The sequence below is a fragment of the Pseudomonas sp. 8_5_2 genome, assembly GCF_059295255.1.
Map to the genome: position 1 here is coordinate 3,192,466 of NZ_CM181238.1, position 230,686 is coordinate 3,423,151.

The 230,686-nt window shown below is 60.9% G+C and carries 201 protein-coding genes and 9 pseudogenes (2 of these 210 running past the window's edge); 104 read left to right on the forward strand and 106 right to left on the reverse strand.

Annotated features, from left to right (window positions below):
* The 5 genes from AC5O5R_RS14635 to AC5O5R_RS14655 all read right to left on the reverse strand — a co-directional run.
* Positions 1-828, reverse strand: the 5' end (the start) of a protein-coding gene (locus tag AC5O5R_RS14635; RefSeq protein WP_494514472.1) for an efflux RND transporter permease subunit. 1,668 nt of this gene lie to the left of the window's left edge; only the first 828 of its 2,496 coding nucleotides appear in the window; it begins with the start codon at positions 826-828; its stop codon lies beyond the left edge, outside the window.
* Positions 829-843: 15 nt separating this feature from the next.
* The gene (locus tag AC5O5R_RS14640; RefSeq protein ID WP_172228082.1) at positions 844-1,839 is read right to left on the reverse strand and encodes a WD40/YVTN/BNR-like repeat-containing protein; all 996 of its coding nucleotides are present in this window, start codon (positions 1,837-1,839) and stop codon (positions 844-846) included.
* 21 nt (positions 1,840-1,860) lie between these two features.
* Positions 1,861-3,219, reverse strand: coding sequence for a DUF1329 domain-containing protein (locus AC5O5R_RS14645; RefSeq protein WP_172228084.1), 1,359 nt, complete (start codon positions 3,217-3,219; stop codon positions 1,861-1,863).
* Between the two features lie 38 nt (positions 3,220-3,257).
* Complete coding sequence (locus AC5O5R_RS14650; protein WP_172228086.1) at positions 3,258-5,213, reverse strand: DUF1302 domain-containing protein; 1,956 nt, start codon at positions 5,211-5,213, stop codon at positions 3,258-3,260.
* A gap of 77 nt (positions 5,214-5,290) precedes the next feature.
* The gene (locus AC5O5R_RS14655) at positions 5,291-5,866 is read right to left on the reverse strand and encodes an RBBP9/YdeN family alpha/beta hydrolase (RefSeq protein WP_172228088.1); all 576 of its coding nucleotides are present in this window, start codon (positions 5,864-5,866) and stop codon (positions 5,291-5,293) included.
* Positions 5,867-6,074: 208 nt separating this feature from the next.
* On the opposite strand from AC5O5R_RS14655, the gene AC5O5R_RS14660 reads away from it, so the two are divergent.
* Positions 6,075-7,103, forward strand: a complete 1,029-nt coding sequence (locus AC5O5R_RS14660; RefSeq protein ID WP_172228090.1) for an AraC family transcriptional regulator — start codon at positions 6,075-6,077, stop codon at positions 7,101-7,103.
* A gap of 48 nt (positions 7,104-7,151) precedes the next feature.
* Here the strand turns inward: AC5O5R_RS14660 and AC5O5R_RS14665 are convergent, their stop codons facing one another.
* The 6 genes from AC5O5R_RS14665 to AC5O5R_RS14690 all read right to left on the reverse strand — a co-directional run bounded on the left by AC5O5R_RS14665 (position 7,152) and on the right by AC5O5R_RS14690 (position 12,471).
* Positions 7,152-7,466: a Rieske (2Fe-2S) protein gene (locus AC5O5R_RS14665; RefSeq protein WP_172228092.1), complete on the reverse strand. Its 315-nt coding sequence runs from the start codon at positions 7,464-7,466 to the stop codon at positions 7,152-7,154.
* Complete coding sequence (locus AC5O5R_RS14670; protein ID WP_494514473.1) at positions 7,463-8,116, reverse strand: DsbA family oxidoreductase; 654 nt, start codon at positions 8,114-8,116, stop codon at positions 7,463-7,465. Before AC5O5R_RS14670 ends, AC5O5R_RS14665 begins: the two co-directional genes overlap by 4 nt.
* A gap of 4 nt (positions 8,117-8,120) precedes the next feature.
* Entirely contained in the window at positions 8,121-9,401 is a 1,281-nt protein-coding gene (locus AC5O5R_RS14675; RefSeq protein WP_172228096.1) for an MFS transporter, read from the reverse strand.
* A gap of 120 nt (positions 9,402-9,521) precedes the next feature.
* Positions 9,522-10,574: a beta-keto acid cleavage family enzyme gene (locus AC5O5R_RS14680; protein ID WP_172228098.1), complete on the reverse strand. Its 1,053-nt coding sequence runs from the start codon at positions 10,572-10,574 to the stop codon at positions 9,522-9,524.
* A 54-nt stretch (positions 10,575-10,628) separates the two neighbouring features.
* Positions 10,629-11,477, reverse strand: coding sequence for a TauD/TfdA dioxygenase family protein (locus AC5O5R_RS14685; RefSeq protein ID WP_494514474.1), 849 nt, complete (start codon positions 11,475-11,477; stop codon positions 10,629-10,631).
* Positions 11,478-11,490: 13 nt separating this feature from the next.
* Entirely contained in the window at positions 11,491-12,471 is a 981-nt protein-coding gene (locus AC5O5R_RS14690; protein ID WP_172220373.1) for a quinone oxidoreductase family protein, read from the reverse strand.
* Between the two features lie 453 nt (positions 12,472-12,924).
* Here AC5O5R_RS14690 and AC5O5R_RS14695 point away from each other — a divergent pair, with 453 nt between their 5' ends.
* Complete coding sequence (locus AC5O5R_RS14695; RefSeq protein ID WP_172220370.1) at positions 12,925-13,131, forward strand: hypothetical protein; 207 nt, start codon at positions 12,925-12,927, stop codon at positions 13,129-13,131.
* Positions 13,132-13,265: 134 nt separating this feature from the next.
* On the opposite strand, the gene AC5O5R_RS14700 is transcribed toward AC5O5R_RS14695, so the two are convergent.
* The gene (locus AC5O5R_RS14700; protein WP_172220367.1) at positions 13,266-13,625 is read right to left on the reverse strand and encodes a hypothetical protein; all 360 of its coding nucleotides are present in this window, start codon (positions 13,623-13,625) and stop codon (positions 13,266-13,268) included.
* Positions 13,626-13,879: 254 nt separating this feature from the next.
* Here AC5O5R_RS14700 and AC5O5R_RS14705 point away from each other — a divergent pair, with 254 nt between their 5' ends.
* The 3 genes from AC5O5R_RS14705 (at position 13,880) to AC5O5R_RS14715 (ending at position 14,896) form a co-directional block, all read left to right on the forward strand.
* The gene (locus tag AC5O5R_RS14705) at positions 13,880-14,188 is read left to right on the forward strand and encodes a hypothetical protein (protein ID WP_172220388.1); all 309 of its coding nucleotides are present in this window, start codon (positions 13,880-13,882) and stop codon (positions 14,186-14,188) included.
* A 105-nt stretch (positions 14,189-14,293) separates the two neighbouring features.
* A complete protein-coding gene (locus AC5O5R_RS14710; RefSeq protein WP_494514475.1) occupies positions 14,294-14,494 on the forward strand; it encodes a hypothetical protein in 201 nt (66 codons plus the stop codon).
* 168 nt (positions 14,495-14,662) lie between these two features.
* Positions 14,663-14,896, forward strand: coding sequence for a hypothetical protein (locus AC5O5R_RS14715; protein WP_172220361.1), 234 nt, complete (start codon positions 14,663-14,665; stop codon positions 14,894-14,896).
* 48 nt (positions 14,897-14,944) lie between these two features.
* Here the strand turns inward: AC5O5R_RS14715 and AC5O5R_RS14720 are convergent, their stop codons facing one another.
* Complete coding sequence (locus AC5O5R_RS14720; protein WP_172220385.1) at positions 14,945-15,253, reverse strand: hypothetical protein; 309 nt, start codon at positions 15,251-15,253, stop codon at positions 14,945-14,947.
* A 184-nt stretch (positions 15,254-15,437) separates the two neighbouring features.
* Positions 15,438-15,806 (reverse strand): hypothetical protein, encoded by a 369-nt coding sequence (locus AC5O5R_RS14725; RefSeq protein ID WP_494511058.1) that lies wholly within the window; start codon positions 15,804-15,806, stop codon positions 15,438-15,440.
* Between the two features lie 497 nt (positions 15,807-16,303).
* On the opposite strand from AC5O5R_RS14725, the gene AC5O5R_RS14730 reads away from it, so the two are divergent.
* Complete coding sequence (locus tag AC5O5R_RS14730; protein ID WP_494515468.1) at positions 16,304-16,540, forward strand: hypothetical protein; 237 nt, start codon at positions 16,304-16,306, stop codon at positions 16,538-16,540.
* 39 nt (positions 16,541-16,579) lie between these two features.
* Here AC5O5R_RS14730 and AC5O5R_RS14735 read toward each other — a convergent pair whose 3' ends face one another.
* On the reverse strand, positions 16,580-16,744 hold the full coding sequence (locus AC5O5R_RS14735) for a hypothetical protein (RefSeq protein ID WP_172220358.1): 165 nt from the start codon (positions 16,742-16,744) through the stop codon (positions 16,580-16,582).
* A gap of 502 nt (positions 16,745-17,246) precedes the next feature.
* On the opposite strand from AC5O5R_RS14735, the pseudogene AC5O5R_RS14740 reads away from it, so the two are divergent.
* The 3 genes and pseudogenes from AC5O5R_RS14740 to AC5O5R_RS14750 form a co-directional block, all read left to right on the forward strand.
* A pseudogene (locus AC5O5R_RS14740) lies at positions 17,247-17,510 on the forward strand (site-specific integrase); the annotation flags it as partial.
* A 20-nt stretch (positions 17,511-17,530) separates the two neighbouring features.
* Positions 17,531-19,117, forward strand: coding sequence for an ABC-F family ATPase (locus tag AC5O5R_RS14745; protein WP_172225912.1), 1,587 nt, complete (start codon positions 17,531-17,533; stop codon positions 19,115-19,117).
* Between the two features lie 191 nt (positions 19,118-19,308).
* On the forward strand, positions 19,309-20,607 hold the full coding sequence (locus AC5O5R_RS14750) for an MFS transporter (protein WP_372242432.1): 1,299 nt from the start codon (positions 19,309-19,311) through the stop codon (positions 20,605-20,607).
* On the opposite strand, the gene AC5O5R_RS14755 is transcribed toward AC5O5R_RS14750, so the two are convergent.
* Complete coding sequence (locus tag AC5O5R_RS14755; protein WP_172287045.1) at positions 20,578-21,615, reverse strand: alpha/beta hydrolase family protein; 1,038 nt, start codon at positions 21,613-21,615, stop codon at positions 20,578-20,580. The two genes, AC5O5R_RS14750 and AC5O5R_RS14755, sit on opposite strands and share 30 nt — an antisense overlap.
* Positions 21,616-21,815: 200 nt before the next feature.
* Between AC5O5R_RS14755 and yghU the strand changes: the two genes are divergently transcribed.
* From yghU to AC5O5R_RS14785, 6 genes are all read left to right on the forward strand, one after another.
* On the forward strand, positions 21,816-22,658 hold the full coding sequence (gene yghU / locus AC5O5R_RS14760; RefSeq protein WP_172233130.1) for a glutathione-dependent disulfide-bond oxidoreductase: 843 nt from the start codon (positions 21,816-21,818) through the stop codon (positions 22,656-22,658).
* Between the two features lie 173 nt (positions 22,659-22,831).
* Positions 22,832-24,535 carry an amidase gene (locus tag AC5O5R_RS14765; protein WP_494514476.1) on the forward strand — a complete coding sequence of 568 codons (1,704 nt, stop codon included), beginning with the start codon at positions 22,832-22,834 and terminating at the stop codon, positions 24,533-24,535.
* A 183-nt stretch (positions 24,536-24,718) separates the two neighbouring features.
* Positions 24,719-25,390 (forward strand): helix-turn-helix transcriptional regulator, encoded by a 672-nt coding sequence (locus tag AC5O5R_RS14770; RefSeq protein WP_172229891.1) that lies wholly within the window; start codon positions 24,719-24,721, stop codon positions 25,388-25,390.
* The gene (locus AC5O5R_RS14775; protein WP_494514477.1) at positions 25,387-26,304 is read left to right on the forward strand and encodes a pyridoxal-phosphate dependent enzyme; all 918 of its coding nucleotides are present in this window, start codon (positions 25,387-25,389) and stop codon (positions 26,302-26,304) included. Before AC5O5R_RS14770 ends, AC5O5R_RS14775 begins: the two co-directional genes overlap by 4 nt.
* Positions 26,305-26,519: 215 nt before the next feature.
* Entirely contained in the window at positions 26,520-27,617 is a 1,098-nt protein-coding gene (locus tag AC5O5R_RS14780) for a carboxynorspermidine decarboxylase (RefSeq protein WP_494514478.1), read from the forward strand.
* A gap of 31 nt (positions 27,618-27,648) precedes the next feature.
* Positions 27,649-28,893, forward strand: coding sequence for a saccharopine dehydrogenase family protein (locus tag AC5O5R_RS14785; RefSeq protein ID WP_494514479.1), 1,245 nt, complete (start codon positions 27,649-27,651; stop codon positions 28,891-28,893).
* Positions 28,894-28,951: 58 nt separating this feature from the next.
* Here the strand turns inward: AC5O5R_RS14785 and AC5O5R_RS14790 are convergent, their stop codons facing one another.
* Positions 28,952-29,998, reverse strand: coding sequence for a class I SAM-dependent methyltransferase (locus tag AC5O5R_RS14790; RefSeq protein ID WP_172229879.1), 1,047 nt, complete (start codon positions 29,996-29,998; stop codon positions 28,952-28,954).
* Between the two features lie 281 nt (positions 29,999-30,279).
* Here AC5O5R_RS14790 and AC5O5R_RS14795 point away from each other — a divergent pair, with 281 nt between their 5' ends.
* From AC5O5R_RS14795 to AC5O5R_RS14815, 5 genes are read left to right on the forward strand one after another with little or no spacing between them, the layout of a single operon-like run.
* On the forward strand, positions 30,280-31,617 hold the full coding sequence (locus AC5O5R_RS14795; RefSeq protein WP_172287041.1) for a UDP-glucose dehydrogenase family protein: 1,338 nt from the start codon (positions 30,280-30,282) through the stop codon (positions 31,615-31,617).
* Positions 31,605-32,579, forward strand: a complete 975-nt coding sequence (locus tag AC5O5R_RS14800) for an NAD-dependent epimerase/dehydratase family protein (protein WP_494514480.1) — start codon at positions 31,605-31,607, stop codon at positions 32,577-32,579. Before AC5O5R_RS14795 ends, AC5O5R_RS14800 begins: the two co-directional genes overlap by 13 nt.
* A 34-nt stretch (positions 32,580-32,613) precedes the next feature.
* The gene (locus AC5O5R_RS14805) at positions 32,614-33,357 is read left to right on the forward strand and encodes a glycosyltransferase family 2 protein (protein ID WP_494514481.1); all 744 of its coding nucleotides are present in this window, start codon (positions 32,614-32,616) and stop codon (positions 33,355-33,357) included.
* Positions 33,354-33,626, forward strand: coding sequence for a lipid-A-disaccharide synthase N-terminal domain-containing protein (locus tag AC5O5R_RS14810; protein WP_172230592.1), 273 nt, complete (start codon positions 33,354-33,356; stop codon positions 33,624-33,626). The genes AC5O5R_RS14805 and AC5O5R_RS14810 overlap by 4 nt, the downstream gene beginning before the upstream one ends.
* A gap of 3 nt (positions 33,627-33,629) precedes the next feature.
* A complete protein-coding gene (locus AC5O5R_RS14815; protein WP_494514482.1) occupies positions 33,630-35,186 on the forward strand; it encodes an ArnT family glycosyltransferase in 1,557 nt (518 codons plus the stop codon).
* A 7-nt stretch (positions 35,187-35,193) separates the two neighbouring features.
* Here AC5O5R_RS14815 and mqo read toward each other — a convergent pair whose 3' ends face one another.
* Positions 35,194-36,771, reverse strand: coding sequence for a malate dehydrogenase (quinone) (gene mqo, locus AC5O5R_RS14820; RefSeq protein ID WP_172230586.1), 1,578 nt, complete (start codon positions 36,769-36,771; stop codon positions 35,194-35,196).
* Positions 36,772-36,938: 167 nt separating this feature from the next.
* Here mqo and AC5O5R_RS14825 point away from each other — a divergent pair, with 167 nt between their 5' ends.
* Together AC5O5R_RS14825 and AC5O5R_RS14830 are read left to right on the forward strand one after the other, a co-directional pair.
* Positions 36,939-38,159 (forward strand): putative DNA modification/repair radical SAM protein, encoded by a 1,221-nt coding sequence (locus AC5O5R_RS14825; RefSeq protein WP_172288022.1) that lies wholly within the window; start codon positions 36,939-36,941, stop codon positions 38,157-38,159.
* Positions 38,150-38,995: a TIGR03915 family putative DNA repair protein gene (locus AC5O5R_RS14830; RefSeq protein WP_494514483.1), complete on the forward strand. Its 846-nt coding sequence runs from the start codon at positions 38,150-38,152 to the stop codon at positions 38,993-38,995. Before AC5O5R_RS14825 ends, AC5O5R_RS14830 begins: the two co-directional genes overlap by 10 nt.
* Positions 38,996-39,122: 127 nt before the next feature.
* Here the strand turns inward: AC5O5R_RS14830 and AC5O5R_RS14835 are convergent, their stop codons facing one another.
* The 5 genes and pseudogenes from AC5O5R_RS14835 to vasI all read right to left on the reverse strand — a co-directional run bounded on the left by AC5O5R_RS14835 (position 39,123) and on the right by vasI (position 47,063).
* Positions 39,123-40,208, reverse strand: a complete 1,086-nt coding sequence (locus AC5O5R_RS14835; RefSeq protein WP_172228514.1) for a type VI immunity family protein — start codon at positions 40,206-40,208, stop codon at positions 39,123-39,125.
* 14 nt (positions 40,209-40,222) lie between these two features.
* Positions 40,223-40,951, reverse strand: a complete 729-nt coding sequence (locus AC5O5R_RS14840) for a VRR-NUC domain-containing protein (RefSeq protein WP_494514484.1) — start codon at positions 40,949-40,951, stop codon at positions 40,223-40,225.
* Positions 40,952-41,347: 396 nt separating this feature from the next.
* Positions 41,348-44,962 (reverse strand): annotated as a pseudogene (gene tssM / locus AC5O5R_RS14845) (type VI secretion system membrane subunit TssM).
* Positions 44,959-46,425 (reverse strand): type VI secretion system protein TssA, encoded by a 1,467-nt coding sequence (gene tssA, locus AC5O5R_RS14850; protein ID WP_494514485.1) that lies wholly within the window; start codon positions 46,423-46,425, stop codon positions 44,959-44,961. The pseudogene tssM and the gene tssA overlap by 4 nt, the downstream one beginning before the upstream one ends.
* Positions 46,413-47,063: a type VI secretion system-associated protein VasI gene (gene vasI / locus AC5O5R_RS14855; protein WP_494514486.1), complete on the reverse strand. Its 651-nt coding sequence runs from the start codon at positions 47,061-47,063 to the stop codon at positions 46,413-46,415. The genes tssA and vasI overlap by 13 nt, the downstream gene beginning before the upstream one ends.
* 335 nt (positions 47,064-47,398) lie before the next feature.
* On the opposite strand from vasI, the gene tssB reads away from it, so the two are divergent.
* The 19 genes from tssB (at position 47,399) to AC5O5R_RS14950 (ending at position 73,266) form a co-directional block, all read left to right on the forward strand.
* Positions 47,399-47,902 carry a type VI secretion system contractile sheath small subunit gene (gene tssB, locus AC5O5R_RS14860; RefSeq protein WP_494514487.1) on the forward strand — a complete coding sequence of 168 codons (504 nt, stop codon included), beginning with the start codon at positions 47,399-47,401 and terminating at the stop codon, positions 47,900-47,902.
* Between the two features lie 16 nt (positions 47,903-47,918).
* Entirely contained in the window at positions 47,919-49,409 is a 1,491-nt protein-coding gene (gene tssC / locus AC5O5R_RS14865; protein WP_494514488.1) for a type VI secretion system contractile sheath large subunit, read from the forward strand.
* On the forward strand, positions 49,406-49,816 hold the full coding sequence (gene tssE / locus AC5O5R_RS14870) for a type VI secretion system baseplate subunit TssE (protein WP_494511071.1): 411 nt from the start codon (positions 49,406-49,408) through the stop codon (positions 49,814-49,816). The genes tssC and tssE overlap by 4 nt, the downstream gene beginning before the upstream one ends.
* Before the next feature lie 3 nt (positions 49,817-49,819).
* On the forward strand, positions 49,820-51,586 hold the full coding sequence (gene tssF, locus AC5O5R_RS14875) for a type VI secretion system baseplate subunit TssF (RefSeq protein WP_494514489.1): 1,767 nt from the start codon (positions 49,820-49,822) through the stop codon (positions 51,584-51,586).
* Complete coding sequence (gene tssG / locus AC5O5R_RS14880; protein WP_172219601.1) at positions 51,550-52,566, forward strand: type VI secretion system baseplate subunit TssG; 1,017 nt, start codon at positions 51,550-51,552, stop codon at positions 52,564-52,566. The genes tssF and tssG overlap by 37 nt, the downstream gene beginning before the upstream one ends.
* The gene (locus tag AC5O5R_RS14885) at positions 52,563-53,120 is read left to right on the forward strand and encodes an FHA domain-containing protein (RefSeq protein ID WP_494514490.1); all 558 of its coding nucleotides are present in this window, start codon (positions 52,563-52,565) and stop codon (positions 53,118-53,120) included. The genes tssG and AC5O5R_RS14885 overlap by 4 nt, the downstream gene beginning before the upstream one ends.
* Positions 53,117-53,911, forward strand: a complete 795-nt coding sequence (gene tssJ / locus AC5O5R_RS14890; protein ID WP_494514491.1) for a type VI secretion system lipoprotein TssJ — start codon at positions 53,117-53,119, stop codon at positions 53,909-53,911. The genes AC5O5R_RS14885 and tssJ overlap by 4 nt, the downstream gene beginning before the upstream one ends.
* 46 nt (positions 53,912-53,957) lie before the next feature.
* Positions 53,958-55,295, forward strand: coding sequence for a type VI secretion system baseplate subunit TssK (gene tssK / locus AC5O5R_RS14895; protein ID WP_494514492.1), 1,338 nt, complete (start codon positions 53,958-53,960; stop codon positions 55,293-55,295).
* A 64-nt stretch (positions 55,296-55,359) separates the two neighbouring features.
* Positions 55,360-56,166 carry a type IVB secretion system protein IcmH/DotU gene (gene icmH, locus AC5O5R_RS14900; protein ID WP_494515469.1) on the forward strand — a complete coding sequence of 269 codons (807 nt, stop codon included), beginning with the start codon at positions 55,360-55,362 and terminating at the stop codon, positions 56,164-56,166.
* Between the two features lie 129 nt (positions 56,167-56,295).
* On the forward strand, positions 56,296-56,811 hold the full coding sequence (locus AC5O5R_RS14905; RefSeq protein WP_494514493.1) for an Hcp family type VI secretion system effector: 516 nt from the start codon (positions 56,296-56,298) through the stop codon (positions 56,809-56,811).
* A gap of 75 nt (positions 56,812-56,886) precedes the next feature.
* On the forward strand, positions 56,887-58,872 hold the full coding sequence (locus tag AC5O5R_RS14910) for a type VI secretion system Vgr family protein (protein ID WP_494514494.1): 1,986 nt from the start codon (positions 56,887-56,889) through the stop codon (positions 58,870-58,872).
* 30 nt (positions 58,873-58,902) lie between these two features.
* Positions 58,903-59,334 carry a DcrB-related protein gene (locus tag AC5O5R_RS14915; RefSeq protein ID WP_494514495.1) on the forward strand — a complete coding sequence of 144 codons (432 nt, stop codon included), beginning with the start codon at positions 58,903-58,905 and terminating at the stop codon, positions 59,332-59,334.
* Positions 59,335-59,386: 52 nt separating this feature from the next.
* A complete protein-coding gene (locus AC5O5R_RS14920) occupies positions 59,387-64,042 on the forward strand; it encodes an RHS repeat-associated core domain-containing protein (protein ID WP_494514496.1) in 4,656 nt (1,551 codons plus the stop codon).
* A 15-nt stretch (positions 64,043-64,057) separates the two neighbouring features.
* A complete protein-coding gene (locus AC5O5R_RS14925; protein WP_494514497.1) occupies positions 64,058-64,876 on the forward strand; it encodes a hypothetical protein in 819 nt (272 codons plus the stop codon).
* 192 nt (positions 64,877-65,068) lie between these two features.
* Positions 65,069-65,584, forward strand: a complete 516-nt coding sequence (locus AC5O5R_RS14930; protein WP_172219617.1) for an Hcp family type VI secretion system effector — start codon at positions 65,069-65,071, stop codon at positions 65,582-65,584.
* 75 nt (positions 65,585-65,659) lie between these two features.
* Complete coding sequence (locus tag AC5O5R_RS14935) at positions 65,660-67,645, forward strand: type VI secretion system Vgr family protein (protein ID WP_494514498.1); 1,986 nt, start codon at positions 65,660-65,662, stop codon at positions 67,643-67,645.
* A gap of 46 nt (positions 67,646-67,691) precedes the next feature.
* The gene (locus AC5O5R_RS14940; protein ID WP_494514499.1) at positions 67,692-68,123 is read left to right on the forward strand and encodes a DcrB-related protein; all 432 of its coding nucleotides are present in this window, start codon (positions 67,692-67,694) and stop codon (positions 68,121-68,123) included.
* A 53-nt stretch (positions 68,124-68,176) separates the two neighbouring features.
* Positions 68,177-72,796, forward strand: coding sequence for an RHS repeat-associated core domain-containing protein (locus tag AC5O5R_RS14945; RefSeq protein WP_494514500.1), 4,620 nt, complete (start codon positions 68,177-68,179; stop codon positions 72,794-72,796).
* Positions 72,796-73,266, forward strand: a complete 471-nt coding sequence (locus AC5O5R_RS14950) for an Imm26 family immunity protein (RefSeq protein WP_494514501.1) — start codon at positions 72,796-72,798, stop codon at positions 73,264-73,266. Before AC5O5R_RS14945 ends, AC5O5R_RS14950 begins: the two co-directional genes overlap by 1 nt.
* Before the next feature lie 50 nt (positions 73,267-73,316).
* On the opposite strand, the gene AC5O5R_RS14955 is transcribed toward AC5O5R_RS14950, so the two are convergent.
* Positions 73,317-73,580: a hypothetical protein gene (locus AC5O5R_RS14955; RefSeq protein WP_494514502.1), complete on the reverse strand. Its 264-nt coding sequence runs from the start codon at positions 73,578-73,580 to the stop codon at positions 73,317-73,319.
* Between the two features lie 453 nt (positions 73,581-74,033).
* Between AC5O5R_RS14955 and AC5O5R_RS14960 the strand changes: the two genes are divergently transcribed.
* From AC5O5R_RS14960 to AC5O5R_RS14985, 6 genes are read left to right on the forward strand one after another with little or no spacing between them, the layout of a single operon-like run.
* Positions 74,034-75,299: a type VI immunity family protein gene (locus AC5O5R_RS14960; protein ID WP_494514503.1), complete on the forward strand. Its 1,266-nt coding sequence runs from the start codon at positions 74,034-74,036 to the stop codon at positions 75,297-75,299.
* Positions 75,292-77,358, forward strand: coding sequence for a type VI secretion system Vgr family protein (locus tag AC5O5R_RS14965; protein WP_494514504.1), 2,067 nt, complete (start codon positions 75,292-75,294; stop codon positions 77,356-77,358). Before AC5O5R_RS14960 ends, AC5O5R_RS14965 begins: the two co-directional genes overlap by 8 nt.
* Before the next feature lie 14 nt (positions 77,359-77,372).
* Positions 77,373-78,728, forward strand: coding sequence for a DUF2169 family type VI secretion system accessory protein (locus tag AC5O5R_RS14970; RefSeq protein WP_494514505.1), 1,356 nt, complete (start codon positions 77,373-77,375; stop codon positions 78,726-78,728).
* Positions 78,728-79,084 (forward strand): DUF4150 domain-containing protein, encoded by a 357-nt coding sequence (locus tag AC5O5R_RS14975; RefSeq protein ID WP_494514506.1) that lies wholly within the window; start codon positions 78,728-78,730, stop codon positions 79,082-79,084. The genes AC5O5R_RS14970 and AC5O5R_RS14975 overlap by 1 nt, the downstream gene beginning before the upstream one ends.
* Before the next feature lie 4 nt (positions 79,085-79,088).
* Positions 79,089-80,420, forward strand: a complete 1,332-nt coding sequence (locus tag AC5O5R_RS14980; RefSeq protein WP_494514507.1) for a polymorphic toxin type 15 domain-containing protein — start codon at positions 79,089-79,091, stop codon at positions 80,418-80,420.
* A gap of 3 nt (positions 80,421-80,423) precedes the next feature.
* Positions 80,424-81,086 (forward strand): GAD-like domain-containing protein, encoded by a 663-nt coding sequence (locus AC5O5R_RS14985; protein ID WP_494514508.1) that lies wholly within the window; start codon positions 80,424-80,426, stop codon positions 81,084-81,086.
* Positions 81,087-81,201: 115 nt separating this feature from the next.
* Here AC5O5R_RS14985 and AC5O5R_RS14990 read toward each other — a convergent pair.
* From AC5O5R_RS14990 to AC5O5R_RS15025, 8 genes and pseudogenes are all read right to left on the reverse strand, one after another.
* A pseudogene (locus AC5O5R_RS14990) lies at positions 81,202-81,350 on the reverse strand (IS5/IS1182 family transposase); the annotation flags it as partial.
* Between the two features lie 98 nt (positions 81,351-81,448).
* Positions 81,449-82,033 (reverse strand): annotated as a pseudogene (tnpC, locus tag AC5O5R_RS14995) (IS66 family transposase); the annotation flags it as partial.
* 344 nt (positions 82,034-82,377) lie between these two features.
* A pseudogene (locus AC5O5R_RS15000) lies at positions 82,378-82,816 on the reverse strand (transposase); the annotation flags it as partial.
* Positions 82,793-83,320 (reverse strand): annotated as a pseudogene (locus AC5O5R_RS15005) (transposase); the annotation flags it as partial. The pseudogenes AC5O5R_RS15005 and AC5O5R_RS15000, both read right to left, overlap by 24 nt.
* Before the next feature lie 7 nt (positions 83,321-83,327).
* Positions 83,328-83,623 (reverse strand): annotated as a pseudogene (locus AC5O5R_RS15010) (toxin VasX); the annotation flags it as partial.
* Between the two features lie 237 nt (positions 83,624-83,860).
* Positions 83,861-84,832: a 5-oxoprolinase subunit C family protein gene (locus tag AC5O5R_RS15015; protein WP_172219637.1), complete on the reverse strand. Its 972-nt coding sequence runs from the start codon at positions 84,830-84,832 to the stop codon at positions 83,861-83,863.
* Positions 84,829-85,716 carry a 5-oxoprolinase subunit B family protein gene (locus tag AC5O5R_RS15020; protein ID WP_172219639.1) on the reverse strand — a complete coding sequence of 296 codons (888 nt, stop codon included), beginning with the start codon at positions 85,714-85,716 and terminating at the stop codon, positions 84,829-84,831. The genes AC5O5R_RS15015 and AC5O5R_RS15020 overlap by 4 nt, the downstream gene beginning before the upstream one ends.
* 90 nt (positions 85,717-85,806) lie before the next feature.
* Positions 85,807-86,565 carry a 5-oxoprolinase subunit PxpA gene (locus AC5O5R_RS15025; RefSeq protein WP_172219641.1) on the reverse strand — a complete coding sequence of 253 codons (759 nt, stop codon included), beginning with the start codon at positions 86,563-86,565 and terminating at the stop codon, positions 85,807-85,809.
* A gap of 130 nt (positions 86,566-86,695) precedes the next feature.
* Between AC5O5R_RS15025 and AC5O5R_RS15030 the strand changes: the two genes are divergently transcribed.
* A complete protein-coding gene (locus tag AC5O5R_RS15030) occupies positions 86,696-87,613 on the forward strand; it encodes a LysR family transcriptional regulator (RefSeq protein ID WP_172219643.1) in 918 nt (305 codons plus the stop codon).
* A 21-nt stretch (positions 87,614-87,634) separates the two neighbouring features.
* Here AC5O5R_RS15030 and AC5O5R_RS15035 read toward each other — a convergent pair whose 3' ends face one another.
* From AC5O5R_RS15035 to AC5O5R_RS15070, 8 genes are all read right to left on the reverse strand, one after another.
* Positions 87,635-88,906, reverse strand: a complete 1,272-nt coding sequence (locus AC5O5R_RS15035; protein ID WP_172285746.1) for an OprD family porin — start codon at positions 88,904-88,906, stop codon at positions 87,635-87,637.
* An 81-nt stretch (positions 88,907-88,987) separates the two neighbouring features.
* Complete coding sequence (mhpT, locus tag AC5O5R_RS15040) at positions 88,988-90,172, reverse strand: 3-(3-hydroxy-phenyl)propionate transporter MhpT (protein WP_172219647.1); 1,185 nt, start codon at positions 90,170-90,172, stop codon at positions 88,988-88,990.
* A gap of 67 nt (positions 90,173-90,239) precedes the next feature.
* On the reverse strand, positions 90,240-91,250 hold the full coding sequence (gene mhpE, locus AC5O5R_RS15045; RefSeq protein ID WP_172219649.1) for a 4-hydroxy-2-oxovalerate aldolase: 1,011 nt from the start codon (positions 91,248-91,250) through the stop codon (positions 90,240-90,242).
* The gene (locus AC5O5R_RS15050; protein WP_172219651.1) at positions 91,247-92,179 is read right to left on the reverse strand and encodes an acetaldehyde dehydrogenase (acetylating); all 933 of its coding nucleotides are present in this window, start codon (positions 92,177-92,179) and stop codon (positions 91,247-91,249) included. The genes mhpE and AC5O5R_RS15050 overlap by 4 nt, the downstream gene beginning before the upstream one ends.
* An 11-nt stretch (positions 92,180-92,190) precedes the next feature.
* Positions 92,191-92,985 carry a 2-keto-4-pentenoate hydratase gene (gene mhpD / locus AC5O5R_RS15055; RefSeq protein ID WP_172285745.1) on the reverse strand — a complete coding sequence of 265 codons (795 nt, stop codon included), beginning with the start codon at positions 92,983-92,985 and terminating at the stop codon, positions 92,191-92,193.
* 14 nt (positions 92,986-92,999) lie between these two features.
* Positions 93,000-93,863 (reverse strand): alpha/beta fold hydrolase, encoded by an 864-nt coding sequence (locus AC5O5R_RS15060; protein WP_494511083.1) that lies wholly within the window; start codon positions 93,861-93,863, stop codon positions 93,000-93,002.
* Between the two features lie 17 nt (positions 93,864-93,880).
* The gene (gene mhpB, locus AC5O5R_RS15065; RefSeq protein WP_172219657.1) at positions 93,881-94,825 is read right to left on the reverse strand and encodes a 3-carboxyethylcatechol 2,3-dioxygenase; all 945 of its coding nucleotides are present in this window, start codon (positions 94,823-94,825) and stop codon (positions 93,881-93,883) included.
* 1 nt (position 94,826) lies between these two features.
* Positions 94,827-96,494: a bifunctional 3-(3-hydroxy-phenyl)propionate/3-hydroxycinnamic acid hydroxylase gene (locus tag AC5O5R_RS15070; protein WP_172219659.1), complete on the reverse strand. Its 1,668-nt coding sequence runs from the start codon at positions 96,492-96,494 to the stop codon at positions 94,827-94,829.
* Between the two features lie 313 nt (positions 96,495-96,807).
* Here AC5O5R_RS15070 and AC5O5R_RS15075 point away from each other — a divergent pair, with 313 nt between their 5' ends.
* The 4 genes from AC5O5R_RS15075 (at position 96,808) to AC5O5R_RS15090 (ending at position 103,629) form a co-directional block, all read left to right on the forward strand.
* Positions 96,808-97,623 carry a DNA-binding transcriptional regulator gene (locus AC5O5R_RS15075; RefSeq protein WP_172219661.1) on the forward strand — a complete coding sequence of 272 codons (816 nt, stop codon included), beginning with the start codon at positions 96,808-96,810 and terminating at the stop codon, positions 97,621-97,623.
* Positions 97,624-97,658: 35 nt separating this feature from the next.
* Positions 97,659-99,725 carry a maltose alpha-D-glucosyltransferase gene (treS, locus tag AC5O5R_RS15080; RefSeq protein ID WP_172219663.1) on the forward strand — a complete coding sequence of 689 codons (2,067 nt, stop codon included), beginning with the start codon at positions 97,659-97,661 and terminating at the stop codon, positions 99,723-99,725.
* Positions 99,726-99,813: 88 nt separating this feature from the next.
* Positions 99,814-102,807, forward strand: coding sequence for an autotransporter outer membrane beta-barrel domain-containing protein (locus AC5O5R_RS15085; RefSeq protein ID WP_172219673.1), 2,994 nt, complete (start codon positions 99,814-99,816; stop codon positions 102,805-102,807).
* Positions 102,808-102,999: 192 nt separating this feature from the next.
* Positions 103,000-103,629 carry a riboflavin synthase subunit alpha gene (locus AC5O5R_RS15090; RefSeq protein WP_494511087.1) on the forward strand — a complete coding sequence of 210 codons (630 nt, stop codon included), beginning with the start codon at positions 103,000-103,002 and terminating at the stop codon, positions 103,627-103,629.
* 54 nt (positions 103,630-103,683) lie between these two features.
* Here the strand turns inward: AC5O5R_RS15090 and proP are convergent, their stop codons facing one another.
* The 6 genes from proP to glaH form a co-directional block, all read right to left on the reverse strand.
* Entirely contained in the window at positions 103,684-105,186 is a 1,503-nt protein-coding gene (gene proP / locus AC5O5R_RS15095) for a glycine betaine/L-proline transporter ProP (protein WP_172232188.1), read from the reverse strand.
* A gap of 164 nt (positions 105,187-105,350) precedes the next feature.
* Positions 105,351-106,325 carry a porphobilinogen synthase gene (gene hemB, locus AC5O5R_RS15100; protein WP_172232191.1) on the reverse strand — a complete coding sequence of 325 codons (975 nt, stop codon included), beginning with the start codon at positions 106,323-106,325 and terminating at the stop codon, positions 105,351-105,353.
* A gap of 235 nt (positions 106,326-106,560) precedes the next feature.
* Positions 106,561-107,454, reverse strand: coding sequence for a PA4780 family RIO1-like protein kinase (locus AC5O5R_RS15105; protein ID WP_172288344.1), 894 nt, complete (start codon positions 107,452-107,454; stop codon positions 106,561-106,563).
* Between the two features lie 87 nt (positions 107,455-107,541).
* Positions 107,542-108,933, reverse strand: a complete 1,392-nt coding sequence (gene gabP, locus AC5O5R_RS15110) for a GABA permease (protein ID WP_494514509.1) — start codon at positions 108,931-108,933, stop codon at positions 107,542-107,544.
* A 142-nt stretch (positions 108,934-109,075) separates the two neighbouring features.
* Positions 109,076-110,338, reverse strand: coding sequence for an L-2-hydroxyglutarate oxidase (gene lhgO / locus AC5O5R_RS15115; protein ID WP_172227589.1), 1,263 nt, complete (start codon positions 110,336-110,338; stop codon positions 109,076-109,078).
* A gap of 114 nt (positions 110,339-110,452) precedes the next feature.
* Positions 110,453-111,430, reverse strand: a complete 978-nt coding sequence (gene glaH / locus AC5O5R_RS15120) for a glutarate dioxygenase GlaH (protein ID WP_172227587.1) — start codon at positions 111,428-111,430, stop codon at positions 110,453-110,455.
* A gap of 194 nt (positions 111,431-111,624) precedes the next feature.
* Between glaH and csiR the strand changes: the two genes are divergently transcribed.
* From csiR to AC5O5R_RS15135, 3 genes are all read left to right on the forward strand, one after another.
* Entirely contained in the window at positions 111,625-112,320 is a 696-nt protein-coding gene (gene csiR / locus AC5O5R_RS15125) for a DNA-binding transcriptional regulator CsiR (protein ID WP_172227585.1), read from the forward strand.
* A gap of 127 nt (positions 112,321-112,447) precedes the next feature.
* Complete coding sequence (locus AC5O5R_RS15130; RefSeq protein ID WP_172227583.1) at positions 112,448-113,128, forward strand: response regulator transcription factor; 681 nt, start codon at positions 112,448-112,450, stop codon at positions 113,126-113,128.
* Positions 113,106-114,497 (forward strand): sensor histidine kinase, encoded by a 1,392-nt coding sequence (locus tag AC5O5R_RS15135; RefSeq protein ID WP_494514510.1) that lies wholly within the window; start codon positions 113,106-113,108, stop codon positions 114,495-114,497. Before AC5O5R_RS15130 ends, AC5O5R_RS15135 begins: the two co-directional genes overlap by 23 nt.
* 135 nt (positions 114,498-114,632) lie before the next feature.
* Here AC5O5R_RS15135 and cysS read toward each other — a convergent pair whose 3' ends face one another.
* Together cysS and AC5O5R_RS15145 are read right to left on the reverse strand one after the other, a co-directional pair.
* A complete protein-coding gene (gene cysS, locus AC5O5R_RS15140; RefSeq protein ID WP_172227579.1) occupies positions 114,633-116,015 on the reverse strand; it encodes a cysteine--tRNA ligase in 1,383 nt (460 codons plus the stop codon).
* 9 nt (positions 116,016-116,024) lie between these two features.
* A complete protein-coding gene (locus tag AC5O5R_RS15145) occupies positions 116,025-117,728 on the reverse strand; it encodes a glutamine--tRNA ligase/YqeY domain fusion protein (RefSeq protein WP_172227577.1) in 1,704 nt (567 codons plus the stop codon).
* Positions 117,729-117,976: 248 nt separating this feature from the next.
* On the opposite strand from AC5O5R_RS15145, the gene AC5O5R_RS15150 reads away from it, so the two are divergent.
* Entirely contained in the window at positions 117,977-118,480 is a 504-nt protein-coding gene (locus tag AC5O5R_RS15150) for a peptidylprolyl isomerase (RefSeq protein WP_172227575.1), read from the forward strand.
* A complete protein-coding gene (locus tag AC5O5R_RS15155) occupies positions 118,477-119,199 on the forward strand; it encodes a UDP-2,3-diacylglucosamine diphosphatase (RefSeq protein WP_172227573.1) in 723 nt (240 codons plus the stop codon). Before AC5O5R_RS15150 ends, AC5O5R_RS15155 begins: the two co-directional genes overlap by 4 nt.
* 69 nt (positions 119,200-119,268) lie before the next feature.
* Here AC5O5R_RS15155 and pvdQ read toward each other — a convergent pair whose 3' ends face one another.
* The gene (pvdQ, locus tag AC5O5R_RS15160) at positions 119,269-121,581 is read right to left on the reverse strand and encodes a bifunctional acylase PvdQ (protein ID WP_494514511.1); all 2,313 of its coding nucleotides are present in this window, start codon (positions 121,579-121,581) and stop codon (positions 119,269-119,271) included.
* A 196-nt stretch (positions 121,582-121,777) separates the two neighbouring features.
* Here pvdQ and AC5O5R_RS15165 point away from each other — a divergent pair, with 196 nt between their 5' ends.
* Positions 121,778-122,152 carry a fe2+ zn2+ uptake regulation protein gene (locus tag AC5O5R_RS15165; protein ID WP_172229111.1) on the forward strand — a complete coding sequence of 125 codons (375 nt, stop codon included), beginning with the start codon at positions 121,778-121,780 and terminating at the stop codon, positions 122,150-122,152.
* Positions 122,153-122,200: 48 nt separating this feature from the next.
* Here AC5O5R_RS15165 and AC5O5R_RS15170 read toward each other — a convergent pair whose 3' ends face one another.
* The gene (locus AC5O5R_RS15170; RefSeq protein WP_172229109.1) at positions 122,201-122,389 is read right to left on the reverse strand and encodes a hypothetical protein; all 189 of its coding nucleotides are present in this window, start codon (positions 122,387-122,389) and stop codon (positions 122,201-122,203) included.
* 151 nt (positions 122,390-122,540) lie between these two features.
* Between AC5O5R_RS15170 and AC5O5R_RS15175 the strand changes: the two genes are divergently transcribed.
* The 4 genes from AC5O5R_RS15175 to AC5O5R_RS15190 all read left to right on the forward strand — a co-directional run bounded on the left by AC5O5R_RS15175 (position 122,541) and on the right by AC5O5R_RS15190 (position 125,007).
* A complete protein-coding gene (locus AC5O5R_RS15175; protein ID WP_172229107.1) occupies positions 122,541-122,999 on the forward strand; it encodes a hypothetical protein in 459 nt (152 codons plus the stop codon).
* A 249-nt stretch (positions 123,000-123,248) separates the two neighbouring features.
* Positions 123,249-123,629, forward strand: coding sequence for a Mor transcription activator family protein (locus tag AC5O5R_RS15180; RefSeq protein ID WP_172229105.1), 381 nt, complete (start codon positions 123,249-123,251; stop codon positions 123,627-123,629).
* A 58-nt stretch (positions 123,630-123,687) separates the two neighbouring features.
* Complete coding sequence (locus AC5O5R_RS15185) at positions 123,688-124,365, forward strand: DUF2589 domain-containing protein (protein ID WP_172229103.1); 678 nt, start codon at positions 123,688-123,690, stop codon at positions 124,363-124,365.
* Between the two features lie 75 nt (positions 124,366-124,440).
* The gene (locus tag AC5O5R_RS15190; RefSeq protein WP_172229101.1) at positions 124,441-125,007 is read left to right on the forward strand and encodes a DUF2589 domain-containing protein; all 567 of its coding nucleotides are present in this window, start codon (positions 124,441-124,443) and stop codon (positions 125,005-125,007) included.
* 18 nt (positions 125,008-125,025) lie between these two features.
* Here AC5O5R_RS15190 and AC5O5R_RS15195 read toward each other — a convergent pair whose 3' ends face one another.
* The 3 genes from AC5O5R_RS15195 to AC5O5R_RS15205 are packed head-to-tail and all read right to left on the reverse strand — an operon-like array spanning position 125,026 to position 131,142.
* On the reverse strand, positions 125,026-128,700 hold the full coding sequence (locus AC5O5R_RS15195) for a translocation/assembly module TamB domain-containing protein (RefSeq protein ID WP_172229099.1): 3,675 nt from the start codon (positions 128,698-128,700) through the stop codon (positions 125,026-125,028).
* Positions 128,697-130,439 carry an autotransporter assembly complex protein TamA gene (locus tag AC5O5R_RS15200; RefSeq protein WP_494512767.1) on the reverse strand — a complete coding sequence of 581 codons (1,743 nt, stop codon included), beginning with the start codon at positions 130,437-130,439 and terminating at the stop codon, positions 128,697-128,699. Before AC5O5R_RS15200 ends, AC5O5R_RS15195 begins: the two co-directional genes overlap by 4 nt.
* A gap of 52 nt (positions 130,440-130,491) precedes the next feature.
* Complete coding sequence (locus AC5O5R_RS15205; RefSeq protein ID WP_172229969.1) at positions 130,492-131,142, reverse strand: GNAT family N-acetyltransferase; 651 nt, start codon at positions 131,140-131,142, stop codon at positions 130,492-130,494.
* 162 nt (positions 131,143-131,304) lie between these two features.
* Here AC5O5R_RS15205 and xthA point away from each other — a divergent pair, with 162 nt between their 5' ends.
* Positions 131,305-132,117: an exodeoxyribonuclease III gene (xthA, locus tag AC5O5R_RS15210; protein WP_172229966.1), complete on the forward strand. Its 813-nt coding sequence runs from the start codon at positions 131,305-131,307 to the stop codon at positions 132,115-132,117.
* Positions 132,118-132,400: 283 nt separating this feature from the next.
* Here the strand turns inward: xthA and AC5O5R_RS15215 are convergent, their stop codons facing one another.
* Together AC5O5R_RS15215 and AC5O5R_RS15220 are read right to left on the reverse strand one after the other, a co-directional pair.
* Positions 132,401-133,153 carry an anti-sigma factor family protein gene (locus AC5O5R_RS15215; RefSeq protein WP_172229963.1) on the reverse strand — a complete coding sequence of 251 codons (753 nt, stop codon included), beginning with the start codon at positions 133,151-133,153 and terminating at the stop codon, positions 132,401-132,403.
* Positions 133,150-133,671 (reverse strand): sigma-70 family RNA polymerase sigma factor, encoded by a 522-nt coding sequence (locus AC5O5R_RS15220; RefSeq protein ID WP_172229960.1) that lies wholly within the window; start codon positions 133,669-133,671, stop codon positions 133,150-133,152. The genes AC5O5R_RS15215 and AC5O5R_RS15220 overlap by 4 nt, the downstream gene beginning before the upstream one ends.
* Positions 133,672-133,795: 124 nt before the next feature.
* Here AC5O5R_RS15220 and AC5O5R_RS15225 point away from each other — a divergent pair, with 124 nt between their 5' ends.
* The 5 genes from AC5O5R_RS15225 to AC5O5R_RS15245 all read left to right on the forward strand — a co-directional run bounded on the left by AC5O5R_RS15225 (position 133,796) and on the right by AC5O5R_RS15245 (position 137,598).
* A complete protein-coding gene (locus tag AC5O5R_RS15225; RefSeq protein WP_172229957.1) occupies positions 133,796-134,848 on the forward strand; it encodes a catalase family peroxidase in 1,053 nt (350 codons plus the stop codon).
* Positions 134,845-135,378 carry a cytochrome b gene (locus AC5O5R_RS15230; RefSeq protein WP_172229954.1) on the forward strand — a complete coding sequence of 178 codons (534 nt, stop codon included), beginning with the start codon at positions 134,845-134,847 and terminating at the stop codon, positions 135,376-135,378. Before AC5O5R_RS15225 ends, AC5O5R_RS15230 begins: the two co-directional genes overlap by 4 nt.
* A gap of 85 nt (positions 135,379-135,463) precedes the next feature.
* Positions 135,464-136,669: an MFS transporter gene (locus tag AC5O5R_RS15235; protein WP_494511096.1), complete on the forward strand. Its 1,206-nt coding sequence runs from the start codon at positions 135,464-135,466 to the stop codon at positions 136,667-136,669.
* Between the two features lie 81 nt (positions 136,670-136,750).
* Positions 136,751-137,296: a cupin domain-containing protein gene (locus AC5O5R_RS15240; protein WP_016500000.1), complete on the forward strand. Its 546-nt coding sequence runs from the start codon at positions 136,751-136,753 to the stop codon at positions 137,294-137,296.
* Positions 137,297-137,298: 2 nt separating this feature from the next.
* Entirely contained in the window at positions 137,299-137,598 is a 300-nt protein-coding gene (locus tag AC5O5R_RS15245; protein WP_175586204.1) for a DUF7693 family protein, read from the forward strand.
* On the opposite strand, the gene AC5O5R_RS15250 is transcribed toward AC5O5R_RS15245, so the two are convergent.
* Together AC5O5R_RS15250 and AC5O5R_RS15255 are read right to left on the reverse strand one after the other, a co-directional pair.
* Positions 137,571-138,185, reverse strand: coding sequence for a 2-hydroxychromene-2-carboxylate isomerase (locus AC5O5R_RS15250; RefSeq protein WP_172229850.1), 615 nt, complete (start codon positions 138,183-138,185; stop codon positions 137,571-137,573). The genes AC5O5R_RS15245 and AC5O5R_RS15250 overlap by 28 nt on opposite strands.
* A gap of 30 nt (positions 138,186-138,215) precedes the next feature.
* Positions 138,216-138,947 carry an SDR family oxidoreductase gene (locus AC5O5R_RS15255; protein ID WP_172229853.1) on the reverse strand — a complete coding sequence of 244 codons (732 nt, stop codon included), beginning with the start codon at positions 138,945-138,947 and terminating at the stop codon, positions 138,216-138,218.
* Positions 138,948-139,036: 89 nt separating this feature from the next.
* Between AC5O5R_RS15255 and AC5O5R_RS15260 the strand changes: the two genes are divergently transcribed.
* Positions 139,037-139,600, forward strand: coding sequence for a TetR/AcrR family transcriptional regulator (locus AC5O5R_RS15260; RefSeq protein WP_172229856.1), 564 nt, complete (start codon positions 139,037-139,039; stop codon positions 139,598-139,600).
* Positions 139,587-140,180 (forward strand): eCIS core domain-containing protein, encoded by a 594-nt coding sequence (locus AC5O5R_RS15265; protein WP_172229859.1) that lies wholly within the window; start codon positions 139,587-139,589, stop codon positions 140,178-140,180. Before AC5O5R_RS15260 ends, AC5O5R_RS15265 begins: the two co-directional genes overlap by 14 nt.
* Before the next feature lie 30 nt (positions 140,181-140,210).
* Here AC5O5R_RS15265 and AC5O5R_RS15270 read toward each other — a convergent pair whose 3' ends face one another.
* Positions 140,211-141,203, reverse strand: coding sequence for a bile acid:sodium symporter family protein (locus AC5O5R_RS15270; RefSeq protein WP_172229862.1), 993 nt, complete (start codon positions 141,201-141,203; stop codon positions 140,211-140,213).
* A 119-nt stretch (positions 141,204-141,322) separates the two neighbouring features.
* Here AC5O5R_RS15270 and ampC point away from each other — a divergent pair, with 119 nt between their 5' ends.
* Entirely contained in the window at positions 141,323-142,465 is a 1,143-nt protein-coding gene (ampC, locus tag AC5O5R_RS15275; RefSeq protein WP_172229864.1) for a class C beta-lactamase, read from the forward strand.
* A gap of 300 nt (positions 142,466-142,765) precedes the next feature.
* Positions 142,766-143,098 carry a hypothetical protein gene (locus tag AC5O5R_RS15280; RefSeq protein WP_172229867.1) on the forward strand — a complete coding sequence of 111 codons (333 nt, stop codon included), beginning with the start codon at positions 142,766-142,768 and terminating at the stop codon, positions 143,096-143,098.
* Positions 143,099-143,143: 45 nt separating this feature from the next.
* Here the strand turns inward: AC5O5R_RS15280 and AC5O5R_RS15285 are convergent, their stop codons facing one another.
* The 4 genes from AC5O5R_RS15285 to AC5O5R_RS15300 form a co-directional block, all read right to left on the reverse strand.
* Complete coding sequence (locus AC5O5R_RS15285) at positions 143,144-143,455, reverse strand: hypothetical protein (RefSeq protein WP_172229870.1); 312 nt, start codon at positions 143,453-143,455, stop codon at positions 143,144-143,146.
* A 140-nt stretch (positions 143,456-143,595) separates the two neighbouring features.
* A complete protein-coding gene (locus tag AC5O5R_RS15290) occupies positions 143,596-143,784 on the reverse strand; it encodes a hypothetical protein (protein WP_003253897.1) in 189 nt (62 codons plus the stop codon).
* 141 nt (positions 143,785-143,925) lie between these two features.
* A complete protein-coding gene (locus AC5O5R_RS15295) occupies positions 143,926-144,246 on the reverse strand; it encodes a YbjQ family protein (RefSeq protein ID WP_172233427.1) in 321 nt (106 codons plus the stop codon).
* A gap of 65 nt (positions 144,247-144,311) precedes the next feature.
* On the reverse strand, positions 144,312-145,196 hold the full coding sequence (locus AC5O5R_RS15300; protein WP_172233430.1) for an EamA family transporter: 885 nt from the start codon (positions 145,194-145,196) through the stop codon (positions 144,312-144,314).
* Between the two features lie 235 nt (positions 145,197-145,431).
* Here AC5O5R_RS15300 and AC5O5R_RS15305 point away from each other — a divergent pair, with 235 nt between their 5' ends.
* From AC5O5R_RS15305 to AC5O5R_RS15315, 3 genes are all read left to right on the forward strand, one after another.
* Positions 145,432-146,829, forward strand: a complete 1,398-nt coding sequence (locus tag AC5O5R_RS15305; protein WP_172222775.1) for a purine-cytosine permease family protein — start codon at positions 145,432-145,434, stop codon at positions 146,827-146,829.
* Between the two features lie 472 nt (positions 146,830-147,301).
* Positions 147,302-149,254, forward strand: a complete 1,953-nt coding sequence (locus AC5O5R_RS15310; RefSeq protein WP_172222780.1) for an oxidoreductase — start codon at positions 147,302-147,304, stop codon at positions 149,252-149,254.
* A 39-nt stretch (positions 149,255-149,293) separates the two neighbouring features.
* Positions 149,294-149,893 carry a helix-turn-helix domain-containing protein gene (locus AC5O5R_RS15315; RefSeq protein ID WP_172222783.1) on the forward strand — a complete coding sequence of 200 codons (600 nt, stop codon included), beginning with the start codon at positions 149,294-149,296 and terminating at the stop codon, positions 149,891-149,893.
* Between the two features lie 43 nt (positions 149,894-149,936).
* Here AC5O5R_RS15315 and AC5O5R_RS15320 read toward each other — a convergent pair whose 3' ends face one another.
* Complete coding sequence (locus AC5O5R_RS15320; RefSeq protein ID WP_172222788.1) at positions 149,937-150,548, reverse strand: FMN-dependent NADH-azoreductase; 612 nt, start codon at positions 150,546-150,548, stop codon at positions 149,937-149,939.
* Positions 150,549-150,681: 133 nt separating this feature from the next.
* On the opposite strand from AC5O5R_RS15320, the gene AC5O5R_RS15325 reads away from it, so the two are divergent.
* Entirely contained in the window at positions 150,682-151,584 is a 903-nt protein-coding gene (locus AC5O5R_RS15325; RefSeq protein ID WP_172222883.1) for a LysR substrate-binding domain-containing protein, read from the forward strand.
* The gene (locus tag AC5O5R_RS15330; RefSeq protein ID WP_172222792.1) at positions 151,577-151,936 is read left to right on the forward strand and encodes an MmcQ/YjbR family DNA-binding protein; all 360 of its coding nucleotides are present in this window, start codon (positions 151,577-151,579) and stop codon (positions 151,934-151,936) included. The genes AC5O5R_RS15325 and AC5O5R_RS15330 overlap by 8 nt, the downstream gene beginning before the upstream one ends.
* A 98-nt stretch (positions 151,937-152,034) precedes the next feature.
* Here the strand turns inward: AC5O5R_RS15330 and AC5O5R_RS15335 are convergent, their stop codons facing one another.
* Entirely contained in the window at positions 152,035-152,448 is a 414-nt protein-coding gene (locus AC5O5R_RS15335) for a DUF1294 domain-containing protein (RefSeq protein WP_172222796.1), read from the reverse strand.
* Complete coding sequence (locus tag AC5O5R_RS15340; RefSeq protein WP_172222801.1) at positions 152,441-153,271, reverse strand: undecaprenyl-diphosphate phosphatase; 831 nt, start codon at positions 153,269-153,271, stop codon at positions 152,441-152,443. Before AC5O5R_RS15340 ends, AC5O5R_RS15335 begins: the two co-directional genes overlap by 8 nt.
* Before the next feature lie 299 nt (positions 153,272-153,570).
* On the opposite strand from AC5O5R_RS15340, the gene mcpP reads away from it, so the two are divergent.
* The 11 genes from mcpP (at position 153,571) to AC5O5R_RS15395 (ending at position 165,377) form a co-directional block, all read left to right on the forward strand.
* Complete coding sequence (gene mcpP / locus AC5O5R_RS15345) at positions 153,571-155,205, forward strand: methyl-accepting chemotaxis protein McpP (RefSeq protein ID WP_172222805.1); 1,635 nt, start codon at positions 153,571-153,573, stop codon at positions 155,203-155,205.
* A gap of 116 nt (positions 155,206-155,321) precedes the next feature.
* Positions 155,322-155,888, forward strand: coding sequence for a nicotinamide riboside transporter PnuC (gene pnuC / locus AC5O5R_RS15350; RefSeq protein ID WP_172222809.1), 567 nt, complete (start codon positions 155,322-155,324; stop codon positions 155,886-155,888).
* Positions 155,885-156,454, forward strand: coding sequence for an AAA family ATPase (locus AC5O5R_RS15355; RefSeq protein WP_172222812.1), 570 nt, complete (start codon positions 155,885-155,887; stop codon positions 156,452-156,454). The genes pnuC and AC5O5R_RS15355 overlap by 4 nt, the downstream gene beginning before the upstream one ends.
* Positions 156,455-156,751: 297 nt before the next feature.
* Positions 156,752-157,186, forward strand: a complete 435-nt coding sequence (fapA, locus tag AC5O5R_RS15360) for a functional amyloid chaperone FapA (RefSeq protein ID WP_172222817.1) — start codon at positions 156,752-156,754, stop codon at positions 157,184-157,186.
* A 1-nt stretch (position 157,187) separates the two neighbouring features.
* Positions 157,188-157,766 (forward strand): fibril amyloid subunit FapB, encoded by a 579-nt coding sequence (gene fapB / locus AC5O5R_RS15365; protein ID WP_172222821.1) that lies wholly within the window; start codon positions 157,188-157,190, stop codon positions 157,764-157,766.
* Between the two features lie 51 nt (positions 157,767-157,817).
* On the forward strand, positions 157,818-159,344 hold the full coding sequence (gene fapC, locus AC5O5R_RS15370) for an amyloid-like fimbrin subunit FapC (protein ID WP_172222825.1): 1,527 nt from the start codon (positions 157,818-157,820) through the stop codon (positions 159,342-159,344).
* Between the two features lie 62 nt (positions 159,345-159,406).
* Positions 159,407-160,087, forward strand: a complete 681-nt coding sequence (gene fapD, locus AC5O5R_RS15375) for a fibril amyloid maturation endopeptidase FapD (RefSeq protein ID WP_172222830.1) — start codon at positions 159,407-159,409, stop codon at positions 160,085-160,087.
* A gap of 45 nt (positions 160,088-160,132) precedes the next feature.
* Positions 160,133-160,891: a fibril amyloid subunit FapE gene (gene fapE, locus AC5O5R_RS15380; RefSeq protein WP_172222834.1), complete on the forward strand. Its 759-nt coding sequence runs from the start codon at positions 160,133-160,135 to the stop codon at positions 160,889-160,891.
* Between the two features lie 47 nt (positions 160,892-160,938).
* On the forward strand, positions 160,939-162,216 hold the full coding sequence (gene fapF, locus AC5O5R_RS15385; protein ID WP_172222838.1) for a fibril amyloid transporter FapF: 1,278 nt from the start codon (positions 160,939-160,941) through the stop codon (positions 162,214-162,216).
* A 136-nt stretch (positions 162,217-162,352) separates the two neighbouring features.
* Positions 162,353-164,554 carry an LTA synthase family protein gene (locus AC5O5R_RS15390; RefSeq protein WP_172222842.1) on the forward strand — a complete coding sequence of 734 codons (2,202 nt, stop codon included), beginning with the start codon at positions 162,353-162,355 and terminating at the stop codon, positions 164,552-164,554.
* Between the two features lie 94 nt (positions 164,555-164,648).
* Positions 164,649-165,377, forward strand: coding sequence for a DUF899 domain-containing protein (locus AC5O5R_RS15395; RefSeq protein WP_172222845.1), 729 nt, complete (start codon positions 164,649-164,651; stop codon positions 165,375-165,377).
* A gap of 168 nt (positions 165,378-165,545) precedes the next feature.
* Here the strand turns inward: AC5O5R_RS15395 and ureG are convergent, their stop codons facing one another.
* The 17 genes from ureG to AC5O5R_RS15480 form a co-directional block, all read right to left on the reverse strand.
* Entirely contained in the window at positions 165,546-166,169 is a 624-nt protein-coding gene (gene ureG / locus AC5O5R_RS15400; RefSeq protein WP_172222848.1) for an urease accessory protein UreG, read from the reverse strand.
* Positions 166,170-166,180: 11 nt separating this feature from the next.
* Complete coding sequence (locus tag AC5O5R_RS15405) at positions 166,181-166,855, reverse strand: urease accessory protein UreF (protein WP_172222852.1); 675 nt, start codon at positions 166,853-166,855, stop codon at positions 166,181-166,183.
* Positions 166,855-167,400, reverse strand: coding sequence for a HupE/UreJ family protein (locus tag AC5O5R_RS15410; protein ID WP_172222855.1), 546 nt, complete (start codon positions 167,398-167,400; stop codon positions 166,855-166,857). Before AC5O5R_RS15410 ends, AC5O5R_RS15405 begins: the two co-directional genes overlap by 1 nt.
* A gap of 18 nt (positions 167,401-167,418) precedes the next feature.
* On the reverse strand, positions 167,419-167,916 hold the full coding sequence (gene ureE / locus AC5O5R_RS15415; RefSeq protein WP_172222858.1) for an urease accessory protein UreE: 498 nt from the start codon (positions 167,914-167,916) through the stop codon (positions 167,419-167,421).
* A gap of 34 nt (positions 167,917-167,950) precedes the next feature.
* Entirely contained in the window at positions 167,951-169,654 is a 1,704-nt protein-coding gene (gene ureC, locus AC5O5R_RS15420; RefSeq protein ID WP_172288079.1) for an urease subunit alpha, read from the reverse strand.
* The gene (locus AC5O5R_RS15425; RefSeq protein ID WP_172232224.1) at positions 169,651-169,968 is read right to left on the reverse strand and encodes an urease subunit beta; all 318 of its coding nucleotides are present in this window, start codon (positions 169,966-169,968) and stop codon (positions 169,651-169,653) included. The genes ureC and AC5O5R_RS15425 overlap by 4 nt, the downstream gene beginning before the upstream one ends.
* Positions 169,969-169,987: 19 nt before the next feature.
* On the reverse strand, positions 169,988-170,290 hold the full coding sequence (locus AC5O5R_RS15430; RefSeq protein WP_172232227.1) for an urease subunit gamma: 303 nt from the start codon (positions 170,288-170,290) through the stop codon (positions 169,988-169,990).
* A 9-nt stretch (positions 170,291-170,299) separates the two neighbouring features.
* Complete coding sequence (locus AC5O5R_RS15435) at positions 170,300-171,133, reverse strand: urease accessory protein UreD (protein WP_172232230.1); 834 nt, start codon at positions 171,131-171,133, stop codon at positions 170,300-170,302.
* A 284-nt stretch (positions 171,134-171,417) separates the two neighbouring features.
* On the reverse strand, positions 171,418-172,332 hold the full coding sequence (locus AC5O5R_RS15440) for a site-specific integrase (protein WP_172288076.1): 915 nt from the start codon (positions 172,330-172,332) through the stop codon (positions 171,418-171,420).
* Between the two features lie 216 nt (positions 172,333-172,548).
* Positions 172,549-174,810: an ATP-dependent DNA helicase gene (locus AC5O5R_RS15445; protein WP_494514512.1), complete on the reverse strand. Its 2,262-nt coding sequence runs from the start codon at positions 174,808-174,810 to the stop codon at positions 172,549-172,551.
* Entirely contained in the window at positions 174,807-176,456 is a 1,650-nt protein-coding gene (locus AC5O5R_RS15450) for a VRR-NUC domain-containing protein (protein ID WP_172231162.1), read from the reverse strand. Before AC5O5R_RS15450 ends, AC5O5R_RS15445 begins: the two co-directional genes overlap by 4 nt.
* 175 nt (positions 176,457-176,631) lie before the next feature.
* On the reverse strand, positions 176,632-177,927 hold the full coding sequence (locus AC5O5R_RS15455) for an MFS transporter (protein WP_172231168.1): 1,296 nt from the start codon (positions 177,925-177,927) through the stop codon (positions 176,632-176,634).
* A 97-nt stretch (positions 177,928-178,024) separates the two neighbouring features.
* Positions 178,025-179,242, reverse strand: a complete 1,218-nt coding sequence (locus AC5O5R_RS15460; protein WP_494514513.1) for a fumarylacetoacetate hydrolase family protein — start codon at positions 179,240-179,242, stop codon at positions 178,025-178,027.
* Between the two features lie 20 nt (positions 179,243-179,262).
* The gene (locus AC5O5R_RS15465) at positions 179,263-180,321 is read right to left on the reverse strand and encodes an Ldh family oxidoreductase (protein ID WP_172224246.1); all 1,059 of its coding nucleotides are present in this window, start codon (positions 180,319-180,321) and stop codon (positions 179,263-179,265) included.
* A gap of 35 nt (positions 180,322-180,356) precedes the next feature.
* Positions 180,357-181,898 (reverse strand): UxaA family hydrolase, encoded by a 1,542-nt coding sequence (locus AC5O5R_RS15470; protein WP_172224242.1) that lies wholly within the window; start codon positions 181,896-181,898, stop codon positions 180,357-180,359.
* Positions 181,899-182,198: 300 nt separating this feature from the next.
* Positions 182,199-183,152: a LysR family transcriptional regulator gene (locus AC5O5R_RS15475; protein ID WP_172224234.1), complete on the reverse strand. Its 954-nt coding sequence runs from the start codon at positions 183,150-183,152 to the stop codon at positions 182,199-182,201.
* Positions 183,153-183,186: 34 nt separating this feature from the next.
* A complete protein-coding gene (locus AC5O5R_RS15480) occupies positions 183,187-184,134 on the reverse strand; it encodes a LysR family transcriptional regulator (RefSeq protein ID WP_172224231.1) in 948 nt (315 codons plus the stop codon).
* 101 nt (positions 184,135-184,235) lie between these two features.
* On the opposite strand from AC5O5R_RS15480, the gene AC5O5R_RS15485 reads away from it, so the two are divergent.
* Positions 184,236-185,549 carry an L-fuconate dehydratase gene (locus tag AC5O5R_RS15485; RefSeq protein WP_172224228.1) on the forward strand — a complete coding sequence of 438 codons (1,314 nt, stop codon included), beginning with the start codon at positions 184,236-184,238 and terminating at the stop codon, positions 185,547-185,549.
* A 66-nt stretch (positions 185,550-185,615) separates the two neighbouring features.
* Positions 185,616-186,914 (forward strand): MFS transporter, encoded by a 1,299-nt coding sequence (locus AC5O5R_RS15490; protein ID WP_172224226.1) that lies wholly within the window; start codon positions 185,616-185,618, stop codon positions 186,912-186,914.
* Between the two features lie 99 nt (positions 186,915-187,013).
* Here the strand turns inward: AC5O5R_RS15490 and AC5O5R_RS15495 are convergent, their stop codons facing one another.
* From AC5O5R_RS15495 to AC5O5R_RS15505, 3 genes are all read right to left on the reverse strand, one after another.
* Positions 187,014-188,372: an aminotransferase class I/II-fold pyridoxal phosphate-dependent enzyme gene (locus tag AC5O5R_RS15495; RefSeq protein WP_172224223.1), complete on the reverse strand. Its 1,359-nt coding sequence runs from the start codon at positions 188,370-188,372 to the stop codon at positions 187,014-187,016.
* A complete protein-coding gene (locus AC5O5R_RS15500; RefSeq protein ID WP_172224220.1) occupies positions 188,372-189,754 on the reverse strand; it encodes a hypothetical protein in 1,383 nt (460 codons plus the stop codon). Before AC5O5R_RS15500 ends, AC5O5R_RS15495 begins: the two co-directional genes overlap by 1 nt.
* Before the next feature lie 513 nt (positions 189,755-190,267).
* Positions 190,268-191,293, reverse strand: coding sequence for a zinc-dependent alcohol dehydrogenase family protein (locus AC5O5R_RS15505; RefSeq protein ID WP_172224216.1), 1,026 nt, complete (start codon positions 191,291-191,293; stop codon positions 190,268-190,270).
* A 206-nt stretch (positions 191,294-191,499) separates the two neighbouring features.
* On the opposite strand from AC5O5R_RS15505, the gene AC5O5R_RS15510 reads away from it, so the two are divergent.
* Together AC5O5R_RS15510 and AC5O5R_RS15515 are read left to right on the forward strand one after the other, a co-directional pair.
* On the forward strand, positions 191,500-192,414 hold the full coding sequence (locus AC5O5R_RS15510; protein ID WP_256676246.1) for a LysR family transcriptional regulator: 915 nt from the start codon (positions 191,500-191,502) through the stop codon (positions 192,412-192,414).
* Between the two features lie 151 nt (positions 192,415-192,565).
* Positions 192,566-193,801 (forward strand): tyrosine-type recombinase/integrase, encoded by a 1,236-nt coding sequence (locus AC5O5R_RS15515; RefSeq protein WP_372242424.1) that lies wholly within the window; start codon positions 192,566-192,568, stop codon positions 193,799-193,801.
* Positions 193,802-193,964: 163 nt separating this feature from the next.
* Here the strand turns inward: AC5O5R_RS15515 and AC5O5R_RS15520 are convergent, their stop codons facing one another.
* Positions 193,965-194,138 (reverse strand): hypothetical protein, encoded by a 174-nt coding sequence (locus AC5O5R_RS15520; RefSeq protein WP_178126838.1) that lies wholly within the window; start codon positions 194,136-194,138, stop codon positions 193,965-193,967.
* Between the two features lie 133 nt (positions 194,139-194,271).
* Positions 194,272-195,183, reverse strand: coding sequence for a LysR substrate-binding domain-containing protein (locus AC5O5R_RS15525; RefSeq protein ID WP_172224213.1), 912 nt, complete (start codon positions 195,181-195,183; stop codon positions 194,272-194,274).
* A 102-nt stretch (positions 195,184-195,285) separates the two neighbouring features.
* On the opposite strand from AC5O5R_RS15525, the gene AC5O5R_RS15530 reads away from it, so the two are divergent.
* Positions 195,286-195,702, forward strand: coding sequence for a nuclear transport factor 2 family protein (locus AC5O5R_RS15530; RefSeq protein ID WP_172224210.1), 417 nt, complete (start codon positions 195,286-195,288; stop codon positions 195,700-195,702).
* A 325-nt stretch (positions 195,703-196,027) separates the two neighbouring features.
* Here AC5O5R_RS15530 and AC5O5R_RS15535 read toward each other — a convergent pair whose 3' ends face one another.
* Entirely contained in the window at positions 196,028-196,375 is a 348-nt protein-coding gene (locus tag AC5O5R_RS15535; RefSeq protein WP_172224254.1) for a Rieske (2Fe-2S) protein, read from the reverse strand.
* 86 nt (positions 196,376-196,461) lie between these two features.
* On the reverse strand, positions 196,462-197,586 hold the full coding sequence (locus AC5O5R_RS15540) for an FAD-dependent oxidoreductase (RefSeq protein ID WP_172224208.1): 1,125 nt from the start codon (positions 197,584-197,586) through the stop codon (positions 196,462-196,464).
* 186 nt (positions 197,587-197,772) lie between these two features.
* Between AC5O5R_RS15540 and AC5O5R_RS15545 the strand changes: the two genes are divergently transcribed.
* Entirely contained in the window at positions 197,773-198,696 is a 924-nt protein-coding gene (locus tag AC5O5R_RS15545; RefSeq protein WP_494514514.1) for a LysR family transcriptional regulator, read from the forward strand.
* 1 nt (position 198,697) lies between these two features.
* On the opposite strand, the gene AC5O5R_RS15550 is transcribed toward AC5O5R_RS15545, so the two are convergent.
* Positions 198,698-200,665: a methyl-accepting chemotaxis protein gene (locus tag AC5O5R_RS15550; RefSeq protein ID WP_372242464.1), complete on the reverse strand. Its 1,968-nt coding sequence runs from the start codon at positions 200,663-200,665 to the stop codon at positions 198,698-198,700.
* Between the two features lie 305 nt (positions 200,666-200,970).
* On the opposite strand from AC5O5R_RS15550, the gene AC5O5R_RS15555 reads away from it, so the two are divergent.
* Together AC5O5R_RS15555 and AC5O5R_RS15560 are read left to right on the forward strand one after the other, a co-directional pair.
* On the forward strand, positions 200,971-202,128 hold the full coding sequence (locus tag AC5O5R_RS15555; RefSeq protein ID WP_172231441.1) for an alpha/beta hydrolase family protein: 1,158 nt from the start codon (positions 200,971-200,973) through the stop codon (positions 202,126-202,128).
* A gap of 21 nt (positions 202,129-202,149) precedes the next feature.
* On the forward strand, positions 202,150-203,085 hold the full coding sequence (locus AC5O5R_RS15560) for a VOC family protein (protein WP_494514515.1): 936 nt from the start codon (positions 202,150-202,152) through the stop codon (positions 203,083-203,085).
* Positions 203,086-203,208: 123 nt separating this feature from the next.
* Here AC5O5R_RS15560 and AC5O5R_RS15565 read toward each other — a convergent pair whose 3' ends face one another.
* From AC5O5R_RS15565 to AC5O5R_RS15620, 12 genes are all read right to left on the reverse strand, one after another.
* Positions 203,209-204,084 (reverse strand): formylglycine-generating enzyme family protein, encoded by an 876-nt coding sequence (locus AC5O5R_RS15565; protein WP_256678483.1) that lies wholly within the window; start codon positions 204,082-204,084, stop codon positions 203,209-203,211.
* Positions 204,085-204,185: 101 nt separating this feature from the next.
* The gene (locus tag AC5O5R_RS15570; RefSeq protein WP_494514516.1) at positions 204,186-205,823 is read right to left on the reverse strand and encodes an arylsulfatase; all 1,638 of its coding nucleotides are present in this window, start codon (positions 205,821-205,823) and stop codon (positions 204,186-204,188) included.
* Positions 205,824-205,837: 14 nt separating this feature from the next.
* Positions 205,838-206,626 (reverse strand): cyclase family protein, encoded by a 789-nt coding sequence (locus AC5O5R_RS15575; RefSeq protein ID WP_172226483.1) that lies wholly within the window; start codon positions 206,624-206,626, stop codon positions 205,838-205,840.
* A gap of 49 nt (positions 206,627-206,675) precedes the next feature.
* Positions 206,676-207,629: an NAD-dependent epimerase/dehydratase family protein gene (locus AC5O5R_RS15580; RefSeq protein WP_172226480.1), complete on the reverse strand. Its 954-nt coding sequence runs from the start codon at positions 207,627-207,629 to the stop codon at positions 206,676-206,678.
* On the reverse strand, positions 207,620-208,612 hold the full coding sequence (locus AC5O5R_RS15585; RefSeq protein WP_172226477.1) for a fumarylacetoacetate hydrolase family protein: 993 nt from the start codon (positions 208,610-208,612) through the stop codon (positions 207,620-207,622). Before AC5O5R_RS15585 ends, AC5O5R_RS15580 begins: the two co-directional genes overlap by 10 nt.
* Complete coding sequence (locus tag AC5O5R_RS15590; RefSeq protein ID WP_172226456.1) at positions 208,612-209,181, reverse strand: cupin domain-containing protein; 570 nt, start codon at positions 209,179-209,181, stop codon at positions 208,612-208,614. The genes AC5O5R_RS15585 and AC5O5R_RS15590 overlap by 1 nt, the downstream gene beginning before the upstream one ends.
* Positions 209,182-209,341: 160 nt before the next feature.
* Complete coding sequence (locus AC5O5R_RS15595) at positions 209,342-210,550, reverse strand: MFS transporter (RefSeq protein WP_172226453.1); 1,209 nt, start codon at positions 210,548-210,550, stop codon at positions 209,342-209,344.
* 96 nt (positions 210,551-210,646) lie between these two features.
* Positions 210,647-213,088: an efflux RND transporter permease subunit gene (locus AC5O5R_RS15600; RefSeq protein WP_494514517.1), complete on the reverse strand. Its 2,442-nt coding sequence runs from the start codon at positions 213,086-213,088 to the stop codon at positions 210,647-210,649.
* Positions 213,089-213,093: 5 nt separating this feature from the next.
* Positions 213,094-214,194: a WD40/YVTN/BNR-like repeat-containing protein gene (locus AC5O5R_RS15605; RefSeq protein ID WP_172226445.1), complete on the reverse strand. Its 1,101-nt coding sequence runs from the start codon at positions 214,192-214,194 to the stop codon at positions 213,094-213,096.
* A gap of 54 nt (positions 214,195-214,248) precedes the next feature.
* Positions 214,249-215,613, reverse strand: coding sequence for a DUF1329 domain-containing protein (locus AC5O5R_RS15610; protein WP_494514518.1), 1,365 nt, complete (start codon positions 215,611-215,613; stop codon positions 214,249-214,251).
* A gap of 10 nt (positions 215,614-215,623) precedes the next feature.
* Positions 215,624-217,303, reverse strand: a complete 1,680-nt coding sequence (locus tag AC5O5R_RS15615) for a DUF1302 domain-containing protein (RefSeq protein WP_172226442.1) — start codon at positions 217,301-217,303, stop codon at positions 215,624-215,626.
* A gap of 320 nt (positions 217,304-217,623) precedes the next feature.
* Positions 217,624-218,094, reverse strand: a complete 471-nt coding sequence (locus AC5O5R_RS15620; protein WP_494514519.1) for a MarR family winged helix-turn-helix transcriptional regulator — start codon at positions 218,092-218,094, stop codon at positions 217,624-217,626.
* Positions 218,095-218,380: 286 nt separating this feature from the next.
* Between AC5O5R_RS15620 and AC5O5R_RS15625 the strand changes: the two genes are divergently transcribed.
* The 5 genes from AC5O5R_RS15625 (at position 218,381) to AC5O5R_RS15645 (ending at position 224,624) form a co-directional block, all read left to right on the forward strand.
* Positions 218,381-219,334 (forward strand): PDR/VanB family oxidoreductase, encoded by a 954-nt coding sequence (locus AC5O5R_RS15625; RefSeq protein WP_172232530.1) that lies wholly within the window; start codon positions 218,381-218,383, stop codon positions 219,332-219,334.
* Between the two features lie 38 nt (positions 219,335-219,372).
* Positions 219,373-220,446 (forward strand): Rieske 2Fe-2S domain-containing protein, encoded by a 1,074-nt coding sequence (locus AC5O5R_RS15630; protein ID WP_494514520.1) that lies wholly within the window; start codon positions 219,373-219,375, stop codon positions 220,444-220,446.
* Positions 220,447-220,592: 146 nt separating this feature from the next.
* A complete protein-coding gene (gene fdhA / locus AC5O5R_RS15635) occupies positions 220,593-221,789 on the forward strand; it encodes a formaldehyde dehydrogenase, glutathione-independent (RefSeq protein ID WP_494514521.1) in 1,197 nt (398 codons plus the stop codon).
* 193 nt (positions 221,790-221,982) lie between these two features.
* Positions 221,983-223,317 (forward strand): MFS transporter, encoded by a 1,335-nt coding sequence (locus AC5O5R_RS15640; protein ID WP_172232141.1) that lies wholly within the window; start codon positions 221,983-221,985, stop codon positions 223,315-223,317.
* A gap of 32 nt (positions 223,318-223,349) precedes the next feature.
* Positions 223,350-224,624: an OprD family porin gene (locus AC5O5R_RS15645; RefSeq protein ID WP_172232139.1), complete on the forward strand. Its 1,275-nt coding sequence runs from the start codon at positions 223,350-223,352 to the stop codon at positions 224,622-224,624.
* 107 nt (positions 224,625-224,731) lie between these two features.
* On the opposite strand, the gene AC5O5R_RS15650 is transcribed toward AC5O5R_RS15645, so the two are convergent.
* Both AC5O5R_RS15650 and AC5O5R_RS15655 read right to left on the reverse strand, forming a co-directional pair.
* A complete protein-coding gene (locus tag AC5O5R_RS15650; protein ID WP_494514522.1) occupies positions 224,732-225,244 on the reverse strand; it encodes a DUF3830 family protein in 513 nt (170 codons plus the stop codon).
* The gene (locus AC5O5R_RS15655) at positions 225,241-226,983 is read right to left on the reverse strand and encodes a KAP family P-loop NTPase fold protein (RefSeq protein WP_172227208.1); all 1,743 of its coding nucleotides are present in this window, start codon (positions 226,981-226,983) and stop codon (positions 225,241-225,243) included. Before AC5O5R_RS15655 ends, AC5O5R_RS15650 begins: the two co-directional genes overlap by 4 nt.
* Positions 226,984-228,313: 1,330 nt before the next feature.
* Here AC5O5R_RS15655 and tnpC (AC5O5R_RS15660) point away from each other — a divergent pair.
* A pseudogene (gene tnpC, locus AC5O5R_RS15660) lies at positions 228,314-229,060 on the forward strand (IS66 family transposase); the annotation flags it as partial.
* 51 nt (positions 229,061-229,111) lie between these two features.
* Here the strand turns inward: tnpC (AC5O5R_RS15660) and AC5O5R_RS15665 are convergent.
* Positions 229,112-229,477, reverse strand: coding sequence for a GNAT family N-acetyltransferase (locus AC5O5R_RS15665; protein ID WP_256678487.1), 366 nt, complete (start codon positions 229,475-229,477; stop codon positions 229,112-229,114).
* Between the two features lie 172 nt (positions 229,478-229,649).
* Here AC5O5R_RS15665 and AC5O5R_RS15670 point away from each other — a divergent pair, with 172 nt between their 5' ends.
* Positions 229,650-229,967: a type II toxin-antitoxin system PrlF family antitoxin gene (locus AC5O5R_RS15670; RefSeq protein ID WP_172227206.1), complete on the forward strand. Its 318-nt coding sequence runs from the start codon at positions 229,650-229,652 to the stop codon at positions 229,965-229,967.
* A complete protein-coding gene (locus tag AC5O5R_RS15675) occupies positions 229,967-230,428 on the forward strand; it encodes a type II toxin-antitoxin system YhaV family toxin (protein ID WP_172227204.1) in 462 nt (153 codons plus the stop codon). Before AC5O5R_RS15670 ends, AC5O5R_RS15675 begins: the two co-directional genes overlap by 1 nt.
* A 206-nt stretch (positions 230,429-230,634) precedes the next feature.
* Here AC5O5R_RS15675 and AC5O5R_RS15680 read toward each other — a convergent pair.
* Positions 230,635-230,686: pseudogene (locus tag AC5O5R_RS15680) on the reverse strand (manganese catalase family protein) (its annotated part continues 62 nt past the right edge of the window); the annotation flags it as partial.

Consider the following 230,686-nt stretch of genomic DNA (forward strand, 5'->3'; position numbering starts at 1 on the left):
CACCACCAGCAAGGTGCTGCGCAGGCAGCGGGTATAGCAGTAGATGATCAGCAGGCTGGTGAGCACCGCCAGGGCGAAGAACGCCATCACCTCGATCAAGCCGTCGATCAGGTCGCCCATCAGCTTGGCAAAGCCGATGACATGGATACGATACTGGCCGCTGGCCTCGTAACGGGCGCGCAACTGCTCGAGCTTCTGCGCGAAGGCGTGGTAGTCCAGCCCCTTGCCAGTGGCCGAGTCCTGGTCGAGCAGCGGCACGATCAGCATGCTCGACCTGAAGTCACGCGCGACCAGGCTGCCGACAATGTTGGCGCGTTCGATGTTCTGGCGCAGTTGCTCGATGTCTGCCCTCGCACCCTGGTAACTGTCGGGCATGACCGGGCCACCCTGGAAGCCTTCTTCGGTGACTTCGGTCCAGCGCACGGCGGGGCTCCACAGCGACTTGACCCAGGCGCGGTCCACGCCCTGGCTGAGAAACAGCTCGTCGTTGATGTGGCGCAGGGTCTGCAGGTAGCCCGGATCGAAAATATCGCCTTGGGTGTTCTCCACCACCACCCGCACCGCGTTGCCCAGGCCGCGCAACGAGGCGCGGTTTTCCAGGTAGTTGTGGATATACGGGTGGCTCTGCGGCAGCATCTTGTCGAAACCGGGCCGCAGCTCCAGACGGGTCAGGGCCATGAAGCCCAGCACCAGGGTAGCCAGCAGCATGCACAGCAGGAACGCCAGGCGGTGATTGAACACCAGGCGCTCCAGGCCGTTGCCCGAACGCGGGTCGAAGTCAGCGAGGTTGCGAATTACCGGCAGGGTATCTTGGCGGGTAGCGGCCATCAGGGTCTTCTCTTGTTATGGGTGCGACGGGGGATTACCGGCCTGGTTGCGTACGCCCCGCTCGCCCACCAGCACCAGGCCGTTGCCTGCATCGGTGGTGAGCGCGGTCACCGGGCTGCGGGCGCTTTGCGGCACCGGGCTGAAACTGGCGCCGTCATCCTGGCTAAGCAATAGCTCGCCGGCCTGGCTGGCCAGCCACAGCTGCCCGTCACGGTCGATGCCGGCAGCGGTAAGGCTGCTGTTCACGCCGGTGGAGACCGGCTGCCATTGCCGGCCGCCATCCGTGCTGCGATAGGCGTGACCACGCAGGCCGTAGACCAGCAATACGCCGCGCTTGCCGACAGCGCCGAACAGCGTGCCGGCGTAGGGTGTGGCAATGCGGCTGAAGCGCTTGCCGTCCCATTTCAGCAGCAAGCCCTGTTCGCCAGTGATGTACAGGTCGTCACCCACCGCCGCCAGGCTGGTCAGGTGCAGACCTTGCGGGTTGTCGCTGTGGTCCAGCCACGGCTGCCAGTGCGCGCCACCGTCAGTGGTGCGCAATAGCAGGTTGAACACGCCCACCGCGTAACCATTGCGGGCATCGCTGAACCACACGTCGAGCAAGGCATTGTCGGCACTCGCAGCCGGCAGCTGTTCGGCCAGCGCGCGGCCGTCCAGCTGCCGCTGCCAGTGCCCACCACCATCGCGGCTGTGCAGCACCACACCCTCGTGGCCGACCGCCCACCCCAGTTCGGGCGTGGCGAAACTCACGGCGTTGAGGTCAGCGCTGACCGGCACCTCGGCCTGTTGCCAGTGAGCGCCGTGGTCATCGGAGTACAGGATGTGCCCGCGCGGGCCCACCGCGACCAGGCGCTGCCCGGCCAGGGTCACATCGCGCAAGGCGCTGCTGGCGACCAGCGCGCTGGGCATGGCGGGCACATCCAGCACGTCGGCAAAGGGCGCCGCCATGGCTGCGCCGTGCAGCGCAGCCATGGCCAGCATCAGTGCGCTGCAGCGTTTGAAGACAGACATTGGCCACCTCTGCTCCATGGTTCAGCGAATGCCATTGCCGGCCAGCGACTCGGGCGACCATTGGGTCTTCGACAGCGGGTCGATGTAGCGGATGCCGCCATAGGCGCCGACCACGCCATTGAGGTTATAGGTGCCACCGATCAGGTCATGGATCATGAACGGGGTGGCATCCGGGGTCTGCTTGTCGTAGCTCTGCGTGAGGAAGGCGAACGACCCGCGGTACAACTGGCCACGGGCGTCGTACTGGTCCGAAGCCAAAGCGATCCAGCTGTCTTCGTCGAGGTAGAAGCGGCGCTTGTGGTAGATGTGCCGTGCGCCGTCCTTCAGCTTGCCCTCCACAACCCACACGCGGTGCTTCTCCCAGCGTACGAACTGCGGCGCCAGATGGTTGGGCGTGGTCAGTTGCCTGACGTCGGTGTTGTAGGTGAGCTGGTAGGTGTTGTACGGCACATACATTTCCTGCTTGCCGACCAGGGTCCAGTCGTAGCGGTCCAGCGCCCCGTTGAAGACGAACACGTCATCGTAGGTACCCGAGCCCGAAGTGCCCGGGTTAGGCGTGTCGTATGCCAGGTTGGGTGCCAGCTTGACCCGGCGCTGGCCCGGCAGGTACTGCCAGGCACTGCGCGGCTGCACCAGCGGGTTGGCGGCATCACGCAACATCATGGCTTCGCCGGCACGGCGCGCGGGCCCGGTGTACACCAGTTTCATCTGGTAGTAGGTGTCCTTGGCGCCAATCGGCTTGTTCATGTCTTCGTATATCGGGTAACTGATGTTGGCCTGGCCGGTGGTCGACAACGTGGGTTTGCCGGCAGCATCGACGTTCCATGAGTCGTATTTGGCAGTCATGCTTACGCCTTGGTAGCGCAGCAGGAAGTTCCACATCGCTTCGGCACCGTTCTGCGGGATAGGGAACGGGATGCCGGGTAGCACATTGTCGACTGCACTACCGCCTTCCTGGCTGTGGGCACCGGTGGCGTTTTTACGGGTGTTGTCGAGCACCGCCTGGGGCAACGCCACGCTACGGTGGGTCGGGAACACATCCACACGGTAGCTGGGGTAGCGCTTGAGCAGCTCCAGGGTGGTGGCGGTGAGCTGGTCCTTGTACTGCGCGGCGTTGTTGCCATCGATGACCAGCAGCGGCTTGTCGCTGGCAAACGGGTCGGGACGCATGCTGGCGCCGCTCTGGTAGCCGGCGGGCGGGGTCAGCAGGCCGCCCTGGTAGGCCGGGATCGAGCCATCGGCGTTACCGGCTTTTTCCGCGCCGATGGCGGTCAGGCTGGTGCCCAGGCGTGCGGCCTGGTCGGGGGACACAGCGGCCTGGGCAGTGCTCAGGGCGGCCAGTGACAGGCACGAGGCCAGCAGGGTTGGTACGAAGTTCATGATGGTTGTCTTCCTGTATGGGCGTTAGGAAACATGACTCAGAAGGTCGTCTTGACGGTCAGGTACAGGGCGCCGCGGTCCTCGGTGGTGGCACCACCGCCGGAGAAGGAGGCGTAGCCGCCGCCGTAGCAGGTGTAATCCTGTTCGCCATCCAGGGCGTTGGGGGTGCTGCCGTCGGTCTGGCCGTCCTTGCAAGCCTTGGCCTGACCGAAGCTGTCGACGTACTTGAGGTCGACGAAGTACTGGTTGTAGATGGCCGCGCTCAGGCCCAGCGCATAGTTGCCAGTGTTCTCGGCGCCACCGCCTTGCACCGGCGACACACCGTCGATGCCCACGTTGATCGACAGCGGCAGGCTCAGGTCCATGCCCGGCAGCACCTGATACCAGGTGGGGGTGAAGTTGACGGCGATACCCCAGTTGTCCCGTGTAGCCTTGTCCAGGCCGCGATAGCTGCTCTTGCCCTTGTACAAAGCCTGATTGTGGCTATCGAGCTTGAGCAGGTTGCTGTAGAACAGCTCGCCCAGCAGGGTTGCCGCGTCGAACAGCGGTGTGTCGCCAATGGTCATCAGGCCGTTGACGGTGAAGTGCAGCGTGTCGCCGGTAGCACTCAGGCTGTCGCCATCCCTGGGCACGTCGTAGACCACACCGCTGCTGGGCAAGCGCGCGGGCAGCAGGCCGAAACCGCCGCCCAGGCCGCCCTGGCCAGGCGCGCTGACGATTGCCGGGATACTCGCCAACGGCATGTTGTGGCGGATGTTCAGGTCACTGCCGACGCTGATACCGCCGACATCCCTGGAAAGGCTCAGGCCATAGATATCGATGTTGTCGGCATAGGCGAACTGGTAGGTCGCGCTCTGCAGCGAGTTGTACAGGTTGCCTACCGCGCCTTGGCGGCTGCCCGGCGGGTTGCCGAACGGGCCGTTGGCAACGCTCATGCCGCGCGCGTCGAGCCAGGCCTGGGGCAGGATTTCCGAGGTCTTGCGGTAGTAGAAACCAAGGGTGCCACCCAGCCAGTCCGGTGCCCATTTGGCCATGACGCCCCAATCGCCGCGCTTGCCCGGCGTCAGGTCGTGGCCACGGCGAAGGGTGGTCAACGCCCCGCGCACCGGAATAAGCCCCGGTGTCCCGGTGTGCCCCAGCAGGAAGCTCTGCGCACCCTCGCCTACCACATCCGCGCCACCATAGTAGGTACCAGCCTCAGGCAGGCGAGCGGCGTCCCAGTCGAAGAAGTACTGCGCAGCCACGCTCAGTTCAGCGTTGACCAGAAAGGAGGTCGACAGCTGGTTACGCGGTACGAACAGTTCCTTGGCCTCGGTGCCCGGCGAGGCGGCCAGCTTGGCCAGGTCCAGACCGGACTGACCATAGCTCAGCGAGTGCACCGGGTTGAGCAGCGTTTCCCCCCAGAACAGATTGTGCTGGCCGAGTTTGGCGCTGACCTGCGAAGCCTCACCCACGTCACGGCTGATGAATACGAAGGCATCCAGCACTTCGCCGGACGGGCCACTGTAGTAGCGTTGGGCATAATTGCTCAGGTGCGGGCTGCCAAGTGGCACGCCGGTACCCGGCAGGCCGTTGAGACTGGGGTTGATGCCCGACTGGTCGCCGTTGCCATTGACGAACGGGTTGCTGTTGGAACCGGCGTTGTCATAGGCCTTGTCGTACCAGCTGGCGGTGCTGACGCGCAGCCCGGTATTGCCGTGGTACACCACGTCCAGTTCGGTCAGCAGATCGACCCGGTTGCTGATAGTGCTGCCGGCCTTGCGAAAGTTGTAGTCGCCGTCGTTGCTGTTGGGCGTGCCCAGCATGCGCTTATCGGCACTTTCGGTACGCACGCCGTAGTTGTATTTGACGGTATTGTCGAAGCGCACTGCCCAGCTTTCATTGCCAGTATCGACTTCGAAAGCCTGCGCGGCGGGTAGCGCAAGCAAGCCGATGGCGCAGGCGAACAGGCAGCGCTGTGGCTTCACGGCGCGGTGAATGCGGTGTTCAGGCATTACGATGGCTCCACGTATTGTTATTGTTTTTTAACCAGCCCGTCTTGCGCGGGCGTGGTTGGGGCGTCCATGCACTATTACAGGTGGGCACTGTCCATTCGGCGGATCAGCGCTTCGGCCAACGGCCAAGGGCCGAAACCGGAGGCCGGGTTGAGGTGGCCCACGGCGCCCAGGTTGACCAGCTCACTACCCCACCGACCGGCCAGTACGCCGGCGGCGGCGTAGGAGGCCAGGGGGTCATTGCTGCTGGCCGCAACGATGCTGGGGAACGGCAGCGGCATTGGCGGCAACGGTGACCAGCCCTTTTCTGCCAGGCTGGACGGGCTGGGGTAATGCGCTGGCCAATCAGCGTCGAGGTCTGGTGGCGCTGCCAGCAAGGCGCCCTTGATGGGGCGTCGGTAGCGCGCCGCCCAATGCGCGACCATCAACACGCCGGCACTGTGGGCCACCAGCAGCACCGGGCCATCAATCTGTTCCAGCTCGCGCTGGATCGCTTCGACCCGGGCGTTGCAGCAAAGCCCGTCAACCTGCAGCGGCGGCACGCTACGCACCTTGGCCAGGCGGCTGGCGAGCAGGGTTTGCCAATGCTCGGCGACATGGTCACGCAAGCCTGGAACGATCAGCACGGTGGCAGTGGTTTGCAGTTTTTCCACGGTGAACCTCGTGTGCGGGTATGTCGCTTGAGGTTCACAGTAAACAGCCCCTCCCCCGAGTGCTTCACATTGGGCGTCAGGCACTTTTCATTTGATGACAAGGCCCCGACAGCACTTTGCTTTTCAATTCATGACACGCACGCTATAAAAAGCGAACTGCATGTCGGCCCAGCCAACTACAAAAAAAACCGCATGGAAAACAATAAAAATGCCCGCTTTAGTCCGTGCTGCCAGCTTGACCAACTACCTGGAGGTATCCCGCCACCTGGGGCTCAACCCGAATGCGCTGCTGGCACAGGTTGGCCTTGGTGCAGCGTTGCTTGACGACCCCGACCGGCGCATTCCGGTCGCTAGCGTCATCAGCTTGCTGGAGGCCTCTGCCAAAGCCAGCCAGTGTGAAAGTTTCGGCTTGCGCATGGCCGAGTTGCGCCAGCTGTCGGACTTCGGTGAAATCAGCCTGCTGCTCAGTCACCAACGTAATCTGCGCGACGCCCTGCAGGTCATCGTGCAGTACCGCCACCTGCTCAATGACGCCCTGGCCATTCACATCGAGGAAGCCGGCAAGACCGTGGTCATCCGCGAAGAGGTGATCAACGAGCGAGCGCCTTGTAGCCGCCAGGCAACCGAGCTGGCGATTGGCGTGATGATGCGTCTGTGCGCGGCCCTGCTGGGCGGCCAGTGGCACCCGATCAGCGCCAATTTCACCCATGCCGCCCCTGCCGACCTGGCCATTCACCGACGCATCTTTGGCTGCACACTGGTGTTTGGCAGCGAATTCAACGGTATCGTCTGCCCCGCCGCCGACCTTGACAGCACCAGCCCGCAGGCCAACGAAGCCATGGCGCGCCTGGCACGGCGCTACCTGGACACCCTGCCGGCCGGCAGCCCAGCGTCGCTGGAGCTGGAACTGCGCAAGACCATCTACCTGTTGCTGCCCATGGGGCGGGCCACGCTCGAGCAAGTGGCGCAGACCCAGGGCATGAACGTGCGCACCCTGCAGCGGCGGCTTGAAGAAAGCGGGTTGACCTTCAAGGACCTGATCAACAGCGTGCGCCGCGACCTGGTGATGCGCTACCTGGAAAACCCCAACTATTCGCTGGGGCGCATCGCCGACATGCTCGGCTATTCGATGCCCAGTTCGTTCACCCGCTGGTTCATCGCCCAGTTCGGCATGCCGCCAGCCAGTTGGCGCATGCAGCACAGTGACCCACTTGCGTCAGGGCCACCGGGCGTTTGAAGCGGGCTTGCTGGCGCCAGGGGAATCTGGCGCCATCGGCTTTGCGGACTATTCGCTGTCGACGCAGATGAACACCTCGTCACCCTCGCGCTCCACGGGGTAACTGACAACCCTGAGCGCCGTGGAATTGACCAGGTACCCACTGGCCAGGTCAAACCGCAGCCCATGCGCGCAACACTGGATCACCCGGCCTTCCAGGCGCCCGCCGCACAAGGACGCGCCCTGGTGCGGACAACTGTCGGCGATGGCGTAGAGTGAGTCGGCCACATTGAACAAGGCGATGCTGCGGCCCTCGCAGGCGAGTAACACGCGCGCACCGCGCGCCGGTACCTGCGTGGGGAGCAGTCGGATGCGTCGGCTCATGCCTGCTGCGCCTCATGCAACGCTGCGGACATGCCTGCAAACAGCGCCTCGGCCGGCTGCAGCCCGGCAATCAATGGCCCCTGGTTGAAGCGGTAGCATGGCACCGCGCTGCCGGCACGCCCTGCCCCGGCGAGAAACGGGCTGCCATCGTCACGCACACAGTCGATGATCTGCGCGGCATCCAGCCCGCAGCCTTGGACGATAGCCAGCAAGGTGGCGCTGTCGCCCAGGTCGCGACCCTGGTGGAAGTAGGCAATGAACAGGCGTGCCAGCAAGTCTTCCAGCTGCCTTGGGCTGAGCACGCTGGCGGCCCGTTGCACAAGGCGGTGGGCATTGCCGGTGTTGGGCATGCGCTTGATACGCGAAAAATCGATATCCTCACCGACCACTCGGGCCGCTTCACGCACCTGGGCCTGGCGCTCGCGTACCGCTTGCTCGCTGCCCAGGCGCTGCCGGTAGAAGGTAGTGAAAGGCAGCCCTTTGGCGGGCAGCCCCGGCAGCAACTGCACGCCCCGCCAGTGCAACTGCACCTGTTGCCCGGGGTAGCTGCGCTGCAGCAGCAGCAAGGCCGCTTGCAGGTGTCGTTGGCCAATCAGGCACCAGGGGCAGACGAAATCGAAAAATACCTCGACAGACAACAGCTGTTTCACGTGTTCAACTCCTGAGTTGCAGACGTTCCATGTCGCGGTGGTAGTGACGTTTGGCGGCAAAGAACACCGCCGCCGCAGCGATGCTTGCCAGCGGCACCAGCTGGAGCGCAGCCTGCAGGCCGATAAGGTCCGACAGCCGGCCAGTGATCAATGGCCCGGTGGCCAGGCCCAGCAGGTTGTTGGCCAGGGTCAGGGTGGCGAATGCCGTGCCATGCACTGCGGCATGGGTCAGGTTGGCGACCATGGCGCTGGAAGGGCCGTTGGTGCCGGCGGCGATCATCATGCCCAGGCAGATCAACAGCAGTTGCGCAGTGCCGACTGGCAGCGCGAAGGCGATGCTCAGCAGCACGCAGCTGCCCAGGCAGTAGGCAATCGCCAGGCTGATCTTGCGGTCCGGGCGCTGGCGCCCGAGGCGGTCGCAAAGCATGGCGCAGAGAATCATGCCGATGCCACTGCACAGCACGATGACTGCGGCGATAGCCCCCGCCCGGTCGGTGCCCATGGCGTAATAGCGGTTCAGGTAACTGGGCATCCAGACGATCAGTGTCCCACCGACGAACAGCTGCAGGCCGCTGCCGACGTAGGCGGCAATGACCGAGCGGCTGCCGTACAAGCTTCGCAGCGGGTGGCTGGGCTTGCCTTGCTGGCGTTGCGCACAGCCAGGCGCAATGCGTGCTTCCTTGACGATCAGTGGATACAGCATGGCCAGCACCAGCCCGAACAGGGCCATGCCGGCGAACGCCCAACGCCAGCCCAGATGCTGCGCCAATGCGCCGCCCAAGGCCATGCCCAGCACCGAGCCGAACATCCCGCCGGCCATGAAGGCACCGGCCAACGTCGAGCGCATGTCGCGAGGAAACACCGCTACTACCACGGCAATGCCGACACTGCCGTAGGCTGCCTCGCCGACGCCGACCAGGAAGCGTGCGATGAACATCTGCGGGTAGTTTTCTGCCAGGGCGCACCCGAGGGTCGCCAGGCTCCACAGCACGGCCATCAGCACCAGGCTGCGCACCCGGCCGAACCGGTCGGCGAGCAGCGACAGCGGGAAGGTCAAGAGGCCGACCATCAGCGCAACAATGCCGCTGAGCAGGCCGAGCTGGCCGTCGGTCAGCGCCCATTCGGCTTTGAGCAGCGGGAACACCGCGTTGAGTACCTGACGCGACATGTAGTCGGAGATCAACAGGCCGAAGGTCAGCGCGAAAACCACCCAGGCATAACGCCGGGGCACGCTGTGGGCGGTTTCGGTAGCGCAATCTTCGGCACTGGCGAGGTAGGTGGCCATGTTGCCTCCTTGGGAGTGGGACTTGAATGTCGCTTTTGTTGTTATGGGTAACAGCCAGAACTGATGTTGCGCTTGGGGCTTCTTCGCGGGCGTGCCCGCGAAGCGCCAGGGCGTGCTTCGTCAGGTACGCTGCGGCACGCCTTTCTCACCGGGCTGGCGGTTGGGTGCCATGCCGTTGCGTTCGAGGGTCTGCTCGACGCTGTGGTACTGCTGCCCGATACGGTAAATGGCGCGGGCCTCTTTGCCGTTGGCAATCTCACGGCCCAGTTCGTGGGCCACGCGCACGGTCTGCTGGATCTGCTGCACCGAGGTGAAGCGCTTGCCGTGTTGGTCGATGATGGTGTCTTCGTTGCCGCAGCGCGGGTGCAAGCCCATGGCCAAGGCCATGGTGTTGAACGGCAGGACGTTCTTCAGCAGCGATTCGGCAGTCAGGGTGCAGCCGTCTGGCGCACGGTGGATGAAGTTGAAGAAGTTGAACGGGTTGGGGCCATCGAAGCCGCCACCAATACCGATCCAGGTCAGGTTCAGCGGGCCCATGTAGTCGCCGCGACGGACGATGCGCTCAAGCGTTTCCAGGGCATGCATGCCGGTCAGCTGAAAGTGCGGCTGGATGTTGCTGGCCTGCAGGCGGCGCAAATGCTCGCGGACCCAGGCCGGGCCGGCCGGTACGGTCATCTCGCTGTAGGCGGCGTGGATCGCCGGGCTGGCCAGCGAGGTGCCTTCGAGGTACTGCGGGTACAGCAACTCCATGATGTTCATCTGCGTGGTGTTGATGGCCACGGTCACCTGATCGGGCCGCGGCGTCAGTTCGGCGAGCATGTGCCGGGTGTCGTCCGACAGCCATTTGGCGGCCTCGCCTTCGCCTTCCGGCGCGAAGGAAATCGAGCCGCCGACCTGGATGATCATGTCCGGCACCGCTTCGCGCACCCCGGCGATCAGCTCATTGAATTTGGACAGCCGTTTGGAGCCTTTGCCATCCAGCTCACGCACGTGCAGGTGCAGCACGGTAGCGCCTGCCTCGAAGCAGTCGACGGCCTTCTGCACCTGCTCGTCCATGGTCAGCGGAATGTCTTCAGGGAAATCTTCGGGCATCCACTCCGGGCCATAGGGGGCCACGGTGATTACCACCTTTTCCATGTTTTCCGGGTGCAACGAATCGTCGAAGAATTGCATGCTGTAGTCCTCGCTATTGTTATTGTGCGGTTGCCGCCAATGGCGGCAGCAGGCTTAAAACGTGGGGCTGCCCTGGATGCCCGCGCGCTCCATCTTGCGGTGGCACGGCGGGTAGTCCATGACCGCGTAGTGCTGGGTACTGCGGTTGTCCCAGATGGCTACGCTGTTGGGCTTCCAGCGCCAGCGCACCTGGTACTCGGGCAGGTAAGCCTGGCTGATCAGGTAACGCAGCAGGTCGCTGGCGCCGGGGTTGGCATCCTGGCCAAAGCGCACCCGCTGCGGGGTGTGGTAGTTGCTGAAATGGGTGGTGAAGGCGTTGACGAACAGCACCTGCTCACCGGTATCCGGGTGGGTGCGTACTACCGGGTGCTCGGCATCCGGAAACTGCGCCCTGAGCGCCAGGCGCTTTTCCATCGGCATGGCGGCGCCGAAGCTGGCTTCGATGCTGTGGCGGGCCCGCAGGCCTTCGATCCTGGCTTTCACATCGGCGGGCAGGTTGGCAAAGGCCAGGACCATGTTCGCCCACAAGGTGTCGCCACCCACCGGTGGGCATTCGATACAGCGAAGAACGCAGCCCATGGGCGGTGAATCGCGCCAGGTGGCGTCGGTATGCCAGGCATTTTCATAGCGGTCGTTGGGCTGATCCGGGCGCTTGTAGATCCGCACCAGGCCCGGGTGTTCAGGGTCGCTGCCGGCAACCGGGTGATCCTCCAGTTCGCCGAAGCGACGGGCGAAGGCCACATGCTCGGCGCGACTGAAGTGCTGGTCGCGCAGGAACAGCACACGGTGCTGGAGCAACTGCTGGCGTAGCTGGGCGAACAGGTCGTCGTCATGGATCGCGTCGGCCAGGTTGACACCCCTCACCTCGGCCCCGATCGCGCAGGTCAGTTGTTCGATGTGCATGCAGTTGCCCTCTTCAGATGACGAAGATCGACGAGCCGGTGGTCCTGCGGGCTTCAAGGTCGCGGTGCGCCTGAACCGCATCCTGCAAGGCGTAGTGCTGGTTGATTTCGATACGAATGCGGCCGCTGCTGACATGGTCGAACAACTCGCCCGCCAGGTCGGCCTTTTCTGCCGGGTCGGCGATGAAATCGGCCAGGGCCGGCCGGGTCAGCTGCAGCGAGCCCTTGATCGCCAGCAACTGCGGGTCGAACGGCGCGATGCTGCCCGACGCGGTGCCAACGCAGACCATAAGGCCGCGGCGCTTGAGCGAATCCAGCGAGCCGCTGAAGGTGTTCCTGCCGACACTGTCGAACACCACGTTGACCCCTGCCCCATCGGTCAGTTCGCGCACGCGACTGGCCACGTCTTCGAAGCTGTAGTCGATGACGTGGTTGCAACCATGGGCGCGCGCCACCTCGGCCTTGGCCTCGGTAGAGACGGTGCCGATCACGTTCAGCCCCAGCAACCGCGCCCACTGCGCGACGATCAGGCCTACGCCGCCAGCGGCAGCATGCAGCAGTACGCTGTCACCGGGTTTGAAGTCATACAGCCGGCGCAGCAGGTAGGCTGCCGTAAGGCCGCGCATGGTCATGGCGGCGGCCGTCTCGAAGGCGATGGTTTCCGGCAGTTTGATCAGCGCAGCGGCGGGCACCAGGCGCTCGGTGCAGTAGGCACCCAGGGTATTCAGGAACCCGGTGTAGGTCACCCGGTCACCCACCTCGACTTGCGTCACGCCCGCACCCAACGCCTCGACCACGCCCGAGGCTTCCACGCCAATGCCATTGGGCAGCGGAATCGGGTAGGTGCCGTTGCGGAAGTAGGTATCGGCGTAGTTCAGGCCCACCGCTACCTGGCGCAAGCGCACTTGCCCCGGACCCGGGTCGCCGACCTCGGCGTCCTCGTAGCGCAGTACCTCGGGGCCACCGGTCTGATGGAAACGTACGACTTTGGACATGCTTGTCTCTCCAATCATCGATCTGGACGCCAGGCGTCAGTGCTGGGTGACTGGACTTTATGCCCTTGGCAAGCGGGGTGCTTCGCATCGGACGACAGCGGATTAGCATTTGATGACAGCGGCCGTTATGACCTTGTGATTAGCCGGAACAGAACTGAGCCCTGCAGTGTTTGTACGGGTCCAGATGCTTGAACGCAGCCAATCTGACGAGGTGAACCATGACCATCGAAGCAGAGACTCTCGCTCAACTGACCCAGGCGCTGAGGGCCCAGGGTGCAAGGCGTATCGCCGACCTCACCTTCATCCGCGCGCCCTATCGTTGCGACCACCGTTGGGTGTGCAACGTCGTACGTCGACACGGAACGCGCTGAACCGTCAATTATTGATGAGCCTGCTTGATGCTTATCCATGGCACGACTAATACTTAGGTCTCTGCCTGGGGAGGCACGAAACATGCAACCAAGATTCGTTATCGTTCCGGCTGTGCCCATCGAGAAGGAGTCGTTTCGCGTGGCGGGCCGGTATTACGCCGCTACCGTCTGCGGGGGATTCGACATTTACGACAACCACGCCAAGGAAAGGCTCAAACCCAGCTACTCGAGCAAGACGGACGCGCAGTTGCGCTGTGAGCAGATGAACAAGCGGGGTGATATCGGGTGATGCAGGCCCGGTAGCACTCGGTTCCCTGAGCAAGGTGGACACCACCGCGTTCATGAGCTGCGCCGAGTGGAGCTATACCCAGCACACGGCCCGCCTGCCCAGCATGGGCGGATCGAGCGGCTCGGGTTACTGAGTCAGTCCAGGCATTCCCTTGCAGCCTGGCGCAGCTTGTCGCCCGACAGGAAACTGCCTTTGTAGAACGTCGCACGGCTGCCGTCGCGGGAGTCGATGACGTCCAGCACATCATCGCTTGCCACGGCACTGGGCGCTGTCAGCCGGTAGCCGTGGGCAATCGACTTTTGCGTGGCCTGGGGCGCCAGCGCCTGCCACTTGGGCAGTACACAGGCGGCGTATTGTTGCGGCGATTTGTGCGTCAGCTTGCTGGCGGTGGGTTTACCAGGCGTTGCGCAACCGGTGAGCCCGGCAACTAACGCAAAAGCGAGAAAGGTACGAAACATAGGCATTTGCAATTGGCCGTTATGGATACGCTGCATTCTAGCCAGACGTGCGCCCATATACCAATGAACCAAAGTCTTGCAGACCCGCCCGCCCGGTTGACAGAACGACAACAAGTCGACGACACCAAGACCACAACAATCCCTGTCAACTGCACCCTGCCGATAAATATTTGATTGAACTCAAGGAACGAATCCACTCTGCGGTGCTTCTGATGAGCAACAGGCAGCGACAGTGCCGGGCGGGTTGTTCATGGGGAACGATCAGCGCCCTTCTCGCCCAGGAGAATCCCATGCTGTGGTGGTTGGAAATACTCGCCCAATATGCGGCTTCGACCGGACTTGCCGTCTGCTGCATTTTTCTGTTCTGGGCTTACGGCCTGGCATTCGGCAGGGTCTACAGGCAGCTCTGCTCTGGCCTGCTGGCCATGATGCTGCTGTTGATCGCAGCGTTCCCCTATGGCATCGACTTTGCGCTGGGTAAACACTTTGGGCCTGGTGATACCAGCGGCTTGCTGCTGTTTCTTGCCGATGCACTGGGCGTGATCACGGCCGTGCTGGTCGCTTCGTTGTTTTTCGACCCCGAACAACTGCCGGGCTAGCCTTTGCCTCGCCTGTAGTGCAGCACCTGATATTTCTGCCAGTGGCGGCGCCGGGTGAAGGCTGAGAAAGTGGCGATACCCATGACTTCGGCAGGAGACACAGGCATGCAAAAGGATGCCCAGCGTACGCGGTTTTTTTATCAGAATGGAAAGCTCATCAGCATTATTACGGGGGAAAATGACCGTGCTATCTTCCGTACACCTGCTGTGGCGCTTGGCGAACGTCAAGGGGGGAGCTCGCCATCCAGCGGGTTATTAGGGACGGATCAGCAGGGCTCCGTTCTTCATGTAACCGATAACAAATGAACCTGTCCAACCCAGACATCGTGCCCTGCGTCTTCCGAGGCGCAAGGCGCCACCTGCCGGCTGTTGCTTGACCCGGGTCACGGCTTTTACAAAGTAGTTGCACACGACCCTGACCTGCGGCGATCCTCACAGGCCCGGAAGCAACTATCAAGGAAAGCCGTTCACGCCATGGAAACGCTTCACAGCATCAAGTCTGACCTGGTCAGAACAGCCGACCACCTCGATCAACTCAGTCAAAGCATGAGCGGACACGTCAAGTTCATGCAGGCGAGAGGCACCTCGCAAGCAGACCCCGAGGTCACAGCGCACATCACTTCCATCGATGCCGTTGCGGGAGAGTTGCGTGCTGTCGCCGCAAGGATCGACGACATCGAAGGCGCCCCAACTGATTACAGTAGTTGAGTCCATTTCGAGCCAGGGCAATTCTGGCGGCGACCCGCCTCCGACTTTTTAGCTGTACTTGAGCTTTACCACCTTGCTCAGCGCCCAACCGCTAAATACGTAGAACGCATCCAGATAGAAACGGCCGGCATAATTGGGTAGCGGCGCATGATTCAACAGCACGTCAGGATCAGGCGCTGGGGGGAACATTGCATAGAACCCATTTGGCAACACCGCCAGTGCTACCAGCAACATGTAAGTCCCAGCGCGCAGCAAGGTAGCGCGATCACTGGACGTGCCAGCCCACTTCAGCCCGTAAAAGGCGACCAGGCCAGCAACCGGCAATACCCAGAAATGCGTCGGGATCCCAATGAACATTTCGGCAACAACGCTTCTTGCTTCCACCCGGAGTGCTCCGTCCAAATGCGTGGATTATTGCGGGCATGGCCGGTAAATGCAAAAGAAGCCCTGCACCCACACCATCGCCCCCAACGGCACCCCGGCAGGCACGCAAAAAAGCCCGCTCTCAAAAGGCGGGCTTTTTCCTCGGAGGGTCAGTTGATCATGCTTTCGAACACATCAGCGCCGCATCCAGCAATCTGCCATGGTCGTACCAGGCATCGCGCTGATAGGCCGTGAACTGGTGCTGGCTTCCCGCACCTCGCAGCTCGACAAGCCCCTCTGCCTGGCTGGGGTCTGTACTTTCGATGAACAGCTTGACCGAGTTTTCACCCTGAACTTCATAGGTTTTCACATTGCCTTGAAGTTCGCCTTTGACGCACCCCAGATAGGCAGGTGGGCTTTGCGCGGTAGTGCCCGAAGTATAGTCATGGCCGTCACGCACATCACGATTTTGTGCACAACCTGCCAACAGCAATGACGCAAACCCGGACACCAGAACGGCGCCTGCCAGCGATCTTGAACTCTTCACCCGACACACTCCTGCTGCCCCATCGCGAACGTAGGAAAGTGTTGCCAAGCAGCTTGCCCTTTTTTTGTTTTCGTCCGCCCATGTTACTGCCCAAGTCAGCCGGGCAATAGGTTTGTTTGCTATATCTCCGCCGGGATGCCCAGGGCCATTAACGGTGAATGGCCCCAGTTTCGCGTACCCCCAAGCCCACTATCGGGTTCAGGCGATAGCCTTGAGGAACACCAACGTGGCCCCCAAATCCAGGATCAGCACAGCTGCCACCACGAAAATCATGTAATAGCGGTCATCCTGAGTCATTTTTGCGTTCTCCGCGGGTTCAGTGTCCCAGGAGAAAAGCAATTCCCATTCCAACATCCGCGCCGGCTGCGCTCATATGACAGGCCGCTCATGCAACACAGCCGTGACACAACACGCCACTGAATCGTCTCGATGAGTCATATTGTGGTCTTCCTGTTGCGGGCCAATACTTAGACGTCTGCCTGGGGAGGCCAATGAACATGCAACCGAGATTTGTGATCGTCCCAGCTGTACCGATAGAGGGTGAAACCTTTCAAATCGGCAACCGCTTCTTCGCCGCCACCACCTCGGGCGGTTTTGACATCTATGACAACCAGCAGAAGCAAAGGCTCAAGCGTGGCTTCGTCAACCGGTCGCAGGCCGCTGGAGCGTGCGAGACGATGAACGCCGGCTCGCGCAATCCAGAAGAACTGTTCCCCTTGCTGCGAACAGACTGACCGAACGATCAGCCCTTGGGCGCCCGGCGAAACAACGCATCAAGGCGCCATGAGGTAGGCGGCCACGCCCTTGGCCAAGCGCCATGGCTTCCACAGCGAAAGGTGATCGAACAACCGACTGGAATTGCCCGCCAGGCCTGCAACCGTGAGGTAGACGAGCCACTTTCGCAGCGCTCGGGAGAACTTCTTCTTGATGAATCGCAACAGTTGGCACGCCTTGGAGAAATGTTCCTGTCGCTAAAAACGAAAAAACCCAACACAGTGTTGGGCTTCAGCGTCAGCCCTGGACATAGGCAGGGCTGACAGGACCTGGAAATTTACGACATCACGCAATGTTGATGCAAGGCGTTGTAGGGTGATTTCACTGGGTTCAACACTCCTCCGCTCCCACTCTATTCCCCATCAGTCGTATCAAAAAACTGGTAGCGCTTCTTGTATCGCCAAATGTCCGCTATCGACCCCATAGCGGACATCTGTAACCGGGGCCGCGTTGCGGCCCATCGCCGGCAAGCGCGGCTCCCACAGGTACAGCGCGTGCCTGACGGCTGGCGATATTCTACGACCAATCTGCTGCGCCGCGTCTTCGCCAAAACCGAATGGACATCATCCAGCGTAAAGCGCAACGCGATCACCAGGCTGTCCACCATCCTGACTGCAGCCACCCGGGAAGGCCTGCTAGCAAAGAACCCCGTCGAGCTGATTGCCTGCCGATCTGCATAAACAGTGGGTGCCAGTGCTGAATGAATTGGGGATCACGCGTCGCTCCCCATACAACTGCCGTCACACCTATGCGACAATATGCTCAATGTCTGGTCTCAACCCCGCATTTATCGCCCAACAGCTCGGGCATAGCGTGCAGATGCTCTTATCGACTCATGCGCGCTGGATTAACTCGTCCAACGACTGGCAGGAGCTGGAAAAGCTCCAAATTGGTCCGAAAATGGTCCCAAGCTGCGAAGAAGCCACGTAAGTTATTGATAGGTAAGCTCCTTGATCTCCACCGCTAACATCACCATGCAGTTCGGCTCCAAGCCGCTGTTTGAAAACGTTTCCGTCAAATTCAACAACGGCAACCGCTACGGCCTGATCGGCGCCAACGGTTGCGGCAAGTCGACCTTCATGAAGATCCTCGGCGGTGACCTGGAGCCGTCTGGTGGCCAGGTCATGCTCGAGCCGAACACCCGCCTGGGCAAGCTGCGCCAGGACCAGTTCGCCTACGAGCAATTCACCGTCATCGACACGGTGATCATGGGCCATGGCCAGCTGTGGAAGGTCAAGGCCGAGCGTGACCGTATCTACTCGCTGCCGGAAATGACCGAAGAAGACGGCATGGCCGTCGCCGAGCTGGAAACCGAATTCGCCGAAATGGACGGCTACACCGCCGAATCCCGCGCTGGCGAACTGCTGCTGGGCCTGGGTATTCCGCTGGAGCAGCACTTCGGCCCGATGAGCGAAGTGGCGCCCGGCTGGAAGCTGCGTGTGCTGTTGGCCCAGGCGCTGTTCTCGGACCCGGACGTGCTGTTGCTCGACGAACCGACCAACCACCTGGACATCAACACCATCCGCTGGCTGGAAACGATCCTCACGGCGCGTAACAGCACCATGATCATCATTTCCCACGACCGCCACTTCCTCAACAGCGTCTGCACCCACATGGCCGACCTGGACTACGGCGAGCTGCGCCTGTTCCCGGGCAACTACGACGAGTACATGACCGCAGCGACCCAGTCGCGCGAGCAGCTGCTGTCGGACAACGCCAAGAAGAAAGCCCAGATCGCCGAGCTGCAGACCTTCGTCAGCCGCTTCTCGGCCAACGCCTCGAAGGCCAAGCAGGCGACTTCGCGTGCCAAGCAGATCGACAAGATCCAGCTGGCCGAAGTGAAGCCATCCAGCCGCGTCAGCCCGTTCATTCGCTTCGAGCAGAACAAGAAGCTGCACCGCCAGGCAGTAGTCGTCGAGAAGATGGCCAAGGCCTTCGATGAAAAAGTGCTGTTCAAGAACTTCGACATTACCGTCGAAGCGGGCGAGCGCGTCGCGATCATCGGCCCCAACGGCATCGGCAAGACCACCCTGCTGCGCACCCTGGTCGGCGAAATGACCCCGGATGCAGGCTCGGTGAAGTGGACCGACAGCGCCGAATTGGGCTACTACGCCCAAGATCACGCTCACGACTTCGAAGACGACATGACCCTGTTCGACTGGATGGGCCAGTGGACCTCCGGCGAGCAGGTGATCCGCGGCACCTTGGGGCGCATGCTGTTCTCCAACGACGAGATCCTCAAGTCGGTGAAGGTGATTTCCGGTGGTGAGCAAGGCCGTATGCTGTTCGGCAAGCTGATCCTGCAGAAGCCGAACGTGCTGGTGATGGATGAGCCGACCAACCACCTGGACATGGAATCGATCGAGGCGCTGAACCTGGCCCTGGAAAACTACCCGGGCACCCTGCTGTTCGTCAGCCACGACCGTGAGTTCGTGTCGTCGCTGGCCACGCGCATCATCGAGCTGTCGGCCGATGGCGTGGTGGACTTCAGCGGTACCTACGACGACTACCTGCGTAGCCAGGGTGTGCTGGTCTGATTGACGGGCAAAGCCGAATGCCAGTCAGTTAAGCATTGGGGCCGCTTTGCGGCCCATCGCCGCGGTTCGTCGCCACGACAAGCCAGGCTCTCACAAGTACGGCGCATGGTTCGAATTCGATGCGGTCGGGGTGGGAGCTGGCTTGCCGGCGATGGGCTGCGCAGCAGCCGCATCAGCTTTAACTGACTAGCATCAGGGTATCGCACTATCCGACGAATAATTCGTTAGCCTGCTTTCATTTCCTTTGCGCAGCGGCCATGATGGGAACGCCCAACCGCCCGCCCGCGAAAGAGCCCATGACCGCGCAACAACCCGCCTCCGCCAGCAACACGCAGCCCATCACCCTGCAGATCCTGTCGATCGTTTTCTATACCTTCATTGCCTTCCTCTGCATCGGCCTGCCGATTGCAGTGCTGCCCAGCTATGTGCACGACCAGTTGGGCTTTGGCGCGGTAATCGCCGGGGTGACCATCGGCCTGCAATACCTGGCAACTCTGCTTAGCCGCCCGTTTGCCGGCAAGGTGGCCGATACCCTGGGCGGAAAACGGGCGATCCGTTTCGGCCTGCTGGGGATCGCCGGCTGCGGAGTGCTGACGCTGCTGTCAGCCTGGACCCTGAGCGTGCCGTTGCTGAGCCTGGGACTGCTGCTGGGTGGGCGTTTGCTGCTAGGCATCGCCCAGGGGCTGATCGGTGTCGCCACCCTGAGCTGGGGTATCAGCCAGGTAGGTCCCGAGCACACCGCGCGGGTAATTTCATGGAACGGGATCGCTTCCTATGGCGCCATCGCCATCGGTGCGCCACTGGGTGTGGTGGCCGTGGAGGGGCTGGATTTCAGCGTCCTGGGGCCGGCTTTGCTGGTACTGGCGACCGTTGCCTTGCTGGTGTTGCGCAAACGGCCCGACGTGGTGGTGGTGCGCGGCGAACGCCTGCCCTTCTGGTCGGCGTTCAGCCGGGTTGCACCGTGCGGCCTTGGCCTGACCCTGGCCTCGATCGGCTACGGCACCCTTACCACCTTCGTCACCCTGTATTACCTGGAGCGCGGCTGGGCAGGCGCTGCCTGGTGCCTGAGTGCCTTTGGCGTGTGTTTCATCATTTCGCGGCTGTTGTTCGTCAACGCGGTCAACCGTTTCGGTGGCTATAACGTGGCAGTAGCCTGCATGGCCACCGAAGTGCTCGGCCTGGGCCTGCTGTGGCTGGCACCTTCACCGCCCTGGGCGTTGGTTGGCGCAGGGCTGACCGGCTTCGGGCTGTCGTTGGTGTACCCGGCGCTGGGCGTCGAAGCGATCAGGCAGGTGCCCAGCAGCAGCCGTGGCGCAGGGCTGGGGGCGTATGCGGTGTTCTTCGACATGGCGCTGGCAATTGCTGGCCCGCTGATGGGCGCTGTCGCCGTGCACCTTGGCTATGCCTCGATTTTCTGCGTGGCGGCCCTGCTCGCCCTGGCGGGGGTGGGCCTGACGTTGTTACTGGCGCGGCGCGCTGGACGCAGCTGAGCGCTCGTCGGCTTGTGGCGCACCTAGCACCTGGCTGAAGAACGCTGCCGTTTCCTGCTGCAATGAGTGATGAATATGCCGGCGGTCCACGCCTTCGGCATCCTTGCACAGCGCCGGCATCCGCGCATGCTGCTCGGCATCGCAACGGGCCATGAACACGAAATGCCCGGCGCCGGCCAACAGGCGGTAGTCTGGCGTGACCGGGAGCTTGCGGACCAAAGCCTCGGCGTTGCGGTCCACGGCCACCAGCTGATCGCTGTCGCCGCTGTAGATCAGCGCCGGCACCTGCACCCCGGCCAGGGCATGGCGGCCGAACAGCAGGCTCAGCGGCGCCATCAACACCACCGCCCCCACGCGCGGGTCTGCCTGGGGCGCCAGCTCGCTGCGGTCGGCAATCAGCACACCGTGGGTCTTGCAGGCATCGGCATCGTTCGGGCGCTCCAGGCAGTACTGGCGCAGACGGTCCAGGTCGGGGCGTGCTCCAGACAGGATCAATGCGGTTTCACCGCCGGCCGAGTAGCCAATCACACCGACCTTGCCCTCGTTCAGGAAAGGCCCGACCAATTCATCGTTGCGGGCCGCCGTGATTGCGGCACTGACCTGCAGCGGTCGGCCATAGAGGTTGCTCAGAGTGCCCAGGCGGCTGTGATCCCGGGCGTTGTCACCGGGGTGAACCACCGCCACCACGACAAACCCCTGGCGCGCCAGCGAGGTGGCCAGGTAATGCAGGGCCAACGGGCTGCCGGTGTTGCCGTGGGACAGTACCAGCAGCGGAAAGCGCCCCATGGCTACGGGCGCCTCTTCGGCCACCTCGACCGGGTAACCGTCGACACGGGTGCTGCGGATAGTGCCAACGGCTGGGTAGAACGCCAGCGCTTGCATGGGCCGGGCATCGACCGGGTCGGCGAGGATCATGTGGTGCAATCCGGCAACCCAGGGCGCGGCCTCAGCTTGTGCCAGCAGGCCGCCGAGCAGGGCCAGCGTCAACAGGCAACGTCGGATACTCATCGGCAGGGGGCTCCTCGCTGGGCTCAGCGATACCCCAGCATAGAGCCGGGTGGCGCTGCAGCAGATGAAAACTGGATGAAACCATCGCCATGCATCGCGCGCTTGCGCCCTGTGCATTTGCGCATTTCGCCGAACCCGTGGCATAGATACAGGTCCACGTACTTACGTGACCGTTTCGCGCCATTGAAGGAGATTCATGCATGAGCAAGCCCCCTTACGTGCCGCCCAAGGTCTGGCGCAACAGTGCAGCGTCCGGCGGCCAGTTCGCCAGCATCAACCGCCCGGTTGCCGGCCCGACCCATGACAAGGACCTGCCGCAGGGTGAACACCCGCTGCAGCTCTATTCCCTGGCCACGCCCAATGGCGTAAAGGTCACCATTGCCCTGGAAGAGCTGCTTGCATTGGGCCATGCCGGAGCCGAATACGATGCCTGGCTGATCCGCATCGGCGAGGGCGACCAGTTTTCCAGCGGCTTTGTGCAGGTCAACCCCAACTCGAAGATACCCGCCCTGCTCGACCGCAGCGTCGAGCCGCCGGTACGGGTGTTCGAGTCGGGCTCGATTCTGCTGTACCTGGCGGAAAAGTTCGGCGAATTGCTGCCAAAGACTCCCGCCGCGCGCACTGAAACGCTGAACTGGCTGTTCTGGCAAATGGGCGCGGCGCCTTACCTGGGCGGTGGTTTTGGCCACTTCTATGTGTACGCGCCGGAAAAAATCGAGTACGCAATCAACCGCTTCACCATGGAAGCCAAGCGCCAGCTGGATGTGCTCGACCGCCGCCTGGCGGAAAGCCGCTACCTGGGTGGCGAGGAATACAGCATTGCCGATATCGCCGTGTGGTCCTGGTACGGCCAGCTGGTGCGCGGCACCGTGTATGACGCGGCCGAATTCCTGGCGGTGCAGGAGTATCCGCATGTGCTGCGCTGGGCCGAGGAAATCGCCCAGCGCCCGGCGGTGCAGCGAGGCACCCGGGTGAATCGGACCTGGGGCGATGAAGACACGCAGGTGCCGGAGCGGCATGCGGCTGCTGACCTGGCACGCTGACCCCCGCCCCGTGGAGGAGCGACCTTGCCGAGGCGCTCCTGCAAAAGGCCCACGCAACGCTGGACAATGCCTGCCTGCACAAAACCATTTGCCCCTGCGCAAACCTGCTTCCGCCAAGCCCTTCTTGTACACTCCTCGCATTAGCCCCCACCTGCACATTTTTTGGTGAACGCATGATCGAGGTAACCGAGGTTTCCATTGCCGAGCTGCGCGACGCGCTCGAGTCGGGCCGCACGACAGCGGTCGAGCTGGTCAAGGCCTACCTGGCACGTATCGATGCCTACAACGGCGCCGATACCGCCACCGCCCTGAACGCCGTAGTGGTGCGCAACCCGGAGGCGCTGAAAGAAGCCGAGGCATCCGACGCTCGCCGTGCCAGCGGCCAGGTGCTGAGCCCGCTGGACGGCATCCCCTACACCGCCAAGGACAGCTACCTGGTCAAGGGCCTGACCGCTGCATCCGGCAGCCCGGCCTTCAAGGACCTGGTCGCCCAGCGCGACGCCTTCACCATCGAGCGCCTGCGCGCCGCCGGCGCTGTGTGCCTGGGCAAGACCAACATGCCGCCCATGGCCAACGGTGGCATGCAGCGCGGTGTTTATGGCCGTGCCGAAAGCCCGTACAACGCCAACTACCTGACCGCGCCATTCGCCTCGGGCTCGTCCAACGGGGCCGGCACCGCCACCGCCGCCAGCTTCAGTGCGTTCGGCCTGGCCGAAGAAACCTGGTCCAGCGGCCGCGGCCCGGCGTCCAACAACGGCCTGTGTGCCTACACACCGTCACGCGGGGTGATTTCGGTACGTGGCAACTGGCCGCTGACCCCGACCATGGACGTGGTGGTGCCTTATGCCCGCACCATGGCCGATCTGCTGGAAATTCTCGACGTGGTGGTCGCCGATGACGCCGACAAGCGCGGCGACCTGTGGCGCCTGCAACCTTGGGTGCCGATTCCGGCGGCCTCCACCGTGCGCCCGGCTTCGTATCTTGAACTGGCAGGGGATGCCAGCGCGCTCAAGGGCAAGCGCTTTGGCGTACCGCGCATGTACATCAATGCCGATGCCGAAGCCGGCACCTCGGAAAAACCAGGCATCGGCGGCCCGACCGGCCAGCGCATCAATACCCGTGCCACGGTGATCGACCTGTGGCAGCAGGCCCGCAAGGCCCTGGAAGCGGCCGGCGCCGAAGTACTGGAAGTGGACTTCCCGCTGGTATCCAACTGCGAAGGCGACCGCCCGGGCGCGCCAACCGTGTACAACCGCGGCATCGTCAGCAAGGCATTCCTGCATGACGAATTGTGGGAGCTGTCGGGCTGGGGCTTTGACGATTTCCTTCGTGCCAACGACGACCCCAAGCTCAACCGCCTGGCCGATGTCGACGGGCTGCTGATCTTCCCCCACGACCCCGGCACCTTGCCTAACCGTGAAGACGACCTGGCCGCCGGCATGGACGAATACGTCAACATGGCCAAGCGCGGCCTGAAGACCTGGGACCAGATCGAGACTCTGCCCGATGGCCTGCGCGGCCTGGAGCGCACCCGCAAACTGGACCTGGAAGACTGGATGGACAGGCTTGGCCTGGACGCGGTGCTGTTCCCCACCGTGGCCGACGTGGGCCCGGCGGATGCCGACGTCAACCCGGCATCGGCGGATATCGCCTGGAGCAACGGTATCTGGGTGGCCAACGGCAACCTAGCGATCCGCCACCTGGGCGTACCGACGGTTACGGTACCGATGGGTGTGATGGCCGATATCGGCATGCCGGTCGGGCTGACCTTTGCCGGGCGGGCCTACAGTGACAATGCGCTACTGACCTTCGGTGCCGCCTTTGAGGCGACCGGCTCGCGCCGCATGGTCCCGCCGCGCACGCCGGCACTGGGCTGAGTATCGGGGCTGCTGCGCAGCCCATCGCCGGCAAGCCAGCTCCCACACCGATCGCATTGCCCTAAGGCCATGCGGTCCCTGTGGGAGCTGGCTTGCCGGCGATGAGGTCGGCAAAAACAACACAGATCGCAAAATTCAACTTAATGTGTAAAAATACACAAAACGTTGACTTTGTGATTTGTCATGCCCATTTCCCCCAACGAAGAACGCCAGCTCACCCTCACCGTGCTCAAGGCCGCCATCCAGGCCTTGGGCAGCGTTGCCGCACGCAACATGGAAATCCTCCTGCATGACCTGGACCACCCGGAGCATTCCGTGGTGGCGATCGTCAATGGCCAGCTTTCCGGCCGCAGCGTCGGCAGCCCGATCCTTGCCGCCCCGGAGCAGGACCAGGGCTTCAAGGCGCTGATGCAGGCCTCGGCGGACCAGCGCGGCTGCGAGCCCGTGGTACTGCCAGATTACCCCACCACCCTCAAAGGCCGCACCCTGCGCAGTGCCACGGCGATATTCCGCGACAGCACCGGCCACCCCTTCGCCAGCCTGTGCGTCAACACCGACGTCACCGACCTGGCCGCCGCCATGAATTTTCTACAACAGTTCCAGCCACTGGGCGCCGAGCCCGCTGCCAGCGAACCCGCCGACATGGAACTGCTGATGAGCGAGATCATCCAGGCCTCCCTGCAAAGTGGCCAGGGGCGCATGAACAAGCAGGCCAAGGTCGAGGCCGTACGGGTGATGCAAGAGCGTGGCCTGTTCATCGTCAAGGGCGGCGTGGAAAAAGCCGCCAGCGCCCTCGGCGTGACCCGATACACCATTTACAACTACCTAGAGCAACTGCGCGGAGCCAGCCAATGACCTTGCATATCCACACACCCCTGATCGAATCCCGACCGCTGTCGCTGGCCGCTGGTCGCAACATCTGGCTCAAGCTCGATGCCCTGCAGCCCTGCGGCTCGTTCAAGCTGCGCGGCGTGGGCCACGCCTGCGAGGTGCACAAGGCGCGTGGCGCACAGCATTTCGTGTCATCTTCCGGGGGCAATGCCGGCCTGGCGGTAGCCTATGCCGGGCGCAAGCTGGGCGTGCCGGTGACCGTGGTGGTGCCAGAGACCACTACCGAGCGGGCACGGCAGCTGTTGTGCCTGGAGGACGCCAAGGTGGTGGTACATGGCAGCTCCTGGCAGGAGGCCAACACATTGGCCCAGACCCTGGTCGGCCCGAATGACGCCTTCATCCACCCGTTCGACGACCCGCTGCTGTGGGCCGGGCATGCCAGCCTGGTGGATGAAGTGGCCCAGGCCGGCCTGAAGCCGGACGCCGTGGTGCTGTCGGTGGGCGGCGGCGGCTTGCTCAGCGGCGTGGTCGAAGGGCTGCGGCGCAATGGCTGGGACGATGTTCCGGTACTGGCGGTCGAAACCACGGGGGCGGCGTCGCTGCATGCGGCCATGCAGGCAGGGCATTCCGTGGAGCTGGAGCGCCTCGCCTCGGTGGCAACGTCGTTGGGCGCCAAACGTGTTGCTGACCAGGCGCTGGCATGCACGCAGCAGCATCCGGTGCGCAGCCACCTGGTCAGCGACCGCGCGGCGCTGGAGGCCTGCGAGCGGTTCCTGCTGGACCACCGCGTACTGGTCGAGCCGGCCTGTGGGGCAGCGTTGGCCTTGGCCTATGACCCGAGCAGGCTGGGGAGTTTCCAGAATGTACTGGTGGTGGTCTGCGGCGGGGCTACGGCGACTCTGGAACAGATTCAGGCGTGGTTGCAGCAGGCGGATTGAGGTTGCCTGCGCCGGTGCCATCCGTCACATCAATTCAGTCCTTCTCCGATATTACGATAGTCACATGCCACTGATCTACTGAGCCCGCCGCAACCGAAAAATCCCTTCGCAATGTCGTCAACCCTGACGAAATGCGTATCGCACCCTTTCGGTCTGCGGCAAGTGAAGGCACAATGCGTGTCCTTTTTTTGGCCGGCCTGGCCGGGGGCCTTTAAATGATCAAGACGCCGTATTACCTCATCGATAAAACCAAGCTTCTCAGCAACATGGAGAAGATCGCCTACGTGCGTGAACACTCCGGCGCCAAGGCGCTGCTGGCACTCAAGTGCTTCGCGACCTGGTCGGTATTCGACCTGATGCAGCAGTACATGGACGGCACCACCTCGTCCTCCCTCTTCGAGCTCAAGCTCGGCCGCCAGAAGTTCGCCGGTGAAACCCACGCCTACAGCGTGGCGTGGGCTGACGACGAGGTCGAGGAAATGCTCGAGAACTGCGACAAGATCATCTTCAACTCGATCGGCCAGCTGCAACGCTTTGCCGAACAGTCCGAAGGCAAGGTCCGCGGCTTGCGTGTCAACCCGCAGGTGAGCAGCTCCGACTACCTGCTGGCCGACCCGGCCCGCCCGTTCAGCCGCCTCGGTGAGTGGGACCCGGAGAAGATCGAACAGGTGATCGAACAGGTCTCCGGCTTCATGTTCCACAACAACTGCGAGAACGGTGACTTCAGCCTGTTCGACAAAATGCTCACGCACATCGAAGAGCGCTTCGGCCACCTGCTGCACAAGGTCGAGTGGGTCAGCCTGGGTGGTGGCATCCACTTCACCGGTGAAGACTATGCGGTCGACGCGTTCTGCGCGCGCCTCAAGGCTTTCTCGCAAACCTACGGCGTGCAGGTGTACCTGGAGCCCGGCGAAGCCGCCATCACCAACAGCGCCTCGCTGGAAGTGACCGTGCTCGACACCCTGTACAACGGCAAGCACCTGGCCGTGGTCGACAGCTCGATCGAAGCGCACCTGCTCGACCTGCTGATCTACCGCCTCAACGCCAAGATGGCCCCCAATGACGGCGAGCACACCTACATGGTCTGCGGCAAATCGTGCCTGGCCGGTGACATCTTCGGCGAGTACAAATTCGATCGTCCGCTGGCCATCGGCGACCGCCTGTCGTTCATCGACACCGCGGGTTACACCATGGTCAAGAAAAACTGGTTCAACGGTCTGAAGATGCCTTCCATTGTGGTCAAACAACTCGACGGCAGCGTCGAAGTGGTCCGCGAGTTCGGTTTTGAAGACTACGTTTCCAGCCTGTCGTAAGACCGGCTTTCAGTAAGGAGCAAGGGATAAATTGAAGAAGAACGTTCTTATCATTGGTGCAGGAGGTGTCGCCAAGGTGGTGGCCCACAAGTGCGCGCAGCATAACGACGAACTGGGTCGTATCGCTATTGCGTCACGGAACATCTCCAAATGCCAGGCCATCATCGACAGCGTCAAGGCCAAGGGTAGCCTCAAGGTACCCGCCGACATCCAGGCCTTCTCGCTCAACGCCCTCGATGTCGAGGCCACCAAGGCACTGATCCGCGAGACCGAATCGCAGATCGTGATCAACGTGGGTTCCGCGTTCCTCAACATGTCGGTGCTGCGTGCCTGCATCGATACCGGTGTCGCCTACCTGGACACCGCCATCCACGAAGAGCCGGGCAAGATCTGCGAAACCCCGCCGTGGTACGGCAACTACGAGTGGAAACACCTCGAAGAGTGCCAGGCCAAGAACATTACCGCCATTCTCGGCGTCGGATTCGACCCGGGTGTGGTGAACAGCTACGCCAAACTGGCGCAGCAGCAGTATTTCGACAGCATTGATTCGATCGACATTCTCGACGTCAATGCCGGTTCGCATGGCAAGTACTTTGCTACCAACTTCGACCCGGAAATCAACTTCCGCGAGTTCACCGGGCAAGTGTACAGCTGGCAGAACAGCCAGTGGACCAGCAACAGCATGTTCGAGGTCAAGCGTACCGACGACCTGCCCGTGGTAGGGTCGCAGAACCTGTACCTGACCGGGCACGATGAAGTTCACTCGATTTCGAAGAACCTCAACGTGCCGAACGTGCGTTTCTGGATGAGCTTCGGCGAGCACTACATTAATGTGTTCACCGTGCTGAAAAACCTGGGCCTGCTCAGCGAGCAACCGGTGAAAACCGCCGAAGGCCTGGAAGTGGTACCGCTGAAAGTGGTCAAGGCCGTGCTGCCAGACCCGGCCTCCCTGGCCCCTGGCTACACCGGCAAGACCTGCATCGGTGACCTGGTCAAGGGCACCAAGGATGGCCAGCCGCGCGAAGTGTTCATCTACAACGTGGCCGACCACGAAGAAGCCTACGCCGAGACCGACAGCCAGGGCATTTCCTACACCGCAGGCGTACCGCCAGTGGCTGCAGCCCTGCTGGTCGCGCGTGGTGAGTGGGATGCCAAGCGCATGGTCAACGTCGAGGAGCTGCCAGCCGAGCCGTTCCTCAAGGCGCTGGACGTGATGGGCTTGCCGACCCGCATCAAAGATGAAAAAGGTGATCGTCCCTGGGACGCTGAAGCCTAAGTAACAAGACAGACAGGGCGCCATCGCGGCGCCCTTTCTGTTGTTGCTGGCCTGACCGCTACTTTCGCGCTTCCAGGATGAGGTTGAAGGGCGTCTGCGTCGCCCGCCGAAACCGCCTGAAGCCCGCCTCCTCGAACACTGCCCGCAATCTTGCCTCCCCGGCCTGCGCACCCAGCCCAAGCCCCACCTCCTGCGACAGCGAGTTCGGCGTGCAGATAAACGTTGACGCCGCATAGAACAACCGCCCGACCGGCGTCAGGTTGCCGTCCAGTGAATCCTCGGCATAAGGTTCCACCAGCATCACCGTGCCGTCCGCCTTGAGCGCCCGGTAAGCATGCCTGGCCGCCCCCACCGGGTCGCCCATGTCGTGCAGGCAATCGAAGAAACACACCAGGTCGTGATCATGCCCCGGGTAGTCCTTTGCGCTGGCTTGCTGGAAGCTGACCCGGCCCGTCAATCCCGCCTCTCGCGCCCGCTGGTTGGCAGTGGTGATCGAAGGCCCATGGTAGTCATAACCGACAAAGGTCGAAGCCGGAAACGCCTGGGCCATCACCAGGGTCGAGGCACCGTGCCCGCACCCCACATCTGCCACCTTGGCGCCGGCCTGCAGCCTGGCCACTACGCCCTCCAGCGCGGGCAGCCATTCGCTGACCAGGAACGTGCGGTAGCCCGGCCGGAAGAACCGTTCGGTACCGCTGAACATGCAGGGGTGATGGTCGCCCCAGGCCAACCCGCCATCGCCGCGCATGGCCGCCACCAGCTTGTCCTTGTCGTGGAACAATGCCGCCACCACCGCTGCGCCGCCGGCCATGTAAGCCGGGGAATCCTCCAGCGCCAGCGCCATGGCCTGCTCTTCGGGCAGCACGAACCGGCCCTTGTCATGCACCATGTAGCCGGCCGCCGCTTGGGCGTTCAGCCATTCGCGCACCAGCCGCGGGTGGCAGCCGGTCTTTGCCGCCAGCGCCTCGGGGCTGGTCGGCTGGCTGTCGGCCATGGCCCGATAAAGCCCCAGTTCGTCGCCCAGAATGACATTGGCCAGGGTCGCCGCCGCGCCCATGTCGCCCACCAGCTTGCCCATGAAGTCGTGAAGCCGTGCCTCGTCCATGACCTGCCCTCCTCTGCAAGAAGGCCATCGCCAGCGAGGGACATCCGCTCCGGGGTGACGGTGGTCGATTGGATGGAATGGCGCGCTGCTTCAGCAAGGTAGCGAGCCATTCGTAAGTTTAGATGTCTCCAGGGCGCACATCCGCGATTTGGACTACACACGCACAATCCTCGATCTACATGCGCAAACTGATTCGGCACAGGGCGATGACCTGCGCAGGTAACAATATCTAAACAAGACTGTGACATTTTTTTTCAGCTTTCCTATCAAGGAGCTGTCAGATGAAAGTCACGGTTTTCGGTACCGGCTATGTCGGCCTGACCCAGGCAGTGTGCCTGGCGCAGGTGGGGCACTCGGTGTTGTGCATGGATGTCGACGCCGAGCGGGTCGCTGCACTCAATGAAGGCCAGTGCCCGATCTTCGAGCCCGGCCTGGCGCCGATGCTGGAGAACAGCCTGGCCTGCGGTCGCTTGCGCTTCACCACCGACGCCGCACAGGCAGCCAACTACGCCAGGCTGCAGTTCATCGCGGTGGGCACCCCGCCCCACGCCGATGGCAGCGCCGACCTGAAGCACGTGTTTGCCGTGGTCGACTGCATCCTCGAACATGCCACCGGCCCCAAGGTCATCGTCAACAAGTCCACCGCACCGGTCGGCACGGTGCACCGCATCAAGGCGCGCATTGCCCAGGCCGTGGCCGACACCAGCCGCTTTCAGGTCATCAGCAACCCCGAGTTCCTCAAGGAAGGCTCTGCGGTGGACGACTGCATGCGCCCGGAGCGCATCATCATCGGCGGCGCCGAGGCGGCCGAGGTGGAGTTGCTGCGTGAGTTGTACCTGCCCTTCAGCCGCAACCGCGAAAAACTCATGATCATGGATGCGCGCAGTGCCGAACTGACCAAGTACGCGGCCAACTGCATGTTGGCGACCAAGATCTCCTTCATCAATGAAATCGCCAACCTGGCCGAGCACCTGGGCGCCGACATCGAAATGGTACGCCGGGGCATCGGCTCGGACCCGCGCATCGGCTATGATTTCATCTACGCCGGCTGCGGCTTCGGCGGCTCGTGCTTCCCCAAGGACCTGCAAGCCCTGCGCCGCAGCGCCGAGGCCGAAGGCTTCGAGCCGCAACTGCTGCGCGCGGTCGAGTCGGTCAACCAACAGCAAAAGGGCCGACTGTTCAGCAAGATCCAGCGCCATTACCCAGGCGGCCTGCGGGGCAAGGTCTTTGCCCTGTGGGGGCTGTCGTTCAAGCCCAACACCAATGACATCCGCGAAGCCTCCAGCCGGGTCCTGCTCGAAGCGTTGTGGGCAGCAGGTGCGCGGGTGCAGGCCCATGACCCGCAAGCCATGGAGGAAATCCAGCGCCATTACGGCCCGCGTGCCGACCTGCAGCTGGTGCCGTGCAAGGACGATGCGCTGAAGGGCGCAGATGCCCTGGTGATCGTCACCGAATGGCAGGACTACCGCGTGCTCAACCTGGACAAGGTGCCGCAACAGCTGACCGACCGCGTGGTGTTCGACGGGCGCAACCTGTTCGAACCCGAACACATGGCCGCCGCCGGCCTGACGTACTACGGCATCGGCCGTGGCCAGGTGCAGCCAGCATGCCGGTACTGATTACCGGCGTCGCCGGCTTCATCGGCTTCCACCTCGCGCGACGCCTGTGCGAGGCAGGCATCGAGGTGGTGGGCATCGACGACCTCAATGCCTACTACAGCGTCGAGCTGAAACGGGCACGCCTGCAGCAGCTGCATGGTTTCGCCAATTTCCGCTTCCAGCCCCTCGACATCGCCAACCCGGCCGAGCTGCAGCAGCTGTTTGCCGGCCAGCCGTTCAGTGAAGTCATCCACCTGGCGGCCCAGGCCGGGGTGCGCTATTCGCTGGACAATCCCGGTGCCTATGGCCAGGCCAACCTGGTGGGTTTCCTCAACGTGCTCGAAACCTGCCGCCAGTATCCGCCGCGCCACCTGATCTATGCCTCCAGCAGCTCGGTGTACGGCGCCAACGCCAAACTGCCCTTCAGCGTCGACGACCCGGCCGAACAGCCGGTGTCGCTGTACGCCGCCAGCAAACGCGCCAATGAGCTGATGGCGCACAGCTATGCGCACCTCTACCAGCTGCCAACCACCGGCCTGCGGTTTTTTACCGTGTATGGGCCGTGGGGGCGCCCCGACATGGCGTTGTTCAAGTTCACCCGCGCCATGCTCGAAGGCCGGCCGATCGAGGTTTACAACAACGGCCTGATGGGGCGCGACTTCACCTATATCGACGACATCGTCGAGAGCGTCGTTCGCTTGCGCCTGAAACCGCCACAACCTGCCGCCGGCCAACCGCCCTGCCAGCTGTTCAACATCGGCCGCGGCCAGCCCGTGCGGCTGTTGCACTTTGTCGAATGCCTCGAAGACGCATTGGGGATCAAGGCGCGGCGCGACTACCTGCCCCTGCAACCGGGTGACGTGCTGGAAACCTGGGCGGATGTGGGTTCACTGGCGCGCTGGATCGACTTCTCCCCAGCCACGTCCCTGGAATACGGCGTGAATGCCTTTGTCGGCTGGTACCGGGATTTCTACCGGGTCTGAGCCGAGCAATCCCGACACGATGACAGGAAACCCCATGACAGACCCACTGGACCTCTCGGTACTCATCCCCGCCAGGAACGAGGCCGACAACCTGCCGTCACTGCTGATGGAAATTCGCAGTGCACTGGCGGCCGAAAACTATGAAGTACTGGTAGTCGATGACGGCAGCAGCGACCGCACCGTAAGCGTACTGCAGCAACTGAAAAGCCAGGGCTACAGGCAACTGCGCATCCTCCGTCACGACCGTTCGCTGGGCCAGAGCACTTCACTGTGGCATGCCGCACAGGCGGCCCGCGGGCATTGGTTGGCGACCCTGGACGGCGACGGCCAGAACGACCCGGCCGACATCCCCGGCATGCTCGCCCTGGTGCGCGCGAACCAGGACTTGGCCGGCGGCGTCAAGCTGGTGGCCGGGCACCGGGTGAACCGCCGCGACAGCGCCAGCAAGCGCTGGGCCTCGCGGTTTGCCAATGGCCTGCGCAGCCGCTTGCTCAAGGACGCCACGCCCGATACCGGCTGCGGGCTGAAACTGATCGAGCGCGCTGCGTTCCTGCGTCTGCCCTACTTCGACCACATGCACCGTTTCATCCCGGCGCTGATTCTGCGCCACAACGGCCGCATGCTGGTGCACCCGGTCAACCACCGGCCACGTCATGCCGGCGTTTCCAAGTATGGCAACCTCGACCGCGCCCTGGTGGGCATCCTCGACCTGTTCGGGGTGTGGTGGCTGATCCGCCGCACGCGCCTGGACACGCGCCCGCAGGAGCTTGAAGGATGACCCGCGAGACCCTGTGGCTGATCATCGGCTTCGCCGGCCAGGCGGTGTTCACCGGGCGCTTCGTGTTGCAGTGGCTGTACAGCGAATTCAAGCGCCGCAGCATGATACCCGTAGGTTTCTGGTACCTGAGCATGCTCGGCAGCGCGTTGCTGCTGACCTACGCCATCTACCGGCAAGACCCGGTATTCATCATCGGCCAGAGCTTCGGCTTTCTGGTCTACCTGCGCAACCTGCAATTGATCGCCCGCCAGCAGGAACAGAAGGAATAGACCTTGGCAAACTTCAAGACGCTCAGGGCCGAACGCTGGGCCCTGATCGCCCTCGCGGTGCTGCTGGTGGGCGCAGGTATCGGCTGGCGCCAGCCGATGAATGTCGATGAAGAACGCTTTCTCGGCGTGGCCCTGGAAATGCTGCAAAGCGGCAACTGGTTCATCCCCCACCGGGCAGCGGAAATCTATGGCGACAAGCCGCCGCTGTTCATGTGGACCGTGGCCTTGTTCAGCTACCTGAGCGGCTCGCCCAAGGTCGCGCTGTACCTGCCTGGGCTGCTGTCGGCAGCGACCATCACCTGGGTGTTGCACGACCTCGGGCGACGCCTGTGGAACCGGCGCATCGGCGTGATTGCCGCGTTGCTGTTCCTGGCCACTTACCAGAGCTACAGCATCCTGCGCACCGGGCAGATCGACAGTTTTCTGTGCCTGTGGGTGGCGCTGGGCTTTTACGGTATGGTCCGCCACCTGCTGCTAGGGCCGGCCTGGGGCTGGTTCTACCTGGCTTGCGCAGCCATGGGCCTGGGCATCATCAGCAAAGGGGTGGGCTTTGTTCCGGCACTGATGCTGCTGCCCTACGCCTGGGCGGTGCGTCAGCGTTGGGGCGGCGTGGTCGCCATGCGGGGCCAGGGTTGGCGCTGGAGCCTGGGGCTGCTGTGCCTGCTGGCCGGTTGCGCGGTCTGGCTGCTGCCGCTGCTGGTGTCGATTGCCCAGGGTGGTGGTGCGGCAGAGGTGGCCTACCTGAAGGAAATCCTGTTGCGTCAAACCGCCAGCCGCTATGCCAACGCCTGGGACCATCGCGAACCCTTCTGGTACTTCTTCGTCAAGGTCATTCCCAAGTACTGGCTGCCGCTGATCCTGGCCCTGCCCTGGCTGGTACCGGCGTGGCGCCGGCAATTGCAAAAACACGACGGCCGCTACCTGCTGCTGCTGGGTTGGGTGGCACTGGTGCTGCTGTTTTTCAGCCTCGGCAGTGGCAAGCGCAAGCTGTACATCTTCCCGGCGCTGCCAGGCCTGGTGCTGGCCATGGCGCCGCTGGTGCCGTGGTTGCTCAAGCGCTGGTTGCAGCAGCGGCCAGGCTGGCGCAAGGCGTTTACCACCGTGGCTCTGGTATGGTTTGCGCTGTGGTTTGCCCGCGGTTTCATCGAGCCCGTCAAGGAAGGCCGTAACCCGCACGACACGCTGATGAGCGAAGCCGCACGCGCCACTGGCGGCGCCGAACTGGTACTGGTGAACTGGCGCGAAGGGCACTGGCTGTTTGCCCGGCAACCCATCGTGCACTTCGGTTTTACCGGCCAGTCCAGGGCCGATTCTGCCGCTTACTGGCTGCGTCAGAATCCGGCGGCCTTTGCCCTGATCCCGGCCACGGAGCTGGGCCGCTGCTTCAGCGCCGACAAGGCGCGCAAGCTGGGCGAAACCTCGCGGGCCGAGTGGTATGTGGTCGGCGCCGATGCCGACAATGGCCAGTGCCAGGCCGCTGCCCCTCACAACGTGTATCGCTTTGCCTGGGCCACAATGCCCGAGGGCCTGCACGCAGCAGCACAGGTCTCCGGGCAATAAGCTGAATTCAGGGTGTGGCGGCGGTCACAGGTGGATCAAGCTGCAACACCTCGTTGGTGTACGCCCACTCCTTCTGTACCAGGTCGGGGTGGTCGTTCAGGCGCATGCCGTACGACGGAATGATCTGCTTGATCTTCGCCTGCCACTCAGGCGATGCCAGCTTGTCCTTGAACACTTTGTTCAGTACATCGAGCATGATCGGTGGTGCAGTCGAGGCGCCCGGTGACGCGCCGAGCAAGCCGGCGATGCTGCCGTCCCTGGACACCACCACTTCCGTACCCAGCTTGAGAACGCCCCCCAACGCCTGGTCTTTCTTGATGATCTGCACCCGCTGGCCCGCCTGCCACAGCCGCCAGTCGCCCTGCTTGGCCTCGGGGAAGTAGGTGCGCAGCGCCTCGAAGCGGTCATCGTCGGATTGCAGCACCTGGCCGATCAGGTACTGCACCAGGTCGAACTCGCGTACCCCTACCCGCACCATCGGCCAGGCGTTGTGCACGCTGGTGCTGGCCAGCAGGTCGAGCAACGAGCCTTGCTTGAGGAACTTGGTCGAGAAGGTGGCGAACGGCCCGAACAGGATCATGCGCTTGCCATCGAGCACCCGCGTGTCCAGGTGAGGCACCGACATCGGTGGTGCGCCGGTGGCGGCAATGCCGTAGGCCTTGGCCATGTGGCGCTGGGCGATGGCCGGATTGTCGGTGACCAGGAACGAACCCCCGACCGGAAAGCCGGCATAGTCCTTGGCTTCGTCGATGCCCGACTTCTGCAGCAGTGGCAACGCTGCGCCGCCTGCGCCAATGAACAGGAACTTGGCGTCGGTGGCCGCCTTGCTGCCATCCTTGAGGTTCTTGTATTCCACATGCCACGACCCGTCATCGTTGCGGGTGATGTCTTGTACTTCGCTGGACAGCTTCAGGTCGAAGTTCGGCCGTGTCTGCAGGTAGCCCACGTATTGCCGAGTGATTTCGCCAAAGTTGACGTCGGTGCCGATCGGCGTCCAGGTTACCGCCAGCTTCTGGTTGGGGTCGCGGCCTTCCATCATCAACGGTACCCACTTGCGGATCTGCTCGTGGTCTTCGGAATACTGCATGGGCTTGAACAGCGGGCTGGCCTGCAGCGCCTCGTAGCGCTTTTTCAGGAAGCGGATATTGTCATCGCCCCACACAAAGCTCATGTGCGGGGTGGTATTGATAAACGAGTGCGGGTTCTTCAATACGCCCTGCTTCACCTGCCAGGCGAGAAACTGACGCGTGACCTGGAATGACTCGTTGATCTCCACCGCCTTGCTGATATCGACCTTGCCGTCTTTTTCCGGGGTGTAGTTGAGTTCCGCCAGTGCCGAGTGCCCGGTACCGGCGTTGTTCCAGCCGTTGGAGCTTTCTTCGGCCACCTTGTCCAGGCGCTCGACCATTTCCATCGACCAGCCCGGCTCCAGCTCGTTTAGCCAGACGGCCAGGGTTGAACTCATGATGCCGCCACCCACCAGCATCACATCGACCTTTCTGGTTTCCGCTGCCTGGGCATTGAACATGCCCAGCGCCAGCGCCAGGCCGGCCAGCGCCAGTTCCGGCTTGATGGTGATCTTCATAACCTCTCCCGTACCTCGTTGCTATCCGTAAATGTCCAGCCACAAGCTTAGCTGACGGATTTAGTCGGGTTTGCGCGGCGATAATTACGACGGGCTGCCTACTCTGAGCTTGCAATCGGGCGCTTCTCAAAATACTGTATGAATATTCAGTATCGCGAGCCAGTGCCATGCAACTCATCGCCAAACTCGGCATCCTCGCCGACGCCGCCAAGTACGACGCCTCCTGCGCCAGCAGTGGCGCGCCCAAGCGCAATTCACGTGGCGGCGACGGGCTGGGGGCGACCAACGGTATGGGCATCTGTCACAGCTACACACCCGATGGCCGCTGCGTATCCCTGCTGAAGATACTGCTGACCAACTTTTGCCTGTACGACTGCCAGTACTGCGTGAACCGCCGCTCCAGCAACGTGCCGCGCGCCCGCTTCAGCCCTGAAGAGGTAGTGCGCCTGACCCTGGACTTCTACCGCCGCAATTGCATCAGCGGGCTGTTTCTCAGCTCCGGCATCATACGCTCGGCGGACTACACCATGGAGCAGCTGATCCGCGTGGCTCGGCTGTTGCGCGAAGAGCACAACTTCCGCGGCTACATTCACCTGAAGACCATCCCCGATGCCGACCCGCTGCTGATCGAGGAGGCCGGTCGCCTGGCCGACCGCCTCAGCGTCAACATCGAACTGCCCACCGATGCCAGCCTCAAGCGCTTGGCGCCGGAAAAGCACGCACATACCATTCGCCAGGCCATGGGCGTGATCCATCAGGGCCAGCAGGCGGTCGCCAACGAGCCCAAGGCGCCACGCTTCACTCCCGCCGGGCAGAGCACCCAGGTCATCGTTGGCGCCGACAGCACTGACGACAGCACCTTGCTGCGCAATTCCGAATCGCTGTATCAGGGCTATGGCCTGAAGCGTGTGTACTACTCAGCCTTCAGTCCGATCCCCGACAGCCCCGGCAGTGTGCCCCTGGCCGCGCCGCCACTGCTGCGCGAGCACCGCCTGTACCAGGCTGACTTCCTGCTGCGTGGCTACGGCTACAAGGCGGGCGAATTGCTCGGCCAGGTTGGCAACCTGGCTCTGGACATCGACCCCAAGCTGGCATGGGCACTGGCCAACCGCGATGTTTTCCCGCTGGACGTAAACCGCGCTGAACCCGCCCTGCTGGCGCGCATTCCGGGTATCGGCCTGCGCAGCGTGCAGCGCCTGGTTGCGCTGCGGCGGGAACGGCGCATTCGCTACGACGACCTGATCCAGCTGCGCTGCGTGCTGGAAAAGGCCCGGCCTTTCATCGTCACCAGCGACTACCGCCCGCAGCAGGCCGAGCTGCGCAGCGGGCTGCTGCGAGCGCGGTTGCGTGAACCGCAAGCGCCGGTGCAGATGGGGTTGTGGGGGTGATTGCGCTCGACTGCGCAGACCTGTTCGCCACCTGGCGCGAGCAGGCGCGGTCATTGTTGGGGCACGGCATTGACCCCTCGCAAGTGACCTGGTCGCAAGGGCCGATGGCGGACTTGCTGGCGGTACCGGCTGCGCTCCCGCCAGGCCCCGGTCCGTTCCGGGCCAAGGTCCCGGCGGCACTGCTGGGCCAGCTGGAGCAGGCTTCGCGCTACCGGGGCGAACAACGCTGGAACCTTTTGTACGAGGTACTGTGGCGCGTGGCCCATGGCGACCGCACCGCGATGCTGGCCGGTGACCGCCTGGGCAGCGAACTGCAGCGGCGGATCAAGCAGGTCAGCCGTGAGGCGCATCACCTGCATGCCTTTGTGCGCTTCGTACCGCTGCCTGAGGAGCTGGTCGAGCACTTGCAGCTGGATCTGGTGGCCTATCACGAGCCGGCGCACGATATTCTGCAAAGCGCCAGCCCGCACTTCGCCGATCGCCTGGGGCGGTTGCGCTGGTTGATCGCAACCCCGCAGGACGGTATCCGTTTCGACGGCCAGGCCTTCGATTACCAGCGCCAGTGCCCCGAGGCCTGGCGCCAGTGGGCACGCAACGCCGAAGACCCCGGCGCCGAGCTATGGCGCACTTATTACCGCCATACCTTCAACCCCGCCCGCCTCAACCCCGATGCCCTGCGCCTGCACATGCCCGGCCGTTTCTGGCGGCATTTGCCGGAAGGCATGCTGATACCCCAGCTCGAAGGCCTGGCGCGCCAGGGCAAGCAACGGGATGGGCAAGCCCTGGAAGTGGCGTCCCAGGCGGGTAAGCAAATCAACAAGCCTGCACTGCGCTGATCAATCCAGCAGCCACCCGGGGTCACCTTCATAGGTGGACACCATGGCCTTCGGCGGGGATGTCGGGAAGGTGTGTTCGCCGGCCCCCTCACATTGATTCTTCTCAGCCACTGGTGAACTCTCTCGCTTAATTTTCTTGCACCAAAATATCTTTATCTTCGAGCGGCGGCTCATTCATTAATCTCCGCAAATGCAGAGGCATCTCAGATGGCGCCACATCAAAGCGTCTAAGCCATTGATCTGCCGACCAACCAGTAAGACGAAACTCACCAGACTTGGAGTTACGATGAATATTGCCTATTGAAAAGACCCTGATGTCGCATAACTGATGATCTAGAATTATGTAGGCAGGAGGCCTTAAATCGCCCTCCTCACCCATTGCTTTAGGTTCTGCCCCAGACTGAATGACGGCTCCCGCCCCATAGTCGTAAATTTTATAATGAGAGGATGGCAAGTTCTTTAAAAGACTCAGAACACCGCCGACAATACTCAACCTTGAATAGTTAACTATGGTCAACCAATTGACAGTTATAATCTTCCCATCCTTGAGCGCAGCCTCATTTGCCAGCAAGGAAGCCGTGCCAACACTTAGTCCAGGCATTCGCTCACTGACGAGTGCTTCGACAGGTTCGTTGCGCTCTCGCCGAACAGTCGAAACATTCAGAGCATATCCTGCGTACCCATGCTCAGCTTCAAGCAAGCTAGAACAGCTGACTACTAACGACAAGAAATCCGTGCGCTTCACATCAAAAGCATCAATTGGAATAGAAAACTCCATAACACTATACTCTTGACCTATTTTAGACTCCCACCCTCTTTGCCCGCAAATCAAAAACTGCCAAGCACTCGCATCTTCGGACTTTTCCCCAGCCGTATAACAAAGACTTAAAATTTCATCCTCATCTTTATTCAAGATCATGTCATGCAATGACGGAGCCTCCCCATATCTTAGCTTTGGCGCTCCCTCAGCAGGGTTTTCACGCCACAACCACGTGAAGACATTTCCGGACAACTCTACATACTTATCAAAACAACTACATATCATTTCTCTCACAGTACTCGTGTGCCCCCCTTTGAAGAATAGTGAAGCGCGAACACAAAGCACAGCGCCAACATAATCCTTAGCCCCACCCCTCATAAAAAGGTCACCAGGGAAGCTAATCAGACTTGGATCCTTAGATAGCTCTGAGACAACATCAAAACCTTCAGTCATATTCGGTAACCAATTCAATATACGGGACTAGGGCTTGGTTTAGGCAATTTTGGAATACGAGGTAGTCTTGGAATCTTACCCCGAGAGAACAACCACATTAGCTCTCCAATCTTATCCAAAATTCCGTCCAACTCCTCATAAGGCACTCGCGTTTCTTCCTCCAACTGATCACAATCACAATCCTCCGGCCGCATAATTTCAACCTTTCCCGCAGACCCCGCAATTCTCCCATAGTCTGCCATTTGCTTTGGATTGTAATCATCAGGAGGAAACTTCATCTCGACTACCATTTTAATATTATCCTGAGTTGGCGCCTCCCTTGGATTCATTAATATAACAACATCCGGGCGACGTATCATCCCTGTGCCCGCCTTGAATGGAGGGTGATCAGGATCCTCCGTCCAGTATTTTTTTATCCAGCCCGGAATCCATCCATGCTTAGTCATACCATCACGACTCAGTATTGGTAATGGTGGCGTCTTGGTCATGTCGTAACTAACCTCTGGCCGATATGGGCTACGACCGCCATGCGCAATAAATACACCATCCAACTCAGTAAGCCGGTTATCAACACAAGCTTGCTTTAGGCTTCTGCCATCAGCACCAACATTAAGCGTTGACTCGCAAAAACAGATTGTCGCACATAGAACCTTTTTATCGGAAGGATCAAGCTTTGGCTCATTTACTCCAACCCGAGTTGTCGTCCCTTCCGGCGATGTCCCTCCTATAGGAAATGAGTTCATAGTCCCCCCTCGTCCCTGATAATCTTGAGGGTGCCCGCCATTTCAGAACCGACCCACTTTGTGTAGCCCTCACCATCCGTTATGTCACGAACAGTTCCGGCGTCGGATAGAATTTGAACAGCCAGCCCCGAGACAGGCAATCCTGTATCTCTATTTATTACTCTAAACCTTCCGAGCAATATTTTACTCAACGATCCCTCCAAAGATCGCGGTCTAACCTTGCCCCCACTCATACACTCTCCTTGGCCTACTGACACAAGCCACCCCAACAAGGGCATTTAATTTATACCTACCCTCAACCGCTTCACTGGTCAAAGGAGAACTCAGCCAGCCGATCAGCCAGACTCCAGCCGATAGTGGTTGACGGGAATCCAAACGAGACCCCAATATCTGTTTTCATAAAGCCATTTTGTCCAGCTTGTATCCCGCCCCCAACTTCGACTGTTGCAATAAGCCTCTTGGCAAACGGAATCCTTTGAAAGGTTCTTGCGTGATGGGGTTAAAGGCCTTCGCGGCGTTCAGTCGATAGCGCATCACACCATCGCCGGCGCGAAAGCTCAGGTCCACGCTGGTAGCCGTGCGCCCATTGAGCGAGCCACGGCTGAGCAAGCGGAACATCGACCACGGCCCTCTGTACTCCAGGCTGCTGCTATTGCCGTTCTGCCTGAGCAAAGTCAGGTTGCTACGCACCTGCGGCCCCAAGGTATTGGGCCAGACGATGCCAGTGATCTGGCGCGGCCCATGGGTGTAGGAAATCAACTGGCCGTCCAGGTCCAACAAGCTTGTGCGTTGGTTGGCACTCAGCCCCAGCGGTTCGATGCTGAACTGCACGCTCAGGTTGCCGCGCTGATCGAAGAACGTTTCGCGGATGCGGTCTGCCCGCTCCAGCTGTTCGATCACGTCGCTGCGAATCAACGAGCGCCCTTTCTGGCCGGCCTGCAGGGCTTCAAGGTTGTCCTTCAGGAAGACCTTCAGGTACTGATCATTGAACTGCTGCAGCCGCCCCTTCGGCCCGAAGAACGCCTCGAAGTCATCCAGGGACGCGTCGGGCGCCCTGGCTACAAAGGGATAGCGCCCAGCCAGTCGCTGCTGGAAGAAGCTGTACACCTCGGCATCCCAGCGCCGCTCCAGCTCGCGCAGGGCTTCGATGTTGAGCACTTGTGCCGTTTGATCGGCCAGTTTCCTGACTTGGTGGTTGACCGGCTCTGGCAAGCCAGTAGAGACTCGCTGCAAGGTGCCAATTGGATCCTGCCCCGTCATCGAGAAACGTTGATGCACAGCCTGGAGTGCAGCTTTACCTCTGTCGGGGCTGCCCTGCACCGCCTTGGCGTAGTCATGCACGGCGGTAATGGCGCCAAGGGTTTCATCGTAATAGCTCGGTTTCTCACCCGTTGCCTGCAACATGGCGCTCAGCCCTGCAAAGGCACGCTGGATAGCCCAGGCCTGTTGTTGCTCTGGCTTACTGCCTTTGGGCAATACCGCTTTGGCTTCGTCCCCGGCGTCGACAACTCTAGTCGATAAAAGCGAGGTATTGTCCTTCACCGTATCCAGCAGCCGATGCAGCGGCGCCGCAGGGCCGGTCAACTGCTGCAGGATCGTGACGCCATGGTCCAGGTCGAGGAAGTCAGCTACCGAGAAGGCGTTCAGGGCACGGCGCCAACTGTCGATGAAATCGGCGCTATACAAGTTGCGCAGCCGTTCGCTCAGCGCCTCCCGGTCCGCATCCGAGTAATCGAGTTGACCACGCTCACCCAGCGCCCATTGGTCGATCATCGCCATATCGGCGAAGCTCTGGCTGCGTGGCTCGAAGTACTCCTTGAAGCCCTTGGCAGTGAGCATCGGCGGCAGCAGGATAGCACCGCCCTTTCCGGCGCCGATGGTCGGCTGATACACCACATCGAAGGCCGGCCCGACCTGATGACGAAGGTCCAACCCGGTGGGCAATTGCTCACCAGCCTGCTGCTTGAGGCCAGCATAAACCCGCTCGGCTAACGGCACCTTGCGCAAGGCCTCCTGGACCACGGCGATACGCTGGGTGTACTGCGGTAGGTCAGCATCGGCATAGACCAGGGCGTAGTTCAGATGCCGCATGAGGTCGCGTTGCAGTTGGCCTTGGCCGGGAAATTTCTGCTGCCACTGGCGAGCCATCCACTCTTCCACCCATCCAGGCCGCCGGTTCTGGCGGTCTTCCAGCATGCGGTAAACCCTCAGGGCGGCCATTTGCTGTTCACTGCCTGGCGGCGCCGCCTCCATGGCGTCGATCACGCCACTGGCCAAGGCCGGCAAGAATCGCTTGGAGAGCAAGCTGAGGTAGGCCTCATCGACACGCGGGCCGATGACCCGGCCCTGATACACGCCAAAATCGGAAACACCCGGCCATGCGGCGCGATAGTCGCCAAACACCGATACCGCATCGCGGATCTGGTCCAGCGGCTCCAGCAGATTGCGGCCGCTTGGATCCAGGCGCTGATCCACTTCATGATGGCTGTACTCCCTGCTTTTAGCGAGCACGCTGGCTGCCTTGGCGGCATTGATATCGGAGTAGCGTTGCCAGCTGGCGATGGCGACACAGAAAGCCAGAATGCCTACCCCGGACCCGACCCACAGCAACTGACGCTTGTTGCGCGCCACCCTGATGTTGTCCCCGGCAAGTCCAGCTTCCTTATAGATGATGCGCGCGAACGCATGCTGGATGAAGTACGCCAGCGCCTTGCCTTGCACCTTACCCTCAAGTAGAGGGAGCTTCGTTTTGTAGGGTTGCGCTGCCTCGCGCACGAACGCATTGAGCATGTCACCTTGCTGGATGACCGAGGACCAATACACACCCCGTACCAAGGCCGGCGTGGTGTAGCGATCACTTGCCAGGGTTTCTTTCAAGAAGCCCAGCAATATTGGACGCAAGCCGATCAACTGGGTATGCAATGAGAACAGGCGCGCGCGCTGTGGAGCACTGTCCAACGCATCGAGTCGGTGTACCACCTGCTCAAATATCTGGTTGATCAACTGCTCGTAGTGATTGCCATACTCCTTCAGCCAAGCGTCGAACGTGCCGATCGCATCCAGCCTGAACGTAAAGCCGAACATTTTTTCGCGCATGGAAACGGAAAGGCCGGCATAGAGCTGGTCGAAACCATCCAATAAATCGAACTTGGTCAGCACCACGTACAGCGGCAGGCGGGAGCCCAACTGACTGCTTACCTCGTACAGACGAGTGCGTAGCACATGCGCCAACGCAACACGCTCCTCAGGCGTGCCATGCAGCAACGCAGGCAAGTCAACAACCAGCAACACGCCATTGAGGGCTCTCTGGCTGCGGTTGCGCAATAGCCAGTCCAACAGGTGCTGCCACAGCCTGGCCGGGGTTTCAGGTGGTAGTTGCGGTGCGCCTGAGTCGTCAGTGGGCGAGCCTGCGAGCGACTCCTGCCTGATGAAAGCCCCTGGCGGATCAATGATCACCGCATCATTGCTGACCCACCAGCCTATCGGGAAAGCCAGCGGTTGTGCCTGCCTGCCCCGGGCCTGCGCCTTATCGATTCGGGTCAGCGAAAAGCTCTGTTCCGTGCGGTCGATTAAGCTGGACTTGCCGGCATGCTGGTCGCCTATCACCAGGTACCAGGGCAACCGATACAAGGCACGTCGCCCTCCTGCGCTATCAAGAAATCGCGACAGCCCTTGGTCCAAGGCCTTCTCTTGTGCACGGACCAACGGCAATACGCTGTCCAGTTCAGCGGCCACCGCCTGCTTGCGTTCTGCCTGCAGGCGGACGTAGCGCCCACGCAGCACAACAATCCAGTACAGCAGCGGCACCAACACGAGCACCAGACTGACCAGACTACGATGCGCCGTGCTGACCAAGGGGCGCTGTTCACGTCACTCCCACTGAGGCCCGAGCCACCAGATGGCAACCAGCATCAGCACGGTACCCAGCACAACCATTAATGGCATGGCCAAGCCGATCCGAGTCACCAGGGGTAAGCCCCGACGTTTCAATAGCTTCCATAGTTGATTCATGGAGAGTTCCAGTCCTTGTTTTGATCGGCCAATGCTTGGGGGGAGGCATGCTGTTGCAGTCGTTGAAACACATCCGGCTCCCAGGCACTGGCCGTGGTTTGCTGCATGGTCCGGGCGACACTGGCGCACAAGTCCTGGGCCAACCAGGACACACCGCGTGCAGCCAGCAGGTCAGCGGCGATCACTGTGGTATGGCAACGCTCCCGAGGACCTCGAAGATCGGCCTGCATTCCCTGCAACCTGAGCAGAACGGGCTCCACGCCACCGGCTTCCAACTGGCTGGATAATTCCTCGCGCAGGGTGGCGAACTCCTGGGAGCAGGCCCCCTGCTCGGACGGACCTTGCGCCCCTTTGAGCCAGGCCAGGCTTTGGTCATCGATAAACGCTCGACCATCGCTAAAGCACAGCGGCTGCAGTGCGGGTAACCGCTGAACGAACCGAGCGGTCGCCGCACGGATAGCCTCAGCCACTTCGCCCATCGCCAGGCGTGAAGCGGCGGTTGCAGCGAGAAAGCTGCCGCGAACCCAGTAGGGACAAGCCGTCACGCTTTTTTCGATGCGCTGGAGCAATGCAGCATCGATCGCCGTCCCGGCGACCGCATCCTCATAATCACCGGCAATGTCCTGCGGAACCGCCATCAATTCAGTGCGGTTACCTTGGTTGGCTGGAGGCGCAGCCTGAATGTGCCCCCACAGACCAAAACGGCGCAGTTGATAGCCGACCGGGTCGTACGGGTCCTGCTGGTTGATAAGCTCGGCCATGTTCAACACAGCCCTGCGGGTTTCGCGCTCGTTGCCAATCGACACACGTGGCATCGGCGTTGCGATGACATCAGCCAGCGGCACTGGCTTTATGTTTGACTCTGGCGCCTTGGGTGCTGCAACCTCGCCAACGCCATTGGCAAGGTCGGCGTATTTGCTCAGCGAGCGCTCAAGCTCGACAAGCGCAGCTACATCCAATTGTACCGGTCCCTGCTGCTGTAGCAGGCGCTCAAGCGCACCTCGCGCAGCAGTTGCATACCCTGGGTTGAAGGTGAAGCGGTCGAGCCTCGGCAACGCGTCGATCAAGCGTTTCAGAACCAGGCTCACCAATTTGCGCTTGCCGATGAAGCCTGTTGGGCCCGGTTTGGGGTAAGCAGGCTCCCAATAGCCTTCGACCATACCGGCCAGCAACTCCAGCGTGAAACTCCAGCGTTGCCAACAACCACTACGCAGCCAGGCCGCACCAAGGTGCGCGACGATTCGCAAGTGCTTGCATTGCCGCGCCAAGTATTGGCAGGACGCTTCTTCGATGTACGCCCAGTCGATCGTGGGTTCCTGCAGACCTCCGAGTTTGACCATCTCTTGGTCGATAGCCTGGTAGGTTTCGTCCTCGACATCGAACAAACCCGCCGGGGCTGCGGTATCAATCGGTGCAAGCAGCCGGACGATGACCTCGGCCTGCCCCAACGCTACCACCGACATGAACGTCGCACCTGGCTGATTAGCGCGTCCAGGCCTTCGGCATCAAACGCCAGCCCGTCGACGGCCCTGTGACCGCTCACCACTTCAATGCGCTGAGCACCGATCATTTGTTTGATCTGCTCGATGGCTGGTATACCCCTGCCAGCATCCAGTACCTGTCCATTTTCCCTTACCTGCCACGCGGTTTCGCTGGTAGACCAGCCCTGCCCCTTTATCCGCACATTGACACGGCTCGCTTCGACTGGCCGGTTGGTAATCAGTTGCAGCCTGGAGATGTTCTGTATGCAGCTGATAGCCAAATAAGACCGCTCCCCAACTGAAGCTATGGCAGGGGCTGAAATGACCAGTTCCTCCTCAGCGTCCGCCACGCCTCCCAGGTTTCCCAGGCGAAAGGTCAGGTCTTCCGGCCCCCTGCCAGCCTCATTGGTCATGACACGCATGACACTGGGCGCCTCTTGCTCGGGAGCAGACCACCGGGTGGTGGCTATCACTCGCGCAGGAGTTGCTGCGGCTTCGTCAAAACAAGCCAAACGCTCAAGATTGGACACTATCCGGGGGCAGTCTCTTGAGGGATGTGCCTGAGAGGGTGCCAGACAAAACAGCAATGTAAATCCAGCACTACAGGCAGAGCGGCGCATTATCACAATCACATTCTCTTATTCGACAGTACAGATGCACTAGTGACCAACTCACCGCCAACCAGCAGTCGTCACCACCCATTAAACCCATGCAGCGAAAAATTTGAACCCAGGCAATCAGGAGGTCAGAAACGAACTTTTAGGCTAGTACAAACAGAAAGGAAGATACAAACAAATATTTAGTAACACCTCCCGACTCGACATATATCTCGCCATAGGCGCAAGGTCTTTTCGCAAGCAAGCGCCGCAACCTAACCTGCAGCTTGTTTATTATTTAACAGCACTTTGTAGGATGCTTCCTACATATATACCCAAACAACAAAGGCGATATCTACATGACTAAAGCCTCGGGCTCCGTTGCGCCCAAAGAGCGCATCAACATCAAGTACGTACCCGCCACCGGTGATAAACAGGCCGAAGTAGAGCTGCCGCACAAGATGTTGGTGCTGGGCGATTTCGGTCTGGATGACACCCGTGCGCTGGAAGACCGATCGGTCATGCGCATCGATAAACACACCTTCAACAATGTGTTGAATGACGCCGACGTCAGCTTGGCCATGTCCGTGCCCTCCACACTCAGCGCGGCACCGGATGCGGAGCTGGCGGTCAACCTGCGGTTCAGATCGATAAACGACTTCGAACCCGACCGCATCGCCAGCCAGGTGCCTGAGCTGAACAAGCTGCTGGAGCTACGCGAAGCCCTGGTCGCCCTCAAGGGCCCGCTGGGTAACGTGCCCACCTTTCGCAAGCAGTTGCAGCATTTGCTGAACGACGAGCAGGCCCGCAAACAACTCGCCCAAGAACTGGACCTGGTGCTTGAGGCGCCACAAGAAGACTGAGACAACGGAGCGTCCCATGCCAAAGTCAACCAGCACCACCCTCGCCGTTGAACTGTCCGGCGAGACATTGAGCAAAGCCACTTTGCTCGACCAGATTATGGCCGAAACCAAATTGGTGCCCGCGCAGGAGGGTTATCAAGTCGCTCGCCAAGGCGTATCGGCCTTCATTGCAGAAATACTCAAGAGCAATGATCCAGATCAACTAATCAACAAGCATCGCGTCGATCAAATGATTGCAGAGCTGGACCGAGTGCTCAGCCGACAGATGGATGCCATCCTGCATCAGCCCGAGTTTCAACAGCTTGAATCGGCGTGGCGCAGCCTCAAACTTCTGGTCGACCGTACGGACTTCCGCGAGAACATCAAGCTTGAAGTTCTGCATGCCAACAAGGAAGACTTGCTAGATGATTTCGAGAACGCGGCCGACATCACCTGCAGCGGTATGTACAAACACGTTTACACCGCGGGTTACGGTCAATTCGGTGGTGAGCCCGTGGCGGCCATGGTGGGGAACTATGACTTCGGCCCCTCATCTCCAGACATCAAGCTTTTGAGCTACATGGCCTCCGTCGGTGCCATGTCCCACGCACCTTTCCTTGCCGCCCCATCCCCCGATTTCTTCAATTTGAGCAGCTTTGAAGAGCTGCCCAATCTGAAGGAAATCAAAGACATTTTCGCCGGGCCACGGCATGCCAAATGGCGTGCGTTCCGTGAAAGTGAAGACGCTCGCCACACTGCACTGACCGGCCCCCGTTTCATGCTTCGCCCGGCCTATCATCCGCAAGAAAATCCCGTGCAGAGCTATCACTACGTCGAGGACATTGCAGGACGACACGAAAACTACCTGTGGGGCAACTCCGCCTTTTTGCTGGCCAGCTGCATTAACGACAGCTTCGCCCGCTACCGCTGGTGCCCTAACATCATCGGCCCGCAGTCCGGTGGCGCCGTCGAAGATCTGCCAGTACACCTCTACGAGGCGCTGGGGCAGTTACAAGCGAAGATCCCAACCGAGGTGCTGATTTCCGATCGCAAGGAATTTGAGCTGGCCGAAGAAGGTTTGATCGCCTTGACCATGCGCAAAGACAGCGACAACGCCGCATTTTTCTCGGCCAACTCGGTGCAGAAACCGAAGAACTTTCCCAAGACCGCGGAAGGGCTGCAGGCTCAGACCAACTACAAGCTCGGCACCCAGCTGCCTTACCTGTTCATCGTCAACCGGCTGGCCCACTACATCAAGGTACTGCAGCGCGAGCAGATTGGTAGCTGGAAGGAGCGCAAGGATCTTGAGTCCGAACTCAACAAATGGATCAGGCAATACGTCGCCGACCAGGAAAATCCGTCAGCCGACGTACGCAGCCGTCGCCCGTTGCGCGCTGCAAAGGTCGAGGTTTCCGATGTGGCCGGCGACCCGGGCTGGTACCAGGTTTCACTCGCCGTGCGCCCCCACTTCAAATACATGGGCGCGCACTTCGAGATCTCACTGGTCGGCCGGCTTGATACCCAATGAGTGGATTTTTCGACCGTTTGCTGGCGGATCAGACTGTAAGCCGCACGCCCTCTCGGCAAGAAACCGCTGCCGAGAAGTTTGCCGGCATCAAGCGCCACCTGGAAACGCTACTCAATGCGCGTCAGGGCTGCTCGCAGAGCAGCCCTGAGCTTGGCCTGCATGACTTCAACGGGCACGACGCAAGCAGTGGCGACCTGCTCAAGCAAGTGAGCGCCGACATACGCCGCACAATTCGGCGTTTCGAGCCTCGTGTGCACGTGCGATCGCTCAAAGCCATGCCCGATTGTCTCGCCCCGCTGGAGCTGCATTTCAGGCTGGACTGCCAGGTGCAGGTCAACAACCACAAGGAGCAGCTGCAACTGGAGCTGCTGGTCAACGGCCATAGCCGCCACACCCGAGTGAGGTGACCGATGTCACTCAAGGACCGATTCAGCGAAGAGTTGCGTTACCTGCATGAGCTGGGGAACGACTTCGCCAAAGACAACCCACAACTTGCCCGGCTGCTGGGCAAGGGTGGCAGCGACCCGGATGTCGAACGCCTGATGGAAGCCTTTGCCTTCCTCACGGCCAAGCTGCGCCTCAAGCTGGAGGATGACTTGCCAGAGCTGACGCACCCCATGCTGCAGCTGCTGTGGCCCAATTACCTGCGGCCACTGCCGAGCGCCACCATTATCCAGTTCACACCACTCAAGCAAGCGCTCAGCCAATCGCAACGCATTCCCAAAGGTTCACAGCTGTTCTCTAAACCTGTGGACGGTGTGCCTTGTGAGTTTCGCACCTGCACGGCAGTGGATATCCATCCGTTCGAGATCGAATCGGTAAGCGCTACCCAGACGCTTGACAGTTCGGTGGCAAGCATCGAGTTGCGCACCTTGGTCGAGCGACCCTTGAACACCCTCGGCTGCAACAGTCTGGATTTCCACCTGAGCGGTGATACCGAGACTGCCCGCACGCTGTACCTCTGGATCGCTCAATACCTCAAGCATGTCGCTGTGACGATCAATGGCGAGGTCCGCAGGCTGCCAGCCAGCAGCATCGTCTTCCCAGGCTTCAGCTCAAACGAAGGGCTGCTGCCTTACCCGCAGAACGTCTTCGACGGCTATCGGATCTTGCAGGAATACTTTGTATTTCCAAAGCGCTTTCACTTCTTCAGCATCACCGGACTGCAGAAGATCTGGCCCGATCAAGCAACTCAGCAGGTGGGCATTGAACTTCACTTCACCCGCCAGCTCCCGGATTCGTTGCGTATCGGCACGGCGGACTTCAGCCTGTTCTGCACGCCGGCGGTAAACCTGTTCAGCTACACCGCCGAGCCTATCGACCTCTCCAACCGGCACGCCCCTTCTGACCTTACGCCCAGAGGTAAAGCGCGGCATGCGTATGAAATTTTCAGTGTTGATCGAGTGATCAGCACCCGTACGACAACAGACGGCAGTACCGGCGAACACCTACGTACCTTCCGCCCCTTCGAATCGTTCGCCCATGAGATCGAGCACGCTCAAGGACGCACGGCGCTGTACTACCGCTACACCCTCGAAGAGTCCTTGCGCGGCGATGGCGTCACGCACCGTATCGCTTTCGTGCGCGCCGATGCCAACGCCTACACCGGTGAACTGGAAACGGCGTCTATCGACCTGACCTGCACCAATCGCGATCTACCCCTGGCATTGGGCGTCGACGACATCAATGTGTTTTCCGAAGTCACGCCGCCGCTGACCACCTATACCAACATCTGTAAACCGACACGCCCCTATCGGCCGGTGCTGGATGGCCAGTTGCAGTGGGCGCTCATTTCCAACATGTCGCTCAACTACCTGTCGCTGCTTTCGGCCGAGCCGCTGAAAGCGGTGATTCGTGCCTATGACTTCGTGGCATTGCACGACCTGCAACAGACACGCACCACCCATAAGCGCCTCGAAGGCATCCGCGATGTTCAAACAGAACCTCTGGATTGGCTAATCAAAGGCCAGCCCATTCGCGGGCTACGCACACGGCTGAAGCTGGATCAGGCCGCCTTCCTCTGCGAGGGCGACCTGTACCTGTTCGGCTGCGTGCTCGCGCACTTCTTCGCCCTGTACGCCAGCATCAACTCCTTCCATCAACTGGAAGTGATCAACACTACCAACAACGAGCACTACACATGGCCCATCCAGACCGGCAAACAACCGCTGATCTAGCCGACAAGCTGCTCGCCGACGCACACCAGTACAACTTCTACCAGTTGCTGGAGCGCCTGCACGGCCTGCACGGGGATGACCTGGAACCGCGTTGGCCGGACCGGGCCACTCGCCTGCGCGTGCGGCTGGGCAGCGACCCGCGACTGACCTTTCCGGTTTCCGACGTGTACAAAGCCGAGCGCATGCCCGAAGCCGAAGACCGCTATCGCGTGTGCACCACCTTCATGGGCCTGCACGGCACAGACTCGCCCTTGCCAACCTATTACCTGGAAGAAGTGTCATACGAGCATGCCCACGGGATTGGTGTACGGCCGGCGTTCTTCGACTTCTTCAATCACTACGTGCTGAGCCTGCTGCACCGCATCTGGCGCAAGTACCGCTACTACATTCGTTTCCAGCCGGGTGCCAGCGATGGGTTTTCCCAGTACATCTTCGCCCTGCTCGGGTTGAATGACAAACAGCTGCGCGGTGATACGGCACTACCCTGGAGCCGGCTGCTCAGTTTCGCCGGTGTGATCGCCAGCCGCAGCCGTGCACCAGGCACGGTCGCCGGCATCATCGCCCACTGTTTTGACTTGAAGCAGGTGCACATCCGAGAGTTCGAAAGCCGCTCGGTTCCCACCACTGCCACGCAACAGGTGAGCCTTGGCTGCAGCAACGGTGCACTGGGTAGCTCCTTCATGGTCGGCAGCCGCACGCGAACCCGCAGCAGCAAGTTCACCATCGTGATCAGCGAGCTTGATCAGGAACAGTTGCGTGACCTGTTGCCCAGCGGCATCAACTTCAATCGCTTGCGTGCTCTGATTGATTTCCTGTTGCGTGATGGTCTGGCCTACGACCTGGAGCTGCGCCTGAAGCAGAACGCATTGTCGCCCTTCTGCCTGCATCCTGCCAAGGGCGCCTACCTGGGCTGGACCAGCTTTGTCGATGATCACCACGGCCAGATCAGCCCCGTCGTGCGATTCCGGGGGCGCTCATGAGCACATTGACCTTGAGCATTACGAACCTTGATCAATTGCAGCACAACGTCACTATCCGGCATCAATTCGATTGCACAGGCGGCACCATCGGCAGCGCCGAAGCCACGTGGCGGATCAACGATCGGGAGCAGACCGTTGCGCCGATTCACTGCGAAATTCGCTGGATAGAGGGCAGCTTCTGCGTCATTGACCGCTGTCAGCGTACCTACCTCAACGACAGCCACGACAGCTTGGGTTCGCTCGCCCCCAGGCGACTGCTGGAGGGTGACCGACTGCGCGTTGGCACCTATCGACTACAGGTTCAACTTTCGCAGGCCGATGCACGCTCTCTGGAGGACATGTTCAGTCCTGAACAGCGAACCCTTGATCACTGGCTAGTGGAGGTTCCAGCCAACGCCCGGCAACCCATTTCAGGCGCCACGCAGGTTGTCGCAGACATCTGCTCGGTCTTCGCGCCAAGTATCGGTAACGATCCTTTGGCGGCACTGGACGCTGCAACGGGGCCAACGCAATCGAGCCCGCTGGAACACCTGATTGCAGGAGAACGCCCATGACGCGTCATTCATTCGTGGTCGTTCTACTGACGGCACTGATCGGACTCTCGGGCTGCACGGCTCTGAGTAAAATCGGCCAAGTGATCAAGGATCCATCGGTGCCCGTCGGGGCGACCAGAGAGCATCCCACCCAAGTCGCGTTCAGCATCAATGCCAGCCCGACGCTCAACGGCAACGCGCACAGCGTCGATGTGTCAGTTGAGCAGCCTGGCGTTCTGGAACCCAGTCCCTATGCCGTCAGCTTAAGCGCTGGCGACCCTTACGCCTTGACCGAAAAAGTCGGGACGCTGCTCGAATACCTCCAGGAACAGTTCCCGGGAATGTCACCCGTCGCGGTGTCAGTGGACGAGGACAATGAGCCACATCGCTCCCCCTTTGAGGAAAGCACGCCCGGCCGCTACGAAGACCCGACCGTGGTGCTGACCTTACCCCACACCGCCACCCTGGCTGGCGAGTCAATCGCCACGCCCATGGCCATCAAGATCCTTCAGCTGCGCGACGACTCGCTGCTGCGCAACAGCGTCTACGAACTGCTGGACAAGGATCCGGCCAAGGCGCTGCGCAGCACCTACATTCGCGATGACGACTACCTGCTGCGACCTGGCCAGTTCAAGTTCATCCCCTTTGCGCCCATCGAGCCCGAAACCCGTTTCGTCGCAGTTATCGCCGACTACCGCAACCAGGAGAACGCCACATGGAGCCAGGTGCTGCGTATTCCGCCGCGCGGCCACCAGATCATCCTGTCTGTATTGCTCAACGACACGCAGGTCCTGCTCAAGGAAGAAGACTGATGGCAGCCCAGTCCCTCTCATTTACTCACGCTGACACGGAGCGCTCATGAGTTCACGAAACCCCGTCCTGTGGCCTGAAGGCCTGTTCGTCAAACCGCAGCATTTCCAACAGGCGGCCCGGGCCGCTGAAGCGGCCCTGCATCAGCGCCTTGGCAGCCTGAACGCAGCCTTCTATGGCTTCAGCGAACTGCAGTTGAATGATGAGTACCTGAGCCTTGGCAAGATCGCCATCACCCGCGCGCGGGGCATCATGCCGGACGGCACGGTGTTCGATATCCCTGCTGACCTGCCGCCACCCCCACCGCTGGAAATCGAGGACGACGGCGCCAAAGACAGCGAGATTTTCCTGTGTCTGCCGCTGCGTACCGAAGGTGGCCGCGAGGTGAGCTGGCCTGACAATACCGCCAACTTCCGTTACAGCGCGCAGGCAGAGGAAATCAAGGACACGCACAGCGTCGACGGCGACCTGGTGCAGGTTGACCTGGCAGTGCCAAACCTGCAACTCAAACGCAAAGCTGACGATAGCAGCGCTTACACAAGGCTGGCCCTGGCACGCATATTGGAACGCCGCCCCGATGGCAGCCTGCAACTGGACGAAGGGTTCTATCCCACCAGTGTCTCGGTACGCGCCATACCGGCACTGCAACGCTTTCTGGAGGAGATCACAAACACCCTGCGCGAACGTGCGCGCAACCTTGCCGCCCGCATCGGTGCTTCAGGTCAGTCGGGTATCGCCGACATCCGCGACTTCAACTTGCTCCAGGCCATGAACCGCTGGTGGCCGTGCTTCCAGCATCTGGCCAGGCAAGGCCAGACGCACCCCGAGCAGCTTTATCTGTACATGAGTCAAGCCTGTGGTGAGTTCGTCACCTTCACCGACGAGGCCCGTCTGCCGCAGGAATACCCTGCCTATCGCCACACAGCGTTGCGCACTTCGTTCAAACCTTTGGAAGACACGCTGCGCCGCGCGCTGAGCACGGTACTTCAGCCGCGCGCCGTGTCGCTGCCATTGGAAACTTTGAAGTACGGATTGATGCAGACCACGCTGGACGACCGTCGCCTGATCGATCAAGCCGACTTCATCCTGGCAGTGCGCGCCAATCTGCCACCGCAAACGCTGCGCCAGATGTTTGTGCAGAAGGCCAAAGTCGTTTCGCTGGAAGCGTTGAACGAGGTCGTGCCGCTGCAACTGCCGGGTATTCCACTGGTGCCGCTACCCGTGGCGCCACGGGACCTGCCTTTCCATGCAGGCTTCACCTACTTCGAACTGGACCGCCGCGACCCGAGCTGGGCGGGCATGAAAGGCTCTAATGGCTTCGGTATTCATGTCGCGGGCGAGTTCCCGGGGCTTGAGCTGCAGTTCTGGGCAGTCAGGAGTGAATGACATGACAGACAACAACACCCGCCCCAATGATGCCGCACAGATTGAAAGTAGAAACCTGCAAGCGATGATAGAGGCGTCATTGTCCGGCGACTCACCCGTCCCCGCAGAAGCTGAAGGCTCCGAACAAAAGCCCAAGCCAGAGCCTGTGTATGCGGGGTACGCAGCCGATCCAGAGTTCCAACTGCGAGGTGGCTTCGCAAACCTGATGTTGGACGCCGCCGCCCCCTTGTTCGGCCTGGTCATGCGTCTGCGCACGTTAGATGAACTACCCAACATCCGGGACGTGCACCGACAGGTGCGCAATCAGGTTGAGAACATCAGGGAAGAGATGCGCCAGCACGGCTATGAGCACACGCAGCTGCTGGCCTACTCCTACGGTCTGTGCCTTTACATCGATGAAGCGGTCATGGAAACCCCCTGGGGCCAGACCAGCTGCTGGAGCCAGGAGCCCCTGCTCAGCATCTTCCACGACGAAACCTGGGGTGGGGAGAAAGTCTTCACTGTGCTCTCGCGCCTGATGCAGGAGCCAGAGCGCTATCAGGACGTGCTGGAGTTCATGTACTTCGCGCTGTGCCTGGGCCTGAAAGGCAAGTACGCCATCGCGCCGAAAGGCGAAGAGTCTCTGAACGGCCTCATTCACCAGCTTCACGGGATCATCCGCGAACTGCGCGGCCCCGTGCCGGAATCGGTCGGCGATCCCTACACCAACGTGGCCCCGCGCAACTTTCGTATGAACCGGCAATGGCCCTGGTGGAGCCCGTTGGTGATTTCTGCAGTCGCCATGGCGGGGGCTTACGGCATCTACAGCTACCGACTGCATCTGATTACCACCGAAGTCCTGGAGTCGCTCAACGGCATCTTGCAGCAGTAAACAACCGACACCCGACGCAACGGAAACGAATTAGCGAGGCGATTGCCTCGTTGAAAAAGCCCATCGATTCCGATGGCCACGCTGCCGTTTGTGCGCGTGCTTATCCACATGGACGCAGGAGAAACTGCCATGCCAACACCCGCTTACATCAAGATCGAAGGCCAGAGCCAAGGCAACATCACCGCAGGCGCCTTCACCTCTGACTCGGTCGGCAACGTGTTCGTCGAGGGCCATGAGGACGAAATCATGGTGCAGGAAATCAAGCACCAGGTGACCGTCCCGACCGACCCGCAAAGCGGCCAGCCCGCCGGCCAACGGGTACACAAGCCGTTCATCTTCACCAGCTCGCTGAACAAGGCGACACCGCTGATGTACCAGGCCCTGGCCAGCGGCGAGATGCTGCCGGCTGTTGAAGTCAACTGGTACCGCACTTCGGTGGAAGGCAAGCAGGAGCACTTCTTCACCACCAAGCTGGAGGACGCCACCATCGTTGACATCAACACGGTGCTGCCGCATGCGCAGGACCAGAACAACGCCAACTACACCCAGCTAATCGAAGTGGCCCTGTCCTATCGCAAGATCTCATGGGCCCATGTGGTGGCTGGTACCGAAGGCTCGGACGACTGGCGCAAACCGATCGCCTGACCCCACTGAAATGCCCCAGGCAGCCTCGCGCTGCCTGGGCTTTTTGACTCTTCAGACGGCGGACAAGGATCTTTTATGCCTAGCCAATCTGATTTGCGCTACAGATTCGAGCCACTGGTGGGCGACGTTGAGTTCGAAGTGGTGTCGTTTGAACTCAGGGAAGCGATCAGCGCACCCTTCACCCTGGAGTTGGAGCTGGTCAGCTTCGAGCCCGATATCGACTTCGGCCAAGTGCTGGACAAACCAGTAGTACTCACCATCCTGGATGAAGAAGGGCCGGTACGTTACGTGAACGGCCTGGTGAGCAGCTTCAGCCAGGGCGAAAGCGGCTTTTACCGCACCTACTATAACGCGCTGGTCGAACCCATTCTGGCCCGCGCCGGCCTGCGTTCGAACTGGCGCATCTTCCAGCAAAAAACCGTGCCGCAGATTCTTGAGTTGATGCTCAAGCGTCAGGGTATCGATCAATACGAGCTTCGCGTGAGCATGGACCACCCGGTGCGCGAGTTCTGCGTGCAAGCGGGCGAGACCGACCTTGACTTCATCGCCCGCATGGCGGCTGAAGAGGGCTTCGTCTATCGCTTCGAGCACAGTGAAAAGCTGCATAAGTTGATCATTACGGATCAGCTGCTATCCCTTGGGCTGATCAGCCATGGCGCGCTCAAGACTGACAATGATGACGAAGGCTTCTTTGAAGGCGAAGAGGTTATCGACCCCAACACCGTGCTGTACCAGTGCAACAGTGGCGGCGATCAGGCCAGACCTTGCCTGCGACGCTTGCGCTACAGCGAGCAGGTCCGAACCTCACGACAGGTCCAGCGCGACTACACCTTCACCCATCCGGCGTATCGACAGGAACACCGTGCTACCGGCCCTTTTCTAGAGCACCAATCCGCCGACTACGAACGCTTCGACTATCCCGGTCGGTACAAACGCGACGCCGTGGGCAAACCGTTCACCGAGAACCGGATCACCGCCCTGCGCCATGATGTGCGCATCGCGGAAGTTCAGGGCGATGACGTCAGGCTGCAGCCTGGCCTGAGCTTCACACTCACAGGCCACCCGCGCGATGACCTGAATGCGCATTGGCGTGTGAACAGCGTGGTTCACAAGGGCAGCCAATTCACCAGCCTCCAGGAAGAAGCAGCCGGCGTTGATCAAAGCACACGCTATGAGCAAACCACTCAACTTGTCCCCGGCAGAACCGAGTGGCGCCCCGCCCCTTTGGAAAAACCCCGTGTCGATGGGCCACACATGGCCACTGTCGTCGGCCCGCCCGGCGAAGAGATCTACTGCGACGAATGGGGCCGGGTCAAGGTCAGCTTTCCGTGGGACCGGGAGAGCAACAACAACGAATTCAGCTCCTGCTGGGTGCGGGTATCCCAAGGCTGGGCCGGTGGCAGCTGGGGCTCGATGGCCATCCCGCGTATCGGCCAGGACGTAGTCATCCAGTACGTCAATGGCGACCCTGACCAGCCGATGATCACCGGGCGCACCTATTGCGGCAATCAGCTGCCGCCCTACGACCTGCCCGACCACAAGACCCGCATGACCATCAAGAGCCAGACCCACAAGGGCGATGGCTTCAACGAGCTGCGTTTCGAAGATGAGCTGGGCAAAGAGGAAGTCTTCATTCATGCCCAGAAAGACCAGAACACGCAGGTCAATAACAACCAATCACTCACGGTTGGCGTAGACCGCACCCAAAAGATTGGGCAGGACGAATCCATTGCCATCGGGCGTAACCGGCTACGCGCAGTGAAAGCGAACGACACGCTGAAAGTCGGCGGCGGCAAGAACGACCTGATTGCCGGCGACTACGAAGTGGAAGCCGGCAACACGATCCGCCTGAAGTGCGGCAAGACACTTATCGAAATGCATGCCAACGGTACCCTCAACATCACCTGCGAAACCTTCAATCTCACCGGCCAGCAAAGCGGGCAGATCAATACGCCCGCAGCGAAGCTCGATCTTAACCCTGAAGGTGGGCAAGCAGGCGCTACCGCAAACGGCCGCGACGGCAGCGGGCTGAAAGCCGACGTGGATGGGCATTTCGAATAACCACACAAGATCCAGAAAGGACTCCTGCGCATGACTGAATACCTGACTCACGATGTGCTTCTCGATCTGGGCGAGGAAGCACCCGAAGACCTGACCCTGAACATGCTGCGCTTCGCCAACCGGGGAACGACATTAGTAGTGGCGCGCAGCCCGGTCACACACAACAAGACCTTGGACGAAGCCATTGACGAGCAACTGAACATGCTTCGCAAAAAATCGAAGGCAATGACCATCACAGCCCCTCAAGTCGCAAGGCTGGGAGGCGCAGAGCACTCCGTGGAGGCTCGCGAGATGGCCATTCAATTCATGGTAGGCGACAAGCGCAACTTCCAACTCCAAGCGGCCTGCCTGGTGCCCTATCAGCAACGCTTGTTAGTGCTCAACTACAGCAAGCCCGGCCCATTGGGTGAAAGCGATATCGAGCACTGGCGCGGGATTAAACAAAAGCTCCGCTTTGCCTAAGTCCCTCTTCTGATTAGGCCAATCCCTCCTAACCACATAGAGCTTGAAAACTATGGCGCAAACCGTCCATGCAGCCCGTGAGGGCGATGCAATCCTACACCCGTCGCTTGCCGCCGAAATGATCAGCGCAATCGCCGAAGCCGTTATTTACGCAGCAGCAACTGCTGCCGTTGCCGCCGCCATCAGTCTGGCCGTTGTAGGCACCGTAGCGACCGGCGGCGCAGCCAGCATCGCCATCGCTGCCGTCGCCGGCGTGGCGGTCGGTGCAATGAGCAGCCTTTCGGTCGGCGAAGATCAGACTATTGGAGGTGCGATCTCCAGTTTCTGCGACGATCTTGGCAACAGTGTTGACGCGCCTGATCCCTACGGAAAGATTGAGAGCGGGTCAGGCAATGTCTTCATCAACAGCAAGCCCGCCGCTCGCGCAGCGGGTATTACGGGCCCACCGGGCGGCGAAGCGGCCGAGGGCGAGCAAGCCGAACCTTCCATTCTGGAGAATGTAGGTTCCATGGCGATGGCTGCGGCGCCCTATCTGCTCCCGGTCTTGGGGCTGGGCATGGCGATACGTGACATCTTCAACCCGCCCGTCACGACGCCAAAGGATCCAGGCGCGGATTCCCGGGATAAAGATACGATTTCCTGCAGCCGACACCCACCTCTGCCCAACAACCAGATCGCCCAAGGCTCGGACAAGGTTTTCATCAACGGCCAACCCGCTGCGCGATCAGGTGACAAGACCACCTGCGATGCCACTATCGATGTGAATGAGAACGTGTCGCCGAATGTGCGCATTGGCGGCGGGACGGCGACGGTTCGTGACATTCGTAATGGCAAAAGCAAGATTGCGATGTTTACAGGGATTATTGCCGGGATACTTATTTCACGACGGTTTGGGCGTATCAAGGGTTGCAAGATTGGTAACCCAGTGGCTGTAGCCACGGGCAGCAAATTTCAGGACGGTCCCGAAGACACTGACTTCATCCTTCCAGGCCTGCTCGGTATCGAATGGTCGCGCCGCTACGATAGCAGGGACATTCGCAGTGGTGGCCTGTTCGGAATGGGCTGGAGTGTCCCTTATGAGGTAGAACTTGTCCGTGTCCCTCATCCTGAAGGCGGCAAGTTATCTATCTACATCGATGAGGAAGGTAACCGACTGGAACTAGGACGCCTGAGCGCCGGCGATGCCTTCGTCAGTGGCGTAGATGGCCTGGCTTTTTTCCAGTTGGAGGATGGTCAAACCGTTGTCGAGGACATTCATGAGGGGCGCTACAAGGTCTTTGATGTCGACCCGCTCGACCCTTATCGCTCCAGACTCATCAGGCTGAGCGACCGAAATCTCAACTTCGTGGATGTGCTTTACGACAATGAAGGTCGCCTGCAAGCGCTCTATGACAAATACGGGCAGACCGTGGTCCAGCTTCATTATGAAGCTGTGCATGCAAGTCGCGTATGCAAGGTTTCGCGGGTTTTCCTTTCAAATGACAGTGCCCCCGCTATCGAGCGGAACGAGCTGTTGGTCAGCTACGGTTATACCGACAGTGGACAGTTACAAGAAGTCCTGGATGCGACAGGTCAGGTCGTGCGCCGCTTCAGCTATACCCATGAGGGCTATCTGAAGCGTCACCAATTGGCGAGCGGCGCCGTCCGCGAGTACGAGTGGGCACGCTACGCCATTCCTGAAAAGCGCCCTGCGCCGAGACGCGCAGATGGTACACCCTATCGACTGCCGCCTTTGCTCGAGCCGCAACCTGACCATGAATGGAGGGTGATTCGCCACTGGGGAAGCGACGGGGAAAAGTACGAGTTCGAATACAACCTCGAAGAAGGCGAAACCCTCGTAACAGACGGACTGGGGCGCGCGGACCGCTACTTCTGGGGCCCGTTGTACGACGTTTACAAGCATGTCGACGCTCTGGGCAACTGCTGGCAAGCAGAGATCATCGCCGGGCAGTTGATCAAACGGACTGATCCGCAAGGCGGCGAGTGGCACTACAGCTATGACGATATCGGCCGTTTGATTGAAACGCGTGACCCACTTGGGCGAAGCGAACACATCAGCTATCTGCGCCACTGGGCGCTACCCGTTCAGGTCACCGATGGAGCCAGACGTAGCCGACGCTACGGCTATGATGCTCATGGCAATTTGCTGTGGGAGCAGGACCCACTGGGCTGCAGCACCCAGTATCAGTACAACTCGGAAGGCCGCGTTATCCGCGTCACCGATGCCATCGAAAAGACCAAGCACCTGGGTTGGAACACCCGTGGCCAGCTGCTCAGCTATCGCGACTGCAGTAACAACCAGACGCTGTACCACTACGACGTGCATGGCCGCCTGAGCGAAAGCATCAATGCCCGAGGGGAGCATACTCACTTCTGCTATGACGCTCGCGGCTATCTGGTAGAAAGTAAAAGGCCCGATGGCCGCATAGATCGCTATGAAGTCGATGCCGCCGGCCAGCTGACTCGTTACATCGATCCTGGGCATAAAACCCTGCAATTCCACTATGACCGCAGCGGTCGCTTGGTCGAACGCTTGGACGCCATGGGCCACAGCGTAAGATTTCGATATGACGCCTATGGCCGATTGCTACAACTCACCAATCAAAATGATGAATCTTATCGCTTTGGCTGGGACGATCTGAACCGATTGGTTGCACAGGACGATCTGGATGGCAGTGGTCGAATTTATGAGTACGACGTACTTGGTGGGGTCATCAGTCTCACCCATGTACCCTCCCCTGATGAACAAGCACCACTATCCGATAACGCCCCAGCAACGCGTAAGACTTCAATCCGCCATGATCTCAAACGCGATGCCGCTGGCCGCCTATTGAGCAAACACACAGAGGATGGTATCACCGACTACAGCTACGACACCGCCGACAATCTGTTGTCCATCATATTCACTAACAACCATGGCGAAAGGCAGCACCTTGAATACAGCTATAACTCTGCAGGGCAACTGCTGAGCGAAACCAACAGCGCTGGGTTGTTGCAGTACTGCTACGACGAACTGGGTAACCTGCAAACCCTCACCCTACCCGATCAACGCAAACTAAATTATCTCTACTACGGCAGTGGACACCTGCACCAGATCAACCTGGACGGCAGGGTCATCAGCGACTTTGAGCGTGACTCCGTGCATGACGAGGTTATGCGCACACAAGGCAACCTGCTTACACGTACCCGTTATGACCCAAGTGGGCGTTTGAATGGAAAGGCAATCCACTACCGCGATGCCCCCCCTGAAGTTCTTCCACTTCTGGACAAGACCTATCGATATGACGCCAGCGACAACCTCATCGCCGAAGTGCTAACTCAGACCCAGCGCAAAGACATGTCCAGCGCTGCAAACGACGAACATGCCGAACTCGAAAAAATCATTGGCCGACTCCACAACCTGCCCCATACGGGTACGAGCTACACAGGCAGCAATCGGTATGGCTACGACCCTAACGAACAGCTGCAGACCGTCCAGCAGTCACGCCCTAACTGGCTAGCGACACAGGTCGAGGATTACAAGTACGACAGGGCCGGCAACCTAATTGACAGGCCCAAGCTCAATGGTTTCATCAAGCACAACCGTGTGCTGGTTTATCAGGACAAACAATATCGCTATGACCGGTTTGGTCGTCTGTGCGAGAAGTGGGTTGGCACCAATTGGGTGCAATATTTTGAGTACGACAATGAACATCGTTTGGCTTGTGTGGAGCAGTACCGAAATGGCGAGCATGAGCGTGTGGTTTTTGGCTACGATCCACTGGGCAGACGTACTAGCAAGGAAGTCTACCGGAAGGGCGGTCTAGCGCCTTACCGGCGAACTGTATTCCACTGGCAAAGCTTCCGCTTGCTACAAGAGGTGCAGAGTGGTCTGACGAGTTTATATCTATATGCCAGTCTGGGCAGCTATGAGCCGCTGGCACGAGTCGATGGTAAACCTGACAGTTGGATTGTTAACTATTTTCACACTAACTTGTCAGGCCTTCCGGAACAGCTGACCGACTCATTCGGCAACGCGAAATGGTGCAGTCGGCATCAAGGCTGGGGGAAAAGCTGCGAAGAATGGACCAGCGATCAATCACATGTAGAGCAGAATCTACGATATCAGGGGCAATATCTAGACCGAGAAATTCAGCTGCATTACAACACCTTTAGATTTTACGATCCAGATATTGCAAAATTCACCCAGGCCGATCCTATTGGCATCATGGGTGGCTTCAACCTTTACTCATACGGTCCAAACTCAAATACCTGGAATGATCCACTTGGCCTAGACTGGAACTATGTTCTCGCAGATAGTAATGGCCCATACTATCATGGTCGCGCATCGGATAAGACCACCCTCCAAAATGTAACTAGGCGCCATAGTAGAACTATAGGAATGGATGGATTCCGCTTCGGCCCCGGAGACACCATTCTTCAGGTTACACCCGTCGGCACTAGAAGAGACATAGTCAGAGGTATTGAGGACATCGGAAGCCGCGAAGATGGCATTCTCGGCCGAGGGACAGGTAGAGTGAGAGGAAATGTTGATCCCGGTGTCTCAGAGAAGAACATTAACCGACCAGGATACTTAGCCCAAGGCAAGGCCTACCTCGAAAGCAAAGGGGTGTCGAGCCCGAGCAAGTTGCCGTCGCTTAACCATATAACGTACCCCAAAACACCGAAAGCCTCACCGAAACCGCCCACCCCTAGAACCTGCCCGTGAGAAGAGGCCAGAACCATGCCAACTTCAATTAACACAAGGAAAGCTTTTGAAAATTACACCAAAGGAGGGCGCGAACACGAAACAGCCAAAACGCGACTTATTGAACTAGACCTATATATAGATCCAATAAAGATCTCTCATGACGACTGTATAAGATGGCTAAATCAAGAGCTAGAGCTATCCAATACCGCCCAGTTAGTGAAAAATTTCATTTACGGCATTGAAACATCCAAACCAGAATATAGAGCTGGCCTGTCCGCCTATTCCGTCACGAAAAATCTACCTCCGCATGGATATTACGGCACAGATGTTTATTGTGAAATATGTGGCGCCTTCAAAGCACAAGAAATTGACCTAACATTACTCAATTGCTACAGATACTTGTATGGATCACTTACAACCATGACACCAGCAGAGCTGGCACTCTTCCTACAGCTTAACACCCGGCTTCCACTCGCACCCCCCACTAACAGCAAAAAACTCATATCAATACTAAAAGAAATAACCTATTCCTCACCAGAGGAAACCCCTTCAACACTTATAAAACGACTCTCCAAAGACAAGGAAATTGGTATCCCCAAAATCCAGCTTAGAGGATTATTAGAAACATTTGGATACTTAGGGATATTGCAGACGCCGGATGACCAAGGATACCTATACAAGTACACACCACCTTTTTCGCGCCCCTCGAAATCCTCAAAATCCGACTGGAGATACCCAGTGGACTTGTGGACTGGCGCTCAATCTATAAACATCGAAGCACTAAATTATTGGTTTTCCGATCACCCTGAAATAATTATCGCGATCACAACGAAATATTCAGCACCCGTATAATTACGACAAATCAGCCAAAATACAGTACGACTCCACCAGCTACAAGTTAAGAAAAGTCATTCTTCTCCCCCCACAAGGTGAGGCCTTCGGGCCTCATCAAGAATATAAATAACCACCCGACACTGACGTACGAACTCACTTAATACTCGGCCACCACACAAATTTATCCACATGGACGCAGGAGAAACTGCCATGCCAACACCCGCTTACATCAAGATCGAAGGCCAGACCCAAGGCAACATCACCGCAGGCGCCTTCACCTCTGACTCGGTCGGCAACGTGTTCGTCGAGGGCCATGAAGACGAGATTCTGGTGCAGGAAATCAAGCACCAGGTGACCACCCCAACCGACCCGCAGAGTGGCCAACCGGCGGGCCAGCGGGTGCACAAACCGTTCATTTTCACCAGCGCCCTGAACAAAGCCACACCGCTCATGTACCAGGCCTTGGCCAGCGGCGAGATGTTGCCGACCGTTGAAGTCAGCTGGTATCGCACCTCAGTGGAGGGCAAGCAGGAACACTTCTTCACCACCAAGCTGGAGGACGCCACCATCGTCGATATCCACACCACCCTGCCGCATGCGCAGGACAAGGAGAACGCTGGCTTCACCCAATTGATCGAAGTGTCCATGTCCTACCGCAAGATCTCCTGGGCCCATGTGGTGGCAGGTACCGAAGGCTCTGACGACTGGCGCAAACCGATCGCCTGACCCCACTGAAATGCCCCAGGCAGCCTCGCGCTGCCTGGGCTCTTCGACTCTTCAGACGGCGGACAAGGATCTTTTATGCCTAGCCAATCTGATTTGCGCTACAGATTCGAGCCACTGGTGGGCGACGTTGAGTTCGAAGTGGTGTCGTTTGAACTCAGGGAAGCGATCAGCGCACCCTTCACCCTGGAGTTGGAGCTGGTCAGCTTCGAGCCCGATATCGACTTCGGCCAAGTGCTGGACAAACCGGTGGTACTCACCATCCTGGATGAAGAAGGGCCGGTGCGTTACGTGAACGGCCTGGTGAGCAGCTTCAGCCAGGGCGAAAGCGGCTTTTACCGCACCTACTATCACGCGCTGGTCGAACCCATTCTGGCCCGCGCCGGCCTGCGTTCGAACTGGCGCATCTTCCAGCAAAAAACCGTGCCGCAGATTCTTGAGTTGATGCTCAAGCGCCAGGGTATCGATCAATACGAGCTTCGCGTGAGCATGGACCACCAGGTGCGCGAGTTCTGCGTGCAAGCGGGCGAGACCGACCTTGACTTTATCGCCCGTCTGGCGGCGGAAGAGGGCTTCGTCTATCGCTTCGAGCACAGTGAAAAACTGCATAAGTTGATCATCACAGATCAGCTGCTGTCCCTTGGGTTGATCAGCCATGGCGCGCTCAAGACTGGCAACGATGACGAAGGCTTCTTTGAGGGCGAAGACGTTATCGATCCCAACACTGTGCTGTATCAATCCAGCAGTGGTGGTGATCAGGCTAGACCCTGCCTGCGGCGACTGCGCTACAGCGAACAGGTCCGAACCTCGCGGCAGGTCCAGCGCGACTACACCTTCACCCATCCGGCGTATCGTCAGGAACACCGTGCTGCCGGCCCTTTCCTGGAACACCAATCCACCGACTACAAACGCTTCGACTATCCCGGTCGCTACAAGCGCGATGCCGTGGGCAAACCGTTCACCGAGAACCGCATCACCGCCCTGCGCCACGATGTGCGCATTGCCGAAGTTCAAGGGGATGACGCACGGCTACAGCCCGGGCTGAGCTTCACGCTGACCGGTCACCCTCGCGATGACCTCAATGCCCACTGGCGAGTGAACAGTGTCGTTCACAAAGGCCGCCAGTTCACCAGCCTGCAGGAAGAGGCTGCCTGCGTCGACCAAAGCACACGCTATGAGCAAACCGCAGTGCTGGTGCCAGGTCGCACCGAATGGCGCCCTGCCCCTTTGCAGAAACCTCGCGTGGACGGCCCGCACATGGCTACCGTGGTCGGCCCGCCCGGCGAGGAGATCTACTGCGACGAGTGGGGCCGGGTCAAGGTCAGCTTCCCCTGGGACCGGGAGAGCAACAACAACGAGTTCAGCTCTTGCTGGGTGCGGGTATCGCAAGGCTGGGCCGGTGGCAGCTGGGGGGCGATGGCCATCCCGCGTATCGGCCAGGACGTGATCATCCAGTACGTCAACGGTGACCCCGACCAGCCGATGATCACTGGGCGCACCTATTGCGGTAACCAGCTGCCGCCCTACGACCTGCCCGACCACAAGACCCGCATGACCATCAAGAGCCAGACCCACAAGGGCGATGGCTTCAACGAGCTGCGTTTCGAGGACGAGTTGGGCAAAGAAGAAGTCTTCATCCATGCCCAAAAAGACCAGAACACGCAGGTCAACAACAACCAGTCACTCGCGGTCGGCGTGGACCGTAATCAGCAGGTCGGTCAGGACGAATCCATCGCTACCGGCCGCAACCGCCTGAGGGTCGTTAAAGCCAACGACACGTTAAAAGTCGGCGGCGGCAAAAACGACCTCATTGCCGGCGACTACGAGGTGGAAGCCGGCAACACATTGCGCCTCAAGTGCGGCAAAACGCTCATTGAAATGCATGCCAACGGCACGCTGAACATCACCTGCGAGTCCTTCAACCTCACCGGCCAGCAGACCGGGCAGATCAACACAGCTGCGGCCAAGCTCGACCTGAATCCTGAAGGTGGATCAGCGGGCGCCGCTGCAAACGGACGCGACAGCGGCTCACTAAAGGCCGACGTGGATGGGCATTTCGAATAGCGCTCGCACCCACCGGCACACGATGAACCCAGAAAGGACTCCCCGCATGACTGAATACCTGACTCACGATGTGATCCTCGACCTAAGCGAGGAATCACCCGAAGACCTGACGTTGAACATGCTGCGCTTTGCCAACCGCGGAACCACGCTGGTAATGGCCCGCAGTCCTGTCGCACACGATAAAACCTTGGATGAGGCCATTGATGACCAGTTGAACATGCTGCGCAAAAAGTCGAAGGCCATGACCATCACGCCCACTCAGGCCGTGTATCTGGGGCGCAGTGAACCGCCCGTTGAAGCACGTGAGATGGCCATTCAGTTCATGGTCGGTAACAAACCCAACTTCCAGCTCCAGGCCGCCTGCCTGATTCCGGGGCAGCAACGAATGCTGGTGCTCAATTACAGCAAGCACGGCCCGTTGGATGACGAAGACATCCGCCACTGGTGGGCGATCAAGCACAAGCTCCGATTCACCTGAGCCCTCTCCAGTCCATCACAAAGCCTTCTCTAAATAGCTTGGAGCGTAAACCCATGGCTCAAACCGTCCATGCTGCCCGTGAGGGAGATGAAATTCTTCATCCTTCGCTTGCCGCTGAAATGATCAGCGCAATTGCCGAGGCCGTCATTTATGCAGCAGCTACTGCAGCCGTAGCTGCCGCTGTCAGCCTGGCTGTTGTCGGTACTGTCGCAACTGGTGGCGCCGCCGGCCTTGCTATCGCCGCCGTCGCGGGGGTTGCAGTCGGGGCAATGAGCACACTTTCGGTCGCTGAGGACCAGACTGTCGGCAGTGCCATCTCCAGCTTTTGCGACGACCTTGGCAACAGCGTAAGTGCACCCGATCCTTGCGGAAAGATCCAAAGCGGATCAGGCAATGTCTTCATCAACAGCAAGCCTGCCGCTCGTGCAGCCGGTATTACTGGCCCCCCAGGCGGCGGAGCCGACGACGTCGAACAGGTAGAACCCTCGATTCTGGAGAACGTGGGTTCCATGGCCATGGCTGCAGTACCCTATCTGCTCCCGGTCGTGGGACTGGGGATGGCAATACGCGACATCTTCAACCCGCCTGTGACCACGCCAAAGGATGCAGGAGCAGAAGCCAAAGACGAGGACAAGGTTTTATGCAGTCGCCACCCGCCCTTGCCTGAAAACCATATTGCGCAGGGGTCGGACAAGGTCTTCATCAATGGCCAGCCCGCCGCACGCTCAGGTGACAAGACCACCTGCGATGCCACGATTGATGTGAATGAAAACGTCTCACCCAATGTGCGTATTGGCGGTGGTACGGCGACGGTTCGGGATATTCGCAACGGTAAGAGCAAGATTGCGATGTTCACCGGGATCATTGCCGGGATACTTATTTCACGACGGTTTGGGCGCATCAAGGGCTGCAAAGTTGGTAACCCAGTTGCTGTAGCCACAGGCAGCAAATTCCAAGATGGCCCCGAAGATACTGACTTCAGCCTCCCTGGTCTGCTCGGTATCGAATGGGCGCGCCGCTACGATAGCAGGGACACTCGCGATGATGGCCTGTTCGGGCAGGGCTGGAGCGTCCCCTATGAGGTGGAACTCGTCCGTGTCCCCCATCCTGAAAGCGGTGAACTATCGGTCTATATCGATGAAGAAGGTGATCGGCTGGAACTCGGCCGCCTGAGCGCCGGTGATGCCTTCATCAGCGTCGTGGACGGCTTGGCGTTCTTCCAGTTGAAGGATGGACAAACGGTTGTCGAGGACATTAATGAGGGGCTCTACAAGGTCTTTGATGTCGACCCACTCGATCCCAACCGCTCAAGACTCATCAGGCTGAGCGACCGTAATCTCAACTACGTTGATGTGCTTTACGACAATCAAGGTCGCCTGCAAGCGCTCTATGACAAGTACGGCCAGACGGTTGTCCAGCTTCACTATGATGCCAGACATGCAAGGCGCGTCTGTAGGGTGTCTCGGGTCTTCCTGACAACTAAAGGTGCACCCGCTATCGAGCGGAACGAGTTGTTGGTCAGCTACGGCTATACCGCAGGTGGGCAGTTGCAAGAAGTCCTGGATGCGATGGGTCAGGTGGTGCGCCGCTTCAGCTATACCGAAGCGGGCTATCTGAAGCGCCATCAGTTGGCTAGCGGCGCCGTCCGCGAGTACGAGTGGGAGCGCTACACCACTCCGGAGAAACGCCCTACGCCAAGGCGGGCAGATGGCACATCCTACCGCCTGCCACCTTTGCTTGAGCCGCAACCTGACCATGAATGGCGGGTGATTCGCCACTGGGGAAGCGATGGGGAGGAGTACCAGTTCGAATATAACCTCGAAGAAGGCGAAACCCTCGTAACAGACGGTATGGGACGCACGGACCGCTATTTCTGGGGCCCGTTGTACGACGTGTACAAGCATGTCGACGCGCTGGGCAACTGCTGGCAAGCAGAAATAATCGCCGGGCAGTTGATCAAACGAACTGATCCGCAGGGCGGCGAATGGCGATACAGCTATGACGATATTGGTCGGCTGATCGAAACCCGCGATCCCCTCGGGCGCAGCGAACACATCAAATACTTGCGACACTGGGCATTGCCAGTTCAGGTCACTGATAAAGCCGGACGCACTCAGCATTACGGCTACGACAGCCACGGCAATCTGCTCTGGCAACAAGACCCGCTGGGGCGTAAAACACAGTATCAATACAGCCCAGAAGGTCGGGTTAGCCAGTTCACCGATGCCCTTGAAAAGACCAAGTACCTGGTCTGGAACACACGCGGCCAGCTACTCAGCTACCGCGACTGCAGCAATGCCCAGACCCTGTATCACTACGACTCGCATGGCCGCTTGCGCGAAAGCATCAATGCCCGTGGTGAACACAGTCACTTCCGCTACGACGCACGTGGCTATCTGGTCGAGAGCGAACGCCCGGACGGTCGCATTGATCGCTATGAAATTGATGTCGCTGGCCAACTGACGCGCTATATCGACCCCGCACAAAAAAAACTGCAGTTTTGCTACGACCGCAGTGGTCGCCTGATCGAACGCACGGACGCCATGGGTTACAGCGTGAAGTTCCGCTACGACGCTTATGGTCGGCTACTGCAACTCACCAACGAGAACAACGAATCATACCGCTTCGGTTGGGACGAACTGGACCGGTTGGTGGCGCAAAAAGACCTGGATGGCAGTGGCCGCATCTATGTCTACGACGTACTAGACGAGATCACCTGTCTTACCCATATTCCCTCAGCAGAAGAGCAGCCGCCGCTGTCCGACAACGCCCCGCCGACACGGATAGCCAACATTCGTCATGGCTTCGAACGGGATGCAATCGGCCGGCTTGTCAGCAAGCGCACTGAGGATGGCATCACCGAGTACTGCTACGACGCGGCGGATAACCTGCTGTCCATCCGCTTCACGGACAACCAGGGCGGAAAGCAGCAACTCGATTACACCTACGACCCTAACGGGCAATTGCTCAGCGAAACCAACAGCGCTGGCCTGCTGCAGTACCGCTATGACGAACTGGGCAATCTGCAGACTTTAGTCCTGCCCGACCAACGCGAACTTAACCACCTGTACTACGGTAGCGGGCACCTGCACCAGATCAACCTGAACGGCCGGGTCATCAGCGATTTCGAGCGCGATGCAGTGCACGATGAGGTACTGCGCACCCAAGGCAAGCTAGTTACGCGTACGCGCTACGACAGCAGCGGTCGCCTGGCCGGTAAGGCCATCCAATACCGTGATGCCTCAACCGGAGTGTTGCCGCTGCTCGACAAGGACTACCGCTACGATGCCAGCGACAACCTCGTCGCCGAGGTGCAGACCCAGACCCAGCGCCGCGGCATGAACAACGCTGCCAACGATGAGAACGCTCAGCTCGAACAAATCATCGGACGCTTCCTTGACCTACCACACACCGGCAAGAGCTACTCAGGACGCAATCGCTACGGCTACGACCTCAACGAGCAACTGCAAACCGTTCAGCAGTCGCGCCCCAGTTGGCAGGCCACACAAGTCGAGGATTTCAAATACGACAAGGCCGGCAATCTGTTCGACGGGCCCAAGCTAAATGGCCTGATCAAGCACAATCGGGTGCTGGTGTATCAGGACAAGCGCTACCGCTATGACCGCTTTGGACGGTTATGCGAGAAGCGTATCGGCAGCAATTGGGTGCAGTATTTCGATTACGACGCGGAGCAGCGGCTGGTTTGCGTGGAGCAGTATCGGAGTGGCGAACGTGAGCGGATCGTGTTTGCCTACGATCCGCTGGGGAGGCGGATCAGTAAGGAGGTTTACCTGAGGGGCTACTCAGAGCCGCGTCGGCGAGTCCTGTTCCACTGGCAAGGGCTGCGCTTGCTTCAAGAAATGCAGTGCGGGCTGGCTAGCTTGTATGTGTATGACACCTCGGACAGCTACGAACCTCTGGCACGCATCGACGGCAAATCAGACAGCGAGACGCTTCATTACTTCCATAACAATCTCGCTGGGCTACCGGAGCAGTTGACTGATTCAGACGGCAAGCTTATCTGGCAGAGCGACTATCAGGGATGGGGGAAGACTCATAATGAGTGGAACAATCCACAGAATGCTCGAGAGCAAAATCTTCGCTTTCAGGGTCAGTACCTTGATCGAGAAACAGAACTAAATTACAACGTATTCAGGTATTACGACCCAACTGTCGGCCGTTTCACCCAGCCCGACCCGATTGGCCTTACTGGAGGTATCAATCTCTATCGCTACGCTCCAAACTCAAAAACTTGGGCTGACCCTCTGGGCCTTATTGCGGTAGACACGCCAGGCTATACTGTATACGGTCTTTACGACGGAAACCCATTAACCACGAAACCTTACTATATCGGTATAACTAACGACATAGACAGAAGGTCCGCAGAGCACGAAACGTCTGGACGACTATCTAAATCATCCTCCATAGCCCCAATCAAAAGCGATATTACTTACGGTCAAGCAAGAGGGCAAGAACAATATTTCATCGAAAAATACAAGACACAAACAGGAGTAATTGGCCGGCCCGTATCAAGTAAAAACAGAGGCAACAAGTACAACTCGTTCGACCTCTCAAGAGTCGACGATCGAGCGAATTATTTCAAGCAAGCATACAATGAAGTCAAAGCGAAACTTACACGAACGCCCGCAAAAATGAGAAGTGGAGTATGCTAATGAACAAAGCCACAATATGGGGATGGTCCCGAAATCCTGAAACCAAATTAAAAAACATAAAAGCAGGAGATGTTTTTTGCTTCACCCAGGACACCGGGAGGTATTATTTCGGCAGAATAATATCTAAAATAATTACTGGCCATGCGGCCGAAATATTTAAAATAATCAAAAAAGACCCATCATTAACAGAGGCAGAACTTGAGCGCATAGAGCCTCTTACAGACCCTGTAATCTTGGATAGCTACTCTCTCTTCGATAAAAAAACGGACCCGACAGGCGACTGGAGAATAATAGGCCACCAAGAAGTGACGCTAACAGATCGGCTTAAAAATTATTATTTCGCGTACGGAACTTCAGAAAACTGGACAAAAGTCAGCGCATTGAACGTGACAGAAGATGCTTCCGAACAGGAGATAGCTTATCTCCCCCCCTCACACCGCTTAACAACTACAAAGTCTCGATTTTATTAAATAATATTCAGAGCCAGGGTGGGCAATGAAAAATAAAGAATAGCCTGTCATCAGGCCGCCTTGTCAGTAAGCGCACTGAAGATGACACCATCGACTACTGCTACGACGCGGCCGACAACCTGTTCTATAACCTTAAAGACGCTCAGGGCGAAAACTATCAACTCGATTACACCTACGACGAAAACGGGCAGCTGCTGAGCAAAACCAACAGCGTTGTAGTGCTTCATTACCGCTATGCCGAACTGGGCAATCTGCAGGCCCTGGTACTGCCGGAGCAACGCGAACTCAACCGCCTGTACTACGGTAGCGGACACCTGATGGCACAGTGCTGATCAACCGTCATATCTTCTACTTCAGCTCAACAGGCCCGGCAAAAATCACGGGCTGCCCGGTCTACCTAAACATTAACAAGCTGGATGACCCTTTATCCGATAGCACTCCCTAAAGCGCGAAATTTACCCTAACAAATCTAGACGAACAATATTATGAGGGTTATCGCTATTCCGCATCAGATAAATACGAAACACTTAGCCATTCGACACCAAAAATGTGTTTGTTGCGATAGAAATCAAATTCCCTGGTGATTGGGTAAAAATCAGACAGCTGGAGGATTATGCTCACCTGATGACGCCAAAATCCGGCGCAAACCCTAGAAAAACGGGAAAGGAAAAAGTAGCGCTTCTGCGAGTACCTGAAGACTGCATACCCAGCAATTTGGCAGACGAAAAGAGAGACGGTACGCCCAGCAAAAATAAGGGGAAAAGAAAGTGAGCACAGTCCATAACCTGTTTACCGAAAATGAGCTTGAAGCATTCACGGCGCTGCTTAAAGAGTGGCCAAACAGCGCCTTTGGAAATGACGACCTAGAAATAAGCGTAAGCCCTTTTCTAAGCTTTTACTTCCCCTACTCCCCTAGCGAACACCTAGAAAAAACGCTTTCCATGATAGACATTCATCAAACATTCGAGCGCTTGACTGGAGCTCCTTACATTATTGCAACGCACCCCGTATCCGAGCGACCTTACCCCTACGGCTCAACTAAAATACCTGACCTGAAAATACTGGCATCGACATTCAAAGTGGACGAGAGCTTTGCTTTTAATTTCACAGATGAATCCAATCATAACAACTCGCCTACAACCGCTGGGTATTTTTGGCGGAGCTCTACATGGGACGGCATAAACAATAACGCTTACTCATCCATTCTCCTGCATTACCGATGGCAGTGGTGGCTGGAAAACCGCAACGCCTGGCGCAACTTTCTATTCATGGCCATTGAAAAGCTTAAACCGCATCAAGTTTACTCCGGCTTTGCGGTTGCAAACCCTCTTGACTTTGGCTCTCGGCCTGAAGCATCGACGTGGGAGCGCTCATTGACAGTTAAATTTTATGGGCTGGATATCGAATTCCCCTTTGGCATGAGAGACGAATTGATGGACGGTGTGAGACCACCAACATGGGGTTTTTTGCTATCCAACTACTGGCGAGAAAAATTAGGATTAGAGCGCGATGCCGTACGCGAAGCGCTCGACCACCCACAAATTTCCATCACTGAACTGAAATCAGGCCAGTGGATAGAACTCGGCGAGCAGCCAGAACTTTACCCCGTGGAGGCCGGACTCCCTGAGCTGCCCATTCTACTGAACAAGATAATTCGCCCCATCCGACATGACGATTTAGGGTTGGTTGGGTTCGGGCAATGGTCTGGTGACCCAAACGAACGTTTCTCAGACGCCGATGCGAAGCGATGGATTTCACGGTTCGACGAAGAAAATGACTGGCCTTGCAAGCGCGCGCGTTTCCTCAGCACTCAAACATTCAGCATCAATTCTATCCCTACAGCCATGCCTGCCGGTAGTCCATGCCCCATGAGTGGATGGTGGACTACTCCCGCCAAGTTAGAATCGCGACGTTTTTTTAACAAAGGTGAAGTGTTCCCGGTCATCAGGAGTGAATCAGCGAAAGGCGAAATCATCTGGCTATGGGACAGTAATCAAGGGTCAGTCTCCCTCGACGGGGGCACCGATGCCTAGCCAATCTGATTTGCGCTACAGATTCGAGCCACTGGTGGGCGACGTTGAGTTCGAAGTGGTGTCGTTTGAACTCAGGGAAGCGATCAGCGCACCCTTTAGTTTGGAACTGGAGCTGGTCAGCTTCGAGCCCGATATCGACTTCGGCCAAGTGCTGGACAAACCGGTGGTACTCACCATCCTGGATGAAGAAGGGCCGGTGCGTTACGTCCACGGCCTGGTCAGCAGTTTCAGCCAGGGCGAAAGCGGCTTTTACCGCACCTACTATCACGCGCTGGTCGAACCCATTCTGGCCCGCGCCGGCCTGCGTTCGAACTGGCGCATCTTCCAGCAAAAAACCGTGCCGCAGATTCTTGAGTTGATGCTCAAGCGCCAGGGTATCGATCAATACGAGCTTCGCGTGAGCATGGACCACCCGGTGCGCGAGTTCTGCGTGCAAGCGGGCGAGACCGACCTTGACTTCATCGCCCGTCTGGCGGCGGAAGAGGGCTTCGTCTATCGCTTCGAGCACAGTGAAAAACTGCATAAGTTGATCATCACAGATCAGCTGCTGTCCCTTGGGTTGATCAGCCATGGCGCGCTCAAGACTGGCAACGATGACGAAGGCTTCTTTGAGGGCGAAGACGTTATCGATCCCAACACTGTGCTGTATCAATCCAGCAGTGGTGGTGATCAGGCTAGACCCTGCCTGCGGCGACTGCGCTACAGCGAACAGGTCCGAACCTCGCGGCAGGTCCAGCGCGACTACACCTTCACCCATCCGGCGTATCGTCAGGAACACCGTGCTGCCGGCCCTTTCCTGGAACACCAATCCACCGACTACGAACGCTTCGATTATCCCGGCCGCTACAAGCGCGATGCGGTGGGCAAACCGTTCACTGAAAACCGCATCACCGCCTTGCGTCATGATGCACGCATTGCCGAAGTTCAGGGGGATGACGCACGGCTACAACCCGGGCTGAGCTTCACGCTGACCGGTCACCCCCGCGATGACCTCAATGCCCACTGGCGCGTGAACAGTGTCGTTCACAAGGGCCGCCAGTTCACCAGCCTGCAGGAAGAGGCTGCCAGCGTCGACCAAAGCACGCGCTATGAGCAAACCGCAGTGCTGGTGCCAGGTCGCACCGAATGGCGCCCTGCCCCTTTGCAGAAGCCTCGCGTGGACGGCCCGCACATGGCCACCGTGGTCGGCCCGCCCGGCGAGGAGATCTACTGCGACGAGTGGGGCCGGGTCAAGGTCAGCTTCCCCTGGGACCGGGAGAGCAACAACAACGAGTTCAGCTCCTGCTGGGTGCGGGTATCCCAGGGATGGGCCGGTGGCAGTTGGGGCGCGATGGCCATCCCGCGTATCGGCCAGGACGTGATCATCCAGTACGTCAACGGTGACCCCGACCAGCCGATGATCACTGGGCGCACCTATTGCGGTAACCAGCTGCCGCCCTACGACCTGCCCGACCACAAGACCCGCATGACCATCAAGAGCCAGACCCACAAGGGTGATGGCTTCAACGAGCTGCGTTTCGAGGATGAGCTGGGTCGGCAGGAGGTGTTTATCCATGCGGAGAAGGATCAGAACAACGTCGTGAAGCACAACGAAACTACCTTCGTCGGCAACGACCGCAGCGAGCGGGTGGACCACAACGAAACCATCTCCATCGGCGACCATCGCACCGAAGACGTCGGCAAAAACGAAACCATCAGCATCGGGCTCAATCGCCACGTCACCATCGGTGCCAACAAGACCGAAACCATCAAGTTGGCGAAGGCGGAAACCATCGGCCTAGCCAAGGCGCTGACCATTGGTGCGGGCTATCAAGTCAGTGTCGGTGCGGCGATGAATACGACAGTTGGCCTGAGCCAAAGCGAGCAGGTAGGCGTACACAAGTCCGTGATCGTCGGCAACCGCTTCAACATCACAGCAGGCGATGAATTCAGCATCACGGTAGGCAAGGCGACGTTGGTCATGAAGTCCGACGGGACCGTGCTGATCAACGGCAGCAACTTTGACTTCAGTGCCACAGGGCCTGTGCAAATCAACGGCAAGGATGTCGATCTCAACTGAAGGGGTAACCCAACATGGAATTTCGCAACCTGACGCCTTTTGACGTCATGTGCTTCAGCGCGCTTGCGCCTGACGGTCAGGAACATCCTGTCATTGCAATGAAGGTCGGATATCGCCTTGAAAATATTGATGGCTGTCCTGGCAAACTCCGAGCCATCGTCGTCGATGACGAACCAGTGCCGCTGTGCATGGCCGATACCTACTATGCAGAGATCGGCAGCAGTTCCGTATTAGAAGAGAGCGACCTGGCGCCATTCAAGCCACGCTGCGATGTCATCGTCGTCGGCCATGCGCATGCGCCGGCAGGACAACCTGCAACTTCGTGGGAAGCCAGTGTCCGTGTTACATCGACCCGTCCCAAGCAAGTAATCCCTGATCCGCCACCCCCGAAGCGCGCACCGAATGTTTACCTGACCGCTGATGAATTGCAGGCGCGCCAGGCAGAAGTACTGGAAGTTCGGCGTCGCAACAGAGAACAGCTCACGCCAATCGTGTTACTGGACAAGACCCTGCGCTTCACCGGTCCACGAGAGTTTCATCACAACTTCTTCGGCTGGTACCTCACAGACCCAGAGCTTGCCACGCGTGTTCCGTTGCGCTGGGAGCATGCTTTTGGCGGCACCAGCCGGTTCGCCAATCCCGAATACGGGCAAAACCCCGATGCCTCCGAGTTCCTGCTCAATGAAGTTTGCTTCAGTAACCCATTGGGCTGTGGCTGGCTGGAACACGGTCATGAAGAGTTGCACTACGAGCAGACCGGCGAGACGCTGGCCAGCCTGCCGGCGCCTCAGATCGAGCATTTGGACAACCCCATCGAGCGCCTGCTGCGCTCGCGGCATCCAGCTGGCCCACTCAATGCCTCTGCTATGGCTGAGCTCGCGGCCTCCTATGACTGCAGGCCGGCCGGCTTCGGCATCGTTGGCCGAGCGTGGGCGCCGCGCTTGGCACTTGCAGGTACTTATGACCAAAGCTGGGAGGAGGACCACTGGCCCGGGTTGCCACAGGATTTTGATTTCGGCTACTGGAATGGCGCCCCGGTTGACCAGCAGGTAGCTTTTCCTGCACCGGATGCACGCATTGCCCTGCTCAACCTGACTGATCCATCCCTGAGCCAAGATGGTAACTGTGAAGTCCAGCTTCCAGGTCACCGCCCCTTCGTGCTCATGCGCATGACCAACGGCGTAATGCTGCCGCTGCCGATGCTCACCGACACATTGCGCATCGACACCGATGCCATGACCCTGTCGATGACGCACCGCATCAGCCTGTCCAATTCGCTGGATATTCGTGTGCTCGAAGCGCGTTTCGAAACCAATCCAGAAGCGCCCATCATTCGGCGCGCCCCGCACCGCAGCAGGGAGCACGTCTGATGGCCGATAACGTAATGGCTCGGCAACAGACGAAATGGACGGTTATCAGCATCGCGCCCGATGTTTGCAAAACACCGATGGGCAGCAGCGTTCCACCCGTGCCTTATCCGGTCACGGCAGAACTGGATACCAGCAGCGGTGTGGCGAAAAGCGTACGTGCTAATGGCCATCCTGTAGTCGTCTACAAGCGCAGTTTCACTCCAAAGACCATCGGTGACGCAACCGGCCAAGCCAAAGGGGTCAAGAGCGGCACCGTCGAAGGCAAATGCCATCCGCTGGAGCACAGTAGTTCCGTGCGTGCGGAAGGATGTCACTTGGTTCGTCATGGCGACCTGTTCTGGATGAATGGGAGTTGATGCCATGAGTGAACAGCCCATTCAACTGGACACGCTGCATGTCCAAGTACAGGAAGTATCGCTACGTAAACTGCCAAACGGTCCAGACAGGATGTTTGTGCAGACTGATGGCACCGGCAAGGTGCTGGTGGAATTTGCCGATGGGGCCCACGAGTGGGGAAAATCCCTGCAGCTGGATGAAACGCAGTATGAGGCCCTTCGTCAGGAGGCGTACCACAGGGAACTGGCTGATTTGGAGGACATACCAACCTACACTCAACTCTACCCATCATCGAAAAACAGCGGCGCGACCACCACGCCGAATGGCAACACGCTAGGTAGAGTAAGAGGTGAAACGCTCGCCACCGGAGATACTGCGGAGTCCTCTAACCCTGATGTGAAAACGGAATCACCAGCAGAAGGCGCAACAGGCGATGAGATACTGGATGGCCTTCAGCTAGGGTTAGATATCGTAGGTCTGATCCCAGTCGTTGGCGAAATAGCTGATGTCGCTAATGCGGGCATCAGCCTCGCCCGTGGTGACTACGCGGGAGCCGCTCTATCTTTGCTATCGGCAGTTCCATTTGCAGGGTACCTAGGAACAGCAGGCAAATTAGGTAGGCATGGCGCCAAGGCAGTGGCGGAGGCATCCGTCAAGACATCCAAGGAGGTTATTGAGCGAACGGCAAAAGAAACAGCGCAGAAGCGAGCTAAGGCGGCAGCTGCACGTAAAAAGGCGCCAGGCGGGAAGGTACGACCGAAGAAGCTGCAAAAGAAAAAACCAGAGTGCTTCGACCCTCGACAGTCTGACGCCTACAAAAAAATGAGCGAGACAGAAAAAAAAGGGTATCTCAAAGAGTATGCTCGCCAGCTCAAGCGGCAGGAGGATGCAATCAACAATATGTCGGCCAAAGATTTCTCTGGTGCAAGGAAAATGTTCTACGAAACCAAGCGGAAAACTGGAGATTCCGGCCGAAATCCTCTGGCGGACAAAGCGCAGCGCGATTACCGACGTGACAGGCGTAAAGAAATAGAGAAAAGCGTATACGAAAGTAAAAGAAACAAGGGCGTAGCCCCTAAAGTCGCGAAAGCCGAAGCCAAAGCAGAGAGCGGCGCGATCATGGAAAAATTAGCCGCGCTCCACGAGCCTGATATGATCGCGGGAGGCTGGGCCAAACCCGACCCCACAGGGTTAGGAGACAAACGTATAAACAGCGCCATTGGTGGAAGCTGGGGACATAAGGAAAGAATCAAGACCATCGAAAGCGCAGCAGACAGAGCCATCGAGCGGGGCGATGGTAAGGCGATGATGAGTGTCGAACTAAGCATTTGCCCTCCAGATAAAAAAGGAAAATAAGTAATGCGTGACTTAGATTTTGCTGAATTTATCGAGTACTTTGGAGAAGCAACTCAGCGAACCAGCGTTCCAGAAGCTAGCTTTGAAAAGTGGAAGAGCATACTTCCACCTGTATTGATCCAATACTGGAAAAATGAAGGGTGGGCAGGATATGCAAATGGACTTTTTTGGACTGTTAACCCCGATGATTACGAGCATATTAAAGATGCCTGGCTCAAGGATACACCGATAGAACCCCTTGATAAATTCCATGTAATAGCCAGAAGCGCGTTTGGAAACCTTTACTTGTGCGGCGAAAAAACCGGACACAGCACTTCAATCATCTGCAACCACAATGAAATACTCGCAGTAAAGAATCGACTAAAAATCAAAGAACTGACCGCTCAAAACATTACGATCCAATCGCTATTCGGGACTAGCGAACCAGAGGATTATGATAACACCGATTCAAACGGAAAGCCTTTATTCGAGCGCGCACTCAAGAAATACGGCCCGCTCGCCCCAGATGAAATTTATGGCTTCGAACCTGCCTTGGTGGCCGGAGGAAAACCCACCCTGCAGAATCTGTGTAGGTTAAAGCTCGATCCTCATCTGCTAATTTTACGTAACTTCGATACACCGAGACTGCCCTTCTCCAGTAAAGATCTCAAAAATTTGATAAAATAGTGCCCCTTTATTCAATAAACATATTCATGTGAAAACCACCCAAAATCACTCATTGGGATCATAAGATTTCAGACCGCACAAATGAGAGCAACCTCAGCATCAGTGCAGAGAGAATTTCCAGCCAGCCAAACTTGCGCTTGATGATGTTGCGCTGCCGGTACCTGCCCCGATCAAACAGTCTGGGTAAGCCAGGCTTGGGTTTGCGCTTCATTGAGGCAGCGGGATGACGGGTTGCATTCGATATTGATCGCAGTATCGGCGTAGCACTTAGGCGGCAGATTGCGCTCCGCCGGAGGCTTGGGTAGAGCCACTACGCCGAGTGCGATCCATGAACCACACCTATCACATGATGGGCCCACAGGTTACCGTGGCATCTCTGGCGAGCAGTTCCACGGCAGCAGGGCTTCGTAGTTTGCCACCGACGATGCATACGGCAGGCGCTCCAGTACGTGGCGCAGCCACGTATAGGGCTCCTGGCCGTTGACCTTGGCGGTCTCGACCAAGCTGTAGATCTGCGCACTGGCCGTCGCACCCTTGGGCGTGTCACTGAACAGCCACGCCTTGCGCCCGATGACAAATGGCTTGATCGCACGCTCTGCCAGGTCGTTGTCGATCGGTAAATGACCGGCCTCGACATAGCGTTCCAACCGACTCCAGTTGTTCGCCAGATAGTGCACGGCCTTGCCCAGCACACTTTGCGGTGTGACCTGGGAGTACGTCTTGTCCAGCCAGCTTTTCAACTGACCGAGGCGTGGCAGGCTTCTTTCCTGGCGACCGAGGAACCGCTGTTCGTCGCTCACCTCCTTGAGTTCGCGCTCGATGCCGTACAGCTTGTTGATCATCGCCAGCGCCACATCGGCGCGGCCCGTCTTACCCTTGGGCTGCACTTTCTGCGCTTCGACGAACTTGCGGCGAGCATAAACCATGCACGCCAGCCGCTCGACACCTTCCCGATCTATTTGCTCAATTGGCAGACCAAAATGATTGACAAGAATAAGCACTCACGACCTAAAGGCATGGAGCTATTCGAGATTAAACCCGCTATCGTTGATGGTGATCCGATAAACCCTGAAAACAAAACCTGGCTAACGAGACAGCAGCACTTTGAGTGCTGTACGCTACTGGAACCGACTTATCACTAACCTGCGTAACAAGCCAGAGTAAATAAACACTCCCCATTCAACTTGTCGCGCCATGACGACAAGTTGATACCCCCTGCACAATTACATTGCCATTAGGTAAAAAAGGTGAGCGATAAATAATATGCAGGGCGCCCGACTGACTCTGCTCGCTACAGGCGAACCTTACCCATACCCACAAACTTTTTTCGAGCTTTCCAAAAACTTGACAGAACGACAGCATGGTCAGCTGAGCTGTGTTTTTCATCAGCTCACAAAAACGTAATTCCACGCAACCAAATTGGTTCTTGATTAACTAAAACGGATGCTCGGCCTTATCCCGTACCTGAGCTTTGCAGTACTCCATGTTGCGCTTGGTCTTGTGGAAAACACTGCGTTTTTTGAGCCTGGAACACGCGCTGTGCCGCGCCGCAATTTACCAGACGACCTTACGCCATCATGCTCTTTACGATTCTCGAGACTGGTGCATCCAGCGTCTGCATAAACCGTACTGTCTTTGCCATGCAACAGCTTGGCAACCTGCATGATATCGGCCACGTTGGCCGCAGAGCCATGAACATGATGAACCAGTTCCGACTCGGCAGCACCGATGGAGGTGTAGTCGAACAGCACGACTTTCTGATCCGGTGGCCCACTGGCTTGCACCCACATCCAGGATTCGCTGGTCGGGTCTCGATCCGCTTCTTTAAGCACTTGGACGCGCGCTTCGTCGCAATGGATGACCGGGCTTTCCAGCAACCGGTCGCGCATCAGATTCAGCAGTGGTTGCAGGTGCTCGCCGCACTGAATCACCCAGCGTGCCAAGGTCTGACGCGGAATTTCGATACCGTGTCTGCTCAGCACCGTTTCGAAACGGTGCAGCGGTAAGCCATCGACATACTTGGTCGTCAGCAGCATCGCCAAGACGCTCGGACTGGCCATGCTCTTTTCGATCAACTGAGCGGGTTGGTCGGCGGTGCCCGGAGCGATTTCACAGCCGCGGCAACCGTAAACTTTACGGATGTGTTTGATCACGCGGATCTGCATGGGCACGATATCTAGCTGCTCGCTGGTTTCTTCACCGATCACATGTTTGCAGCAACCGCAGGCACACGTCGGCTGCCGGCAGCGGCGACGGCGGACCGTCCTGTGGCTCGTACGGGTTGAAATAGCGTAAATGACCCTGCGCACTGACCTCGTAGCCATGCCAGACCTGCCGGTCGAGCAGCACGTACAGGTAACCCATGCGCAAGGTGCGCAGGCCCAGCTTGGCCGAAATATGCAGGCTGTCGGCCACCGCAGCGCGCGGCGCAGCGGCAGGAGGATCGGCAGACCCTGGCGCTCGCAGGACATGCACTGGTCGTGCGGCAGCCCGCCTTCAGCGGCGGCAATGGCAAAGCAGCCGCTGCTCCCTGGCAGCGACCGCGACCATGTCGCGCACTGCCGTTGTGGGGGGAGCCTGGCGTTTCCCAAGTCGCTGTAGGAATATTCGAACGTGAATGTAGGAACGGATTTACCCGCGAAGAATCCATGAGGGTGGATGGCACCGGCTTCGCCGGTGTTCGCGGGCAAGCCCGCTCCCACAGGGATCGCGCACGCCGATTAAATTTTGTGCAAGACAGTTGCTCCTGCTTCAATGAGAAAAACGCATTGCGCTCAGGAGAACAGCCTGGCCAGGCAACCGAGCTTCTTCTTGTACGACCGCCGCGCCTCCAGCGCCTGCTCCAGGCTGACCGCCAGAAACCGTGCCTGCTGGTTCGGCTGCATCTGCCCGATCAGATCGAGGTCGGCGCTGATCACCGTGCCGATCATGGCATAGCCACCGCCCGACACTGCATCCCGGTGCAGGATGATCGGCTCCAGCCCCGCCGGCACCTGAATCGAACCGATCGGGTAGCAGCTGTCGACGATATTGGAGGGGTCCGACCCGGCACCGAACGGCTGTTCCCGCGGTTGGAAGCTCAAGGCACTGCCGCCCTTGTAGCGATAGCCGATACGGTCCGCCTCGGAGCCGACCGTCCAGGCCTGGGTGAAGAAGCTTTGCGCCGCCGCGTCGGTCAGGCGGTGGAAGTACAGGCCCGGCACCACCCGCAGTACCACTTCGCCGCCCAGGGCCTGGCGCAGGGCCATGGGCAGGCTGGCACCGGCGTGGGTCTTGCCGCTCGGCAGGCCGACCGGCAGCACATCGCCCGCCATCAGCTTGCGCCCATGGAACCCGCCCAGCGCTCCCAGGGCATAGGTGGAGCGGCTACCGAGCACCTCGGGTACATCGATGCCTCCGGCCACCGCCAGATAGGCACGGGCGCCAGCGGTAGGGAAGCCGAACCGCAACACCTGCCCCGCGCGCACGGCAAACGCCGTGTCCGGGCGCTGCTCACGGCCATCGAGCAACACCGGCATCTGTGCCCCGCATACCGCCACCAGTGCATCGTGCTGGAACTCCAGCTCCGGCCCCACCAGCGCGCATTCAAGGCCTGCCGCACCGGCCGGGTTGCCCACCAGGTGGTTGGCGGCGCTCAGGGCATACTGGTCAAGTGCACCAGACGGCGGGATGCCCAGGTGGTAGTAGCCTTCGCGGCCCAGGTCCTGCACGGAGGTGGCCAGGCCCGGTTTGAGTACCTTGATCATGCCAGCACCTCCTGCAGCGATTTGGGGTAGCCGACCGGGTCGGCGAGGAACGCGTCCAGGGAAAACTCCACCGGGCGAATGCGCAGGTCGAAGCGGCCCTCCTCCACATCCGCCACTGCCTGGTCGTAGGTGCGGCGGTCGATGGGCTTGAACTGCACGATGTCTCCTGGTCGGAAGAACACCATGTGCGCCTTCAGGTAATTCAATGTCTGCTGCGGGTCGTAGATCGGCGCCGGAGTAACGCCGAACATCTGGTAGCCCCCTGCCCCGCGCACCGAGTAGATGCAACCAAAGCAGCCGCCATGGCCCAAGGTGAGCTTGGGGGTGTCGGTGCGTGGCCGCAGGTATTTGGGCACCTGTAACTGCCGCTCGCGCTCGACCATCTGGAACATGAACGGCAAGCCGGCGACGAAGCCGACCATCGACACGAACCAGGGCGCGCCGCTGTGCGCAGCGATGAACGCCTCGACATCGGCCAGACCGTTGATGCGCGCCGCGTACTCCAGGTCGGTGCTGGTCGGGTCCTGGTGGCGGTCACGAAAGCGCATCAGGGTTTCGTGCGTCCACGGGTCGTTGTACAGCACCGGTATCTCGATGATTCGCGTGTGCAAGCTGCGCTCGGCCACCGCCTGGGCTTCTGCACCGCGCACGGCGTCGAGCAGCGTTTCGGGGGCGATGCGGTCCGGGTCGAAGCGGATCTGGAACGACGCGTTGGCCAGGCACACATCCAGCACGCCATCCAGCGCCAGCCGCTCCACCGCACGGGTGATGGCCATGCCCTTGAAAAAAGCCTCCAGCGACATGCTGTCACTGACTTCGGCAAACAGATGCTCGTCGGCGCCGAAGCTGTAACGGATCGGGGTTGTAGCAAGCGGTTCGGCCATGACTGTTCCTTTTCTTGGAATCTTTATAGAAAGGCAGGCAAAAACAAAATGCGCGGGCTGCGGCGGGTACATGCCGCATGCCACATGGGCTCAGCGCGGGGCTCGCACCTCGATGCCCGCTGTGTCCAGCGCCTTGCGCGTGGCCTCGACCAGGTCCAGCGCACCCGGGGTATCACTGTGCAGGCAGATGGAGTCGAACTCGATGGCCAGGTCCTGGCCCTCGACCGTGCGCACCACGCCCTGCTGGCAGGCCCGCAGCACCCGCTCAGCCACTGCCCTGGGTTCATGACCACGGACATTGCGGGTGAACACGATCGAACCACTCAGGTCGTATTCGCGGTCGGCGTAGAACTCGCGAACCACCGGCTGGCCGAGTTGCCGGGCGATCCGGCAGATCACCGAACCCGGCATGCAATACAGCAGCAGTTCGGGCTCGATTACCCGCAGGTTTTCCACCAGCAGCCGCGCGGCTTCTTCGTCACGCGCCAGGTGCATGTACAGCGCCCCGTGCGGCTTGATGTGCTGCAGGGACACGCCCTGGGCGCGGGCAATTTCACGCAGCGCGCCGAGTTGGTAGAGCATGTCGTCGACCAGCTCCTGGGCCGGCGCATTGATGTGCCGGCGGCCGAAGCCGACCAGGTCGCGGAAACCCGGGTGCGCCCCTACTGCAACGCCCAGGGCCTTGGCCCGCTCGACAGTGCGGCGCATGGTGCCGGGGTCGCCGGCATGAAAGCCGGTGGCGATGTTGGCCGTGCTGATGTAGCCCATCAACTCGTTGTCGACGCCATCGCCAATGGTCCACGGGCCAAAGCCCTCACCCATGTCCGAGTTGAAATCCACCACTTGCATGACTGTCTCTCCTGGCACTTGTGACTGCATGCAGGCCACGTTAGATTCTCGTCGCCCCCTTGGGAAGATCTATAAACAGATAGGGTGTCTTCGGAAAATCAGATACCTGCAGCCGCCACAGGAGCCTACCGTGTCACTGACCTTGCGCCAGGTCCGTTATTTTATCGCCACTGCCGAGATCGGCCAGATATCCCAGGCGGCGATCCACCTGAACATCTCCCAGTCGGCGGTGACCACGGCGATCAAGGAGCTCGAGGCGATGCTCGGCATGCTGTTGTTCCAGCGCTCCGCCCAAGGCATGAGCCTGACTGAAGCTGGCCGGCACTTCCTGAACCGCGCCTACGTGATAATGCGCAGCGTCGACGATGCGTTGAACAGCCCGCTACCGGACATGCGCGCCAGTGGCCTGCTGCGCCTGGCCGCAAGCTACACGGTGATCGGCTACTTCCTGCCCCACCACCTGCAGCGCCTGGAGCACTGGCATCCAGGCGTAACCCTGGAGCTGTACGAGCAGGAGCGCAGCGCCATCGAACAAGGCCTGCTGGAGGGGCGTTTCGACATGGCGGTGGTGCTCACCGCCAACCTCACCCACCCTGCCATCGTTTCGGAGACGTTGTTCAACTCCGAGCGGCGGTTGTGGTTGCCCGGGCATCATCCGCTGTGCGAGCGCTCGGCGGTGAGCCTGGCCGATGTCGCCAAGGAGCCTTTCATTCTGCTCACAGTCGATGAGGCCGAGCAAAGCGCCATGCGCTATTGGCAGCAGGCCGGGCAGCAGCCGCGCGTGCGGGTCAGGACCAGTTCGGTGGAGGCCGTGCGCAGCATGGTCGCCAATGGCAGCGGCGTGGCGATTCTGTCCGACCTGGTGCACCGGCCCTGGTCGCTGGAGGGCAAGCGCATCGAGACAGTGACCATCAGCGACCCGGTGACGCCGATGAGCGTGGGGCTGGCCTGGCACCGGGAGCGGGCGTTCAGCCCGGCGATGCAGGCTGTGCGCAACTATTTCCATGATGCGTTTCTGGCACCGCAGCAGTTGTCTGCCCGGCGCTGATGGAGCATGCGTATGCCCCAGTCACCAGAGCCTCACGGTGTAGTCCAGGTTGACGCGCAGCTCGTTGTCGTCCCGGTGCGTCGCACCCGCTGCAAAATCATTGCGATACCAGGCATGCCGCACGCGCAACGCCACACCTTTGAACGTGCCCTGCTGCACGGTGTACGACAGCTCCACATCCTTCTCGCTTTCACTCAGCCCGGCCCCGCCGAAGCCCGGCAGTTCGATGTTGTCACCCCGTACGTAGCGCAGCATGCCCTTGAGCCCCGGCAACCCGAACGGGGCAAAATCCTGGTCGAACCTGACCTGCCAGCTGCGCTCCCTGGGGTTGAGAAACTCCGAACTCAGCGTGCCTTCGGTGATCACCAGCGGCTCGGTACCGTACAGGTAAGGCATGGCGGTATCGCCATCCAGGCGCATGTAGCCCACGCCAACGCTATGGCTGGCCCAGGCATAGCTCAGCATCAAGGCCGTGTTGCGGTTGTCGACCTTGCCGGCCTTGGCTGCACCGTCCTCACCCGTGACGAACAGGCGCACATCGCTTTTCAGGCGCCCAGTGCCAAGCTGGCGCTCGTCGACCAGGCCGAAGTAGTCCTTGCGGTACAGCTGGTCCAGTTCGGCGTGGTAATACCGCAGGGTCAAGGCCTCGGACCAGGCGTAGTCACCGCCCAGAAAGGTGAAGCGGTCAGATGTGGCAGCGCCGTTGAAGCGCCCGTTGGGCGAGCCGATGCTCATCTTCTGGTAGTCGGTCGAGTCGCGCAGGTTGATGCGGTCGAGCCAGCCGGCATGCAGGCTCAGGCGGTCGATGTCGGATGAACGCAGGTAAGCGCCGCGAAACGTCTGTGGCAGCAGGCGCGTGGGGCTGGCGAAGGCAATCGGCAGAAAAGTACTGATGCTGCCGCCCTGCAGCTCGGTGCGTGAAATGCGCAGCTTGCCGGTCAGGCCCAGCTCGGAATAGTTGTCCGCCGGCTCGCGCGTACTGCGGTCGAACGGCAGCAGCCCGGTGCCGGCACGGTCGGGTGAAGAGTCCAGCTTTACCCCGAGCATGCCCTTGGCGTCGAGGCCGAAACCTACAGGCCCTTGGCTGAAGCCTGAACTGAGATTCAGGATGAAGCCCTGGGCCCATTCACGGGCGGCGGCCTGCGGGGACGGGCCCAGGTAGTTGCGGTCGAAATAATAGTTGCGCAGCACCAGCTCGGCATGGCTGTCTTCGACAAAGCCAGCGGCGTGGGGCGGATTGGCGCAAAACAGGCAGGCGCTCAGCGCCAGGCAGGTTTTTCGGGCCTTGTGCATGGTGACTTCACTTTCTTGTAGTTGTAGGAAGCCCTGCCGCAGAAGCAGCAGGGAGCACGCCAGGGTGAACAGCGAGTGGCGTTATACCGGGCGACGGCCGATCAGGCGGAACAGTGCCAGGGCAGCAATCACCACGCCCGGTGCCGAGGCCAGCAGCACGCCGGCAGAGCCGGCACCGAGGGCGAGCATCTGGCCAGCTACCAGTGGCCCGCTCATGGCGCCCAGGCGGCCAACCGCAACCGCCGCACCCACGCCGGTGGCGCGCACGCGTGCGGGGTAGAAGTGCGGCGCCAAGGCATACAGCACCCCTTGCCCGCCAGTGGCGAAGAAGCCGGCAAAGAAACCGGCCGCGAGCATGCCGCGCAGGTCACTGGCCAGGCCCAGGCCACCGAGGGCAGCCAGGATGCCCAGGTACACCAGCGTCGCCGTCGCCCAGGCCGGCAAGCGTTCAAGCAGCTGGCCCAGGGCCAGGGTGCCGATGGCGGCGCCGATCTGCAGGGCAAACATCACCCAGCTGGCGTCATGGCTGCTGAAGCCCTGGCCGACCAACAGGCTCGGTAGCCAGTTGATCAGGATGTACACCACCATCAGGGTGAAGAAATAGCTCAGCCACAACAGCCATGTGGCGCCCTGGCCGAACAGCTCGCGGCACAGGCCAGGTGTATCGCCGGCCGGCTGTGTGGCGCGAAACTGGCGCGACTCCGGCAGGTAGAACGCCAGCAACGGCAGGATCAGCAGCGGCCCGGCGCCACCGACATGGAACACCCGCTGCCACTCGCCGCTGTAACCGGCAATGCCGATACCGGCCGCCAGTGCTGCTCCCAACGGTACGCCGCAGTACATCAGGCTGACGGCGCTGCCGCGCAGGCGCTCGCCGGCGGCCTCGCTGCACAGGGCGATCAGGTTGGGCAATGCGGCGCCCAACCCTACCCCGGTGAGCAGCCGCGCCAGCAACAGGCTGGGCAGGCTCCAGGCGTGGGCCGTGGCCAGGGAAAACAGGCCGAACAGTGCCACCGACGCGATCAGCACGCGTTTGCGCCCCACGCGGTCCGCCAGCCAGCCGCCGACCAGGGCGCCGGGCAGCAGGCCGAGGATACCGGCACTGAACACCCAGCCCATTTGCAGCTTGCCCAAGTTGAAGGCGCTGGCCATGCCAGGGGCGGCGATGCCGGCGGCTTGCAGGTCGAGGCCTTCGAGCAGGGCAACGAGAAAACACAGGCCAATGGTGATGGCCGCACGCGGCGGGTTGTTTGCAAGAGAAGTCATGAAGCCACCCTGTTGTTCTTGTAGTGGGTTGTTGCCAGGCGGGGGCACCGCGCCCCCGCCAGGTGCATCAGCGTTTGAGCAGGTCCAGCGCTACATCGACGATCATGTCTTCCTGACCGCCTACCATCCGCCGCTTGCCCAGCTCGACCAGGATATCCACCGCCTTGATGCCGTACCTGGCAGCGGCCACTTCGGCGTGGCGCAAGAAGCTCGAGTAGACCCCGGCATAGCCCAGGGCCAGGGTTTCCCGGTCCACCCGCACCGGCCGGTCCTGCAATGGGCGCACCAGGTCATCGGCGGCATCCATCAGCGCGTACAGGTCGGTACCGTGATTCCAGCCGAGCTTGTCGGCGGCGGCGATGAACACCTCCAGCGGTGCATTGCCGGCACCGGCCCCCATGCCGGCCAGGCTGGCGTCGATGCGGTCGCAGCCCTCTTCCACCGCGGCGATGGAGTTGGCCACGCCGAGGCTGAGGTTGTGGTGGGCATGGATACCGGTGTGGGTCGCAGGGTCGAGCACAGCCTTGACCGCGCGGAATCGCGCGCGGATGTCGTCCATGTTCATCGCCCCGCCCGAGTCCACCACGTAGATGCAGGTGGCGCCGTAGCTCTCCATCAGACGGGCCTGCCGGGCCAGGCCTTCAGGCGTCTGCATGTGGCTCATCATCAGGAAACCCACCGTGTCCATGCCCAGTTCACGGGCATACTCGATGTGCTGGCGCGAAACATCCGCCTCGGTGCAGTGGGTGGCCACGCGCACGATGCGCGCACCGGCGTCGTAGGCGTTTTTCAAGTCATGCAAGGTGCCAATCCCTGGCAGCAACAGCGTGGCGATCTTGGCGTGGTTGACCGCGTCGGCTGCTGCTTCGATCCATTCAAGGTCGGTGTGGGCACCGAAACCGTAGTTGAAGCTGGAACCCTGCAGGCCATCGCCATGGGCCACTTCGATCGAGTCGACCTTGGCCAAATCCAGCGCGCGGGCAATGGCGCGCACGTCGTCCAGCGAATACTGGTGGCGAATGGCATGCATGCCATCGCGCAGGGTCACGTCACTGATATAGAGTTGCTTGCCGTTCATGCCAGGGCTCCCATTGCCAGGGCCATGCGCTCGGCAGTGGCCAGCGCGGCGGAAGTCATGATGTCGAGGTTGCCGGCATAGGCCGGCAGGTAATGGGCAGCGCCTTCGACTTCGAGGAACACCGATGTCTTCAAGCCGCTGAATTGGCCATGGCCTGGAATATTCAGGTTTTCCACCTGCTCGAACTGCACCTGCTGCTTGAGCCGGTAACCCGGCACGTAGGCCTGCACGGCGGCGGCCATTTCCTCGATGCTTGCCGCCACCTGTTGCGGGTCGGCAGCTTCACTGAGCACGTATACGGTGTCACGCATCATCAGCGGCGGCTCTGCAGGGTTCATGATGATGATCGCCTTGCCCTTGGCCGCGCCGCCGATCACCTCGATGGCCTTGCTGGTGGTTTCGGTGAACTCGTCAATGTTGGCGCGGGTGCCAGGCCCGGCGGACTTCGACGCGATCGAGGCGACGATTTCGGCGTAGTGCACCTTGGCCACACGCGACACCGCCGCAACCATCGGGATGGTGGCCTGGCCACCGCAGGTGACCATGTTGACGTTGCGCGCCTGCAGGTGCTGCTCCAGGTTGACCACCGGCACGCAGTACGGGCCGATAGCCGCGGGGGTCAGGTCGATGACCCGCAGGTCCGCCTTGTGCTGGCGCAGGAAGGCGTCGTTGTTGACGTGGGCACCCGCACTGGTGGCGTCGAAGACGAAGTCGATCTCGCCAAACAGCGGCAACCGGGTCAGGCCCTCGACGCCTTCATGGGTCGTCGCCACGCCCATCCGGGCAGCCCGCGCCAGGCCGTCGGAGGCGGGGTCGATGCCGACCATCGCGGCGATCTCGATATGTTGGGCGTTGCGCAGGATCTTGATCATCAGGTCGGTACCGATATTGCCGGAACCAATGATGGCGGCTTTGCGTTTGTGGCTCATGGGGTACTCCGTCATTCGCCGCTGAAGGTCACGCCGACACGGCCAAGGCCGTCGATTTCGGCTTCGAAATGGTCGCCTGGGGCCACCGTCGCCATTGGCCCCAGGGCGCCGGTAAGGACAATGTCGCCAGCGCGCAGCGGCTCGCCCAGGCGGGCCATGGTGCGTGCCAGCCACACGGCGGCGTTGAGCGGGTGGCCAAGGCATTCTGCGCCGCTGCCACTGGAGGCCAGCTCGCCATTGCGCGTCATACGCATGGCCGCAGTGCGCAGGTCAAGGTCCAGCAGTTGACGCGCCGGGCCGCCAAGCACGAAGCAGCCGCTGGAAGCGTTGTCGGCGACGGTGTCGGCGAAGCGGATGTTCCATCCCTGGATGCGGCTGCCGACGATTTCCAACGCTGGCAGCACGTAGCCGGTAGCGGCGATCACATCGGCGAAGGTGGTTTCGGCACTGGGCAGGTCATGCGCCAGTACCAAGGCAATCTCGGCCTCGATCTTTGGCTGCATCACGCTGGCATAAGGCACGCATTCGTTGTCGCCGTAGCACATGTCGGCGAACAGGCTGCCGAAGTCGGGCTGGTCGACACCCAGCTGGGCTTGCACCTTGGGGTTGGTCAGGCCGATCTTGCGGCCAACCAGCCGCCGGCCTTCGGCCAAGGCATGGGCCACATTCAGGCGCTGGATACGGTAGGCGGCTTCGGCGTTTTCCGGGCCGATGGCATCACGCAGCGGCGCGATGGCTTCACCCTGCTGCTGTGCGCGGCGCAGGTCGGCGGCCAGGCGTTCGAGGGTTGGCGTGTCGATGGTCATGGGTGTACCTCAAATCAATGCTGGAGGAAGTCCAGTACCAGGCGGTTGAAGGTGTCGGCGTGCTCCCACTGGGCCCAATGGCCACAGTTGTTGAACACGTGCAGGGCCGAGTCGGGAATGCCGGCCAGCAGGCGCAGGCCGGCGTCCATCGGCACGAAACGGTCGTTGCGGCCCCAGACGATCAGGCTGCGGGCGCGGATCTCATGCAGGCGCGGGCCAAAGTCGGGGAACTGGCGCGGGTTGGCGGCCAGGCTGGCGACGAAATTGTCCAGGTGGTCGCGGCGGCTGAGCATGTTGTCCAGGCGGGTCTGGAACAGCTCTTCGGTAAGGTCGCTGGGGTCGTAGACGAAGACATTCATCATCTTCTTCAGGTTTTCGATGGTCGGTTCGCGGTACAGGCCGTTGAGCAGCTTGATACCCTCGGTGGGCATCGGCACGAACGGGCTGGCGCCGCCAGTACCGCCGCCCATCAACACGAGTTTGCCGACCCGCTCGGGGTGGTCGAGGGCAAAGGCCACGGCGCTGTGGCCACCCATCGAGTTACCAATGATGTGCACGCGCTCCAGGCCCAGCACATCCAGCAGGCCCTTGAGCGCGTTGGCGTTGAGGTTGGAGCGCGAACCGCTGCAGACGATCGGGTCGCTCTTGCTCCAGCCCGGGCAGTCCACCAGCAGCACACGGTAACCGGCGGCCAGCAGCGGTTCGAGGTTGCGGTTGAAGTTGGCCCAGCCGCTGGCACCTGGGCCAGAGCCGTGCAGCATGACCACGGTTTCGGCGCCTTGGCCCAGGTCGTTGTAGTGCAGTTGCAGGTCGAGCTCGCCTTCGCGGACACGGGCGAAGCGGCTGCTGCTGGCTTCGCTGAGGGGAATGCCGGTCATGGTGGTACCTCTGTTGATCAGGTCAGGAAATGGGCGCTGAGCGAAGCGAAACCGGCGATCCACTCCGGGATCGGCCGGTAGTAGCGGTCGCTGGCCTGGTAGGTGCCGTAGGCACCGAGTGCGGCAAACGCGGCCACCCAGGTTTTCACCTCGTGGGTCGATTTGCCGGCCAGTGCCGACAGTTCGGCGTTGGCCATGCCGTCAAGCTCGGCGTAACGGCGCTGTTGCAGCAGGTCAAGGAAGTGGTTGTCCCAACCCGGGTTCAGCGGGTGCAGGCTGTGCTGGTCCAGCACGAAGCCTTCGGCGGCGCTGATTACCCGCTGCTGGCGGGCCTGGCGTTCGCTGGCCGGCAGCTCGCGGCCACTGCCCAGCAGGCGCTCGGCCATGCGTGCATCGACCCGCGCCAGCTCCGGTACCGGTGGCTGGTGAGACAACCCGCCCGAACCGAGAAACAGCACGCGCTTGCCGGTACTGCGGGCAAAATGACCGATGGCTTCACCGAGCGCGCGGGCACGGGCGAAGCCTGGCAGCGGCACCGCCACACCATTGATGAACACCGGAATGACCGGCCTCGCGGCGAGGCTGCCGAGCAGCAGTTCCAGCGGCTGGGCGAAGCCATGGTCGACTTGCATGCGGTACGACACCGCAGCGTCCACCCCGGCTTCGAGGACGGCGTTGGCGCAGGCCTCGGCAACCTCGCGGGGCACATCCAGCGGGCCGGCGGCACTGTTGAAGTCGCCGATGGCAGTGGCGGCCATGCCGATGCAGAACGCCGGCATCACGTCATAGAAAAAACCGTTGTAGTGGTCTGGCGCAAACAGGAACACCAGCTCCGGGTCGAATGCTTCGATCCGTGCACGGGCAGCGGCAATCACCCCGTCCACCTCATCCAGCACCGCTTGTGCCGGGTCCACGTAGCCCACCAGCGGGGTATGCGACAGGCAATGCAGATACGCGCTCATCTCATGCCACCTTGCTTGCAAGCGGTGCCTGCACGGTGGCCTGAGGCCGGGCGTCGAGCGCCCGCAACAGGGCGTCGCTAACGTCGCCAATGGTCTGCGGGATGGCCACGCCAGCGACGAAACGGTCCGGGCGCAGCAAGGCGATGGACACCGGGTGGCGACCGAACCAGTCCTTGAGCCGACCACTGCAGTCACCCACGCGGACCACCCCGTCCGGCACTTCACGGCCAGCCTTGAGCTGCACCGGCGGCAGAACCTGTATGAAGCACGTGCCCAGTGCACGCCAGGCGGCCACCTGCTCGGCGCTCAGGCCCCATTGCGGGTCGTTGCCCCAGGCGATAAAGGCAAAGTTGCTGCCGATCACATCGTCCAGCAGGCAGGTCTCGCCCGCCTCGGTCAGCACCTTGGGCTGGATGAACATGCGCCCGACCGGCGATGTCTTGCTGCCCTGCTCTGCCACCAGCGCACCTTTGGCATACTGCGGCATGGGCTTGAAGCGCATTTCGAGGAAGTAGCGCTTGACCGCGGGCAGGTAGTTCAGCGCCCACGATACCCCATCGCGCAGCGTGCCCTGCCAGCGCTTCGGTGGCGCCAGCACGTGGCCGGCCAGCACCGACAGGTCGATCATCGCCTTGACATGGTCGCGGCGCTCCTGCTCGTAGGTATCGAGCAGCGCTTCGCCCGCCAGGCCCTTGGCGACCAGGGCGAGCTTCCAGCCCAGGTTGCTCGCGTCGCGCATGCCGCTGTTGTAACCCTGGCCCTGCCACACCGGCATGATGTGCGCCGCATCACCGGCCAGCAGCACCCGCCTGGCGCGAAACTGGCCAGCCAGGCGGGCGTTGTGGGTGTATACGCGCTTGCGGATCAGCTCGACGCGGTCCGGGTCAGGCAGCACCTTGGCCAGCAGCTTGCGCAGGTTTTCCGGCTTGCCCAGCTCGGCTTCCGTCTCGCCGGGCATCACCATGAACTCGAAACGCCGTACACCGTGGGGCAGCGCCGCCGATACATATGGGCGCACCGGATCGCAGCACAGGTACACATTTGGCGTGCCCAGGGGGTCGTTGGCGATGTCGATAACGATCCATTGGTTAGGGGCGGTCTTGCCCTCGAAGGAAATGTCCAGCGTGCGGCGGATCAGGCTGTTGCCGCCATCACAGGCCACCAGGTAACGGGCACGCACGCTTTCCTGGCGGCCTCCGGGGCCATTCATGCGCAGGCTCACGCCGTGCTCGTCCTGCTGGAACTCGACCACATCCCGCGAGAACAACGTGTGTACGTTGGCAAAGCGCGCCAGGCCCTGGTACAGCACGGCATCGACCTGCGGCTGGATGAACGCATTGCGCCGCGACCAGCCGAACTCGTCGGTCATCGGCTGGATGTCGGCAAAGCAGCGGCCCTTGGGCGTCAGGAAGCGCATCGCATGCCACGGGGTGGTGTGCGGCAGCACTTGCTCGACCAGGCCGATGGCCTGCACGGTACGCAGCGACTCGTCGTCGATGCCGATGGCCCGCGGGTAATCGATCAACTGGTCGAGCTTCTCGATCTGCAGCACTTGCACGCCGGCCTGGCCCAGGTAATTGGCAATCGCCAGCCCGACCGGGCCTGCGCCGATGACTACCACGTCAGCGGTGTAATCGGCCTGAATATGATCTGCTTGTAGCGTGTTCATTGTTGTAATCCTCGACACGGCCCGACGGCGTCCCCGGAAACCCCAGGCAAGCCGCTACCGTTCTCGCGCAGGCAGGCGCAAGGCAGTGAATGGGCGTTTTGGCTGGTTCGGGCTTAAGGCAGCGTCGCTACGCTTGGTGTGAATGAAGCGCGGGCAATGGATAAGGACGGCAGGCAGGCGTGGCACATGGTGTTTTCCCCTGTCAGGGCATTTGTAGTTGTTGGTGGCGAGTATAGGAACGGCGCCGTTTGCCCTACAATGAAAAACCGCCCGCTCGTGCACTTGGTGCACATCATTGTTTTTAAAGGCTTTTATGAATAAAGACCGCGATTCCGATTACAAGACAGTGCGCGGGTTGAGCCGCGGCCTGGCCTTGCTCAACGCGCTCAATCGCCTGGACGGCGGCGCTAGTCCCACCCGCCTGGCCGAGCTCACCGGCCTGCACCGCACCACCGTGCGACGTTTGCTGGAAACCCTGCAGGATGAAGGTTACGTGCGGCGCAGCGAGTCGGACGACAGCTTTCGCCTGGCCCTGAAAGTGCGCGAGTTGAGCGAAGGCTTTCGCGATGAACAGTGGATCAGCGCCAAGGCGGCGCCGCTGCTTGCCGAGTTGTTGCAAGAGGTGGTGTGGCCGACCGACATCAGCACCCTGGACGTCGATGCCATGGTCGTGCGCGAAACCACGCACCGCTTCAGTCGACTGTCCTTTCACCGGTCGATGGTCGGGCGCCGCCTGCCATTGCTGGAGACAGCCACCGGGCTGGCGTACCTGGCCTTTTGCGCAGACGCCGAGCGTGAGCAGATCATTGCCCTGCTGGCCAGTCGCGAAGGGCCTGAGTACCGGCTGGCGCGTGACCCGGTAGCGCTCGACAACCTGCTGCGCAAGGTGCGACACCGCGGCTATGCGGAGAACTTCATGGCCTGGAACCAGGAAGAGAAGATTGCTTCGATTGCGGTGCCATTACACACGGGCGATCGACTGCTGGGGTGCTTGAACCTGGTGTATGTGGCCAAGGCGATGAGTATCGAGCAGGCGGCTGCGAAATACCTGCCGGCCTTGCAGCGGTTTGCCGGGCGGATTGACCAGTTGTTAAGTACGCAGAACGATCCGCCCGCCACGCCGTCATAACCTGAGCCGGTGCCGACACGCAAAGAGGACGCGAAATGACCCAGCCCGACCCGTCATACGTCAAATGGCTCGAAGACCGCGCCATGCTCAAGGCTTCCCAGGAGCGCGCCAGCCTGTATTCGGGCCAGTCGCGCCTGTGGCAGCAGCCCTACGCCGAAGCCCAGCCGCGCCGTGCGACCGAGATCGCCTCGGTGTGGCTGACGGTTTACCCCGACGCCATCATCGCGCCCGAGGGCGGTTCGGTGCTCGGCGCCCTGGCTCACGAAGCATTGTGGAAGCGCCTGTCGGAGATTGGCATCCAGGGCCTGCACACCGGGCCGATCAAGCGCTCCGGCGGCATCCGTGGCCGCGAGCTCACCCCCAGCATCGACGGCAACTTCGACCGCATCAGCTTCGACATCGACCCACTGTATGGCAGCGAGCAGGAGCTGGTGCAGATGAGCCGCATGGCCGCCGCGCACAATGCCGTGACCATCGACGACCTGATCCCCTCGCACACCGGCAAGGGCGCCGACTTCCGCCTGGCCGAAATGGCCTACGGGCCTTATCCAGGGCTGTATCACATGGTCGAGATCCGCGAGGAAGACTGGCCACTGCTGCCCGAGGTGCCTACCGGCCGCGACTCGGTCAACCTGCTTCCGGCGCAGTGCGACGAGCTTAAAGCTCGCCATTACATCGTCGGCCAGTTGCAACGGGTGATCTTCTTCGAGCCTGGCGTCAAGGAAACCGACTGGAGCGCCACACCGCCAATCGTGGGCGTCGATGGCAAGACCCGGCGCTGGGTGTACCTGCATTACTTCAAGGACGGCCAGCCGTCGCTGAACTGGCTGGACCCGACCTTCGCCGCTCAGCAGATGATCATCGGCGACGCCCTGCACGCCCTGGACTGCCTGGGCGCCCGCGGCCTGCGCCTGGATGCCAACGGTTTTCTCGGCGTGGAAACACGTGCCAGCGGCACTGCCTGGTCGGAAAGCCACCCGCTGTCGATCGTCGGCAACCAGCTGATCGGCGGCATGATCCGCAAGGCCGGCGGCTTCAGCTTTCAGGAACTGAACCTGACCCTGGACGACATCGCGCAGATGTCGAAGGGCGGTGCTGACCTGTCCTACGACTTCATCACCCGCCCGGCCTACCAGCATGCGCTGTTGACCGGTGACACCGAGTTCCTGCGCCTGATGCTGAAGGAAATGCACGCGTTCGGCATCGACCCGGCCTCGCTGATCCATGCCCTGCAGAACCACGACGAACTGACCGTGGAACTGGTGCATTTCTGGACCCTGCATGCCCACGACATGTACCTGTACAAAGGCCAGACCTTGCCCGGCGCCATTCTGCGCGAACACATTCGCGAAGAGATCTACGAGCGGCTGTCGGGCGAGCATGCCCCGTACAACCTGCGCTTCGTCACCAATGGCATTGCCTGCACCACCGCCAGCCTGATTGCCGCAGCGCTGGGTATCCGCGACCTGGCACAGATAGATGCGGCCGACATCGAGCTGATCCAGAAAGTGCACCTGCTGCTGGTCATGTACAACGCCATGCAGCCAGGCGTGGTGGCGCTGTCCGGCTGGGACCTGGTCGGTGCCCTGCCCTTGCCTGCCGAAGCGGTTGCCGAGCGTATGACCGATGGCGATACCCGCTGGATTCACCGCGGCGCCTATGACCTGGCCGGGCTTGACCCGCAGGCGCAAATGTCGGTGCGCGGCATGCCTCGCGCACGGGCGCTGTACGGCAGCCTCGACAGCCAGCTGGAACAGGGCGACTCGTTTGCCTGCAAGGTGAAGAAGCTGCTGGCCGTGCGCCAGGCCTATGGCATTGCCACCAGCCGCCAGGTGCTGGTACCCGAGGTCAGCAGCCCGGGGTTACTGGTGATGGTGCACGAGCTGCCGGCCGGACGCGGGATCCAGATCAGTGCGCTGAACTTTAGCCAGGACGTGATTGCCGAGGAGCTTCTGTTGACCGGTTTCACGCCGGGGACGGTGGTTGACATGATCAATGAAACAGTCGAGGGAGACTTGACCGAGGACGGGCGATTGATGGTCAGCCTGGACCCGTATGAGGCGCTATGCTTGCGCATCGTCAACAGCAGCGGTCATGTCTGATCGAAATGAAAACGCCTTTCCTGTCAATCAAATCGTAATATCGCAAAGCCATATTGGGCGCCCCTGAACGACAACCCATGGTCGCCCAATGCATTTCACGCCCAACCGCCTGGCCCTGTGCGTCGCCCTGGCCTGCGCCGCCTTCGCCCCTGTTGCCTTGGCCAAGGCCTACCAGATCGACAGCGCCACCACCGATACGCTGGAGCTGAAGAAGGCCGACACCTTGCAGGTAACCGCCAACGGCAGCATCGTTGCCGGCAATGACGACGGCGTGGTCCTGCCCAAGCACACCAGCGGTGCCACGCTGACCCTCGACAACGCCGGCATCATCCGCTCTACCGATGGCCGCGGTATCGACACCAAGGACCACGGCGAAGATCTCAGCCATTACCAGATCACCAACCGGACCGGGGCGCTGATCCAGGGCACCAACGATGGCCTGCGCTTCCAGACCAACCCCACCGCCGGTGGCAGCCTGAGCGTTATCAACGCCGGCACTATCGCGTCCACCGTCGAGGGCCAGGCCATCGACCTGGAAACCTTGAACAACCCGGCCTTCACGACCACCCTGGTGAATGAAACCACGGGGATGATTCATGCCGTGGGCAACGATGCGATCAAGACCGGCTCCAATGCCACAGTGACCAACTATGGGCTGATCTACACCGACACCGCGCCGCAGGACAAGAACGGCCAGGACCAGAAATGGGACGGCATCAAGATCGGCAACTCCACCGGTGTGACTGTCTACAACCACGGCACCATCAGCGCCGACCGCCATGGCGTCGACCTGAAGACCGATGCCACCCTCTACAACTACGAAGGCGCCAGCGTTACCGGGCGCAACGGCTCGGGCTTCGGTTCGGACGGCAGCGGCACGGTGTACAACTGGGGCACCATCACCGGCGCCATCGCCGATGGCAAGATCAATGGTGACGGTGACGGCGTCGATATCGACAACATCGGCCATGTGTACAACGCCGGCACCATTCAGGGTCTGGGGGCGAAGGGCGTCGACAGTGGTGGCCGGCCGAACGGCAGCGAAGGCATTGCCATGGGTGGAGGCAGCATCGTCAACACGGCGACCGGGGTGATTCGCAGTGTCGACAACGGCATCCTCGTCGATGACGGCGCCGAGGGTGCCGGGGTGGCCGCCACCACCCTCGCTAACGCCGGGCGCATCGAAGGCGAAAGCGGTTTTGGTATCAAGCTGATCGGCGAGTACGACGACAGCGTGACCAACAGCGGCACCATTAGCGGCGGCAACGGCCTGGCGTTGAGCCTGGGTGCCGGCAACGACAGCCTGACGGTGCTGACCGGCGGCGTATTCCACGGCCTGGTCGATGGCGGCGAGGGTATCGATGAGCTGACCCTGAACGGCACTGGCAGCTTCGGCAACAGCGCCAACTTCGAGACCCTCAGGGTCAGCGGTGGCAGCTGGACCCTGAGCAGCGTCGACGACTTCAGCCAGGGCGGCGTGGTGACCTCCGGCGCCACCTTGGTCAACCAGGGCAGCATCCTCGGCGAGTTGCTGATCGAGCAAGGCGCCACCTATGCCGGTGGTGGCTCGGTCGGTGGGCTGCAAGTGGACGGCACCCTGTTGACCAACACCGGCATGGGTGTCGCCGCGGTCGCGGGTGACCTGAGCTTCGGCCAGGGGTCGAGCCTGGTGTACGGCGTCAACGCCGATGGCAGCAGCGCGCCAATCAGCGTCAGTGGCACGGCCAACCTCGATGGGGCGACCCTGCGCGTGCAGCCAAGCGCCGGTGAATACCCGTGGCACAGCCACTACACCGTACTGACTGCCGGTGCGGTGAACGGCACCTTTGCCCAGGTCAGCAGCGACTATGCCTTCCTCACCCCGACCCTGAGCTACAGCAGCACTGCAGTGGGCCTGGACTACAGCCGCAACGACGTGGCTTTCGAGCACTACGCACAGTCTGGCAACGCTGCTGGCGCCGCGCGCAGCCTGGCCAGCCTCGGACAGAACAGCAACCTGTACAACGCCGTGCTCGGCACCACCACGGCCGGGGCTGGCAATGCCATCGAGCAGCTTTCGGCCAGCAACACCGCCAACCTGGCGGCAGCCACCCTGGCCAGCACGGCGCAGGTCGGCAGCAGCATGTTGGGGGCCGTGCGCGCGATGGGCAGCAGTAGCAGCCTGCTGGTGGGCCTGAGCGACGGCGACCGCCCTGCCCTGGCTGCCACCGGCGTGCCGCGCGAGGCACGTAATCTGAACGATCCGACCGCCCAGGGGCGGGTGTGGGGGCAGGCACTGGGCAGCTACGGCAAGGTCGATGGCAGCCATGGTGCCAGTGCGCTGGTACAACGCACCGGCGGCGCTGTGCTGGGGATCGACTGGGCGCTGGCTGGCGACTGGCGCCTGGGCCTGCTAGGTGGTTATTCGCGTACCCGCCTGGACAGCACCGGCCTGGATGGCACCGTGCGCAGCTGGCACGCCGGCGTCTACGCCCAGCGCCAAAGCGGCCCGCTGGCGCTGCGCCTGGGCGCCGCGTACAGCAGCCACGACGGTGACAGCAAGCGCGACGTGGCGTTCGTCGGCTTCAACGAGCGCCTCAAGGGTGACTACGATGCCGACAGCCAGCAAGCCTTCGTCGAACTGGGCTATGCCATGGGCAGCGGCCGCCTGGGTGCCGAGCCGTTCGCCAACCTTGGCTACCAGCGCTACCACCGCGACAGCTATCGCGAGCAAGGCGGTGACGCGGCGCTGGCAGTGGACGCCGATACCCAGGACAACCTCAGCAGCACCTTCGGCGTGCGCCTGGCGCACCTGGCGCACCTGGCGCAGCTGGACAACGGCATGAGCGTGACGCCCCGGGCGACCCTGGGCTGGCGTCACACCTACGGCAGCATCGATACCCGTACGCGGCAGGCGTTCATCGCCGGGGGCGATGCGTTCAGTGTCGAAGGCAGCGCCATTGATCGGGACAGCTTGCTGGTCGAGGCAGGGCTGGACCTGGGGCTGAGTGCGCGGCAGAGCATTGGCCTGGGGTACAGCGGTGAACTGGGCAGCAACAGCCGCAACCATGCGGTGGTTGGGCAGTGGCAGGTGAAGTTCTAGTACTCGCTGCCTGGGCTGGCCTCTTCGCGGCTAAAGCCGCTCCTAAATCGGACTGCCCAGGTTTCAAGTCCTGTGAGAAATACCTGTGGGAGCGGATTTACCCGCGAAGATGCCCGTACAGGCAACTTGCATTTACAGCTCCACGGGCATAGCTTCCTGATGTTTTCCATATCCGTGCCCAGGAGCAACTCCATGTACACCGGCATCGTCCAGGCCGTCCGCCCGCTGCTTGATGTGACCCGCTACCCGGGCCACAACCAGTTCACCATCGACCTCACACCCGAACTGCTCGACGAGCTGAAGATCGGCGCCAGCGTCAGTGTCGAAGGTACCTGCCTGTCGGTTACCCAAATCGATGGCACGCAGGTCAGGTTCGACGCCATGAACGCCACCCTCGAGCGCACCAACCTGCGCTGTTTGAAGGCCGGCCAGGGCGTCAACATTGAACGTTCGGCGAAGATGAACGCCGAAGTCGGCGGCCACCTGATGGCAGGCCACATCGCTACCACCGCCGAAATTGTCGAACTGTCGATCAAGGAAACCGGCGCTTTCATCACGTTTCGCATGCCACCGGAATGGGGAAAATATGTGTTCCCGCGCGGCTTCATCGGGGTCAACGGTTGCAGCCTGACCGTCGCCGATGTCGACGACAATGTGGTCACCATCAACCTGATCCCGGAAACCCTGCGCCAGACCACGTTCGCCAGCTACAAGGCCGGCGAGCTGCTGAATATCGAGGTCGATCACCAGACCATGGTGCTGGTCGACGTGGTGGAACGCACCATCAAGGGCACCTTGGCCCGCGAAAAACTCCAGCCCTGAGTCCCCACGGGCCATGCCCCGCGCACTTGCACGCGGGGCTGCATGCCGCGCTGATCAGTCGATGCGCGGGTGCTGCTGCACCAGCAGCTTGCGCTTGGCCTCCAGCTCGGCAATCTGCTCGTCGATGTCTTCGATCTTCTGCTCGATGTTGTCGTGGTGCTCCTGCAGCAGCTCGCGCGCTTCCTCGATGTCCGATGCCGCCGGCGCCGCGCCGCGCAGCGGCTTGTTGGCGGTTTCCTTCATGGTCAGGCCGGTGACCAGGCCAATCACGGCGATCACCATCAGGTAGTACGCCGGCATGTACAGGTCGCCGCTGCTCTCCACCAGCCAGGCCGCCAGGGTCGGGGTAAGGCCGGCGATCAGTACCGAAATGTTGAAGGCGCTGGCCAGGGCGCTGTAGCGGATGTGCGTAGGGAACATCGCCGGCAAGGTCGACGCCATCACGCCAATGAAGAAGTTCAGCAGCACCGCGATGATCAGCAAGCCCGAGAAGATCAGTCCAAGCGCGCCGCTGTTGATCAGCATGAAGGCCGGAATGGCCAAAGCAAACAGCCCCACGCTGCCCACCACGATGAACGGGCGACGGCCAAACTTGTCGCTCATCAGTCCGATGATGGGCTGTACGAACAGCATGCCGACCATGATCGCGATGATGATCAGTACGCCATGGTCTTCGCTGTAATGCAGGTTGTGCGACAGGTAGCTGGGCATGTAGGTGAGCAGCATGTAGTAGGTGACGTTGGTGGCGATCACCACGCCGATGCAGGTCACCAGGCTGCGCCAGTGCTGGGTGGCCACCTCCTTGAACGATACCTTGGGGCCTGAAGCCAGGCCTTCGCGGTCGCCTTGCTCGAGTTTTTCCACGTGCTGCTGGAACGCTGGCGTTTCTTCCAGCGCATGGCGCAGGTAGAGGCCGATCAGGCCCAGCGGCAAGGCCAGGAAGAACGGCAGGCGCCAGCCCCATTCAAGGAACTTTTCTTCGCCAAGGATGGTGGAGATCATCACGACTACCCCGGCGCCCAGCACAAAGCCGGCGATCGAGCCGAAGTCCAGCCAACTGCCGAGAAACCCGCGCTTGCGGTCCGGGGCGTACTCGGCGACGAAGATCGACGCGCCGGTGTACTCGCCCCCCACTGAAAAGCCCTGGGCCATCTTGGCCAGCAGCAGCAGGATCGGCGCCCAGATGCCAATGCTGGCGTAAGACGGTATCAGGCCGATCGCGAACGTGCTGAGCGACATGATGACGATGGTGGCAGCGAGGATTTTCTGCCGCCCGAAGCGGTCACCCAAGGCGCCGAAGAACAGCCCGCCCAGCGGCCGGATCAGGAACGGCACCGAGAACGTGGCCAGCGCCGCGATCATTTGCACGCTGGGGTCGGCGTTGGGGAAGAACACCTTGCCCAACGCATAGGCGACGAAGCCGTAGACGCCGAAGTCGAACCACTCCATCGCATTGCCCAGTGCAGCTGCGGTGATCGCCTTACGCATCTTGGCGTCGTCGACGATGGTGATGTCCTTCAGCCTGATTGGCTGGACGCTTTTCTTGCGAGATTTCATGCCTGTATCCCTGTCGATGAATGCTCTATGGGATCAGATACAACGGGACACTAAATAATTCAGCGCTTACTGATTTTTTGTGCGGGGACCTGGCGGCACATCGACACCGCCATAAAAAAAGCCGCTGCAATTGCAGCGGCCTTTGTATTGCCGGTGTCCTGGCTTCAGATGCCTTCGCGGGCCAGGTCCATGGCGAAGTAGGTCAGGATCAGGTCGGCACCGGCACGCTTGATCGCACCAATGCTTTCCCGCACCACCCGGCCTTCATCGATGGCGCCGGCCAGGCCGCCGAACTTGATCATCGCGTACTCGCCACTGACCTGGTAAGCCGCCAGCGGCAGGCGCGAAGCGGCGCGGATGTCGGCGATCACGTCCAGATAGGCACCGGCCGGCTTGACCATCAGCACGTCCGCCCCTTCCTGCTCGTCGAGCAGCGATTCACGCACCGCTTCGCGGCGGTTCATCGGGTTCATCTGGTAGCTCTTGCGGTCGCCCTTCAGCGCGGTGCCACCTGCTTCACGGAACGGGCCATACAGCGAGGAGGCAAACTTGGTGGAGTACGCCATGATCGCCGTGTCGTGGAAGCCTGCGCCGTCCAGCGCGCTGCGGATAGCCTGCACCTGCCCGTCCATCGCGGCCGAGGGGGCGATGAAGTCGGCACCGGCCGCAGCGGCGATGACCGCCTGCTTGCCCAGGTTGGCCAAGGTGGCGTCGTTGTCCACACCGTGCTCGTGCAGCACGCCGCAGTGGCCGTGGCTGGTGTATTCGCAGAAGCAGGTGTCGGACATCACCAGCATTTCCGGCACGGTGTCCTTGATGGTGCGCGCCATGCGCGCCACCAGGCCGTTTTCGTTCCAGGTGTCGCTGCCAGTGGCGTCCAGGTTGTGCGACACGCCAAAGGTCATCACCGACTTGATGCCGGCACGGGCGTAGCGCTCGATTTCCTGGGCCAGCAGTTTTTCCGGGATACGGTTGACCCCCGGCATGCTGGTGATCGGCACGAAGTCATCGATGCCTTCTTCGACGAAGATCGGCAGGATCAGGTCTTCAAGGCGAAACTCGGTTTCCTGGAAGATCGTGCGCAGGGACTCGTTCTGGCGAAGGCGGCGCGGACGAACGGACGGGAATTGGTTGGACATGACAGCTCCAGGGAATTTGAACGGCGTATACCTTATGCCTGTCTTGAGCCCGTGAAAAGGCTAAATGACGAGATATTGTCTTGCGTCAAAAGCATGAGTGTCGTGGGTGGGTGATTGCCTGCGATGGCCTCTTCGCGGGTAAACCCGCTCCCACAGGTGCTGCACATGTCTCGAGGGGATGTGCAGTCCCTGTGGGAGCGGGTTTACCCGCGAAGAGGCCAGCCCAGGTGACACATCACTGCAACCAGGGCGGCGTCGGCTCTTCTGCCTTGGCCGGCCCATGCTCGGCTTCGGCCCGCGCCGCACGGCGGCGGGCGTCATCCAGCCGGGCCGCGTCGATCTCGCGCATGACCCCGTCCACGTCGGCATCATGCTCATCGTCTGCAAACTCGCCTGTCAGCAGGCTGTCCGGCAGCAGCTTGCCGGCCTCGAACAGCGCCCACATTTCCTGCGCATAGCGGGTGGTTTTCAATTCCGGGGCAAAGCGCCCGAAATAGTGGGCCATATTGTCCACATCGCGCTGCAGCATGCTGAAGGCATGGTTGTTGGCCGCTGCATCCACCGCCTGCGGCAGGTCGATGATCACCGGCCCGTCGGGGCCCAGCAACACGTTGAACTCGGACAGGTCGCCATGCACCAGCCCGGCGCACAGCATCAGCACGATCTGGCGAATGACGAAAGCATGGAACTCACGCGCCTCTTCGGCCTCCAGGTGCACATCGTTCAGGCGTGGGGCCGCATCGCCATCGGCATCGGTTACCAGCTCCATCAACAACACGCCGTCCTGGAAATCGTAGGGCTTGGGCACCCTCACACCGGCGCCGGCCAGACGGAACAGCGCCGCCACTTCGGCGTTCTGCCAGGCATCTTCGGCCTCTTTACGACCATACTTGGTGCTTTTGGCCATGGCCCGGGCCTGACGGCTGTTGCGCACCTTGCGGCCTTCCTGGTATTCGGCGGCCTGGCGGAAACTGCGCTTGTTGGCTTCTTTGTAAACCTTGGCGCAGCGCACCTGGGTGCCGCAACGCACCACATACACAGCGGCTTCCTTGCCACTCATCAACGGTCGCAGTACTTCGTCGACCAGGCCGTCCTCGATCAGGGGCTCTATTCTTTTGGGTGTCTTCATCAGGCTGGGTTCGGGGTCCTGGCTGTAATGGCGGACATCCTCTCACAGCCGGATGCGACTTGCTCGTCTGTCTTCAACCAAGGCGCATCACGCGCCCTGCCCCACGCCGCCAACAGCCAGCGCACGCGCCCGACGGCGGGTGACCAGCAGCCCCGAACACACCACCAACACCGCCAGTACCATGGTCGACACCACTTCCAGACGATGGTCGGGGCGCAGCAGCATCAGCACCAGCACGCCACTGATGAACAGGATTACCGCCCAGGTCAGCCACGGGAACAGCCACATGCGATAGCTCAGCGTCTTGCCCTGGGCGGTCAGGCGCTTGCGCAGGCGCAGCTGGGAAATGGCAATGACCAGATAGACCAGCAGGGCAATGGCGCCGGAGCTGGCCATCAGGAAGCCGAACACCTTGGCCGGGACCAGGTAATTGGCGATCACCGCCAGGAACGCGGCGCCCGTGGACAGCAGCACCGCAACCACTGGCGTGCCGCTGCGGCTGGTGACCTGGGCACAGGCCGGGGCGTCACCGCGGCGGCTCAATGAGTAGACCATGCGCGAGGCGGTGTACAACGACGAGTTGAGGCAGCTGGTGACCGAGGTCAGCACCACGAAGTCGATGATGGCCTTGGCATTTGGCACGCCGAGGGTGTCCAGCACCGCGAAGTAGGAGCCCTCACCTGCCAGGCGCGGGTCGGTCCAGGGGACCAGGGCAATGACGATGAAGATCGACAGGACATAGAACAGGGTGATCCGCCAGATCACCGAGTTGGTGGCCTTGGAAATATGCTTGCCTGCTTCGTTGGACTCGGCCGCAGCAATGGTCACCACCTCGGCGCCGAGGAACGAGAACATGGTAATCAGCATGGCGCTGAGCACAGCACCGAAGCCGTTGGGCATGAAGCCACCCTGTTCCCACAGGCGCGAAACACCACTGACGCCGGAACCTGGCAGCAGGCCGAAAATGGCGCACACGCCAAGCGCGATGAAGGCGACGATGGCCACCACTTTCACCAGCGCCAGCCAGAACTCGAACTCGCCGTAGTTCTTCACGCTGAACAGGTTGGTGGCAGTCAGCAGCAAGGTGATCACCAGCGACAACACCCAGATCTCGAACTGCGGCACCCAGGAGTTGATGATGGTGGCCGCGATACTGGCTTCGATGGGGATGATCAGCACCCAGAACCACCAGTACAGCCAACCGATGGTGTAGCCGGCCCATTTGCCGATGGCGAGGTCGGCATAGGTGGAGAACGAACCGGTGTCCGGCGACGCAACCGCCATTTCCGCGAGCATGCGCATCACCAGGACCACCAGGCCCCCGGCCAGGATATAGGCCAGAATGGTTGCCGGCCCAGCTTCGGCAATCGCGCGGCCGGAGCCGACAAACAGGCCGGCACCGATCACGCCAGCGATGGACAGCATGGTGACATGCCGTGATTTCAATCCATGACTCAAGTTGTTCTTGTGGGTTTGCATGGCGCTACCTTGTTATTTTTGTCATGCCCGCGAAGGGGCCGCCGGCTGCACGGGACCGACGCAGGCGCGAAAAAGCCCGCCCTGCCCTAAATGGTGAGTAGGGCAGTTCGGGTTGAGTAAAACGAAACCGCAGAACGGTGTATCAGCTGGCAGCCCGCTGGCTGGCGGCCAGGTCTGCCTTGGGTGTGTTGCCGCCTTGCAGGCTGACTTGCTCGCGCACCTTGTCGACGATGTAGGCGCCAATCGGAATGGCCGAAGTGGCAGCCGGCGACGGTGCGTTGCACACGTTGACGCTGCGCGCAGTGTTGACGAACAGGAAGTCATCGATCAGCTTGCCGTCACGCGACACCGCCTGGGCACGCACCCCGGCAGGATATGGCGTGAGGTCGGCCTTGGTGATGCCAGGGCAGTACTTCTGCACCTGCTTGAGGTACCCGCCCTTGAACAGCGAGTTCTTCATCTCGATCATCCCCGGGCGGAAGTTTTTCGCCAGGACCTTGAGGATGCCGGGGGTAGTCAGGGTCTGGAACAGGTCGCCGGGGCTGACGTCGGTCTTGCGATAGCCCTCACGTTTCATCGCCAGCACGGCGTTGGGGCCGACGGTGACGGTGCCGTCGATCATGCGCGTCAGGTGCACGCCCAGGAACGGCATCGACGGGTCAGGAATCGGGTAGATCAGGTGGTTGACGATCTGGTTGTGCTGCTTGGGCAGCAGGTAGTACTCGCCGCGGAACGGGCAGATCACGAACTCGGTGCGCAGGCCCAGCATGCTCACCACGCGGTCGGCCATCAGGCCCGAGCAGGTCACCAGGAAGCGGCTACGCAGTTCATCGCCGGGCTTGGCGCCCTGAGTGTGCACGATCACTTCGCTGGCCAGCTCCTTCAGCCCCACCACTTCCGCGCCATAGCGAATTTCGCCGCCTGCACGCTGGAATTCAACGCCCATGGCAGCGGTCACTTCGGCGTAATTGACGATGCCGCTGGAGGGCACGAAGATGCCGCCCATGCCCACGATATTGGGCTCGCGCTCGCGCAACTCGGCCGACGACAACCAGTAGCGCTCCAGGCCATTGGCCTCGGTACGCTCCCACAGCGCCTTCATGCGCTGCATTTCCAGGTCGTTGGTGGCCACCAGCAGCTTGCCGCACTCATCGAAGCGAATACCGTGCTGGGTGCAGAAGGCCTTGGTGGCCTTGTTGCCTTCAAGGCAGAAGCGCGCCTTGAGGCTACCGGGGGTGTAATACACGCCGGCGTGGATCACGCCGCTGTTGTGCCCGGTCTGGTGACGGGCCGGGCCGCTCTCTTTCTCCAGCAGCACGATCTTCGCGTCCGGGTAGAGCTTGATCAAGTGCATGGCCGTGGACATGCCCACGATGCCGCCACCGATAATAATGAAGTCGTACACAGCCTTACCTCACACGCAGGCATTGCCTGGTTGCCGGCCAGGGCCCGCGCGGGCCCTGGCTGCATCATTGTTGTGCAAAAACGCGCAGGCAGGCGCCCGCCCCGCGCCCTGTCATCATTGCCCGCGCTGGTACAGCGGTTTGGGGAAGGCGACGTATCCACGCTGGCGCATCAGTTCGCGGCGCAGGCCATCGTGCGGGGTGAAGCGGTCGCGCCCATGCAGCCAGAACAGGTTGTTGATCAGCAGGAAGCTGCCCACCCCCACCGGTACCGACACCTTCTTGTCGCTGCCTTCCAGCGATTCGGACAAGGCGTTCAGCCAGATCCCTTCCTCGTAGTTTTCCGGCTGCACGAACTGGTCAATGTAGCGCATGGTCGGGCGGCCTTCGCCATCGGTGTCGAATACCGAATGGAACACATCCTCAGCCACTTTCTTGCTCGGTGGCGCGGTCCAGCGCATTTCACGGCGGGCCATCGGGTGGCGGAAGAATTCCTCGCACTGCTCCCAGTCGTCCAGGTGCAGCAGCAGCGAGTTGCCGCCTTCCATGTTTCTTTCGTCGATCTTCAGCATCAACACATAGTCGGTGATCTGGTTCACGAAGGTGCCGTCGTTGTGCAGCTCCATGACCCGGTGTGGCTGGCGCAGGTAGCTGTCGGAATCGTCGCTGTTGACCACCACGAAGCGCGCGTAGAACTGGCCGCTCATGGCGTCGTAGTTGGAGCGGCCGATCAGGTGTGCACACGCAGTGGTGAACTTGACCATGTCCTCGGCCTGGCTTACGTCATCCAGGCCCAGTGGGGTAATCAGCATGCCGCCAGTGGCGCGGTCGAGGATGGTGTTCAGCAATACCGGGCGCAAAGTGCCGTGGCACAGCTCGTCGAGGATTTCGCCCAGCCGAAAACGCAGAAACGACTTGTACTCCAGCGCCTGGACCGGCCATTGCGCGGCTGCCTGCACGAACGCTTCCACGGTTTCCCTGGCAAAGGTCAGTTCAAGCAGGCGCGGCGACTGTTTCGAAGGCGCCAGAGTGTAACCACGCGGTTCGAGCGGGAGCGGCATGACAAGTTCTTCGATTTGCGTAAAAGCGTTCATGGCAGGGTCCTGGCAAAAAGGTGGAAGGCGCCGTCCGGTGGTGACCTGGATCAGTGCGGGCAAAGCAAAAATATCGCCATTCACTGAAAATGTCTACATTTTTATAATTCGACTACGTTATTTGAGATTGTCCATTGTTTTTCGCCAGCCATCGGTTTCGGTATGATCGGCAAAACGTTTTGAGGAACAGGATCTTGGAAGCGCTCGCCCCACGACAAAACTCAGCATTCAGCGGGTATGAGAGGCTCAAGAAGGACATCATCCGTGGCGTGTTCAAGCCAGGCGAAAAGCTGTTGATGAGCGCCCTAAAGGACCGCTACGACCTCGGCGTGGGCCCCCTGCGCGAGGCGCTGTCGCAACTGGTGGCCGAACACCTGGTCAACGCGATCAGCCAGAAAGGCTACCGCGTGGCGCCCATGTCGCTGGACGAGATGAACGACATCTACGATGCCCGCGCCAATCTGGAGGCCATGATCATCGCCCTGGCCATCGAACGCGGTGACGATGCCTGGGAGGCGTCGGTGCTGGCCCACTCGCATACCTTGGCCAAGGTGGTGGAAGTGAAAACCCGCGAACAGCGCCTGGATGTGTGGGACGAACGGCACAAGGCGTTTCACACTGCCATTGCCTCGGGTTGCGGCTCCAAGCACCTGCTGCAGGCACGTACTTACCTGTTTGACCAGGCGGAGCGCTATCGCCATCTGTGGCTGACGCAGACGGTGTTCTCCGAACAGGCGCTGGAGCTCAAGCGCCAGGAGCATGCCGCGCTGGTGGAGGTGCTCCTGGCCCGCGATGCCAAGCGCGCCAGCGCGATGATGCGCTCGCACCTGATGACCCCGGTGCCGATCATTGCGCAGATCATGCATGCCGAAGGGATTGGCGCACGCTGAACTGCTTGCTCATGCCTGGCCGGCGACAGGGCCGGTGCAGGCTAATGTGCCAGATGAATTTTTCTTAAATCGGCGGTTGTCTATTCTTTGGCACAATCCAGTCTCTATTAGATGCCCGGGAACCAGCATGCCTCGCGTACTGACCATCGAAGACGACGCCGTCACCGGCCAGGAAATCGTCGCCGAACTCTCCAGCCACGGCCTTGAGGTGGATTGGGCCGACAATGGCCGTGAAGGCCTGGCCAAGGCCATTGCCGGCGGCTACGACCTGATCACCCTGGACCGCATGCTGCCCGAGGTCGATGGGCTGACCATCGTCACCACCCTGCGCAGCCTCAAGATCACCACGCCGATCCTGATGATCAGCGCCCTCTCGGATGTCGACGAGCGGGTGCGTGGCCTGCGTGCCGGCGGTGACGACTACCTGACCAAGCCGTTTGCCTCCGACGAGATGGCGGCGCGGGTGGAGGTCTTGCTGCGCCGCAACAGCGTGCCCATGACCCAGACCCGCCTGCAGGTCGCCGACCTGCAACTGGACCTGATCAGCCACGAAGCAAGGCGCGGCGAGCAAGCCCTGAACCTGCTGCCCACCGAGTACAAGCTGCTGGAATACCTGATGCGTCACAGCGGTCAGGTCATCACGCGGATGATGATTTTCGAAGAGGTGTGGGGCTACCACTTCGACCCGGGCACCAATCTGATCGATGTGCATATCGGCCGCCTGCGCAAGAAAATCGACTCGCCCGGCCAGTCGCCGCTGATCCGTACGGTACGGGGCTCGGGCTATGCCATTGCTGAACCCGTCTAAAGGCTGGAGCTCCTCGACCAGCCGCCTGCTGGCGCTGTACAGCTTTCTGTTCGTGGCCTGGAGCAGCATCCTCATGGGGGTGCTGTACTTCGAGGTGTCCAGCTATCTGAACAAGCTCACCCGTCATTCGATGCTGCAGCGCCATCACCTGTTCGCGCACATGAGCGGCAAACAGCTGGACGACGCGCTTATCGCCAGCCAGGCCTTCGAAGAACGCAGCTTCGACGCCTACGGCCTGTTTGACGCCCAGCTCAACCCGCTTGGCGGCAGCGTGCGCGCCGTGCCCCCGGAGCTGCGGCTGGACGGCAAGATCCATGAACTCAAGCGCTGCCTGGATGCCGATGACCCGCGCATGCCTCGCGACAGCTGCGATGCAGTGGCAATCAGGATCCAGGATGGCCGCTGGCTGGTACTGTTCCGTGATAACGGCTCATTGTTCGTGGTCACCCGGATCATTCTCGATGCTCTGCTGTGGGGCATTTCCCTGACGCTCATCCCGGGCTTCGCCGGCTGGTACCTGTTGCGCCGCCGGCCGCTCAAGCGCATACGCGCCATTCAGGCCCAGGCCGAGCTGATCGTCGCCGGCGACCTCACCCACCGCCTGCCGCTGTCGGCCCGGCGCGACGAGCTGGACATGCTGGCTGCCATCGTCAACGCCATGCTCGACCGTATCGAACGGCTGATGCACGAGGTGAAGGGCGTGTGTGACAACATTGCCCACGACCTGCGCACCCCGCTGACCCGCCTGCGCGCCCAGCTGTACCGCATTCGCCAGCAGAGTGACGCTGATTCCATGCAGGCCGAGGCGCTGGACCAGGCTATCGGTGAGACCGACACCCTGATGGCACGTTTTCGTGGGCTGTTGCGCATCAGCGAGCTGGAAGACCGTCAACGACGGGCCGGTTTTGTCCAGCTCGATCCGCATGAGCTACTGGTAGAACTGCACGATTTTTACCTGCCGTTGGCCGAAGATGGCGGCATCCATCTGGTATTGCACCAACCTGCTCAGCTACCGGCACTGCACGGTGACCGTGAACTGCTGTTTGAAGCACTTGCCAACCTGGTGGGCAACGCCATCAAGTTCACGCCCGAAGGCGGGCAGGTGCAGGTAACCGCCACGCATGACGAGAACGGCGTGCATGTAGCGATCGAGGACAGTGGGCCGGGTATCCCGGAAGAAGAACGAACCGCGGTGTTAAAGCGCTTCTATCGCAGCGATGAAGGCCACCGCCATGCCGGGTTCGGGCTGGGGTTATCGATCGTTGCGGCGATCGTCGACTTGCATGGGTTCGGGTTGGAGATTGGCGAGAGCCCGTTGGGTGGAGCGAAGCTGGTATTACATTGTCCACTGGCCGGGCTAGCCAAATAACCATTGGGGCTGCTTTGCAGCCCAATCGCCGGCAAGCCAGCTCCCACAGGTACAGCGCAGGCCTCAAAGGCGATGGTGTACCTGTGGGAGCTGGCTTGCCGGCGATTGGGCCGCAACGCGGCCCCACTTGCTGGATCAGTCAGCCAGACGCCAGGTAGTAGCGCCCTTGCTGTCTTCCAGCACAACACCCATGGCGGTCAGCTGGTCGCGAATGCGGTCCGACTCGGCCCAGTTCTTGTCCGTACGCGCCTGCAGGCGCGCCTGGATCAAACCCTCGACCTCGGCCGCATCCACCTTGCCCTCGGCACCGGCCCGCAGGAAGTCATCGGCATCCAGCTGCAGCACACCCAGCACATCGCCCAACTCGCGCAGGCGACCGGCCAGGCCGGCGGCAGCTACCGCATCGCTGTCACGCAGGCGGTTGATCTCGCGCACCAGGTCGAACAGCACAGCGCAGGCTTCGGGGGTACCGAAGTCGTCGTTCATCGCCACGCTGAAACGCTCGACAAACGCTTCGCCGCCCTTGGCCGCCACCCGTGGCAAGCCGCGCAAGGCGTGGTAGAACCGCTCCAGCGCACCCTTGGCGTCACGCAGGCTGTCTTCGGAATAGTTGATCGCACTGCGGTAGTGGCTGGCCACCAGCAGGTAGCGCACCACTTCCGGGTGATACTTTTCAAGCACGTCGCGGATGGTGAAGAAGTTGTTCAACGACTTGGACATCTTCTCGCCATTGATGCGGATCATGCCGCAGTGCATCCAGGCGTTGGCGTACTGCTTGCCGGTGGCCGCCTCACTCTGGGCAATCTCGTTCTCGTGGTGCGGGAACTCCAGGTCGCTGCCACCGCCGTGGATGTCGAAGCTCTCGCCCAGGCAGCAGGTCGACATCACCGAACACTCGATATGCCAGCCCGGACGGCCCGGCCCCCATGGCGATTCCCAGCTCGGCTCACCTGGCTTGACGCCTTTCCACAGCACGAAGTCCAGCGGGTCCTGCTTGGCTTCGTCGACCTCGATACGCGCACCGATGCGCAGGTCTTCGATTTTCTTGCGCGACAGCTTGCCGTAGCCGACGAACTTGCCGACGCGGTAATACACGTCACCATTGCCCGGGGCGTAGGCATAGCCCTTGTCGATCAGGGTCTGGATCATTGCGTGCATGCCGGCGATATGGTCGGTGGCACGCGGCTCCTGGTCCGGCGGCAGAATGTTCAGGCGACGCTCGTCTTCGTGCATCGCATCGATCATGCGGGCAGTCAGCGCATCGAACGTTTCGCCGTTCTGGTTGGCCCGATTGATGATCTTGTCATCGATGTCGGTGATATTGCGTACGTAGGTCAGGTCGTAGCCGCTCTTGCGCAGCCAGCGGGTGACCAGGTCGAAGGCCACCATGCTGCGGCCATGGCCCAGGTGGCAGTAGTCGTACACGGTCATGCCGCACACGTACATGCGCACCTTGTTGCCATCCAGCGGCTTGAAGGTTTCCTTGGCTTTGCTCAGGGTGTTGTAGATGGTAAGCACGGCGGTTCCTCAGCTGCCCCAGGAGTCACGCAGGGTGACGGTGCGGTTGAACACCGGGCGGCCCGGCTGGCTGTCTTTCAGGTCGGCGCAGAAGTAGCCTTCGCGCTCGAACTGGAAGCGGTCCTCGGGTTGCGCCTGGGCCAGCGACGGCTCGGCACGGCAACCGCTGAGCACTTGCAGCGAATCCGGGTTGATATTGTCGAGGAAGCTGCCGCCGTCTTCGGTCTTTTCCGGGTTCGGCGAGCGGAACAGGCGGTCGTACAGGCGCACTTCGCATTCGACGCTGCCTGCGGCCGGCACCCAGTGGATCACGCCCTTGACCTTGCGGCCTTCGGGGTTCTTGCCCAGGGTTTGCGGGTCGTACGAGCAGCGCAGTTCGACGATGTTGCCGTCGGCGTCCTTGATGGCCTCGTCGGCGCGGATCACATAGCTGCCACGCAGGCGCACTTCACCGGCAGGCTCCAGGCGCTTGTAGCCCTTGGGCGGCTCTTCCATGAAATCGTCGCGGTCGATGTACAGTTCACGGGCAAACGGCAGCACGCGCACGCCCATGTCTTCCTTGGGGTGGCGCGGCAGTTCAAGCTGCTCGACCTGCCCTTCCGGGTAGTTGGTGATGACCACTTTCAGCGGGCGCAGCACGCACATGGCGCGTGGTGCGGTGCGGTCCAGGTCGTCACGGATGCTGAATTCGAGCATCGACATGTCGACCACGCCGTCGGAACGGTTGGTGCCGATCATTTCGCAGAAATTGCGGATCGAGGCCGGGGTGTAGCCACGGCGACGGAAGCCGGACAAGGTCGACATGCGCGGGTCGTCCCAGGCATCGACGTGCTTTTCATCGACCAGTTGCTTGAGCTTGCGCTTGGAGGTGATGGTGTAGTTCAGGTTCAGGCGGCTGAACTCGTACTGGCGCGGGTGCGCCGGTACCGGCAGGTTGTCGAGGAACCATTCGTACAGCGGACGATGCCCTTCGAACTCCAGGGTGCAGATCGAGTGGGTAATGCCCTCGATGGCGTCCGACTGGCCATGGGTGAAGTCGTAGTTGGGGTAGATGCACCACTTGTCACCGGTCTGGTGGTGGTGGGCATGGCGGATGCGGTACAGGATCGGGTCGCGCAGGTTCATGTTCGGCGATGCCATGTCGATCATGGCCCGCAGCACGCGCTCGCCGTCCTTGAACTCGCCGGCCTTCATGCGGGCGAACAGGTCGAGGTTTTCCTCCACGCTGCGCTCGCGGAACGGGCTGTTCTTGCCCGGCTCCTTGAGGTTGCCGCGGTATTCCTTGGCCTGCTCGGGGGTAAGGTCGCAGACATAGGCCTTGCCAGCCTTGATCAGCTCGACCGCCCAGTCGTGCAGCTGGTCGAAGTAGCTGGAGGCGTAGCGCACATCACCGGCCCAGTCGAAGCCCAGCCACTTGACATCGCTCTGGATGGCGTCGATGTACTCCTGGTCTTCCTTGGCCGGGTTGGTATCGTCGAAGCGCAGGTGGCAGACGCCGCCGAATTCCTTGGCCAGGCCGAAGTTGACGCAGATCGACTTGGCATGGCCGATATGCAGGTAACCATTGGGCTCCGGCGGAAAACGGGTGACGATGCTGCTGTGCTTGCCCGAGTCCAGGTCGGCCTGGATGATCGGCCGCAGGAAGTTCGCAGGGACAGCGGGGGCGCCTTTGGCAGCGGCGTTGGGCGCGTTGTCGGCAGTGGGCTTGCTCATAGGATCCTTGAATGCATGTGTCTGGCCTGGGTAGGCCGATTGAATCAAAGGGCCTATCATAGCCGAAGCAGTCAAGCTGCTGACAGCCGCGGCCAGACAAACTGGCGTGATTTATCACGGCTTTTTGCCGCAGCCTGGCAAAATGGCCTGTGCGCGCCATGTGTCGCGATCGCCTGAACCTGCGTCAGGTGATAACCGGCGCCCTGCGCACCCTAATTCCCGATTGCCTTGAAAAAGCGAGTTTCAGCATGTCCAAAGTCAAACTGACCACCAACCACGGCGACATCGTCATTGCACTGAACGCTGAAAAAGCCCCGATCACCGTGGCCAACTTCATCGAATACGTCAACGCCGGCCACTACAGCAACACCGTGTTCCACCGTGTGATCAAAGGCTTCATGATCCAGGGCGGCGGTTTCGAGCCTGGCATGAACGAGAAGCGCGACAAGCGTGCCAGCATCCAGAACGAAGCCGACAACGGCCTGAAGAACACCAAGTACAGCGTCGCCATGGCCCGTACCATGGAGCCGCACTCTGCCTCGGCACAGTTCTTCATCAACGCCTCCGACAACGACTTCCTCAACCACAGCGGCAAGAACGTTCAGGGCTGGGGCTACGCCGTGTTCGGTGAAGTGACCGAAGGCCGTGAAGTGGTCGACGCCATCGAAAAAGTCGCCACCGGTTCCAAGGCCGGCCACCAGGACGTGCCGAAAGACGACGTGATCATCGAGAAAGCCGAGATCATTGAGTGATACTGCTGATCTCCGATCTGCACTTGCAAGAAGAACGCCCGGACATTTCCCGGGCGTTTCTTGATCTGCTCGACGGCCGCGCGCGCCATGCCAGGGCGCTGTACATCCTTGGCGATTTCTTCGAAGCGTGGATCGGTGACGATGCCATGACGCCGTTCCAGCAGTCGATCTGCAAGGCCATGCGCCAACTGAGCGACAGCGGCACGGCCATCTACCTGATGCACGGCAACCGTGATTTCCTGATTGGCCAGGCCTTCTGCGACGCCGCGGGCTGCACATTGCTGCGCGACCCTAGCGTGATCGAGCTGGGCGGTGAACAGGTGCTGCTGATGCATGGCGACACCCTGTGTACCCGCGACCTGGGCTACATGAAGATGCGCCGTTTGCTGCGCAACCCGCTGAGCTTGTGGATACTGCGGCACCTGCCGCTTTCGGCGCGCTACAAGCTGGCGCGCAAGCTGCGTAGCGAAAGCCGCACGCAAACGCGGATGAAATCCACCGAGATTGTCGACGTCACGCCAGACGAAGTACCGAAGGTGATGGCGGCGCATGGCGTGCGCACGCTGGTGCATGGCCATACCCATCGGCCGGCGATCCACAAGCTGGTGGTGGATGGGCAGCCGGCTCGGCGCATCGTGCTGGGCGACTGGGATCGCCGCGGCTGGGCCTTGCAGGTTGACGAGCAAGGCTTCCAGCTGGCGCCGTTCGAGTTTTCCTGACATTGCAGCGTTGGTACTACCGACCCCTTCGCGGGTAAACCCGCGAAGGGGCCAGCACAGGCTAATGCCTCAGGGCCTGTTGGCCACCGCCCCCTTGTCCCGCTCACTGATCAGCACTTCCCGATACTGCGGATCGGCCTTGATCTGCGCCTCGGTAAACGGGATCACCGCCAATTGTTTGGCCGCAAACGCCCTGGTCTGATCACTGGCATGCGCCGAAGCCGCTTCGCTCGACTGCGAGAACGCCAGCAGCCCACGGGCTTCTGGCCCCTTGTCGGTAAAACTGACCAATTGCAAGTAACTGGTACCACTGACCACCAGACGCTTGCCCTGCCCATGCGGCACGCTGTAGATCGCGTTGTACACGCCCAGTGCCTGCGGGCCTCCCGCTACCGGCGTGCCATTGATGGCCTGTTGCACCTGCCCCCAGCGCGCATCCCCCGCCATGCCGCTCTCCCTTACCTGTTTCAGTGAAGCCAGCGCCGCAGCATGCACCAGCTTGCCCACAGCTGCCTGCTCGATTGCCAGGCCGCGTGGCGTGTGCTGCGGGTCAGCCGGGTTGAAGGCCACCCGCCAGCTTTCCGGATGCTCGGCCAGGGCATTGAACAGGTTCTGGAAATGCACCAGGCCAATGCCACTGTCGAGGTCGGCCTTGCCATTCCAGGCTGCCAGGCTGCTGCAAACCGGCTGTACGTCGACACCGGCACCCTTGCACCATTGCAACAGGTCTGGCAGCACCAGGCTGGCCAGGTACACCTCGTCATCGGTCACCATGCGTTGCAAGTCGTCCACCCCCAACAGCGCCGTGCCCTGCAAGCGCTGCAGGGCAAAGCGGCCGCGCATGCCCAGCGGCTGGTCGTCGCGGCTGACCAAAGGTGAGTAACCGGTCAGCGGCTGCGCCGGGTTGGCCATCCAGGCAGGGTCGTTGGAATTCTGCACGAAGTCTTCGCGCTCAAGGCTCGGCAGCAGCCGTGCCGGGAATATGCCCGGCTGCGCCGCCTGCGCATCGACCTTCCAGTGGCACGCGCTACGGGAGCCGTCCATCACGACCATGCGCCCTTGTGCCTTGGGGTTGCTACAGGTATCGAGCAACTGCTGGTCGACGTAAGGCACCACCGACTGGTTCAGGTACAAGGCCCGGCCGCCTTCGTCCACGGCCAGCGTGTTGACCCACGGAATACCCTGCAGTTGCGCCACCGAGCCCTTCAAGGCTGCCAGGCTGTCGGCACGGTTGATCTGGTACCACTGCTGCAATACCCGGGTATTTTCCAGGTTGGCGTCACGCAAGCTGTAGGCCGTGTGCGCATCCCAGTCCAGGCGCCCCGGCCATTGCACCACCGGGCCGAACTGCGAACTGTAGAGCTGCCGCTGCACCTGGCTCAGGCTGCCATCCTCGGCCTTGACCGCCACACTGATGGTTTGCCGGGCCAGCGGCAGCGACTTGCCGTCGAGCAGGTAGCGGGTCGGGTCCTTGGGGTCGAGTTGCAGACGGTAAAGGGTAAAGTGGTTCGAGGTGTCGACGGTATGCGTCCATGCCAGGTGCCGGTTGAAACCGATATTGACCACCGGCAAGCCTGGCAATGCCGCGCCCATCACATCCATCTGGCCGGGGATGGTCAACTGCATCTGGTAGAAGCGCATGCCGCCCATCCACGGAAAGTGCGGGTTGGCCAGCAACAGGCCGCGGCCATTGGCCGAACGCTGCGCGCCCACGGCCACCGCATTGCTGCCACGCTCCGTGGCAAAGCGTTCTTGCCGCGCCAGCGCAGCGGCAAAGCCGGCCGGGGCCTGCTGGCTGGCCAACGCAGGTGGTTGCGCCCCTGCCAGTGCCTCGACGAACTGCCCTGCACCGCCTTCGGCCAGCAGCCGGCGGGTGAGCTTGACCAGATCCTCGCTGCTGATCGGCCGCACCCACTCGCCCTGGCCGCATTCGGCGGGCAAACCCTGGCGGCGGCGCTCGGCCAACGCCCGGTTGTAGCCGCTCGCATAGCCCGCCAGCAGTGCCTGCACCGGTGCCGGCTGCGCCTGCAAGAAGGCATTGACCGCTGCGGGGCTGTTCAGCCAGGTGAAGAACAGGTCGCTGGCCAGGTTGTCACGCTGCTCCAGGGTCTTGCCCTTGGCACCGAAAAAGCGTGAGCGCTCGCCGCTGACGGTCAGCACTTCGTTGGCCAGCAGGCACAGATTGTCCTGGGCGTACGCATAGCCGATGCCATAGCCCAGGCCCCGCTCGTCCTTGGCGACGATGTGCGGCACCCCGTAACTGGTACGGCGGATCTGCGCACTGGCATCGGCAGAGGCGGGCTGCGCTGCTACGCCGCCGCTGAAGGCCACAAGGGCGGCAGCCAGGCCAGCGCAGGTCATGGGACGGGAAAGTGGAAACACAGGCGCTCCTCGGATTCGGGGGGTATCCCGATCAGACGAATGGCCACATGAAAATTTTACGTATTACAAGGCGATAGGACGTCTTGAAAAGGAACAGGCATTTTTTTCGCGAGTGGGTTGCAGTTTTTTCGTTCTCATTCGTCCTAGTAAGTGAGGCACCCATATTTCGGGTTCGTCCACGAAAAGGAGCATTCACATGTACAACCCGCAAACCTCGATCCAGGCCGGGCGCGTCCCAGGCAAAGCGCCCAGGGAACAGGACGTTTTTGCCGACGAGCGAATTGGCAACGAGCAGATCCGCGAGCTGCTGCGCACCTTTGGCCTGCGCACCAGCCTGATCCGCCTCAAGGTGATCGATGCCCTGCATGCCGCCGACCGCCACGGCCGTAGCATCGGCGTGCGTGGCGTGCACGCACAACTGGAACAGCTGGACATTCCGCTGTCGTTCCTGAGTGTGCGCGAAGTGCTGAAGCGGCTGTGCGCCGAAGGCGTCATCCAGCTGGGCAGCGACAAGTGCTACAGCCTCAATCCCCAGGCACGCGCCGTACTGGAGCAGGCTCTCCCGCGCTGAGCGCATGGCCGGCCATGGCTGGCCGGCCCGCACAGCCCAAGGCTTGGCTCAGGGCTTGACCTTGCGCCGCAGGATGCCGTTGATCACCACGACCACCACGGCGATGGCGATGGCCAGCATCTGGAAGGTCTGCTCACTGATCGTGCCCTGCTTCTGCAGGTGGGAAAGGCCCAGCATCAGGCCCAATACCACCAGGATGATCAGAACGGAATATTTCAGGCGCTGCACATGTGTCATCGAAGGTTCCTTGCAACATCAGGGGCAAATGGCTCGCAACGAGCGGCGGCAATGATACAACGCCCACCCGCCCCGGCGCTGCATTTCCTGCTGGGTGGGGTAACGGTAGCCTGAAAGCATGGGCCTCCCAAGCACCCATGCCGGAGGCACCATGTTCAAACCGCTGCTGTTGGCGTCACTGTTTCTGACCCCCCTCTCCCTTCATGCCCTCGATACCCGCCAGATACCTTCCGAGCAGCTGTTTCAGCTAGGCCGCGAGCTGGCTGCCCATGCAGGGGCCAGCCAATGGCAGCAAATGTGGCAGCGCGTACGCCAGGCCGGCTACTTGCAGGCCGATGGATCACCCGCTCACTTCAGCGTGCCCTTAGCCTTGCTACCCGACCTGGCCCGTCAGACCCTGGCCCAGGCCGACCAGGTGCAGGCGGTACAGCAGACCCAGGCGCTCTATCGCCGCAGTTTTGCCGACCGGGTTATCGGCCAGCGGCAGGGGGCGCCGTTGCATGCGCTGTGCCTGCTGGTTGACTGGCGCACCTTGCCACAAGGCATGGCCGACAGCCCTCGGGCCTACCTGAACAGCGCCAGCCTGCTGAGCAGCTATCCCTGCGACTGAGGGTTCTACAACCAACTGGCAAAGGCGGGATCGAGCGCATGGGAAATCAGCAACCACATACCATGGCTGAGGCCGTTTCCTACAACGGCTGACATCGATGCCCGCAAAACCTGTTCTCCGAAGCTACAACCCTCAACCTTTATGCCGCCTAGCGAGGCGCCTGTCTGTCGCAGAAAATTCAGGCACACCTTCGACATAACGCCGCGGGTGATCGGGTAGCCCATTCCACCCATCCCGAAGGAGCGTCATATGCAACTGCCAGATTTGAGCCAGATCGATATCAGCCAACTGCCCCACTCGCTGCAGGCCCTGATCGACTGCATCGGCATCGACAACGCCTACCAGCTGACCTGCGCCTACGGCGGCAGGCCCAAGTACATCCCCAAGCACCGCGAGCGCACCAAGCTCGCCGACGTACTGCCAGCCGAAGCACTCGACGCGCTGATCAAGCGCTTTGCCGGGGTCGCCCTGGAGATCCCCAAGGTCGACCATTTCCTGCGCCAGCTACGCAACCTGCAGATCCAGAAAGAAAGCGCCGACGGCCTGTCCCGCAGCCTGCTCGCCAACAAGTACGGCCTGAGCCTGCGTCAGATCGGCAACATTCGGCGCCAGGACCCTTGCGTCCGCTGAGCCCCCGTGGCTGCGATCGGCGGCCACCTTGATCCCCCGCTAGAGAGAGCACCTCGAAATGTCGATAGATAACAGCCTCATCGGCTCCGTCATCAATGCCCTGCCGATGGACCGCATGATTGCCGGCCCCCTTCAGGCAATGGTCCAGGCGCAGATAACTGCGAGTAAATCGTATGCCGATTTCCTGATGCAGGTGTGCGTCCAGGACGGCAAGGCGGTAGCCATCCAGTTTGACTACGACGAAACCATTGTCGACGAACAGGGCGCATACCAGGGCGTGGTCAGCAAGACCATGAAAGTGCCGTTGCTGGCGGCCATCACCCACCCGAACATCGCCATCGAACAAGGCACGGTCGATTTCGAACTGATCATCAACCAGATGTCGGAAGACGTCTCCGGCAAGGACACGAGCGCACAAGCGAGCGGCTCCCTGGGCTGGGGGCCATTCAAGCTGAATGTGAAGGGCAGCGTCAGCCACAAGTCCACGCAAACGCGCAAGACAGACACCCGTGCCCGCTACGCATTCAACACTACATTGAAGCGCCAGGAGCCGCCTGAAGCGGTGATGAGGGTGATCGACTTCCTCACGGACGCGGCAACCAAGCCAACCGTTGTAAAGACCGCAGCCCTGGAAAGCACCGATACGGTTTCGCAGAAAGACACCTTGAAAGAGCCCACGAATGGCATCACCCCGTCTGCTGGCGCAAAGACCCCTCCGCCCCCGTCTTTACCTTGACCGCCATCTCCTACCCCGAAACTGCCCCTCTGCGCGACGCCAGGGGGGTGTCACCTGGCCTCAGGAGCCAATCAGATGGATAAATCCCCCGCGCCGATGACTTCCATCGACCTGCGCGAAATCACTCGTGGCCTGCAAGAAGCCGCAAGCGCCACCAACAGCCTGATCGCACAGCAGTACATCAACCTGTTCGACCAGTTCTTCGAATGCGACGCCGAGGCGCTGGGCGCCCCCATGAAAGCCAAGATGGTCGAAGTGGCCATGGACAGCCAGCACATCATGCGCGTGCCCTTGTTCGCCCTGGTCTCGCCCAAAGGCCTGGCGCTGGAGCGTATGCAGGTCGATCTGTCGGTGCGCGTCAAAGGTACCGAAGCCAAACAGGCTCTGGTGCACGCTGGGGAGAACAAGACCGCCAGCTTTAAAGTCACCATCGGCGGCCAGGGTCGCCAGGGCGAAAACCGTGACCCGGACGAAGTGCAGATCCGCATGCAGTTCCAGGCCAGTGAACCACCAGAAGCACTGAACCGGCTGATCGAGGAATACACCAGCCTGATCACTCCGATACGCGCCCCCAGCCCGCCGCACCCGCCCGGTCCCGATACCGGGACCAATGAATTCATCGAGGCGGCGACCATCCGTTGACAGCCGCCCCGACGCCGCTTAGAAGTCGCGCTTGTAGAAGATGTCCAGTGAGCTGGCAAGCCCGCTGGCGGCTTCCAGGTAGACCTTCTTGCTCAGCTTGTAGCGCAACGCGATGGTGTTGGCGGGTTCGAACACCCCTACACCGTAACGCAGGCTCAGCTTCTCGGTAAGGTTACCGCTGGCGACCACGCTGGTGGTGTTGCCCGAACCTTCGGTATCCAGCTGGAAGTCGTCGATGCCCAGGCTGGACGCCAGGCTGCCGGTGATGCCGGCGCTACCGGCCAGGCCCAGGCCCAAGGCGGCCTCGGCGAGCATGTTGTTGTCCTCGCCAGAGGTCCCCAGAGGCCGCCCCAATACCAGGTACGACAGCGCCTGCTCCTGGCTCATGGCGGGCTCGGAGAACACTTTGGTAGTGGGCTGCTCGGCGCTGCCACTCAGGCGGATACCGGCAATCACGTCGTCAACCTGGCGGATGGCTTCGATGTCCAGGTAAGGCTGGTCGATGGGGCCGGCGAACAGCAGCCGCGCCCGGCGGATGGTCAGGCGCTGGCCGTAGGCACGGTAACGGCCGTCGGCCAGGCTGAGCTCGCCGCGGGTATCAAGGTTGTCGCCGATGTGCACATGGCCAAGCAGGTTGGCGGTGAGGCCAAAGCCGCTGAACGACAGCTTTTCGCGGCCCACTTCGACATCGATGTCCATGGCCATCGCCATGGGCGCTTTGCCCTCCTCGGTCTGATGGCCGACGATGACCGTGTCATCCGACACCTTGACGGTGGACGGTGGCAGCTCGCGCACAGTGATCTTGCCCTTGGGTACCTGCACCTTGCCGGTCACGGCCAGCTTGTCGTCGATCAGGCGCAACGTCAGGTCCGGAGCAACCTCAAGCGTCGCATAAGGCTCGACCGTGATCGGCAGCTGCTGGCCCTGCAAGCGCACCTCCATGCCCAGTGCCTGCCCCCAGTGGACGTTGCCGGTCAGCTGGCCACGCCCGGCCTCACCACTGCGCCAGCTGCCATTGAGCTGGACCTGCTCGCCGGCGATCAGCGCCTGCAGCGACAAGTCCTCCAGGCTGGCGGGGAGTTCCGCACCACTGATTTCGCCACCACTGAGCGCCAGGTTGCCGTTGACCTGCGGTGCCAGCAAGCTGCCTGAAAGCCGGCCACTGCCATTGAGCTGGCCTGCCAGGCGCTCGACCATCGGCACGAACGGCCGGGCTACCGACAGGTCCAGCCCGGCCAGACGAAAGTCCCCCGACAAGGGTTTGTCCTTGCCCAGCGGATCGAGCCGGGCATTGATGTTCAGCTCACCCAGGCGCTCGCCGCGAAACGCCAGGCGCGTATCGATGCGCCGCGGTGCCAGCGTGCTGTCCACACGCAGGGCCTGGTACGGGAAGTCGACCCAACGGTCCTTGTCGCGCACCCGCAAGGTGCCGCCGCTGGCGTCGATGACGATGTTGCCCTTGGGGCCGCTGGCCGGAATATCCAGGTTGATATCGGCGTTGAGCAGGCCCTGCCAGGCAAAGTCCTTGGGCAGCCACTGGGCCAGGCTGCCCAGCGGGAACTGCTTGAGGTGGTAGCGCAAGCGCGGTTCGGGGGCCAGCCGCTGGTCGTCACCGCACAAGCTGGCCTGGCCGGAGCGCCAACAATGGGCACCGAAGTCCAGCTGACCGCTGGCCAGCCGCTGCAGCCGCGCCGGGGCCTGCAACTGCCAATCCTGCCCGCCGGCCTGGATGCGTCCACTGGCCAGGCGCCCGCGCCAGTCACCTTTGTTCAGCTGGCCATCCAGGCCCAGATCGAGTTTGAGCTGCGGCCCGTCCAGTGCCAGGGTCAGCGCCTGCTGGCGAATGTCGCCTTTGCCGTTGGCCTGCAGCGTACCCAGTGCCGTATCACCCAGTTGGATACCGCTCGCCTTGAGCGCGATTACCCCGCGCTGGGCGTTGTCCAGACGCGCATCCAGATCAAGCTGTTGCAAGCGGTTTTCGGCCTGGGCCAGTCGCTGGCCCTGCAGGGTCAGGGTACCCTGCGGCGCTTGCAAGGTGCCGGCAACATCCAGCCGGCCCTTCACCTGGCCTTGCAGCCTTGGCCACAGCTGGCCGAGGCGCGGCAGGTCAAGGTCGATCCGCCCGGCCAGACGCTGCTGCAGGCTGCCACTGCCGTTGATGCGGTTGTCACCCAGCTGGATTGCCAGCGCACCGAGGGTCCAGCTCTGCCCTGAGCCCTGGGCCTGGGCCTTGAACACCGCCGGCTGGCCGCGCAGGCGGCCTTTGAGGTCAAGCTGGGCATCCAGGCTGAGCACCTCGCCCTTCAGCTCGCCCTTGCTGCGCAGCGGGCCGGCCAGGGTGCCCGGCAGCTCGGCCAGCCAATAGGCCGGGTCGAGCGCCGAAAGCTGCAAGTCGACATCCCAGGCCACGGTGTCGGCAAAGCCTATGGCGACACTGCCGGCGGCCTTGCCTTGCCCCGCGGTGAGCGTCAGCTGCGGCAGCTTCACCTGCGCCAGGTCACCCTCGAACGGGCTCGCCAGGCTGAACGCCCCCGCCGGGCCGTCCAGGTCACCATTGAAGCTGCCCTGGTAGTTGCCGTCGCGATAATGCACCTGGGCATTGAAACGCTTGAGGGTGACTTCGGGCGGTGTTTCCAGTGGGTACAGGCGCAACCACGGGAAGTCCTGCCAGTCCAGCTGCGCGTCGGCAGTCAAGGCCTGTTGCCAGTCGGCGGTGGCTTGCAGCTTGACCCGTTGGGTGTCGCTGGCGTTCAGGTCCAGCGCATCGAGCCTGGCGCCTTTGCTGTCGACCCGCCCGGACAATGCCAGGGCGATCGGTGATTGTTCCGCCGGCAGGCTGGCCGACCCTGCCAGCGCATAACCCTTGAGCAGATCGCCCTTGGCATCGAGCGTGAGCTGGTTCAGCTGAAGGGTGTCAGGCAATGACCCGGCCGGTTTGAAGGCCTCCGAGCGGATCTGCAAGGTAGCCGGCAGGTGCTCGGCCAACGCCTGCAACTGGCCGGTCAGCGTCGCATCGAGGTAGCCACTGCTGGTACCGGCCAGCTTCAGGGTCTTTTGCAAGTCCCCCGTTGCAGTCAACGCCAGCTGCCAGGGCTTGTCCTCTACCGCAGGCAGCTGCAGCTGCGCCTGCAGTTGCACCGGCCAGTCACCTTCGGGCTGCAGATCGCCCTGCAGGTTCAATTGCAGGTCATCGCGCTGCAGGTGCAGGCTGTCGATGCGCATCCCGCTAGTGGTCCAGTGCGCTGCCAGTTGCAAATCGCCCAGCAGGTCGCTGCCATCCAGGCGCAGCTGGCCAACCTTGACCTCCCCCAGCTCAATGGCCAACGGCAGGCGCAGTGCCGGCAACTGCAGCGGACCACTGTCCGCCGCCTGGTCACTGGGCGCAAACGCCATGTCGATGCGCTGTGCCTGCAAGCGGTCGATGCACAGGGTGGCGCGCAGCAGGCAGGTGGGCGACCAGGCGAGCACCGGGGCTTGCACCTCTACCGTGCTGCCGCTATCGGCCCAGCGCAGCTGGCTGGCCTGCCAGCTGCCCGCCAGACGCCCCTGGAAGTCGCTGACTTCAAGCCCGGGCACCTGGCCCAGCGCCCAGCGGCTGCCCGCCTCGGTCCCCAGCAAAAGCCCCAGCGCCATGCCCAGGCTTGCGGCTACTCCCAGCAGGCCCAGCAAAGTGTATTTGATCACGCGCTTCACAGCTCAGGCCCCATGGAAAAGTGCAGGCGAATTCCCCCGTCGTCATCCAGTGCCTTGGCCAGGTCCAGGCGCAGTGGCCCCACCGGCGACACCCAGCGCACACCAAAACCGACACCGGTCTTGAGGCTGGGCAGCTCCAGGTCGTTGAACGAATTGCCCTGGTCGACAAAAGTTGCGATCCGCCATTTTTCGGTCAGCGAGTACTGGTACTCGACGCTGCCGGCAACCAGATAACGGCCGCCGATGCGGTCGCCGTCGCTGTTCTTCGGCGACAGGGTCTGGTAGTCGTAGCCGCGCACGCTCTGGTCGCCACCGGCGAAGAAACGCAGCGATGGCGGAATGTTGTTCTTGAAACCATTGGTCGCGCTGCCCCCGAACTGCACGCGGCCGAGGAAGCGGTGGTTGTGGCCGAGCGTGGTCAGCCCCTTGAGCAATACGTTGCCATGCAGCAGGTTGGTATCGGAAACCAGCCCCTCCTTGGCCACCTGGGCGTCGAACTGCAGGCGGTAGCCGTTGTGCGGGTCGATGCGGTTGTCACTGCGCAGGAAGGAATAGCTCACCCCAGGCATCAACAGGTTGCTCAGCCCGGAATCGTCGCCCAGGCGATATTCCTCACGCTGGTACTTGAGCGAAATCACCCGCTGCCAGCCGCTGGGCAGCTTGCTGTGCCATTCGGGCCCGACGGTCAGCAGCTTGCTAAGGGTGTCGGTACCGGCGAGCTCCTCGTTCTGGTAGCCGCCGGCAAAGCGCAATTTGTCGGTCAGCGGTGGGTCGAGGGGTATGTCGTACCACAGCCCGACGTTCTGCCGGGGCGCCGACAGCTCGGTTTCCCAGCCGTAGCTGTGGCCCTGCGGGTTTACCCAGTGGCGGGTCCAGTTGGCCTTGCCGCGCGGCCCGACGTCGGTCGAGTAGCCCAGGCCCAGGCCCATGGTGCGTGGTTTGCGGGTTTCGAGGCGGACATCTACCGGGATTTCTTCAGCTACAGCGGCGGTGGGCGCCGCATCCACGCGCACGCCTTCGAAATAGCCGCTTGATTGCAGGTCATTGTTCAGTTCGGCAATCAGTTCCGAGTCGTAGGGCGTACCCGGTTTGAACGAGACCATGCGCTGCAGCAGGTCGTCGTCCAGCGGCGTGTCGCCACCGAAGGTCACGGCGCCCAGGTGGTAGCGCGGGCCGCTCTGGTAGACCAGTTCGATGTCGGCCACCCCGGCCTGGGGGTCGACCGCCAGGCGCTGGCGGCTGAAGTGCCCGCTGAAGAAGCCGTAGCGCGACGCCTGGTTGAGGATCAGCCGCTTGGCGTCCTCGTACAGGCCGTGGTTGAGTTGTTCGCCCGAGCGCAGCGCCTTGCTGTCCGGTACGCGGAACGCCTTCATCTCGCTGGCCGGGCCTTCGATGCGCACGGTCACGGTGCGCAGGCGGATGGGCTCGCCGGGGTTGATGGTGATGATCAGTTGCGGGGAGTGGTCAGCCTGTTTGCCGGGCTTGACCTCGGTATCGATCTGCGCCTGGTAGTAGCCAAGTGCCTGCGAGGCTTTGCGCGCCTGCTCCTGTGCCCCACGACTGAAGCGTAAAAGTGCTTCTTCATCGCGGTCGCCAAGGGTACCGATATAGCCTTCGACATTGGCCTTGAGCGCCTTGTTGGCCGGTTTGACCTTCACCAGCAACTCACTCTGGCCCCATGCTGCGACACTGGCGGCCCAGAAAACCAGGCCCCAGGTCAATCTTCCTGAATACGTCATGCGGCGCATGCTACCAGACCCAGGCGCTCAAGGGAGCCGCCTGGAGGCCTGTTCAGGCGAAAACGGAACGTGAAGACGTCGGGTTGGGATGGAAGAACACCCTCTCCCGGACGGGTCCAACCGCAACCTCGCCGATTTCCTCATAGCCCTGGCGCTGGTAGAAAGCCAGGTAGTGCTCGTTGCCGGTGTCCAGTACCACGCCCTGGGTCCCCGGGTCGTCCGCGCACCAGTCGTGCACAGCTTGTAACAATTGCTCGCCGTAGTGCCTGCCCTGAAACTGCGGGTGCACCCCCAGCAACGGCAGCACATGCACCTGATCGGTGGGCAGGCAGGTGGCCAGGGCGGCCTGGTAGTCCATGTAGCGGCGTGTGCAGCGCAGGCCGGTGCCCAGCATCATGCGCAGGCGCCACGCCCAGCTGTCGGCCACCCCCAACCGGCGCAACGGCGGCACGATCAGCGCCACGGCGATCAGGCGGTCTTCCACCAGCAAGCCGATGGCAGGCAGTTGCAAGTAGAAGTGCTGGCGCACCCATTCACGCACCATTACCCGCAAACGCTGCTCGTATCCCGGGCGCTGGGCCTCGAAGATATAGGCGAAGGTAGGTTCGTGGCGGTACGCGTTGTACAGCAGCGAACGCACCTCGCGGCTGTAACCGTCATCGAGCAGGCAGACACGAGCCGGAGCGGCAGTGGTTTCGGGCATTGCGGGCAGACCTCCTGGAATGGGCATACAGTGCCTTGGAGGGGCTCCAGCGCGCTTCGTTCAGCCCCTACAGCACGTTAGCAGCAGCCTTGCCAAGGCGCCACGCTGGTGATGATGGGCGATGTCGGCTAGCATCGCGCCTTTTACCGGGATCGTCTTTCCATGAAGATCGTCTGTTTCAACATCAACGGTCTGCGGGCCCGTCCGCACCAGCTGGCGGCGCTGATCGAAAAGCACCAGCCGGACGTGATCGGCCTGCAGGAAACCAAGGTCAGCGACGAACAGTTCCCGCTGGCCGACGTGCAGGCGCTGGGATACCACGTGCACTATCACGGCCAGAAAGGCCATTACGGCGTGGCCCTGCTGTCGCGCCAGGCGCCGCTGAGCCTGCACAAAGGTTTTGCCACCGATGAAGAGGACGCCCAGCGGCGTTTCATCTGGGGCACTTTTGCCGATGCCGATGGAACCCCGATCACCATCATGAACGGCTATTTCCCTCAGGGAGAAAGCCGCGACCACCCCACCAAGTTCCCGGCCAAGCAGCGCTTCTACAGCGACCTGCAGGCGCTGCTGGAAGGCCAGTTCCGCAACGACCAGCCATTGCTGGTGATGGGCGACATGAACATCTCGCCGCAGGACTGCGACATCGGCATCGGCCCGGACAACGCCAAACGCTGGCTGAAGACCGGCAAGTGCAGCTTCCTGCCGGAAGAGCGTGAGTGGATGGAGCGCTTGAAAGGCTGGGGGCTGGTGGACAGCTTCCGGCACCTGTATCCGGATGTAGCCGACCGCTTCAGCTGGTTCGACTACCGCAGCCGTGGGTTCGAAGACGATCCCAAGCGGGGGCTGCGTATCGACCTGATCATGGCCTCGCAGCATCTGGTGCCGCGGATCAAGGCGGCGGGTGTGGATTATGAGTTGCGGGGGATGGAGAAACCTTCGGACCATGCGCCGATCTGGTTGGAGCTGGGTTGATAAAGTGCATGCCTTGAGGTATGGGCTGCCAGTGAGATCGAGCGCCGCCCGCGCGGCGCTTCGCAGCACAAGGCTGCTCACATTTGTTGCAACGTGCCGAACCTGTAACGCCATGGCTGCCAGCCCTGGCGCATGACTTGAGCCGGGCAAACCGGCTGACAACCATGGCCTCACAGGCATGGCCACGTTGCAACAAATGTGAGCGGATTGATCCGCGATGCGCCGCGCGGGCGGCGCTCGATATCCCACGCAACACAACACCCAAGGCATGCACAGCGCCCCCTCACAACCCCAACCGCAACACCTCCCCCACCCCCGCCCCACGCACATCATCCGCCGCACTGACCAGCGCAAAGTTGTAAGCCCCATGCGACCAATACCGCGCCTCCAGCTGCCCATCAATCCGCTGCCCCTCCGGCATGCGGCGGTACTGCTCACCCGGCGAGCGCAGGAACAGGCTGATGCGCTGGCCAGCGCCATCTTCGAACACCAACAACGCCGCCGGCCCCTGCTCGTTGCTGAGCAAACGCGCCCCCACCGGCTTGAACCCATACCCCGCCAGGTCCGGCAACCGACCCACGCGGCTGAAGTGCCGCCCCAGCCAGTCACGCAACTGCCCCGGGTCGCTGGCCTGGATATCCAGCGTCTGGCTGCCGACAAACAAGCGGTGCGCCTGGACCGCATCGGCCATGGGCAGGTCGGCACGCGCCAGGCTTGCATCGCGTACTTGCCAACCGCCCAGGCCACCCACGCCCAACGCCAGCACCATTGCCGCCGCTACAGCCCAGCGGCGTTGCCGACGCTCGCGCAATCGCCCGCGCAGCTGCCGCAGATCCAGCTGGGCCGCCCCGGTTGATTCGCCAAACCCGGCCAACGCGGTACGCAACCGGCGGGCATCGGCACGCCAGCCCTCGACCCGTGCCGCCGCCTGCGGGTTGGTCGCCAGCCAGGCCTGCACCTCGGCCCGGCGGCCCGGCGCCAGGCGCTCATCGACGTAAGCATGCAGTTCGTCTTCACTGGGAATCAGGCGCGTCATTTCAGTCTCCGCAAGGCCGGTGGCTGGGGGTTGCCCTCGGTCAATTCGCGCAAGGCATTGCGCGCGCGCGACAGGCGCGACATCACAGTGCCGATGGGGATGCCCAAGGCCTGGGCGGCCTCCTTGTAGCTCAAACCCTCGATGCTGACCAGCAGCAGCAAGGCGCGCTGCTCGGGCGTCAGCCGGGCGAACGCCTGAAGGTCGGCCTGGGCCAGGACGATGGCTTCGAGGTTGTCGCCGAGCGGCTCATCCTCGCGCTCGGCACGGCCGAACCAGGACAGCCAGCGGGCGTGCAGGCGGTCGCGGCGTTTACCGTCGAGGAACAACCGGTAAAGGATGGTGAACAGCCAGGCGCGCAGGGCATCGGCGTCACGTTGTTGGTCGCGTCGGCTCAGGGCGCGCTCGACCGTGGCCTGCACCAGGTCGTCGGCGCTGCCGGGCTCACGGGTCAGCCACACCGCAAAGCGGCGCAGACGGGCGAGCAGTTCGCGCCACTGGTGGTCGTCCAGGTCGTGCATGGCCAGGTCCCAGCCTCAGGGGTAGTCAGTGTAAAGGGCAGACGCCTGTGAAGAAATTCTATTCCCGGCGAGGGAATAAGTTTTTACCTGCCGCGTCGTACTGGCATCTTCACTGAACCGGACGATGATCATGAACTCACCTTTGCACGGCCCGGCCAAGGCCCTGCGCCTGGCCGCCATCGGCGCCGTGATGCTGGCCGCAGGCGCCGGCTTTGCCTATGCTGCCGGCTGGCTCGGGGAAACCCGCCTGACCCCACAGCGCATCATCGACACCTTCGAAGCCCAGGCCGGGCACTACCCGGGCTATCGCAAGAACCACGCCAAGGGCCTGTGCGTCAGTGGCTACTTTCAGGCCAGCGGCCAGGCCGCCAGCTTGTCCACGGCGCGGGCGTTCAGCCAGCAACGGGTGCCGGTGATCGGCCGCTTCGCCATCGGTGGTGCCAACCCGTTCGCCCCGGATACCGGCATACCGGTGCGCAGCCTGGCGATTCAACTGAGCACCGACGATGGTCAGGTCTGGCGTACCGGCATGAACAATCCACCCGTATTGGCGGTAGGCACGCCGCAAGCATTCTATGAGCAAGTGCTGGCGGGGGCACCTGTACCTGCCACCGGCAAACCGGACCCGGCAAAACTGCAGGCGTTCTTCGCCGCCCACCCGGAAAGCGCGGCGTTTCGCCAATGGGCGGCGGGCTACAAGCCCAGCGACAGCTTCGCCAGCACCCAGTACCACAGCATCAACGCCTTCCGCCTGATCGACGCCAGCGGCGCCGCCCACCCGGTGCGCTGGCAGCTTGAGCCGCAAACCGCGTTTGCCGCGTTGCCCGCCCAGGTCGACGACAAACAGTTCCTGCAGCATGACCTGCAGCAGCGCCTGGCCCAGGGCCCGCTGCGCTGGACGCTGCGGCTGGTGCTGGCCGAACCCGGCGATGCCGTGGACAACCCTGCCCGCCCCTGGCCTGCCGAGCGGCGCAGCGTGGACGCCGGCACCCTGGTGCTGGAACAGGTCGACGCCCCTGAGCAGGGCGCTTGCCGCGACCTCAATTTCGACCCGCTGATCCTGCCGCGGGGCATCGAAGCATCCGCCGACCCGATCCTGGCCGCCCGCTCGGCTGCCTACTCGGAATCCTTCAACCGCCGCAGCCGCGAATCGCTCGGCACCGGAGCCCACCCATGAAACCCGAAGCCTTCCACCCCATCGCTCGCCTGCTGCACTGGCTGATGGCCGTGTTGATCCTGGCCATGTTGTTCATCGGCGTGAGCATGGTCGGTGACCTGTCGCCACGCCACCCTGTGCTGATCGGGCTGCACAAGGCCACCGGCCTGGCCCTGCTGGTGCTGGTGGTACTGCGCATCGGCGTGCGCCTGTTGGTGCCGCACCCACCCCTGCCACGCGACCTGCCGCCCCCGCAACGCTGGGCTGCCGGGGCCTCGCACCTGTTGCTATATGGCCTGATGCTGGCCATGCCGCTGCTGGGCTGGGCCATGCTTTCGGCCGGCAACTACCCTCGCCCGCTTGGCTTGCCTGCTATCGCCCCGCATGACCTGCAACTGTATGCCGTGCTGCGACAGGCGCATGGATGGGCCGGCTACCTGCTGTTTGCCACCGTGCTGGTGCATCTGGGCGCGGCACTGATGCACGCTTGGGTGCGCCGCGACGGTGTGTTGCGTAGCATGTGGCCCGGCCCGCTGCGCCGTCATGAATGACCTGAAAGGGTGCAGAGGGTTCGACAGTCGATAATTGTTCTTATTAGTATCGACCCTTCACTGCCAAACTGCCCTGGACTGCCCAATGAACGCTGCAAAGGATTCTGCCACTCTGCTACCTGCCAGCACGCTGGACCTGCGCCCCCTGCTGCTGGCCAACATGGCCTGTACCATGTCGATGATGGCCTTTGTCGCCCTGATCGGCCCGATCGCCCGCCAGCTCGGCATGGCCACCTGGCAAGCCGGCGCCGCCGTCACCGTGGCGGGGGTGGTCTGGGTACTGTTGGCCCGGCCCTGGGGGCGCGCCGCAGACCGCCTGGGCCGTCGGCGCATCCTGCTGCTGGGCAGCGCCGGCTTTACCCTGGCGTACTGGCTGCTGTGCCTGTTCGTCGAAGGCGCACTGCGCTGGATGCCGGGGGCAACCCTGGCATTTGTCGGGCTGATGGTGGCCCGCGGCTGCATCGGCGCCTTCTATGCCGCCATCCCGGTGGGTTGCAATGCTTTGATCGCCGACCATGTCGAACCGCAGCGCCGGGCCCGAGCCATGGCCTCACTGGGCGCGGCCAACGCTGTCGGCCTGGTGGTAGGCCCCGCATTGGCGGCATTGCTGGCACGCCATAGCCTGAGCCTGCCCTTCCACATCATGTCGTTGTTGCCTGCCGCTGCCTTTCTGGTGCTGCTGTTCGCCCTCAAGCCGCAGGCCCTGCCGCACAGCTACGCGCCCAGCCCGGTGCGGTTGAGCGACCCGCGCCTGCGCCGGCCATTGCTGGTCGCGTTCAGCGCCATGCTCAGCGTGACGGTGTCGCAGATCATTGTCGGTTTCTTCGCCCTCGACCGCCTCAAGCTGGGCCCAGCCGAAGCCGCTCAGACCGCCGGCATCGCCCTGACCACGGTGGGGGTTGCGCTGATCCTGGCGCAGGTGCTGCTGCGCCAGCTGGAATGGCCGCCGCTGAAGATGATCCGGGTAGGTGCCACCGTTTCAGCCTTGGGCTTTGCCTGCGGCGCGCTGGCGACCACGGCAGGGTGGCTGTGGGCATGCTACTTCGTCGCCGCAACCGGCATGGGCTTTGTGTTCCCGGCGTTTTCGGCACTGGCGGCCAATGCCATGCAGGCTTCCGAACAAGGCGCCACCGCCGGCTCCATAGGCGCTGCCCAGGGCATGGGCGCGGTGATCGGGCCACTGGCCGGCACCCTGGTGTATGCCCTCGATCCGCGCTTGCCATTCCTGGCCGTGGCCGCGCTGTTGCTGCTGGTCGGGCTGTGGCCGATGCCGCGCAACCAGGCTGCCTGACAAGCGCAGCGCGCAAGCGTGCAGAGTGTGTTTTAATGCGCCTCGCTCATTATTCTTTACACCTCTGATTACAAGGCGGCTATGGACACGGGGACGCGACTCAAACTGGTGCGTGAACGCAACAACCTCTCCCAACGGGAACTGGCCCGCCGCAGCGGGCTGACCAATTCGACGATCTCGCAGATCGAGCAGAATCGCGTCAGCCCTTCGGTCAGCTCCCTGAAAAAGCTGCTCGAAGGCATTCCCATGAGCCTGGCGGAGTTCTTCAGCTTCGATGAGCCCGTGCGTGAAGAGCGTTTCGTGTTCCGCGGTGGCGAACAGCCAGACCTGGGCCGCAACGGCCTGCGCATGTTGCTGGTTGGCGCCAGTGTCGAAGGCCGGCAGATGCGCATGCTGCGCGAACTGTATGCACCCGGTGCCGACTCGGGCGAGCCGATCGTGCATGCCGAGGGCGAGGAATGCGGCCTGGTGACCCGGGGTACTGTCGAGCTGTGGGTCGATGGCCAGGTCAGCGTGCTCAGCTCGGGCGATGGCTACTACATCCCCACTACCCTGCCGCACAGCTTCAAGAACATTGGCCCGGACGAGGCCGAAATCATCAGCGCCAACACCCCGGCGAACTTCTGACCTTGACCCGCACGGGCTCGTTGAACACCCGGGCTGTGTACCAGTGCCTGCGCGATGCCGCCCTGGGCGTGCATCACCTTGAGGTTGGTGCTCGCCGCGAGGGCGGCCTGGTCGATGTCGTCATCCACGCTTGGCAACTCACCCTGGCCCTGGATGCAGAGGGCCTGGCGCAGTGCGTTCACTGCCTGGCCGCCGACGGCGAGCAGGCCGACCTCGGCGACTGGCACCGCTATGGCAGCAACCCGGTCGACCTGCTAAGCCTGTGGGAGCGCACTCAGCTGGAGAGGCTGCTGGCGCCCTGAGCCAACGCTTGCTCGACAAAGTCCAGACGGTCCTGGCCGAAGAACATCTCGTCGCCAACAAAGCAGGTTGGCGCGCCGAACACCCCGCGTGCCACTGCTGCCTCGGTGGCCTGCCTGAGTGCAACCTTCACTTCATCATCCGCAGCCAGCGCATGAAATACCTGCGGGTCGAAGCCGCCCTGAACAAGCGTTTCGTCCAGCACGCCGATGTCGCTCAAATTGCGGCACTGCGCAAACAGCCCATTGAACAGCACGGCGAGCAGCGCCTCGAGGCGCTCCGGGGAACGCATCTGGGTGCCCATCACCCCGCGCATCAGGGTCAAGGTGTTGACCGGGAATCCTGGCGGCAATCCGTAAGCCACCCCATAACGCGCAGCAAAGCGCGACAGGTCGATGAACATGTAGCGCCCCTTGGCCGGTATCAGAGCCGGAGAGGCATTGCCGGTGGCCTGGAACACGCCGCCCAACAGCATCGGCCGGTAGTGCAACGTGGCACCTTGGCGGGCACACAGGCCGGGCAGCTGGGTCCAGGCCAGGTAACTGGCCGGGCTGCCCAGGTCAAAATGGAAATCGACAGTCTTGTGCATGGTTACGGTCCTTGCTGGGTGAAAAGGGGCTTACCAGCGCTCGATCCAGGGGCGCAGGTCCAGCTCGAAGGTCCAGGCGTCGCGCGGCTGGGCATGCAGGAACCAGTAGCTGTCGGCGATGTGCGCCGGGTCGAGGATGCCATCCTGGTCCTTGAGGGCGTAGCGCTCAGGGAAACTGTCACGGATGAAAGCAGTGTCGATGGCCCCGTCCACGACCACGTGCGCAACATGAATGTTCCGCGGCCCCAGTTCGCGCGCCATGCTCTGCGCCAGAGCGCGCAAGGCGTGCTTGGCACCGGCGAACGCGGCAAACCCTGCTGCACCACGGGTGCCTGCGGTGGCACCCGTGAACAGAAGCGTCCCGCGCTCGCGCTGGACCATGCGCCGGGCAACGGCCTGAGCGGTGAGGAAGCCGGCAAAGCAGGCCATTTCCCAGATCTTGAAATATTTACGCGGGGTTTCGTCGAGAATGCTGCAAGGCACATTGGCGCCGATATTGAATACAAACGCCTCGATCGGGCCGATGTCACGCTCGATGGTTTCGACCAGGCTCGCCACATCTTCTTCGTTGCGCGCATCAGAGCCAAAGGCGTGGGCCTGGCCGCCAGCGGCGCGAATTTCCTCCACCAGCGGCTGCAGCTTGTCCGCCTGGCGCCGTGTCACGCAGGCGATGTAGCCCTCACGGGCAAAGCGCTTGGCGATCTCGCCCCCGGTAGCATCACCCGCACCGATCACCAGCACTACTTTTTGTTGTTCTGCCATGCTCACCCCCATTGGTGAATGATCGTTTAGTAAACGAACGCTATGTTAAGATTGCCTTCATCGTCAAGCCCGCCTGCCGAGGCATATGAATGCGCTACTCCAACCAACACAAGCAGCAGACCCGCGAACGCCTCCTGGCCAGCAGCGGCGCGCTGGCCAAACGCGGGGGTTTTTCCAGCACCGGCGTAGCCGGGTTGATGAAGGCCATTGGCCTGACCGGCGGCGCCTTTTACAACCACTTCCCCTCCAAGGACGACCTGTTCACTGAGGTGGTCAGGCAGGAGCTGTGCAACAGCCCGCTGGCACGCCTGGCCACCCAGGGCGCCAGCCGTGAACGTCTGGGCCGTTGCCTGCAGCAGTACCTGAGCCTGGCCCACCTGCACAACGCCGAAGGTGGCTGCCCACTGCCGCCGCTGGGGGTGGAGATCGCGCGGGCCGAAGTACCCATGCGCGAAGTGGCCGAGCACTGGTTGGTGCAGCTGCACCAGGCCTGGAGCGCAACGCTGGAGGATGAACAACTGGCCTGGGTGTTGATCAGCCAGTGCGTCGGCGCCTTGCTGATCGGGCGCATGCTGGCGAGCGAAAACGTGCAATCGCAGGTACTGGACGCCAGCCGCGCATATGTCGAAAAGGCCCTGCATGAAGTGGATTAGTGTCGTGCTTGGCGCGCTGATGGCGTTACCCGCACTGGCCGAACAAACCTGTCCGCCAGGGCAGTACCAGGTGTGCCTGATGGGCTGTTTTTGTGCCCCGATCGATCCTGGGCAGGCCGGGCAGGTGCTCAAGGATGTCGAAGCCATGGCCTCGTCCAGCCTCACCTTTGCCTTGCGCCAGGCCCGCGATGAAGCGACGGCCAGCGGCGTGCAGCCGATCCCGTTGCATATACGGGCACAGCTCGAACCCTGGTATGACTTTGCGGTGCTCGACGCGGTGCGTTATCGGGTCGGTGACGAACAGCAGATGAGTGCAGCCAATGTGATGTTGCAAAACCCCGACGTGAATGCCGTGACGTTGATCGACACGATCATCTTCCGCCGCGGCAGCGATGCCGAGGACAATGTGGCCTTATGGGCGCACGAGCTCAAGCATGTGCAGCAGTATCAGGCGCTGGGCGTGGACGAGTTCGCCCGGCGCTACACGCGCAACTACGACGAGCTTGAAGCGCCGGCCTATAAAGTCGAGGCCGAGGTGGCGAAGGCGCTGCGCGAGCGCGGCTCAGGGCAGGCCAGATAAGAATGGGCTGCTGCGGCAGCCCTCCCCCCGTCAGGACCGCGCCGACATCTGTTCCGCCCCCTCCTCCCGGCTGGCATACCGCTGCGCCAGTACCGCACAAACCATCAGCTGAATCTGGTGGAACAGCATCAACGGCAGGATCATGGCACCAATGCCACTGCCCACGAACAGCACCTGGGCCATCGGCACACCAGTCGCCAGGCTTTTCTTCGAGCCGGCAAACAGGATGGTAATGCGGTCCTCCAGATCAAAGCCCAGCGCCTTGCCCAGCAGGCGGGTGCCGAACAACACCACCGCCAGCAGGATCCCGCACACGGCAAACAACCCGGCGAGGTGCTGTGGCGATACGGTGTGCCACAGCCCGGTGACCACCGCCTCGCTGAACGCGGTGTAAACCACCAGCAGGATCGACCCTTGGTCGACCACCTTGAGCCAGCGGGCATTGCGCTTGACCCAGGCGCCAATCCAGCGCCGCGCAATCTGCCCGGCCACGAATGGCACCAGCAGCTGCAAGGTGATCTTCAGCACCGCATCCAGACCGGAGCCGGTATCACCGCTGGCGCCCAGCAGCATCACCACCAGCAACGGCGTCAGGAAAATGCCCAGCAAACTGGACGCCGCAGCACTGCAGATGGCCGCCGGCACGTTACCGCGGGCCAGCGAGGTGAAAGCGATGGCTGACTGCACGGTGGCCGGCAAGGCACACAGGTAGAGCACGCCCAGGTAAAGCTCGTTGCCCACCAGCGGCACGAATAGCGGCTTGAAAGCCAGGCCCAGCAGCGGGAACATGACGAAGGTGCAGGAGAACACCAGCAGGTGCAGGCGCCAGTGCCCGGCACCGGCAATGATCGCCTCGCGCGACAGCTTGGCGCCATGCAGGAAGAACAGCAGGCCGATGGCCAGGTTGGTCAGCCAGCCGAAGTACACCGCGCCGTCGCCCGAGCACGGCAGCACCGTGGCAATCAGCACCACCCCGAGCAAGGCCAGGGTGAAATTGTCGAATAACATGCGCAAATACTTCATCACTGCTTCCGTCTTGTCATTGTGCAAGGGCAGACGATAAGGTTTTCGGCTTTGCGCCGCTAACGCCGGAACCCCCACCGGTATCGCTCAACGGACACGTTCCCGTAAAGGACCCGCCCATGCCCCCTCCTCGCCTGGCCGCACTTGCCGCTGCCATCACCCTCACCCTCGGCCAAGCCACTGCCCGGGCCGACGACCAGTTGCAGGCCAAGGTCGACCAGGTCATCCGCCCGCTGATGCAAGCGCAGGGCATCACCGGCATGGCCGTGGCTATCTACGCCCGCGACCATGCGCATTACTTCAGCTATGGCGTGGCCAGCAAGGCCGACAACGTGCCAGTCAGCCGGGACACGCTGTTCGAGATCGGCTCGCTGAGCAAGACCTACACCGCCACCCTTGCCGCGCTGGCCAGTGCCGAGGGCAAGCTGGACCTCGCTGCCCCGGCCAAGCGTTATCACCCGGCACTGGCCGGGGCGCCCATCGGTGATGCCAGCGTGCTGGACCTGGGCGCCTACAGTGCCGACTGCCTGCCCCTGCAATTCCCGGATGCCGTGCAGACGCCACAGCAGGTGGTCGACTTCTTCCGTCACTGGCAGCCCCGTGCCCAGCCCGGCACCCGGCGCTGCTATTCCAACCCCAGCCTGGGTTTGTTTGGCGACCTTGCTGCCCGCGCGCAGCACCAGGGGTTTTCCACCCTGATGAGCGAAGGCCTGCTGGCGAAAATGGGCCTGGAAAGCACCTACCTGGATGTCCCGGCCAGCGCCGAGGGGCTGTATGCCCAAGGCTATGACGCCGCCGACAAACCCGTACGCGTGGGCCCCGGCCCCTACGCCGATGAGGCTTACGGGATCAAGACCAGCGCCAGCGACCTGCTGCGCTACGTGCGCCTGCACATGCAGCCTGAGGGCCTGCCCCCAGCGCTGGCAAAAGCCACCGCCATCACCCAGCAAGGCTACTTCCAGGTGGGGCCGATGACTCAAGGCCTGGGCTGGGAGCGCTACCCCTACCCCGTCACCCTGTCTACCCTCGAAGCGGGCAACAGCGTCCAGATGATTCGCGAACCGCAGGCCACCACGCGGCTGCAACCAGCCCTGCCCGTGCTGCCTGCCGCCTGGTACAACAAGACTGGCGCCACTAACGGTTTCGGTGCCTACGCCGCGTTTGTGCCATCCGAGCAGTTGGCAATCGTATTGCTGGCCAATCGAAATTACCCCAACGAAGCCCGGATACGCGCAGCGTTCGAAATACTCACAGGGCTGTAGTGCGGGGGCGATTGTCGGACAAATCGACAGAAATGTAGTGCCAGAAAATATTCACTACAAAATGGTTGACGCCGTTCATCGCGCTTGGGCATGATGAAGCCGTCTCCCTGATCGGGAGCGATGGCAAGGGTGTTCCAGACGGCTTGCGCGGTAACGCAGGCCGTCCGTGGAGAGGGAATCTGTCCAAAAGGCAGCGTGAGAAAGCCCCTGTTGCGATGCTGCTGTAGCAGCCTTGGTAGTGCGCTACATCGTGTTGGCGCCAACTGTGAAAATCACCTAAGAATGGGTAATGGGGGCTTTATGATGAACTTGAACGACAAACCGACGATCGACCAATTGGCCCAACTGTTCGCTGGACGCAAGGACAGCCTTGACGACCACCTGCTGTGGGTCAGCCAAACCGGTGAAGTGCGCCTCGACCGCCTGCCACCGAACACCGTCGAAGCTGAATTCGAAGAGCACCTGCCCAGCATGCGTGCACGCTTCAAGGTCTACCGCCGTGGGATGGGCTACGTCGGCAAGAAGGCAGCCGCCGACACCGAGTTCGTTGGCCGCGTGCTGCAGACCCTGCAACAGGAATGGCCCGCCGCCCGTGAGCAGCAGGCAGTCAAGGTGATCGAACCGCTCAACTGAGGGCTCTCACCTTTATCGAAGCCCGGCCGCACAGGCCGGGCTTTTTCATGCCCGGCGCCGGTGGCGGCGCGGCTCTGGCAAGGGCAAGGCGCCCGTTGCCATCGCCCGGGCGCGATCGACGCCCCATACCATGGCGCGGGTCATCGTCTCGCCTGGCCGTGCAGGGTAGTACTCTTCCAGCAACGCTCGCCCATCCCCGCCATACAACCCGAGGAACAACTGGGTGGCCCCCAGGCGCGAAAGCCGTACCTGCACGTCCAGCGTGGTGCCGTCGCTGAGTACTTCGTCGTGGCTGCGGCTATGCAGCTGGGCGTCGGCCCACTGCCAATAGGTATCTTCCCTGACTCGCATGAGCATTCAATCCTCCGTCGCTGCAATGCCACGCCAGCAAACCACAGCCTTGGCCGTTCGGCGAGCGCTACCCGGCAATACCATGAGGCGGATCAACGAACCGCAACAAAAACCCCGCCATCGGGCGGGGTTGGGCTGGGGCGGGGTCACTTCTTCAACGGCACCCGCGGCATGAAGCGGCCTTTTTTGCTGCGCTGCAGGTGTGCAGGCTGGAGCTGTTCGGAATCATCCAGCGTCATGTGGGCGAACCCCAGGCGAAATGCCGCCTGGCCGCAACGCACTTGGCTGTTGATCGGGAACGCGTCGTTCAGGTCTTCGAAAAAGGATTCGCTCATGCCCTGTGTCCCTCCAGTGGCGGTCGCGCCGGCAACCAGAAAAGTTGCCCAGGTAGACGCGGCCTGTGAAAGTGAGACTAGCTGGTCATTTGCAGACCACCCGGGCAGAACGCCTTGGACCCGACCAGTGGCATAAACGTTCTATTTCAGGCGCACCGCTGTACCCGTGGCAAAAACCACCACCATGCCGCCTTGTACCGACGGCATGCTGATCTCGAAATCCACACCCACTATCGCGTCGGCGTGCAACTGCCGTGCCCGCGCTTTCAACTCTTCGGTAGCCTGCTCGCGGGCCTCGCGCAGCGCGCTTTCCAGGGTTTGCGAGCGGCCACCGAAAAAGTCGCGAAAGCGTGCAAAGAAATCGCGCACGAAGTTGATGCCCTGCACCGACTCGGAGCTGACTACACCCAGGTATTCGGCAATCGGGCGGCCTTCGAGCTGACTGGTGGTGGAAATGATCATGAGTGCGCTCCGCAAGCCTGGCAAAAGGAGCCGATTCTAACAGAGCGCAGTCCTGCAGATTTGCCTTACGCGCTAGCGGCCCGCAAGCGCTGCCCGATCCGGGCGCCGAAGACGTTGACCAGCAAACCCGCCATCACCAGCAGCGCGCCCCAGCCCTGGGTTGCGGTCAGGCGTTCGCCCAGCAGCAACGCCGACGAGCTCAAGCCAATCACCGGCACCAACAGCGAGAACGGGGCCACCTTGCCTGCCGGGTGGCGCGAGAGCAGCGTGCTCCACAGGCTGTAGCCGAGCATGGTTGCGACAAAGGCCAGGTACGCCAGGGCCAGCAGCGAACTCAAGCTGATATTGGCCAGGGCGTGGCCGATGCGCTCTGGCCCTTCCAGCCACCAGGACAGTGCCAGGAACGGCAGCGGCGGAATCAGCCCGCCCCAGATCACCAGCGCCACCAGGTCGACCGAGCCAAAACGCCGGGTAATGATATTGCCCAACCCCCACATGGCACCGCCACACAGGGTCAGCACCAGCGCCAGCATTGGCACATGGCCGCCATCTTCACTGCCGATCAGTGCCAGGCCACCAGCCGCCACCAGCAGCCCCAGCACGCTGGCCACGCGCAAACGCTCGCCAAGAAACAGGGCAGCGAAGCCAAGGGTGAAGAACGCCTGCGACTGCAAGATCAGCGACGCCAGCCCCGGGGGCATGCCGCTGTACATCGCCTGGAACAGAAAGGCGAACTGGCCCAATGAAATGGTCGCCCCATAGGCGATCAGCCAGCGCCAAGGCAGTTTGGGGCGCTTGACCAGCAAGATAGCCGGGAATGCCACCAGCAAGAACCGCAGCGCGCCCAGCAACATCGGCGGCAAGCCATCGAGGCCCACCTTGATGACCACGAAGTTGACGCCCCAAGCGACAATCACCACCAGGGCGATGAGCAGGTCCTTCAGCGGCATTGCAGCGTTCCTCAGCAGATTTCTTAGACATATTTCGTAACAGCATAAGGCTATTCCATCGCGTCCGACCAGCACAGTTACGCCCAAGGGTTGCGCAACAGTACCACTGTGATCCTCGGTAAACTTCACTTGACCGGACTTGTATAGACATGTTCAGATCAAGCCAAGGTCATTCGCCTTGCGTCCAGCCGATGACCTCCTCGCTTATACAAAAACAATCAAGCGGAGCCACACCATGTCCAGCAAACCCGTGCTCGAACGGCGCTCGATCGACTACATCCCGGAAACTGAACGCCATGGACGCGTGTACAGTCAGTTCACCCTCTGGCTCGGAGCCAACCTGCAAATTACCGCTATCGTGACCGGTGCCCTGGCCGTGGTGCTGGGTGGCGACGTGTTCTGGTCGCTGATCGGCCTGCTGATCGGCCAACTGATCGGTGGTGCAGTCATGGCGCTGCACGCGGCGCAAGGCCCACGCCTTGGGCTGCCGCAGATGATCTCCAGCCGAGTGCAGTTCGGGGTTTATGGCGCCGCCATCCCGATGGTGCTGGTGTGCCTGATGTACATGGGCTTCACCGCTACTGGCACGGTGCTTTCCGGGCAGGCGATCGGCCAGCTGTTAAGTGTCAGCGATAGCACCGGCATCCTTATCTTCGCGGCAGTGATCGTGCTCGCCACCCTGGCCGGGTACCGGGTCATCCACTGGATCGGCCGGATCGCCAGCGTGCTGGGCATCATCGCGTTCGTCTACCTGTTCAGTCGCATCCTCATGCTGGCCGATATCGGGCAGTTGCTGGACAACCGCCATTTCACCTGGGCATCGTTCCTGCTGGCGGTTTCGCTGGCGGCATCCTGGCAGATAGCCTTCGGCCCCTATGTAGCGGACTACTCGCGCTACCTGCCCAGCAGCACTTCACCGGTCAAGACCTTCTTCGCCGCAGGCCTGGGCTCGGTGATCGGGGCCCAGGCATCGATGATCCTCGGTGTGTTCGCGGCGGCCATTGCCGGCGGCGAATTTTCCGGGCGCGAAGTGGCCTACATTGTCGGCCTGGGAGGTGTCGGCACCACTGCCGCGCTGCTGTATTTCTGCATAGCGTTCGGCAAGGTGACCATCTCGACCCTGAACTCCTACGGCAGCTTCATGTGCATCGCAACCATCATCAGCGGCTTGCGCGGCCACCTGACGATCACCCGCAGCCAACGCCTGGTGTTCGTACTGGCCATCGTCGGAGCGGCGACCCTGGTCGCGCTGCTTGGCCAGCATTCGTTTCTGACCGCGTTCAAGTCGTTCATCCTGTTCCTGCTGACTTTCTTCGTGCCCTGGAGCGCCGTCAACCTGGTGGACTACTACTTCATCACCAAGGAGCGCTACGACATCCCTGCCCTCGCCGACCCACAGGGTCGCTACGGTCGCTGGAACTGGCCAGGCATCATCGTGTACACCGTCGGCGTGCTGATCCAGATGCCGTTCATCGACACCAAGCTGTACACCGGGCCGATGGTCGCGCACCTGGGTGGAGTGGATGTGTCCTGGCTGATCGGACTGGTGGTGCCTAGCGTGCTGTACTACCTGGTCGCGCGGCGTCGTGCTGAGCTGGCACCTGCGGCGATGATTGTGCCTGGGGTGAATTGATCGGGGTGTGGAGGGCTGGGCGGTGAGTGGCCAGACTGCACTGCACATTGTCTGCCGGCAAGCCTTCCTCGCAAGGAATGCATCAGGCTGACAGGGGCTTGTCACAGCATTTGCAGCGCCTATGAGATCGAGCGCCGCGCTGGCGGCGCTCGATCTCATAGGCGCTGCATGTCTTAAGGCAAGCACCTGTAAGCCCTGATGCAACCTGCCAGACCCTAGCATCCCCCACAGCGACCACTGACCCTACGGCCATCACCTGACTCCGCGCCATTTCGCCGCCGCCTTCGCTCTGCATCGTAGCGTTCTCCTGCCGGTTCCCCCAAAGGCCCGTTTTCCTGTTGCTGTGAGCTCACACCCTCGCTCTGAGACTGAGAAAAAGCCAGCCGCATTCAAGTAAAGAAATGAGTTGATTTTTTACTGCAGCTACACTTTCATAACAGAAAAACAACAACAGATCACCGGAGCCGCCTGCATGCAAACCGCCTTCCCGCACCTGTTCGAGCCGCTGCAGATCCGCGGCAAACGCTTGAAGAACCGGATCATGTCAACCGGCCACGACACCTGCCTTCCCACCGACAACCTGGTCAACGACAAGCTGATCGCCTACCAGCGGGACCGCGCCGCCGGCGGCGTGGGCCTGATCGTGCTGCAGGTCGCCGGGGTGCACGAGAGTGCCCGCTACACCTCGCATGTGCTGATGGCTACCGACGATGCCTGCATCGATGGCTACCGCCAGCTTGCCCAGGCGTGCCATGCGCATGGCACGCTGGTGCTGTCGCAGCTGTTCCACCCGGGGCGGGAAATCATGGAGTCGGCGGATGGCCTGCTGGCAATCGCCTACTCCGCATCGGCCGTGCCCAATGAACGCTTCCGGGTGATGCCGCGTGCACTGGACCAGGCGATGATCGACGAAATCGTCCAGGGCTACGCCAGCGCTGCCCGCCGCCTGCACCAGGCCGGGCTGGACGGCGTCGAGGTGGTGGCCAGCCATGGCTACCTGCCCGCCCAGTTCCTCAACCCACGGGTGAACCTGCGCAGCGACGGCTACAACGGCGAACTGGAAAAACGCCTGAGGTTTCTGCGCGAAGTGCTGGCCGCAGTGCGCGCCGCCACCGACGAGCAGTTCATCATCGGCCTGCGCATCAGTGCCGATGAGCGCGACAGCCAAGGCCTGAGCGAAGATGAATCACTGGCCGCCGCCGTTGCCTTGCAGGGCCAGCTCGACTACCTGCACATCGTCGCCGGTACCTCGGCGTCCTTGGGCGGTGCGGTGCATATCGTTCCACCCATGGCCATCGAGGCGGCGTACCTGGCTCGCGAGGCGGGCACCTTCAAGCAGCAGCTGGACGTGCCACTGTTCGTTACCGGACGCATCAATCAGCCCCAGGAGGCCGAACAGATTCTCGCCCGCGGCCAGGCAGATGTGTGCGGCATGACCCGGGCGCTGATCTGCGACCCGCTGATGCCGAGCAAAACCGAGCACGGTAACGTTGAAAACGTGCGCGCCTGCATCGCCTGCAACCAGGCGTGCATCGGCCACTTCCACCGCGGCCTGGCGATTTCCTGCATCCAACGCCCCGAAACCGGCCGAGAGCTGCAGTACGGCCAAATGACCATCACCCCCTCGCCCAGGCGCATCATGGTCGCCGGCGGCGGGCCCGCCGGCATGAAGGCCGCAGCCGTGGCCGCCGCGCGCGGGCATCAGGTGACCCTGTACGAGGCCGGCCCGCAACTGGGCGGCCAGGTGCTGCTGGCCCAGTTGCTACCGCAGCGTAGCGAGTTTGGCGGCGCCAGCACCAACCTGCAGCGGGAAATGGCGTTGGCGGGGGTGGAGGTGGTGCGCAACACCCGGGTCGATCGCGCCCTGGTCGAGCGTGAGCGCCCTGACCTGGTGATCGCCGCGACCGGCGCCATCCCTTATTGGCCGGCGTTCGAACGCACCGGCGAGTTGCAGGTGGTAGACGCCTGGCAAGTGCTGCGCAACGAAGTGACGCTGGGGCGCTCGGTGCTGGTGATCGATTGGCGCTGCGACTGGATAGGCCCCGGCATCGCCGAGCGCCTGGTGCGCGATGGGCATCAGGTGCAACTGGCCGTCAACGGTACGCATTGCGGCGAGAACCTGCCGCTGTACGTACGTGACCAGCTCGCCGGCGAACTGCACCGCCTGGGGATCTCCATCACGCCTTATGCCCGGCTGTATGGTAGCGACGACAGCACGGTGTACCTGCAACACACCGCCAGCGGCGAACCGATGATCTTCGAAGGCATCGATACCCTGGTGCTATGCATGGGCCATCAGCCGGAGGACCGCCTGGCCACGGAACTGGCCGGCCTGGTGGAGGTGCGGCGCATTGGCGACTGCCTGGCGCCGCGCACCGCCGAGGAAGCGATTCACGATGGCCTGACGGTTGCCTGGGCGCTCTGAGGCTGTACATACTGGGGCTTTTACGATGGACCGACGTGCATGAGCCAACTCCCCCAGCCCCCCGCCAGCGAAGCCGGGGCCGTCGCCCCACAATTCCTGGGCACCCGCATCCGCGGCCTGCGCAAGCGCCGCGGCATGACACTGCAGGAGTTGGCCACGCAAAGTGAACTGACCGCAGGCTACATCAGCCAGCTGGAGCGCAACCTCTCGTACCCGTCGATCCCGGCACTGTTCAACATCGCCCGCAGCCTGGGCGTGACCATCCAGTGGTTCTTCGCCAGCGAAGCCACCACAGCCCCTGAGGATCAAGGCTACGTGGTGCGTCGCAACAGCCGCCTCAGCGTGCATTACGAAGATGGCATCGTCGACCAGTTGCTCACGCCCCAGCCCAACCGCCAGCTGGAAATCCTGCACTCACGCTTCCCCCCGGGCACCTATAGCCAGCAGAGCTACAGCCACGACGGCGAAGAGGCCGGCTATGTGCTCAGTGGGTGCTTCGAGCTGTGGGTGGGCGAGCGGCATTTCCAGCTAGCCGAAGGTGACAGTTTCAGCTTCTCGAGCCAGGAACCGCATCGCTACGGCAACCCCGGTGAGAAGGATGCGGTGGTGATCTGGGTGATCACACCGCCAACCTTCTGAAGCTCGCCGCCAAGCCCGCGCGGGGGCGGCCTGTCGAGAAGGCTCAGGCCGCAACAAACAGCTCATTGGCAATTTGCGCCTGGGCGGCATCGATCGCCTGGCTGCGCTGCTCCGGGCCATAGGCCAGGCCATGGGCACGGACGATTTCCAGGTCGGTCACACCGATAAAGCCCAGGAACACCTTGAGGAAGTCCTCATGCCCGGCGCCCGTCGGCTGGCCAGCGTGCAGGCCGCCAGCGGTCGATACCAGCACCACTTTCTTGTTGCCGCACAGCCCTTCCGGGCCGCTTTCGGTGTAGCGGAAAGTCTTGCCGGCGACGGCCACGCGGTCGATCCAGGCCTTGAGCTGGGTCGGCACGGTGAAGTTGTACATCGGCGCACCAATCACCACGGCGTCGGCAGCCAGGAACTCTTCCAGGGTTTCCGCGCTCAGCCTGGCTTCGAAAGCCTGCGCTGCATCACGCATATCTTCTGGCGTACCAGCAGCAACCAGCGTAGCAGCGGAAAAATGGGCGATGGCATCTGCGGCCAGGTCGCGATACACCACTTCAACGCTGGGGTCAGCGGCTTGCCAGGCTTCGACCACTTCGCGGCTCAGCTGGCGGGAGGCGGAATTGTCGCCCAGGATGCTCGAATCGATGTGCAACAGTTTCATGGGACTCTCCTGTATATGAAGACCGCAGTGCTGGGCGATCACGATGGGGAGAATCCTACCTGGGTGCCCAATAGCTGATAAGTCACTAAAAATGCGTTAGTTTGTCCCACAGATAGAACAGTGAGACATGCCCATGCAAGACCTCAACGACCTTTTCTATTTCGCCCGCGTGGTCGAAGCCGGCGGTTTCGCTGCTGCCGGTCGCCAGCTGGGCATCCCCAAGTCGCGCCTGTCGCGGCGTATCGCCGAGCTTGAGGAGCGCCTCGGCACCCGCCTGCTGCAACGCACTACGCGTCAGTTGAAGCTTACCGCGGTGGGTGAGCGTTACCTGCATCATTGCCAGGCCATGCTGCTGGAGGCCGAAGCCGCCGATGAAGCCGTGGCCAGCATGAGCAGCGAACCGCGCGGGCGGCTGCGGGTATCCTGCCCGGTGGCCCTGGCCCACGCCTTTCTGCCGGATGTCATCAGCCGCTTTCTCGAACAGTACCCGCTGGTGCAGCTGGACATGGTGCTGCTCAACCGCCGGGTCGATCTGATTTCCGAAGGCATCGACGTGGCCCTGCGGGTGCGCGACCTGGGCGATGAAGACCCGGCCCTGGTCACCCGCCGGCTGTGCCAGGCGCAGATGCAGCTAGTGGCCGCGCCCGGGTTTGCCGACCATATCCGTATACCGGATCAGTTGGCGTCGATGCCGGTGCTGGGGGCCGCCGAAGCAGACCGACTGGTACACTTTCGCCTGTTCGGGCCCCATGGCAAACAGCAGGAAATTGCCTTGGAACCAAGGCTGGCCATTGATGATTTCGTAGTACGTAATGCTGCTGTACGGGCTGGTCTGGGGTTCACCGCACTGCCCAGCATGTTTTGCGAAGAAGAACTGAAACGCGGCGAGCTGGTGCGCCTGCTGCCAGACTGGTCACTGCCCGGTGGCTACCTGCAGGCGGTGTACCCGCACCGGCGCGGGTTATTGCCGGCGGTACGCGTGTGGATCGATCACCTGGCGGCGTCATTCGAGGCCTGTGGAGAGCGCTATGTCTGAACAGAAGATCAGCGAAGCCGACGTGGCGGCGTTTTGCCTGGGGCTGCCGGGGGCGCGGGAAGACTACAAATGGGGTGGCATCCGGGTGTTCTCGGTGGCGGGCAACAAGATGTTTGCGGTGCTCGACCTGGCGGGTGCCGGGTTGTCGTTCAAGGTGGCGGACGAGCTGTTTCTTGGCTACTGCGACCGCCCGGGAGTACGGCCTGCGCCCTATCTGGCGCGGGCGCGGTGGATCAGCATGGCCCCGCCCTACCCCATGGGCCGCGAGGAATTGTGTGATCTTTTGCAGCGCTCGCACCAGCTGGTAGTGCGGCGACTGCCCAAGCAGTTGCAGGTGGGGTTGTTGATGTAGAGGGCCTATGCCGGCCTATTCGCGGGTAAATCCCCTCCTGCAAACTGCGGTGATCCCTTGGAGCGGGTTTACCCGCGAAAGCGCCGGCACAGCCCACATCAACCAAAAGGCAGATACCGCCCGCCGAGAAACAGCCAGTCTGCCCAGATCACCTGGTGCAGCCCCACGATTCCCCAGAACACCAGCTGGTACGACACCTTGCGTGTCTTGTGCCTGAACAGCTGCTGCGCCAACAGCGCCCCCGGCCAGCCGCCCAGCAGCTCACTGGCATGCAGCACCTTCTCGGGGGTGCGCCAAGCCTGCGAACGCGCCTGTTGCTTGTCCTGCCAATACAGCAACAGGCTGATCAGGCTCATTGCCGGGTACAGCGCCAACGGCCACCAGGCCTGGTCGCTCCAGGCCATTTGCGCCGCCCCCAGGCCCGGCAACAGGCACAGCACGCCAAACAGCAGCAGTTTCAGGCGCACATTGCGCACGCCATCCACCCGCTCCCCGCGCAGCGCCTCAGCCATGTGCCGTGGCCCAGTCAACCCAGCCAAACTGCCAGGTGGCCAGAATCAGCAGGCCAAACAAGATGCGATACCAGGCAAACGCCGCATAGCTGTGGTTGGCGATGAACTTGAGCAACGCACGCACCGCGATCATGGCAAAGATGAACGAGGTCACGAAGCCGATAGCAAACACCGGCAAATCGGCAGGCTGGAACAGATCACGGTACTTGTACCCCGAGTACACTGCGGCACCCACCATGGTCGGCATCGCCAGGAAAAACGAAAACTCTGTTGCCGCCTTGCGCGACAGGCCGAACAGCAGGCCGCCGATAATGGTCGAGCCGGAGCGCGAAGTGCCCGGGATCATCGCCAGGCACTGAACGAAGCCGATCTTCAGCGCATGGCTCCAGTTCATGTCGTCCACGTGATCGACCTCCACGCGGTGTTGACGGCGCTCGGCCCAGAGCATGATCACCCCGCCCACCACCAGCGCTGCCGCCACGGTAATCGGGTTGAACAGGTATTCGTGAATCAGGTCGGCGAACAACACACCCAGTACCACCGCCGGCATGAATGCCAGCAACAGGTTACCGGTAAACCGACGCGCCGTGGGCTGGCTGGTCAGGCCGAAGACCACATCGAGAATCTTGCCGCGAAACTCCCACACCACCGCCAGGATTGCCGCCAGCTGAATGATGATGTTGAAAGCCATGGCCCGTTCGCCGCCAAAACCGATCAGGTCGGCGACGATGATCTGGTGACCGGTACTGGAAATGGGCAGAAACTCCGTCAGCCCCTCCACCACGCCCAAGATGATTGCCTGGAAGGCAGTCCAAAAATCCATCATTCCCCCGATGGAGCGCTGCTCGCTGCAGGCCCCTTGTTCTTGATTTACTTGTGATTGCCGCACGCGGCCTGGCTGTTTTACAGCGACTGTTGGGCGCAACGCCAGTGGAAAAGTTCACGCCTGTTAAAGGTTTCATCTAGCCCGGCCGAAATGCTAGCAGAGCACCTTTGCAATGGCTTTACCCGGCCCGCCGCAGATGGCTACAAAGATAGCACTTAGCCATTAGTCGGGTGTGGTTCGCCAGCAAAGCATGCTTGGATGCGTCTGAATAAAAAGAACAACGCAGGAGCGCCCGAATGAACACTCTGAGGTCGATGTCGATCAGCCGCCGCTTGTGGCTGATCCTTTTGTTGGCGGTGGCCATGCTGGTGCTGCTGGGCCTGCTGATGCTGCGCCAGATCCACGGTGACCTGTACCAGGCCAAGGCCGAAAAGACCCGCCATGTGGTGCAGACCGCAGCCGGTGTACTGGCCTATTACCAAGGCCTGGAGGCCGCCGGCACACTCAGCCGCGACGCAGCCCAGCAACAGGCATTGCAGGTGGTGCGCGCGCTGCGCTACGACCACGACGACTACTTCTGGATCAATGACCTGGGGCCAAAGATGATCATGCATCCGGCCAACCCCAAGCTCGACGGCCAGGACCTGTCGGCCATCCGCGACCCGGACGGCTTCGCCGTATTCAATGAAATGGTCGCCCTGGCCCGCCAGCAGGACGCCGGCCCGGTCAACTATCGCTGGCCCAAGCCTGGCGCCACCGAGCCGGTGGCCAAGACCTCCTATATACAGCTGTTCAAACCGTGGGGCTGGATTATCGGCTCGGGCGTGTACATCGATGACGTGCAGGCCGAATTCGCCCGCCAGCTGCGCGATGCGTCGCTGGCAGGGCTCGGCATCGCGCTGCTGATGGCGCTACTGGTCATGGTGATTGCCCGCAGCATTGCCCGCCCCCTGCAGGAAGCCGTGCAGGCCATGGGCAACATCGCCAGCGGTGAAAGCGACCTGACCCGGCGCCTGGACACCCACGGCCGCGACGAAATCACCCACCTGGGCGAGCACTTCAACCGTTTCAACGGCAAGCTGCAAGGCGTGGTCGGCCAGCTGCAGGGGGCGGCTCATGCGCTGGCGCAGTCTGCCGGGCATGTCGGCGACAACGCCAGTGCCGCGCAACAGCACAGTGCCCAGCAATCGCTGCAGATGGACCAGGTTGCCACGGCGGTGAATGAAGTGACCTATGCCGTGCAGGACGTGGCCAAGACCGCCGAGCAGGCCGCCGGGGAAATGCGCACCGCGCAGCAGCAGGTTACGCATGGCCAGCAGGCCATCCACGGCAGCCTGGCGCAGATCGACCGGCTGTCGCTGACCATCGACCAGGCGGTGCAGGTGATCCGCGACCTGGCCGGGCACAGCACGCGCATCGGCGGTGTGCTCGATGTCATCCGCTCCATCGCCGAACAGACCAACCTGCTGGCGCTGAACGCGGCCATCGAGGCGGCACGGGCCGGGGAGCAAGGCCGCGGTTTTGCCGTGGTGGCCGACGAGGTGCGCCTGCTGGCCCAGCGCACGGCGCAGTCGACGGCCGAGATCCACACCATGATCGAGCACCTGCAGAGCCAGTCGGATGCTGCCGTGCGGGCTATCGATGCCAGCAGCGAGGCTTCGCGCCAGACGGTTGGGCAGGCGCGCGCGGCCGGTGCCAGCCTGGATGCCATCAACCAGGTGCTGAACAACCTCACCGCCCTGAATGCCTCCATCGCCAGCGCCACCTTGCAGCAGTCGCATGTGGTCGAGGAAATCAACCGCAATGTGCTGGATACCGCAGGGTTGTCGCAGCAGACCGCCGATGCGGCGCGTCAGTCGAGCGATGCCGGGCTGGCTTTGGGGCAATTGAGCGAAGCGCTGGAACAGTTGTTGCGCCAATTCCGTGTCTAGCCGGCGATCATAGCTCGACTCTTGCAGGAGCAGCCTTGTGCTGCTCCTACAAGTGCCTACACCTTCCTCTGCCGACAAGCTACAATCGCGCCCCTCCCCGCCCCCAAGGATCGCCGATGTCCGGCCTTGAACTCATCGCCGCCGTCCTCGGCGTCACCGCTGTCTGGCTCACGGTCAAGCAGAACGCCTGGTGCTGGCCGATCGGCCTGGTCATGGTGCTGATCTACGGCTGGCTGTTCTACGAGGTCAAGCTGTATTCAGGCATGCTGCTGCAAGTGGCCTATGCCGTTCTGCAGGTGTATGGCTGGTGGCAATGGAAGCGCCCCGGCCGCGCGCACGACGCCCGCCAGGTCTCGCGCCTGCCACGTCCAGCACTGCTCACCGGGCTGGCCGCCGGGGTCGCGCTTAGCGCCGCGCTGGGCGCCGCCATGGCCAGCTGGACCGATGCCGCCCTGCCCTGGCTCGACGCCACCCTCACCGGCTTCAGCCTGGTCGCGCAACTGTGGATGGCGCAAAAGCGCCTGCAGTGCTGGCCGTTGTGGGTGGTGGTGGACATCGTCTATGTGGGCCAGTACGTGCACCAACAGCTGTATTTCACCGCGGGTTTCTTCGCAGTGCTGACCCTGATCGCCGTACGCGGCTGGCACGAATGGCGCCGTGACCCGGCGTTGGTGCAGCCATGATCACTCGGCAGGCCATGAAAGTACTGGTGCTGTGCGGCCCAGAATCCAGCGGCAAAAGCTGGCTCAGCGGGGTGATCCAGGCGCATTTTGGCGGCGTGGTGGTAGCCGAGTACGTGCGCCACTTCATCGACCAGGAATGCCGCGACACCTGCTACGCCGATATCCCCACCATCGCCCGCGGCCAACTGGCCGGGGAGGACCACGCCCGTGAGCAGGCGCCACCGTTGCTGATTCTGGACACCCACCTACTCAGCAACATGCTCTGGAGCCAGGCACTGTTCGGTGACTGCCCGGCGTGGCTGGAACAGGCCCTGCTGGCACGGCGCTACGACCTGCACCTGTTGCTGAGCCCCCAGGGCGTCGACTGGGTGCGCGACGGCCAGCGTAGTCAGCCCGAGCTCAGCGACCGCCAGCGCTTCTTTGACGACAGTCTCGCGTGGCTGCAACGGCACAACCAAGTGCACCAGATAATCGAAGGCAATTGGCCACAGCGCCAGTTGCTGGCGCTACAAACGGTTGCTACGCTCATTGATAGCGATACGCCAGCGTGCCCAACCGAGTGTTAAGCCACTGACACACCGTTGTGGGGTAAACCCCCCGAAAACGCGGGCCCTGCCCCCGCTTCGGGGACAGTGTCAAGCCAATGAAACACCCCTGCAAAATCCCTTCCAATCGAGGCCACGGCTGCCTCAGCCAGCAACCTGCGCGGACATCTGTTTCAGCGCTGAGACACAATGCGCCGCAATTTGTCAGCCTCTCGCCTTAACCTGTTGATCTGAAAACCATTCTCAAAAGCGGCACAGCTTCTGCTCTGTTCCCCGCACCGCTGAACAGGGACAGCGCTCAGAGAAGGAATTGCCGTCGTGAGGAAAACTGACAAACGCCGTAATCATCTGTTGCTAGTGGCCTGCGTGCTCAGCTCACTAAGCCTCACGACCCAGGCCGACAACGGCATCATCGTGATCACCCGCGACGTGCAGACCCGCAATGCGGTGACACCGCCGCTACGACCTGATCCGAGTCCGACCACAGTCAACGCCAACCCCGCCCCGCATGTGCTACGGCAGACCAATGAGCTGAGCGACGGCGACTTCGCCAACATCAGCAGTGGTGCAGGCATCAATTCCCTGATCACTCAGCAGACCGACAGCCTCGGCGCCAACCTCACCCACCAGACCCAACTGCCCAATCTGGCCGCCGGCCGCGGCTCGGGGTCGGGCAACGGCATTTCCAACATGGTCAATGCGAATGTCCAGAAAGGCCTCGCACCGCTGCAGATCCTGACCGGGGGCAAGTGAGATGACGCGCACGCTTTGGTTACTGGCTGCGTTTTGCAGCGTATCGGCCTTCGCCGAGTCACAGGTTCCAGTCATTAACAACGCCGACATCGACAGTTCCGGCAGCCATTACCAAGGCAACATGACTGTCAATCAGGCTGCGGGCGACATGCAGCAGCAAGCCAATGCCCGGGCCTTCGCCCTGGGCCACGAAGCCAGCGCCACCACCCAGATTCGCCAGCGCCTCAATGCGCCGGCAGACCCGGCCATGGATGCCCGGGCCACCATCCAGGGCAACGCCTTCAGCAATGGTAGCGGCGCACTCGGCGTCAACCAGAGCGCTGGCGCCGGGACCCAGCAGGCCAATGCCCTGCGCATAAGCATCAGCGCTCAACCGCAAAGCATCGACGACAGCGTCCTCATGCAACAGAACGTGGCGCTGCTCAACAACTCCGATCCAGCTGACACCGCAATCGGCCATCGCCAAGTCACTACCAGTGACCAGGCGTTCACCGGTGGCCGCGGGGTGGTCCAGCTGAATCAGAGTGCCGGGGTGGGAAACCGCATGGCCAACACCTTGAGCATCCGGGTCGCGGATTGACCCTTTCAGTCAAGAAAGACACTTAACCCAACTAGAGTACGGAGAATCACCATGAAACCCTCGATGGCAATCAAGCCTCTGGTGTTCGCAATTGCTGCGGTCATGGCTGTTGCTGTACAAGCTGATCAGAACGACCGCCGCGGCGGCCACCACAATGGCAACAACAACCCGACCCGGATCCCGATCTCGGCCACCGCCAACGCACTGGATACCCAGCGCAGCGTTGGCAACACCATCACCAACCAGGGCACTGTCAACGAAGCCGAGATGAGCAGCTCGGCGACCGGCGCCAGCGGCAACGTGGGTGTCAACGTGGCGGCCGGTAACGGCAACCAGCAGGGTAACGCCTCGGCAATCGCCAACGCTGCAGCAGACTCCACGCTGGACAACAGCTTCGTGTTCGGCGAAGCCGAAGCCAATGCCGAAGTAAGCCAGGTCAGCAACCGCAACCGTGTCGACAACTGGTCCACCCAGTCTTCGGCCATCATGAGCGGGTCTGGCGAAGGCAGCTCGGGTAACGTGGGCATCAACATCGCCGGCGGCGACCTGAACCAGCAGAAAAACAGCATGGCAATTGCCAACACCAATGCTGGCCTGGGTAACGCCACTGCCTCCGCCACAGCCGATCAGAACGGCCCAGGCCTGGAGGTCAACAACGCCGCCGACCGCACCTACCGTGTGGACACGCTGACTTTCACCACTACCAAAACCGGGTCCAGCTCGCGTGAAGGTACTTTCAACTCGAGCGACGATCGTAGCGCGTCCTCGAGCTTCAGCGTAGCCGGCGCACAAAGCGCCAGCTCCAGCGGCTCCAACGGCTGGACTTCCAGTGGCTCCAGCAGCTCGAACGCCAGCGGCTCCAACAGCTCCAGCGCCAGCGGCTCGAACAGCTCCAGTGCCAGTGGCAGCAACAGCTCCAACGCCAGCGGTTCCAATAGCTGGAATGCCAGTGGCTCTGTCGGTGGCACCGCCAGCTCCTCCAGCAGCTCCAGCCTGAATGCCACCCTGGCCGCGGCAGCCGATGCAACCCGTACCATCAGCACCGATGATGGCCGTCGCGAACGCACCCGCACCGATAGCTTCGATGGCTCGCTGAACGCATCGCTGAACGTGGATGTGGATCGCTCGCGTGACAGTTCGTACGACGCCTCGTTCGAGAAAGCGTTTGACTCGTCGTTCGACAGGTCGCGTGACTCGTCGTACGACAAGACTCGCGATTCGTCCTACGACAAGACTCGCGACTCTGCCTACGAGAAGTCTCGTGACTCTTCCTACGAGAAGGCGCATGACTCTTCCTATGCCAATGCTTCGGAATCGGCGTATGAAAAGTCTGGCGAGAAATCCTCGCAATCCTCGAACGACGTTGCCAAGAGCTACAGCGAAAGCAGCGCTTACGACTTGAGCAATACCGTGTCCTTCCAAGTGCTGACCCCGACCGGCTGGGCCAACCCTGTTACCAACACTGCAACCCTTAGCGGTTCGGTGAATGGCGGCAGCGGCAACCTGGGCGTGAACGTGGCAGCCGGTGTGGGCAACCAGCAAAGCAACTCGCTGGCCATCTCCAACACCTCGTTCTAAACGTTGCGCTCGAGGCCCCCTTCGGGGGGCCTTTCTTCAACTGAACCGAAAGGCATCCGATCATGCGCATTATCGCCTTGGCGTTTTTGCTGTGCCTGGCCAGCGTGAGCGAAGCTGCACAAATGCCGCTGTCCGTATTACCGGGCGGCGCCGTAGTGTTCAAACCCCTGCAAAGCGTGCGCGAGCGCAAGTTCGCCGACCTGGTGCAACAGAAGACCGACTTCAGCTGCGGCGCCGCCGCGCTGGCAACCATCCTGCGCCAGGCCTACTGGCTGGACGTGGACGAACAACACATCATCGAGGGCATGCTGGCCCACGCCGACCAGGACCTGGTGCGTACCCAGGGCTTCTCGATGCTCGACATGAAACGTTATGTGGAAAGCCTGGGGATGCGCGCCCGCGGCTATCGGGTAGCAGCTGACACACTGCACAGCGTACGTATTCCGGTCGTGGTGCTGATGGATATTCGTGGCTACAAGCACTTCGTGGTGATGCAGAAAGTCGACAACGGCTGGGTGTACATCGGTGACCCGGTATTGGGCCACAAACGCTACAAGGTCGAAGACTTCCTCAAAGGCTGGAACGGCATCATCTTCGCCGTCATCGGCCAAGGTTACGACAAGGGTAACGTGTTGCTCGACCCGCCGTTGCCCCTGACCGCCAAAGGCCGTGTAAACGGCTTCACCCCGGTGAAAGACGCGGACCTGCTGGATTTCGGTTTCATCAAAAGCGACTTCTTCTAACGACTCTTCTAATGACAAGGCGCATGAGGCGCCGGGGAGCATTCCATGAAGACCCGACTCTGGCTGGTCATCGCTTGCGTGGCAGCCAGCCTTCCGACCCACGCAGAGACGTTCAAACCCATCGAACTGAAGGACCACGAGCTGGCGAATCTGCGCGGCCGCTACGTCATGCCGGGGCGGATCGTGAGTTTCGGTATCGTCATGAGCAGTACCTGGCAGAACGCCAAAGGCGACGTCATCGGTGCCACAAGCGCCCTGCAGGTGCAGCAATCGACTATCAAACCGCAATTCTACGTGTCGATGATCGATGAAAAGGGGAGCGGCTCGGCGCGATCGGGCGGCGCTGCAACAACCGCTGGAACAGGCATCGTTACTGGCGGTGCCGGGCTCGGCACCACCGAAGGCGTAACCCAGGTCGTGCGGGCCGCGGGCGACAACAACAGTGCCTACAACAACGTGGATATCAACGTCACCAAGGCCAACGAGGCACCTGTCGTCCAACCACAGGGCCAGGCACTGGCAGCCGGCCAGACGCTGACCGGCGAAAACGGCGCCGGGGCGCTCAGTGTGTCCTCCACCGGGGTGGGTGTACAGATGAACATCAACGCCAGCAACAACCAGGGCAGCAGCGTGCAGCGCCTGGCGCAAGGTGGCCTGATGCAGAACGCCACGCTGCTCGGCAACGGCAACCACATCAACAACGTCACCTCGCTGAATGTCGTGATGCGCGAGAACGTACCGACGGCTGCTTCGCTGAATGGCAGCCTTGACCAGCTTAAAGGCCTTCGCACACTCGGATACTGATCTACGCTCAGTCTCAACAAAAAGTAGTCGGAAGGGACGGCAACTCCATGCACCGATCTTTATCGTTCAGAGTTCTTGTGTGTTTGACTACCCTGGCACCCACTTCGCTCTACGCAGCAGCAGACCCTCAAGTCGAGGCCCTGAAACAGGAACTGAGCGAACTCAAGCGCCAGTATGCGGCGCAGCAGCAAGCCTTGATGGTGCTTGAGCAACGTGTCCGGCAAGTGGAAGAAACGCCGGCCACCCCCCAACCCAAACGCCTGGTCAAATCACCTGCCGAAGGCGTCAAAGGCGCACAGACCGTCGCCTCTGGCGCACCCGGCACGACCGGCAGTTCCTATGGCCAGGCACTCACTGCGGACTCCGAGCCCGCGCCAAGCGTGTCCAACCTGTATGACGAAGCCAGCGGCTTCTTTGGTGGCGGCAAGTTCAGCGTCGAGACCGGCGTTACCTATACCCACTACGATACCCGCGCACTGACGCTTAACGGCTTCCTCGCTCTGGATTCCATTTTCCTGGGCAACATCAACCTGGACAGGATCAAGGCCGACAACTGGACCCTGGATCTGACTGCTCGTTACAACCTCGCGCAGCGGTGGCAATTCGACATCAACGTACCCGTGGTCTATCGCGAGTCGACCTACTCCTCGGGCGGCGCAGGGGGTGCCGGGCCGACCACCTCCGATGCGACCGTGACTCGCGACCCGGAAATCGGCGACATCAACGTGGGTGTGGCTTACAAGTTCTTCGACGAAAACGAGACTTGGCCTGACGCCGTAGCGACGTTGCGAGTCAAGGCCCCGACCGGCAAGGACCCGTATGGCATCAAGCTGCGCGAGGTTGCCGGCAACGACAACCTGTCGGTACCGGAAAGCCTGCCGACGGGCAACGGCGTATGGTCGATCACGCCAGGCATCTCGCTGGTCAAGACCTTCGACCCGGCCGTGCTGTTCGGCAGCCTGTCCTACACCTATAACATGGAAGATTCGTTCAGCGACATCAGCCCGCAGGTCAACAGCAAGGTGCCGGGCGACGTCAAGCTTGGGGATTCCTGGCAGATTGGTGGTGGCATCGCCTTTGCCTTGAACGAGAAGATGAGCATGTCGTTCTCGGTGTCCGACCAGTTTGCCCGCAAAAGCAAGATCAAGCCCGATGGGGGCGACTGGCAGTCGATCTCCAACAGCGACTACAACGCAGCCAACTTCAACATCGGCCTGACCTTCGCCGCCACCGATAACCTGACCATCGTGCCCAACTTGTCCATTGGTCTGACCGACGACGCGCCAGACTTTTCCTTCAGCCTGAAATTCCCCTACTACTTCTGACAGTTGCCCCCAGCCGGGCCTGCGCGAGCGGGCCCGGCTTTTGTTTACAGGGCTTGTAGCCGCCCGCTTTCCCTCCCCCGGCCTGTTATCATCAAGCACATCCGCATGACGATTTAATGGCAAAAGGGAAGTTTTTGTGAAAAGCCTGTCAGACCACCCACGTACCCGGTTTACTGCCTTGGCGGTGCTGGTGCTGGTGATCCCACTGGGTATGCGCGCCATCCTGGGCTGGTCCAGCCCGCTCGGCTACCTGTCCGACCTTGCCCTGGGCAGCCTGCTGCTCTTGCTGCTGCACCGCCGGCCGTGGTGGCTGGCCCTACCCGTACTGCTGGCCTGGGCAGCCCTGTGGATGGCTTCGGCCGAACTCGTCAGTGCCGTGGGCCGGTTGCCCACCAGCGCCGACCTGGCCTACCTGGTCGACCCGCAGTTCATGGAGAACTCGACCGGTGGCGGCCTGGCGCATGCCTGGCTGCCCTGGGTGCTGGGTGGCGGCTTGCTGGCCTGGCTTGCCACTGCCTGGCGCAGCCGCGCACACCGCGGCCGCGCCTTGCCGCGCAGGGCCTGGGCCATCCCGCTGGTGCTGTTCGGCGCCCATTGGGGCAGCCAGCAGCTGCAACCTTCCGATGCTGACCAGTGGCGCCAGTACAACCTCAGCCACCAGCTGATGTCGGCCGGGGTCGGCAACCTGCAGCGCCAGGTCGAAGGCTGGATGGGCCATACGCAAACCTTCACGCCGCTGGCCAGCAGCGGCCTGACCCAGTCCGACCTGCATGGCCAACGGCTGCTGGCCGGGCCTGGCAGCGCCCGCAACCTGCTGTTGATCACCGTCGAAGGCATCCCCGGGGCCTACGTACGGCCCAACCGCCAGGCCCTGCACAGTCGCTTCGATGAAAACCTGATGCCCAGGCTCAGCCAATGGGCTGAGCGCGGCATGAGCACCCCGGACTACGTGCTGCACACGCACCAGACCATTCGCGGCCTGTACGCGATGCTATGTGGGGACTACGACAAGCTCGCCAACGGCACCCCCAAGGGCGTCGAGCTGCTGACCCAGCACCAGCGCAACCAGGCCTGCCTGCCGGCGCAATTGCGCCAGGCCGGCTTTACCACCCACTACCTGCAGGGCGCCGGCCTGCGCTTCATGGCCAAGGACCGCATCATGCCGCACATCGGCTTCGACTCGGTGCATGGCCTGGAATGGTTCCGCAACAAGAACTACCTGGACTTCCCGTGGGGCAAGGATGACCGGTCCTTCTTCGAAGGGGCCCTGGGTTATGTCGACAAACTGCAAAAGCAGGACAAGCCGTGGATGCTGACCCTGCTCACCGTGGGTACCCACCAGCCTTACTCGGCACCGGCCGAATACCTGCAGCGCTACGACACGCCGAAACAGGCAGCGGTGGCTTACCTGGACGACGCGATCGGCGCATTTCTCGACAACCTCGAACGCAAGGGCGTGCTCAAGGACACGCTGGTAGTGGTGACCTCCGACGAATCCCACGGCATCGACGGCGTGCGCCTGGCTTCGGCCTGGGGCTTCAACCTCACCCTGGCGCCGGAACAGGCCCGGTTGCCGCCTATCAAGCGCGGCACCTACGGCCATGTCGACCTGGCCACCTCGCTGCTGGACTACTTCGCCCTGCCGATTCCAATAGCGCTGGGTGGGCGCTCGTTGTACCGCGACTACGATACCGGTCGCGAGATGATCTCCTACACCAACGGCATGCTGCGTTACCACAACGGCCAGGGCGTGTTCACCGAATGCGACTTCCAGCAGCGCTGCCGGCGTTACGCCAGCAAAGGTTTCATCGCCGATCAGGCACGCTACCTCGGCCCTGGCGACAGCCTGCTCGGCCAGCAGATCGGCGCCCTGGCCGGGGTGCTCGACCAGTCCCTGCTGCAAACCCCGCTCAACTTGCGCTACCAGTTCGGCGGCCCTTCGCCGATCAAGTTGCGCAAGCGCATTAACGATGACTGGGCCGACAACCTGATTGGCGCCCAGTACCTGGAGATGCCCGGCGGCTCGCATACCCGCGTGCGGGTCAAGGTGCGCTCGCTGGACCCTACGCGCACCGCCTACATACAACTCAAGGCCAAGCAGCTGGAGCAGGATGTGCCACTGGGCTTGCCTGCCGAGGTGAGGGTCACCGCCGAACAGCCGCTGGAAATGGAGTTCGGTTTCGACAACCCGACAGGGCGCAAGGCGTTTTCCTTCCATTTGCTGGGTTATGGCGGCGGCAAGGTGGAAGTCAGTGACTTCAGCGTGATCACCGCACTGCCGGGCGAGGATGAAGCGGCAGATGAACTGACCGAGGATCAGATCGCTCACTCGGGCTGATCGTTACCGCCCATCGCCCGGCCACCGGTGCCCGTCGATTCGGCTTGGTCATGCTCGACTAGTGTGTGAATCCCCCAAGCGTGGAGACAGCACCATGAGCACAAGCGAAAACAGGCACCCGGTGGTTGACCGCAGCCAATGGCTGGCGGCCCGCCGGCAGCTGTGGCTGCACGAAAAAGCCTTCACCCACCACCGCGACGCACTGGCCGCCGCCCGTCGCGCCCTGCCTTGGGTCAAGGTCGCACACGACTATCGCTTCCACGGGCCAGACGGCGAACTTGGCCTGGCGGACCTGTTTGCAGGCCGCAGCCAGTTGCTGCTGTACCATTTCATGTTCGTGGAAGGCTGGAGCGAGGGCTGCCCCGGTTGCTCGTTCCTGGCCGACCACTTCGACGGTGCCAACCTGCACCTGGCCCACCACGACGTGTCGCTGGTGGCCGTGTCGCGGGCGCCGTATAGCGAGTTCCAGGCATTCCGCCAGCGAATGGGCTGGCGATTCCGCTGGTATTCGTCCAATGGCAGCGGCTTCAACGAGGACTTTGGTGTCAGTGTCGGCAGCGAAGGTGAAAGGCAGTACAACTATGAAGCGTATGACGGCAACGAAAGCGAGTTGCCCGGCTTGAGTGCCTTCTACCGCGAGGCGGACGGTAGCGTGTACCACACCTATTCAACCTACGCCCGGGGGCTGGATATCCTGGTCAATACCTACAACTTCCTCGACATCGCGCCGCTGGGTCGCAACGAAGCCGGGACCATGGATTGGGTTCGCCATCATGACCGCTACGAAGGGCAGCCCGACAAGCCCCACTGCTGCCACAACTGATATCAAACCCATACGCGGAGCGGCTGCAGGAGGGTTCCCGGCCCATTGGGCTGCGCTGTCGTACAAGGAACTGATGCTGGGCGCTCCGCGTACCCTGTGGGAGCGGGCACGCCCGCTCCCACAGGGTCCCTGCCAAATCAGTAAGTCATGTGCAGGCCCGGTATGCCATTATGCGCGCACACCCAGCATCCCGCGCTCGACGATGAAATCGATCACCGCCTGCAACCCCTCGCCCTTCTTCAGGTTGCTGAAGGTCCACGGCCGCTGCGGGCGCATGCGCCGGGTATCGCTCGCCATTACCTCAAGCGAAGCGCCGACATAAGGCGCCAGGTCGGTCTTGTTGATCACCAGGAAATCCGACTTGGTGATGCCCGGGCCGCCCTTGCGCGGGATCTTCTCGCCCTCGGCCACGTCGATCACGTAGATGGTCAGGTCGGCCAGCTCCGGGCTGAATGTGGCGCTGAGGTTGTCACCGCCGCTTTCAACGAAAATCACCTCCAGGTTGCCAAACTTGCGCGCCAGCGCTTCGACCGCCGCCAGGTTCATCGAGGCGTCTTCACGGATGGCCGTGTGCGGGCAGCCGCCGGTTTCTACGCCGACGATGCGCTCCGGCTCCAGGGCACCGGCTTCGGTGAGAATGCGCTGATCTTCCTTGGTGTAGATATCGTTGGTCACCACAGCGATCTGGTAACGGTCGCGCATGGCTTTGCACAGCGCTTCCAGCAATGCGGTCTTGCCAGAGCCGACCGGGCCGCCGACACCGACGCGCAGGGGTTGTTGATAGCTTTGCATGCAGGCAGTCCTCAAGAACGGAACAAACGGGTGTATTGGGTTTCATGACGCGATGAAGCAATGGCCAGCAATGGCAGGCCGCCACCGAGTTGGTCGTCGCCCAGGGTCAGTGCCTGGTCGAGCGCGGCGGGCAAATCTGCGCCCAGGTCGCGCAGCAGTGTCTGCGCCGCCTGCTGGCCGAACGGCACCAGCTTGACCCCGGCCATGACCGCGCCCTCCAGCCAGGCAAAGCCGTGGCCCAAGGCCAGCTGGCGCAGCGGGATGGCCCAGTGCGCCGCCAGCCACGCCATGCCGCCCAATTGGGTCAGCTCCAGGCTCGCGCGCCAGGCCGGCACTTGGCCGAGTTGCCAACCGTCAAGCAACCGCGCCAGCGCCGCGCCACGCTGTTGTTCTTCCAGGCGCAGCTCGGCGGTTTCGCGGTTGGCCAGCAGAAAGCGGCTCCAATGGCCGAAGGCCTCGGGGTCAGCGGCCTGGCAGGCGTGGTACAGGCGCGCCATCACCGGCCAGTCAAGGTGGGCCAGGGTGTCGTGAAGCTGCTCGCGCTGCCAGGCAGCGAAACCGCTTACGTCCCGCACCCAGCCCGCCTCTACCGCCCATTCCAGGCCTTGCGAGTAGGTGAAGCCACCCACCGGCAAACCGGGGCTGGCCAGCTGCAGCAGGCGCAGTAACGCCAGGTCGCTGCTCATCAACCGGCCAGCACCAGTGCCGCGCCGGCCAGCAGGCCACCGCCGAACGCTTTCTGCAGGCCGCTGTGCCGGCGCAGCAGGCAACCGACAGCGAAGCCAGCCGCCAGCAACAGGCCACTGACCATCACGAAACCGGCGCTGAACTGCCAGAACGCGCTCGGTGTTGCCTCCACGCCATGAGCCCAGCCATGGAACAGGGCGAATACCGGCATGGCCATGGCCATCAGTACTTGACGGCTTGGTAGCAGTACAGCCCCGGCAGCCACCAGCAGCGACACGGCGATCATGCTCTCCATGCCCAGCACGTCGCCGAACAGGTGGCCACACACCGCGCCCCCGAACATCGCCGCCAGGGTGGCCAGCGGCAGCGTCAGGCTGCGCCGGGTCAGCGCGGCGAGCACGCCGGTGCCCAGCAACATCAACAGGTGGTCAAGGCCGGTCAAGGGGTGCAGCAGGCCGTCTTGCAGGGGGTTGCCATCGTGCCCGGGGTGGGCAAAGGCTGGCAGTGCCAACATCAGCAGAAACAGGGCGAAAGTCTTTTTCATCGGTTGCTCCAGGGCAGATCAGGAATGGGCAGGCAGGCGCACGAACGGGTGATCGTGGCCGTGGCCATGGCTGTGGCCATGTGGCGCACTCTGGTAGGCGCCGGCTTCAGGCTCGAACGGGGCCTGTTCGGCTTGCACCGTCAGACCAAGCCCGCGCAGCATGTCGTCCAGTACATGATCGTGCTGGAAGCGCAACAGGCCAGGCTCGATCTGCAGCGGGACATGGCGGTTGCCCAGGTGGTAGGCCGCACGGGCCAGCAGATGCGGGTCGGCGCAGCGCACGGTGGACACCGCCTCGGGCGCGGCCAGCACGCGGATCAGCTGGGTGCCATCAGCATCCGCCAACAGCTCACCGCCGCGCAGCAGGTGGCCGCGCTCCAGCATCAGCCCGGCTTCGCGGCCATCATCAAGGGTTACCCGCAGGCGGCTCTTGATGCGGCTGTCGACATCGAGGGTAACGGTGCCGGTCTCGTTTAGCTGTCCGGGCTCGGTAATACGGCGGGTCAGGACAATCATCGGTGCTCCTTCAAAACGGGCTTCAGAACAGGTTTCAGAACAAGAAGTAGCGCTGCGCCAGCGGCAGTTCCGTGGCAGGCTCGCAGACCAGCAGTTGGCCATCGGCACGCACCTGGTAGGTCTGCGCATCGACCTCGATCAGCGGCTGCAAGGTGTTGTGGAGCATGTCCGGCTTGCGCACCCGACGGCAGCCGTTGACCACGCCGATCAGACTGCGCAGGTTCAGTTCCTCGGCCAGGCCGCGGTCCATCGCTGCCTGCGGCAGGAACGTCATGCGGGTGGCATGCCGCGCTGCGCCAAGGGCGCCGAACATCGGCCGGTAGTGCACCGGTTGCGGCGTCGGGATAGAGCCATTGATGTCGCCCATGGGCGCGGTGACGATCATGCCGCCCTTGATCACCAGGGCCGGCTTGACCGCAAAGAACGCCGGCGACCACAGCACCAGGTCGGCCAGCTTGCCAGCCTCCAGCGACCCTACCTCGTGCGCGATGCCATGGGTCAGCGCCGGGTTGATGGTGTACTTGGCGATGTAGCGTTTGACCCGGAAGTTGTCGCTGTAGTCGGTATCCGGTGCCAGCGGCCCGCGGCGCAGCTTCATCTGGTGAGCGACCTGCCAGGTGCGCAGCACCACCTCGCCGACCCGGCCCATGGCCTGGGAGTCGGACGACGTCATGGCAAAGGCGCCCATGTCGTGCAGGATGTCCTCGGCAGCGATGGTTTCACGGCGAATGCGCGACTCGGCGAAGGCCACGTCCTCGGCAATGCTCGGGTCAAGGTGATGGCACACCATCAGCATGTCCAGATGCTCGTCCACGGTATTGACCGTGTACGGCAAAGTCGGGTTGGTCGAGGACGGCAGCACGTTGGCCTGTCCCGCCGCGCGGATGATGTCCGGTGCATGGCCACCCCCAGCACCTTCGGTGTGAAAGGTGTGAATGGTGCGGTCGCCGATGGCGGCCAGGGTGTCCTCGATACAGCCGGACTCGTTGAGGGTGTCGGTGTGGATCGCCACCTGAATGTCCATTTCCTCGGCCACGCCCAGGCAGCAGTCGATGGCGGCCGGCGTCGAACCCCAGTCTTCATGCAGCTTCAGGCCCACCGCACCGGCGGCGATCTGCTCGCGCAGCGCTTCAGGTCGCGAGGCATTGCCCTTGCCCAGCAGGCCGATGTTGATCGGCAGGCTGTCGGCGGCCTGGAGCATGCGCGCCAGGTACCAGGGGCCGGGGGTGCAGGTGGTGGCGTTGGTGCCAGTGGCCGGCCCGGTGCCGCCACCAATAAAGGTGGTGACGCCGCTGTTCAGTGCCTCGTCGACTTGCTGCGGGCAGATGAAATGGATATGCGAGTCGACGCCGCCGGCGGTGACGATCTTGCCCTCGGCCGCAATCACTTCGGTACCCGGGCCGACCGGCACGTTGACGCCCGGCTGCACGTCCGGGTTGCCGGCCTTGCCGATCACTGCGATGCGCCCGTGCTTGATGCCGATATCCGCTTTGACGATGCCCCAGTGGTCGATGATCAAGGCGTTGGTCAGCACCAGGTCCATGGCCTCGGCGGCCAGCATCTGGCCTTGCCCCATGCCATCACGGATAACCTTGCCGCCGCCGAACTTCACCTCTTCGCCATACACCGTGAAGTCCTTTTCGACCTCGACCCACAGCGCGGTGTCGGCCAGGCGCACACGGTCACCCACGGTCGGGCCGAACATGTCGGCATAGGCCTGACGGGAAATACGGCTCATGCCCTGCCCTCCAGCGGGCCCATCACCTTGCCCTGAAAGCCGTAGACCACGCGCTTGCCGGCGTACGCCACCAACTGCACGGTCCGCGCCTGACCGGGCTCGAAGCGCACGGCGGTGCCGGCAGGAATGTCCAGGCGAAAGCCCAGGGTCGGCGCGCGGTCGAACACCAGCGCCTGGTTGACTTCATGAAAGTGGTAATGCGAGCCGACCTGTACCGGGCGGTCGCCATGGTTGGCCACGCAAACGCTGACCGTTTCACGGCCGCAATTCAGTTCGATGTCGCCGCTGGCGACCTGTATTTCACCTGGGATCATGCAAGGCTCCGGGGCAGTTTCAGACAATGGGGTCATGCACGGTCACCAGCTTGGTGCCATCCGGGAACGTCGCTTCGACCTGCACATCGGGGAGCATTTCAGCTATACCGGGCATTACCTGGTCGCGGCTCAGCACTTCGCGCCCCAGGCTCATCAGTTCAGCGACGGTGCGGCCATCGCGGGCGCCCTCCAGCACTGCGGCACTGATCAACGCTACGGCCTCCGGGTAGTTGAGCTTCAGACCACGGGCCAGGCGCCGTTCAGCCAGCAACGCGGCGGTGAACAGCAGCAGTTTGTCTTTCTCTCTTGGGGTCAGCTCCATGGCGCTCTCTCAGGTGGCCCAGATACGCGGCGGGCAGGCGGGCAGGCCGAGGACGGCCGGGCGCAGCACATGCCACAGGCGTTGCAGGGTGTGTTGCAGGTGTTGGTTGTCATGGTCGAGCAGGCGGATCACCAGCAAAGAGCCGAGCAGGGTCGCACCGGCCGGGTTGCCCAGTGCTTCGAGCAGCGGGCGCACCTGTTCCAGTAGCGCCTGGTCGGCAGGTGCGGCACAGAAGGTGGCGAGCAGCGGGTGCCCGCCAAGCTTGTCCAACTGCCCGCCTTCGATACGCAGCCGCTCATGCAGGCCGATTTCATCGGCCTGCTCGATGTGCAGCCGGCTGTCCAGGGCTCCCTGCTCGAAACGCTCGTTCATCACCGGGCGACCCAGGCACAGGGTTTCCCACGCCAGCAGGCGGGCCCCGGGCTCAAGGGTGAAACGGCTGTCGAGGCTGGCGCGAGCGCCGGAAAAAAAGATGCTGTCCTGTGGCAGCCATTCCAGCGTGCTACCGCTGGCCAGGTGGAAGCGCTGCGCAAGCCGCGCGGTGGGGCCGATGCTGCGGTAGAACTTGCTGGCGCCGGGCATGGTCAGCAGCGCGTGGCTGCCAGGCTCCAGATGAATGTCCAGTTCCAGGCGATCGCCAGCGACGATGCCGCCAGGTGGGTGCAGCACATAGACGTGGCATGGCGGACCTTCAGGATAGAAAGGCCGCTGCACCAAAAGAGGACCGAAATGCCGCCGCGCACCAAGGCGGGTCACACCGTCGCGCTTGACGAAGCGCAGCTGCAGATGGGCGCTCCAGCCTGCGGCATCCTGTTGTTGTTCGATCTGCTCCGCGAGCGACATCCTGCGGCCCCTGAAATCCGTGGCCTGCTGGCCGTTTAGAGGGTCCGCCGTGGGCGCTTGGCAGCGCCTGCGGCCTGACCACTCGATCAAATTCGCAGGCTGGATATAGCAGGTTGCGGGCCAACTCCGCAGGTGAATGAAGATGAAACTATTTTTTGCGGGCGCTCTGGAATGGGGCGTACGGGGGATATTGTGTTTGGGGTGCCAGGTGGTCGCCACAGCATGTGCAGCGCCTGTCAGCCCTGATGCAATCCTACTGCCCCCCCCAAAAAAAACACTGAAAGTCAGTAGTCGAACCGGTCCACCGCACGCCGGCGTTCGTTGTCATCACGCCGGTCATAACTGGCCGTGGTCTGGATATTGGCATGGTGCGCCAGCTTCTGCGCAATCGACAGGTCATGCTCTTCGATCACCCGGGTAATAAACGCGCGGCGAAAGTCATGCGGCATGATCTTCACCCCCACCTGCGCACCGCGCTGGCGGGCGATGTAGTAGATCGCATGCTTGGTGATCCGCGCGCGGGTGATGTGGCTGCCACGACGGATGCGGTTGAACAGGAACGCGTCGTCTTCGGCCCCTGCCGGCAGGTCTTCGCGGCGCAGGTCCAGCCACGCCTGCAGCTTTTCAAACGCCCAGGGCGGCGCATACTTGATCAGCTGGCGGTTGCCCTTGCCCAGCACCTGCAGGCTACGCGCCTCGAAATCAACCTGATCCAGGTCGATGTCCACCGATTCCGACTTGCGCATGCCAGTGCCGTACAACAAGGCAATGATCGCTGCGTCGCGCACCCCCTGCGGCCGCGGGTCCGCCGCACACACGTCCATCAGTTCGCGGATCAGGCTGCGGCGCAGGTTGCGCCCTGGCGGCAGGCGGCTGCCGGTGGCCGGCTTGACCTCGCGAATGCGCAACAACTGCTCATGGTCGATCAGGCCCTGGCGCCAGGCTTCGTTCATCACCCCGCGAATGGCGTTGACGTATAGCGACGAACTGTTGGGCGCATAGCCGTCGGTGCGCAGGGCCGCCACCAGGGCGATCACATGGCCGGGCTCCAGCCGATGCCAGGGCACCTCGACGAGGTTGCAGTCGACAAAGCCCAGCCGGTCGGCGGCGTCCTGAAGAATGTAGCGCATGGTTTGCTGGCTGGATGGGGCCAGACGGGCCATGTACTGCAGCAGCGGGTTTTTCGAGAGGTCGGACAAAACGTGAATCCTGTAGCGGTGCGTCGGGCCGCCAGCGCAACGGCCAAACTCTGAAGCAAGTCATAACGACAGACGAGCGAGTCTCGATGACCGTACTGCACGTCATGCGGACTCAAAGAAGTGCCATCACCTTGATATGCAAGGCGTTTGAAACTGGCACGGGTCGTGATCTTACCCCAATTGCAGCCCTGAACGAACCAAGGCCCGCCCACCGGATCAGCCTATCGCTGCCGGCCACCAGCCCGGGAACATCTGCTGTACCCTCGGTTCGGCAAAGCGCTCATCGATCAGCACCAGCACACCACGATCCTGATCGCCCCGAATGACCCGACCGGCCGCCTGGATCACCTTGCGCACGCCGGGGTACAGATAGGCGTAATCGAAGCCCGCACCAAACTGGCGCCCCAGCCGCTGCTTGAACTGCTCATTGACCGGGTTGACCTGGGGCAGCCCGAGCGTGGCAACGAATGCACCGATCAGCCGCGTCCCCGGCAAATCCACGCCTTCGCCAAAAGCACCGCCCAATACGGCGAAGCCGATGCCCTGGCCATCGGTGACGAACCGATCCAGAAACGTCTGGCGCGCTGCTTCATCCATGCCCGGTTGCTGCGCCCATATGGGAATCTGCACATGCTGCTCGGCCAGCAACCCGGCTACCTGCTGCAGGTATTCAAAGCTGCTGAAGAATGCCAGATAGTTGCCCGGCATCTGTTCATACTGGCGGGCAATCAGCTCGACAATGGGTGCCAGTGAGGCCTGGCGCTGCTGGTAGCGGGTGGAGACCTGGCTGGCAATGCGTACTTCCAGCTGCTCGGGTCGAAATGGCGCCGCCACCTCCAGCCACGCGGTGTCGGCCGGCATGCCCAGCAGGTCGCTGTAGAAGTGCCGCGGACTCAGCGTGGCAGAAAACAGCGTCACACTGCGTGCCGCTTGCATGCGCGGGGCCAGCAGGCGTGCCGGGGTGACGTTGCGCAGGCACAGGGTCGCCAGTCGGCGCTTGCGCGGGCCTTGGCGCTGGCTGATGTCGAACAGAAAATGCTCGTCAAACAGTTCAGCAACCCGGCTGAACTGCAACGCCTGATAGAAGAACTGCAAAACCTGCGGGTCCATGTGCGCGGGCGACTGGTTCATCTGCTCCTGGATCAGCCCGATGCACTGCTGCAGGGCACGCAACAAGGATTCAGGCAGCGACTCGCTGGCCTGGTAGGGCGCACGCTGCTCTTTGTACAGCGCGTTCCACTGACGGTTCAACCGGTCCAGCGCGCTGACCAGCCCGTGTGGCTTGCTTTGGCGCAAGGCCAGCAGCTGGCCCTGGTCAAGGCTGGCGCTGTACATGTTGCGCCCGCGCTCGACCAGGTTGTGCGCCTCGTCCACCAGCACCGCGACGCGCCACTGGTTCAGCTGAGTCAGGCCGAACAGCAACGCATGCGCATCAAAGTAGTAGTTGTAGTCGGCGACCAGCACATCCACCCAGCGCGCCATCTCCTGGCCCAGGTAATAGGGGCACACCTGGTGCGCCAACGCCACTTCGCGCAGCTTGGCACGGTCCAGCAAGGGCACGGCCGCCGCGGCCTCGCGCGCTGCAGGCAGGCGGTCGTAGAAGCCTGCGGCCAATGGGCAGGACTCGCCATGGCAGGCTTTGTCGGGGTATTCGCAGGCCTTGTCGCGAGCAATCAGCTCCAGTGTGCGCAAGGCCGGCTGCGGCGTGGCAGCGGTAATCTGGTGCATGGCATCGAGGGCCAGTGCCCTGCCCGGCGTCTTGGCGGTGAGGAAGAACAGCTTGTCCAGTTGCTGCGGCGCCATGGCCTTGAGCAGCGGGAACAAGGTACCGAGCGTCTTGCCGATGCCGGTGCTGGCCTGGGCCATCAGGCAGCGGCCGGTGCTCACCGCCTTGTACAGTGTTTCGGCCAGTTGCCGCTGGCCCTGGCGGAACTGGGCATAGGGAAAGCCCAATGCCTGTAGCCCATCGTTACGTTTGGCCATGCGCCGCTGCTGATACTGGGCCCAGGTCAGAAAACGCTGGCACTGGGTTTCAAAAAAGGCCTGCAGCTCGTCAGCCGTGCAGTGCTGGCTGATCAGCGTCTGGCCGTCGCTGTCGACATCCAGGTAAACCAGCGCCACCTCGATGGCGGGCAGTTGCCGTGCCTGACACATCAACCAGCCGTAGACCTTGGCTTGCGCCCAGTGCAACTGGCGGTGATTGGCGGGCTGGCGCGTCAGGTCACCGCGGTAGGTCTTGATCTCTTCCAGGCGGTTGTGGGCCGGGTCGTAGCCGTCGGCGCGGCCGCGCACCCGCAGGGTGTCGAACTGGCCTTCGAGGGTGATTTCCGACTGGTAACCAGCAGCGCGCCGCGCCACTACCCGCCGGTGCCCTTCGATGCCTTCCTGGGCGGACGGCGATGGCGTGAAGCGCAGGTCCAGGTCGCCGACCTTGGCGCTGAACTCGCAGAGGGCGCGCACTGCCACGCTGTAGCTCAAGACGCCTCGCTCCAACGCACATGGCACACCGCGACCGCCAGCCCGTTGGCCCTGCAGAACTCCAGCCAGCGTAGCTGATTGTCCTGCAGGCGGTCGCCGGGGCCCTTGACCTCGACCATGCGATAGCGACCCTGCTCGGGCCAGAACTGGATCAGGTCGGGCATACCGGCGCGGTTGTTGCGAATGTCCTGCAGCAGGCGCACGAAGCAGTGTTTCAGCTGAGCGGCCGGCAGGCACGCCAGCGCCTGCTGCAGCAGCGCCTCGCTGAGCATGGGCCAGAACACGAACGGTGACTGCAAGCCTTGTTTGGCCGCGTAGCAATCGAGAATCGCCTGGCGATGGCTGCCATCGTCAAGGCGCCCCAGGCAGCGTTCGAACACGGCGCTTCGCCGCTGCTGGAAGTCGCTGTCGTGCAGGTCCTGGGGTGCAGACTGGAACGGGTTGAAGAACGCGCCAGCTACCGGGGCGAAGATCGCCTCCCAGCACAGCAGGCCGAACAGGCTGTTGAGCAGCGTGTTCTCCACGTAATGCACATGCCCACCCGCTTCGGCGAGGTGCTGACGCACGGCTTCTTCCACGCCCAGCGCGGCGTGCTCGCGGGGCAGCTCGAGCTCGATCAGCTCAAGTGGCGCGACCCGCTGGCGCCGCTGTGGCGGACCGCCAAGCTTGCGCGCCAGGCGCGGCAGCATGCGCTCAAGCGCCTGCACCTCGAGTGCGTTGGCCGGCGCCGCCGCCAGTTGCAACGCCAGCGCATGGGCCTGCGGCCATTGCTCGCTACGCTCCAGCACCCGCACCTGACGAATGCGCGCCTGGGCATGGCTGCACTGCGCGTACACGGCCAGGGCCTGGGCCCAGTCGCCCAGGCGCTCGCATTGCTGGCCCAGGGCGAACTGCAAACGCGCATGGCGCCTGCTCAGCCATGGATTGTCGCTGTGCAGGCCCTGCATCGCCGCCAGGATCGCGACCGGGTCGTCGCCCTGCTCCAGGCGCTCGGCGCACTGGTGCAAGGCCATCGCCAGATCGACTTCGGCACGTTGCTGCAAGGCGCGTGAATCGGTGCTGAACGGCACCTGCTCGTAGCGCAGCAGGCCGAGATCAGCGAGCACGAAGTCTGACCAGTCCTGGTACAGGTTGCCGAAAAACAGCAGGCGCATGCGGTCGCACAGCGGTTGCAGGCACCAGTGCAGGATGCGCACCTCGCTGTCCGGGAACCACTCGGCCAGCGGCCGGGCTGCCAGCTCCAGGGCTTGCAGTTGTGCCAGCAGTTCATGCTTGGTGGCACGGGGGCGGCTTAGTTGCCGGGCAAAACACCGCGCCAGTTCGTCCTTGCGCAGCAAGACGAACAGCTGCTCCAGCGCCAGTTGTTCGGGTTCACGCACCCAACCCAAGGCCTGCAAAGGCTGCAGCGCCTGCCAGGTATCGCCGATTTCGGCATAGTCCAGGCGATCGCTGCGAAACAGCTCCCCTTTGCGCATGACCATGCGCACCATCAAGGCCTGGGCAGGCGCGTCCAGTTGGCTGAATGTACGGAAGAAGGACAGTTCCTGATCGTCGAGCAGGTCTTCGTAACGCTGCTCGACCCACAGCAGCACCTGGCGGAAATTGTGCAGGTAGTAGAACGGGTCGTCGACAGAATGGGCAATCACGGGGCGAGATCGGGTAACGGGGACAGGCACTGGTTATACATACAGACCTGCCTGACTGGCAAGTGCCGTGGGTCAGGTGGTGTGCCGGACGGGCCGCGCAGCAGCCCCTCGGATTCATGTGGCGGGTTCGGGATGTTGGGGCTGCTGCGCAGCCTATCGCGACGTCAGGCCGCTCCTACACTACGGCCAGGCCGGCAGCCTGGGGCTTGGCACTGCCAATCGGTGCCTGCAACAGCAGGAAGTACGCCACCGCCGAGCACAGCGCCACCACCGCGCTGATCATGAACGCGGTGTTGAACGAACCCGAGTACTGGATGCTGAAACCGGTGACGATCGGCGCCACCGAGCCGGCAATGTAGCCGCCGAAGTTCTGGATCGAGCCAAACGAGGCGACGCGCTGGCTGTCGACGATGGTGTTGACGATCATCCAGGCGGTGGCGCTGGCCATGTTGATGCTGAACAGCGCCAGGCACAGCAGGATGATGCAGCCGGTCAGGCCGCTGACGAACGACAGCGGCAAGGTGAACAGCGCCGCCAGTACCAGGCCGGTGATGACACTGAACTTGCGGCTGCCCAGCACGCTCATGCCGCGCTTCACCAGCCTGTCGCAGAAGCGCCCGGCAACGATGGTGCCCGCCGCGCCGAAGCCATAGGCCAGCGATACCACCCAGGCAGTCTTGTACAGGTCCAGGCCGTGCTCGCGCTCGAAGTAGCCGGGCAGCCAGGTCAGGTGCAGCCAGAGCATGTAGATCACGCCCATGAAGCCCAGTACCGCGCCCCAGGTGCTGCGGTGCTTGAACAAATCGAGCCAGCCAGCGAAGTAAGAGGCCTTCGGTGCCTGCTCGGCAGCTGCCGGCGTCTGCTGCTCACGCGGCAGCGGCTCGCCTGCAGCTGCCAGGTCTGCCAGGTAGCGCGCCTTGCTCTTGTAGAAACTCAGCCAGCACACCGCCAGCACCATACCAATCACGCCGGTGATGATGAACATGCCGCGCCAGCCGAAGTTGACCATGAACAGCGTCAGCAAGGGCGGTGCCAGGCACGGGCCAAGGCAGGTCGAGGACCAGACCAGACCGGTCGGGGTACCGCGCTCGTTGGCGTCGAACCACTCCGACAGGGCCTTGGCCGCCGACGGGAACATCGGCGCCTCGCCAATCCCCAGCAACACACGCAGGCCCATGAAGCCGGCAAAGCTGTTGACCATGCCGAACGCCGCCTGGGCCACCGACCAGCCCAGCAGCGAGGCGCCGAGGGCGACCTTGCTGCCCAGGCGGTCGATGATCATGCCCATGGGCAGCTGGGCAAAGGCATAGGCAATGGAGAACGCCGACAACAGGATGCCCATCTGCGAAGGGCTGATCATCATGTCTTTCTGGATCGAGGTGTTGGCGATCGACAGCGCACTACGGTCCAGGTAATTGACGATGCCGATCAGCAGCAGGAACACAACGGTGATGCGTTGGTACTTCTTCATAGGGTTCATGTGATGACCTTTATTATTATTGTTGCCGCGCTATCAGCGCCTCGGCGATCCGTCGTGCATGCCGCCCCTCCCTGGAGAAACGCGCCGCTCAGGGCTGGCGCGCGGTTGTAGCCACTTGCAGCAGGCCGCGTCGGCCAAGGCTGTCGATCAGCGCGCGCAGGCCGAACTCCCATCGCGGTGCCACGTCGCTGGTGGTCACGCGGTTGCACAGGGTACCCAGTTGCGGGTTGCTGATGCTCACAACGTCGCCCGCCTTGTGGGTGAAACCGTTGCCCGGCTGGTCGCGGTCCTGCTTGGGCGCGAACAGGGTACCGAGGAACAGCACCAGGCCGTCGGGATATTGATGGTTTTCGTTGAGGGTCTGCTGCACCAGATCCTGCGGGTCGCGGCTGATCTGGCGCATGGAACTGCGCCCGGACAGGACGAAACCGTCTTCGCCTTCGACCCGCAAGTCGACTTCGGCATTGCGCACATCATCCAGGCCAAAGCTTTCGTCGAACAGCCGCAGCAGCGGGCCCAGGGCGGTTGATGCATTGTTGTCCTTGGCCTTGGACAGCAGCAAGGCACTGCGCCCTTCGAAATCGCGCAGGTTGACGTCATTGCCCAGCATCGCGCCCTTGATGCTGCCATCGCTGGAAACCGCAAGCACCACTTCGGGTTCCGGGTTGTTCCAGCTGGACTTGGGGTGAATGCCGATGTTGGCGCCGTGGCCGACCGCAGACAGCGGCTGGGCCTTGGTGAACACCTCGGCATCCGGGCCGATGCCCACTTCCAGGTATTGCGACCACAAGCCCTGCTCCACCAGCACCTTGCGCAGCGCTTCGGCCTGGGCCGAGCCCGGGACGATCTGCGACAGGTCGGCGCCGATGCGGCTGGCCAGGGTGTCACGGATGGTGTCGGCCTTGGCCGGGTCGCCCTTGGCCTGCTCTTCCACTACACGCTCCAGCAGGCTGGCGGCGAAGGTCACGCCAGCGGCCTTGACCGCCTGCAGGTCGATGGGCGCCAGCAACCATGGCTGGCGCAGGTCGCGCCGGGCCGGGTCGCTGTTGTCCAGCAGCGCCTGCAGCCCGGCCAACGGCCTGGCCAGCGGCAAGGCACGCAGGTAGGCCACCGGGTCGGCCACTTCCAGCAGGGCCGAAACGGTCGCCACGTGGCCGCTGATGTCGTGCACGGCACCTGCTTTTACCAGCACCACCGCGGGGCCCTGGTCCGGCAGCCAGACCCGCCCTACCCAGCTGCCGCATTCAAACGCGCTGGTATCGTGACTCAGGAGCAACAGTTGCTTGGCGTCTGATCGATCAGTCATCGATGTACCCTTGTTGTGATTTATTGGGAAAGTGCTGGCAGTTGCAGCTGCGCGGCCAGGCGGTCAAGGTCGGCCACCAGCTGCGGCGCAAGCTTCAGGCCGTGCTCCAGGGCCTGCCGGCGCAGCGCGAGCCCGGCCTGCCCAGGCAGTCGCACCGGGCGCTCAGGGTCGAGCGGGCGGCTGGCGAGAACCAGTCGACCGAGGAAGCTGGTTTCGTCGGTGAACGCGTCCAGCCCGCCGAAGAACCGCGGGTCGATGACCACCGCAGTGGCCGACGCCCCCCACTGGTCCGGGGCATCCTTGCGTCCGTGGCCGGCCAGCCCCGAGGTCAGGGCTTCCACCAGAAGCGCCAGGGCGAAACCCTTGTGGCCAAAGGCCTGGCCGCCCAGGGGCAGGATGCTGCCTTGCGGGCTGGTGTAGAAGTCGTGCGGGTCGTCACTCAGCTGGCCGTCGTTGCTCACCAGCACCGGGTGCGGCAGGCGGCTACCGGCATCGCGGCACTGGCCGACCAGGCCGAGGGTGACGGTGGACATGCTCACATCCAGCAAAATCGGGTCACCCCGGGTCGGGATACCGGCAGCAATCGGATTCGGGGTGTAGACCGGGTCGACGCCGCCGTGAGCACAGACCAGGCCCACCGACGGGTCCGAGGAATACACCATCGCCACCAGGCCCTGGTCTGTGTAGGGCTTCAGGTAGGCCGCCAGGCAGCCGATATGCGCGGCGCGGCGTACCACGGCGATTCCGATGCCCTGCTCGGTCGCGCCCTTTGCCGCGCAGTCCAGGGCGCGGCTGACGCAATACGGCCCCAACACATAATGGCCATCGAACAGGCTGGAGACACCACCGTCCGAGACTTGTTCGAGCGCCTGGGCGCGAGCCTCGACCTGCCCGTCGAGCATACCGCCGATGTAACGGCTGACCAGGTTCAGGCCATGGGTACGGTGCCCCAGCAGTTCGCCTTCGAGCAGCACCCGGGTCACCACCTGGGCGACTTCGGCATCGGCACCGGCTTTCACGAACAGCTGCTCGACAAAGATGGTGAGCGCTTGCACGTTGTAATCTGTGGTTTGAGTCATTGTGGTTGCCTTTTAAACGGGACGAGTGCGCTCGATCAGGTCACGGCGCCGATCTGCCAGGGCACGAATTCGTTTTGCCCATAGCCGTGCTGTTCGCTTTTGCTCCGTGCCCCGGAAGCAATGCGCAGCATTTGCTCGAAGATGTAAGCGCCGCGCTCCTCGATGCTGGTGGAGCCGTCGGCGATGCCGCCGCAGTTGACGTCCATGTCCTCCTCCTGGTGTTCGAACACGCGGTTGTTGGTGGCCAGCTTGATCGACGGCGCCGGGGCGCAGCCGTAGGCCGAGCCACGCCCGGTGGTGAAAGCGATCAGGTTGGCCCCACCCGCCACCTGGCCGGTGGCCGAAACCGGGTCGTACCCGGGGGTATCCATGAACACCAGGCCGTGGGCACGCACGGGTTGCGCGTATTGGTACACATCGACCAGATTGCTGGAGCCGGCCTTGGCCACCGCGCCCAGCGATTTCTCGAGGATGGTGGTCAGGCCCCCGGCCTTGTTGCCGGCCGAAGGGTTGTTGTTCAGTTCGGCGTTCATGCGCCTGCAGTAGTCCTCCCACCAGCGAATGCGCGCTAGCAGCTTCTCGCCCACCTCTCGGCTGACTGCACGGCGGGTCAGCAAGTGCTCGGCGCCGTAGATTTCCGGGGTCTCGGACAGGATCGCGGTACCCCCTGCCGCCACCAGGCGGTCGACGGCATTACCCAGTGCCGGGTTGGCAGTGATCCCCGAGTAACCGTCGGAGCCCCCACATTGCAGGCCGACCACCAGGTGCCGTGCGCTGACCGGCTGGCGTCGGACCTGGTTGGCCTGGGCCAGTAGCCCGCAGACCTGCTCGATACCGGCCGCGATGGTTTTCGAGGTGCCGCCGATACCTTGGATGGTGAAGGTGCGCAGCTGCGCACTGGCCTGCAGGCCTTGGGTTTCCAGCAGGCTGTCGATCTGATTGGTTTCGCAACCCAGGCCAATGATCAGCACGGCGGCGAAATTGGCATGCACGGCGTACCCGGCCAAGGTGCGGCGCAACAGGCCAAGTGCCTCACCGCTTGGGTCTACTGCGCAGCCGGCACCGTGGGTCAGGGCCACCACGCCGTCGATGTTCGGGTAAGCGGCCAGCGCCTCGGGGTGGATGTCCCGACGGAAATGGTCGGCTACGGCGCGGGCGACAGTTGCCGAGCAGTTCACCGAGGTAAGGATGCCGATGTAGTTGCGCGTCGCGACCCGGCCATCGGCGCGCACGATGCCCTGGAACTGCGCCTGACTGCTCGGCTGGGTGCGGGTATCGACGCCAAAGGCATAGTCACGGGCAAAGTCGCCCATCTGCACGTTGTGCACATGCACATGGTCGCCGGCGTCGATCGGCTGTGAAGCAAAACCGATGATCTGACCGTAGCGGCGTAGCGGTTGGCCCTGCTCAACGCGCTCGGTGGCCACTTTGTGGCCGGAGGGAATCGGCTGGCGCACGGTAATGGCCTCGGTGTCCAGGCGCAGGCCTTGCGCCAGGGCCTGGCGGGCGATCAGCACGTTGTCCAGCGGGTTGAGGCGGATGACGGCAAGGTCACCTGTTTTGGCAATCAGTTGCATGGGACCTCTCAGGACGGCGCGGCTGGCTTCTTTTTATGGCTGCCACCTACTGTAAGAAGCCTTGGGCGACATGCCCAATGAGATGATCCGATCGAACGATAACCTGGGGTTATCGGGAGGCAGTGGAGAGATGAGATTGGCGATCGCCGGTAGGGCCTTCAGGGCTGCTTCGCAGGCAGGCCAGCTCCTGCAGTGATCGCATGAGGGCTGACAAATGCTGTGGCAAGCACCTGTCAGCCCTGACGTAACCTCCCAAAGACCCTAGAATCTCCACCTCAATGTCTCAGCGCTCATGGCTGTTCAGCACTGGCCCTCCCGACGCCGCCGCGCCCCCTCCAGCAGAATCTCGACAAAGGCTCGGGCCGAAGCGCTCAGTGGCTCATCCTTGCGGGTGACCACGCCATACTCCAGGGCCGCCAGGTGCAATGGGCTGCGCAGTTCCTTGAGCTGGCCGCTGGCCAACTGCGCGGCAACCATCGAGCGCGGCAGCATGGCGATCATCGGCGCCGATTGCAGCAGTTGCAGGAACATCGGCATGCTGATGGTTTCCACGCTGTCGGCGGGCGTGGCCAGACCGGCCACCCGGAATGCCTGCTCCAGGCGATTGCGGATCGGCGTGCCGACCGGGTACAACACCCATGGCCAGTCACCCAGCGCCGCCAGAGGCGTGCTGTGCAGCTGGTTGAGCGGGTGTTCGCTGTTGACCACCAGGCTGAAAGGCTCGGGCTCCAGGGGCTGGAAGTCGAACAGCTGGCTGAAACGCTCTTCGGTGAACCGGCCGATCATGATGTCGAGCTTGTTCTGTTCGAGCATGGTCAGCAGGTGGTCGCTGGAATGCTCCACCACCTCGATCGACAGCAACGGGCTGCGGGCCTTGATGGCGGCAATGGCCTGCGGCAGTACCTGCGCGGTAGCGGCAAAAATCCCGCCGACACGGATAAAGCCGTGCCCGCCGTTGCGCAGGCGGTTGACCTGGTCGACGAACTGCTGCGACTCGGCCAGTGCGCCCTGGGCGTAACGCACCACGTATTCGCCCAGCTCGGTGGGCGGCATGCTGCGCGGCAGGCGCTCGAACAAGGCGAAGCCGAACTGCTCCTCCAGGTCCCGCAGCATCTTGCTCAGTGCCGGCTGACTGAGGTTCATGCGGGTGGCGGTGGCGTGCATGTTGCGGGTGCGCGCCAAGGTGTCGATCAGCACCAGGTGCTTGTAGCGGATCCAGTTGCAAAAGCTGGAATGGGTCATGTCCGGCGGCATCGACGCAGGGCCTCAGGCAAGTGAAAAGGCAGGGTTATTGCGCCCGCAAGTAGCGCAGCAAGGTGGCCAGGGCCACCGAGTCGGGCCGCGAGCGCAGGGTCAGCACGCCCAGGTTGGCCATGGCCAAAGGCAACTCCACCGGCAGGATGGCAACCATGCCGTAGCGGGCATAATGCTCGGCCACGTCATTGGGCACCACCGCGATCATCTCGGACGCTTCAAGCATGGCCGTGGTGGCCAGGATCGAGGCAGTCTCGACGATATCCAGCGACTGCACCATGCCGCCGGCCTGCAGGGCACTTTCGACGCGGCGGCGCATCGGGCTGCCAATGGGGTGCAGGATCCACGTCTGGGTGACCAGGTCGGCCAGTTGCAACTCGGTGACCGCTGCCAACGGGTGGCCGGCGCGGGCAATCACCCGCATCTGCTCACCGCCATCGAACAACTCGATGTTCAGGTCCTGGCTGTCGCTCTGGTCTGGCAGGCGCCCGACCACCATGTCGAAATCGCCTCGCAGCAAGGCCGGCAGCAAGGTATCGCTGGTGCCGACTTCCAGAGAGATGCGCACCTTGGGGTGGTCGCGTTTGTAGGCCAGCACCGCCCTGGTCAGCACACCCGGCACCGGGCCCATGACACTGCCCACCCGCACCAGGCCCAGTGCCCCGCGCGCCAGCTCGGCGATTTGCGCCTGGGCATGCTCAAACTCATGCAGCGCGTTTTGCGCATAGCGGATCATCACCTCGCCATACAGCGTGGCCTGCATCCCGCGCGGCAAGCGTTCGAACAAGCGCACGCCCAGGCGCTCCTCAAGTTGCTGCAGCAGCAGGCTGGCCGCCGGTTGCGTGGTGTGCATCGCGGCCGCAGCACGGCGCAGGTTGGCAAATTCGCCCAGGGCATTGAGCAGCGTTATCTGGCGGCTGGAAATCTTCAACGCGCCGAGGCTGGCAGGCGCCTGGGCGCTGTCGGGTGGCAAGCGAGGCATATCGAATCCGGTATCGCTGATTAAGAATTGGCGATTATGCCTGTATCAATGCACAACCTACAGTCAGTGCTCCCAGTGCCTGAGCAGAACAAGAGCCGACCATGAGCATACGCATTACACACCTCAGCGTTCGCGACATCCGTTTCCCCACTTCGCTGTCGCTGGATGGCTCCGATGCCATGAACAGCGCCCCCGACTATTCGGCCGCCTACGTAGTACTGCACACCGACGCCGAAGCCCTTGAAGGCCATGGCCTGACCTTCACCATCGGCCGTGGCAACGAGATTTGCGCGGCGGCGGTGCAGTCGCTGGCGCCGTTGATCGTCGGCCTCACCCTCGAAGAAATCACCGCCGACATGGGCGGCTTCTGGCACCGCTTCACGGTCAGCGACAGCCAGTTACGCTGGCTGGGCCCGGAAAAGGGCGTGATCCACCTGGCCACCGCGGCCATCGTCAATGCCGTGTGGGATCTGTGGGCCAAGCACGAAGGCAAGCCGGTGTGGAAACTGCTGGCCGACATGACGCCCGAGCAGCTGGTGCGCTGCCTGGACTTCAGCTACGTCACCGACGTGCTCACCCCCGAAGAAGCCATCGCCCTGCTGCGCCGCCAGGCTCCCGGCAAACCCCAGCGCGAGGCGCAGATGCTGCGCGAAGGCTACCCCGGCTACACCACCGCCCCGGGCTGGCTGGGCTACAGCGAAGAAAAAATGCGCACGCTGGCCCGCGAAGCTGTGGAGGACGGCTGGACGCATATCAAGCAGAAGATCGGCGCAGACCTGGAAGAGGACATTCGCCGCGCCAGCATCCTGCGCGATGAAATCGGCTGGGAGCGGACCCTGATGATGGATGCCAACCAGGTCTGGGGAGTAGACGAATCGGTCGCCAACATGCGCCGCCTGGCGGCCTTCGAGCCGTTGTGGATCGAAGAGCCGACCAGCCCGGACGACATTCTCGGCCATGCCACCATCCGCCAACGCATTGCCCCGATCGGCGTCGCCACGGGCGAGCATTGCCACAACCGGGTGATGTTCAAGCAGATGTTCCAGGCCGGTGCGCTGGACTTCTGCCAGCTGGACGCCGCCCGCCTGGGTGGGCTGAATGAGGTGCTGATCGTGCTGCTGATGGCTGCCAAGTACGACGTGCCGGTGTGCCCGCATGGCGGTGGTGTCGGGCTGTGCGAATATGTGCAGAACATCGCACTGTTCGATTTCATCGCAGTGTCTGCCTCGCTGCACAACCGGGTACTGGAGTACGTCGACCACTTGCACGAGCACTTCATCGACCCGGTGGTGATCCGCCGCGGGCGCTACATGCCCCCGCAACGCCCCGGCTACAGCATCGAAATGCATGCCGAAACCCTGGAGCGCTATCAGTACCCCAATGGCGCGGTGTGGCTCGACATCAACCGTTCCTGACCCTCAGACCTGGATGTGCCGACCGTGTGCGGCACACCACCAGCACTTTCATCGGGGAAAAAAACAATGACAACCCTCACCGGCAGCGCAGCGGCCTCGGCCCCTGCCGCCTCCACCGAGCAGCGCCTGAACGGCTTGCTGCTGCGCAAATTGATGCCACTGCTCATCGTGGTCTACGTGATGAGCTTTCTTGACCGCACCAACATCGCCCTGGCCAAGGCCAGCATGGGTGTGGACCTGGGCCTGTCGGCAGCAGCCTATGGCCTGGGCGCCGGCCTGTTCTTCCTGACTTATGCCTTGGCCGAAGTGCCCAGCAACCTGATAATGCACCGAGTGGGCGCGCGCTTCTGGATCACCCGCATCATGATCACCTGGGGCGTGCTGTCGGCGGGCATGGCCTTCGTCCAGGGCGAAACCTCGTTCTACATCATGCGCTTGTTGCTGGGGGTTGCCGAAGCAGGCCTGTTCCCCGGTGTAATGCTGTACCTCACCTACTGGTTCGACCGCGAACAGCGCGCCCGCGCCACCGGTTACTTCCTGCTGGGCGTGTGCCTGGCCAATATCCTCAGCGGGCCGCTGGGGGGTGCCCTGCTGGAAATGGACGGGGTTATGGGCTGGCATGGCTGGCAGTGGTTGTTCGTGCTCGAAGGGCTACCCGCCGTGGCCCTGGCCTACGTGGTCTGGAAGAAGCTACCTGACGGGCCCGCCGCAGCGCCCTGGCTGTCGGCCTCCGACGCCCAGCACATCGAACGGCGCCTGGCCGCCGAGCGGGCGGACGCACCGCAGCAGAGCAAACTGGGGCAGATGTTCCGCGACCGGCAGACCTGGCTGGCGATCGTGGTGTACTTCGTGCACCAGATCACCATCTACACGGTGATTTTCTTTCTGCCGGGCATCATCGGTACCTACGCAGCGCTATCGCCTTTCCAGGTCGGCTTGCTGACTGCGGTGCCGTGGATTGCTGCCGCCATCGGCGCCGCCACCTTGCCACGGCTGGCCACCTCCCCCCGGCGCTGCCGCACGCTTTTGTTCTTCGGCCTGCTGACCATGGCGGCGGGGTTGCTGCTGGCGTCGCTGAGCAATTCGTTCATCGGGCTGATCGGTTTTTCACTGACCGCCCTGATGCTGTTCGTGGTGCAGTCGATCATCTTCGTCTTCCCTTCCAGCCGCCTGAGCGGTAACGCACTGGCGGCTGGCCTGGCGTTCGTCACCACCTGCGGCCTGCTGGGCGGGTTTGTCGGGCCGTCGGTGATGGGGGTGATTGAGCAGACCACTGGCAGTACTCGCAACGGGTTGTGGATCATTGCGGCGTTGCTGCTGTTTGCAGCGCTGGTCAGTACGCGCTTGCGCCAGGGGCAGGAGTGACTGCGTAGCTGAGCGGGTCGGCCTGTCTGGAGATTGCATAAGGGCTGAGAAGTGTTTGCCGTAAGGTATGCAGCGCTCGAGCTCACAGGCGCTGCATATCTAGCGGCAAGCACCTTTCGCAGGCCGCCCGCAACGCAGCTCCAGCACCTGCGCCAAGCGCTCCACCGCCTGCTGCAGATCGTCTGGGTCATCCCCCAGCCACACCAGCGCCAGGTACTGCTGGTAACGCCCCTGCAGGCTGAACTGCGTACCCGGTAGGGCATGCAAGGCCGAACCTGCCAGCGCAACAACTACCTCAGCCCACGGCAGCGGTTGGTGAAAGCGAACCCACAGCGTTCGCCCGCCCTGAGGTATTTCCAACGCCACCCGCGGGCCAAACTGCAGCTCCAGCGCACGCGCCAGGCTTTGCGTACGCCTTTGCAACTGGGTGCGCAGCTGTGCCAGCTGCGTCTCGATTTCACCTTTGCCCAGCATGTGCGCAAGCGCTTGCAGGCGCAGCGGCGCCAGCCGGAACGCACGTTCGCCGAACGCCTTGGCCAGCGCGCCGTCATGGCCCAGTACATAGGCATACGGCGCCTCGGCCCCCACTGCAGCCTCGAACGCCCCAACTACCAACAGCCAACGCGGGTCGATCCAGTCGCGCAGGCGTGCGTGCGGCGGCCCGCTGAAACACAGTTCACTGTCCAGGTCGTTTTCCAACAGCCATACCGGGTGTTGGCCAAGCAACTGGCCAAGCTGCTGCAGGTGGTACGAGGAAAACAGCCGGCCCTGTGGCGTGCCCAGACACGACGGCATTACCAGCATGCGCACAGGTTCGCTCCTCAGCAAACTGGCCAGGGCACGCAAGTCCGGGTTGCCACGGCTGTCCAGTGGCACCTCCAGCACGCGCATGCCCGCGCGCGCCAGGGCGCCCAACACCTGCCAGCAACAGGGCGAATGTACCAGCACGGTGGTGCCGTGCAGGGCCAGCGCTGCCAGCAGCGTCTCCAGCAGCGCCAGTACATCCGGGGCCAGTTGCACGTCATCAGCACGCCAGTACTGGTTGGAAGAGCGGGTATAACGTTCTGCAACCGCATTGCGCAGCCGCGCACTGCCAAGCGCCTCCCACGGCGCAGCGCTGGCGGCACGCTGGCGGGCCATGCGCCGTTCGTGGGCGAGCAAGGCCCGCTCCAGCACTGGCTGAACGGGCAAGGGCGGCTGTCGGGGCATGGCCACAGCCTCCTGTTTGCCTGCGCCCAGCACGTAGTACCCCGACCGTGGCAGGCACTGCACGCGGCCCTCCTCCTCCAGCAGGTTGTAGGCACTCTGCACCGTGACCAACGATACCCGCAGCCGCCGGGACAGCGCACGCAACGACGGTAACCGGCAAGGGGAGGCACCCGCTGCCTGGTCGATCAACGCCTCCAGGTAGCGATAAACCTTGCGGTAGGCGAACTCCCCGGGGGCCGCTCGCCCCATCAATACTGCCCCGCAAAACCGCGCCGCCGCGCCAACAGCGGCCGCGGCAGCAAGCGCAGGCGGGCATCGCGGCGCGCCAGGTTGCTCAGCAGGCGCCAGGCGGTCAGCGGCAAGTGCCCTGCATAGATCACCCGTAGCTGGCGCAGCGACAAGCCACTGGTGTTCACCAGCCAGTCTTTCACCGCATCAGGGCAGGCTTTGCCTTGCAAGGCCCTGTGCAGATACGGCAACGCCACCAGCATGTCAGCGTGCCTGCACAACAGAAAACGCTCGAGATTTTTCCCCTGCCTGGCAAAGGGGCTGAACAGCAGGCATACCAGTTGGGTCTGGTTGATGCCGTAGGCTTTGCCGAGTTGCAGTTGATGCATGTCGCGCCGCTGCTCATCGCCCGCCTGCCCCGCCAACCGCAACGCCGGGCGACCGGCCTGGGGCTCGATACTGCGGGCACGCAGCTCGTGCAGTCGGGCCAGTGCCAGCGGGTCAGCGAACGCCGCCAACGGCCAGGCATCCGCGCCAGCCTCGAAGGTAAAACCCAGCATGGCATCCAGCGGCTGCTCCTCAAGCAAATGTGGCAGCAGGTCATCAACGGCGATCACCCGCACCGGCGCATCATCCACTGCCGCGCCCGCCGACGGCTCGGCGAAACTGGCCGGCGGTATTCTGGCGGCGCCGTGCAACCGGCTCAGCCCGCGCGCCAGCGCCGCCAGGCACTGCAGCCCATGTGGGCCGCGCGCGCCTGCCAGGCGCAGGTTACGCCGTGCCCAGGCGAGGTAACGGCGCCGCTGCAGCGCCGGAATGGCCGTAACCAGCGCGTCGGCAGGTGCAGGTGCCTGCAGCGCAAAGCCCACGGCGTCCGCCAGCTCCAGGTGCAGGCGGCTACCCAGCAGGGCTTCGGGCCGGGCATCGACCAGGTGGCCGAACATCAGCATGGCATCCCTCGCCAGTAGCCAGGGTTCAGTGTCTGCCGAGGGGCGGCTGCCGAATGCCACCGCTTCGCGCCCCTCTATCATCTGCAACTGCACCCGCGAGTCGTCCTGCATGAACAGGGCATTGAAACTGCGTTCATGGTCCTCCAGCGTGGTGCTGTCGGCTGTTGGCAGGCTGGCCACCAGTACCCGCAACTGAAAGGTTACCGGAGAACGCAGGGCGATACTCAGTTGCGCGGCGCGCAACATGGCCAGTAACCGGACACTGCGCCGATCGCTGCCTTGCAGCACCAGCAAACGGAAGGTACCGATGTACTCAGGGCCACCGGCGGCAACCAGCAGCCGCTGTATCAGCAACTGCACGGACGCGCGCTGAGCCTGGGACATATGACTCAGCAAGCGTTCGAGTACTTGCTGGTAGATATACTGCATTGCCTGGTCGTGAATAGCAGTCACGAAATCACCTCATCAACTTCAGGCAGTCAATACATGAAGAATCGAGCACTTCGGACTCAACATGTATTGCGCTTACCCAGCAGAAATTTGCTACACACGTAAAGAAGTAATGACGCAATCAATCACTGTCGCCAGGCCATCGAGAAAAACGCACCGACATACCAGTCCTCAGCCGCCACACACCCCATTGACCCAGGCATAGCCATGCTCATATCACGCTCCTTGCGCAAACTATCATTGGGCCATTATCGAGGGATGCAGTGCGAATGAAAGATACAGATCCGGGTAAAAAAACCATTCAGCCAAGGAGCGCGACCAGATTGAAGGGCAAGCATGAATAGTTCAAGGATGAATAATTGGCGGGATATTTCCGAGAACGCAAAAGCTATCGAATTATATGTAAGGCACTCCGCTTTTTATTGTAGGAATCTTCCTATTTTCAGCGCGTAAATAATTTTGTGCCGGCCACAAAAAACCCGGGACTTCGCCCGGGTTTCCACATACGGCAAGCCGCTATGCGTGTTGCGCCATGTCCAGCACCACCCGCCCACCGCAGGGGCATTGGTCCATGTAGCGATGCGCCTCCACGACCTGCTCGAACGGGTACACCTTTATGATCTGGGGTGTCAGCAACTGGTCGGCAGTGAACTGGTTGATATCGCGCAAGGCGCGCTGCAGGGCGACCTGGTCCTGACTGATGCCCAGCTCCGGCTTGCCGGTGAAGTTGCCGATGCAGTGCACGTAGAACTGGATGTTCTTCTGGAACGCCGCACAGGCCGGGAACGGCGTCTGGTTGCCGCCTTGCAGGCCATACAGGACCAGGCTGCCACGCGGCGCCAGCACATCGCCCAACAGCGACATCTGCGGCCCGCCCATGCCGTCAAGGACCATGTCCACACCACGGCCATCGGTGTACTTGCCCACCTGCAACAGCAGGTCCTGTTCTTCGGTGACGATCACCTTGTCGGCGCCCAGGCCCAGCAGGTATTCACGCTGCTCGGGCTCTTTGGTAGCGGCGAACACCTTCAACCCCAGGGCTTTGCCCAACTGCACGAAGGCAGGGCCTGCACAATGGCTGGCATCGGTGACCAGCGCGGTCTGCCCGGCCTTGGCCCGGGCCAGGTCGACGTAGGCAAAATAGGCAATCAGCAGGGGCGTGTAGTGCACGCTGGCCTCAATCGGCGTGAGCACATCCGGGTAGCGGGTAATGGCCGTGCGCGGCAGCACGATGACATCGCCATACACCGGGTGGTCGTTGGCGCTGGTGGCCGGGAAGCTGGCAACCCGATCGCCCACCGCAATGTCCTCGACCCCTTCACCGACCGCAGTCACCACCCCGGCCATTTCGTGGCCGATGCCCGCTGGCAGGCGCGCCTGGGACGGCGCCAGGTTCTGGCGCCAGAGCACGTCATACCAGCTGACGCCCACCGCTTCGACGCGGATCTGCACCTCGTCGTTTGCCGGTGACGGTTCGGCCTGCTCCTCGCAACGGAGCACATCGGCAGCGCCGAACTTGTGGAAACGGATCATGCGGGACATCGCATACCTCGCCTTTGTGAACCTCTAATTACCACTGACTTTATCCGGGCTTTTCCAGTTAGACCATCAGTGGTCATTAATAGTCGACATGCTTGTCATCGATTGGGCACCCGACTTTCCCTGCGATTGGTACCCCTAAACCCGTGCAGGGTAACAGCCTTTGGCCTTAAGATTCACCCCTGCCCCACTTTAGGCGAAGCGCACCGATGAATCGAAACGACCTGCGTCGCGTAGACCTCAACCTGCTGATCGTGTTCGAAACGCTGATGCATGAGCGCAGCGTGACCCGCGCTGCGGAAAAACTGTTCCTCGGCCAGCCGGCCATCAGCGCGGCCCTGTCGCGCCTGCGCAACCTGTTCGACGACCCGTTGTTCGTGCGCACCGGCCGCAGCATGGAGCCCTCGGCGCGGGCCAACGAGATCTTCGCCCTGCTTTCGCCAGCGCTGGACTCCATTTCCACCGCCGTCAGCCGCGCCGCCGAGTTCGACCCCGCCACCAGCAACGCCGTGTTCCGCGTCGGCCTCTCGGACGATGCCGAATTCGCCCTGTTGCCTCAGCTGCTCAAGCGCATCCGTGCCGAAGCGCCGGGTATCGTGCTGGTGGTGCGGCGGGTCAACTACCTGCTGATGCCGACCCTGCTGGCCTCGGGTGAGATTTCGGTGGGGGTCAGCTACACCAGTGACCTGCCGGCCAACGCCAAGCGCAAGATATTGCGCCGCAGCATGCCGAAACTGCTGCGGGCCGACAGCGTGCCCGGCAGCATCACCCTGGACGACTTCTGTGCCCGGCCGCATGCGCTGGTGTCGTTTGCCGGCGATTTGTCCGGCTTTATCGACGAAGCCCTGGACGAGATTGGCCGCAAGCGTCATGTGGTGCTGGCGGTGCCGCAGTTCAATGGGCTGGGGAGTTTGCTCGCAGGGACCGATATCGTCGCCACGGTGCCGGACTATACGGCGCAGGTGCTGACCGCGGCCGGTGGCTTGCGGGCCGAGGATCTTCCGCTGCCGGTGCGCAGTTTCGAGCTGCACATGGCCTGGCGCGGGGCGCAGGACAATGACCCGGCGGAGCGGTGGTTGCGGTCGCGGATACAGATGTTTTTTGGCGATCCCGATAGCTTGTGACTGACGTCCACCGAGATCCAGAAATTCCAGTATATTCAGCACTTTAGTTGCAATTTAAGTCCAATGCCGTCCGTCATGTTCCGCCCATTTCTGACGCTTCTGCGGGTATATTTTTGGGTACTTTTTCTGCTTAGAAAAAAAGTACCCGCACATGACGACTTCTCTCCCTACGCCTGCATTGCGGCGCAAACTCAGCGATGCTTTCCTGCGTGCCATTGCCGAATCCGGCAAGTACGCCGACGGTGAAGTGCCCGGTCTATACCTGCATGTCCAGGCCTCACAGAAGTCGAACAAGCCTGCCGCCAAGTACTGGCGGATGAGGTATCGCCTGCACGGCAAGGAGAACGTGTACGCGATCGGTCGTTATCCCGACATTGGCTTGAAAGACGCCCGCGACCTGGCCCGAGCCGCGCGCCAGAACGTAGCCCATCACGTCGCCCCGCTGAAGGCCAAACGCAAGAAAATCGCCGATCAATTACTTAATGAGGAACGCACCTTCAGTTACGTGGCCGAACAGTGGCTGGCCTTCAAATCGCACGACCTTGTGAGCAAATCCCTCGCGGGCTTTCGCGGCGCGTTGAACAATCACATCCTTCCCATGATCGGCAGCATTCCCGTCAGCGAGATCAAGCTGGACCACATCATTGAGATCATCGGTACCCTTCGCCGCGCTCGCACACTGGCCATGGCCAAACGCGTACGCACCATCATTCGTGCCGTGCTCGGTTTCGCCGAAGGGCGGGGCTGGGTGGAGCGCAACGTGGCCCTGAGCAACACCGAAGAGCTCAAGGTTCGCCATGTGGTCACCAGCAATCCGGCTATCGAGCGGCCGGCCGATTTGGGGACGTTTCTCCTGCGCCTGGATCAGATGAGCCCGAGCAGCGTAACCATCGCGATGCGCTTGCTTGTGATGCTACCGGTTCGCCCCGGAGAGTTGGTGAAAATGCGTTGGGAAGACGTTGACCTTGTCAGCGCCGACTGGCGTTATATCGTCGGAAAAACCCGCCATCTAGACAAGACCAAGCACATTGTTGCGCTCCCAGACCAGGCACTTGTACTGTTGCGTGAACTATACGAACGCCGGGTTGTGGATCAGGAAGGAAACGGCTGGGTATTTGTCTCGCCGGTCTATCCGGGCCACCCGATTGACGCAACGTCACTGGCCAAGTCGTACCAGCGGATTTGGCCAGAGTACGCCATTACTGCCCACGGCTTTCGCGCCACATACCGCACTATTGCTCATGAACATTTGGGCATCGATCCAATTGTTTTGGAGTTATCATTGTCACATCGCATGCCTGGTGCTTTGGGCGCTGTCTATGCGCGAGCTCAATTGCTACCTCAACGCCGCGAGGCTGCGCAGCAATGGGCGGATTATATTATTTAGATCGGCTTCGAAAAAATGCAATGCTGGCAGTACACACTGACTGAACCAGCATAGTATTAGTGGCGCTGCACAAAGCTCGGATTGCGACGTCATTCCCTATGCATTATCTACCGGCATACCGAGACAACCGAAGGCGGTTTGTTTGGCATCTGAGGAGATGATTTTAACGAGGCAGCCAGCCCTCCACTTCGTCCGAGGCGTACTCGGCTTCCCATTCTTTGAGCGGCTTGTGATTGCTACCTTTGGTTGCGATGATCTCGCGATTGTCGGGGTTCTTGTACCGCGTCACCTCACGGGCGCGGCGCGGGGGCTTTTGCCGCTGCGGGATCAGCTGCACGACGGTTCACCTGCCTTCATCAGGTGTGTAGGAGGTCTCACCGGCAATGTGCAGCCTATTCGCGCACCTGAATAACCGAGAATGATTTCAAAGTTTAAGTTCATCAAGGACCTCGCATTGCGAGATTAAGCGACTACGGCGAGATAGGTGGCGTTCTCGGCAGAGACTGATCTTTAACTCTGAAAATTGCAGAAGCCAGCATCTGGAAGTTTTTGGATGCGCTATTGATTTTCGGAATACACAGGTAATATCTTGTTCCGCTCAACACCGTTTCGCCAAAAGGACAGACCAAATTGCCCGATCTAATGCGCTCTGCAGCCAGGGTTGGATCGCCTATGACGACACCCATGGAAGCTTCCGCCGCAGACAGCGCTACGTCCAGTGTATCGAAGGTCATCGACGTCTCCGGTGGTTTCAAGCCGGAATGAGTCTTGGCAAACCAGGCACTCCACTCATAACCATCTGGAGAAGCATGCAACAAAGTCTGCCCATCCAGGGCCTGAGACTGGTTTAGGATTTTAGCGATCTCAGGAGAACACATGGGTGTCAAGAGTTCAGGAAACAGTTCAAATGAAACGAGTCCCTCGTCAGCACACTCGCCGCGCATTATCACAGCATCAGCTGAGCCATCCTTGAGGCTGGGCACGTCGTCGCGGCCACTGGAAATCTGCAGCCGCTGGCCACAGAGCTCTCGCTGCAGTGCGTCTATCCTCGGGAGCAGCCAGCGCAGGGTGAACGTTGACGGCGCTGATAGCCTAATGGTGCCTGAATGCGTAGACGGGCTGACAAACGACTCGTATGAATCAAGAATGGTGACTGCCACCTCAGCGAAGCGTGCGCCATGAGCAGTTAGCTCCAACCCAAGCGCCGTCCTCACGAACAGCTCCACTCCAACAATCTCTTCTAACTGTTTTATCTGCTTGCTGAGAGCGCCTTGTGTTTTATGCAGAGTTGCGGAGGCACCTTTGATGCTTCCATGCTCCGCACAGACCAAGAACGCCTTTATTGCAGCAAGGCTTGGCAGCACGCGATTGGTTTCAGACATTGCAAGCACAACGTTCCCTTCTGGAATACCCGTATTCCAATTTTTCGATTGCTTTCGCCTAGCAGAGCAATAGCATGTCAACTCTTTGATCAGGAGGTTAGCATGCCAGCAGTTGAAGTCAGAGACAACCACCCCGAAATCCTAACCCGGGCAGTGCTGAATTACTTGACCGAACTGGAAAAAGGCGACCCAGAATCGATTATTCCCCTTTTTTCACCCAGTGCAGTGATACTGTCTCCATTCCTTGGGAATATGGCCCCTCGGCCGTTCTTCGAGAAGCTCAAATCAGCTTCAGGTCCTAGTAAAATCACCCCCATCGACATATGTGTCAGCCAGCAAGGGTACCCGAGAGCTACTGGGTATTTCAGGTACGACTGGGTTCTGCAAGATGGCACTCCCGCACCCTTTGAGTGTGTTGATGTTTTTGAGTTTGATACCGAGGGCCTTATCACCAAGATGACAATCATCTACGACACCTATCCCATTCGGGAACTGGTCGGTGATAAATATTCCTCCTAGCATCAACTCTCAACGCGATTTAGAACAATAGCTGAGTATGGCTTCTGCACGCGTTGAGGCTAACAGAATTAGCCTCACGCGGGCGTATGACAGTCCCTGCCTCCGGCACTATCCTCACTCCCCGGCCCGTGCGGTGCATCATTCTCGAAACAGGGTGGCAAACAGCTGTCCAGCCTCAGAAAGTGGCCGTTCGGTCGGCAGCGTCAAGCCGATAGGCGCGCGCAGCAACGCACTGGTGAACGGCAATTTCTTCAACTGTCACGGGATCGCGTCACTGACCGTCTGCCCTGGAGAGCTAGCGACCAGATCGTAGCAAACAGCAGAGTCAGTCTGATCGTGACACCCACAGGATCTGGTCCTCATCCAAATCTACGTGTAAGGCTTGAAGTGACTGTCCAAGACAAGGCCCCAACACGCATGCTCCATTGTCTGGTCTAAACAAAGCGCCATGAGCGAAACAAACGATATGGTTACCATCGCCAGACATGAACCTGTCTTTTCGATACTGCATGGCAACATCCAGGTGAGGGCAAAGATTCCTGTAAACGCGCACCTCTCCATGCCATCTGAGTGCAACGACAGTATCACGCCCCTCGATCCAAGGGTCAAAGCCCTTCGCATGCCCTTCTTCCAAATGGCTCGAATGACAAAGGTATGCAGCATTCCGGTCCAATTGCGTCTCACCTACAAGGGCTGAAAGATGCAATGCGGCGCCTTGGAAGCGGGCGCCACAGAAAAGATTGGCACTGTCGACTTGAATCAGATGGGCTCGGCGGTAAGTTTGAGCATCGCCTTTGTGAGGCCGATTCGATCAAAATTCGGATCGCGCGCCATTTCCCGCTCACCTGCCATGATGGAGTTTTCACTGATGTATTTGCAGCGATCAAACCGGCGACGCATGAACCGCTGCAAGATTTCTTGGATTGGGCCTGGTCCAAGCAACTCTTCAGCCAGCACCAACGCATCTTCGATCGCCATCCCCGCCCCTTGCCCCAAATGAGGCGTTGTAGCATGGGCCGCATCACCGACCAGAAGCACCCGACCTTTGAACCATGGCTCATCTACAAAAAGCACCTCCATGGGCTTGTAAACAACCTGGTTGTTATCGGTGATCTGATCTCGAAGCTCACCTACCAGCCCCCCTACCTGAGCAATGCGCTCCCGCATAGTTCGCGCTAAGTCATCGTGTGCGAAACGCGGGTTATCCGGCTCATGTGAAGTGGAAAACATGTACATGAGGTTTTCAGCGAGCGGCACGAGCCCAGCATTCCCTCCAGGCCCAGTGAAGCTCGCCAGATGATCGATAGATGGATGACGTGGGAAGTTGTATCGCCATACGGCCTGGCCAGTAAATCGAGGGAGGTAGCGGTCACCAAAGAGCATTCCGCGGACCTTGGAATACACACCGTCCGCTCCAACCATTAGGTCGTATGTGCCGACGCTGCCATCGGTGAAGCGTACACTCAGCCCTGCGGCCTCTTCGCTGTATGACTCGATGGTTGTACCCAAACGCACAACGGTACCCAGTTCGATGGCCGTTTCGCTCAACACTTGGTGGAGCGCTAGCCGCGAAATGCCAACGTTTGCAGGATACTCAGGCCCAGCCAAGCGCTGCCCGGGAATACGAGCCAGCGGATTACCTTGAAGGTCGTAGATGCCTACATCCTCAAAGGGGTAAGCAGCATCCAGGTAGCGATCAAGGACCCCGAGCCGAGCCATCTCTCGCACTACGTTGCTCTGCTGGATAATTCCCACCCCGTACACAGTCCACTCGGACTTGATCTCAACCAGATCTACCGCGATGCCGCAGCGGCGCAGTGCGACAGCCGCACAAAGCCCGCCAATGCCTCCGCCTACCACCAGTACTTTTTTGATATCGCTCATGCGTGAACCCTTGGTTTTTTTGTTTTTTGGTCTTCCCACCAGGGCAGATTCAACCCCCCGCTACACCGGGGAGGGATCAAAGCTCTGGGATCTGGAAGCACAGGCTAGGAACACGCGAATAATTTGACTAATCGTTAGTTAGGATGCAGGGTATCGCGAAAATAAATACAACAAGAGATACCTCCCATGCGCTTCAAACACCTGGATTTGAACCTCCTGGTGGCGCTGGATGTACTGCTCGAAGAGCAGAACATTACTCGTGCTGCCGCGCGCTTACACATGACGCAGTCTGCCACAAGTGGCGTGCTTGGGCGTTTACGAACGTACTTTGAAGACGACCTCCTCGTACAGGTCGGACGGAAGATGATGCTCACACCGCTCGCACGTGACCTTGAGATTCCGGTACGTGAAGTCCTACTGAAAATCCAGACCTCGATCACCGCAAAGCCGGTATTCGACATTGCAGAAAGCAAACGCCATTTCAGAATCATGGCATCGGACTACCTGATTAGCGTCCTTTTTGCAGAGGTCATCAGGGAGATCAATCAACACGCTCCACTGATCACCTTCGAGCTAGTGAGCCCTGGCGAAACAGCCATGGAGATGCTGATGCGTGGGGAGGTCGATCTGATGATCGCGCCTGACCACTTCATCCCGAAGGATCACCCTTCGCAGATTCTGTTCGATGAACAGCATGTCTGTGTCGTCTGCGACGACAATCGCTCAGTGGGTGAAAAGCTGACGCTTGAGCAGTATCTGGAAATGGGCCATGTCTCAGTGGTCTTCGGTCGAAATCGCACTCCCGGGATTGAAGAGTGGTTCATGGCGGAATACGGATGCAAACGTCGTATTGAAGTCATCACACACGATTTCAACACACTGCCACAGCTCGTAGTGGGCACCAAGCGCATAGCGACCGTTCACAGCCGGCTGGCGCACTTGTATGCACGCAACCTACCGCTGCGTATAGTTCCACCACCAGTTAGCCTTCCCACGATGCAAGAATACATGAGCTGGCACCGCAGTCTCGATAGAGACCCTGTGCTGGCTTGGCTCCGCAAGACATTGGTGGAAATGGCCAGTCGTCCCACTACACCAATTGCGGCCTGACTTAGTCCGTCCGATAGGCTTTGAGCGCCTCACCCAAACTGGAGCTGAGGCGCCGCAATCTGCCGCATGCTTCCTCCAACCTGATGCACTCCTGTGCATTTTGCTCAATCACTCTTCCCACCTCACCTGTCACTGAATCGACCTGACAAGCGAGTAGGTGCTGATTTTTTGCAGCGCCTAAGATGTGCTGCCCACTATCCTCAACTCGCACAACGTTTCTTGTCGCAGTAGAAAGCATTTCACTCGCCCGATTGGTTAACCGAACGCCAGAAACGGTTAAACGCTGGCTGTCACCGAGACGGGCCGCGACCTCTCCCGTAACCTCACCCAAGCTTTGAATCATGACATCAATCTGTACTGTTGAATCTCGGGTGTGCTTGGCCAAGGCCCTAACCTCATCGGCCACCACAGCAAACCCCCGACCATGCGGCCCAGCACGAGCAGCTTCAATTGCAGCATTCAGCGCAAGCAAATTGGTCTGTTCTGCGATGGTCCGAATCACATCCAAAACACTAGTGATCGCTTCGCTCTGAGACTGAAGTGCTGCCATCGCGTTTGTGCCAGCAATCATTTCTTGAGAAAGCTGTTGAAGGCTCTCGCTAGCCTGGCGTACCAGTTCATCACCTTCATGGACCATCAGGCTCGCTTCACGGAGTATGACCTGACTGTCACTTGCAGTTTCGTTAACCTGGACTGCGGCGATCGTCATTCTCTGCATCGTATCGGTCACTTCCGTGACCTGCTGACGCTGCGCTCTGACTCCATTCCCCGTCCGCTCCGCCATTTCTACCAATGTACCGGCGGCGAAGTCGAGTTGCGCAACATCCTCTCGAATCCGACCAACCAATTCTCTTATCGCCTGCATCATTAGGCCAACTGACTCATTCAGCTGGCCCAATTCGTCACGTCGAGCCAGGCTCGGCGGGCGGCCTTGCAAATTGCCGGCTGCGACTTGCCGCGCCAGTCCGAGAATCATTCGGACCGGTACCACGATCGAACGTCTGATAAGCATGCTTGAGCCGATACTGGAAGCAAGAGCTAGCGCCAACAGACATATCAGTTGCAAGTTAAGCTGTTCGCGCTGAGCCTCACTCCCCGAGGTGGCCCTGGTCAGTTCTTCGTCCAGCAAATGCGTAACCCTCTGCGCTGCCGCAGTCATGGCCTCCCGTTGAGCCTGCGCCTCTTCACCGCTAGCGGCATACAACAGGAAAGCTTGACGATAATCCTCCAGAGCCGACCGAGAGGTTTCCAACGCTTGCCTACGCTCACCGTCCTGACGGACAAAGAAAGCCGACAACGCGGTGCCCAACTCATTTATACGGTTCACCCACTCGTCGTGAAAGCGCTTCTGCGGATTCAGCGAAAAGTACATTTCACTGTCCCTCAGGTTGGATAATCTCTGATGCAATGCCGCGGCGTCTTCGAGAGACTGCATAGTCGACTCATCCGGCGACTGCCCTTGCTCCAGTCGAGCGTTAACTGTGTCCATCTGATCGAGGAAAACACCGGCAAAATTCTGACCTGCGGTTTCGGCCAGCGATTGCATTCGTAAACGAGCATCAATGGATTGCCTCAGGGCCTTGGCGTAGGTCAGAAACGCGTGCTGATACTCAGCGATGGAGTCATCCATGGCTGACTTGAATGGTTCACCTATCGCCGCTTCTTGCACGCCACTGCTCACGGCATGTAGCGCGCTGGCGACCTGCTCAGCTGACTCAGGAGCCTTCACGGGATCAAACCCTCGCTCTGCGATTCGAGCCTGAAGAAGGTTACTCTGCAAGAGATCCAGACTACGCAGTTGGGCGCTATTAGCTTGGCTCTCGTGAAGCGCGTACCAGGCAACACAGCCCACGGCCATCGTACAAAACAGTACCGTCCCAAAACCAAGCGATAGCTTTGCCCCAACGCTAAGTTGGCCGAGACATGCATTTATCCCTCCGAGAGGGTTCCATCGGCGCCGAGTATCCAGTGACAAGAGGGTGATCCTTCCGAATAAATGAGACGGCACACTAGCCAACCCCTCCCTTGCGGACTAATCGTGCTTCGCGATGCCATACATCGCCATTCGCCATGCGTGCTCCAGAACCTGGTATCTCGCAATCTGATAGCTCCCATCCCAACAAGCGATTTGTCCAATTCCTGAAAGCCATGCGAGTTTGCCAAGGCCGCCCGCTGGGTGGACGTCGCCCGCCGAAAAGCAGAAATCACAGCACTGCTTTGAACCCTGCCAATGCCTCGATCACGGGCGACCCGGATCACAAGAAGGAAAACAAAATGTTCCGATACTTCCCCACCAATTACGTTTGGAACTTGTCCGTGGACCTTGCCCTTGAAATGGGCGCACGGATTGGTGAAATCGTTGAGATGTGCGAACCGTTGCAAGAAGCAGCCAAGCAGCCAGATGCCGAAGGCACTCGTGCATTCCGCCAGACTTGGGCAACGATGGCAGACAAGCTCTGCGTGCTGGCTCAAGAAGACCAGGAGCTGGGACGCCAGCTTTCGGCCGGAGAGAAGTACAACCGAGCTGCGACCTACTACCTGACCTGCGAACGCCTTCAGGGACACGGAGCCCCGGGTCGCTTAGAACTGTATCAACGTTTTCTGGATACCTTCGCGCGGGGAATTTGTCTCTCCAAGGAAAACTGTGAGCGTGTCGAGATCCCCTACGAGGGCAAGGTTATTTCCGGCCTTTACATTAGGGCAGAAGGCGTAAAGGGCCCAGCTCCGATCCTGGTCCAACTCAATGGTTTGGACTCAACCAAGGAGATGAAATACCGCGTCGGCCTGCCGCAGTGGCTTGCAAAACGAGGTATTGCATCATTGCTGATTGATCAGCCGGGCACCGGTGAAGCCCTTCGGCTACATGATTTGAAAGCCCGCTACGATGCAGAGCACTGGGCAAGCCGAGTCGTGGACTGGCTGGAGACGCGTGACGACATCGATCCGAAGCGAATCGGCTGTGAGGGCGTGTCTTTAGGTGGCTATTACTGCCCACGCGCTGTGGCATTCGAACCACGCTTTGCATGCGGTGTGGTATGGGGCGCCAACCATGATTGGCGCGAAGTGCAGAAACGCCGCTTGGAACGTGAAGGCAGCCTTCCTGTACCTCATTACTGGGATCACGTGCGTTGGGTATGGGGCGGTAAAGACATCGAAGAATTCATGCAAATCGCTGAGAACGTGCATCTCGATGGTGTAGTTGAACGGATCAAGGTTCCATTTCTGGTCACCCATGGTGAGCAAGACTCACAAATTCCTTTGAAATGGGCCCACCGCACCTACGAGCAATTGATCAACAGCCCTAAACGCGAGCTGAAAATTTTCACCTCTCGTGAAGGTGGTGTGCAGCACTCCAGCTTCGATAACTCCATCAATGCCGGTCAATTCATTGCCGATTGGGTCGCAGAAACCCTTGGCGGCCGAACCGCGTAAGCGCCCATACGAGAAAAAATAATGAAGATCATTGGACCTGACTACCTTGTCTTCGGCGTCGACAACGTAGACGACTGCATCCAGTACCTCACTGACTATGGCTTGAAACCTCAAAGCCGCGAAGGTGGTGGAACCTATCTCGAAGCATTGGATGGTACTGGCGTAAAAATCTATCCGCGAAGCGACGCAAGTTTGCCTGCGGCGATGGAAACGGCCACGACCTTGCGGGAAACGGTTTACGGCGTTGCCGATGAAGAATCGCTACAGGCAATTGAGTCCGAGCTGCGAAAAGATCGTGAGGTCGTGCGCGGAGAGGATGGCGTCCTCCGTTGCCGCGACGACATGGGATTCGCTCTTGGCTTCCAGATCACTAAACGCCGTGCACTGGACCTCCCCGCTGAAGCCAGTCATGCACCTGGCGCTCCTGCTGCACGTGCTGTGAACGCCCTAGGTGCAAGCAACGACATCGCAGCGCTGCCTCGTAGCCTGTCACATGTCGTTTACTTCGTCCCTGATGCAGTCAAAGCAGAGGCTTTCTACAACCGCCTGGGCTTCGTCTGCACAGATCGATTTGTCGACACAGGCCCATTTTTGCGGCCTGCCGGCACTCAAGATCACCACACCCTCTTCCTGATCCAAACGCCTCCATTCATGAAAGGGATCGAGCACTTCACGTTCCATCTCGGAGGCCCAACTGAAGTGATGTTGGCGGGTAGCCGCTTTGTCGAGAAGGGCTATGAATCATTCTGGGGGCCTGGTCGGCACCAGCTCGGCTCGAACTGGTTCTGGTACTTCAATAGCCCGATGGGCTGCCACGTTGAATACGATGCTGATATGGATATGCATGACGAAGGATGGACAGCACGCGTGGCCGCACCTGGGGCTGACAATTCGCAATACTTCCTCTTCCATTACCAGCAGAAGTGGTTCCCGGGCGGCCCACCTGCGAAGCACTGATTAAGGTTTCAATCACCTCCTCTTCAACCGCATCAAGTTAAGCGCCCTGGATCATGAGGGCGCTTCTTTTCGTACTTATCGACATCAAACCATGTGGATAGTCATCTATCGACGGCAACTCAGTTAGTAGCGAGAAATGCGCTTGATGGTACGAAACCCTACATGTGAAGTGGCGAGATCAGAAGCCTGTCGCTCCCGAGCTGCGGAACGAAAACGAGCGCAGTAGGATGTAGCGCAGAGGTAGGAGCCGCCCTTGATTATCCGCGGTTCGGAGCTGGGTGGCGTGCTTCGCAAAGTAGAAGGGTCACCATTCAGGTGCCCAAGCAAGGGATTTCGCTGGGTGTCAGTGGTCCACTCCCAGACATTCCCAATCATGTCGTATAGCCCGTAACCATTAGGTACAAAACACCCTACAGGTGCTAAACCAGCAAAACCGTCCTCGACGTCATTCACTAAAGGAAAAACACCCTGCCAGTAATTGGCGCTGGGTCTCCCATGCGAGTCTCTTGGCTCCTCGCCCAACCGTTGAGAGCTATGCCCACCCCGGGCTGCAAATTCCCAGTGCGCTTCATCAGGTAGTTCATTGCCACGCCAGCGAGCATAGGCTTCAGCATCTGCCAAAGTGACTTGGGTTACAGGATGATTATCCAGCGACGCCGCAGGCTGACCAGGGCCGTCGGGATATCGCCAGTTAGCCCCGAGGACAAACTTCCACCAAGGCATAGGCGAGGTGTCCTCTAGATCCGGAACCCGAAAGACCGCCGCACCGCCCACACGCTCAGCATCAGTTACATAACCTGTTGAGGCGACAAAATCTGAAAATTGCGCACGGGTTACCTCAGTCCGATCAATCCAGAAGCCATCTATCTCAATTGGCGCAAGCGGCCGCTCATCCAGATACCCGCCTTCAACGCCTGGTGTGAAGCGCCCGCCTTCCACGAACACCATGCCTGCGTGGTCACGTTCCCCCCAACCTGGTGGCAGACCTTCATAAGCCATACAGCCCTCGAGCTGACCTAATGCAGGGAGCGTTCGGGGCCAGTTCGCCAAGCCAGCTAAAGCCAGCAAGGTTATGCTAGCCATAGCCGTCCAGGTTCGAGTCATTGAGCTTGCTCTTGGGGAGGGCTCACAACACCGACACGGGTCGCATAGTTTTGCCAATCGCGCTTGAGCCTCTCCAATGTTTGAGGTGAGTCAGCTGAGAGGTCATCAACTTCACCTCGATCACGTGAAAGGTCGAACAGTTGCCAGCGAAGCGGTTTCGGAGCCTCACCTGGAAGGGCCCAGGGTCTCAAACCGAGGAGTTTGAGATTGCCTTCGCGGTAATACAGACTGCCGAAAAGCTCACCGGCAAATACCCTCGGTTTAGCCGCCTTCCCTTTCAGCATCGGTAGCATCGAGAGGCCAGTGATGGGGTGTTTAGGTTGACCATGATATTGGTTACCAGGATCTTTCACACCCGCCAAGGACAAGAACGTTGGGGCCAAATCATCGACTCGCGCCACACCTTGCTCTACCCCCTCACGGGCGAACTGCTGCGGCATGTGGACGATAGCGGGGACACTGATCCCTCCCTCAGCGGTGCTGCCTTTGAATAATCTGAAAGGTGCAGAGCTGACCTCAGCCCATCTCAACCCGTAGTCGATCTGCGAGCCCCGCCGGCCAAGGTTGCCCAAGCTGTTATCTGTATCCGGGCCCGCCGGGTAAAACAGTTCATGACGCTCGCCCGCTGCACCATTGTCAGACATGAACACAATCAGGGTGTTTTCGTACTGTCCGGATGCTTTTAAATAATCGAGCAAGCGCCCTACGTTATGATCGAGGTTATCGACCATAGCCGCGTAGATTTCCATCTTGCGCGACTCAGTTTTTCGCTGCGCCGGACTGAGCTGTTCCCAACCTGGAAGCATCGGTGTGACGGGTAAGGTGGACGCTGGAACTGCTTCCGATGACAGCAGTCCTTTTTGTCGAAGCCGATCAATCCGAGCTTGGCGGACAATGTCATATCCTTGATCGTATCGACCGTGGTACTTGTCCAGATATTCATCCGGTGCCTGCAAAGGCCAGTGAGGAGAGGTGTACGCCACATAGGCGAAAAATGGCTTCTCACTACCGGTACTTCGACGCAAAAAGCTGATCATTTTGTCGGTGTAAAAATCGGTGGAGTAGAAGTCCTCCGGCAAATCTACCGGCTGACCATTTTCACGATAGGTGACCTCTTCGATCTTGCTGCTGGGTTTGGAGGGAGGCTTGAAATGCACCCCTCCTCCCTCCAGCAAGCTAAATGAGTTCTCAAAGCCTCGTTGATCTGGACCTTGATCCGGGGCTGAACCCAGGTGCCATTTGCCAACCATGCTTGTGCGGTAGCCTCCGTCACGTAGAAGCTCCGCGATCGAGTGGGCTTCCCGGTTGAGGTAACCCTCATATCCCGGCTTTCCGCGCTGAAACGGTTGCATCCCCTCAGCCATGGTACCGAGCCCGACAAGGTGGTTGTCAGTCCCAGACATCAACATGGCCCGGGTCGGGGAGCATGTTGGCGCTGCATACATGTTGGTTAAAACCAGTCCACTTGAGGCGAGCTTATCCAGGTTTGGTGTGCTGATCTCGCCACCAAAGGCGCCGAGGTCAGAGTATCCAAGGTCATCCGCAACGATCAGTAGGATGTTTGGTCGCTCCGCTGCTGCTGCCAACGCTGGCAGCAGCGATGCAAAAGCAGCCACGAGAAAAGGAAAGCGCATTAGAACCTCCCTTCTCACTCTTCAAAAATGGCCACCGCGCGAACAAATCCCGCGGAGGCATGTTTGATTTTGTAGGGGAAGCACGACACCAAGAAACCAGTCGATGGCAGCGCATCCAGATTGGCCAGCTTCTCCATCTGTCCATAGCCGATGTCACGACCAGCCTTATGGCCCTCCCAGATGATCGAGGCATCGCCACTTTCTGCAAATCGTTGACGGGTAAATTTGAATGGTGCATCCCAACTCCAGGCATCTGTGCCGACTACCCGAACACCATTTTCGAGCAGGTAAAGCGTCGCTTCACGCCCCATTCCAACGCCGGCATCAAGATACCCTGGTTGGCCGAACAAGCTGCCAGCACGCGTGTTAACCAGGACAATATCCAGCGGCTGTAGCACATAGCCGATACGCTTGAGTTCAGTCTCGACCTCAGCCGCGGTCACCACGTGACCGTCGGGGAAATCGCGAAAATCCAACTTGACACCCGGCTGGAGACACCACTCCAAAGGTAACTCGTCGATACCAAACGCTGGCTGCCCACCATTGGTAGTCGAGGCGTAATGCCAAGGTGCGTCCATGTGCGTGCCACTGTGCGTAGTGATCGACAGACGCTCTGCCGCCCATGACTCTTGCCCAGGCAATTGATCAATCGCAAGCCCTGGGAACATCGCAGCCATTTCTGGCCACCCCTCCTGGTGGTCCATGTAATCGATCCGCGGAAGAAGCGGCGGCGGATCAGTGTATGGATTGTTGTCCAGGGTTACGGATAGATCGACTAAACGGCGTTTTCGAGCCAGGGTCATGAGTGTTCCTCTTATTATCTTCTGGAGCGTTTTAGCGGACGCGTGCCCGCTAGCGGCGGGCGTAGCCCAAAGAGTTGCGTACTAAGTTCGTGGCAGAGATGTCGTTACGGAATCCACGTTCGCGCGCGAGCGGCGTGCGGATCGGAGGGTAGCGCCCGAACAGCGTTTCGAGATCGGGCTCTGGTCGATAGCTAAGCAAATGCCGTCGGTCATTTCCGAGGATCTTGAACAGAGCCTCTGCCACTTGCCCCACCGAGAGGTGCAGCACTGGTAGTTGCCAGATCCGCGGAGAGTCGGACGAGGTAACATTGATTTGCGCAGCGTGCAGCAGGTTGTCTACGCAGCACGCAGCGGACATCCACCACGCGCTAGCCTCAGGTGAAACTGGACACTCGTACTGCTCCCCCGCCGCAAGACGCTGCATCAAGTCACTCATGAATGCCGAACGCAGTCCATTAGGTTCGCTTGGACGGGCAACGATTCCTGGAAGGCGCAGCGCACGGCCATCAATCTCCCCGCGACGGCTCAAATCATTCAGTTCCGTTTCCACCATGAGCTTATGCGCGCCGTATGCCAAAGCAGGACGCGGTACGTAGCCCTCATCCATTTTGACCGGCAGCCCACCGCCATAGACCGCCACGCTGCTGGCGTAAACAATCACTGGTGGCTTAACCGAATCCCGCAGCTGAGAGAGGAGTTCCAAGCTAGCCATCAGGTTCACCTGACGGCCTAGCGAGTAATTCTTCTCTGCGGCCCCGCCGGCGACACTGACGAGGTGGAACACCACGTCGATGCCGTCGGCCAAGCTTCTTCTCAGGAGCGACGGCTCCGTGATGCTGCCGCTGACCAACCGTACTCTCGGATCATCCGGGATGTTGTCCAGGCAGTGATCAATCAGCACGAGGATGTCAATGGATTGCCCTCGCAAGCTTCCCTGTTTGAGCAAACGCTCCACCAGTAGCCGACCAACAAATCCAGCAGCCCCGGTGACCATCACTCGCATGTTGCACCCGCCTGAACCACTTGCTGGTCAATGGCTCCGAACAGCGGAGTGCCATCTCGGCAAACCGCCTCCATGCGTACTCGGTCACCAAATCGCATGAAGTTTGTTTGTGGGGCGCCATGAGCTATCGTCTCGATCGCTCGACGCTCGGCAATGCATGCTGAACCGACTTTACTGTCGGCGTTGGAAACCGTCCCTGAACCAATCACAGTGCCAGCGCTCAGTCGCCTGGTCAGTGCGGCATGGGAAATAAGCTGATGGAAGCCAAAGTGCATGGCTCCTCCATGGGGATGGCCGAACCACTTGCCATTCCACGTGACATTCAATGGCAGATGCACTCGTCCGTCACGCCAATCTTCACCCAGCTCATCAGGCGTAACTGCAACAGGCGCAAAGCTTGAGGAAGACTTAGCCTGAACAAAGCCAAATCCCGTTCTCATTTCCCTGGGTGCCAGAGCACGCAGGCTTACGTCGTTCAGCTGCAATATCAGTCGTATGTGGTTCAGCGCCTCTTCTGCGCTACACCCCATCGGGACCTCATCCACCAGCACTGCGAATTCGCCTTCGAAGTCGATACCATGGGCCTCGCTGGGTAATGCAATCGGATGCGATGGACCTAGAAAATCATCACCGGAACCCTGGTACATCAGTGGCGTGTGTTCAACGCCCTCTATCGCCTCCAGGTTGAAAGCGCGCTGCATCAATTCGCCATGGCTAAGAAAGCAGGAGCCATCCAGCCACTGCCATGCGCGAGGTAGCGGAGCGAGTACCTTCCCAGCATCGAAATCGATGATGCCTGGCACGTTACGCAGGTTGAGTGATTCGTAGCGCTCCTGAAGGAGGGCCTCTACCTGAGGCCATTTTTCTACGGCTAACTGCATCGTGGGGGCGATGTCTCCCGCATCTACGGCATGACGCAAATCACGAGAGACAACCAAAAGCCGCCCATCTGTAGTGCCGTCATCAAAAGAGGCGAGCTTCATTACAGCACCTCCTGCAAGCTTTCGGCATAGCGGCCATCAAGCAGGATGAAAACCATGCGGGCCATTTCACCGGTCCGATTACTCCAGGCATGGTTCGTACCACGCTGAACCACGACGTCACCTCGCTGTAGATGGATTTCTTCGTCGTCCAGAACCAGCCACACCTCACCTTCGGTGACGATGCCGTAATCGAGCGTTTCCGTTCGGTGCATAAGCTTGTGTTTCGAATCAGCACTGCTGGTGCCCGCGTGCGACTGCCCAATTTCAGCGAATGCAGCGGCGGCATCTTCAGCGCTAACCTGGTTCTGTACGCTATCAGGTGGAATATCAACCACTCGGATGACGCTACCGTGTGTCACTGGACTCAGCGCCAGCGCTTTCAGGGTCGGGTCTGCACCGTTATCCAGCATTGCCGGAGTGGCGTCACTGCTCCAGATTTCGTGGAACACCGTGCCTGGGACAGACTTCAGTGCAAAACTACTAGGAGTGGCTCCCGAACTCGCTACCACTGCCGAGCCCTCTGGGTTGTGCCCGGTTACCACACGCTTGAAAGAAGGAAGGGACTTCATAGGAACTCCATCAAAAACTGCGATAATCGAACGTGCCGTACAACTTCGATGAACGGCTTCATTCTGAGGGTGATTGCTCAGCCGAGCGCCGGCCTCATGCCGCCTTTCGGCCCATCAGTTTTCAATTCAGCTTTCATCGAGTGCGGTTTACGCGCCGGCATTACCCGTCTGTGGACTGCAAAGGCGCCGTTGCGACTTCAGCGCCACGAACCATTCGGGGTAGAAGCATGCAAGCAAGCGCCAGGAGTAACTGAATGCCGGCAATTGCAATGAGCGCATCAGGTAGTCGCCCATCAGAGGTACCACCTAATGACAAGACGACAAGTGGGCTGATGAACTCCCCCGCAAAAAGAGCAGCTGTGAAACCTCCCGCCGCCCGCCCTCGTTTTGAAGCGCTGGTTTGGGCCATCACCCATGTCACCAGCGTAGGTAGCATCAATCCAACGCCTGCACCATTGATGAACACAGCCACAGTCACCAGCTGCGCATCGTTTGTGCTGGCCATCAACAGACCGCCCAGGCCCGCAACGAAGAATGCGAGCAAGAGCAAATGCTGACGCGGAGTACGATGCAAGAATCGAAACCCTAAGGCGCCAACTAGAACGCCAAGCTGATTCGCCCCCATGATTAGCCCTATCTGCTGTGGAGAGTCGACACCCAGCAGTTTCAACAGAAAACCCGCCTGCACAGGGACAATGAAAAGGCTGATGCCGGCAAGCGCGCTGAAGAGGTACAACGTGAGCAAGCTCTTCCAGGGAAACTCTGAGTCGTCACGTGCTTTGGAGACGGTACCGTCCTTCGGCCGCTCCCAAAGCAACCAGGACATCAGGGGGAGCATTACCACAGCGGCTCCATAGAGGAAGAATGGCGTACGCCAACTGGAATGACCTAGTGCTCCTCCCAGGGCCATAAATACCGCTGCCGACAGCGATGTACAAACCATCTGCAAAGCGAACAGCCGCTCGCGTCGAGCCCCTTGAAAGTAGTCACCAATTAACGTCGTGCAACACGTCATGATGCCCGCCTCCGCCAAACCTAAACCCGCTCGGCTCGCCACTATGGCTGGCAAGGAATCAAGCCATATAGGCATCAGACCGAAGAAGCCATATAGCGCCACAGAGGTCAGAAGCAACGGCTTGCGACCTACACGGTCTGCTATCACGCCGGCCAACGGGGCGAACAGCGCGATCATTAATGCTGGAATCGTCAGACTGATGGGCACTAGAACCCCGGCCATTGGGCTATCAGCAAAATGCTCCTTCATGGCCGGCAGTATTGGAGCTAACAGAACAGCTCCCAAAACCGGCAAGCAACTGCCAAGCAGCAGTAGCAGTGACTGGGGCGCCCCAGCGCAGTTGTCAGCACGCATCCAACACCTCCGCCCAGTGGTGGCGTGGTGCTTCTGCGCCGAACGCTATCATCGCCAACTCATGTTCCATGATCATTTACTCTTTTTATTTTTGGCTCAACGATCAACCGAGTGCGCAGCCATAACTCGACCCTCGAGGGCGCGATCAGCTGCTTCCGCTGTCCTGGTTTGATGGGTCGATGGCAGTAGGAAATAAGCAAGGGCCGGAAGCAGAAGCAGTGCCCCCACCATGTTCCAGATGAACATGAAGGCCAGCAGTACCCCCATGTCCGCTTGGAACTTGATAGGAGAAAAGATCCAGGTACCTACGCCGATTGCCAGAGTCACCCCTGTCAGCATTACTACCTTCCCTGTAGAAAGCAGAGCACGGTAGTAGGCGTCAGATAGGGAGGCCCCTTGACGAAGATGCCCCAGCATGATGCTCATCACATACAGCGCGTAATCAACACCTATGCCCACCCCCAGAGCGATGACAGGCAAGGTGGCAACCTTCACACCGATCCCCAGCCAGACCATCAATGCCTCACATAGAATCGACGTAAGCACCAACGGAATCACGGCGCAGAGCGTTGCGCGCCAAGAGCGGAAAGTCACTAGGCAAAGCAGGACCACCGCGCCATACACCCAGAAGAGCATTTCGCGGTTAGCCTCTCGGACAACTATGTTGGTCGCGGCTTCGATGCCCGCATTGCCGGCAGCCATGAGGAATTTCACATCAGGGGTATCATTGGCTGCCGCAAACGCCTCGACATGCTCAACCAGTCGAGTCAGCGTTTCCGCCTTGTGATCAGTCAGATAGACATACAGCGTCAGGAGATTGCACGACTCGTTGTACAACCCGCGAGGGGCGCTGGCGGTGACCATGTTGAGCATGGCCTGGTTGTTCAGCAACTCGTACCATTTGGCGCTGCCTTCTGACAAACCAACCATCATTCGACGATTCAAAAGCGCCAGTGAATTCGTGGAATCAACACCTGGCAGGCTACGCAACTGCCAATCAAGCTCATCGACCTTGCGCAAAACATCGTAGTGCGCACAAGCACCCGCAGGCGTCTGCACCATGATTGCGAAAAGATCGCTGCTTGCTCCGAATGCTTGAGTAATGAAGGCGTCGTCGCGGTTGTAGCGTGAATCAACCCGCAGCTCCGGTGCCCCGGCGTCCAGGTCGCCAATCGCCAAGTGAAGGCTCACAGCGAAGCCCAGTACGGCCATGACCAAGCTCACGCCAATGCACGCTGAAGCCCATGATTTACGAGTGAATAGATCAAGGAAGCGCCAAAACGGATGGCGGGCCTGGCCACTCTCTTCAGCACGCTCACTGCGCAAACTAAGCTGTGCAGCCTTGGGGCTCACGCCCACGAAGGAAAGCAATACCGGCAATAGGATCAGATTGGTGAAAATCAACACCGCGACCCCGATACTGGCAATGATCGCCAGATCCTGGATGACGCGAATCTGAATGATCAACAGCACCGCAAAACCCACCGCATCACACAACAGCGCGGTCAGCCCGGCCAAAAACAAGCGACGGAACGTGAACCGGGCAGCAACGACTCGATGCATTCCACGGCCGATGTCTTGCATGATGCCGTTCATCTTCTGCGCGCCGTGGCTCATGCCGATCGCAAACACAAGGAATGGCACCAAAACCGAGTACGGGTCGAGCTGGAGGCCAAGGACTGGTAGCAGACCCAATTGCCAAACCACCGCAATCAGAGAGCACGCCACTACCAGCAGAGTGCTGCGAATGCAGCGAGTGTAAGCAAACAGCACCGCCGTGGTGATGAGAATAGCGACGCCGAAGAACAGAAGGATCTGCTCCAATCCATCGATCAGATCACCGACTTTCTTGGCGAATCCAACGATGTGGATGTCAACACCATCACCCTGGTGCTTCGCCCTTAGCGCTTCCAGTTGCTCCGCGAGCACCGAATAGTCCAGCGCTTTGCCATCAGGCGTACGTGCCAGGAGCGGTACGTAAATAATGCTGGAGCGCTGGTCGAACGCTACCAACTGACCGATCTCATTCGAAAGCTGTACGTTTCGACGCAAATCGTTGATCGATTTGGCGCTGCCATCGTAGTCGTCTGGGATTACCGGACCACCGTCCAAGCCTTCTTCAGTAACCGAAACCCAGCGGGTCGCTGGCGTCCAAAGCGACTTCATGTAGGCACGGTCTACCCCTGGGACCAGATAGATCTCTTCGCTGAGAGCTTGAAGCGCCCGGAGGTACTCTGGGTCATAAATATCGCCATTGCGGTTAGCCACCGCAATACGCAATGCGTTACCCAAGCCAGACAGCTCTTTTTGCCGGTCCAGGTAGTTTGAAATATAGGGGTGCCCGGTAGGGATCGTTTTCTCGAAGCTGGCGTTGAGTTCGAGCCGGGTTGACTGCCAGCCAAGCAGTACAGTTGCTAGAAGACAAAGCAGAAGCACCCAGTGACGGTGATTGAACAGAGCCCGCTCGACGATAGAGCCCGAGCGTGGATCGAATCCCTCGGGACCAGAGGGGGTTGGTTGGCGGCTAGCGCAATTCATAACACTCACTCCGAAACCGCTACTACGGGTTGCACGACACGCGAAAGCCCGGTGAAGCCAGCGAACACCAAGCTACCGTCGTTATTTTCAATCACTGCCGAAACGGGCTTTTTCAACGGTTCAAGAACTGGCTTGAACGCAGACAGGGAACTGGTAAATAGCCCACCGGCCTGATTGGTAAGCAGCACTCGGCCATCGCGTAAAGTGAGCGCATCACTGAAGGTAACCGGTGCTTGAGGTGGTATTTCTTCTGGGCTATCGGAACCTCTCGGCAGCACAAATGCGTGCCCCTTCAGCCCGCCGATCAGCATCGCCCCATCTCTACGCTGAGCCAGCGTAAACAAGCTACCTGGGTAACTTACTTCCAGTTGCTGGAAGCTCTGACCATCCCGGGAGCGAGCAAGGTAGCCCTGCTCTCCTGCCAAGATCCAAGTGTCACCTTGGCGAGCTACAGCATAAAGATGCAGACCCATGGGATTGTCGATCTGGCCCATTACTGAGTGCCAAGTCGTGCCACCGTCTTCAGTTCGCAGAGCCAGACCATAAGCCCCAACAACAAGTACCTGCTTAGCGTCGGTTACGGCCAAGGCGAGCAAGGGTTTGTCAGGTTCCTCTGCAATCAAGCGCTTCGCCGTCTCCAAGCGATTATCCGAGGCTTCAGAATCAACTGCGTTGAGCGCGTCGTGTTTAGCAGCAGCAAGCTCCAGCTCGGCAGCGCGCCGGCCATCCAATTGCAACAGCCAAGTCTCACCCGCATCGTGCGTAACTAACACGACACCGCTGTGCCCAACAGCCCATCCGTTTTTGTCATCGGCAAACTGTACAGCAGTCAAGCCTACGGACACGGGGACGGTCGCTTGATGCCACTGCTGGCCATTGTCGTCAGAGCAGACAATCAGTCCTCGCTCCCCTACCGCCACTATGCGACTCCCCGCCCGCGCCAATGCCATGTATACAGCCCGCTGCGGGGAAGGAACCATAGTCGCTGGGCTGCTCAACACGTTGCCCGCCTTAAGGTTCTGTGGTGATGCCTGCGCTAGGCAATGTGGGGCGGCCGGCAAAAGCAAGGCAAGCAACACGCCGCCTAGCTGACGTAATGTGTTCATATCTACCTCGAATTCCTAGCTGGAAAAGGAGGGCCGAAAGCCCTCCTCACATACTCAGCGGACGCCACGTCCGGCCATTGCGGCGGGCGAGAATTCGGCTGGCTTGTACTTGTCGACGACAGCGTACTGTTGATCCTTACCTGCGTAGAGGTTCTGCACAAACCACGCACCCGAGACCAAGTCATAGAAGCCGGAAGACAATTGAGCTACTGCGGGCAGATCAGGCATTACAACCGGGAGCGACCAGAGTGTTTTGGACAGCTGGCCATTCGCGTCCCAGCGATCACCCAGCATGGCTTGCCAGGTGTCCTCATCAAGGTAGTAGCGCCCTTTAGGCAGTTGATGGCGCTTACCTGGAGCCAGGTCCGCCTCCACAACCCATACACGATGCAACTCCCAGCGAACGTAGTCAGGATTCATGTGGTGCTTGGAAAAAAGATCCTCTGGCTTCGACGCTGCTTGTACCTTACTGGTGTTGTACGGAATGTACATTTCCTGCTTGCCGACAAGCTTCCAGTTGAATCGATCCATTCGACCTTGGAACACACTCAATTCGTCGAACGACATCACACCCGCGGTGGCTGGAGTCGGTGTGTCGCAACATGCATTGGGAAGCTTGCGCACCCGCCGCTGCCCGGTCAGGTACACATGTGCCTGGGTCTTATCGCCGTTAAGGTTGGTGCGCCCCATAATCTGTTCGCCAGCACGCAGTGGTGGCCCTACGTTGAGCAAGCGGAAGAGCCAGTAATCGCCATCGAAGGTCGATGCACTGCCATCCTTGTAGTAATAAGGCATCTCTTGGATAGCCTTACCGTCAGTGGTCATCACGGGAGCGCCGTCGGCTGTCATCAAGTAATGACGGAAATCCATCGCTACGGAGGTGCCACGCCAGTTCAGAACATGATTCCACATCGCCTCCGTCCCGTTCTTAGGCACTGGGAATGGAATACCGCCGTAAGCTCCCTCAGGAATCAAGCCCGCGCTGCTTTCCACCAGCTTTGCCTCGTGAGCATTTTTCAGCGTGTTGTCGTATACCCACTGAGGTGCAGCTGCGGTACGCCTTGTCTGGTAAACATCAATGCGATAGCTCTCTGGGTAGCGCTTGAACATCGCCTTGGTGCCCTCGCTAAGGCGAGTGGCATATTGATCCACATTTTTGGCAGTGATACTGAAAAGAGGTTTGTCCGCTGCAAACGGATCGCCGCGTTTCCCTCCCTCTTTGAATGAAGGGTCCACCTTCACGTACCCACCGTCCCAGGCTGGGATGCTGCCATCGGCGTTACCAGCACGCTCGGCCCCCAGCGGGGTCAATTGTTTGCCAAGATCATCAGGACCTGCGGCATGCGCAAGCGGCAGGCTCAGCGCAGCGGTACTGATCAATACTGCGCAGAGTGTCTTGAGAGAAAATGGTGTAGTCATGCGAGTCCCCTCAGAATGTTGTTTTAACCGAGAAGGCCAGGTAATCCCGGTCTTTCAGTGATTGTTTGAAGGTGAACTGGTTGGCCGAATTGAGGTTGGTGTCCTCAGGACCGTAGTAATGGGTGTACGTCAGACCGAACGTGACCCGGTCCATGTAGGTGGCGCTTACGCCGACGTTGAAATCCCCGCCTTTATCAGGCCCAAATGAGCTAACGACCGCGGACTTGCCCATCGGGAAGTAGCTGATACCCACAGGCACGCTGAGATCAATGCCGGGGAAAACCTGGCGATAGGTTGGTGAATACACAAGCTTGATGCCGACACCGTCATCCGTTGCACCGGGATCAAGCGCAGCCCTGTTTTTTGTCACGCTCAGCAAGCGGTTCCAGGCGATCTCTCCTACCAAGCTGGCCTCGTTCGAAATGAACGAAGGACCCAACGAAGCAATCATGTTGAGGTTCAAGTGGGCTGTGCGACCCACGGCATACAGAGGGTGGTCGTCATTGTCTGCCTGAAGCCCTGGCAACACCGTCTGGCCGTTAGAAACCAGAGGCATATTCCAACGCATAGAGGCCTCACCTGCGAAGCTGTATTCGTCCACGGTTGTGGAGAAGCTCGCCCCCAATGCACGTATATTCTCGGGGTAGACCCAGTAGTACTCCCCGACCTGGCCGGTCGCGAAATTCGGCCCGGTCGTGCTTGGCTTCAGATAAAGCTTGGGGGATTTGTCGTGATACTGGATTGCATAGAGACCGTATTCCACGGTATCTGCGGTGTAACGAAGCTGAAGGCCACCCTGGCCTGAACTCTTCGCTTCTTTATCGTTACCGTGAAAGAACGCGGCAGGACTGCCTGGATTACCGCCGAGGAAAGCCGGGAAAGGTTCGCCGACGATCAAGCGCTCGTTGCCCTCGCCAATCGTGTCGCTAACCGAGAAGTAGCTGCCAGCACCCGGTAACCGCGTCTCTTCCCACTCAAACTGATAGTAGGCTCCAACCGACAGATCGTCGGTCAGCTGATAGGTCGTGGAAAGCTGACTGACCGGACGAGTGATTTCCTTGAACTGGGTATTGGGTACGGAAATGGCCTTCACAACATCAACCGGAGCCATGCCTCCCGCAATGCCGTTAGCACCGAAGAACAGACTTTCGCCCCAAATGAGCCCATGACGCCCGGCCCGTACAGACAAAGCGCGGTCCGCGACACTGCCGTTCCAGTAGAGGAATGCATCGAGCAACTCACCATCACCACCATGCAGATGACGCGTGTCATCGGTGAACTCGTCATACGCCACTGAGCGGGCGTTTGCGCGGCTTGGGTCGTTGTTGTCGTTATCCTTCTGATACTCGGTATCGAACCAACCTGCCGCACTGACGCGAGCACCGAAATCTCGATAGCCAAGGTCCATCTCAGAGAGAACATCTAGACGATTTGAAATGAGACCCTTGTTGAAGCTGCGATCACCATCATCTTGGTTGAGCGCAACGGGACCGCTGGATAACTTGCTGCTCTGATCCTTCAGACGCCAGGCAGAGCTGTATTTGAGCGTGTTATCCCACCGAAGGGTCAGGTCAGGTGAACCGGTTTGAAATTCAAACGCTTGAGCGCTTGGGAAACCGCAGACCAACGCGGCAGCAACAGTCACGGCGAAGGGTGCACGCCGCGATATGGCACAGGAGCGAAAAGCCATTGAACAAACCCTCTCTTATTTTTTTTGTTGGCATTTTTTCTGTCACCGAGAGCTGGGTTAGGCTGCCCAGCTATGGCAGGCGTGTAGACCTGAGTGACCTCTCCTAGGCGGGATAAACCAGGAGTTGGCGACAGATTGACGCGGAGGGTTTGCTCTGACTAATCGCTTGTTCGGATGCGACCTATCGTGAACCGCGATACCTAAGCGAACTACAGAGCGAGAGAGGATCGCGCAGTGAGAGTGAGATGGATCTACAAAAAAGCTGTCCAATAGGACAGCTTTCCAAGCACTGAGGCCAGTTGAAGCGCGTGAATGAAGACCTAGGGCTTTTCTGGGTCGTATTCATTAACGTTGGCAACCTGGGCGTTCAGGCGACCAAGAAGATTAATCAGCGTATCCACCTCCGACGGAGAAAGGCCGCTCAGCAGGCGACGCTCGCGCTCCAGTGCGACCTTCAAGACTCGGTTATACAACTCCTTGCCGCTCGCAGTAAGCGAAACGGTATAGCGCCGTCCATCAGCAGGATCGACCTCAGTGCAGACCCGCCCCGCTACCTCTAGAGCATGTAGGGAGCGGCTGACAGCACTCTTGTCGAGACCGATCACCTGGCAGATACGATTGGCAGTGATCCCGCTTTCCACGGCCAGCATGGAAAGCATCCGCCACTCCACAACGCCTATCTCGAAGTGTTTCCGGTAGCACTGGGAGGCGCCGGACGAAAGCTTGTTGGATAAGAAATTCAGCAGCGCTGGCACGTAGCGAGCGAGGTCCAGCTGGGCTTCCGAGGCCATTGAGCGCACACCTCCAATCGGGATACTTAGAAATTAGTTGACACCGCAACTAATTGATCCGAGGATTAACTCAACCGATAGCTGGGGCCTGCCCAGCATAATATGCCCTCAAAGCACCTCACAAAAATAATTATCAGGTAGTGCCATGAAAACTCGCGATCCATTCGCCTCCCGCGTGTCTAGCCGGAAAGCTGGGCTACCTCCGTTCGCACCAGGCTGACCTCCCCACAGCCGAGTTAACCACCTGTAATTTTTTCGTAGCCACTTAAGTGTGGAGGGGTAAGTAATGCTTCAAGTCAACGTCAGCCGAAAGGCAAACGAAGCTGAAGGTGTATGTAGCTTTGAATTGTGTCCCGTGAATGGTGAAACCTTGCCACCCTTCGATGCCGGTGCTCACATCGATGTCCATATTCCTGGTGGGCTCATTCGCCAGTACTCGCTGTGCAATGACCCCCGACAGCGCAACCGCTATCTGATCAGTGTCCTCAAGGAGCCCAACTCCCGTGGTGGGTCAGAAGCGATGCACTCGGTAGTCGATCAGGGCGACAAACTGACCATCAGTGCGCCCCGTAACCTATTCAAATTGGATCATAGCGCTGCGCGTCATCTGCTTTTTGCGGGTGGTATCGGCATCACCCCGATCCTTGCTATGGCATTTGAGCTTGACCATCAAGGAGCTGACTTTGAGCTTCACTACTGCTTCCGCTCCTCCGAGCGAGCAGCCTTCGTCACAGCCCTCGCTGAAGCACCATTCGCGGATCGCGTAGTACTTCACGATGACAGCGGCCCGCAACAGCAAAAACTGAATGCTGCCGCGCTACTCGACACTGTCGATGAGGGACGCCATCTCTACGTTTGTGGCCCCTCCGGGTTCATGAACCATGTCCTTGAGACAGGTGCGGCTGCTGGCTGGCCGCAGGAACGCATGCACCGAGAGTTCTTTGCCGGGCAAGCGACTGATCAGAGTTCCAACATCAGCTTCGAGGTAGTGCTCGCCCGCAGCGGAAAAACCTTCGAGATTCCTGCTGACCGTACCGTGTTCGAAGTATTGGACGATGCAGGGGTCGAAATTGAGACCTCCTGTGAGCAAGGTGTCTGTGGGACCTGCGTGACGCGCGTGCTCGAAGGCATCCCTGACCACAGGGACCAGTTCATGACGGCAGATGAGCACGCCAGGAATGATTGCTTTACACCTTGTTGTTCCCGGTCCAAATCGCCTCGACTCGTGCTTGACCTTTAACTTCAAATAAAAACACTTACCGTTAAACGGAGACCACTATGGCTGCCGACCCACTGTCACTTGCCCACGATATTTCGCCCGCCAAACCTTCCACATTCCCGCTCAATCAATGGTATGTGGCTGCCCTGGGTTGGGAGCTCAAGGATCGCCCCATTGGCCGAACGTTGCTGAACAAATCAGTTGTAATGTTCCGCACAGGAGATGGCACGGTTGCAGCACTTGAAGATCGCTGCTGCCATAGGGCTTTGCCGCTATCCGACGGGACCCTTGAAGCGGGTGGCCTTCGCTGTGGCTATCACGGCCTGTTGTTCAATGAGGCAGGGAAATGCATTGAAATTCCTGGGCAAGACAAAATTCCGAGCAAGGCAAAGGTAGCGGCTTTCCACGTTGTTGAAAGAGATCAAATCGTCTGGATCTGGTTCGGGAGCCCCGAACACCCTGAGCCTGTCGGTGAACCTCCAGCCTACGACGTGCACAGCAGTGGCGAGTATCTTTTTGATGGTGATGTTTACCACTATGATGCCCCCTATCAACTCATTCACGACAACCTGATGGACCTTAGCCACCTGGGTTACGTCCATCTGCGCACGATCGGTGGAAATGCCAGCATTCACATGAATGCGAAAATGACCGTGGACAGTGACGAAAAGCATGTTCGTGTCGTTCGCCACATGCCTGGCTCCGTTCCGCCTCCGACATACATCGCCGCTTACCCATTCAAAGATACAGTCGACCGGTGGCAGGAAATTGTATTCCACATCAGCCACCTACGCATCTGGACAGGTGCTGCAGATGCAGGAACGGAGTCCCTGGATAATCCAGGACGTGGGGGGTTCCACATGCGAGGATTCCACGGTGTCACCCCAGAGACCGAAACTACCAGCCACTACTTCTGGACGATCGCCACGAATCCGAAAAGCAATCATGAAGAAGTCAAGGCGAAGGTCGTGCAACAAACCATGATGACGTTCGATGAAGACAAGGTAGTCATCGAGTCTCAATACAGGAACATGTGCCGATTCGGTCAGCGGCCCATGATTGATATCCATGTCGATGCAGGCGCCAACAGAGCCCGCCGAATCATAGAAAAACTTTGCAACTCCATAGGTTGAGTGCGCAGTGCATTTATATCGTGCGGGTATCTATGCACTTTTTTTACATGCAATGATTGCAACACTGCCCCGCCCGGGGCTCTCTGAAGCACTCATCACCCGAGTGTAACTTGTTCAAGACCACTACAAGAGAGTGAGGCATCGTTATGTCCGGAAATCGTGGCGTTGTATATCTCGGCGCCGGTAAGGTAGAGGTGCAAACTATTGATTACCCCAAAATGCAGGACCCGCGGGGCAAGAAGATCGAGCACGGCGTGATCCTCAAGGTGGTTTCCACCAACATCTGCGGCTCCGACCAGCACATGGTTCGCGGCCGCACCACTGCCCAGGTCGGCTTGGTGCTGGGGCACGAGATCACCGGCGAAATCGTCGAGCTGGGCCGTGACGTCGAACGCCTGAAAATCGGTGACCTGGTGTCGGTACCGTTCAACGTCGCCTGCGGGCGTTGCCGCTCGTGCAAAGAGATGCACACCGGTGTCTGCCTGACCGTCAACCCGGCCCGCGCCGGCGGCGCCTACGGTTATGTCGACATGGGCGACTGGACCGGCGGCCAGGCCGAATACGTGCTGGTGCCGTATGCCGACTTCAACCTGCTGAAACTGCCGGATCGCGACAAGGCCATGGAAAAGATCCGCGACCTGACCTGCCTGTCCGACATCCTGCCGACCGGCTACCACGGCGCCGTCACTGCCGGTGTAGGCCCAGGCAGCACCGTCTACGTCGCCGGTGCCGGTCCGGTCGGCCTGGCCGCTGCGGCCTCGGCACGCCTGCTGGGCGCCGCCTGCGTAATCGTCGGTGACCTCAACCCGCTGCGCCTGGCCCACGCCAAGTCGCAGGGCTTCGAAGTGGTCGACCTGTCCAAGGACACCCCGTTGCACGAGCAGATCGTCGACATCCTCGGCGAGCCAGAAGTGGACTGCGCCGTCGACGCCGTCGGCTTCGAGGCCCGTGGCCATGGCCATGAAGGCGCCAAGCACGAAGCCCCGGCCACCGTGCTGAACTCGCTGATGCAAGTGACCCGCGTGGCCGGCAACATCGGTATCCCGGGCCTGTACGTGACCGAAGACCCAGGCGCGGTGGATGCCGCCGCGAAGATCGGCGCACTGAGCATTCGCTTCGGTCTCGGCTGGGCGAAGTCGCACAGCTTCCACACTGGCCAGACCCCGACCATGAAGTACAACCGGCAACTGATGCAGGCAATCATGTGGGACCGCATCAACATCGCCGAAGTGGTGGGTGTGCAGGTGATCAACCTCGACCAGGCGCCGGAAGGCTATGGCGAGTTCGATGCGGGGGTGCCGAAGAAGTTCGTCATCGACCCACACAAGACCTTTAGTCACTAGCCACTAATCCATGGTGAACCCCGGCATCGCTTGAAGCTTGATGCCGGCGTTCCTGCAAGTCGCTTTGCATGCGCCACAGATCACAATAAAAAAGGTAATGCCATGTCTACCCGACTCTCCCCTCAGGCAGGGCTGAGCAGCGCGTCCGCTCACCTGCCCTTGCGGTCTTTCAACAATCGAGAGGCCTGCGATCATGATTGACATCGTCACAAATGAGCTCGATGACAAGCGGATGTCCTCCTTCCAATGGTGGGTAATAACGCTGTGTTTCGTGATCAATATGCTAGACGGATTCGACGTTCTGGTGATGGCCTTCACAGCCTCTGCTGTAGCCACTGACTGGGGGCTCAACGGGCTCCGGCTTGGCTATCTGCTGAGCGCTGGCTTGGTCGGCATGGCAATTGGCTCACTGTTCATTGCTCCCTGGGCTGATCGTTTCGGCCGCCGGCCGCTCATTCTTGTATGTGTGGCCGTGGCAGGGGCTGGCATGCTTGCATCGTCACAAGCTTCCGGCCCTGAAATGCTCGCAGTATTTCGTTTCCTTACAGGCCTTGGAATTGGCGGGATCCTGGCAAGCAGCTATGTCATCGCTGGCGAATACGCCAACAAGCGTTGGCGCGGCCTCGCAATCAGCCTGCAATCCACGGCTTATGCCCTGGGTGCAACCATTGGAGGCCTTATAGCAGCGAACATGATCCCTGCACTGGGATGGAGATCCGTCTTTCTTTACGGAGGTTTCGTTACGCTCGCAACGCTCCCCGCTTTGTTTATCTGGCTGCCAGAATCGCTCGCGTTTTTGATGTCGCATAAATCAGACGGGGCAATCAGGCACATCAACCAATTGCGCCTCAAAGTAAAACTCGCGCCACTCACTGAGATGCCTCAGGCCCGCCTGATAACACGCACCTCACTACGGGCATCGTTTGCTCAACTGTTCTCCCCTGCCCTGTTGCGCTCCACCTTGCTGATTTGGGCGTCATTTTTCCTGGTCATGTTTGGTTTTTACTTTGTAATGAGCTGGACCCCGCGACTGCTTGTCACTGCGGGACTTTCCAACGAGCAAGGCATTACCGGAGGCGTGTTGATCAACGTGGGCGGCATAGTCGGCACCGCGTTGCTAGGGCTATTGGCTGCACACTTCCGACTGGCCAAGGTGTTGATGATCTACCTCCTCGCCAACGCATTGCTGCTCACAGTATTTGTGGGATTCACAGACAGGCTGAACCTGGCATTCGTCCTGGCAATCTTCATCGGTATCTTCGTGAATGGTTGTGTGGCGGGCCTCTATGCACTAACGCCGTCTATCTACGACGCGGGTCAGCGAGTCACCGGCCTGGGTTGGGGTATCGGCATCGGCCGAGCGGGCGCAATCGCCTCCCCGCTTGTAGCGGGGCGCCTGATCGATGCGCAATGGACGCCTTCTAACCTGTACATGCTGTTCGCAATGACGTTCGTGCTCGCAGCCATAGCGGTCGCGCTACTGAGAGTAAGTCCGCCCAAAGCCATCCCATCTGTCACAAGCCTCTGAAATACCAAATACATAACAAGAAGGTAAATCCGATGCGACGCTATGCCGATTGCTTGCCGGTACTTGCGCTAGGCGTGCCATGCGTATGCCTGAGCACTTTTGCTTCAGCCGGTTTTTTGGAAGACAGTACCCTTGCCCTGACCACCCGAAATTATTACCTCGACCGAGACTACAAGGGGGAATCGACGGTCTCGGCCGTGCGCGAATGGGCGCAGGGCTTCATTTTCAAAGCTAATTCCGGTTACACAGACGGCCCTGTAGGTTTTGGGCTGGATCTCACAGGAATGCTGGGGATAAAACTTGATTCATCACCTGAACGGTCTGGCACACAGCTTTTGCCTGTAGATCCTCAGACGCGTCGAGCAAAAGATGAATACTCGGAACTCGGCGTCGCGGTCAAAGCTCGATTTTCACAGACGCGTGTATCCTTGGGCACACAACTTCCTACGCTGCCTGTCATCACTGCAAGCCCGGCGCGCCTGCTGCCACAAACTTTTCAAGGTGCGTCTATTACCAGCTCGGAACTTGAGAAGCTCACCTTACAGGCCGGGCGGATGGATCGGGTCAATCTCCGGGACTCGACAAACAATCAGCCTTTGGCCATGGCGTCTCCGAACGGACGGTTCAAGCCTGGCGTATTCTCTGATCGCTTCGACTACCTGGGGGGTGAATACCGCATTTCAGAAAACTTTCTAGCGCACTATTACCATGCCCGCCTTGAAAATATCTATGAGCAAGACTTCATTGGAGGCATTTACTCAGTGGCGGCTGGGCGCGGAAAGTTGAAAACCGAGTTGAGAGTATTCGATAGCCGAGAGAACGGACGTGCTGAAGCAGGTAGCGTAGATAACCTTAATGCCGGGTTGACAATGAGCTACCAGACGGGCGGGCATACGTTGGGGCTCGGCTACATGTATCAGAGCGGCGATACAGCCTTTGCGTACCTCGCTGGAGGCGAGCCCGTGGTGTTGAGTGACGGTACGATGAGTGCGGATTTCGTCAACCCAAAGGAGCGAACAATGCTGATTCGATACGATTACAATTTTGTAGCGATGGGTATTCCAGGGCTGACAGGAATGGTCCGCTATCTGAGGGGATCAAATATTGATTTACCCCATCTCGGAGGGCGTGACCTCACTGAGTCTTCGAAAGACCTTGAGCTGTCCTATGTAATACAATCGGGCCCTGCCAAAGACTTAGCCTTTAGAGTGCGGCATGCGTTCTATCGAAACGACTTGAGCGCTGCGGCAACGTTCCGGGACGATAACGAAACCAGGGTAAATATAGACTACACGCTGAAATTCTAACGATTCCGTCAGCCGTATACTGATCCCTGTACCCGGTGGCTTCAGCTATCTGCTATCGCTGGCAGCCAGGGAGATAGCGCCCTGACTGCCAATCGTGTCAGGTCCCCTCAACCCTCTCGTGAGAGCACCAGCGTACAGGCACCACGCTGGCGCATCTCATTGCAGCAACGCGCAAGCTCCGCCAGTTCAGACGGTTCAACCTTCGCCACGACGCTTCCCGCTAACCAACCGACGGGGAAGAGCAAACGCCCGCCATGGCCATAGAAGAACCCAAGATCAAAAATGGGTTGCGAGTTGCCGCCCCACATCCGAGCTGGCACGTAGATAAGCACAAGGTCACCCGCCTGAGGTGTCACCGTAGCGTTCTCATTAGGGAGAGCACGCGTACTCCAGTCCGGGGGAATCAGTCCCGAAGGGATGGGGCAGGAAATTTCGGGCCCGCTCCACATCGCATGGAGCGCTGGCATCTCACGGGGCTCGGCAAGAAAATCCCACAGAAATTCCGCGTTGTCTGGAGCGAGCCCCTGCAGCACCTCGAAGCTCACTGACAGGCCACTTGCTTGCTCACTGAGGCGAATGCGCTTGGTCAATGGATTAGCAATTGATAATGAAGTCGTCATGCCGAGGCCTTGTGTAGAATTTGGTTGAGGAATGCTTTAGTCCGCTCGTGCGAAGCCTGTGTGAAGAAAGCTTCCGCGGTGTTCTGTTCAAGGATGCACCGCGACGAAGCATTCCCTTGCCACGCCTTAACCATCGCAAGCTCGGTCTGCTCGCTGTCGACGGCGCTAATAGCTCTGGTTAAGTGCTCATTCGCGCCCGTAGCCACCTTCAATGCATCTCGAAGCTCACGAGCGGCGGGAGTCATGTTGTCGTCGCCAAAATCGCGGGTCGCTGTATCTCTGCTGAGGTGGAGTAACGGGCGCAGGTCGGCAGCCCCCAGGGGCGGTGCCAGCTGCAACCATTCGAGGACAAACGGGTCGTCGCCAAATAGCTTGGATTGGGTGCCTCCAGCCCGGGCGACCTCCTCAGCCTGCAGGAGCTCCTGCACCTTGCCATCGTTCTCAGAATTAACCATCGACGACAACGTATCAGCCAGCTCCCCCTTGTAACGCTCCAGCAAGTGCCACTTGGCCAAGGCCGGGATATCTAGGGTGATACCTTGAGGTAACGCTAAAGACTCACGCAGGTACACCGTGTTCAAAAAGCGCTTCATCAGTCGCGGATTTGCGCTGATGCTGGTCGACTGGAACATGAGCGTGGCCAACCCCTGCGCCAGATCCATGAGCTCTTGAAGTCGACCATCCGAGCCTACGAGCTCCCGCAGGAATGCGGACGATATGGTTTCCCCAAGCCAGCTTCTCGCCAGACGCTGAGGGATTTCCACCTTCGCACGGTCGAATCTTTCCTGAGGGAAGCCGCCGCTTCTGGCTTCCTTTTCGAGCAAGAGCAGCACCAGGTAGACCTTGGCCTCGTTCACCCCGATGCGGGGCACATGAAGAGGCACCTGAATCAGCTTGTCGAAATAGTTGGTAGCGATGTTGCTCTTGATCCCCGTGCCTTCGAAATGCTTCTTCACCGCACCATGGATGAAGTCATTATCCGCAGCAATCACAAAGGCAGTGCGTTTGAGGAAAAGCAGTAACCGGATGGACTCGAGGGTTGAAATGGCGGTCTCCGGCAGACACCGATCCAGGTCATCCACGAACACCACGAGGGTGATGCCGAGCTCTTCCAGCAGTTTTTCAAGGGCAAGCCGGAAAGCATGAATTTCGTTCGGCAGGGAAAGAGGTTTTGCTGGGTTTAACAGGCGGCCGGCTTTCAAATCCAGCGATCCCTCTTCATCCTTCTCATCATCCTTCTCTTTGCCCCCTGTATCTGCCGCCTGGGGGGCATCGCCCTCTGCAGTGAAAGCGTCCCAGAGGTTCGCCGCCTTTCCGATCGCCTTCCCGACCACACCAACGGGCACACCGGTCGTCAACGTAATCGCGGCTTCACCACCGATTTGAACGAGGCGTAAAAAGTTGATGCGCTTCCAGAGCTCCAAGGCTTTCTTCTGCAGTGGTGCGTTGCCCTTGGCGAGCTCGAGCACCTGGTCGCCTACGATTTGCAGTAGGGCACTACGTGCACTTTCGAAGTCCTGATACAACCATGGGTTGAAAGTAATCACGACATACCGGCACTCCGCAGAGGGCTGCTGGGCACCAGCGGATTCAGGCTGCTGGCTACCCCCGGCATCAAGCCTGGCTGCAATCATCTTCACCAGGGATGATTTGCCCGCTCCCCACCCACCTGAAACACCTATCGAGATCGGCTTGCCGTGACTCTGCCGGAGGAGGCTTGCGCAGGCATCGGCAACCACGCCAAACCCCCATCAAACTTTGCCTTGATTTCGGCGACAACATTCTTGTCTACGAAAATATTCGTGCCAGCCAAGCAATAGATTAACGGGAGCCAGCCACCATCAACTAAGCAAATGCTTTCATTTTTGATCGCTGGGTCAATCTGCAGACTTCTACAGATCCAGGTGCCTACCGGAGGCGCGCCAGGCTTAGAGGTGTTGCTTCCCACATCGACTCGCCCCCTAATTTCTACGAACAGAGGCTCACCCTTTTGATACTTGAACAAGTCGTCCAAAGTGAGGGGTTTGGCGGTAACCTCTCCCAAGACAATGCCATCGGCATCGGATGGCAACACTTCATCGTAAGCTAAAAGCATGACCGAAACGGGCGAACCTGCCTGCTGCAACTCAAAACCTCCCAGATTTTTACTATGGTGTGTTGGGTACCAACTGGATGATGAACTGACCTGTTTGTTGGACGTTGGACGGCGGAAGCCGTGTGGCGACGCATGTGCAGCGCTTTGAGATACCTGCTCTGATTTCAAAGGTAGCGCCAACTGAGCCCGTTAGTCGTCTTCCTTAACGGCGAATCCGACTCGAATAGGCGCCTTAGCGAACGCAATACGTCCATCACTATCCGTAAAAGGCCAGAGGAAGCCAACCTAAAAATGGGGGACCAGATGGGGGACCAAAAACGCCTGGACACAAAAAAGCCCCGAAAAATCAGGGCTTTAATGAGAATTAGTGGCGGAAGCGTAGGGATTCGAACCTGGTAAATAATCCCGCCGCAGTTGGCCGCTTTCGCCCCACCCCCGCAGTGAAAACGTCGCTACGAATATTAGCTTGCGTTGAGTTGCCCTTCGCCTGCGATCACATGCCAACTGGTTATCTCGGTTCCGCAGCCCTCACCACGGAGGTACACTGAGTTCCATCTGGCTCCATCTCGGCAGCCGTCAGAAATCGCCGTTCTAGATCGCGCATCCATGTGAGGGTATCGAGGGTATTTTTGCGGGTATATTTCTGTATTTTTGACTCGCAAGCAGCTTTCTAGAGCCATAGTCAAATGTTCTTTGGCGACCCTGATAGTCTTTAGGGGCTTCGCGCCTGCTTGCTAGCTGATCATCTCTGCCTTTTTCATGCCTCGAATGGCCGTCTACTTCTGCTAATTGCGACATTTTGGGTATATTTGAGGGGATGCGGTGGCTGATTTGAAAATGATGCCACCAACCGAAGACGCTCAGCGCCCCCGACACAAAAAAAACTCCTAAGCATTTGGCTTGCAGGGAAAGCTTGGCAAATAGGGAAGAGGACTGAAGAAACCGCAGGCCTGTTGGCCCACGTGATGGTGGCCAAGTTTGCCGATCGGGCCTATGTCTGGGTCTACAGCACGACGCCGTTTTCGGTGCTCAAAGCGGTGGTTTACGACTTCAGCCCAAGCCGTGCTGGCGAACATGCGCGCAACTTCCTGGGCGACTGGAACAGCAAGCTGGTCTGCGACGACTTCGCTGGCTACAAAGCCGGTTTCGAACAAGGCATCACTGAAATCGGCTGCTTGGCCCACGCCCGTCGCAAGTTCTTTGATCTGCACATGGCGAACAAAAGTCAGCTGGCCGAACAGGCCCTGCACTCAATCAGCGGCTTATACGAGATCGAACGCCAAGCGCGGGGCATGAGCGATGAAGACCGCTGGCGAATACGCCAGGAAATGGCGATGCCGATCCTCAAAAAAATGCATGCCTGGATGTTGGCGCAACGCGACCATGTGCTTAATGGATCAGCCACGGCCAAGGCCCTCGATTACAGCCTGAAACGCTGGGTAGCGCTGACGCGCTACCTGGACGATGGAGCTGTGCCCATCGACAACAACCAAGTCGAGAACAAGATACGGCCATGGGCACTCGGACGCTCGAACTGGTCGTTTGCCGGGTCGCTACGTAGCGGTAAGCGGGCGGCTGCAATCATGAACCTGATCCAGTCGGCGCGTATGAATGGACATGATCCGTATGCCTATCTCAAAGACGTGCTGACACGGTTGCCGAGACAGCGAGCCAGTGAGATCGGGCAATTGCTACCGAATCAATGGATGCCGGCCTGCTGAATAATGAATCGCCCCGAAGCAGAAGCTTAGGAGCGATTCACTACTACAGCTCTAGCCGGGCAGGCTCAGGTGCAGCAAGGGGAAGGGGCGGCCCTCGCCATCCAGCGGAGAACGACCTGTTTGAACAAATCCGTAATGTAAATAGAACCCTACCGCTTCGGGGTTCTGTTCATTCACATCAACACTCATCTGACTGCGCGAACTGCGGGCATGATCCAGCAGTGCGCGGCCAATCCCTTTCCCTCGCAGATCTGGTTCGATGAAGAGCATCTCTGCAGCACCCGAGCAGAGCACCCAGAGCACGCCATCGAGCATCAGGCGGTCGCTCAGGCGCGGCCGGCCCCGGCCATGGTTTTCGATGAAAAGATTGGAGACCACATCCCAGGCCTCGTCCGAGAGTTCATAACGCTTTGCCATCACAGAATCCTTTCCGCAGATGGCGGGGACTCTACAAAATCTCAGCGCCGGAGGCGCGGCGATTGGGTTTCTCGGAATTTCTTACAGTGCCTAGCGCCCGATCAGCAAAACCAAGATTGACCGCGTAAGGATTATTCCTTACCATCCCCTCAATAGATCCGGGAGAACGCTCATGCCTGCCATCCATGAAATCGCGACGCTGACCTCGAAGGGGCAAGTCACACTGCCAAAATCCGTTCGCCAGCTACTGGGCATCGACACAGGTGGCAAGATTGCATTCGACGTCCGCGGGGGTGAAATCGTGGTCAGCCGCGTAGAAACCACCCACGAAGACCCTGCCATCGGTGCATTCCTGGGTTTGCTGGAGGCTGATATCCGAAGCGGCCGCAACCTCGCCACCCTACCGGAAGACTTGGCGCAAACCATGCTCGCCAACGCAAACCACTCCGTGAATCTGGACGAAGATATCGATGGTGAGGTCGCGATCTGATGCTGCGACATGGCTGGACACTGTTGTTCCATGAAGGTGTGACATTACAGCTACGTAAATTGCAAGAAGCCGCCGCCCGAGCCGAGCAGAACGATCCGCAAGGTTTTGAGAGCAACGCCAACGTCAAACTGTTTCGGGCATTGAGCCATCTGATCATGGAGGCTGTGCCTGCCGACCCAGGTCGTGATGAGTTCCGCCAAGGCAATACGCTGGGCACCGCCTACAGACATTGGCGCCGCGCAAAAATCGGCAGGCGCTTTCGGCTGTTCTTTCGCTACGACTCAAGGTCCAAGGTCATCGTCTATGCATGGGTCAACGACGAAAACACTCTACGCTCCGCAGGCAGCAAATCCGATCCCTACGCCGTATTCGAGAAGATGCTGGGCCGCGGCAACCCTCCTGACGACTGGGATGCGCTGACTGCTGCGACGCGTAGCGACTGGAACGAGCCCAAAGCATAAGCTGCCCGGCCGCAGCAGGCCTGCGCGACCGGTCGGCATCCCCTCGCGGGATACGGTAAGCAAACTGGCGTCACCGATGAAGTCCAGCCCGCTGTGGTCGAAGTTTCACCGTTGTAGTCGTCCACGCCCATCTGCACCGCCCCGCCACATCGACAGCTGACGAGGCGAACAGCCGAGCAAGCCAGGAAACTGCCAGGTGCAGTCGGTCAAGCTTTGGTGACCGGGTTGCTGGCAGGATCGGACATGGTCCGCAGCTTC

Bases quoted from the DNA above. Each gene is read 5' to 3' on its own strand.
- AC5O5R_RS15615 (WP_172226442.1), bottom strand. From the start codon at position 217,303: ATGGCTTTTCGCTCCTGTGCCATATCGCGGCGTGCACCCTTCGCCGTG.
- AC5O5R_RS14685 (WP_494514474.1), bottom strand. From the start codon at position 11,477: ATGCACATCGAACAACTGACCTGCGCGATCGGGGCCGAGGTGAGGGGT.
- AC5O5R_RS15460 (WP_494514513.1), bottom strand. From the start codon at position 179,242: ATGACTGATCGATCAGACGCCAAGCAACTGTTGCTCCTGAGTCACGAT.
- AC5O5R_RS15270 (WP_172229862.1), bottom strand. From the start codon at position 141,203: ATGAAGTATTTGCGCATGTTATTCGACAATTTCACCCTGGCCTTGCTC.
- AC5O5R_RS15335 (WP_172222796.1), bottom strand. From the start codon at position 152,448: ATGGCTGAGGCGCTGCGCGGGGAGCGGGTGGATGGCGTGCGCAATGTG.
- AC5O5R_RS14825 (WP_172288022.1), top strand. From the start codon at position 36,939: ATGCAACTCATCGCCAAACTCGGCATCCTCGCCGACGCCGCCAAGTAC.
- ampC (WP_172229864.1), top strand. From the start codon at position 141,323: ATGCCCCCTCCTCGCCTGGCCGCACTTGCCGCTGCCATCACCCTCACC.
- AC5O5R_RS15180 (WP_172229105.1), top strand. From the start codon at position 123,249: ATGCAACTGCCAGATTTGAGCCAGATCGATATCAGCCAACTGCCCCAC.
- AC5O5R_RS14700 (WP_172220367.1), bottom strand. From the start codon at position 13,625: ATGCAGCGTATCCATAACGGCCAATTGCAAATGCCTATGTTTCGTACC.
- AC5O5R_RS14940 (WP_494514499.1), top strand. From the start codon at position 67,692: ATGACTGAATACCTGACTCACGATGTGATCCTCGACCTAAGCGAGGAA.
- yghU (WP_172233130.1), top strand. From the start codon at position 21,816: ATGAGCAAGCCCCCTTACGTGCCGCCCAAGGTCTGGCGCAACAGTGCA.
- tssG (WP_172219601.1), top strand. From the start codon at position 51,550: ATGGCCCATCCAGACCGGCAAACAACCGCTGATCTAGCCGACAAGCTG.
- AC5O5R_RS15605 (WP_172226445.1), bottom strand. From the start codon at position 214,194: ATGAACACATTACGTCAGCTAGGCGGCGTGTTGCTTGCCTTGCTTTTG.
- AC5O5R_RS15190 (WP_172229101.1), top strand. From the start codon at position 124,441: ATGGATAAATCCCCCGCGCCGATGACTTCCATCGACCTGCGCGAAATC.
- AC5O5R_RS15525 (WP_172224213.1), bottom strand. From the start codon at position 195,183: ATGTCTGAAACCAATCGCGTGCTGCCAAGCCTTGCTGCAATAAAGGCG.
- AC5O5R_RS15035 (WP_172285746.1), bottom strand. From the start codon at position 88,906: ATGCACAAGGCCCGAAAAACCTGCCTGGCGCTGAGCGCCTGCCTGTTT.
- ureE (WP_172222858.1), bottom strand. From the start codon at position 167,916: ATGATTGTCCTGACCCGCCGTATTACCGAGCCCGGACAGCTAAACGAG.
- AC5O5R_RS15015 (WP_172219637.1), bottom strand. From the start codon at position 84,832: ATGATCAAGGTACTCAAACCGGGCCTGGCCACCTCCGTGCAGGACCTG.
- AC5O5R_RS14680 (WP_172228098.1), bottom strand. From the start codon at position 10,574: ATGCAATTCTTCGACGATTCGTTGCACCCGGAAAACATGGAAAAGGTG.
- tssK (WP_494514492.1), top strand. From the start codon at position 53,958: ATGAGTTCACGAAACCCCGTCCTGTGGCCTGAAGGCCTGTTCGTCAAA.
- AC5O5R_RS14970 (WP_494514505.1), top strand. From the start codon at position 77,373: ATGGAATTTCGCAACCTGACGCCTTTTGACGTCATGTGCTTCAGCGCG.
- AC5O5R_RS14930 (WP_172219617.1), top strand. From the start codon at position 65,069: ATGCCAACACCCGCTTACATCAAGATCGAAGGCCAGACCCAAGGCAAC.
- AC5O5R_RS15485 (WP_172224228.1), top strand. From the start codon at position 184,236: ATGAGCATACGCATTACACACCTCAGCGTTCGCGACATCCGTTTCCCC.
- AC5O5R_RS15025 (WP_172219641.1), bottom strand. From the start codon at position 86,565: ATGCAAGTGGTGGATTTCAACTCGGACATGGGTGAGGGCTTTGGCCCG.
- AC5O5R_RS14675 (WP_172228096.1), bottom strand. From the start codon at position 9,401: ATGGCCACCTACCTCGCCAGTGCCGAAGATTGCGCTACCGAAACCGCC.
- AC5O5R_RS15510 (WP_256676246.1), top strand. From the start codon at position 191,500: ATGAATCGAAACGACCTGCGTCGCGTAGACCTCAACCTGCTGATCGTG.
- AC5O5R_RS15430 (WP_172232227.1), bottom strand. From the start codon at position 170,290: ATGGAGCTGACCCCAAGAGAGAAAGACAAACTGCTGCTGTTCACCGCC.
- fapF (WP_172222838.1), top strand. From the start codon at position 160,939: ATGCACCGATCTTTATCGTTCAGAGTTCTTGTGTGTTTGACTACCCTG.
- AC5O5R_RS15165 (WP_172229111.1), top strand. From the start codon at position 121,778: ATGTACAACCCGCAAACCTCGATCCAGGCCGGGCGCGTCCCAGGCAAA.
- mqo (WP_172230586.1), bottom strand. From the start codon at position 36,771: ATGAAGATCACCATCAAGCCGGAACTGGCGCTGGCCGGCCTGGCGCTG.
- AC5O5R_RS15330 (WP_172222792.1), top strand. From the start codon at position 151,577: ATGTCTGAACAGAAGATCAGCGAAGCCGACGTGGCGGCGTTTTGCCTG.
- AC5O5R_RS15455 (WP_172231168.1), bottom strand. From the start codon at position 177,927: ATGAAGAAGTACCAACGCATCACCGTTGTGTTCCTGCTGCTGATCGGC.
- AC5O5R_RS15410 (WP_172222855.1), bottom strand. From the start codon at position 167,400: ATGAAAAAGACTTTCGCCCTGTTTCTGCTGATGTTGGCACTGCCAGCC.
- AC5O5R_RS15230 (WP_172229954.1), top strand. From the start codon at position 134,845: ATGAAACCCGAAGCCTTCCACCCCATCGCTCGCCTGCTGCACTGGCTG.
- AC5O5R_RS15200 (WP_494512767.1), bottom strand. From the start codon at position 130,439: ATGACGTATTCAGGAAGATTGACCTGGGGCCTGGTTTTCTGGGCCGCC.
- AC5O5R_RS15545 (WP_494514514.1), top strand. From the start codon at position 197,773: ATGCGCTTCAAACACCTGGATTTGAACCTCCTGGTGGCGCTGGATGTA.
- ureG (WP_172222848.1), bottom strand. From the start codon at position 166,169: ATGCAAAGCTATCAACAACCCCTGCGCGTCGGTGTCGGCGGCCCGGTC.
- mhpE (WP_172219649.1), bottom strand. From the start codon at position 91,250: ATGAACGGCAAGCAACTCTATATCAGTGACGTGACCCTGCGCGATGGC.
- AC5O5R_RS14945 (WP_494514500.1), top strand. From the start codon at position 68,177: ATGGCTCAAACCGTCCATGCTGCCCGTGAGGGAGATGAAATTCTTCAT.
- AC5O5R_RS15225 (WP_172229957.1), top strand. From the start codon at position 133,796: ATGATCATGAACTCACCTTTGCACGGCCCGGCCAAGGCCCTGCGCCTG.
- AC5O5R_RS14645 (WP_172228084.1), bottom strand. From the start codon at position 3,219: ATGAACTTCGTACCAACCCTGCTGGCCTCGTGCCTGTCACTGGCCGCC.
- AC5O5R_RS14660 (WP_172228090.1), top strand. From the start codon at position 6,075: ATGCCCGCTTTAGTCCGTGCTGCCAGCTTGACCAACTACCTGGAGGTA.
- AC5O5R_RS15090 (WP_494511087.1), top strand. From the start codon at position 103,000: ATGTACACCGGCATCGTCCAGGCCGTCCGCCCGCTGCTTGATGTGACC.
- AC5O5R_RS15215 (WP_172229963.1), bottom strand. From the start codon at position 133,153: ATGACGCGCCTGATTCCCAGTGAAGACGAACTGCATGCTTACGTCGAT.
- AC5O5R_RS15105 (WP_172288344.1), bottom strand. From the start codon at position 107,454: ATGAAGACACCCAAAAGAATAGAGCCCCTGATCGAGGACGGCCTGGTC.
- AC5O5R_RS15555 (WP_172231441.1), top strand. From the start codon at position 200,971: ATGTTCCGATACTTCCCCACCAATTACGTTTGGAACTTGTCCGTGGAC.
- AC5O5R_RS14710 (WP_494514475.1), top strand. From the start codon at position 14,294: ATGCAAAAGGATGCCCAGCGTACGCGGTTTTTTTATCAGAATGGAAAG.
- AC5O5R_RS15465 (WP_172224246.1), bottom strand. From the start codon at position 180,321: ATGACTCAAACCACAGATTACAACGTGCAAGCGCTCACCATCTTTGTC.
- AC5O5R_RS14715 (WP_172220361.1), top strand. From the start codon at position 14,663: ATGGAAACGCTTCACAGCATCAAGTCTGACCTGGTCAGAACAGCCGAC.
- AC5O5R_RS15645 (WP_172232139.1), top strand. From the start codon at position 223,350: ATGCGACGCTATGCCGATTGCTTGCCGGTACTTGCGCTAGGCGTGCCA.
- AC5O5R_RS14975 (WP_494514506.1), top strand. From the start codon at position 78,728: ATGGCCGATAACGTAATGGCTCGGCAACAGACGAAATGGACGGTTATC.
- fapE (WP_172222834.1), top strand. From the start codon at position 160,133: ATGAAGACCCGACTCTGGCTGGTCATCGCTTGCGTGGCAGCCAGCCTT.
- mhpT (WP_172219647.1), bottom strand. From the start codon at position 90,172: ATGACTTCTCTTGCAAACAACCCGCCGCGTGCGGCCATCACCATTGGC.
- AC5O5R_RS15085 (WP_172219673.1), top strand. From the start codon at position 99,814: ATGCATTTCACGCCCAACCGCCTGGCCCTGTGCGTCGCCCTGGCCTGC.
- AC5O5R_RS15640 (WP_172232141.1), top strand. From the start codon at position 221,983: ATGATTGACATCGTCACAAATGAGCTCGATGACAAGCGGATGTCCTCC.
- AC5O5R_RS15475 (WP_172224234.1), bottom strand. From the start codon at position 183,152: ATGCCGCCGGACATGACCCATTCCAGCTTTTGCAACTGGATCCGCTAC.
- mcpP (WP_172222805.1), top strand. From the start codon at position 153,571: ATGAACACTCTGAGGTCGATGTCGATCAGCCGCCGCTTGTGGCTGATC.
- AC5O5R_RS15435 (WP_172232230.1), bottom strand. From the start codon at position 171,133: ATGTCGCTCGCGGAGCAGATCGAACAACAACAGGATGCCGCAGGCTGG.
- tssJ (WP_494514491.1), top strand. From the start codon at position 53,117: ATGACGCGTCATTCATTCGTGGTCGTTCTACTGACGGCACTGATCGGA.
- AC5O5R_RS15240 (WP_016500000.1), top strand. From the start codon at position 136,751: ATGGACACGGGGACGCGACTCAAACTGGTGCGTGAACGCAACAACCTC.
- AC5O5R_RS15260 (WP_172229856.1), top strand. From the start codon at position 139,037: ATGCGCTACTCCAACCAACACAAGCAGCAGACCCGCGAACGCCTCCTG.
- AC5O5R_RS14800 (WP_494514480.1), top strand. From the start codon at position 31,605: ATGCCGGTACTGATTACCGGCGTCGCCGGCTTCATCGGCTTCCACCTC.
- AC5O5R_RS14765 (WP_494514476.1), top strand. From the start codon at position 22,832: ATGATCGAGGTAACCGAGGTTTCCATTGCCGAGCTGCGCGACGCGCTC.
- mhpB (WP_172219657.1), bottom strand. From the start codon at position 94,825: ATGAGCGCGTATCTGCATTGCCTGTCGCATACCCCGCTGGTGGGCTAC.
- AC5O5R_RS15130 (WP_172227583.1), top strand. From the start codon at position 112,448: ATGCCTCGCGTACTGACCATCGAAGACGACGCCGTCACCGGCCAGGAA.
- AC5O5R_RS15490 (WP_172224226.1), top strand. From the start codon at position 185,616: ATGACAACCCTCACCGGCAGCGCAGCGGCCTCGGCCCCTGCCGCCTCC.
- AC5O5R_RS15050 (WP_172219651.1), bottom strand. From the start codon at position 92,179: ATGAGCCACAAACGCAAAGCCGCCATCATTGGTTCCGGCAATATCGGT.
- AC5O5R_RS15505 (WP_172224216.1), bottom strand. From the start codon at position 191,293: ATGTCCCGCATGATCCGTTTCCACAAGTTCGGCGCTGCCGATGTGCTC.
- AC5O5R_RS15355 (WP_172222812.1), top strand. From the start codon at position 155,885: ATGATCACTCGGCAGGCCATGAAAGTACTGGTGCTGTGCGGCCCAGAA.
- AC5O5R_RS14695 (WP_172220370.1), top strand. From the start codon at position 12,925: ATGCAACCAAGATTCGTTATCGTTCCGGCTGTGCCCATCGAGAAGGAG.
- ureC (WP_172288079.1), bottom strand. From the start codon at position 169,654: ATGAGCCGTATTTCCCGTCAGGCCTATGCCGACATGTTCGGCCCGACC.
- AC5O5R_RS15145 (WP_172227577.1), bottom strand. From the start codon at position 117,728: ATGAGCAAGCCCACTGCCGACAACGCGCCCAACGCCGCTGCCAAAGGC.
- AC5O5R_RS14910 (WP_494514494.1), top strand. From the start codon at position 56,887: ATGCCTAGCCAATCTGATTTGCGCTACAGATTCGAGCCACTGGTGGGC.
- AC5O5R_RS14705 (WP_172220388.1), top strand. From the start codon at position 13,880: ATGCTGTGGTGGTTGGAAATACTCGCCCAATATGCGGCTTCGACCGGA.
- AC5O5R_RS15625 (WP_172232530.1), top strand. From the start codon at position 218,381: ATGCTTCAAGTCAACGTCAGCCGAAAGGCAAACGAAGCTGAAGGTGTA.
- AC5O5R_RS15290 (WP_003253897.1), bottom strand. From the start codon at position 143,784: ATGAGCGAATCCTTTTTCGAAGACCTGAACGACGCGTTCCCGATCAAC.
- AC5O5R_RS14840 (WP_494514484.1), bottom strand. From the start codon at position 40,951: ATGAACTCATTTCCTATAGGAGGGACATCGCCGGAAGGGACGACAACT.
- AC5O5R_RS14805 (WP_494514481.1), top strand. From the start codon at position 32,614: ATGACAGACCCACTGGACCTCTCGGTACTCATCCCCGCCAGGAACGAG.
- AC5O5R_RS15425 (WP_172232224.1), bottom strand. From the start codon at position 169,968: ATGATCCCAGGTGAAATACAGGTCGCCAGCGGCGACATCGAACTGAAT.
- AC5O5R_RS14920 (WP_494514496.1), top strand. From the start codon at position 59,387: ATGGCGCAAACCGTCCATGCAGCCCGTGAGGGCGATGCAATCCTACAC.
- glaH (WP_172227587.1), bottom strand. From the start codon at position 111,430: ATGAACGCTTTTACGCAAATCGAAGAACTTGTCATGCCGCTCCCGCTC.
- pnuC (WP_172222809.1), top strand. From the start codon at position 155,322: ATGTCCGGCCTTGAACTCATCGCCGCCGTCCTCGGCGTCACCGCTGTC.
- AC5O5R_RS14640 (WP_172228082.1), bottom strand. From the start codon at position 1,839: ATGTCTGTCTTCAAACGCTGCAGCGCACTGATGCTGGCCATGGCTGCG.
- AC5O5R_RS15305 (WP_172222775.1), top strand. From the start codon at position 145,432: ATGTCCAGCAAACCCGTGCTCGAACGGCGCTCGATCGACTACATCCCG.
- AC5O5R_RS15585 (WP_172226477.1), bottom strand. From the start codon at position 208,612: ATGAAGCTCGCCTCTTTTGATGACGGCACTACAGATGGGCGGCTTTTG.
- AC5O5R_RS15530 (WP_172224210.1), top strand. From the start codon at position 195,286: ATGCCAGCAGTTGAAGTCAGAGACAACCACCCCGAAATCCTAACCCGG.
- AC5O5R_RS14755 (WP_172287045.1), bottom strand. From the start codon at position 21,615: ATGAGTATCCGACGTTGCCTGTTGACGCTGGCCCTGCTCGGCGGCCTG.
- AC5O5R_RS15250 (WP_172229850.1), bottom strand. From the start codon at position 138,185: ATGCACAAGACTGTCGATTTCCATTTTGACCTGGGCAGCCCGGCCAGT.
- AC5O5R_RS14790 (WP_172229879.1), bottom strand. From the start codon at position 29,998: ATGGACGAGGCACGGCTTCACGACTTCATGGGCAAGCTGGTGGGCGAC.
- AC5O5R_RS15135 (WP_494514510.1), top strand. From the start codon at position 113,106: ATGCCATTGCTGAACCCGTCTAAAGGCTGGAGCTCCTCGACCAGCCGC.
- AC5O5R_RS14885 (WP_494514490.1), top strand. From the start codon at position 52,563: ATGAGCACATTGACCTTGAGCATTACGAACCTTGATCAATTGCAGCAC.
- AC5O5R_RS15575 (WP_172226483.1), bottom strand. From the start codon at position 206,626: ATGACCCTGGCTCGAAAACGCCGTTTAGTCGATCTATCCGTAACCCTG.
- AC5O5R_RS15595 (WP_172226453.1), bottom strand. From the start codon at position 210,550: ATGCGTGCTGACAACTGCGCTGGGGCGCCCCAGTCACTGCTACTGCTG.
- tssB (WP_494514487.1), top strand. From the start codon at position 47,399: ATGACTAAAGCCTCGGGCTCCGTTGCGCCCAAAGAGCGCATCAACATC.
- AC5O5R_RS15610 (WP_494514518.1), bottom strand. From the start codon at position 215,613: ATGACTACACCATTTTCTCTCAAGACACTCTGCGCAGTATTGATCAGT.
- AC5O5R_RS15665 (WP_256678487.1), bottom strand. From the start codon at position 229,477: ATGGCAAAGCGTTATGAACTCTCGGACGAGGCCTGGGATGTGGTCTCC.
- hemB (WP_172232191.1), bottom strand. From the start codon at position 106,325: ATGTCCAACCAATTCCCGTCCGTTCGTCCGCGCCGCCTTCGCCAGAAC.
- AC5O5R_RS14810 (WP_172230592.1), top strand. From the start codon at position 33,354: ATGACCCGCGAGACCCTGTGGCTGATCATCGGCTTCGCCGGCCAGGCG.
- AC5O5R_RS14835 (WP_172228514.1), bottom strand. From the start codon at position 40,208: ATGACTGAAGGTTTTGATGTTGTCTCAGAGCTATCTAAGGATCCAAGT.
- AC5O5R_RS15570 (WP_494514516.1), bottom strand. From the start codon at position 205,823: ATGCGCTTTCCTTTTCTCGTGGCTGCTTTTGCATCGCTGCTGCCAGCG.
- AC5O5R_RS15265 (WP_172229859.1), top strand. From the start codon at position 139,587: ATGAAGTGGATTAGTGTCGTGCTTGGCGCGCTGATGGCGTTACCCGCA.
- AC5O5R_RS14665 (WP_172228092.1), bottom strand. From the start codon at position 7,466: ATGAGCCGACGCATCCGACTGCTCCCCACGCAGGTACCGGCGCGCGGT.
- AC5O5R_RS15405 (WP_172222852.1), bottom strand. From the start codon at position 166,855: ATGAGCAGCGACCTGGCGTTACTGCGCCTGCTGCAGCTGGCCAGCCCC.
- AC5O5R_RS15395 (WP_172222845.1), top strand. From the start codon at position 164,649: ATGAGCACAAGCGAAAACAGGCACCCGGTGGTTGACCGCAGCCAATGG.
- vasI (WP_494514486.1), bottom strand. From the start codon at position 47,063: ATGCGCCGCTCTGCCTGTAGTGCTGGATTTACATTGCTGTTTTGTCTG.
- AC5O5R_RS15285 (WP_172229870.1), bottom strand. From the start codon at position 143,455: ATGCTCATGCGAGTCAGGGAAGATACCTATTGGCAGTGGGCCGACGCC.
- fapB (WP_172222821.1), top strand. From the start codon at position 157,188: ATGACGCGCACGCTTTGGTTACTGGCTGCGTTTTGCAGCGTATCGGCC.
- AC5O5R_RS15675 (WP_172227204.1), top strand. From the start codon at position 229,967: ATGCTGCGACATGGCTGGACACTGTTGTTCCATGAAGGTGTGACATTA.
- tssE (WP_494511071.1), top strand. From the start codon at position 49,406: ATGAGTGGATTTTTCGACCGTTTGCTGGCGGATCAGACTGTAAGCCGC.
- AC5O5R_RS15300 (WP_172233430.1), bottom strand. From the start codon at position 145,196: ATGCCGCTGAAGGACCTGCTCATCGCCCTGGTGGTGATTGTCGCTTGG.
- AC5O5R_RS14985 (WP_494514508.1), top strand. From the start codon at position 80,424: ATGCGTGACTTAGATTTTGCTGAATTTATCGAGTACTTTGGAGAAGCA.
- AC5O5R_RS15295 (WP_172233427.1), bottom strand. From the start codon at position 144,246: ATGATCATTTCCACCACCAGTCAGCTCGAAGGCCGCCCGATTGCCGAA.
- AC5O5R_RS15175 (WP_172229107.1), top strand. From the start codon at position 122,541: ATGTTCAAACCGCTGCTGTTGGCGTCACTGTTTCTGACCCCCCTCTCC.
- icmH (WP_494515469.1), top strand. From the start codon at position 55,360: ATGATAGAGGCGTCATTGTCCGGCGACTCACCCGTCCCCGCAGAAGCT.
- tssC (WP_494514488.1), top strand. From the start codon at position 47,919: ATGCCAAAGTCAACCAGCACCACCCTCGCCGTTGAACTGTCCGGCGAG.
- tssA (WP_494514485.1), bottom strand. From the start codon at position 46,425: ATGTCGGTGGTAGCGTTGGGGCAGGCCGAGGTCATCGTCCGGCTGCTT.
- AC5O5R_RS15060 (WP_494511083.1), bottom strand. From the start codon at position 93,863: ATGACCGGCATTCCCCTCAGCGAAGCCAGCAGCAGCCGCTTCGCCCGT.
- tssF (WP_494514489.1), top strand. From the start codon at position 49,820: ATGTCACTCAAGGACCGATTCAGCGAAGAGTTGCGTTACCTGCATGAG.
- AC5O5R_RS15315 (WP_172222783.1), top strand. From the start codon at position 149,294: ATGAGCCAACTCCCCCAGCCCCCCGCCAGCGAAGCCGGGGCCGTCGCC.
- AC5O5R_RS15515 (WP_372242424.1), top strand. From the start codon at position 192,566: ATGACGACTTCTCTCCCTACGCCTGCATTGCGGCGCAAACTCAGCGAT.
- AC5O5R_RS15020 (WP_172219639.1), bottom strand. From the start codon at position 85,716: ATGGCCGAACCGCTTGCTACAACCCCGATCCGTTACAGCTTCGGCGCC.
- fapD (WP_172222830.1), top strand. From the start codon at position 159,407: ATGCGCATTATCGCCTTGGCGTTTTTGCTGTGCCTGGCCAGCGTGAGC.
- AC5O5R_RS15590 (WP_172226456.1), bottom strand. From the start codon at position 209,181: ATGAAGTCCCTTCCTTCTTTCAAGCGTGTGGTAACCGGGCACAACCCA.
- AC5O5R_RS15630 (WP_494514520.1), top strand. From the start codon at position 219,373: ATGGCTGCCGACCCACTGTCACTTGCCCACGATATTTCGCCCGCCAAA.
- AC5O5R_RS14775 (WP_494514477.1), top strand. From the start codon at position 25,387: ATGACCTTGCATATCCACACACCCCTGATCGAATCCCGACCGCTGTCG.
- AC5O5R_RS15185 (WP_172229103.1), top strand. From the start codon at position 123,688: ATGTCGATAGATAACAGCCTCATCGGCTCCGTCATCAATGCCCTGCCG.
- AC5O5R_RS14965 (WP_494514504.1), top strand. From the start codon at position 75,292: ATGCCTAGCCAATCTGATTTGCGCTACAGATTCGAGCCACTGGTGGGC.
- AC5O5R_RS14925 (WP_494514497.1), top strand. From the start codon at position 64,058: ATGCCAACTTCAATTAACACAAGGAAAGCTTTTGAAAATTACACCAAA.
- AC5O5R_RS14730 (WP_494515468.1), top strand. From the start codon at position 16,304: ATGCAACCGAGATTTGTGATCGTCCCAGCTGTACCGATAGAGGGTGAA.
- proP (WP_172232188.1), bottom strand. From the start codon at position 105,186: ATGAAATCTCGCAAGAAAAGCGTCCAGCCAATCAGGCTGAAGGACATC.
- gabP (WP_494514509.1), bottom strand. From the start codon at position 108,933: ATGCAAACCCACAAGAACAACTTGAGTCATGGATTGAAATCACGGCAT.
- AC5O5R_RS15320 (WP_172222788.1), bottom strand. From the start codon at position 150,548: ATGAAACTGTTGCACATCGATTCGAGCATCCTGGGCGACAATTCCGCC.
- AC5O5R_RS14935 (WP_494514498.1), top strand. From the start codon at position 65,660: ATGCCTAGCCAATCTGATTTGCGCTACAGATTCGAGCCACTGGTGGGC.
- AC5O5R_RS15620 (WP_494514519.1), bottom strand. From the start codon at position 218,094: ATGGCCTCGGAAGCCCAGCTGGACCTCGCTCGCTACGTGCCAGCGCTG.
- AC5O5R_RS15340 (WP_172222801.1), bottom strand. From the start codon at position 153,271: ATGGATTTTTGGACTGCCTTCCAGGCAATCATCTTGGGCGTGGTGGAG.
- AC5O5R_RS15480 (WP_172224231.1), bottom strand. From the start codon at position 184,134: ATGCCTCGCTTGCCACCCGACAGCGCCCAGGCGCCTGCCAGCCTCGGC.
- AC5O5R_RS15280 (WP_172229867.1), top strand. From the start codon at position 142,766: ATGATGAACTTGAACGACAAACCGACGATCGACCAATTGGCCCAACTG.
- AC5O5R_RS15220 (WP_172229960.1), bottom strand. From the start codon at position 133,671: ATGCACGACCTGGACGACCACCAGTGGCGCGAACTGCTCGCCCGTCTG.
- AC5O5R_RS14650 (WP_172228086.1), bottom strand. From the start codon at position 5,213: ATGCCTGAACACCGCATTCACCGCGCCGTGAAGCCACAGCGCTGCCTG.
- AC5O5R_RS15600 (WP_494514517.1), bottom strand. From the start codon at position 213,088: ATGAATTGCGCTAGCCGCCAACCAACCCCCTCTGGTCCCGAGGGATTC.
- AC5O5R_RS15205 (WP_172229969.1), bottom strand. From the start codon at position 131,142: ATGCCCGAAACCACTGCCGCTCCGGCTCGTGTCTGCCTGCTCGATGAC.
- AC5O5R_RS15580 (WP_172226480.1), bottom strand. From the start codon at position 207,629: ATGCGAGTGATGGTCACCGGGGCTGCTGGATTTGTTGGTCGGCTACTG.
- AC5O5R_RS14690 (WP_172220373.1), bottom strand. From the start codon at position 12,471: ATGTCCAAAGTCGTACGTTTCCATCAGACCGGTGGCCCCGAGGTACTG.
- AC5O5R_RS15565 (WP_256678483.1), bottom strand. From the start codon at position 204,084: ATGGCTTATGAAGGTCTGCCACCAGGTTGGGGGGAACGTGACCACGCA.
- AC5O5R_RS15470 (WP_172224242.1), bottom strand. From the start codon at position 181,898: ATGCAACTGATTGCCAAAACAGGTGACCTTGCCGTCATCCGCCTCAAC.
- AC5O5R_RS15325 (WP_172222883.1), top strand. From the start codon at position 150,682: ATGCAAGACCTCAACGACCTTTTCTATTTCGCCCGCGTGGTCGAAGCC.
- AC5O5R_RS15255 (WP_172229853.1), bottom strand. From the start codon at position 138,947: ATGGCAGAACAACAAAAAGTAGTGCTGGTGATCGGTGCGGGTGATGCT.
- treS (WP_172219663.1), top strand. From the start codon at position 97,659: ATGACCCAGCCCGACCCGTCATACGTCAAATGGCTCGAAGACCGCGCC.
- AC5O5R_RS14780 (WP_494514478.1), top strand. From the start codon at position 26,520: ATGATCAAGACGCCGTATTACCTCATCGATAAAACCAAGCTTCTCAGC.
- AC5O5R_RS14795 (WP_172287041.1), top strand. From the start codon at position 30,280: ATGAAAGTCACGGTTTTCGGTACCGGCTATGTCGGCCTGACCCAGGCA.
- AC5O5R_RS15235 (WP_494511096.1), top strand. From the start codon at position 135,464: ATGAACGCTGCAAAGGATTCTGCCACTCTGCTACCTGCCAGCACGCTG.
- AC5O5R_RS15075 (WP_172219661.1), top strand. From the start codon at position 96,808: ATGAATAAAGACCGCGATTCCGATTACAAGACAGTGCGCGGGTTGAGC.
- AC5O5R_RS15170 (WP_172229109.1), bottom strand. From the start codon at position 122,389: ATGACACATGTGCAGCGCCTGAAATATTCCGTTCTGATCATCCTGGTG.
- AC5O5R_RS15310 (WP_172222780.1), top strand. From the start codon at position 147,302: ATGCAAACCGCCTTCCCGCACCTGTTCGAGCCGCTGCAGATCCGCGGC.
- AC5O5R_RS14770 (WP_172229891.1), top strand. From the start codon at position 24,719: ATGCCCATTTCCCCCAACGAAGAACGCCAGCTCACCCTCACCGTGCTC.
- AC5O5R_RS15150 (WP_172227575.1), top strand. From the start codon at position 117,977: ATGTCCAAAGTCAAACTGACCACCAACCACGGCGACATCGTCATTGCA.
- AC5O5R_RS15670 (WP_172227206.1), top strand. From the start codon at position 229,650: ATGCCTGCCATCCATGAAATCGCGACGCTGACCTCGAAGGGGCAAGTC.
- xthA (WP_172229966.1), top strand. From the start codon at position 131,305: ATGAAGATCGTCTGTTTCAACATCAACGGTCTGCGGGCCCGTCCGCAC.
- mhpD (WP_172285745.1), bottom strand. From the start codon at position 92,985: ATGACCATCGACACGCCAACCCTCGAACGCCTGGCCGCCGACCTGCGC.
- AC5O5R_RS14720 (WP_172220385.1), bottom strand. From the start codon at position 15,253: ATGTTCATTGGGATCCCGACGCATTTCTGGGTATTGCCGGTTGCTGGC.
- AC5O5R_RS14980 (WP_494514507.1), top strand. From the start codon at position 79,089: ATGAGTGAACAGCCCATTCAACTGGACACGCTGCATGTCCAAGTACAG.
- AC5O5R_RS15650 (WP_494514522.1), bottom strand. From the start codon at position 225,244: ATGACGACTTCATTATCAATTGCTAATCCATTGACCAAGCGCATTCGC.
- fdhA (WP_494514521.1), top strand. From the start codon at position 220,593: ATGTCCGGAAATCGTGGCGTTGTATATCTCGGCGCCGGTAAGGTAGAG.
- AC5O5R_RS15540 (WP_172224208.1), bottom strand. From the start codon at position 197,586: ATGAGCGATATCAAAAAAGTACTGGTGGTAGGCGGAGGCATTGGCGGG.
- AC5O5R_RS15495 (WP_172224223.1), bottom strand. From the start codon at position 188,372: ATGGGGCGAGCGGCCCCCGGGGAGTTCGCCTACCGCAAGGTTTATCGC.
- AC5O5R_RS15070 (WP_172219659.1), bottom strand. From the start codon at position 96,494: ATGAACACGCTACAAGCAGATCATATTCAGGCCGATTACACCGCTGAC.
- AC5O5R_RS14915 (WP_494514495.1), top strand. From the start codon at position 58,903: ATGACTGAATACCTGACTCACGATGTGCTTCTCGATCTGGGCGAGGAA.
- fapC (WP_172222825.1), top strand. From the start codon at position 157,818: ATGAAACCCTCGATGGCAATCAAGCCTCTGGTGTTCGCAATTGCTGCG.
- AC5O5R_RS14905 (WP_494514493.1), top strand. From the start codon at position 56,296: ATGCCAACACCCGCTTACATCAAGATCGAAGGCCAGAGCCAAGGCAAC.
- AC5O5R_RS15560 (WP_494514515.1), top strand. From the start codon at position 202,150: ATGAAGATCATTGGACCTGACTACCTTGTCTTCGGCGTCGACAACGTA.
- AC5O5R_RS14950 (WP_494514501.1), top strand. From the start codon at position 72,796: ATGAACAAAGCCACAATATGGGGATGGTCCCGAAATCCTGAAACCAAA.